The 230,686-nt window shown below is 46.5% G+C and carries 208 protein-coding genes, 4 tRNA genes, 1 pseudogene and 2 other annotated features (1 of these 215 running past the window's edge); of the genes and pseudogenes, 154 read left to right on the forward strand and 59 right to left on the reverse strand.

Going from position 1 to position 230,686, the window contains the following annotated elements:
- The 11 genes from FHS17_RS08130 to ftsZ form a co-directional block, all read left to right on the forward strand.
- Window positions 1–1,518, forward strand: partial view of a stage V sporulation protein D gene (locus FHS17_RS08130; RefSeq protein WP_167277717.1) — the 3' portion only. The gene continues 420 nt to the left of window position 1, outside the view; 1,518 of the gene's 1,938 nt are visible here — the last part of the coding sequence; its start codon lies off the left edge, out of view; the stop codon is at window positions 1,516–1,518.
- A gap of 126 nt (window positions 1,519–1,644) precedes the next feature.
- The gene (locus tag FHS17_RS08135) at window positions 1,645–3,132 is read left to right on the forward strand and encodes a UDP-N-acetylmuramoyl-L-alanyl-D-glutamate--2,6-diaminopimelate ligase (RefSeq protein WP_167277720.1); all 1,488 of its coding nucleotides are present in this window, start codon (window positions 1,645–1,647) and stop codon (window positions 3,130–3,132) included.
- Window positions 3,129–4,541: a UDP-N-acetylmuramoyl-tripeptide--D-alanyl-D-alanine ligase gene (locus tag FHS17_RS08140; RefSeq protein ID WP_167277722.1), complete on the forward strand. Its 1,413-nt coding sequence runs from the start codon at window positions 3,129–3,131 to the stop codon at window positions 4,539–4,541. The genes FHS17_RS08135 and FHS17_RS08140 overlap by 4 nt, the downstream gene beginning before the upstream one ends.
- A gap of 4 nt (window positions 4,542–4,545) precedes the next feature.
- On the forward strand, window positions 4,546–5,502 hold the full coding sequence (mraY, locus tag FHS17_RS08145) for a phospho-N-acetylmuramoyl-pentapeptide-transferase (RefSeq protein ID WP_167277725.1): 957 nt from the start codon (window positions 4,546–4,548) through the stop codon (window positions 5,500–5,502).
- Window positions 5,503–5,632: 130 nt separating this feature from the next.
- Window positions 5,633–7,054, forward strand: a complete 1,422-nt coding sequence (gene murD, locus FHS17_RS08150) for a UDP-N-acetylmuramoyl-L-alanine--D-glutamate ligase (protein ID WP_167277728.1) — start codon at window positions 5,633–5,635, stop codon at window positions 7,052–7,054.
- A 47-nt stretch (window positions 7,055–7,101) separates the two neighbouring features.
- Window positions 7,102–8,199, forward strand: a complete 1,098-nt coding sequence (spoVE, locus tag FHS17_RS08155) for a stage V sporulation protein E (protein WP_167277731.1) — start codon at window positions 7,102–7,104, stop codon at window positions 8,197–8,199.
- A gap of 256 nt (window positions 8,200–8,455) precedes the next feature.
- Window positions 8,456–9,361: a UDP-N-acetylmuramate dehydrogenase gene (gene murB, locus FHS17_RS08160; RefSeq protein WP_167277733.1), complete on the forward strand. Its 906-nt coding sequence runs from the start codon at window positions 8,456–8,458 to the stop codon at window positions 9,359–9,361.
- A gap of 15 nt (window positions 9,362–9,376) precedes the next feature.
- Window positions 9,377–10,645, forward strand: coding sequence for a UDP-N-acetylglucosamine 1-carboxyvinyltransferase (gene murA, locus FHS17_RS08165; protein WP_167277735.1), 1,269 nt, complete (start codon window positions 9,377–9,379; stop codon window positions 10,643–10,645).
- A gap of 90 nt (window positions 10,646–10,735) precedes the next feature.
- Window positions 10,736–11,503 carry a cell division protein FtsQ/DivIB gene (locus FHS17_RS08170; protein WP_167277738.1) on the forward strand — a complete coding sequence of 256 codons (768 nt, stop codon included), beginning with the start codon at window positions 10,736–10,738 and terminating at the stop codon, window positions 11,501–11,503.
- A gap of 214 nt (window positions 11,504–11,717) precedes the next feature.
- Window positions 11,718–12,965, forward strand: a complete 1,248-nt coding sequence (gene ftsA / locus FHS17_RS08175) for a cell division protein FtsA (RefSeq protein WP_167277741.1) — start codon at window positions 11,718–11,720, stop codon at window positions 12,963–12,965.
- Between the two features lie 17 nt (window positions 12,966–12,982).
- Window positions 12,983–14,116 carry a cell division protein FtsZ gene (gene ftsZ, locus FHS17_RS08180; protein WP_167277743.1) on the forward strand — a complete coding sequence of 378 codons (1,134 nt, stop codon included), beginning with the start codon at window positions 12,983–12,985 and terminating at the stop codon, window positions 14,114–14,116.
- Between the two features lie 783 nt (window positions 14,117–14,899).
- On the opposite strand, the gene FHS17_RS08185 is transcribed toward ftsZ, so the two are convergent.
- Window positions 14,900–15,553 (reverse strand): DNA-binding response regulator, encoded by a 654-nt coding sequence (locus FHS17_RS08185; RefSeq protein WP_243865242.1) that lies wholly within the window; start codon window positions 15,551–15,553, stop codon window positions 14,900–14,902.
- A 302-nt stretch (window positions 15,554–15,855) separates the two neighbouring features.
- Here FHS17_RS08185 and spoIIGA point away from each other — a divergent pair, with 302 nt between their 5' ends.
- From spoIIGA to FHS17_RS08245, 12 genes are all read left to right on the forward strand, one after another.
- Window positions 15,856–16,779, forward strand: coding sequence for a sigma-E processing peptidase SpoIIGA (spoIIGA, locus tag FHS17_RS08190; RefSeq protein WP_167277746.1), 924 nt, complete (start codon window positions 15,856–15,858; stop codon window positions 16,777–16,779).
- 50 nt (window positions 16,780–16,829) lie between these two features.
- A complete protein-coding gene (gene sigE, locus FHS17_RS08195) occupies window positions 16,830–17,552 on the forward strand; it encodes an RNA polymerase sporulation sigma factor SigE (RefSeq protein ID WP_167277749.1) in 723 nt (240 codons plus the stop codon).
- A 105-nt stretch (window positions 17,553–17,657) separates the two neighbouring features.
- Window positions 17,658–18,440 (forward strand): RNA polymerase sporulation sigma factor SigG, encoded by a 783-nt coding sequence (gene sigG, locus FHS17_RS08200; protein ID WP_167277752.1) that lies wholly within the window; start codon window positions 17,658–17,660, stop codon window positions 18,438–18,440.
- A 152-nt stretch (window positions 18,441–18,592) separates the two neighbouring features.
- Window positions 18,593–18,871, forward strand: coding sequence for a PRC-barrel domain-containing protein (locus tag FHS17_RS08205; RefSeq protein WP_167277754.1), 279 nt, complete (start codon window positions 18,593–18,595; stop codon window positions 18,869–18,871).
- Between the two features lie 33 nt (window positions 18,872–18,904).
- Window positions 18,905–19,759, forward strand: coding sequence for a peptidoglycan editing factor PgeF (pgeF, locus tag FHS17_RS08210; protein WP_167277756.1), 855 nt, complete (start codon window positions 18,905–18,907; stop codon window positions 19,757–19,759).
- 4 nt (window positions 19,760–19,763) lie between these two features.
- Entirely contained in the window at window positions 19,764–20,492 is a 729-nt protein-coding gene (locus FHS17_RS08215; protein ID WP_167277758.1) for a YggS family pyridoxal phosphate-dependent enzyme, read from the forward strand.
- A 3-nt stretch (window positions 20,493–20,495) separates the two neighbouring features.
- Complete coding sequence (locus FHS17_RS08220; protein WP_167277760.1) at window positions 20,496–20,957, forward strand: cell division protein SepF; 462 nt, start codon at window positions 20,496–20,498, stop codon at window positions 20,955–20,957.
- Window positions 20,958–20,985: 28 nt separating this feature from the next.
- Window positions 20,986–21,237, forward strand: coding sequence for a YggT family protein (locus FHS17_RS08225; protein ID WP_091183423.1), 252 nt, complete (start codon window positions 20,986–20,988; stop codon window positions 21,235–21,237).
- Between the two features lie 13 nt (window positions 21,238–21,250).
- Window positions 21,251–22,030: a YlmH family RNA-binding protein gene (locus FHS17_RS08230; protein WP_167277762.1), complete on the forward strand. Its 780-nt coding sequence runs from the start codon at window positions 21,251–21,253 to the stop codon at window positions 22,028–22,030.
- Between the two features lie 101 nt (window positions 22,031–22,131).
- Window positions 22,132–22,662, forward strand: a complete 531-nt coding sequence (locus FHS17_RS08235) for a DivIVA domain-containing protein (protein ID WP_167277764.1) — start codon at window positions 22,132–22,134, stop codon at window positions 22,660–22,662.
- Window positions 22,663–22,728: 66 nt separating this feature from the next.
- Window positions 22,729–23,005 (forward strand) — a binding site (T-box leader).
- A 321-nt stretch (window positions 23,006–23,326) separates the two neighbouring features.
- Window positions 23,327–26,416 (forward strand): isoleucine--tRNA ligase, encoded by a 3,090-nt coding sequence (ileS, locus tag FHS17_RS08240; protein WP_167277767.1) that lies wholly within the window; start codon window positions 23,327–23,329, stop codon window positions 26,414–26,416.
- A gap of 241 nt (window positions 26,417–26,657) precedes the next feature.
- Window positions 26,658–26,927, forward strand: coding sequence for a DUF5665 domain-containing protein (locus FHS17_RS08245; RefSeq protein ID WP_415639924.1), 270 nt, complete (start codon window positions 26,658–26,660; stop codon window positions 26,925–26,927).
- A 45-nt stretch (window positions 26,928–26,972) separates the two neighbouring features.
- Here FHS17_RS08245 and FHS17_RS08250 read toward each other — a convergent pair whose 3' ends face one another.
- Window positions 26,973–27,683: a TraR/DksA C4-type zinc finger protein gene (locus tag FHS17_RS08250; protein WP_167277770.1), complete on the reverse strand. Its 711-nt coding sequence runs from the start codon at window positions 27,681–27,683 to the stop codon at window positions 26,973–26,975.
- A 167-nt stretch (window positions 27,684–27,850) separates the two neighbouring features.
- Between FHS17_RS08250 and lspA the strand changes: the two genes are divergently transcribed.
- The 16 genes from lspA (at window position 27,851) to FHS17_RS08330 (ending at window position 48,998) form a co-directional block, all read left to right on the forward strand.
- Window positions 27,851–28,372 (forward strand): signal peptidase II, encoded by a 522-nt coding sequence (lspA, locus tag FHS17_RS08255; protein ID WP_167277772.1) that lies wholly within the window; start codon window positions 27,851–27,853, stop codon window positions 28,370–28,372.
- Window positions 28,353–29,297 (forward strand): RluA family pseudouridine synthase, encoded by a 945-nt coding sequence (locus FHS17_RS08260; protein WP_167277775.1) that lies wholly within the window; start codon window positions 28,353–28,355, stop codon window positions 29,295–29,297. Before lspA ends, FHS17_RS08260 begins: the two co-directional genes overlap by 20 nt.
- A gap of 131 nt (window positions 29,298–29,428) precedes the next feature.
- A complete protein-coding gene (locus tag FHS17_RS08265; RefSeq protein ID WP_167277778.1) occupies window positions 29,429–30,664 on the forward strand; it encodes an LL-diaminopimelate aminotransferase in 1,236 nt (411 codons plus the stop codon).
- A gap of 500 nt (window positions 30,665–31,164) precedes the next feature.
- A complete protein-coding gene (pyrR, locus tag FHS17_RS08270) occupies window positions 31,165–31,734 on the forward strand; it encodes a bifunctional pyr operon transcriptional regulator/uracil phosphoribosyltransferase PyrR (RefSeq protein WP_167277780.1) in 570 nt (189 codons plus the stop codon).
- Window positions 31,731–32,636, forward strand: a complete 906-nt coding sequence (locus FHS17_RS08275) for an aspartate carbamoyltransferase catalytic subunit (protein WP_167278195.1) — start codon at window positions 31,731–31,733, stop codon at window positions 32,634–32,636. Before pyrR ends, FHS17_RS08275 begins: the two co-directional genes overlap by 4 nt.
- Before the next feature lie 31 nt (window positions 32,637–32,667).
- Window positions 32,668–33,960: a dihydroorotase gene (locus FHS17_RS08280; protein WP_167277782.1), complete on the forward strand. Its 1,293-nt coding sequence runs from the start codon at window positions 32,668–32,670 to the stop codon at window positions 33,958–33,960.
- Between the two features lie 31 nt (window positions 33,961–33,991).
- Window positions 33,992–35,137 carry a carbamoyl phosphate synthase small subunit gene (locus tag FHS17_RS08285; RefSeq protein ID WP_167277785.1) on the forward strand — a complete coding sequence of 382 codons (1,146 nt, stop codon included), beginning with the start codon at window positions 33,992–33,994 and terminating at the stop codon, window positions 35,135–35,137.
- Window positions 35,124–38,342: a carbamoyl-phosphate synthase large subunit gene (gene carB, locus FHS17_RS08290; RefSeq protein WP_167277788.1), complete on the forward strand. Its 3,219-nt coding sequence runs from the start codon at window positions 35,124–35,126 to the stop codon at window positions 38,340–38,342. Before FHS17_RS08285 ends, carB begins: the two co-directional genes overlap by 14 nt.
- Window positions 38,343–38,466: 124 nt before the next feature.
- The gene (pyrF, locus tag FHS17_RS08295; protein WP_167277791.1) at window positions 38,467–39,192 is read left to right on the forward strand and encodes an orotidine-5'-phosphate decarboxylase; all 726 of its coding nucleotides are present in this window, start codon (window positions 38,467–38,469) and stop codon (window positions 39,190–39,192) included.
- A gap of 2 nt (window positions 39,193–39,194) precedes the next feature.
- The gene (gene pyrE / locus FHS17_RS08300) at window positions 39,195–39,842 is read left to right on the forward strand and encodes an orotate phosphoribosyltransferase (RefSeq protein ID WP_167277794.1); all 648 of its coding nucleotides are present in this window, start codon (window positions 39,195–39,197) and stop codon (window positions 39,840–39,842) included.
- Between the two features lie 154 nt (window positions 39,843–39,996).
- Window positions 39,997–41,721 carry a methyl-accepting chemotaxis protein gene (locus FHS17_RS08305; RefSeq protein WP_167277796.1) on the forward strand — a complete coding sequence of 575 codons (1,725 nt, stop codon included), beginning with the start codon at window positions 39,997–39,999 and terminating at the stop codon, window positions 41,719–41,721.
- 178 nt (window positions 41,722–41,899) lie between these two features.
- Window positions 41,900–42,631, forward strand: a complete 732-nt coding sequence (locus tag FHS17_RS08310; RefSeq protein WP_167277799.1) for an ABC transporter ATP-binding protein — start codon at window positions 41,900–41,902, stop codon at window positions 42,629–42,631.
- Window positions 42,597–43,664 carry an efflux RND transporter periplasmic adaptor subunit gene (locus FHS17_RS08315; protein ID WP_167277801.1) on the forward strand — a complete coding sequence of 356 codons (1,068 nt, stop codon included), beginning with the start codon at window positions 42,597–42,599 and terminating at the stop codon, window positions 43,662–43,664. Before FHS17_RS08310 ends, FHS17_RS08315 begins: the two co-directional genes overlap by 35 nt.
- A 3-nt stretch (window positions 43,665–43,667) precedes the next feature.
- Window positions 43,668–46,574, forward strand: coding sequence for an ABC transporter permease (locus FHS17_RS08320; protein ID WP_167277804.1), 2,907 nt, complete (start codon window positions 43,668–43,670; stop codon window positions 46,572–46,574).
- A 6-nt stretch (window positions 46,575–46,580) separates the two neighbouring features.
- Complete coding sequence (locus FHS17_RS08325) at window positions 46,581–47,462, forward strand: ABC transporter ATP-binding protein (RefSeq protein WP_167277807.1); 882 nt, start codon at window positions 46,581–46,583, stop codon at window positions 47,460–47,462.
- 6 nt (window positions 47,463–47,468) lie between these two features.
- Window positions 47,469–48,998, forward strand: a complete 1,530-nt coding sequence (locus tag FHS17_RS08330; RefSeq protein WP_167277809.1) for an ABC transporter substrate-binding protein — start codon at window positions 47,469–47,471, stop codon at window positions 48,996–48,998.
- A gap of 79 nt (window positions 48,999–49,077) precedes the next feature.
- Here FHS17_RS08330 and FHS17_RS08335 read toward each other — a convergent pair whose 3' ends face one another.
- Complete coding sequence (locus FHS17_RS08335) at window positions 49,078–49,596, reverse strand: 2'-5' RNA ligase family protein (protein WP_243865244.1); 519 nt, start codon at window positions 49,594–49,596, stop codon at window positions 49,078–49,080.
- 104 nt (window positions 49,597–49,700) lie between these two features.
- On the opposite strand from FHS17_RS08335, the gene FHS17_RS08340 reads away from it, so the two are divergent.
- The 6 genes from FHS17_RS08340 to FHS17_RS08365 all read left to right on the forward strand — a co-directional run bounded on the left by FHS17_RS08340 (window position 49,701) and on the right by FHS17_RS08365 (window position 51,863).
- The gene (locus FHS17_RS08340) at window positions 49,701–49,865 is read left to right on the forward strand and encodes a hypothetical protein (protein ID WP_167277812.1); all 165 of its coding nucleotides are present in this window, start codon (window positions 49,701–49,703) and stop codon (window positions 49,863–49,865) included.
- A 152-nt stretch (window positions 49,866–50,017) separates the two neighbouring features.
- Window positions 50,018–50,094 (forward strand) — tRNA-Met (locus FHS17_RS08345).
- Between the two features lie 36 nt (window positions 50,095–50,130).
- Window positions 50,131–50,207 (forward strand) — tRNA-Ile (locus FHS17_RS08350).
- A gap of 21 nt (window positions 50,208–50,228) precedes the next feature.
- Window positions 50,229–50,317: transfer RNA gene (locus tag FHS17_RS08355), tRNA-Leu, on the forward strand.
- 165 nt (window positions 50,318–50,482) lie between these two features.
- Complete coding sequence (gene rnhA, locus FHS17_RS08360; protein WP_167277815.1) at window positions 50,483–51,160, forward strand: ribonuclease H; 678 nt, start codon at window positions 50,483–50,485, stop codon at window positions 51,158–51,160.
- 13 nt (window positions 51,161–51,173) lie between these two features.
- Window positions 51,174–51,863 (forward strand): uracil-DNA glycosylase, encoded by a 690-nt coding sequence (locus FHS17_RS08365; RefSeq protein ID WP_167277818.1) that lies wholly within the window; start codon window positions 51,174–51,176, stop codon window positions 51,861–51,863.
- Window positions 51,864–52,071: 208 nt separating this feature from the next.
- Here the strand turns inward: FHS17_RS08365 and FHS17_RS08370 are convergent, their stop codons facing one another.
- The 12 genes from FHS17_RS08370 to FHS17_RS08425 all read right to left on the reverse strand — a co-directional run bounded on the left by FHS17_RS08370 (window position 52,072) and on the right by FHS17_RS08425 (window position 63,535).
- Complete coding sequence (locus tag FHS17_RS08370; RefSeq protein ID WP_167277820.1) at window positions 52,072–53,028, reverse strand: S-layer homology domain-containing protein; 957 nt, start codon at window positions 53,026–53,028, stop codon at window positions 52,072–52,074.
- A 115-nt stretch (window positions 53,029–53,143) separates the two neighbouring features.
- On the reverse strand, window positions 53,144–53,956 hold the full coding sequence (locus tag FHS17_RS08375; protein WP_167277823.1) for an NAD-dependent epimerase/dehydratase family protein: 813 nt from the start codon (window positions 53,954–53,956) through the stop codon (window positions 53,144–53,146).
- A complete protein-coding gene (locus FHS17_RS08380) occupies window positions 53,953–54,441 on the reverse strand; it encodes an acyltransferase (protein WP_167277826.1) in 489 nt (162 codons plus the stop codon). Before FHS17_RS08380 ends, FHS17_RS08375 begins: the two co-directional genes overlap by 4 nt.
- The gene (gene rfbC / locus FHS17_RS08385) at window positions 54,425–54,973 is read right to left on the reverse strand and encodes a dTDP-4-dehydrorhamnose 3,5-epimerase (protein ID WP_167277829.1); all 549 of its coding nucleotides are present in this window, start codon (window positions 54,971–54,973) and stop codon (window positions 54,425–54,427) included. The genes FHS17_RS08380 and rfbC overlap by 17 nt, the downstream gene beginning before the upstream one ends.
- 11 nt (window positions 54,974–54,984) lie before the next feature.
- Window positions 54,985–56,211, reverse strand: a complete 1,227-nt coding sequence (locus FHS17_RS08390; protein WP_167277832.1) for a class I SAM-dependent methyltransferase — start codon at window positions 56,209–56,211, stop codon at window positions 54,985–54,987.
- Complete coding sequence (gene rfbG, locus FHS17_RS08395) at window positions 56,204–57,265, reverse strand: CDP-glucose 4,6-dehydratase (protein WP_167277834.1); 1,062 nt, start codon at window positions 57,263–57,265, stop codon at window positions 56,204–56,206. The genes FHS17_RS08390 and rfbG overlap by 8 nt, the downstream gene beginning before the upstream one ends.
- Window positions 57,262–58,032, reverse strand: coding sequence for a glucose-1-phosphate cytidylyltransferase (gene rfbF / locus FHS17_RS08400; RefSeq protein ID WP_167277837.1), 771 nt, complete (start codon window positions 58,030–58,032; stop codon window positions 57,262–57,264). Before rfbF ends, rfbG begins: the two co-directional genes overlap by 4 nt.
- Before the next feature lie 38 nt (window positions 58,033–58,070).
- On the reverse strand, window positions 58,071–59,183 hold the full coding sequence (locus FHS17_RS08405) for a glycosyltransferase family 2 protein (protein WP_167278197.1): 1,113 nt from the start codon (window positions 59,181–59,183) through the stop codon (window positions 58,071–58,073).
- Between the two features lie 91 nt (window positions 59,184–59,274).
- The gene (locus FHS17_RS08410; protein ID WP_167277840.1) at window positions 59,275–60,183 is read right to left on the reverse strand and encodes a cation diffusion facilitator family transporter; all 909 of its coding nucleotides are present in this window, start codon (window positions 60,181–60,183) and stop codon (window positions 59,275–59,277) included.
- A 213-nt stretch (window positions 60,184–60,396) separates the two neighbouring features.
- Window positions 60,397–61,227, reverse strand: a complete 831-nt coding sequence (locus FHS17_RS08415) for a carbohydrate ABC transporter permease (protein WP_167277842.1) — start codon at window positions 61,225–61,227, stop codon at window positions 60,397–60,399.
- Window positions 61,227–62,102 (reverse strand): carbohydrate ABC transporter permease, encoded by an 876-nt coding sequence (locus FHS17_RS08420; protein ID WP_415639889.1) that lies wholly within the window; start codon window positions 62,100–62,102, stop codon window positions 61,227–61,229. The genes FHS17_RS08415 and FHS17_RS08420 overlap by 1 nt, the downstream gene beginning before the upstream one ends.
- Window positions 62,103–62,224: 122 nt before the next feature.
- Window positions 62,225–63,535: an ABC transporter substrate-binding protein gene (locus tag FHS17_RS08425; protein ID WP_167277844.1), complete on the reverse strand. Its 1,311-nt coding sequence runs from the start codon at window positions 63,533–63,535 to the stop codon at window positions 62,225–62,227.
- A 151-nt stretch (window positions 63,536–63,686) separates the two neighbouring features.
- On the opposite strand from FHS17_RS08425, the gene FHS17_RS08430 reads away from it, so the two are divergent.
- The 3 genes from FHS17_RS08430 (at window position 63,687) to FHS17_RS08440 (ending at window position 69,478) form a co-directional block, all read left to right on the forward strand.
- On the forward strand, window positions 63,687–65,456 hold the full coding sequence (locus FHS17_RS08430) for a sensor histidine kinase (protein WP_208420262.1): 1,770 nt from the start codon (window positions 63,687–63,689) through the stop codon (window positions 65,454–65,456).
- A gap of 219 nt (window positions 65,457–65,675) precedes the next feature.
- The gene (locus FHS17_RS08435) at window positions 65,676–67,187 is read left to right on the forward strand and encodes a response regulator transcription factor (protein WP_167277845.1); all 1,512 of its coding nucleotides are present in this window, start codon (window positions 65,676–65,678) and stop codon (window positions 67,185–67,187) included.
- 173 nt (window positions 67,188–67,360) lie between these two features.
- Window positions 67,361–69,478, forward strand: a complete 2,118-nt coding sequence (locus FHS17_RS08440) for a serine hydrolase domain-containing protein (protein ID WP_243865245.1) — start codon at window positions 67,361–67,363, stop codon at window positions 69,476–69,478.
- Between the two features lie 154 nt (window positions 69,479–69,632).
- Here FHS17_RS08440 and FHS17_RS08445 read toward each other — a convergent pair whose 3' ends face one another.
- Together FHS17_RS08445 and FHS17_RS08450 are read right to left on the reverse strand one after the other, a co-directional pair.
- A complete protein-coding gene (locus tag FHS17_RS08445; protein WP_167277846.1) occupies window positions 69,633–70,439 on the reverse strand; it encodes a hypothetical protein in 807 nt (268 codons plus the stop codon).
- 352 nt (window positions 70,440–70,791) lie between these two features.
- Window positions 70,792–70,864 (reverse strand) — tRNA-Val (locus tag FHS17_RS08450).
- Between the two features lie 167 nt (window positions 70,865–71,031).
- Here FHS17_RS08450 and FHS17_RS08455 point away from each other — a divergent pair.
- Window positions 71,032–71,370 (forward strand): cupin domain-containing protein, encoded by a 339-nt coding sequence (locus FHS17_RS08455; RefSeq protein ID WP_167277847.1) that lies wholly within the window; start codon window positions 71,032–71,034, stop codon window positions 71,368–71,370.
- Between the two features lie 46 nt (window positions 71,371–71,416).
- Here FHS17_RS08455 and FHS17_RS08460 read toward each other — a convergent pair whose 3' ends face one another.
- From FHS17_RS08460 to FHS17_RS30290, 4 genes are all read right to left on the reverse strand, one after another.
- Window positions 71,417–72,154 (reverse strand): anti-sigma factor, encoded by a 738-nt coding sequence (locus FHS17_RS08460; protein WP_167278201.1) that lies wholly within the window; start codon window positions 72,152–72,154, stop codon window positions 71,417–71,419.
- Entirely contained in the window at window positions 72,151–72,723 is a 573-nt protein-coding gene (locus FHS17_RS08465; protein ID WP_167277848.1) for an RNA polymerase sigma factor, read from the reverse strand. Before FHS17_RS08465 ends, FHS17_RS08460 begins: the two co-directional genes overlap by 4 nt.
- Window positions 72,724–72,811: 88 nt before the next feature.
- Window positions 72,812–73,501, reverse strand: a complete 690-nt coding sequence (locus tag FHS17_RS08470) for a cupredoxin domain-containing protein (RefSeq protein ID WP_167277849.1) — start codon at window positions 73,499–73,501, stop codon at window positions 72,812–72,814.
- A 10-nt stretch (window positions 73,502–73,511) separates the two neighbouring features.
- On the reverse strand, window positions 73,512–74,780 hold the full coding sequence (locus FHS17_RS30290; RefSeq protein WP_208420263.1) for a plastocyanin/azurin family copper-binding protein: 1,269 nt from the start codon (window positions 74,778–74,780) through the stop codon (window positions 73,512–73,514).
- Between the two features lie 223 nt (window positions 74,781–75,003).
- Between FHS17_RS30290 and FHS17_RS08480 the strand changes: the two genes are divergently transcribed.
- Complete coding sequence (locus tag FHS17_RS08480; RefSeq protein WP_167277852.1) at window positions 75,004–75,168, forward strand: hypothetical protein; 165 nt, start codon at window positions 75,004–75,006, stop codon at window positions 75,166–75,168.
- Between the two features lie 50 nt (window positions 75,169–75,218).
- Here the strand turns inward: FHS17_RS08480 and FHS17_RS08485 are convergent, their stop codons facing one another.
- Together FHS17_RS08485 and FHS17_RS08490 are read right to left on the reverse strand one after the other, a co-directional pair.
- Entirely contained in the window at window positions 75,219–75,449 is a 231-nt protein-coding gene (locus FHS17_RS08485) for a DUF3892 domain-containing protein (protein ID WP_167277854.1), read from the reverse strand.
- Between the two features lie 171 nt (window positions 75,450–75,620).
- Window positions 75,621–76,346, reverse strand: coding sequence for an MBL fold metallo-hydrolase (locus tag FHS17_RS08490; protein ID WP_167277856.1), 726 nt, complete (start codon window positions 76,344–76,346; stop codon window positions 75,621–75,623).
- Between the two features lie 129 nt (window positions 76,347–76,475).
- Between FHS17_RS08490 and FHS17_RS08495 the strand changes: the two genes are divergently transcribed.
- From FHS17_RS08495 to FHS17_RS08505, 3 genes are all read left to right on the forward strand, one after another.
- On the forward strand, window positions 76,476–76,691 hold the full coding sequence (locus FHS17_RS08495; protein ID WP_167277859.1) for a hypothetical protein: 216 nt from the start codon (window positions 76,476–76,478) through the stop codon (window positions 76,689–76,691).
- Window positions 76,692–76,849: 158 nt separating this feature from the next.
- Window positions 76,850–77,419 carry a stalk domain-containing protein gene (locus tag FHS17_RS08500; RefSeq protein ID WP_167277861.1) on the forward strand — a complete coding sequence of 190 codons (570 nt, stop codon included), beginning with the start codon at window positions 76,850–76,852 and terminating at the stop codon, window positions 77,417–77,419.
- Window positions 77,420–77,539: 120 nt separating this feature from the next.
- Window positions 77,540–77,860 carry a DUF1292 domain-containing protein gene (locus FHS17_RS08505; protein ID WP_167277864.1) on the forward strand — a complete coding sequence of 107 codons (321 nt, stop codon included), beginning with the start codon at window positions 77,540–77,542 and terminating at the stop codon, window positions 77,858–77,860.
- A 91-nt stretch (window positions 77,861–77,951) separates the two neighbouring features.
- On the opposite strand, the gene FHS17_RS08510 is transcribed toward FHS17_RS08505, so the two are convergent.
- Both FHS17_RS08510 and FHS17_RS08515 read right to left on the reverse strand, forming a co-directional pair.
- Window positions 77,952–78,350, reverse strand: coding sequence for a DUF1885 family protein (locus tag FHS17_RS08510; protein ID WP_167277866.1), 399 nt, complete (start codon window positions 78,348–78,350; stop codon window positions 77,952–77,954).
- A gap of 121 nt (window positions 78,351–78,471) precedes the next feature.
- The gene (locus tag FHS17_RS08515; protein ID WP_167277869.1) at window positions 78,472–79,941 is read right to left on the reverse strand and encodes an aminotransferase class I/II-fold pyridoxal phosphate-dependent enzyme; all 1,470 of its coding nucleotides are present in this window, start codon (window positions 79,939–79,941) and stop codon (window positions 78,472–78,474) included.
- A 198-nt stretch (window positions 79,942–80,139) separates the two neighbouring features.
- Here FHS17_RS08515 and FHS17_RS08520 point away from each other — a divergent pair, with 198 nt between their 5' ends.
- Window positions 80,140–81,324 (forward strand): MFS transporter, encoded by a 1,185-nt coding sequence (locus FHS17_RS08520; RefSeq protein WP_167277871.1) that lies wholly within the window; start codon window positions 80,140–80,142, stop codon window positions 81,322–81,324.
- 130 nt (window positions 81,325–81,454) lie between these two features.
- Window positions 81,455–82,063 (forward strand): YitT family protein, encoded by a 609-nt coding sequence (locus FHS17_RS08525; protein ID WP_167278203.1) that lies wholly within the window; start codon window positions 81,455–81,457, stop codon window positions 82,061–82,063.
- Window positions 82,064–82,113: 50 nt separating this feature from the next.
- On the opposite strand, the gene FHS17_RS08530 is transcribed toward FHS17_RS08525, so the two are convergent.
- From FHS17_RS08530 to FHS17_RS08540, 3 genes are all read right to left on the reverse strand, one after another.
- Window positions 82,114–82,773, reverse strand: coding sequence for a TetR/AcrR family transcriptional regulator (locus tag FHS17_RS08530; RefSeq protein WP_167278204.1), 660 nt, complete (start codon window positions 82,771–82,773; stop codon window positions 82,114–82,116).
- Between the two features lie 62 nt (window positions 82,774–82,835).
- Window positions 82,836–83,855 carry an ABC transporter permease gene (locus tag FHS17_RS08535; protein ID WP_167277874.1) on the reverse strand — a complete coding sequence of 340 codons (1,020 nt, stop codon included), beginning with the start codon at window positions 83,853–83,855 and terminating at the stop codon, window positions 82,836–82,838.
- Window positions 83,852–84,607, reverse strand: coding sequence for an ABC transporter ATP-binding protein (locus FHS17_RS08540; RefSeq protein ID WP_167277876.1), 756 nt, complete (start codon window positions 84,605–84,607; stop codon window positions 83,852–83,854). Before FHS17_RS08540 ends, FHS17_RS08535 begins: the two co-directional genes overlap by 4 nt.
- A 244-nt stretch (window positions 84,608–84,851) precedes the next feature.
- On the opposite strand from FHS17_RS08540, the gene FHS17_RS08545 reads away from it, so the two are divergent.
- Window positions 84,852–87,878 (forward strand): efflux RND transporter permease subunit, encoded by a 3,027-nt coding sequence (locus FHS17_RS08545; RefSeq protein WP_167277878.1) that lies wholly within the window; start codon window positions 84,852–84,854, stop codon window positions 87,876–87,878.
- A gap of 40 nt (window positions 87,879–87,918) precedes the next feature.
- Here FHS17_RS08545 and FHS17_RS08550 read toward each other — a convergent pair whose 3' ends face one another.
- The gene (locus tag FHS17_RS08550) at window positions 87,919–88,566 is read right to left on the reverse strand and encodes a DUF1054 domain-containing protein (RefSeq protein WP_167277880.1); all 648 of its coding nucleotides are present in this window, start codon (window positions 88,564–88,566) and stop codon (window positions 87,919–87,921) included.
- A 253-nt stretch (window positions 88,567–88,819) separates the two neighbouring features.
- Here FHS17_RS08550 and FHS17_RS08555 point away from each other — a divergent pair, with 253 nt between their 5' ends.
- Both FHS17_RS08555 and gndA read left to right on the forward strand, forming a co-directional pair.
- On the forward strand, window positions 88,820–89,416 hold the full coding sequence (locus FHS17_RS08555) for a hypothetical protein (protein ID WP_127493532.1): 597 nt from the start codon (window positions 88,820–88,822) through the stop codon (window positions 89,414–89,416).
- A gap of 242 nt (window positions 89,417–89,658) precedes the next feature.
- Window positions 89,659–91,071, forward strand: a complete 1,413-nt coding sequence (gene gndA / locus FHS17_RS08560; protein WP_167277883.1) for an NADP-dependent phosphogluconate dehydrogenase — start codon at window positions 89,659–89,661, stop codon at window positions 91,069–91,071.
- A gap of 10 nt (window positions 91,072–91,081) precedes the next feature.
- Here gndA and FHS17_RS08565 read toward each other — a convergent pair whose 3' ends face one another.
- Entirely contained in the window at window positions 91,082–91,378 is a 297-nt protein-coding gene (locus FHS17_RS08565; RefSeq protein WP_167277886.1) for a hypothetical protein, read from the reverse strand.
- Window positions 91,379–91,520: 142 nt separating this feature from the next.
- Between FHS17_RS08565 and FHS17_RS08570 the strand changes: the two genes are divergently transcribed.
- The 5 genes from FHS17_RS08570 to ptsP all read left to right on the forward strand — a co-directional run bounded on the left by FHS17_RS08570 (window position 91,521) and on the right by ptsP (window position 97,726).
- Window positions 91,521–92,036, forward strand: coding sequence for a shikimate kinase (locus FHS17_RS08570; protein ID WP_167277888.1), 516 nt, complete (start codon window positions 91,521–91,523; stop codon window positions 92,034–92,036).
- A gap of 47 nt (window positions 92,037–92,083) precedes the next feature.
- On the forward strand, window positions 92,084–93,376 hold the full coding sequence (aroA, locus tag FHS17_RS08575; protein ID WP_167277891.1) for a 3-phosphoshikimate 1-carboxyvinyltransferase: 1,293 nt from the start codon (window positions 92,084–92,086) through the stop codon (window positions 93,374–93,376).
- 30 nt (window positions 93,377–93,406) lie between these two features.
- Complete coding sequence (locus FHS17_RS08580; RefSeq protein WP_167277893.1) at window positions 93,407–93,841, forward strand: CoA-binding protein; 435 nt, start codon at window positions 93,407–93,409, stop codon at window positions 93,839–93,841.
- Window positions 93,842–94,094: 253 nt separating this feature from the next.
- Entirely contained in the window at window positions 94,095–95,981 is a 1,887-nt protein-coding gene (locus FHS17_RS08585; RefSeq protein ID WP_167277896.1) for a glucose PTS transporter subunit IIA, read from the forward strand.
- A complete protein-coding gene (gene ptsP / locus FHS17_RS08590) occupies window positions 95,978–97,726 on the forward strand; it encodes a phosphoenolpyruvate--protein phosphotransferase (protein WP_167277899.1) in 1,749 nt (582 codons plus the stop codon). Before FHS17_RS08585 ends, ptsP begins: the two co-directional genes overlap by 4 nt.
- A gap of 108 nt (window positions 97,727–97,834) precedes the next feature.
- Here the strand turns inward: ptsP and FHS17_RS08595 are convergent, their stop codons facing one another.
- Window positions 97,835–98,368 (reverse strand): type 1 glutamine amidotransferase domain-containing protein, encoded by a 534-nt coding sequence (locus FHS17_RS08595; RefSeq protein ID WP_167277902.1) that lies wholly within the window; start codon window positions 98,366–98,368, stop codon window positions 97,835–97,837.
- 55 nt (window positions 98,369–98,423) lie between these two features.
- Between FHS17_RS08595 and FHS17_RS08600 the strand changes: the two genes are divergently transcribed.
- The 4 genes from FHS17_RS08600 to FHS17_RS08615 all read left to right on the forward strand — a co-directional run bounded on the left by FHS17_RS08600 (window position 98,424) and on the right by FHS17_RS08615 (window position 101,233).
- Window positions 98,424–98,840, forward strand: a complete 417-nt coding sequence (locus tag FHS17_RS08600) for a VanZ family protein (protein WP_167277905.1) — start codon at window positions 98,424–98,426, stop codon at window positions 98,838–98,840.
- Between the two features lie 115 nt (window positions 98,841–98,955).
- On the forward strand, window positions 98,956–99,369 hold the full coding sequence (locus tag FHS17_RS08605; RefSeq protein ID WP_167277908.1) for a hypothetical protein: 414 nt from the start codon (window positions 98,956–98,958) through the stop codon (window positions 99,367–99,369).
- A 155-nt stretch (window positions 99,370–99,524) separates the two neighbouring features.
- Window positions 99,525–100,535 carry a catabolite control protein A gene (gene ccpA, locus FHS17_RS08610; protein ID WP_167277910.1) on the forward strand — a complete coding sequence of 337 codons (1,011 nt, stop codon included), beginning with the start codon at window positions 99,525–99,527 and terminating at the stop codon, window positions 100,533–100,535.
- Entirely contained in the window at window positions 100,535–101,233 is a 699-nt protein-coding gene (locus tag FHS17_RS08615) for a 5'-methylthioadenosine/adenosylhomocysteine nucleosidase (RefSeq protein WP_167277913.1), read from the forward strand. Before ccpA ends, FHS17_RS08615 begins: the two co-directional genes overlap by 1 nt.
- Before the next feature lie 47 nt (window positions 101,234–101,280).
- On the opposite strand, the gene FHS17_RS08620 is transcribed toward FHS17_RS08615, so the two are convergent.
- Both FHS17_RS08620 and FHS17_RS08625 read right to left on the reverse strand, forming a co-directional pair.
- Window positions 101,281–102,456, reverse strand: coding sequence for an arginase family protein (locus FHS17_RS08620; RefSeq protein WP_167277916.1), 1,176 nt, complete (start codon window positions 102,454–102,456; stop codon window positions 101,281–101,283).
- 15 nt (window positions 102,457–102,471) lie between these two features.
- Complete coding sequence (locus FHS17_RS08625; protein WP_167277919.1) at window positions 102,472–103,107, reverse strand: GNAT family N-acetyltransferase; 636 nt, start codon at window positions 103,105–103,107, stop codon at window positions 102,472–102,474.
- A gap of 245 nt (window positions 103,108–103,352) precedes the next feature.
- On the opposite strand from FHS17_RS08625, the gene acsA reads away from it, so the two are divergent.
- Entirely contained in the window at window positions 103,353–105,077 is a 1,725-nt protein-coding gene (gene acsA, locus FHS17_RS08630; protein ID WP_167277921.1) for an acetate--CoA ligase, read from the forward strand.
- 216 nt (window positions 105,078–105,293) lie between these two features.
- On the opposite strand, the gene FHS17_RS08635 is transcribed toward acsA, so the two are convergent.
- On the reverse strand, window positions 105,294–108,386 hold the full coding sequence (locus FHS17_RS08635; RefSeq protein WP_167277924.1) for a penicillin-binding protein 1A: 3,093 nt from the start codon (window positions 108,384–108,386) through the stop codon (window positions 105,294–105,296).
- A 104-nt stretch (window positions 108,387–108,490) separates the two neighbouring features.
- Window positions 108,491–108,763 (forward strand) — a binding site (T-box leader).
- Between the two features lie 62 nt (window positions 108,764–108,825).
- On the opposite strand from FHS17_RS08635, the gene tyrS reads away from it, so the two are divergent.
- From tyrS to FHS17_RS08650, 3 genes are all read left to right on the forward strand, one after another.
- Window positions 108,826–110,082, forward strand: coding sequence for a tyrosine--tRNA ligase (gene tyrS, locus FHS17_RS08640; RefSeq protein WP_167277927.1), 1,257 nt, complete (start codon window positions 108,826–108,828; stop codon window positions 110,080–110,082).
- Window positions 110,083–110,195: 113 nt separating this feature from the next.
- Window positions 110,196–110,732, forward strand: coding sequence for an NfeD family protein (locus FHS17_RS08645; protein WP_341805801.1), 537 nt, complete (start codon window positions 110,196–110,198; stop codon window positions 110,730–110,732).
- A gap of 30 nt (window positions 110,733–110,762) precedes the next feature.
- Entirely contained in the window at window positions 110,763–112,301 is a 1,539-nt protein-coding gene (locus tag FHS17_RS08650) for a flotillin family protein (protein ID WP_167277932.1), read from the forward strand.
- 56 nt (window positions 112,302–112,357) lie between these two features.
- On the opposite strand, the gene FHS17_RS08655 is transcribed toward FHS17_RS08650, so the two are convergent.
- Together FHS17_RS08655 and rpsD are read right to left on the reverse strand one after the other, a co-directional pair.
- Window positions 112,358–113,131 carry a class I SAM-dependent methyltransferase gene (locus FHS17_RS08655; protein ID WP_167277934.1) on the reverse strand — a complete coding sequence of 258 codons (774 nt, stop codon included), beginning with the start codon at window positions 113,129–113,131 and terminating at the stop codon, window positions 112,358–112,360.
- A gap of 153 nt (window positions 113,132–113,284) precedes the next feature.
- Complete coding sequence (rpsD, locus tag FHS17_RS08660) at window positions 113,285–113,884, reverse strand: 30S ribosomal protein S4 (protein WP_167277936.1); 600 nt, start codon at window positions 113,882–113,884, stop codon at window positions 113,285–113,287.
- Between the two features lie 360 nt (window positions 113,885–114,244).
- On the opposite strand from rpsD, the gene FHS17_RS30835 reads away from it, so the two are divergent.
- From FHS17_RS30835 to FHS17_RS08685, 5 genes are all read left to right on the forward strand, one after another.
- On the forward strand, window positions 114,245–116,182 hold the full coding sequence (locus tag FHS17_RS30835; protein WP_208420265.1) for a diguanylate cyclase: 1,938 nt from the start codon (window positions 114,245–114,247) through the stop codon (window positions 116,180–116,182).
- A 124-nt stretch (window positions 116,183–116,306) separates the two neighbouring features.
- Window positions 116,307–117,005 carry a hypothetical protein gene (locus FHS17_RS08670; RefSeq protein WP_167277941.1) on the forward strand — a complete coding sequence of 233 codons (699 nt, stop codon included), beginning with the start codon at window positions 116,307–116,309 and terminating at the stop codon, window positions 117,003–117,005.
- A gap of 73 nt (window positions 117,006–117,078) precedes the next feature.
- Window positions 117,079–118,194 (forward strand): aminopeptidase, encoded by a 1,116-nt coding sequence (locus FHS17_RS08675; protein WP_167277944.1) that lies wholly within the window; start codon window positions 117,079–117,081, stop codon window positions 118,192–118,194.
- A 101-nt stretch (window positions 118,195–118,295) separates the two neighbouring features.
- Window positions 118,296–118,538 (forward strand): HPr family phosphocarrier protein, encoded by a 243-nt coding sequence (locus tag FHS17_RS08680; RefSeq protein ID WP_015845356.1) that lies wholly within the window; start codon window positions 118,296–118,298, stop codon window positions 118,536–118,538.
- A gap of 143 nt (window positions 118,539–118,681) precedes the next feature.
- Window positions 118,682–118,969 (forward strand): Fpa/YlaN family protein, encoded by a 288-nt coding sequence (locus FHS17_RS08685; protein WP_127493480.1) that lies wholly within the window; start codon window positions 118,682–118,684, stop codon window positions 118,967–118,969.
- Window positions 118,970–119,008: 39 nt separating this feature from the next.
- Here FHS17_RS08685 and cax read toward each other — a convergent pair whose 3' ends face one another.
- The gene (gene cax, locus FHS17_RS08690; protein WP_167277947.1) at window positions 119,009–120,070 is read right to left on the reverse strand and encodes a calcium/proton exchanger; all 1,062 of its coding nucleotides are present in this window, start codon (window positions 120,068–120,070) and stop codon (window positions 119,009–119,011) included.
- Between the two features lie 179 nt (window positions 120,071–120,249).
- On the opposite strand from cax, the gene FHS17_RS08695 reads away from it, so the two are divergent.
- Window positions 120,250–120,630: an Asp23/Gls24 family envelope stress response protein gene (locus FHS17_RS08695; protein ID WP_167277950.1), complete on the forward strand. Its 381-nt coding sequence runs from the start codon at window positions 120,250–120,252 to the stop codon at window positions 120,628–120,630.
- Between the two features lie 62 nt (window positions 120,631–120,692).
- On the opposite strand, the gene ftsW is transcribed toward FHS17_RS08695, so the two are convergent.
- Entirely contained in the window at window positions 120,693–121,865 is a 1,173-nt protein-coding gene (gene ftsW, locus FHS17_RS08700) for a putative lipid II flippase FtsW (RefSeq protein ID WP_167277952.1), read from the reverse strand.
- Between the two features lies 1 nt (window position 121,866).
- Window positions 121,867–122,211 (reverse strand): YugN family protein, encoded by a 345-nt coding sequence (locus tag FHS17_RS08705; protein WP_167277955.1) that lies wholly within the window; start codon window positions 122,209–122,211, stop codon window positions 121,867–121,869.
- A gap of 394 nt (window positions 122,212–122,605) precedes the next feature.
- Between FHS17_RS08705 and FHS17_RS08710 the strand changes: the two genes are divergently transcribed.
- From FHS17_RS08710 to FHS17_RS08750, 9 genes are all read left to right on the forward strand, one after another.
- On the forward strand, window positions 122,606–123,787 hold the full coding sequence (locus FHS17_RS08710) for a M20 metallopeptidase family protein (RefSeq protein WP_167277957.1): 1,182 nt from the start codon (window positions 122,606–122,608) through the stop codon (window positions 123,785–123,787).
- 54 nt (window positions 123,788–123,841) lie between these two features.
- Window positions 123,842–124,264, forward strand: a complete 423-nt coding sequence (locus tag FHS17_RS08715; protein ID WP_167277959.1) for a CBS domain-containing protein — start codon at window positions 123,842–123,844, stop codon at window positions 124,262–124,264.
- A gap of 129 nt (window positions 124,265–124,393) precedes the next feature.
- Window positions 124,394–126,061 (forward strand): DNA repair helicase XPB, encoded by a 1,668-nt coding sequence (locus FHS17_RS08720; protein ID WP_167277962.1) that lies wholly within the window; start codon window positions 124,394–124,396, stop codon window positions 126,059–126,061.
- 15 nt (window positions 126,062–126,076) lie between these two features.
- Window positions 126,077–127,858 (forward strand): helicase-associated domain-containing protein, encoded by a 1,782-nt coding sequence (locus FHS17_RS08725; protein WP_167277964.1) that lies wholly within the window; start codon window positions 126,077–126,079, stop codon window positions 127,856–127,858.
- Window positions 127,859–127,931: 73 nt separating this feature from the next.
- Complete coding sequence (locus FHS17_RS08730; RefSeq protein WP_167277967.1) at window positions 127,932–128,408, forward strand: YlbF/YmcA family competence regulator; 477 nt, start codon at window positions 127,932–127,934, stop codon at window positions 128,406–128,408.
- 37 nt (window positions 128,409–128,445) lie between these two features.
- Entirely contained in the window at window positions 128,446–128,709 is a 264-nt protein-coding gene (locus tag FHS17_RS08735) for a YlbG family protein (protein ID WP_167278205.1), read from the forward strand.
- Between the two features lie 208 nt (window positions 128,710–128,917).
- Window positions 128,918–129,355 (forward strand): hypothetical protein, encoded by a 438-nt coding sequence (locus FHS17_RS08740; protein ID WP_167277969.1) that lies wholly within the window; start codon window positions 128,918–128,920, stop codon window positions 129,353–129,355.
- A 104-nt stretch (window positions 129,356–129,459) separates the two neighbouring features.
- Window positions 129,460–130,371, forward strand: a complete 912-nt coding sequence (locus FHS17_RS08745; RefSeq protein WP_167277972.1) for a selenium metabolism-associated LysR family transcriptional regulator — start codon at window positions 129,460–129,462, stop codon at window positions 130,369–130,371.
- The gene (locus FHS17_RS08750; protein WP_167277975.1) at window positions 130,362–131,219 is read left to right on the forward strand and encodes a PHP domain-containing protein; all 858 of its coding nucleotides are present in this window, start codon (window positions 130,362–130,364) and stop codon (window positions 131,217–131,219) included. The genes FHS17_RS08745 and FHS17_RS08750 overlap by 10 nt, the downstream gene beginning before the upstream one ends.
- Window positions 131,220–131,348: 129 nt before the next feature.
- Here FHS17_RS08750 and FHS17_RS08755 read toward each other — a convergent pair whose 3' ends face one another.
- A complete protein-coding gene (locus FHS17_RS08755; RefSeq protein ID WP_167277978.1) occupies window positions 131,349–133,091 on the reverse strand; it encodes an Rqc2 family fibronectin-binding protein in 1,743 nt (580 codons plus the stop codon).
- Between the two features lie 157 nt (window positions 133,092–133,248).
- Between FHS17_RS08755 and FHS17_RS08760 the strand changes: the two genes are divergently transcribed.
- From FHS17_RS08760 to FHS17_RS08810, 11 genes are all read left to right on the forward strand, one after another.
- The gene (locus tag FHS17_RS08760) at window positions 133,249–136,029 is read left to right on the forward strand and encodes a calcium-translocating P-type ATPase, SERCA-type (protein WP_167277981.1); all 2,781 of its coding nucleotides are present in this window, start codon (window positions 133,249–133,251) and stop codon (window positions 136,027–136,029) included.
- Between the two features lie 132 nt (window positions 136,030–136,161).
- Window positions 136,162–136,992, forward strand: coding sequence for a diaminopimelate epimerase (gene dapF, locus FHS17_RS08765; protein ID WP_167277982.1), 831 nt, complete (start codon window positions 136,162–136,164; stop codon window positions 136,990–136,992).
- Window positions 136,993–137,007: 15 nt separating this feature from the next.
- Complete coding sequence (locus FHS17_RS08770) at window positions 137,008–138,897, forward strand: bifunctional homocysteine S-methyltransferase/methylenetetrahydrofolate reductase (RefSeq protein ID WP_167277983.1); 1,890 nt, start codon at window positions 137,008–137,010, stop codon at window positions 138,895–138,897.
- Window positions 138,898–139,197: 300 nt separating this feature from the next.
- Complete coding sequence (remA, locus tag FHS17_RS08775; RefSeq protein WP_005548256.1) at window positions 139,198–139,458, forward strand: extracellular matrix/biofilm regulator RemA; 261 nt, start codon at window positions 139,198–139,200, stop codon at window positions 139,456–139,458.
- Between the two features lie 13 nt (window positions 139,459–139,471).
- Window positions 139,472–140,092, forward strand: a complete 621-nt coding sequence (gmk, locus tag FHS17_RS08780) for a guanylate kinase (protein ID WP_167277985.1) — start codon at window positions 139,472–139,474, stop codon at window positions 140,090–140,092.
- Between the two features lie 15 nt (window positions 140,093–140,107).
- Window positions 140,108–140,317: a DNA-directed RNA polymerase subunit omega gene (gene rpoZ, locus FHS17_RS08785; protein ID WP_167277987.1), complete on the forward strand. Its 210-nt coding sequence runs from the start codon at window positions 140,108–140,110 to the stop codon at window positions 140,315–140,317.
- Window positions 140,318–140,691: 374 nt separating this feature from the next.
- Window positions 140,692–141,450, forward strand: coding sequence for a DeoR/GlpR family DNA-binding transcription regulator (locus FHS17_RS08790; protein ID WP_167277989.1), 759 nt, complete (start codon window positions 140,692–140,694; stop codon window positions 141,448–141,450).
- Between the two features lie 28 nt (window positions 141,451–141,478).
- The gene (locus FHS17_RS08795) at window positions 141,479–142,207 is read left to right on the forward strand and encodes a heterodisulfide reductase-related iron-sulfur binding cluster (RefSeq protein WP_167277991.1); all 729 of its coding nucleotides are present in this window, start codon (window positions 141,479–141,481) and stop codon (window positions 142,205–142,207) included.
- Window positions 142,204–143,718, forward strand: coding sequence for a LutB/LldF family L-lactate oxidation iron-sulfur protein (locus tag FHS17_RS08800; protein WP_167277993.1), 1,515 nt, complete (start codon window positions 142,204–142,206; stop codon window positions 143,716–143,718). Before FHS17_RS08795 ends, FHS17_RS08800 begins: the two co-directional genes overlap by 4 nt.
- Window positions 143,711–144,451, forward strand: a complete 741-nt coding sequence (locus tag FHS17_RS08805) for a LutC/YkgG family protein (RefSeq protein WP_167277995.1) — start codon at window positions 143,711–143,713, stop codon at window positions 144,449–144,451. The genes FHS17_RS08800 and FHS17_RS08805 overlap by 8 nt, the downstream gene beginning before the upstream one ends.
- Before the next feature lie 208 nt (window positions 144,452–144,659).
- Window positions 144,660–145,223 (forward strand): HAD family hydrolase, encoded by a 564-nt coding sequence (locus FHS17_RS08810; RefSeq protein ID WP_208420266.1) that lies wholly within the window; start codon window positions 144,660–144,662, stop codon window positions 145,221–145,223.
- Window positions 145,224–145,278: 55 nt separating this feature from the next.
- Here the strand turns inward: FHS17_RS08810 and FHS17_RS08815 are convergent, their stop codons facing one another.
- Window positions 145,279–146,184, reverse strand: coding sequence for a J domain-containing protein (locus FHS17_RS08815; protein ID WP_167277997.1), 906 nt, complete (start codon window positions 146,182–146,184; stop codon window positions 145,279–145,281).
- A 216-nt stretch (window positions 146,185–146,400) separates the two neighbouring features.
- Here FHS17_RS08815 and coaBC point away from each other — a divergent pair, with 216 nt between their 5' ends.
- The 12 genes from coaBC (at window position 146,401) to spoVM (ending at window position 159,272) form a co-directional block, all read left to right on the forward strand.
- Window positions 146,401–147,633, forward strand: coding sequence for a bifunctional phosphopantothenoylcysteine decarboxylase/phosphopantothenate--cysteine ligase CoaBC (coaBC, locus tag FHS17_RS08820; RefSeq protein WP_167277999.1), 1,233 nt, complete (start codon window positions 146,401–146,403; stop codon window positions 147,631–147,633).
- Window positions 147,630–150,131 (forward strand): primosomal protein N', encoded by a 2,502-nt coding sequence (gene priA / locus FHS17_RS08825; protein WP_167278001.1) that lies wholly within the window; start codon window positions 147,630–147,632, stop codon window positions 150,129–150,131. The genes coaBC and priA overlap by 4 nt, the downstream gene beginning before the upstream one ends.
- A 34-nt stretch (window positions 150,132–150,165) precedes the next feature.
- Window positions 150,166–150,654, forward strand: a complete 489-nt coding sequence (gene def, locus FHS17_RS08830) for a peptide deformylase (RefSeq protein ID WP_167278003.1) — start codon at window positions 150,166–150,168, stop codon at window positions 150,652–150,654.
- Window positions 150,655–150,658: 4 nt separating this feature from the next.
- Window positions 150,659–151,609, forward strand: a complete 951-nt coding sequence (gene fmt / locus FHS17_RS08835) for a methionyl-tRNA formyltransferase (protein ID WP_167278006.1) — start codon at window positions 150,659–150,661, stop codon at window positions 151,607–151,609.
- On the forward strand, window positions 151,606–153,090 hold the full coding sequence (rsmB, locus tag FHS17_RS08840) for a 16S rRNA (cytosine(967)-C(5))-methyltransferase RsmB (RefSeq protein ID WP_167278008.1): 1,485 nt from the start codon (window positions 151,606–151,608) through the stop codon (window positions 153,088–153,090). The genes fmt and rsmB overlap by 4 nt, the downstream gene beginning before the upstream one ends.
- Before the next feature lie 97 nt (window positions 153,091–153,187).
- A complete protein-coding gene (gene rlmN / locus FHS17_RS08845) occupies window positions 153,188–154,234 on the forward strand; it encodes a dual-specificity RNA methyltransferase RlmN (RefSeq protein WP_167278010.1) in 1,047 nt (348 codons plus the stop codon).
- Window positions 154,235–154,240: 6 nt separating this feature from the next.
- On the forward strand, window positions 154,241–155,011 hold the full coding sequence (locus FHS17_RS08850; protein WP_167278012.1) for a Stp1/IreP family PP2C-type Ser/Thr phosphatase: 771 nt from the start codon (window positions 154,241–154,243) through the stop codon (window positions 155,009–155,011).
- Window positions 155,008–157,185 carry a Stk1 family PASTA domain-containing Ser/Thr kinase gene (gene pknB / locus FHS17_RS08855; RefSeq protein WP_167278014.1) on the forward strand — a complete coding sequence of 726 codons (2,178 nt, stop codon included), beginning with the start codon at window positions 155,008–155,010 and terminating at the stop codon, window positions 157,183–157,185. Before FHS17_RS08850 ends, pknB begins: the two co-directional genes overlap by 4 nt.
- Window positions 157,172–158,098 (forward strand): ribosome small subunit-dependent GTPase A, encoded by a 927-nt coding sequence (gene rsgA / locus FHS17_RS08860; protein ID WP_167278016.1) that lies wholly within the window; start codon window positions 157,172–157,174, stop codon window positions 158,096–158,098. The genes pknB and rsgA overlap by 14 nt, the downstream gene beginning before the upstream one ends.
- Window positions 158,099–158,103: 5 nt before the next feature.
- Entirely contained in the window at window positions 158,104–158,748 is a 645-nt protein-coding gene (gene rpe / locus FHS17_RS08865; protein WP_167278018.1) for a ribulose-phosphate 3-epimerase, read from the forward strand.
- Between the two features lie 51 nt (window positions 158,749–158,799).
- Window positions 158,800–159,045: a hypothetical protein gene (locus FHS17_RS08870; RefSeq protein WP_167278020.1), complete on the forward strand. Its 246-nt coding sequence runs from the start codon at window positions 158,800–158,802 to the stop codon at window positions 159,043–159,045.
- 146 nt (window positions 159,046–159,191) lie between these two features.
- Window positions 159,192–159,272, forward strand: a complete 81-nt coding sequence (spoVM, locus tag FHS17_RS08875) for a stage V sporulation protein SpoVM (RefSeq protein WP_010345573.1) — start codon at window positions 159,192–159,194, stop codon at window positions 159,270–159,272.
- A 437-nt stretch (window positions 159,273–159,709) separates the two neighbouring features.
- Here spoVM and rpmB read toward each other — a convergent pair whose 3' ends face one another.
- The gene (rpmB, locus tag FHS17_RS08880; RefSeq protein ID WP_042160148.1) at window positions 159,710–159,898 is read right to left on the reverse strand and encodes a 50S ribosomal protein L28; all 189 of its coding nucleotides are present in this window, start codon (window positions 159,896–159,898) and stop codon (window positions 159,710–159,712) included.
- A 298-nt stretch (window positions 159,899–160,196) separates the two neighbouring features.
- Between rpmB and FHS17_RS08885 the strand changes: the two genes are divergently transcribed.
- The 5 genes from FHS17_RS08885 (at window position 160,197) to FHS17_RS08905 (ending at window position 165,693) form a co-directional block, all read left to right on the forward strand.
- The gene (locus FHS17_RS08885) at window positions 160,197–160,556 is read left to right on the forward strand and encodes an Asp23/Gls24 family envelope stress response protein (RefSeq protein WP_167278207.1); all 360 of its coding nucleotides are present in this window, start codon (window positions 160,197–160,199) and stop codon (window positions 160,554–160,556) included.
- An 18-nt stretch (window positions 160,557–160,574) separates the two neighbouring features.
- On the forward strand, window positions 160,575–162,368 hold the full coding sequence (locus tag FHS17_RS08890) for a DAK2 domain-containing protein (RefSeq protein WP_167278022.1): 1,794 nt from the start codon (window positions 160,575–160,577) through the stop codon (window positions 162,366–162,368).
- 42 nt (window positions 162,369–162,410) lie between these two features.
- Window positions 162,411–163,265: a DegV family protein gene (locus FHS17_RS08895; protein WP_167278025.1), complete on the forward strand. Its 855-nt coding sequence runs from the start codon at window positions 162,411–162,413 to the stop codon at window positions 163,263–163,265.
- 11 nt (window positions 163,266–163,276) lie between these two features.
- On the forward strand, window positions 163,277–165,331 hold the full coding sequence (gene recG, locus FHS17_RS08900; RefSeq protein ID WP_167278026.1) for an ATP-dependent DNA helicase RecG: 2,055 nt from the start codon (window positions 163,277–163,279) through the stop codon (window positions 165,329–165,331).
- A 74-nt stretch (window positions 165,332–165,405) separates the two neighbouring features.
- Complete coding sequence (locus FHS17_RS08905) at window positions 165,406–165,693, forward strand: stage VI sporulation protein F (RefSeq protein ID WP_167278027.1); 288 nt, start codon at window positions 165,406–165,408, stop codon at window positions 165,691–165,693.
- Window positions 165,694–166,032: 339 nt separating this feature from the next.
- Here FHS17_RS08905 and FHS17_RS08910 read toward each other — a convergent pair whose 3' ends face one another.
- On the reverse strand, window positions 166,033–166,731 hold the full coding sequence (locus FHS17_RS08910; RefSeq protein ID WP_167278028.1) for an SOS response-associated peptidase: 699 nt from the start codon (window positions 166,729–166,731) through the stop codon (window positions 166,033–166,035).
- Between the two features lie 166 nt (window positions 166,732–166,897).
- Between FHS17_RS08910 and FHS17_RS08915 the strand changes: the two genes are divergently transcribed.
- A complete protein-coding gene (locus tag FHS17_RS08915; RefSeq protein ID WP_167278029.1) occupies window positions 166,898–168,322 on the forward strand; it encodes a DUF2515 domain-containing protein in 1,425 nt (474 codons plus the stop codon).
- Between the two features lie 29 nt (window positions 168,323–168,351).
- Here FHS17_RS08915 and FHS17_RS08920 read toward each other — a convergent pair whose 3' ends face one another.
- On the reverse strand, window positions 168,352–168,828 hold the full coding sequence (locus FHS17_RS08920) for a YhjD family protein (protein WP_167278030.1): 477 nt from the start codon (window positions 168,826–168,828) through the stop codon (window positions 168,352–168,354).
- On the reverse strand, window positions 168,825–170,078 hold the full coding sequence (locus FHS17_RS08925) for a DNA polymerase IV (protein WP_167278031.1): 1,254 nt from the start codon (window positions 170,076–170,078) through the stop codon (window positions 168,825–168,827). The genes FHS17_RS08920 and FHS17_RS08925 overlap by 4 nt, the downstream gene beginning before the upstream one ends.
- 175 nt (window positions 170,079–170,253) lie before the next feature.
- Here FHS17_RS08925 and FHS17_RS30480 point away from each other — a divergent pair.
- The 15 genes and pseudogenes from FHS17_RS30480 to FHS17_RS08995 form a co-directional block, all read left to right on the forward strand.
- Window positions 170,254–170,568: pseudogene (locus FHS17_RS30480) on the forward strand (aldo/keto reductase); the annotation flags it as partial.
- A gap of 406 nt (window positions 170,569–170,974) precedes the next feature.
- Window positions 170,975–172,012 carry a DUF3231 family protein gene (locus tag FHS17_RS08935; RefSeq protein WP_243865247.1) on the forward strand — a complete coding sequence of 346 codons (1,038 nt, stop codon included), beginning with the start codon at window positions 170,975–170,977 and terminating at the stop codon, window positions 172,010–172,012.
- A 3-nt stretch (window positions 172,013–172,015) separates the two neighbouring features.
- Window positions 172,016–172,450 (forward strand): hypothetical protein, encoded by a 435-nt coding sequence (locus FHS17_RS08940; protein WP_167278033.1) that lies wholly within the window; start codon window positions 172,016–172,018, stop codon window positions 172,448–172,450.
- A 163-nt stretch (window positions 172,451–172,613) separates the two neighbouring features.
- The gene (locus FHS17_RS30840) at window positions 172,614–172,745 is read left to right on the forward strand and encodes a hypothetical protein (protein ID WP_279590336.1); all 132 of its coding nucleotides are present in this window, start codon (window positions 172,614–172,616) and stop codon (window positions 172,743–172,745) included.
- Window positions 172,746–172,941: 196 nt separating this feature from the next.
- The gene (locus tag FHS17_RS08945) at window positions 172,942–174,453 is read left to right on the forward strand and encodes a spore germination protein (RefSeq protein ID WP_167278034.1); all 1,512 of its coding nucleotides are present in this window, start codon (window positions 172,942–172,944) and stop codon (window positions 174,451–174,453) included.
- A complete protein-coding gene (locus FHS17_RS08950) occupies window positions 174,450–175,652 on the forward strand; it encodes a Ger(x)C family spore germination protein (protein WP_167278035.1) in 1,203 nt (400 codons plus the stop codon). Before FHS17_RS08945 ends, FHS17_RS08950 begins: the two co-directional genes overlap by 4 nt.
- Window positions 175,653–175,905: 253 nt before the next feature.
- Window positions 175,906–177,018, forward strand: a complete 1,113-nt coding sequence (locus tag FHS17_RS08955) for a GerAB/ArcD/ProY family transporter (RefSeq protein ID WP_279590337.1) — start codon at window positions 175,906–175,908, stop codon at window positions 177,016–177,018.
- Window positions 177,019–177,708: 690 nt separating this feature from the next.
- A complete protein-coding gene (locus tag FHS17_RS08960) occupies window positions 177,709–178,083 on the forward strand; it encodes a winged helix-turn-helix transcriptional regulator (protein ID WP_341805805.1) in 375 nt (124 codons plus the stop codon).
- Window positions 178,084–178,190: 107 nt separating this feature from the next.
- The gene (locus FHS17_RS08965; protein WP_167278037.1) at window positions 178,191–178,739 is read left to right on the forward strand and encodes a cysteine hydrolase family protein; all 549 of its coding nucleotides are present in this window, start codon (window positions 178,191–178,193) and stop codon (window positions 178,737–178,739) included.
- A gap of 347 nt (window positions 178,740–179,086) precedes the next feature.
- Window positions 179,087–179,557, forward strand: a complete 471-nt coding sequence (locus tag FHS17_RS08970) for a DinB family protein (RefSeq protein ID WP_167278038.1) — start codon at window positions 179,087–179,089, stop codon at window positions 179,555–179,557.
- A 319-nt stretch (window positions 179,558–179,876) separates the two neighbouring features.
- Window positions 179,877–181,958: an immune inhibitor A domain-containing protein gene (locus FHS17_RS31055; protein ID WP_167278039.1), complete on the forward strand. Its 2,082-nt coding sequence runs from the start codon at window positions 179,877–179,879 to the stop codon at window positions 181,956–181,958.
- 463 nt (window positions 181,959–182,421) lie between these two features.
- Window positions 182,422–182,556 (forward strand): hypothetical protein, encoded by a 135-nt coding sequence (locus FHS17_RS30845; protein ID WP_279590338.1) that lies wholly within the window; start codon window positions 182,422–182,424, stop codon window positions 182,554–182,556.
- 642 nt (window positions 182,557–183,198) lie between these two features.
- Window positions 183,199–185,406: a hypothetical protein gene (locus tag FHS17_RS08985; protein ID WP_167278040.1), complete on the forward strand. Its 2,208-nt coding sequence runs from the start codon at window positions 183,199–183,201 to the stop codon at window positions 185,404–185,406.
- Complete coding sequence (locus FHS17_RS08990; RefSeq protein WP_167278041.1) at window positions 185,403–186,818, forward strand: family 43 glycosylhydrolase; 1,416 nt, start codon at window positions 185,403–185,405, stop codon at window positions 186,816–186,818. Before FHS17_RS08985 ends, FHS17_RS08990 begins: the two co-directional genes overlap by 4 nt.
- Before the next feature lie 296 nt (window positions 186,819–187,114).
- The gene (locus FHS17_RS08995) at window positions 187,115–187,345 is read left to right on the forward strand and encodes a hypothetical protein (protein WP_167278042.1); all 231 of its coding nucleotides are present in this window, start codon (window positions 187,115–187,117) and stop codon (window positions 187,343–187,345) included.
- A gap of 561 nt (window positions 187,346–187,906) precedes the next feature.
- Here the strand turns inward: FHS17_RS08995 and FHS17_RS09000 are convergent.
- Window positions 187,907–188,749, reverse strand: coding sequence for an AraC family transcriptional regulator (locus tag FHS17_RS09000; protein ID WP_167278043.1), 843 nt, complete (start codon window positions 188,747–188,749; stop codon window positions 187,907–187,909).
- 114 nt (window positions 188,750–188,863) lie between these two features.
- On the opposite strand from FHS17_RS09000, the gene FHS17_RS09005 reads away from it, so the two are divergent.
- Entirely contained in the window at window positions 188,864–190,849 is a 1,986-nt protein-coding gene (locus tag FHS17_RS09005) for a beta-galactosidase (protein ID WP_167278044.1), read from the forward strand.
- 70 nt (window positions 190,850–190,919) lie between these two features.
- On the opposite strand, the gene FHS17_RS09010 is transcribed toward FHS17_RS09005, so the two are convergent.
- Window positions 190,920–191,738, reverse strand: coding sequence for an AraC family transcriptional regulator (locus tag FHS17_RS09010; protein ID WP_167278045.1), 819 nt, complete (start codon window positions 191,736–191,738; stop codon window positions 190,920–190,922).
- Between the two features lie 192 nt (window positions 191,739–191,930).
- Here FHS17_RS09010 and FHS17_RS09015 point away from each other — a divergent pair, with 192 nt between their 5' ends.
- The 7 genes from FHS17_RS09015 to FHS17_RS09045 all read left to right on the forward strand — a co-directional run bounded on the left by FHS17_RS09015 (window position 191,931) and on the right by FHS17_RS09045 (window position 202,371).
- On the forward strand, window positions 191,931–194,108 hold the full coding sequence (locus FHS17_RS09015; RefSeq protein WP_167278046.1) for an alpha-galactosidase: 2,178 nt from the start codon (window positions 191,931–191,933) through the stop codon (window positions 194,106–194,108).
- Between the two features lie 108 nt (window positions 194,109–194,216).
- The gene (locus FHS17_RS09020) at window positions 194,217–195,998 is read left to right on the forward strand and encodes a cache domain-containing sensor histidine kinase (RefSeq protein WP_167278047.1); all 1,782 of its coding nucleotides are present in this window, start codon (window positions 194,217–194,219) and stop codon (window positions 195,996–195,998) included.
- On the forward strand, window positions 195,995–197,545 hold the full coding sequence (locus FHS17_RS09025; RefSeq protein ID WP_167278048.1) for a response regulator transcription factor: 1,551 nt from the start codon (window positions 195,995–195,997) through the stop codon (window positions 197,543–197,545). The genes FHS17_RS09020 and FHS17_RS09025 overlap by 4 nt, the downstream gene beginning before the upstream one ends.
- A gap of 85 nt (window positions 197,546–197,630) precedes the next feature.
- A complete protein-coding gene (locus FHS17_RS09030; RefSeq protein ID WP_167278049.1) occupies window positions 197,631–198,587 on the forward strand; it encodes an ABC transporter permease in 957 nt (318 codons plus the stop codon).
- Window positions 198,588–198,601: 14 nt separating this feature from the next.
- Entirely contained in the window at window positions 198,602–199,498 is an 897-nt protein-coding gene (locus tag FHS17_RS09035) for a carbohydrate ABC transporter permease (protein ID WP_167278050.1), read from the forward strand.
- A 79-nt stretch (window positions 199,499–199,577) separates the two neighbouring features.
- Complete coding sequence (locus FHS17_RS09040) at window positions 199,578–201,281, forward strand: ABC transporter substrate-binding protein (protein WP_167278051.1); 1,704 nt, start codon at window positions 199,578–199,580, stop codon at window positions 201,279–201,281.
- Window positions 201,282–201,393: 112 nt separating this feature from the next.
- The gene (locus FHS17_RS09045) at window positions 201,394–202,371 is read left to right on the forward strand and encodes a glycosyl hydrolase (protein WP_208420269.1); all 978 of its coding nucleotides are present in this window, start codon (window positions 201,394–201,396) and stop codon (window positions 202,369–202,371) included.
- 82 nt (window positions 202,372–202,453) lie between these two features.
- Here the strand turns inward: FHS17_RS09045 and FHS17_RS09050 are convergent, their stop codons facing one another.
- Window positions 202,454–205,276 (reverse strand): glycosyl hydrolase, encoded by a 2,823-nt coding sequence (locus FHS17_RS09050; protein WP_341805806.1) that lies wholly within the window; start codon window positions 205,274–205,276, stop codon window positions 202,454–202,456.
- Window positions 205,277–205,673: 397 nt separating this feature from the next.
- On the opposite strand from FHS17_RS09050, the gene FHS17_RS09055 reads away from it, so the two are divergent.
- Together FHS17_RS09055 and paiA are read left to right on the forward strand one after the other, a co-directional pair.
- Window positions 205,674–206,126 carry a MarR family winged helix-turn-helix transcriptional regulator gene (locus FHS17_RS09055; protein ID WP_167278052.1) on the forward strand — a complete coding sequence of 151 codons (453 nt, stop codon included), beginning with the start codon at window positions 205,674–205,676 and terminating at the stop codon, window positions 206,124–206,126.
- A 26-nt stretch (window positions 206,127–206,152) separates the two neighbouring features.
- A complete protein-coding gene (gene paiA / locus FHS17_RS09060) occupies window positions 206,153–206,677 on the forward strand; it encodes a spermidine/spermine N(1)-acetyltransferase (RefSeq protein ID WP_167278053.1) in 525 nt (174 codons plus the stop codon).
- 144 nt (window positions 206,678–206,821) lie between these two features.
- Here paiA and FHS17_RS09065 read toward each other — a convergent pair whose 3' ends face one another.
- Genes FHS17_RS09065 through FHS17_RS09085 form a run of 5 tightly spaced genes read right to left on the reverse strand, consistent with a single transcriptional unit; the run spans window position 206,822 to window position 209,140 of the window.
- Entirely contained in the window at window positions 206,822–207,118 is a 297-nt protein-coding gene (locus tag FHS17_RS09065) for a spore coat protein (protein ID WP_167278054.1), read from the reverse strand.
- 11 nt (window positions 207,119–207,129) lie between these two features.
- Complete coding sequence (locus FHS17_RS09070) at window positions 207,130–207,330, reverse strand: hypothetical protein (protein ID WP_167278055.1); 201 nt, start codon at window positions 207,328–207,330, stop codon at window positions 207,130–207,132.
- 31 nt (window positions 207,331–207,361) lie between these two features.
- Entirely contained in the window at window positions 207,362–208,498 is a 1,137-nt protein-coding gene (locus FHS17_RS09075; RefSeq protein WP_167278056.1) for a zinc-dependent alcohol dehydrogenase, read from the reverse strand.
- A complete protein-coding gene (locus tag FHS17_RS09080; RefSeq protein ID WP_167278057.1) occupies window positions 208,495–208,881 on the reverse strand; it encodes a spore coat protein in 387 nt (128 codons plus the stop codon). The genes FHS17_RS09075 and FHS17_RS09080 overlap by 4 nt, the downstream gene beginning before the upstream one ends.
- Before the next feature lie 16 nt (window positions 208,882–208,897).
- Window positions 208,898–209,140 (reverse strand): spore gernimation protein GerQ, encoded by a 243-nt coding sequence (locus FHS17_RS09085; RefSeq protein ID WP_167278212.1) that lies wholly within the window; start codon window positions 209,138–209,140, stop codon window positions 208,898–208,900.
- Window positions 209,141–209,315: 175 nt separating this feature from the next.
- Between FHS17_RS09085 and FHS17_RS09090 the strand changes: the two genes are divergently transcribed.
- From FHS17_RS09090 to FHS17_RS09100, 3 genes are all read left to right on the forward strand, one after another.
- Window positions 209,316–209,597: a hypothetical protein gene (locus tag FHS17_RS09090; protein WP_167278058.1), complete on the forward strand. Its 282-nt coding sequence runs from the start codon at window positions 209,316–209,318 to the stop codon at window positions 209,595–209,597.
- A gap of 264 nt (window positions 209,598–209,861) precedes the next feature.
- On the forward strand, window positions 209,862–210,947 hold the full coding sequence (locus FHS17_RS09095; protein ID WP_167278059.1) for an L-dopachrome tautomerase-related protein: 1,086 nt from the start codon (window positions 209,862–209,864) through the stop codon (window positions 210,945–210,947).
- Window positions 210,948–211,766: 819 nt separating this feature from the next.
- Window positions 211,767–212,627, forward strand: a complete 861-nt coding sequence (locus tag FHS17_RS09100; protein WP_208420270.1) for a polysaccharide deacetylase family protein — start codon at window positions 211,767–211,769, stop codon at window positions 212,625–212,627.
- 73 nt (window positions 212,628–212,700) lie between these two features.
- Here FHS17_RS09100 and FHS17_RS09105 read toward each other — a convergent pair whose 3' ends face one another.
- The 3 genes from FHS17_RS09105 to FHS17_RS09110 all read right to left on the reverse strand — a co-directional run bounded on the left by FHS17_RS09105 (window position 212,701) and on the right by FHS17_RS09110 (window position 216,162).
- Window positions 212,701–213,804 (reverse strand): Ger(x)C family spore germination protein, encoded by a 1,104-nt coding sequence (locus tag FHS17_RS09105; RefSeq protein ID WP_341805813.1) that lies wholly within the window; start codon window positions 213,802–213,804, stop codon window positions 212,701–212,703.
- A complete protein-coding gene (locus FHS17_RS30495; RefSeq protein ID WP_243865283.1) occupies window positions 213,774–214,442 on the reverse strand; it encodes a hypothetical protein in 669 nt (222 codons plus the stop codon). Before FHS17_RS30495 ends, FHS17_RS09105 begins: the two co-directional genes overlap by 31 nt.
- A 439-nt stretch (window positions 214,443–214,881) precedes the next feature.
- Window positions 214,882–216,162: a spore germination protein gene (locus tag FHS17_RS09110; protein ID WP_167278061.1), complete on the reverse strand. Its 1,281-nt coding sequence runs from the start codon at window positions 216,160–216,162 to the stop codon at window positions 214,882–214,884.
- A gap of 369 nt (window positions 216,163–216,531) precedes the next feature.
- On the opposite strand from FHS17_RS09110, the gene FHS17_RS09115 reads away from it, so the two are divergent.
- From FHS17_RS09115 to FHS17_RS09155, 9 genes are all read left to right on the forward strand, one after another.
- Complete coding sequence (locus tag FHS17_RS09115; protein ID WP_167278062.1) at window positions 216,532–217,194, forward strand: NAD(P)H-dependent oxidoreductase; 663 nt, start codon at window positions 216,532–216,534, stop codon at window positions 217,192–217,194.
- 116 nt (window positions 217,195–217,310) lie between these two features.
- Entirely contained in the window at window positions 217,311–218,033 is a 723-nt protein-coding gene (locus FHS17_RS09120; RefSeq protein WP_167278063.1) for an alpha/beta fold hydrolase, read from the forward strand.
- Window positions 218,034–218,308: 275 nt separating this feature from the next.
- Window positions 218,309–218,671: a DUF1304 family protein gene (locus tag FHS17_RS09125; protein WP_167278214.1), complete on the forward strand. Its 363-nt coding sequence runs from the start codon at window positions 218,309–218,311 to the stop codon at window positions 218,669–218,671.
- 60 nt (window positions 218,672–218,731) lie between these two features.
- On the forward strand, window positions 218,732–219,457 hold the full coding sequence (locus FHS17_RS09130; RefSeq protein WP_167278064.1) for an alpha/beta fold hydrolase: 726 nt from the start codon (window positions 218,732–218,734) through the stop codon (window positions 219,455–219,457).
- 273 nt (window positions 219,458–219,730) lie between these two features.
- On the forward strand, window positions 219,731–220,417 hold the full coding sequence (locus tag FHS17_RS09135; RefSeq protein ID WP_167278065.1) for a DsbA family oxidoreductase: 687 nt from the start codon (window positions 219,731–219,733) through the stop codon (window positions 220,415–220,417).
- Between the two features lie 70 nt (window positions 220,418–220,487).
- Window positions 220,488–220,787: a Dabb family protein gene (locus FHS17_RS09140; RefSeq protein ID WP_167278066.1), complete on the forward strand. Its 300-nt coding sequence runs from the start codon at window positions 220,488–220,490 to the stop codon at window positions 220,785–220,787.
- Between the two features lie 361 nt (window positions 220,788–221,148).
- Window positions 221,149–222,576 (forward strand): VanZ family protein, encoded by a 1,428-nt coding sequence (locus tag FHS17_RS09145; RefSeq protein ID WP_167278067.1) that lies wholly within the window; start codon window positions 221,149–221,151, stop codon window positions 222,574–222,576.
- Window positions 222,577–223,159: 583 nt separating this feature from the next.
- Window positions 223,160–223,606, forward strand: coding sequence for a cupin domain-containing protein (locus FHS17_RS09150; RefSeq protein WP_167278068.1), 447 nt, complete (start codon window positions 223,160–223,162; stop codon window positions 223,604–223,606).
- 403 nt (window positions 223,607–224,009) lie between these two features.
- Window positions 224,010–224,300, forward strand: coding sequence for an IS3 family transposase (locus FHS17_RS09155; RefSeq protein WP_167278069.1), 291 nt, complete (start codon window positions 224,010–224,012; stop codon window positions 224,298–224,300).
- A 322-nt stretch (window positions 224,301–224,622) separates the two neighbouring features.
- On the opposite strand, the gene FHS17_RS09160 is transcribed toward FHS17_RS09155, so the two are convergent.
- Entirely contained in the window at window positions 224,623–225,135 is a 513-nt protein-coding gene (locus tag FHS17_RS09160) for a nuclear transport factor 2 family protein (protein WP_167278070.1), read from the reverse strand.
- A 515-nt stretch (window positions 225,136–225,650) separates the two neighbouring features.
- Window positions 225,651–226,223, reverse strand: coding sequence for a nuclear transport factor 2 family protein (locus FHS17_RS09165; RefSeq protein ID WP_167278071.1), 573 nt, complete (start codon window positions 226,221–226,223; stop codon window positions 225,651–225,653).
- A gap of 715 nt (window positions 226,224–226,938) precedes the next feature.
- Here FHS17_RS09165 and FHS17_RS09170 point away from each other — a divergent pair.
- The gene (locus FHS17_RS09170; RefSeq protein ID WP_167278072.1) at window positions 226,939–228,366 is read left to right on the forward strand and encodes an MFS transporter; all 1,428 of its coding nucleotides are present in this window, start codon (window positions 226,939–226,941) and stop codon (window positions 228,364–228,366) included.
- 207 nt (window positions 228,367–228,573) lie between these two features.
- On the opposite strand, the gene FHS17_RS09175 is transcribed toward FHS17_RS09170, so the two are convergent.
- Window positions 228,574–228,936 (reverse strand): winged helix-turn-helix transcriptional regulator, encoded by a 363-nt coding sequence (locus FHS17_RS09175; protein ID WP_167278073.1) that lies wholly within the window; start codon window positions 228,934–228,936, stop codon window positions 228,574–228,576.
- A 350-nt stretch (window positions 228,937–229,286) separates the two neighbouring features.
- On the opposite strand from FHS17_RS09175, the gene FHS17_RS09180 reads away from it, so the two are divergent.
- The gene (locus FHS17_RS09180; RefSeq protein WP_167278074.1) at window positions 229,287–230,273 is read left to right on the forward strand and encodes an oxidoreductase; all 987 of its coding nucleotides are present in this window, start codon (window positions 229,287–229,289) and stop codon (window positions 230,271–230,273) included.
- The last annotated feature ends 413 nt before the right edge of the window (window positions 230,274–230,686 follow it).

Raw genomic sequence — 230,686 nt, forward strand, 5'->3', positions numbered from 1 at the left:
AGCGGCATTGTTATTGCCGAAGATAACAGCCGGTACTACCCTTATGGCAGCCTTGCTGCACATTTGCTTGGTTTTACGGGTATTGATGGAGGCCTTACAGGTGTAGAATCCAAATATAATGATAAGCTGACAGGAATTAACGGCAATGTATCGTATTTATCTGATGCAGCGGGCAAGACGATGCCTAACTCATCGGACACCTATAAGGCGCCTCAACAAGGTCTGACGATGGAATTAACTATTGATAAGCAGATTCAAGCCGTAATGGAACGTGAACTCGATCAGGCTATGACCGCACTTCAAGCCGATAATATAATCGCGATTGCGATGAATCCGAACAACGGTGAAATATTAGGCATGGCCAGCAGGCCAACCTATGAACCGGCCAATTATAGAGAGTTTCCGACCGAGGTATACAACCGTAACCTTCCGATTTGGATGACTTACGAGCCGGGTTCTACCTTTAAGATCATAACGCTTGCAGCAGCCATTGAAGAGAAAAAGGTTGATTTGAAGAATGAGTACTTCTTCGATCCGGGAGCCGTAGAGATTGGCGGAGCAAGGCTTCGCTGCTGGAAGAAAGGCGGCCATGGCAGCCAAACGTTCCTGGAGGTTGTTCAAAATTCCTGCAACCCGGGATTTGTAAACCTTGGCAATCGGCTTGGCAAAGAGAAGCTTTTCGATTATATTAAAAACTTCGGATTCGGTTCGAAGACAGGTATTGATATTCCAGGCGAAGCGAACGGGATCTTGTTCAAGCTGGATAAGGTAGGTCCTGTCGAGCTGGCTACAACTGCCTTTGGGCAAGGGGTATCGGTGACGCCAATTCAACAGATCGCTGCCGTTTCTGCCGCTGTAAATGGCGGTACCTTGTATAAACCGCATGTGACGAAAGCGTGGATTAATCCATTAACCGGGGAAACCGTGCAACAAGTGGAGCCGGAAGAGGTACGCAAGGTTATATCGGAAGATACGTCGAGGCAAGTGCGTGAAGCACTTGAAAGTGTCGTAGCTCAAGGGACGGGGAAAAATGCTTTCATTGACGGCTACCGAGTTGGAGGAAAAACAGGTACAGCACAAAAAGTAATTAACGGTCGTTACTCTCCTAATGAACATATCGTATCCTTTATCGGATTCGCACCAGCAGATAAACCAGAGATCGTCATCTATGTAGCGGTTGATAATCCGCAGGGCATTCAATTTGGTGGCGTTGTCGCAGCACCAATCGTTCATAATATTATGGAAGATGCGCTAACCATTTTGCAGGTGCCGCCGCGTGAAAAGCAGATTGACAGAACTTATAAGTATGGTGAAACTCCGATTGTGACGGTGCCTAATATGATCGGCCAGTCGGTATCAGACATCTATGAAGATATGAACATGAACTTTAATCTTTCTTCAGCAGGCTCAGGCAATACCGTCATTCGTCAGGCACCAGCCGCTGGTACAAGAGTGGATAAAGGTTCTACAATCCGAATATATTTGGGCGATGAGAATGATATATCCGATACCCATTGACCTACAATAGTCAAGGGGGATGATATAACTCATACTCCTTGACTTACAATAGTCAATGAGGATGATATAATGCATCCTCCTTGACTATAATGAGAGATAACGACCTACATATGGGAGGAAAACAACATGCGATTAAGCGATTTGGCCAAACGGCTTATTACAGCGAAGCTGCTAGGCTCCGGCGATATAGAGGTGACTGGTATTGAGACGGATTCCCGCAAGGTAGAACCCGGCCAGCTATTCATTTGTTTGCCGGGGCATACCGTTGACGGGCATGCGTACGCGCCTCAGGCAGCAGCCAAAGGCGCAGTCGCCTTCGTCGTCGAACGTGAGCTGGAGCTGGATGCTCCACAGCTCCTCGTAAAAGATTGCAGGCTGGCAATGGCTGTGCTTGCCGATCATTACTATGGACATCCTAGCGAAGCTTTGAATTTGATCGGAGTTACGGGAACTAACGGCAAGACAACAACGACTTATTTAATCGAGCAAATTTTGAATGACAATGGCCGGAGCTCTGGTGTGATTGGGACAGTTGAGATGCGTTATGCGGGCAAATCGTTCCCGATGTCCGGGACAACGCCTGAGGCGCTGCAGCTTCAGCAATACTTAGCTGCTATGCGTGAGGAAGGAACAGCATATTGTGCGATGGAAGTATCTTCGCATGCACTTGAGCAAGGCCGTGTGAAGGGCTGCCGTTTCCGTACGGCCATCTTTACAAACCTGACGCAGGATCACCTGGATTATCACGGCACGATGGAGAAATACGCTGCGGCGAAGGGCTTATTCTTCTCCCGTCTTGGCAATGAGTTCCCGTCACAACAGGGCGACTGTTCCTACGCGGTATTAAACGTCGATGATGAAGTGTCGGATCAGTTCGCCAAGCTGACGGCAGCGGAAGTTATTACTTACGGGATTGACCGGGAAGCTGATGTACGTGCGTCCAATATCCGAATTTCCGCACAAGGGACGACTTTCCATTTAACAACGTTCCGCGGGGAAACAGATATAGCGCTTCAGATGGTCGGCAAGTTTAATGTCTACAATGCATTGGCAGCCATTACAGCAGCTCTGATCGAAGATATTACGCTCGAACAGATAAAAGCCAGTCTCGAAGCCGTTCCAGGCGTGCCTGGCCGAGTTGAGTCGGTGCAGGCAGGTCAGGATTTTGCTGTTGTTGTTGACTATGCACATACACCGGATGGACTTGAGAATGTTCTGCGAGCTGTGAAGGAGCTTGCACCGCCTCGTATTATTTGTGTGTTTGGCTGCGGCGGAGACCGTGACCGAACGAAACGTCCAATCATGGGCTCCATTGCAGCACGTTATGCAGACTATGTGTTTGTCACATCAGATAATCCAAGAACAGAAGACCCTGATCTGATCCTGAAGGATATTGAGGCAGGACTAGAGGCCGATGGCGTATCGCCGGAACATTACGAACTGCTGGTCGATCGCCGCGCTGCGATTGAAAAAGCGGTTGAAATGGCAAGCTCCGGCGATGTAGTATTGATTGCGGGGAAAGGTCATGAAACGTATCAAATTATCGGAAGCGTAACGCATCCATTTGATGACCGATTAGTGGCGAAAGAAGCGATAAGGGGATTGTTACATTGATAAATCGTACATTGGAGCAGGTCGCCGTCATGTGCGGCGCTAGAGCCTATAAAGGTGAGCCGATCCGTATTGCTGGTGTAAGTACTGATACGCGTAGTATTAAGGATGGCCAGCTGTTCGTTCCGCTCGTTGGGGAGAACTTTGATGGCCACCATTATGTACTGCAGGCGCTGCAGCAAGGTGCTGCCGCTGCATTATGGGAGATGAAGCGGGAAGTGCCGTCGGAGCTGGCGGATGCACCACTGCTGTTCGTAAGAGATACGTTAAAGGCATTGCAGCAGCTTGCTACTTCCTACCGTGAAGAATTGTATGTTCGTGTCATTGGCATTACGGGAAGCAACGGCAAGACAACAACAAAGGATATGGTTGCTGCTGTACTTGGCACCTCCTATAAGGTTCATAAAACAGCAGGTAACCTAAATAATCATATCGGTCTGCCGCTTACGGTGCTGGAGCTTGATGAAGAAACGGATGCGGCTGTACTGGAAATGGGAATGAGCGGCTTTGGTGAGATTGAGCTGCTTACGAATATTGCACGTCCAGATGTAGCGGTCATTACGAATATTGGTGATGCGCATTTGCTGCAATTAGGTTCAAGGGAAGGAATTGCTAAGGCGAAGCTCGAAATTGCACAGGGTCTCCAATCGGGAGGCATTCTGCTGTATAACGGTGATGAGCCATTGCTAGAAGCTGAGCTTAAGACGATGAGCCTGCCGGAAGGCATGCAGCTCCAGACGTTTGGTTTAGGCGAGCAAAATGACTGGTCGGCAGCAGAGATTGGGATAGGCGCTGTTTCCTCTACCTTTACGGTTAAACGCAAAGGGCTGGAGAATGCATCAGCACCCTATACCATTCCTGTGCCTGGCCAGCATAATGTAAGCAATGCTCTTGCTGCCATCGCAATCGGACGCCGTTTCGGCATTTCGGAAGACAATATCCGCAATGGCTTAGTTGGGCTTGAGCTGACAGGGATGCGTATCCAGCCAGTGAAAGCAAGTAATGGAGCCATGATTCTAAATGATGCTTATAACGCTAATCCAACAGCTGTTCGGGCTGCTATCGATTTAGTTGCCCAGTTATCCGGTTTCCGCCGGAAGTGGATTGTGCTTGGTGATATGCTGGAGCTTGGTCCGGATGAAGAGTCACTTCATTTCGAGACAGGCGCTTACATTACACCGGACAAGGCTGATGCCGTTGTCACGTTTGGCAGCTTATCTCTGCATACGTCGGAAGGGGCTTTGTCCCAATTCCCGGCAGAAGCAAAGAATACGAGAATTGTACATTTTGACGATAAAGAAAAGCTTGGAGAATGGTTAAAAGAGCAAGTGGAGCCAGATGATATCATACTGGTCAAAGGCTCCCGCGGTATGCGAATGGAACAGATTGTCCAAACTTTGGAAGCGAGGTGAGATAATGGACACGATGGTCATCTTATTTTCTTTAGGCGCATCATTCTTAATAGCAGTTCTGCTTGGACCATTGTTCATTCCGCTTCTCCGGCGCATGAAGTTTGGACAGCAAATCCGGACTGACGGTCCACAAAGCCACTTGAAGAAGAGCGGCACCCCTACAATGGGCGGCATCATCATTATGCTTGCACTACTTATTTCTTTCTTGAAATTTTCCGATAAGACAGCTGATTTCTGGGTGCTGCTAACTGCATCTGTAGGGTTTGGTCTTGTTGGTTTCCTGGATGATTATATCAAAATCGTATTTAAACGTTCGCTTGGTCTGACAGCACGTCAGAAGTTGTTCGGTCAGCTGTTGTTCTCCATCATCGTATGCGCAGAGCTGTATAATATGAATCACAGCACGCTGATTACAATACCGGGAACATCATGGGACTTTGATCTTGGGTGGTTCTACTATCCTTTTGTTGTCATCATCTTATTTGGTTCCAGTAATGCAGTAAACTTCACAGACGGCCTGGACGGTCTTTTGTCGGGCACAAGTGCTATCGCTTTTGGCGCATTTACGATTCTAGCTCTGCAAGTATCTGAGCATGAATCGGCTATTTTCTCCGCAGCGATGGTAGGAGCGGTATTAGGATTCCTAATCTTTAATGCTCATCCGGCCAAGGTGTTTATGGGTGACACCGGATCACTTGGAATTGGCGGGGGCATTGCTGCAGTCGCCATCTTGACGAAGATGGAAATTTTGCTTGTTATTGTTGGCGGCGTGTTCGTTCTGGAGATGCTTTCTGTTATCTTGCAAGTAGGATCATTTAAATTGCGAGGCAAAAGGATCTTTAAAATGAGCCCAATTCACCATCATTTCGAATTAAGCGGCTGGTCCGAATGGCGTGTCGTTACAACGTTCTGGTCGGTTGGTCTTGTGTTAGCGGTAATTGGACTTCTTCTTGGTCTTTAAGGTTTCATTATTACTTTGGCCTCCCTACAGCCGGTCTCCTATGTGAGACTGGTAAAAGGGTAGCCAAAGTTACACATAACGAACGAGAATTAGCGGCTTACACCGCTTTTCATACAAAGGAGTTGTACTTATGAACCATCCGGCGACATATCGGGATCGCCGCGTCGTTGTATTAGGTCTTGCGAGAAGCGGCGTGAGCGTTGCAAAAGTGTTCCATGCTCTGGGAGCGGAAGTTATCGTAAATGATAAAAAAGAACGTGAACTATGCCCCGAAGCGGATGAATTGACTGCTTTGGGCATTTCTGTGCTATGCGGTTATCATCCGGACGATCTCGTCACTAGTGAGACAGCATTGCTGGTCAAGAATCCAGGTATCCCTTATACGGCAGGTCCTGTACAGCAAGCAGAAGCGCATGGCGTGGAGATTGTAACGGAAGTTGAGGTTGCTTATTGGTTGTCAGCAGCGCCAATTATCGGAATTACAGGCTCGAATGGCAAAACAACGACGACAACATGGATCGGCCAGCTGCTTGGAGAAGCGGGCTTGAAGCCAATCGTGGCAGGTAATATTGGGATACCATTGTGTGAAGCGGCAACTGAAGCAAAGGAAGACAACTGGATTGTTGCTGAGCTCAGCAGCTTCCAATTAAAAGGGACATCTTCGTTCCGTCCGCGTATTGCTTTGCTTCTTAATATTGCGGAGACGCATCTGGACTATCATGGCGGCATGGAGGACTATGTGGCTTCTAAAGTGAAGCTGTTTGCTAATCAAACTGCCGACGATATCGCAGTTCTGAACTGGGATGATGCCACCTGTAGAGCGCTAGTGGATCAGGTGACGGCAAAGGTGCTGCCTTTTTCCCTTTATACACGATTGGACAACGGTGTTTGCATAGAACCGCCGTTTGAGGCAGGGAGTGATGCAGAAGTAGCTCGAGTAATCGTATGGCGCAAAGAAGACGGATCTGAGAAGGTCATTCTGCCAGTTGCTGAACTTGGTATTCCAGGCCGCCACAACGCTGGTAATGCGCTTGCGGCTATTGCAGCCTGCATAGCTGCTGGAGTTGAACCTGACGTGATCGTGCCCGCACTGAAGCAGTTCAATGGTGTTGAGCATCGACTTGAGTATGCGGGTGAAGTGAAAGGCGTTAAATACTACAACGACTCCAAGGCGACTAATCCTACAGCTACGATAATGTCTGTTGGCTCCATAAGCGCGCCAATTATACTCCTTGCGGGTGGTCTTGACCGTGGTTCCGATTATATGGAGCTTCTTCCGGTATTTCGCGACCGTCTCAAAGGACTGGTGGTTCTTGGCGAGTCGAGAGGCAAGCTGGCGAAGGTGGCCGAGCTTGCAGGTTTAACGAATCTGCGATTGGTCGAACCTGAGGAGGACGCCGAGTCAACTTTGCGGAAGGCCGTACAAGAAGCTGCTAGCTTGGCAGAGCCTGGAGATGTTGTTTTATTGTCGCCGGCTTGTGCTAGCTGGGATATGTTTAAATCCTTTGAGCAGCGCGGACGCATTTTTAAAGAATCGGCGCATACCTTGTAAGTAGGGGGCTTGTCCCTACTTTACGCAAATCAAGAGGTGTGTTTGCTATGGTCAAAGCCAGGTCCGCCCCGGATGTATGGATGATCGTTTCTATTGCGCTTATCCTGACAATTGGATTAGTAATGGTATACAGCGCGAGCGCTGTGCTCGCTTTCCATGAATTTGGCGATAAATTCTATTATGTGAAGCGCCAATTTATATTTGCCGTTCTTGGCGTTGGTGCTTTACTATTTACGATGAACGCGAACTATCTGATATGGAAAAACTGGGCGAAAGTTGCACTACTGATCTGCTTCGTCCTGCTTATTATCGTACTTATTCCTGGAATTGGCGTTGTTCGCGGCGGAGCTCGAAGCTGGCTAGGCATCAGTTCGTTTGGTATTCAGCCTTCTGAATTTATGAAACTGGCTATGATTCTGTTTCTTTCTAAATGGCTGTCAGAGAAACAGCAGACAATTACGCTCTTTACGAAAGGTCTTCTGCCTCCGTTAGGGCTCGTTGGACTAGCCTTTGGACTTATCATGCTACAGCCGGATCTTGGATCCGGTGCGGTTATGGTCGGAGCCTCTCTTATCCTTATATTTGCTGCCGGTGCGAGAATCAGTCATTTGTCTTTACTCGCTTCCAGCGGGTTAGTGGGACTTATAGGACTGGTTATAGCCGAACCTTATAGGATGAAGCGTATTACAGGCTTCCTGGATCCATGGGCGGATCCGCTCGGTACAGGCTATCAGATCATTCAGTCCCTTTACGCGATTGGACCAGGCGGCCTTGTAGGGCTTGGATTAGGGATGAGCCGTCAGAAATTCAGCTATCTGCCTGAACCGCAGACGGACTTCATCTTCTCCATTGTCTCGGAGGAGCTTGGCTTTATCGGAGGGGCAGCACTTATTCTCTTATTTATGATATTAGTCTGGCGGGGGATTCGGACTGCGATTTCTGCTCCGGATACATTCGGCAGCCTGCTCGCAGTAGGGATTACCGGCATTATAGGTGTGCAGGTTCTGATTAATATCGGAGTGGTTATTGGCGCGATGCCGGTAACGGGCATAACATTGCCGCTCATCAGTTATGGAGGCTCCTCGCTCACCTTATTGCTTACAGCACTTGGCATTTTGCTCAATATATCCCGTTATTCGAGATAAAGGGATGAAATATTGGTGTAAATGGCCGGCATGACGCTGCCTTTCGAGGCGGCGTATGACGTCCATTTTTGTGTTTTGAGGGTAGAATAGGCGATTGTCACATTCGGAATGGAGAGGGCATAAGATACTCTATAAATCGTGACCGTCGCCCGGTTCGGGCCGTAAGTTACAAACGCCGCGAGCAGTTAAGTCAGCACTGAACTCGCAGCGGATCTGCCTAACTCTCTCAACAAGAAGCTAAAGGAGGCTTGACAACATGGAAAATTATATTGCGGAATTGGAACAAGCAGGTCTAGGCCAGATATTATTTAATGAGCCGCTTGCAAAACATACAACTTGGAAAATCGGCGGACCTGCAGATGTTCTGTTTATCCCACACGGCAAAGATCAGCTCGTGTCGGCCATCCGCCTTCTTCATAAGCATGGTGTACCGTGGACGAATTTAGGCCGCGGCTCCAATATGCTGGTGAGTGATAAAGGAATCCGCGGTGTTGTGATTAAGACCCGTGACGGACTGGATTATGTGCGTTTTGAAGGAACGCTCGTGCATGCTGGCGCATCATTCTCGTTTGTGAAATTATCGAGAATGTCGGGCAGGGAAGGTCTGACTGGACTGGAATTCGCGGGGGGAATTCCAGGGAATGTCGGCGGAGCTGTCTACATGAACGCAGGCGCACATGGATCGGATGTGTCACGTATTTTTAGATCAGCTGAGATTGTGCTGGAGACAGGTGAATTGGTTCGATTCGACCGAGAGGCAATGCAATTCTCTTACCGCCACTCTATCCTTCATGAAGTAAGAGGCGTTGTCATTGAAGCAACGTTTGAGCTTGCGGAAGGCGACCGTAGTGAAATTCTGGCAACACAGGCGTCCTATCAGGAACGGCGGTTACGTACGCAACCGTTGCAGCTTGCATGCGCAGGAAGCGTGTTCCGCAATCCGCCGAATGATTTTGCTGCTAGGCTCATTCAAGAGGCCGGTTTAAAGGGAGTTCGATTCGGGGGAGCGGAAGTTTCCGAGCTCCATGCCAATTTCATAGTAAACACTGGGCAAGCGACAGCTGAAGATGTTCTCACCCTCATGACTCACATTCAAGGTACAATAGCAGACCGTTACGGAGTTAAGCTAGTACCGGAAGTATTGGTGGTGGGTGAGCGGTAATTCGGAGGTGATACATTGGACAAATTGGTGATTGAAGGCGGGAAACCTCTCTCAGGATCCATTGTTATCCAAGGAGCGAAAAATGCCGCTTTGCCGATATTGGCAGCCTGTATGTTGGCGGAAGGCACTTCTACAATTAAACATGTGCCTAGACTGCTGGATATCGATGTGATGCTTAACATTTTGCGCGAATTAGGATGCCGCGCTGAGCACGTGGGAGATACGGTTGTTCTGAATACAGAAACCGCACATACTTCCCATGTACCGGAATCGTTAATGGGACAGATGCGCTCGTCTATCTTTTTGATGGGGCCATTATTAGCTAGATTTGGAGAGACGCAGGTTTATCAGCCTGGTGGCTGCGCAATCGGCGAGAGAAAGATCGATCTTCATTTGGAAGGACTTCAAGCACTTGGCGCTGAGATTGAGGAAATTGGCAACCGGATTATTTGCCGGGCAGAAAAACTGCATGGCGCTGATATCCATTTAGCTTTTCCAAGCGTTGGTGCTACGGAGAACATTATGATGGCAGCCGTGCTTGCCGAAGGGCGCACGACAATAAGTAATGCGGCGCGGGAGCCGGAAATTCAAGATTTACAAAGGTTTCTGAACGAGATGGGCGCTAAAATCATGGGTGCCGGAACGGATACGATCACAATTGAAGGGGTACAGTCGCTTACACCTTGCACATACACAGTAATTCCGGATCGCATCGTTACTGGTACTATCATGGTTGCTGCTGCTGCAACACGCGGGCAGGTTACCTTATTGAATACGAATCCCGCACATTTATCTTCGCTCATTCACGTGCTCCGCAGAGCAGGTGTTCAAATTGTAGTTGACGGTGATATAATCAAAGTGGGCTGTCCTGGGCGGCCAAGAGCAGTAGAAAGAGTCGTTACGGCTCCTTATCCTGCCTTCCCGACCGATCTTCAGTCGCAGGTGATGGTGCTGCTTGCGCTGGCAGATGGAGTGAGCATTTTGAAGGAAACGATCTTCGAGGGTCGCCTCAAGCATGTAGATGAATTGTCACGCATGGGTGCCGATATCAGGGTTGACATGAACTCGGCATTTATTAGAGGAGTGCCGCGTCTATACGGTGCAACGGTAGAAGCAACCGACCTTCGGGCGGGAGCAGCGCTTGTTATCGCCGGATTGGCAGCACAAGGCAAAACGATCGTCGAACAAATCCATCATATTGACCGCGGCTATGATTGCATTGAAACGATGTTAAGCAGAATCGGCGCGCGCATTTCGCGTTACTCTCCTGTTCCGAAGAGTTAATCGACGGATGACCGAATCGCAGCTGGATAGAAACGACCGGCCCTGCCAAGAAGGAGGACCGGATGTTTTTTTAGAAGGAAGGGACAAGTTATGAGCGAGCTCATGCCTGTATTGAAAGAGCCGGAGAAGAAGAGAAAGGGCAGCCGTAAACTGCTGGCCGTTCTTTTCCTACTGTTTGCGATTCTCTTATCTGTATTATTTTTCAACTCATCAATCAGCAAGATTACGACGATAACAATAGAGGGCGCACAATATACCTCGAAGACGGACATACAATCAGCAGCCGGCATAAATGCTGGTGACGCCTATTTCGGTGTTTCAGAGAGCAAAGTCGTGAATCAGATCAAGAAATTGAAGCCGATTCAGGAAGCAAGTGTTACGAAGTCTTTCCCTGGCGATGTAAAAATTACGGTCAAAGAATTCCCAATTGTGGCATTTGAATTGTCTACGAGCGGCGAAATGTCCGCCATTATGTCGAACGGAACCAATGTTTCGGCATTAAGCGACGAATTTCTTATGGACAAGCCGGTGCTCTCTGGTTGGAAGGTAGACGATCCCAATCGGGGGGAGCTGACGAAGCAGCTCGGCCAAATCTCGGCGAAGCAGCTTTCTGATTTATCAGAGATTATTCCGGACCCATCCAAGGCGTATCCAGACCGAATCAAGATTTACACTCGAACCAAATTTGAAGTGATCACTGCTGTTTCTTTGCTGGCAGATAAGATCGATGCATTGAATGCGGTTATCGAGACGCAGGAGCCTGGGAAAATTACGATGCTGCTCGCAGACACCTATGTTCCTTTTAATAGTAGTGACTCAGAAAATATGGAATCTGATCAAAAAGAGACTACTCAATAGATAGAAAGAATGGTAGAATTTTATACACAGATTTAATATATTTTCAAGCGAGAATCCAGCATTCATAACATAAGGCTTAATACGTAACATGAGGGAAATGAAAATTTTGTTGAAAAAAGAGGGAATATATCAAAGGTGTTGAATAAGTAGAAGGACGAATGTTTATAACCCTATTCTTGTCTTTATTATTCGTTGAAACGGGAGGTGCCGCGGGTTGAGCAGTAACGACATCATCGTCAGTTTGGACATCGGTACATCCAAAGTTCGTGCTATTATTGGGGAAGTGAGTAACGGAACCATTAATATTATTGGAGTTGGATCTGCCGACTCGGAGGGTATTCGCAAGGGAGCTATTGTAGATATTGACCAGACCGTGCAGTCGATTCGCAGCGCAGTGGAGCATGCGGAAAGAATGGTTGGCATTCAAATATCAGACGTCTATGTTGGGATTCAAGGGAATCACATTGCACTACAGACGAATCGTGGCGTTGTTGCAGTATCCAATGAGGATCGTGAAATAGGCGAGGAAGATATTGAAAGAGTTATTCAAGCGGCCAAAGTGGTCGCACTTCCTCCAGAACGTGAAATTATTAATCTTGTACCAAAGCAATTTTTAGTTGATGGCTTGGAAGGCATCTCTGACCCACGAGGGATGATTGGCGTACGGCTCGAAGTTGAGGCGACAATTGTAACGGGGACAAAGACGGCTATACATAATTTAATGCGCTGCGTAGAGAAAGCCGGTCTTCGGATATCAGGTGTTATTCTGATGTCACTTGCTTCAGGCGTTATGTCGCTTACAAAAGACGAGAAAACGATGGGAACCGTGCTTACCGATATCGGAGCTGGCTCTACGACGATAACCGTCTACGAGCAAGGCAGCCTTGCTGCTATTTCAACTCTGCCTATCGGCGGTGAATATGTAACTAATGATATTGCTTACGGTCTCCGGACACAGTCGGAACAAGCAGAGAAGATTAAATTAAAGTACGGTTGTGCTTTTGTTAATGATGCAGCTGATGATGTGAAGTTTAAAGTAACTCGCATGGGAAGCAATGTAGAGAAGGAATTCTCTCAGGTCGATCTGGCCAGCATTATTGAGCCGCGTATGCAGGAAATTTTCCAGCTTGTTCGTCAAGAAGTACGCAGACTTGGTTACGGTGATAAAGTGAATGGATACGTATTAACCGGAGGTTCAGTTACAATGCCGGGTACACTGGCTCTTGCACAAGTGGAGCTGGAATCATCCGTTCGTGTCGCTTCGCCGGATTATATCGGTGTGAGAGATCCTGCGTATAGCAGCGGAGTAGGAATGATCCAATACGTGTCGAAATATATGGGAGTACGTGGAGCATCAACAAGTACAGGGAAGAAAACGGCAAGCCGCAAGTCGGGTACCACCGCTTCATCCAAACCCGGTATGTTCGAACGGTTGAAAAATATGTTTAGCGAATTTATTTGATCGGGGGAAAATGTAAGATGTTGGAATTCGATTTGGATCTAGAGCAACTGGCTCAAATAAAAGTAATTGGTGTTGGTGGCGGCGGCAGCAACGCGGTTAACCGAATGATCGACAACGGCGTTAAAGGCGTCGATTTTATTACTGTAAATACGGATGCACAAGCTTTGCATCTGGCAAAGTCCGAGCATAAGCTGCAAATCGGCGATAAGCTGACTCGTGGACTTGGCGCTGGAGCGAATCCGGAGGTAGGCAAGAAAGCCGCTGAAGAGTCGAGAGAGCTTGTCATCAATCAATTGAAAGGCTCGGACATGGTATTCGTTACAGCCGGCATGGGCGGCGGTACGGGTACTGGCGCAGCACCAGTTATTGCTGAAATCGCTCGTGAGTGCGGCGCATTGACAGTTGGTGTAGTTACTCGTCCATTCACCTTCGAAGGCCGTAAACGCGCCTCGCAAGCGGAGCTTGGCATCGAAGCGTTGAAGGAAAAAGTAGATACACTGATCGTTATTCCGAATGACCGTTTGCTCGAGATTGTTGATAAGAAGACGCCAATGCTGGAAGCATTCCGTGAGGCGGACAACGTGCTACGTCAAGCTGTACAAGGTATTTCCGATTTGATCCAAGTTCCTGGTCTGATCAATCTTGACTTCGCGGACGTGAAGACGATTATGACGGAGCGTGGCTCGGCGCTGATGGGCATCGGTATCGCAACAGGCGAGAACCGTGCTGCTGAAGCAGCAAAGAAAGCGATCATGAGCCCGCTGCTTGAGACGTCCATTGACGGAGCACGTGGCGTAATCATGAACATTACAGGCGGCAGTAACCTGTCTCTGTATGAAGTCAACGAAGCAGCTGAGATCGTAATCTCCGCTTCTGATCCAGAAGTAAACATGATCTTTGGTGCAATCATTGATGAAGATTTGAAAGATGAGATCAAAGTAACGGTAATTGCAACGGGCTTCGAATATAAGCCATCCGCTGCAGCACGCCGTATGCCTCAGCCGCAAGCTGAGCCGGAAGCACGCCCGACTTCGACATCAACTTCGTCGGCATCATCGCAAGCTTCGGCAGTTAAGCCATTTGGCGCATCACCTTCGAGCGACCAGCTCGAAATCCCAGCGTTCCTACGCAATCGTCGTACTGACCGCTAATCTCTTAATCTTTCGCCTGACCGGCTCGCCGGTCAGGTTTTTTTGTTTACATAGCTCTGAAAGTCCGTCTGGTGATCAAAAGTGCCAAAACCAGGTTTACGTGGTCCTGAAGGCTGGAACCAGCCTTCAGGATGCTAACCTAGCCAACTATAGCCCGCAGTAAGTCCGAAAACCGCCCTACAGGAGGTCAAACGTGCCCAAACCAAGGCTAGTGTATCGTGTAAGGCTGAAACCAGCCATTCAGGATGCTAACCGGCCAACTAGCCAGCTGTAAGTCCGGAAACCGCCATACAGAAGGTCAAACGTGCCCAAACCAAGGTTAGTGTATCGTGTAAGGCTGAACCCAGCCTTACACGATACAAAACTAGCATATAGCCCGCTGTAAGTTCGGAAACCGCCCTACAGGAGGTCAAACGTGCCCAAACCAAGGTTAGTGTGTCGTGTAAGGCTGAAACCAGCCATTCAAGATGCTAACCTAGCCAACTAGCCAGCTGTAAGTCCGGAAACCGCCATACAGAAGGTCAAACGTGCCCAAACCAGGGTTAGTGTATCGTGTAAGGCTGAACTCAGCCTTACACGATACACAACTAGCCATCTAGCCCGCTGTAAGTCCGAAAACCGCCTTACAGGAGGTCAAATGTGCCAAAAGCAAGGCTAGCGTGCTCCTGAAAGGCTGAAAGCAGCCTTTCAGGGTAAGAAACTAACCATCTAGCCCGCTGTAAATCCGAAAACCGCCCTATAGATGGTCAAACGTGCCGAAAGCAAGTTTAGCTCTGCCAATCATTATTTATTTACAATAAAGCAACGAGCACGTTTAGTGCCTTCACCATGTTTGATTAGTCTATTGGATTTAATGAGATTATTAATCAGAGATTTTGTTCGATCTTTCCCAATTTGTAAGTGCTGACGAACATCTATCGGCCGTATCGGACGATCAAGCTGCAGCGCGTAACGAATAATCTCCTTCTCCAGAATATCATCCGCGCTCGAATCAGCATCCAGGGCACTCCCCAGTCTTGATCCAAAAAACTGCTGCAGTATTTGGATGCACATGCGAGGCTTATCCCTGACATCGTCGTAGGAGAAACGCAGAACATTCCATTCGTCGATCACTAGATGATTTTGCCTCACCAGATGATCAGAGAATTGCCATCTGCTTACCCCAGCAGCGTGAGTGTTAAATCCATCTATCTCGATAGCAAGCCGGAGAGGGGAGCGAATATAGGCAAAATCCAAATATCTTTTCCCATCACGAAAGTCCACTATCTCAAATTCAGGATGAAGGTAGTCGAATTGTGAGAAGGCGGGGAACCATACTTTTTGCAGAAAAAGTTGTCCTTCGTGACTATGTCCTTCCAGTAGTCTTCTTTTATTTTCTCCGACTCGCCTCTTAAGATGATCATGAAACCAGCTTTCATAAACCTCTTCATACGACAAATCTAGTCACGCTCCTCGCAATTAGATACAAAAAAGCCACGCCTCCAGGAACAAAATAGTTCCTAAAAACGTGGCGTGTGCCTCACGACCATGCGATTCATATGGATAAAGATACCATATTACAGGATAATCAACAACCCATCAGCCCTATAAACTCCCATTTTACCCTCGACAAAAAAAGCTATGTCATGCCGTCATGTTTAGACAGACTTTGAAATAGGATTTTTATATACTAGGTTCAATCGTTCTCTCCGGAGGGAGAGTAAACGATCTGTCGTTCGAACCCGCTGGAAGGTGAAGCTGTGGCTGTTTATGTCGATGTCATGTTTGTGCGGGAAATGCTTGTTGACGGCAGTATATTGCTCACGACTGCTTGGGTCCGCCATATCCGTGCACGTCCTTGGCGGGTGCTGACTGCAGCGAGCATTGGCGCTGGTTATGTCATTCTTATGCTTTTTCCACCACTATCAATTTTATTTACATTAGCCGTCAAAATACCGATTTCTCTCCTGATGCTATGGGTTGCGTTTGGATTTTCTTCCATACAAAACTTTTTCCGAAACATCGCCGCCTTTTACACGGTTAACTTTGTTGCCGCCGGAGCGATCATCGGGATTCATTACTTGCTTATGCAGGGCTCAGGCGAAGTATGGCGTACGATCACCTTTATAAATGGCGGTATGCAGGTTGAGCTGAAGATGGGATTTATTTATGTGCTCGCTGCATTTAGTATCGGCATTTACATATACCGCTCTGTTTATGTTCAGCGGCGCGAGAGGGAGCTGGTGAGAACACATTTGGCCGAGGTGAAAATTCAAATCGGCGACCGGCAGCATACCTGCACCGGACTGATCGACACAGGCAACCAACTGTATGATCCGTTAACCCGGACACCAGTTATGGTTGTGGAAGCGAACATATGGCAAGACGACTTACCAGAGTCATGGTTAAAGAGCATACGCGATTCGCAGGTAGATAGACTGGTTGCAGGACTTGGCGAAGAAAATTTCGTCTGGCAGGATCGGCTGCGACTTGTACCCTACAGAGGGATCAATCGTGGTTCACAGTTTATGTTGGCACTCAAGCCGGATTTTGTTCAGATTGAGCGGGAAGGGCAAGTGTACGTTTCACGGAAGGTGCTGGTCGGCATCGACGGCGGTAAACTTTCGTCAGACAGCGCTTACCAAGCGATAATCCATCCGTCACTCGTTCAGAACAGCCAATGATTGGATAAAGAAGATGAACGGATACATCAATTTGGGGAGGGATGGGCCAGATGCTCGTCAAGTGGAAATTAACCCTGCAGTTATATTATTATCGTGTTTTGTTTTTATTCGGATTAAAAAGCGAAGAAATCTATTATATTGGCGGCAGCGAAGCACTTCCTCCGCCCTTGACCCGTGAAGAAGAGGAATATTTACTCGATAAGCTTCCATCCGGCGATACGGCGATTCGTGCCATGCTGATCGAACGCAACCTGCGTCTGGTCGTTTACATTGCGCGAAAATTCGAGAATACAGGTATCCATATTGAAGATTTGGTATCCATCGGTGCAATTGGACTTATTAAAGCAGTTAACACCTTTGATCCGGAGAAAAAGATTAAGCTTGCGACGTATGCATCTCGTTGTATTGAGAATGAAATTCTTATGTATCTAAGGCGGAATAGCAAGACGCGGACGGAAGTATCCTTTGATGAACCACTCAACATTGATTGGGACGGTAATGAGCTGCTGTTGTCTGACGTGCTTGGTACAGAAAATGATACCATTTACAGGAATATTGAAGAGCAGGTAGACCGGAAGCTTCTCCATAAAGCACTCGATAAGCTGTCGGAGCGGGAGCGTATTATTATGGAACTGCGCTTTGGACTCGCCGATGGTGAAGAAAAAACACAGAAGGATGTTGCCGATCTTCTCGGCATTTCTCAATCTTATATTTCACGTCTGGAAAAACGTATCATTAAGCGGCTGCGTAAGGAATTTAACAAAATGGTGTAATGTTATACCCAATTATGGGGCAACAGATACCCCTGTTTTTGAAGAATAAAATAGGGGTCCAGGGAGATAATGTACATTAATGTTTCTCCTTGGGAGGTAATCACGTTGACCCGAAATAAAGTCGAGATCTGTGGAGTGGATACTTCGAAACTGCCTGTCCTTACAAACGCCGAGATGCGGGAGCTGTTCACCGCATTACAAACCAAGAGCGAATGGGCAGCCAGAGAGAAATTAGTTAACGGCAATTTAAGACTGGTTCTTAGTGTTATTCAGCGGTTTAATAACAGGGGAGAGTTTGTAGACGACTTATTCCAGGTCGGCTGCATTGGACTTATGAAGGCGATCGATAATTTCGACCTTAGCCAGAACGTCAAATTTTCCACCTATGCCGTGCCGATGATTATCGGTGAAATTCGCCGTTACTTACGTGACAATAATCCGATCCGTGTATCGCGGAGCTTAAGGGATATTGCCTACAAAGCGCTTCAGGTGCGTGACAGCCTGACGAATCAAAATTCGCGTGAACCAACGATTTTTGAAATTTCAGAAGCGCTGAATGTACCAAAGGAAGATGTTGTATTCGCGCTGGACGCGATTCAAGATCCGGTCTCCTTGTTCGAGCCGATCTATCATGACGGCGGTGACCCGATTTATGTAATGGATCAAATAAGTGATGACAAGAACAAAGACGTATCCTGGATCGAAGAAATTGCACTTCGTGAAGCGATGCATAAATTAAACGATCGTGAAAAAATGATCTTGTCGATGCGCTTCTTTGAAGGAAAGACGCAAATGGAAGTTGCTGACGAAATCGGCATTTCACAAGCACAGGTATCCAGGCTGGAGAAATCAGCTATCCAACAAATGCAAAAACATGTTAAGACTTGAACGGTGCCACTTGGCACCGTTTTTTCATGTTCCAGTGCTTGTTCAGGTGAACAAGCTAACTTGTTTTTTTGTCCGAACAGGACATTTTGGGCGTTTTGTACATATAGATAAGAGAGGATGTTCATCCCGTTCAAGTGAAAGGTGATGTGCAAATGAAGATATCGGATTTTCAAACGAAGGATGTTATTAATATTGTGGACGGCAAAAAGCTAGGGCAAGTCAGCGATCTGGAACTTGACCTGCGTCAAGGTCGTATCGATGCGATCGTTATTCCCCAGTACACAAGATTTCTAGGTGTGTTCGGAAACGGCGGGACAGAGGTCGTTATCCCGTGGCGTAATATTGTTAAAATCGGGGCAGACGTCGTGCTTGTCCGAATGGATGAATCAAATAAGAAACTTGAGGACGAAGATTTGCACGCCCGCTCATAACAGGGTAAACTGCTTACAGAGGTGAGTGCCCGTATGGAATCGTTTAAATCTATTCTTTCGGCGAAGGGACCTTCGCTTTTTTTATTGCCAACATGGATGGAGCAAAATGAATATTTGACTGCTGGTTTTACAAGCAGAAACGGCGGAGTAAGTGAAGAACCTTGGGCTTCTCTTAATGTAGGTCTGCATGTTGGTGATCAGGATGCAGACGTTGTACGTAACCGTCAGCTAATTGCCGAAGCTATAGATTGGCCATTTGAGGCTTGGACGTGCGGGGAACAGGTGCATGGCAGTGATGTATTCGCCGTTACGGAAGTGGAGCGGGGGATGGGCCGGCTGTCACGAGCTTCAGCCATTGCAGATACGGACGCGCTTATTACGAACGTGCCAGGTGTGCTGCTTGCATCATTTTACGCGGACTGTGTTCCTTTGTATTTCTATGACCCGGAGCATCAAGCGGTTGCGCTTGCCCATGCAGGGTGGAAGGGCACGGTTCAGCAAATTGCGATACGGACAATTGAAGCGATGGAGAAGCAATACGGGTCAAAGCCCGAACAGATTCGCTGTGCTATAGGTCCGTCGATTGATGACTGCTGTTATGAAGTCGACGGTTTTGTCATTGATAAGCTGCAGCCGCTCGTACAAGAACTCGCAAACTTAGTAAATTCTGTCCCTGAATCTATGCTTACATTGGTGGAAAACGGTAAAGCTATGGTAAACTTAAAACAAATTAACCGACATATTATGCTTAAAGCAGGAATTTTGCCGATTCATATCGAATTATCCGAGTGGTGCACAGGATGCAGCAGTGATCAGTTTTTCTCCCACCGGAAGGAAGGCGGCAAAACTGGCCGTATGGCCAGCTGGATCGGTATCCGGGAAAGGTGATCGAATGACGAATACGATTAAAACAGCATTATCTGAAAGAATAGAAGAGGTGGAGCGTCGGATCGCAGCAGCTTGCGAGAGAAGCGGCCGCAGCCGTGAGGATGTAAACATTATTGCGGTAACAAAGTATGTGTCGCTGGAAACAGCGGAGGCTGCCTATCAGTTAGGACTTCAGCATCTCGGCGAGAATCGTTGGCAGGACGCTAAGGACAAGTGGGAAGCCATTAGCGGCAAGGATTCAGGCAAAGGCAGTGGACAAGCCATATGGCATTTTATCGGGTCGCTGCAGACGAACAAAGTGAAGGACGTCATTGGGAAATTTACATACATACATTCGATCGATCGTTTGTCTTTGGCACAGGCGATTGATAAAAGGGCTTCCCAGCTAGGTATTACCGTTCCATGTTTCGTCCAGGTTAATGTGTCAGGTGAAGATTCCAAGCATGGTATTGAACCGGAGCAACTGCCGGTCCTTTTAACGGAGCTTAAGGAATTATCATCTCTGCGCATTATCGGACTTATGACGATGGCTCCGTATGAGACGGAAGCGGAGGAGACAAGACCTGTATTTCGTGCTTTGCGAGAGCTTCGGGATGAGATGAACAAGCGTGAACTACTCTCTGAACCGATGAAGGAATTGTCGATGGGGATGTCGGGAGATTTCGCGGTTGCGATAGAAGAAGGTGCAACCTGGATCCGTTTGGGAACGATATTAGTAGGAAAAGAGGGATAATCGATGAGTGTCATGAACCGGTTTATGAACTTTTTAGGCCTTCAAGAGGAAGAAGAAGTTGTAGAGCGTGAGAAGGTAACTCCACAATCAGAAGAACAAGAGGTTGAAACTTCTCCTTTCGAATCACGTAGAAACACCAAAGGCGGTAATAACAACAATATTGTGAGTATTCATTCGCAAAAGAGTGTCCGAGTCGTATTAAGCGAGCCGCGCTCATACGATGAAGCACAGGATATTGCCGACCATTTGCGTTCTCGCCGGGCGGTTATTGTCAATCTGCAGCGTGTGCGTACAGATTTGGCTGTGCGGATCGTTGATTTTTTAAGCGGTACCGTATATGCGCTTAACGGCCACATTTCGAAACTTGGGCCAAACATCTTCCTATGTACACCGGATTCCGTGGAAATTCAAGGCGCCATTACAGAAATGCTGGCAGAGGATATTGATTACAATAAGATGAGGTGACCTTGATTTGGACGTCTATGGTTTGATAATGAACATCCAGAATATTTACAGCTTTATGATTATTGGTTACGTATTGTTGTCCTGGCTGCCTAATGCTCGTGAGAGCTTTATTGGTGTATGGCTGGGCAAACTGGTGGAGCCGTATCTTGGTATTTTCCGCAGATTTATTCCACCGATTGGCGGCATGCTTGATATTTCACCGATTATAGCAATCTTTGCTTTGCGCTTTATTGCTTACGGTCTCTATGCTGTTGTCGATTTCATTCTGAACATGTTCTAAGGAAGGGCATTCTATGAAGCCAACATTATACGAGCATTTCCATCCGGATGAGAAACCTTTTGTAGACCGGGCCATGGAGTGGGTTGAACGGTCCGCGCAGCTTCATGAGCTGAAGCGGACCGATTTTTTAGATCCGAGACAAGCAGAGATTGTGCAGATGCTTGCAAATCGGAATCCAGACGTACAGCTTCGCCTTGCAGGCGGTTATCCGGAGGCTGAGCGATGCAGAGCCATTATTGGACCAGAATACCGTTATTTGGATGATGAGCCGATTGGTTTATCCGTCCTGGCCGTAGATGGCGGAGGTACTCATCTGGATCTTGATCACGGCGATTACCTGGGCGCATTGCTCGGTCTCGGCGTCAAACGTGATCGAATTGGAGATATTCATGTACATGAGGACTACTCACATATAATTGTTTTGGACGAAATTGCCGATTACTTAAATGTACACTTAAGACAAGTGCATCGTGCGAGCGTACTTACGGAAATAATTCCCATCACTGAGCTTAAGCCCGTTGTACCTGCCCTTCAAGAAATGTCCTTCACAGTCGCTTCCATGCGGCTTGATGGAATCGCTAGCGACGTCTACCGTATCAGCCGGACTAAGATTGTGGATCCCATCCGTGCAGGCAGATGTAGAGTTAACTGGAAGACATCCGAGAATCCGTCAGAACAGCTCAAACTGGGAGATGTTGTTTCCTTTAAGGGGCTTGGAAGGTTTAAGGTGTTGGAAATTGATGGCATGACGAAAAAGGGAAGAATTCGCGTCAAGGTTGGTAAATTTATTTGATTCGTTGCAGGATTTTGGAAAGAACTGTCGAAATCCATTCCAACAACGAATAATTCCGAGTACATCCGCGAATGCGGCAAATACGTTGAGGAGGTGCGCCAATGCCGTTGACGCCATTGGACATACATAACAAGGAATTTGGACGAAGATTACGCGGGTATGACGAGGATGAAGTGAATGAATTCCTCGATCAGGTGATCAAGGATTACGAATCGATTATTCGCGAGAACAAGGAACTGCAGAACCAGATTTTGGGTCTTCAGGAGAGATTGAATCACTTCTCGAATATCGAAGAAACGCTCAGTAAAACGATTATCGTCGCTCAAGAGGCTGCAGACGAAGTGCGTAGTAATGCTAAGAAAGAAGCGCAGCTTATTATAAAAGAGTCAGAGAAAAACGCAGATCGTATTATTAACGAGTCGCTTTCCAAATCACGCAAAGTATCGCTTGAGGTGGAAGAGCTCAAGAAGCAAGCCTCAATCTATCGTGCTCGTTTCCGTACGCTGGTAGAAGCTCAGCTTGAACTGCTTGGTCAAGAGGGCTGGGATTCGTTAAATGCCGAGAGTCAGCAGATTTCTCACTCATCGTCTACGGTAACTCATCTGACGGCTGAACATTTACAGCGCGGATAGGCATTTGACATTTGACATCGCAGTGGCGATAAGCTATAAATAATAGTAATTGCATGGTAGTTGATTCAAACTTCATTGACGAGAACGAGTACGATTCCAAGTTCGTCCACCAGAGAGCCGTTGATTGCTGAGAAGCGGCGTTCGAACCGATTCGGAAAATCATCTCCGAGAAGCAGCGCTGAACATGTGACCCTTGGTGGTTGCATCATTAAGAGCTGACGGTTTGTCCCCCGTTACAGGGACCGCGAATTGTTCATTCGCGCCAAGGTGCCGCAGTCGGTTGATTCATTCAACGTGGACTACGGAACAAGGGTGGTAACGCGAGCTAAGCCTCGTCCCTTTTACAGGGACGGGGCTTTTTTGTTTTTTAAGCTAATGCTTACGAAGTAAGAATCATCACGAACAGCCTGAATTTGGCTGTTAAAGTTCTAATTCTTTTAAGCTAATGCTTACGAAGTAAGAATCATCACGAACAGCCTGAATTTGGCTGTTAAAGTTCTAATTCTTTCAGCTAATGCTTACGAAGTAAGAATCATCACGAACAGCCTGAATTTGGCTGTTAAAGTTCTAATTCTTTAAAGCTAATGCTTACGAAGTAAGAATCATCACGAACAGCCTGAATTTGGCTGTTAAAGTTCTAATTCTTTTTAGGAGGTCATGAATAATGCAAAGAGTAGATGTCAAAGAAAAAGCAAGAGCTCGGGAATTGCGTATTCTGCAGCAATGGGCAGAGAACGATACGTTCAAGAAATCGATCGAGAACCGTACAGGTAAACCAAACTATGTCTTCTATGAAGGCCCGCCAACTGCTAATGGTGCACCGCATATCGGTCACGTGCTTGGCCGCGTAATTAAGGACTTTATCGGCCGTTACAAAACGATGTCGGGCTACCGTGTCGTTCGTAAAGCCGGCTGGGATACTCACGGTCTGCCGGTAGAGCTTGGCGTGGAGAAGCAGCTTGGTATTTCCGGCAAGCAAGAGATTGAGAAGTATGGTGTTGAGGAATTCATCAAGAAGTGTAAAGACAGCGTGTTCGTGTATGAGAAGCAATGGCGTGAACTGACAGAAGCAATTGCTTATTGGACAGATCTCGATAACCCATATATCACTTTGAAAAATGAGTACATCGAAAGCGTTTGGCATATCCTCTCGACGATTCACAGCAAAGGTCTGCTGTATCGCGGACATCGCGTAAGCCCTTATTGCCCTTGCTGCCAAACGACACTGAGTTCGCATGAGGTTGCACAAGGCTATGAAGATGTAAAAGATCTAAGCGCAACAGTTAAGTTCAAACTCAGCAACGGCGAATCGATTCTTGCTTGGACGACTACGCCTTGGACATTACCGGCGAACGTTGCTCTGGCAGTAAATCCGGAGCTTGATTATATTCGCGCATCCAAAGACGGCGAAGTATACATCGTCGCTCAAAACCTGGCAGAGAGCGTGCTTAAAGAGGGTTATGAGACACTCTCGACGGTGAAAGGTTCGGAGCTTGTTGGTCTTTCTTATGAGCCTCCATTCCGCTATGTACCAATTGAAAAAGGTCACATTGTTATCCCTGGTGACTTTGTCAGCGACACAAGTGGTACTGGTATCGTTCATATCGCACCAGCACATGGTGAAGATGACTATAAAGTAGCCCGTCAGAACGGCATCAGCATGCTGAGTGTAGTAAATAACGCTGGACGTTACGTAGATGAAGTAACGGATTTGGCTGGTAAATTCGTTAAAGACTGCGATGTTGACATTGTTAAAATGCTCAGCGAGCGTGGACTGCTCTATTCCAAAGAGCGTTATGAGCACAGCTATCCATTCTGCTGGCGCTGTAAATCTCCGCTTCTGTACTATGCGACAGAGAGCTGGTTCATCGAAACAACAAAAGTGAAAGAGCAGTTGATCGCTAACAACAGCACAGTAGACTGGTACCCAGGTCATATCCGTGAAGGACGCTTTGGCAAGTTCCTTGAAGACTTGGTGGATTGGAATATCAGCCGTAACCGTTATTGGGGAACGCCGCTTAATGTTTGGGTATGTGAAGCAACGGGTAAAGAATATGCACCTAGCAGCATTGCTGACCTGCGCGAACGCGCCGTAGACTTTGTGCCGGAAGATATCGAGCTTCATAAGCCGTATGTGGATGAGATCAAGCTGAAGTCGCCATTCCAGGAAGGCGCTGTGATGACTCGTACTTCTGAAGTTATTGATGTATGGTTCGACAGTGGTTCGATGCCATTTGCACAGCAGCATCATCCGTTCGAGAATGCGGAAGAGTTTGCCGAGCAATACCCGGCAGATATGATCTGTGAAGGTATCGACCAAACGCGCGGCTGGTTCTTCAGCTTGCTCGCTGTTTCGACGCTGTACAATGGCAAAGCGCCATACAAAGCAGTTATCTCGACTGGCCATATCCTTGATGAGAACGGTCAAAAGATGTCCAAGTCGAAGGGCAATGTTATCGATCCTTGGGAAATCATCAATGAATACGGTACGGATGCCTTCCGTTGGGCACTTCTTGCAGATAGTGCACCATGGAACAGCAAACGCTTCTCACGCGGCATTGTGGGCGAAGCGAAATCGAAAGTTATCGATACGATCGTAAACACACATGCGTTCTACGCGTTATACGCTTCAATTGACGGCTTTAACCCGGCTGATCATCCAGAGCGTCCATCCACAAGTAAGCTGGATCGCTGGATTGTATCCCGTCTGAACAGTCTGATCAAAAACGTAGTAAAAGGTCTCGAAGTTAATGACTTCTTGAACGCTGCGAAAGCAATCGAGATCTTCGTTGATGAGCTGAGCAACTGGTACATCCGTCGTTCGCGTGACCGTTTCTGGGGAAGTGGTCTTACGGAGGATAAAATCGCTGCTTACCAAACGCTGCGCCACGTGCTGCTGACGCTCTCCCGTGTTATCGCACCATACGCACCACTGCTTGCAGAAGATGTATACGGTAATCTTGGAGGAGAGTCCAGCGTTCACTTTGCCGATTATCCGACAGCGGACGAAGCGGCTATTGATGAGACACTGGAACGTGATATGGACAGTGCGAAGCAAATCGTTGAGCTTGCGCGCAACGTACGGAATGAGACGGGTATCAAGACTCGCCAGCCTTTGTCAGAGCTGATCGTATCGCTTGACCGTGACTTTGCTGTAGCAGAGTATGAGGATATTATCAAAGACGAGATCAACGTGAAGACCATTGTGGTTCAAAATAGCGACAGCGGTTTTGTTGACTTCTCTCTGAAGCTCAACCTGAAAGTGGCGGGCAAAAAATACGGTAAGCATGTTGGACCTATCCAAGCGTATTTGAAAGGATTGGCAGCGGAAGCTACTCGCGAGGCTGTTACTTCTGGAAGCCTTGTATTCACTTCGGCAGAAGGCGAAGCGATCACCGTAACAACGGAAGAGCTGCTTGTTGAGAAACAAGCTAAATCCGGTTTTGCTTCTGCTTCTGCTAGCGGTGTTACAGTTGCGCTCAACACAGATATTACGCCAGAGCTTGAGCAGGAAGGTTGGGTGCGTGAAGTTATTCGTGCGGTTCAGGACACTCGTAAGAAGCTTGATCTTCCAATCGAAAAACGGATTGATCTGGCACTTGATGTTGACGCAGAGCTTCAAGCAGCTCTTCAAGCATTCAGCAATGTACTGAATGACAATGTCTTGTTAAACAGTGTTTCGTATGAATCGGCAGAAGGTATGGAACGCGTGCAGCTTGGCGACAAAGAAATCGGCATTCTTGTCCGCGGATAGGCATATCAACACGACAGTTCGGGATATAGTATAAGGAGCATGGCCACAAAAAAAGGAGTGCCTTATCACAAGGCTCCTTTTTCCTTATAGCAAGCGGATGGTTCCTAACCGGTTCCGACCGTTAACGCTTTGCAAAGGGGGACGCCACTTGGTCCGTATTAAATTGAACGATGAGTCGGAAAATGAAAATAAGAAACCAGACGATGAAGAAACACTAGAAAGTAAATTAAGCAAATTAGATATGCGTCTGAGCAAAATCGCTACGAATATGGAGCGGACTCAAATTGCAGAATATGTAGATTTGCTGAATCATCCCATTCGGCTTTTGTGGCGTAATTTGCTGGCAGGTCTCGCGAAAGGTGTAGGCCTCGCGATTGGCTTTACTTTCTTTGCGGCGACAATCTTGTATGTGCTGCGAATTTTAGGTGCACTGAACTTGCCTATCATTGGCGATTACATTGCGGATATTGTTAGGATTGTACAAAGCCAGCTGGAAGGCAAGATGTATTAAAATAGCAGCAAAAAGGCGGCGGTGCCAAGCACCGCCGCCTTTTTATTATTGCTCCTCGAGCTCATGATCGCCTTCATTATGGTCCATATACTGTTTGTAGTGGCGATTGCGAATAACGGAGACATGATTACCGGTTATATCGGTTGCCACGAAGCTTTCGAATGATTCCACAAAGCCGTCGTTCTCATCTGCTTCGATACCGATATGGTCATAATCACCAACATTGGCGTTCTCAGACGTAGCCGGCGATTCTGCAGTACCCCATTGCTCAACAATTTGCCAGGCGTCTTCACCGTCAAAGCCGTTATAATCATCGTCATCCCGGCTTGATCGGCCAAATGGATGAGCTAGAAATTCTTCTTCTACCGGCGTGTGATGGGAAAGTTCTTGGCGTGGTGCGTGCTCGACGCAATACAGCGAATCAGGCAGGGCTTCAAGTCGTTCATAAGGAATTGGCTGGCCGCATGCACGGCATTGGCCGTAGCTTCCATTATCCAATGCCTCCAAGGCATCGGCAATACGGGCTAAATGAAGATCTTCTTGCTCAAGTAAAGCCAGATCCTTCGAGCGTTCAAACATTTCAGTCCCCAGATCGGCGGGATGGTTATCTATTGGCGATAGCTCACCTGTATTATCACGCAGGGAAGAAGCGAGACCATTATGCTCGTTTTGGGATAATCGTTCCTCGAGCTCCCTTTTCTCAGCTTCAAGACGGCTGCGGAGATGTGCAAGCTGGGCAGCTGTTGCATTCGGCATCGATTGCACCTTCCTTAAATGGATTAGGTATGTCGTTCAACATCTACGCTATAGTGTTCACAAACCGTCTTTTTTTATAAAGGACTTCGTTGGAAACAGTACTACTGGCTCAATAGACGAACGTTATGCTACAATACAATAGTTTGGTACAAACTAGGAGGGATACGATGCGTTTTTATTATTACTGGATCGCGATAGTGGCATTTGTGCTGGACCTTATCACGAAAAAAATGATTGCTGCTCAACTTGAAATCGGCGAGCAGATTAGCGTGATCGGCAATTTCTTTATAATTACCTCGTATCGGAACCGCGGCGCAGCATTTAGCATTTTGCAGGAACAGAGAGCATTTTTCATCATTATTACCATCATCATTGTCAGTGCTATCGGCTGGTATATTCACATTTCCAGAAATTCCGGTAAAGCTTGGCTTCTGACCGGTCTGGGATTAGTGCTTGGCGGAGCATTCGGCAATTTTCTTGATCGTGCCGTTTATGGTGAAGTCGTTGATTTCCTTATGTTTAATTTCGGCAGCTATACGTTCCCGATTTTTAACATAGCAGATTCCGCTATTTGTGTAGGCGTGGCTTGTATTATAATTGACACCTTGCTGAATTCGAAGGAAGATTCTAAACGAATTGGCAACAGAGAGGATAAGGACCAAAACGAGCATGAACAGCAACCAATTTAATGAAACTGAAGAACTGTTGGAATATGAGGCGACGCCTGAACAGGCTGGGGAACGTATCGATAAATTTATAACAGACAGTATGAATGATGATGCGATATCCCGTACACAGGTGCAGGAATGGATTAAGGCTGGAGCTGTACGGGTTAATGGAAATATAGTTAAGTCCAACTATAAATTGTCATCCGGCGATCAAGCAGTCGTTCGTATTCCTGAGCCGGAAGATGCGGCAATTGCAGCGGAGAATATTCCGCTTGATATTGTGTACGAAGACTCGGATGTCATCGTAATTAACAAACCAAGAGGAATGGTTGTTCATCCCGCACCTGGGCATTCATCTGGTACTGTCGTTAATGCGTTGATGTATCATTGCAAGGATTTGTCTGGCATCAATGGTGTTCTTCGTCCAGGTATCGTTCACCGAATTGATAAAGATACGTCCGGATTATTGATGGCTGCGAAAAATGACCTTGCTCACGTATCACTTGCTGAGCAATTGAAAGAGCATACGGTATCACGCAAATATATTGCACTTGTTCATGGCAATCTGCCTCATGATCAGGGGACAATAGATGCACCTATCGGACGTGATCAGAATGACCGGAAGCTGTTCACTGTAACGGAAAAGAACAGTAAGCATTCCGTTACTCATTTTGTTGTGCTGGAGCGTCTGGTGGATTATACAATTGTAGAGCTGCAGCTAGAAACAGGACGTACTCATCAAATTCGTGTTCATCTGAAATATATCGGTTATCCGCTCGCTGGTGATCCGGTTTATGGACGCAATAAGACAGTGGCCCTTAAAGGTCAAGCGTTGCATGCTGCATTATTAGGGTTTAAGCATCCCCGGACAGGGGAGTTTCTGGAATTCGAGGTACCTATTCCTGGTGATATGGAGCATGTCATTAATTCGCTGCGTTTGCGCTAATAAGTGGGGAACTCTATTTAGAGGCATGTGCGGAAAAGTACAAACATTTCAGCAAATTCTTCATTATTTCGACGTGAAAAGTAAGCTATCCTTAGCTTACTATCATATCGCAAAAGGAACGGTGACCATTCATGACAGCAATTAATCACAATTATACAGAGCTGCAAGGCAGCTACTTGTTCTCCGAAATCGCTAAACGCCGCACGAAATTTGTGCAAGAAAATCCAAATGCTGAAATTATCAGCCTTGGTATTGGCGACGTAACTCGCGGTCTGCCTGAAGCTGTAACAAAAGCGATGCATGCGGCAGTTGACGAACTGGCTGTGCCAGGTTCTTTCCGCGGCTATGGCCCTGAGCAAGGTTATGACTTCCTGATCAACGCGATCATCGAGAATGACTATAAAGCTCGCGGCATCAACATTCAAACGAATGAAGTATTCGTCAGCGATGGCTCGAAATGTGACGTTGGTAACATTCAAGAAATCTTCAGCACGAACAGCATCGTGGCGGTACAAGATCCTGTTTATCCGGTATATGTGGACACTAACGTTATGGCTGGCCGTTCCGGTAAATTCAACAAAGAGACTAACCGTTACGAGAACATCGTATATCTGGATTGCAATGCGGAGAACAACTTCACGCCTAGCCTTCCTGACCGCAAAGTAGATATCATCTACCTTTGCTACCCGAACAACCCAACAGGTATGACTCTTTCCAAAGAAGAGCTGAAAAAATGGGTTGATTACGCAAAAGAAAATAACTGCATTATTTTGTATGATTCGGCTTATGAAGCGTTCATCCAAGAAGATGACGTACCACACAGCATCTACGAAATCGAAGGCGCTGACGAAGTGGCTATCGAATTCCGCAGCTTCTCGAAGACTGCAGGCTTCACTGGCGTACGGTGTGCTTACACAGTTGTTCCTCGCAAGCTGAAAGGCCTTGATGCGAACGGCAATGAAGTGCTGATCAACGATCTGTGGAATCGCCGTCATACAACTAAATTCAACGGTGTATCTTATGTAACGCAACGTGGTGCAGCAGCGATCTACTCGCCGGAAGGCAAAGAGCAAATCGCAGCACTTGTTGACTACTACATGACAAACGCAGGCATTATCCGTGACGGACTTGCTTCGATCGGTCTTGAAGTATTCGGCGGCGTTAATGCTCCATACATCTGGCTCAAAACACCAAACGGCATGGACAGCTGGGCATTCTTCGATAAGCTTCTGTCAGAAGCAAACATCGTAGGTACACCAGGCGTTGGTTTCGGTCAAAGCGGTCAAGGTTACTTCCGCCTTACAGCCTTCGGTTCCCGTGAGAACACGGAAAAAGCCGTAGAACGTATCCGTAACCTGTCCCTCTAATATCTATTAATGAACGGCCGTGCAGAATTCAAATCTGTACGGCCTTTCTTTTTCTTTCCCCATCAGTTAAATAACAAACGGAGCATTTCGAATGATTCTTGAGGAGCGGAGCGACCGCCTTTGCTCGGGTATTTCCACCTGATACAACTAATTCAAGGAAATCCCCGAGCAACAGCGGCCAAAAGAACATTCGAATGCGCAGTTTGCTATTTAACTAACTCCCTCTTGACATCTTTTGTCGAACACGGTACAATTCTTTTGATATATGGCAGTACCTTTAAATCAGCCCAGAGAGGCTGGCAAGGTAGCGTGAATAACAGATCTGCCATACATAGAACAGGGGCCTTAGCCTGAACCGTATCCTGCTGGGATAGCGGCGGCTGAGCTGACCCTCTATGTATGGCTGGTCTCAGGCTCCTTGCGTTGTTAGCGAGGAGCCTTTTTTTGTCTCCTTGCTGATGTGCGCGATTGATTATCCATAACGAGGGAGGCGGCAAACGGTGGAGGAAGAGCATCTGGTCATTATGGACGAGACAGCGATCCGAAGAGCACTCACAAGAATCGCTCACGAGATCGTGGAGAAGAACAAAGGCATTGATGACTGCGTTCTGATCGGCATTCTTACTAGAGGGATTTACCTGGCAAGACGAATTGCGGAACGTATCCAAGATATCGAAGGCAAGCCGGTTGAAGTCCGTGAGCTCGACATTACATCTTACCGCGACGACCGAAAAGCTTCTGTGGATGCAAGTGTCGAAATGGCTGCTGTTATCGGTGATCTGAATGGGGAACTATTCTCCGCGCATGATAAGAAAGTTATCTTGTGTGATGATGTGCTGTTCACCGGCCGCACGATCCGGGCAGCGATGGATGCACTTATGGACCGCGGAAGACCGCAAAGCATCCAACTGGCTGTACTGGTAGACAGAGGCCATCGAGAGCTTCCGATTCGGCCCGATTATGTTGGTAAGAATGTACCGACCTCCAAGCAAGAGCAAATTGACGTCTCGTTAACGGAAATCGATCTGAAGGACCAAGTCATGATCATACACCAGAGGGGGCAGGCCTGATGACGACGATGACACAACTTAAACAACGTAGTTTGCTCGGATTAAAAGATCTTAGCAAAGAGGAAATTGAAGCAATTCTGGATCGCGCAGCTTACTGGGAGCAGCATCCAAGCAAAGTGCATACAACTATGCAAGGCAAATTCGCAGCGAACATGTTCTTCGAGAACAGCACAAGAACAAGATTCTCGTTCGAAGTAGCAGAGAAACGACTTGGAGCGGAAGTGCTGAACTTCTCGGCAGCTGTATCAAGTGTACAGAAGGGCGAATCGATCTATGATACGGTCCGCACACTTGAATCGATGGGAATCGATGTGGGAATCATCCGGTTGAAACCAATTGGTGTACTGGCTGAGCTCGCAACGAAAATTCAAGTACCGCTGATTAACGCTGGTGACGGTAATAACGAGCATCCTACACAGGCACTGCTTGATTTATATACAATGCGCAAACAATTCGGCAATCTGAACGGTCTGACGGTATCCATTATCGGAGACGTTCTGCACAGCCGTGTCGCACGCTCGAACCTGTGGGCGCTTCGCAAGTTTGGTGCGAAAGTTCAGTTCTGCTCGCCAGGCAACATGAAGGCTCCTGAGCTTGACGTTCCGTATGTAACGATGGAAGAGGCACTGAAAGCTGATGTGGTCATGATGCTCCGCGTACAGCTGGAGCGCCATGAGAGCGGCATGCTGAACTCGGCAGAAGCTTACCGCGAGCAGTTTGGCCTGACGGTCGAGCGCGCAAGCAAGCTCGCTGAACACGCGATTATCATGCACCCGGCTCCAATTAACCGCGGCGTTGAGATCGACGATGAACTTGTAGAGCATTCGCAATCACGCATTTTCCCGCAAATGGCAAATGGCGTACCGATTCGGATGGCAGTTGTAGAACGGGCACTGAGCTAACACGAATAAAATCCGGAAGGTGAACAAAACAATGTCAGTATGGATTATTAACGGTAACGTATGGGATAACGCTTCTGGAAGCTTGCAAAAGAAACATATCCGCCTTGAAGGCGAACAAATTGCAGAGATCGTAGACGGCTCTGTAACACCTGATACAGGATCTGCTGAAGTGATTGATGCGGCTGGGAAGCTGGTGTCGGCGGGCTTCATCGATATGCACGTCCATCTGCGTGACCCGGGCTTTGAATATAAAGAAGATATCGCGACAGGTACTAGATCGGCTGCTAAAGGCGGATTTACAACAATCGCTTGTATGCCGAACACCCGTCCTTCAGTAGATACGCCTGAAACGGTGAAATACATTTTGGATAAGAACGCTACGGAAGGTGTAGTAAAAGTTCTTCCTTACGCGGCGATTACAAAGAACCAGCTCGGCCGCGAATTGACAGACTTTGCTGCCTTGAAAGAAGCGGGAGCAATTGGCTTCACGGATGACGGTGTTGGTGTTCAAAGTGCGCAAATGATGAAGGACGCTATGGCACTGGCACAATCGATGAATATGCCAATTATTGCACACTGCGAAGACAACACACTGGTTGAAGGCTTGTATGTAAGCGAAGGCGCCTTCGCCCGTAAGCATGGGCTGAAAGGCATTCCGAACGAATCGGAAGCGATTCATGTCGGCCGCGATGTTCTGTTGTCTGAAGCAACAGGCGTTCACTACCATGTATGCCATGTCAGCACGGAGCAATCGGTTCGCTTGATCCGTCTTGCGAAGCAAATCGGTGTACGTGTAACAGCTGAGGTTTGTCCGCATCATCTGGTGCTGTCGGATGAAGATATTCCAGGCATGGACTCGAATTGGAAAATGAACCCCCCGCTTCGTACTCCACGTGATGTAGAAGCAGTTATCGAGGCTCTTGAAGACGGCACGATCGATATGATCGTAACGGACCATGCACCACACAGCGCGGAAGAGAAAGCTCGCGGCATGCAGCTCGCACCTTTTGGTATCGTAGGCTTCGAAACAGCTTTCCCGCTGCTCTACACGAAGTTCGTGCTGACAGGCAAATGGACGCTGGGCTTCCTGCTTGACCGCATGACAGGTGACCCTGCTCGCGTGTTTGGCCTTCCAACTGGTCGTCTGGAACAAGGGGCACCAGCTGATATAACAATCGTCGATTTGGATAACGAGCGTGCGGTAGATCCTTCTACCTTCGCATCTAAGAGCAACAATACCCCGTTTGGCGGGTGGAAGCTGCAAGGCTGGACGGTAGCAACGATCGTTGACGGCAAAGTCGTATATAACGAATCCGCTAACTAATAGACAAACGAAGACCTGAGGAGTGATACGGATGCAAGCAAGATTATTGTTGGAAGACGGAACATTGTTTACAGGACAATCTTTCGGCGCGGATACGCAAACGTTGGGAGAAGTTGTTTTTAATACAGGTATTACTGGTTACCAAGAAGTATTGTCCGATCCATCCTACTGTGGACAAATTGTAACAATGACTTACCCACTAATCGGCAACTACGGGATTTCCCGCGATGACTTCGAATCGATCAGCCCAAGCATTCACGGTTTTGTAGTACGCCGTTATGAGCCGGTACCAAGCAACTGGCGTGCACAATATTCCCTTGGTGATCTGCTGAAGGAATACAACATTCCAGGTATTACTGGCATCGATACTCGTATGCTGACTCGTATTCTTCGTCAGCATGGTACGATGAAAGGCCTTCTGACTACAGGTAACGAGCGCATTGAAGAGCTTCAAGAGCGCATTGGTGCTTCTAGCCTGATGATCGATCAAGTAGCACGCACATCTACAAAATCCGTATTCTCAAGCCCAGGCTTTGGCGAGCGTATCGTACTCGTTGACTTCGGAGCGAAGAGCGGCATTTTGCGCGAGCTGACGAAACGTGGCTGCGACGTAGTAGTTGTTCCACATAACACAACGGCTGAAGAGATCCGCCGATTGGCACCAGACGGCATTCAGCTGTCCAATGGCCCTGGGGATCCGAAAGATGTTCCTTACGCGGTAAAAATGATCTCTGAGCTTCTCGGCGAGTTCCCGATCTTCGGCATCTGCCTTGGTCACCAACTGTTCGCACTGGCTTGCGGCGCAGATACAACAAAACTGAAATTCGGTCACCGTGGCGGCAACCATCCAGTTAAGGAGCTCGCTACAAACCGCTGCTACATCACTTCGCAGAACCATGGTTACACCGTTCTTGAAGATTCGATCAACAGCACAGAGCTGTCGGTTACACATATCAACAACAATGATAAGACGATCGAAGGTCTGAAACATAACAAATACCCTGCATTCTCGGTACAATACCATCCGGAAGCAGCACCAGGTCCATTTGATTCCAGCTATCTGTTCGATGAATTCCTGGATATGATCCGCGAACACAAACAGAACAACCCGCAAAAACCACGTCAAGCTGTGCTGGCGGCAACATTGAAAGGAGAACTTCAATATGCCCAAAAATAATGAACTCAAAAAAATTCTCGTTATCGGCTCCGGCCCGATTGTCATCGGACAAGCGGCAGAGTTCGACTATGCTGGTACGCAAGCTTGCCAAGCGTTGAAAGAAGAAGGCTATGAAGTCGTTCTGATCAACAGCAACCCTGCAACAATCATGACGGATACAAACATGGCTGATAAAGTATACATCGAGCCAATTACACTTGATTTCGTATCGCAAATCATTCGCCAAGAGCGTCCAGATGGCCTCTTGCCAACACTTGGCGGCCAGACTGGTCTGAACATGGCCGTTGAACTGGCACGTGCAGGCGTTCTGGAAGCAGAGAACGTTAAGCTTCTTGGTACGCAGCTGACTGCTATCGAGAAAGCTGAAGACCGCGACTTGTTCCGCGACCTGATGCGTGAGCTGGAGCAGCCTGTACCAGAGAGCGTAATCGTAACAACGGTAGAAGAAGCAGTAACTTTTGCTAATGAAATCGGCTATCCAATTATCGTTCGTCCTGCCTATACACTTGGTGGTACTGGCGGCGGTATCTGTGGGAATGAAGAAGAGCTTCGTGAGACAGTTGCTTCAGGTATTCGTTACAGCCCGATCAGCCAATGCTTGATCGAGAAATCGATCGCAGGTTTGAAGGAAGTCGAATATGAAGTTATGCGTGATGCGAATGATAACTGTATCGTTGTCTGCAACATGGAAAACTTTGACCCGGTAGGCGTTCATACTGGCGACAGTATCGTAGTGGCTCCTTCTCAAACGTTGTCCGACCGCGAGTATCAAATGCTTCGCTCGGCATCGCTGAAGATCATTCGCGCCCTGAACATCGAAGGCGGATGTAACGTTCAGTTCGCACTTGATCCGTTTAGCTTCCAATACTATGTAATCGAAGTTAACCCACGTGTAAGCCGCTCGTCGGCGCTGGCATCGAAAGCGACTGGTTATCCAATCGCGAAGATGGCTGCGAAGATCGCAATCGGCTATACACTGGACGAACTTGTTAACCCGGTAACAGGTCAAACATACGCTATGTTTGAACCTACTCTTGACTATATCGTATCGAAAATCCCGCGCTGGCCGTTCGACAAGTTCGTTAACGCGAACCGTAAGCTCGGCACGCAAATGAAAGCTACAGGCGAAGTTATGGCTATCGGCCGTACTTTTGAAGAATCGATGCACAAAGCTGTTCGTTCGCTTGAGATCGGCGCACATCGTATTCACCTGAAGGAAGCTGTACTACTAGATGACGCTGTTCTGCAAACACGTCTGGCTAAGCCGGATGACGAGCGTATGTTCCTTGTAGCGGAAGCATTCCGCCGTGGTTACAAGCTGCAAGATATTCAAGATTTGACGAAGATCGACTGGTGGTTCCTGGACAAAATCCAAGGTATCGTTGAATTCGAAGATCAAATCCGCAGAGAAGTTGCCCTGTCACGTGAGACGCTATATGAAGCGAAGCGCAAAGGCTTCTCCGACCGTTCGATCGCTGAGATCCGTAAGGAAGGCTTCCCGAACGGCAGCCACACGAACGAGCATGACATTCGCGCGTTCCGTAAAGAGCTGGGCTTCAATCCGGTATACAAAATGGTAGATACTTGCGCCGCTGAGTTTGAAGCAACGACGCCTTACTACTACTCGACATATGAGACAGAGAATGAAGTAACTGAATCGAGCAAAGAGAAAGTACTCGTACTTGGTTCTGGTCCAATCCGTATCGGTCAAGGTATCGAGTTCGACTACTCGACTGTACATGCTGTATGGGCGATTCAAAACGCTGGTTACGAAGCGGTTATTATCAACAATAACCCTGAGACTGTATCGACGGACTTCAGCACATCTGATCGTCTGTACTTCGAGCCATTGTTCTTCGAAGATGTAATGAACGTTATTGAGCAAGAGAAACCAATTGGTGTAATCGTTCAGTTCGGCGGCCAAACAGCAATCAATCTTGCTGCGCCACTTACAAAAGCTGGCGTACGCATTCTGGGCTCAAGCCTTGAGAGCATCGATGCAGCGGAAGACCGTAAGAAATTCGAAGCTTTGCTTCGCAGCTTAGATATTGCTCAGCCAGATGGCAGCACGGTTACTTCGGTTGACCAAGCGGTAGAAACAGCACAAAAACTTGGCTATCCTGTACTTGTTCGTCCTTCCTACGTCCTTGGCGGCCGTGCGATGGAGATCGTATACTCGGATGAAGAGCTTCTGAGCTACATGGAAGTAGCTGTGAAAATCAACCCAGAGCATCCGGTTCTGATTGACCGTTACATGCTGGGTAAAGAAGCGGAAGTTGACGCGATCTGCGACGGCGAGACAGTTCTGATCCCTGGTATTATGGAACATATCGAGCGCGCAGGCGTTCACTCCGGTGACTCGATCGCGGTATATCCTCCGCAATCACTGTCCGACGATATCAAGAACCAGATCGTCGACATTACAATTAAAATCGCAAAAGCACTGAATGTTGTTGGTCTTGTAAATATCCAATTCGTTATCTTCAATGAAAAAGTATATGTAATCGAAGTTAACCCACGTTCGTCCCGTACGGTACCGTTCCTTAGCAAAGTAACGGATCTGCCGATGGCGAACCTCGCAACAAAAGCGATCCTTGGAACAAAGCTGGCTGACCTTGGTTATGTAGATGGCCTGTGGCGTGAAGACAGCTATGTATCGGTTAAAGTACCGGTATTCTCCTTCGCGAAGCTGCGCCGCGTTGACCCTACGCTGACTCCAGAGATGAAATCGACGGGTGAGGTTATGGGCCGCGACGAGAATTATGCGAAAGCTTTGTACAAAGGCTTGATCGGCGCAGGAATGAAAATTCCAATGTCCGGTGCCATCGTTGCAACAGTGGCTGACAAAGATAAAGAAGAAGCGACTGAACTGCTTCGCGGCTTCTACGATCTGGGCTACAAAATTATTGCAACAGGCGGAACGGCTGATACGCTTGAAGCTACAGGCATGCGTGTAAGACGTGTGAACAAGCTGAGCGAAGGCGCTCCAAACATTCTTGACTTGATCCGTGAAGGTGAAGCACAATTCGTTGTGAATACCTTGACGAAGGGTAAAACACCTGAGCGTGACGGATTCCGTATCCGCCGTGAAGCAGTAGAGAACGGTGTTGTATGTATGACATCGCTTGATACGGTTCGCGCTTTGCTGAAGATGCTCGAGTCGATCAACTTCTCTTCGCGCCCTATGCCGGTGCTTCAGAAGTAATTGAATAGATGAAAGTACGGCCAGCGCCGGTTACTTTCGGAGGATGAAGCTTTGCTGCTTCAGTCTCCGAAGCCGGCGGATGGCCGTTTATTTCGACCTTAGAAGAGAAAGGGGACTTGGAGCGATGAGTCTGACAAGAGAACAAGCGGCAGGAAAAGTAATGGTTGCTCTTGATTATGCGGATGCAGCTTCGGCTGAGCGGCTGCTGAGTGAACTAGAAGGCATTCCATGCTATATGAAGGTTGGCATGCAGCTCTTTTATGCAGCAGGACCTTCCTTCGTAGAAGGCTTGAAGAAACGTGGCTACCGTGTCTTCCTGGATGTGAAGATGCATGATATTCCGAACACCGTCAAAGGCGGCTCAAATAGTGTAACGAAGCTGGGTGTCGATATGTTCAACGTCCACGCAGCTGGTGGAGCAGCGATGATGGAAGCAGCGGTAGAAGGCGCTGAAGCAGCTCTAACGAATGGTCAAGTTAGACCAACCATTATTGCCGTAACGCAGCTGACAAGTACAAGCGTACAGGTTCTAAATGATGAGATTGGTATTTCAGGCACAGTTGAGGAAGCCGTTGTCCGTTATGCGAAGCTGGCAAAGCAAGCAGGTCTTAATGGTGTTGTTGCTTCACCGCTTGAAGTAGAAATCATTAAAGCTGCATGCGGCAAAGAATTCCAAACAGTAACACCGGGCATTCGTCCGACATGGGCGGCTGCGAATGATCAATCCCGCATTATGACTCCTCGTGAAGCCTTGCAGCAAGGCACCGACTATATGGTAATCGGCCGTCCGATTACAGCTGCGGCAAGCCCGCGTGAAGCATTGGAATCTATTATTGAGGAGCTGATTTAGCTATGAGTAAAGTAACATTAACTGATTTGCCTCGCGCAATCGCAACAAAATTGCTGGAGATCGAAGCGGTAGCGCTTCGTCCAAACGATCCGTTCACATGGACATCCGGTATGAAATCACCGATTTATTGCGATAACCGTTTGACTATGACCTATCCAGAGATCCGCGATATGATCGCAGAAGGGTTCGCAACGGTTATCCGAGAGAACTATCCGGATGCAGAAGTAATCGCGGGCACTTCAACTGCCGGTATCCCGCATGCAGCTTGGGTAGCGCAAAAGCTTAATCTGCCAATGGCTTACATTCGCGATAAAGCAAAAGGCCATGGCAAGCAAAACCAAATTGAAGGCCGCATTAACCCAGGACAAAAAGTTGTTGTTATCGAGGACTTGATCTCGACTGGCGGCAGCTCGCTGAAAGCTGGCCTTGCAGTACGTGAAGCAGGCGCGGAAGTATTGTCCGTTCTGGCGATCTTCACGTATCAATTCGAGAAAGCCTCTAACGCTTTCGCAGCGGAGAACATGCCGCTTGAAACGTTGTCGAACTATAGCGCGCTGATTGAAGCAGCTGTAGAGATTGGTAAAGTACAAAGCGATGATATCGCGACGCTGCAAGCTTGGCGTGCCAATCCGGAAGAGTTCGGCAAATAGAAATAATGCTATAGAAAGAGCAAGTCCCTTGTGGACTTGCTCTTTTTTAATTAAATTCGACACAGTTTTTAAAAAAATTGGTTATTCATTCTAATCGAATACCCCCTTTTTAACCGATATCATAATAGAGATGATGTTAAGGGGCGATTGGCAGATGAGATTCAACTTAAAATGGAAACTGGCGTTAATTGGGGTGTTACCTCTCTTTTTCTATGTGTTTACCAGTACCTATTTATTGACCGAACTTAAAAAAACGAATGAGACGATGTCACATGATGTATACGGTGTGTCTGCTCGCTCTGCTTCGCTTATTCTCAATGCGGATCGTGATTTGTATCAAGCCTTCTCGGCTTATCAATATTTGGCCTTAGGTAATTTAAATGAGGGCGGTAAGACGGAATGGAATAAAGTGCTTAATGAAAATTTGAAGGATGCAGCAGGCCGAGTGAATGAGGCTAAATCCATATTTGAAGCTAATAAACTGCTTGAGATCAAGGGAGAGGACGGCAGAACGATCGGGCAGCTTATCGAAGAGTTCAATACCGAATATGGTACATGGGCGGAAGTGGTAATCGGATCCATTCAGACAGGTAATGCCGTGGACAAAGATGCAGAGGTACGTGAGCAATTCGAGAAAGCTCGAGGTGGTTTGGACGATCTGAACAGCTTCCTCGAAAGCTCTGCTGATCAGCAAATAGCTGAAAGCAAGGAGCAGCTGAACTCAACGAAAAATAGCATTTACATTGGCATGAGTGTGGCTACTATTCTGCTGTCCTTACTTATCTATTTCTCGATTCGCAGCGTCATGCGGACAGTAAGAGCGGTCATGGTGAAAATGAAAATGGTAGCGGATGGTGATTTGACAGCTGAACGCAGCCTCAAACGCAGTAAGGACGAGCTAGGTGATATTTTACGCTCGGTTGATGATATGATCGACGTCTTGAAACGACTCATTACCTCTATCGTATCAAGCGCAAAGGACGTTGGGAGCTCCACGACACAGTTAAACATTGTGTCTCAAGAATCGGCTTCCGCCTCGCAGCATGTGGCGGCAAACATTCAAGAGGTGACGAGTGGTACCGAAGTTCAAGCACGCAGCGCAGAAGAAACAGCGAAGGCGATTGAAGAGATGGCCATCGGTATTCATCGACTCGCTGAGAATACATCTGCTTCGGCTGAGCAGTCAGTCTCAACGGCAGCTGAAGCTGGTCAAGGGCAAGAATCACTTGAACGGCTGATTGAACAAATGGGAGAGGTTAAGGATGTCATTGCTCAGCTCTCGGACACTATTGAGACATTGGAAACCCGCTCACAGCAAATTGGCGCAATAGCCGAGAATATTACTGCATTCGCTAATCAGACGAATATTCTATCTCTTAATGCTTCTATTGAAGCGGCAAGAGCTGGTGAGCATGGACGTGGATTTGCCGTCGTTGCTGGTGAGATCCGTAAGCTTGCTGCTAGTTCCCTGGAATCGGCGGATGGCATTCATCAGCTGGTGGCTGAGACTAGAGGAGAAATAACCGGTGCTTCAAGCTACATGGTGCGGACGCTGGAAGAAGTGCATCGCAGCAATAACCGGATAGAAGAGCTTCAGCAGAGCTTAGCAGTTATTGTGGCAGCAATTGATAATATGACTGAACAGCTGCAGGAAAATTCGGCCATTACGGAGCAAATGTCGGCCAGCTCCGAGCAGGTTAACGCCTCTATGGAGCAGTCGGCTTCTTCAGCCGCCGCTAACTTGGAGCGTACCGAGAGTGTTGCTGCGGCAACGGAAGAGCAGCTCGCGCTTATGGAGAGCATCGCTTCTGCTGCAAGCCAGTTGGATGGAGTCGCCCGTGAGCTAAATCAAGCTGTAAACACATTTAAAGTTAATTAAAAAGTATAAAATGCAAGAGGCTTAGTTCTATTTCCGGAATTGATTAATGGGAAAAGAGCTAAGCTTTATTTATTTTAGAATAAATTACAAATGTATTGGAACTTTTTATGATCGTGCTGCGTCTATCCTGTTAGATGAGAATTATGAAAGAGAGATAGGGGAGGTATCACATCCGTACATGGCGGCAACAGACAAGGAAGAACGAGTAGATGGAGGGCAGCAAGACGCACAATTACATAACACCAAGTTGCTGTCGGTAATTGACGTAGAGAGGACTTTCCAAGCCGGAGGAGCACCGCTGCGTGTTCTGAAGGGACTTCATATGGAGCTTAAGCATAACCAGCTTGTTATGCTTCGGGGCAGGTCGGGATCAGGGAAAACAACTCTACTTAACTGCCTAGGTGGCCTTGATACACCAAGCAAAGGTGAGATCTGGTTTAATGGAAGGGCCTTTCATAAGATGAGCGATAGCGAGCGTACGCTTATTCGACGTAAGGAAATGGGATTTATCTTCCAAGCGTTTGCATTAATGCCGCTTCTATCAGCTTGGGAGAACGTGGAGCTGTCTCTTCGGATGGCAGGAACGCCACGCTCCGAATGGAAGGAACGAGTTGCGTACTGCTTGGAATTAGTAGGCCTCGAGAAGCGGATGCATCACCGGCCATTTGAGTTGTCCGGCGGTGAGCAGCAGCGCGTTGCGATCGCGAAGGCGATTGCCCATAAACCAATTCTGCTTCTGGCGGATGAACCAACAGCCGAGCTGGATACGAACATGTCCGCTCAAATCATGGCGGTCTTTCAAAATATTATTCGCACCGAACAAGTGACTATCTGTATGACTACACACGATCCTACAATTTTGGAGGTTGCCGATCATGTCTATGAAATGGTGGACGGGAAATTTGTATAAGCGTTCTGCAATTGTAATGATTGCAGCATCGGTACTGCTTACAAGCGGGTGCTCGCTGCTGCCGGCAGAACCGGAAGAGGAGGTGCTGCCGTCTATTGCACCACCGCAAATTTCGAAGAAACCGGAATATGAGGTGACGACGGCAACGCTTGAGACAAAGGTGCAGGTTATCGGTAAGATGATCTCGCAGCAGGAAGAAACCTTGTATTTTACTCTCGACGGCATGCGTCTGAAGGAGCTTAATATTAAGGCTGGTGATCAAGTAGAAGCTGGTCAAACAATTGGTGTTCTTGATGTTGAACTGATGCAGAAAGATCTGCGTAATCAAAAGCTTGCTTTCCGCAGGGAAGAGACGGCTATGAAGGAAGCGCTCCAGATGAAGGATGAGATGGATCCTATTGAATTCGAGGAGAAATCGATCGCCTTCGAGGAGAAAAAACAGGCCCTCAGCGACTTGGAGGAGCAGATCAGCCGATCCGTCTTAACCTCTCCATTCAGCGGTACGGTTGTAACCCTGAATGTTCAGAAGGGGGATCTGATCAAGGCTTATGATCCGATTGCTGTTATTGCGGATACTAGTGCGCTTGTTCCTGCAGCAAAGCTGACAAAGGACGAACAAGCGAAGATAGCCGTTGGTATGCCGGTGGTCGTCGATATTAACAATGCAGGGCAGTTCAAGGGTACCGTGAAGGCGCTGCCGATCACCAATGCTGATCCAAATGGCGGCGGTGGCGGTGGAGGCGAGCAGCCTGCTAAAGAACGTCCGGAAGATTTTATGATTATTGACTTGAAGGAACTATCTAAAAAGATTAGCCGTGGAACGCCATTATCCATAAATATCATTACGAAAAGGAAGGAAAACGTCGTCGTTATTCCGCCATCCACGCTTCGTACGATCGGCTCAAGAACATATGTGCAGGTCGTTGACGCAGACGGGAAGCGGGAGGTGGACGTCGAAGTTGGCCAGCAAACCGCAACACAGGTGGAAATTATAAGCGGGCTGACGCCGGGCCAGAAAGTTGTAGGTAGATAACGTATGGGGATTCCGTTATTCCGATTTCTGTTCCGTAAAATGTGGAATACCCGCTGGCTTACTTTAAGCACACTTGCTGGACTTATTCTTGCAGTCGCATTTGCTACAAGTATCCCGATGTACGCCGACGGTGCCTTAAAGCGTGTTGTGGCACAATCACTGCAGGAGAAAAGTGATGGACTTCCAGCCGGATCCTTGCTGATGCGTTATCAGGCGCCTGGCGGCGAGAAGACCGATCCAACTGCACTGAAAGAGCTGGAGCGATTCATTAAAGAAGATGTTCCAGGCAAGATTGGCTTCCCATACCAGACGAATATTACAAGCTATTCGATCCGGGGAGCTGAAGTAGTTCCGGAAGATACGAGCAAGGTGGATGCCAGCCGTATTCGTCAAATGACGATTATGACGATGGCAGATCTGGAAGGGAAAACCGAGCTCACGCAAGGCCGTTGGTTCAAAAACACAGAAGGTGTCGATGACGTTCTGGAGGCGGTGATGCTTGAGGAAGGGATGTACCGCAATGATCTCCATGTTGGTGATGTGCTGGAATATCCGATCTACGGCGGACTTGATCTCACTCTACGCGTCAAGATTGTGGGTGTTGTAAAACCGATTAATCAAACGGATCCTTACTGGTACCAAGGTCTAGAAGGCCTAATGAATACCTTCCAGATCAGCGAAACGGAGTTTATGGGCTCACTGATTCAAAAAGCAGGTGTCCCAGTCAACAATGCAAGCTGGTATTATGCGTTTGATTTGTCGCAGGTGAAGACCAGTCAGCTTTCTCCGCTTAGCCGGACATTAGAGCGGCTCAATATCGATTTGTATCAGAGACTTAAAGGTGCAAAAGTTGAGATTTCCTTCGCGTCTACCTTAACGGAATTCAAGAAGCAAAGCTTACAGCTGCAAACCTTGCTCTTTACGCTGGCGGCTCCAATGATCGCCATGGTGTTCTACTTTATAGCCATGAATGCGAGACAGTCTCTGGATAAGCAGCGCAGCGATATTGCTGTTCTGCGAAGCAGAGGGGCGGGAACAAGGCAGATCATATGGATCTACCTGCTCGAGGGCTTACTGCTTGGAAGTGTGGCGATTGTGGCAGGGCCATTAATCGGTTGGTTTATGGCCAAGAGTATAGGCTCAGCGGATGGTTTCCTATCCTTCGTAAACCGAAAGTCAATTCCGGTCGGTTTCTCAACAGAAGCTATTATTGCTGGTGCGGCTGCTGTATTGCTTGCCGTGCTCTCGACAGTTATTCCAGCTGTTATATATGCACGTTCATCCATCGTCAGCTACAAGCGAGACCTTGCACGTTCTGACCGCGGTCCAATCTGGCAGCGCTGGTTCCTCGACATCGTCTTGCTCGCGATTGCCGGTTACGGCTGGTACATGTTTAACGAGCGGCAGATGCTTAGCTTCCAGACAGGGATGACGACAGATCAATTAAATGTACAGCCGTTTCTGTTCTTCGTACCAGCGCTGTCCATATTCGCTCTTGGTCTCTTCTGCCTGCGCTTGTTCCCATGGCTGTTGAAGCTGTTTAACTGGCTTGGACGCAAGTTTTTGCCGGTACCTTTATATTTGACGCTGACTCAGTTATCACGTTCATCCAAAGGCTATTATCCGCTTATGATTCTGCTTATTCTAACGCTTGGCCTAGGCGTATATAATGCATCAGCTGCACGGACGATTGACCTTAACTCAACAGAACGGACGTTATACAAATACGGTTCGGATGTGACTGTTCAGACGGTATGGGAAGGCACCGTTGAGGTCTCTCAGCCAAGTGGCGGAGGTAGTGGCAATGGCGGCGGAAATGGTGGAGGAAGCGGCGGTGGTGGCACTGGCGGTGGATCTGGTGGAGGAGGAGGTGCTGGCGGCGGAGGCGGCCAGCAGCCCGTCCCAACCAAGATTTTATATAATGAACCACCGTTTGAAGTTTTCCGTAAGCTGGAGGGCGTAGAAGCTGCGGCACGTGTCCTGCAGACGAAAGGCAATGTTGTTGTATCAGGGAAATCAATCGGCCAAGGCACCGTAATGGGGATCGACAATGTTGATTTTGCTAAGGTTGGATGGTTCCGAAGTGATTTGTTCCCGATTCATCCATACAATTATTTGAATTATTTAGGCATGTATGAGCAAGCAGCACTTATCCCATCAAATGTGGCAGCAAAATACCAGCTTAAGACTGGTGATCTGATCTCTGTTGGCTTCTCGGAAGGTATGCTGGATTTTGTCGTGGTAGGCATCCTGCCTTATTGGCCGACCCAATACCCGGATCAGTCGCCGTTTGTTATCACGAATCTTGATTACCTGTATGACCAGCTTCCAATCATGCCTTACGAAGTATGGCTGAAGATGAAGCCGGATGCAAAAGTCGCTCCGATTGTTGAAGAGCTGCAGAAGGCAGGGATCGAGATTGCTAACGTGAAAGACGTTCGATCGGAGCTTATTACCCAATCGAAGCTTCCAACAAGAGGCGGCGTATTCGGAATTCTAAGTCTTGGCTTCCTAGTCTCGGTCATCGTTACTTTAACCGGTTATGTCTTGTATTGGTTCTTTAACCTATCGGGACGTGTCGTACAATTTGGTGTACTGCGGGCGATGGGACTGTCCCGAAGGCAGTTGACCGGCATGTTATTGCTGGAGCAGCTGTTTACGGCGGGGCTGTCAATTGGTCTAGGTATTCTGATAGGCAAAATTACGAGCCTTATCTTCCTGCCATTCCTGCAAACTGCGGAAAATGTAGCAGATACCGTACCGCCATTCCGGGTTGTCTTCGACTCGAAAGATACGAATCAGTTATATGCAGTAGTTGGATTTATGATGGTCACAGGAGCAGTGCTGCTCTTCCTACATATCCGCAGGCTGCGTGTGCATCAAGCGGTCAAAATGGGAGAGGAGCGGTAACAACATATGATCACATGCGAAGGACTCGTTAAAATTTACAAGAGTGATGACTTGGAAGTTGTCGCTTTGCAAGGGCTTAACTTGAAGGTGGAAGACGGCGAGCTGATGGCCATTATCGGCAACAGTGGCAGCGGGAAATCAACCTTACTGAATATATTGGGCGGACTTGACCGCCCTTCTGCAGGCTCCGTTCAGGTCGGACCGTGGGATTTGCTTAAAATCTCAGAGGATGATCTGGTTAAATACAAGCGTGAGACGGTAGGCTTCATCTGGCAAAACAACGCACGTAACTTGCTGCCTTATTTATCAGCATTAGAGAACGTTGAAATGCCAATGATGCTCTCTGGTAAAGTAGACCGCACTTATGCGAAACAACTTCTCGAATGGGTTGGTCTCAAGGAGCGGATGTATAACAAGCTGCATCAGCTCTCAGGCGGCGAGCAGCAGCGTGTTGCTATTGCTATCTCGCTATGTAATCGCCCGAAGCTTCTGCTCGCCGATGAGCCTACGGGGTCTGTAGACACCGCAACCTCCGATCTTATCATGGGCATATTCCGTAAGCTTAATAAGGAGCTGGGAGTTACGATCGTTATCGTTACTCATGATCTTACCCTTGCAGGCAAGGTAGACCGTGTTGTTGCTATACGTGATGGTCTAACAAGTACGGAATTTCTGAAAAGAAATCCGAATATGATTCCCGGTGGAGGTGAGGAGCCAGAAGAGAAAGGACTTCAAGCTGTTCATGAGGCATATGTCGTTGTTGATCGTGTAGGTCGATTACAGGTGCCCAAGGAGTACTTGAATGCATTAAACATTAAAGACAAGGCATCGATGGAATTTGACGGTGAGCGGATTATCATTTCGCCGCCGAAATCACTGGGGGGTTAGAAACGAATGAACAGAAAATGGGCGTCTAAAACAACATTTTTATCATTGGCACTAATTATGATTATTTCGCTTCTTGCGGCATGCAGCAAAGGTTCAGAGAGCACGGCAGAGAAACATGTGCTTCGTCTTGGGGTCCTGTACGGAGGAGCTGATAACGAATCTTATGTCCGCCAGCAGTATACTGATACGTACGAAATGATGCATAAAAATATTGATTTCGAAATCGTAAGTGCGATTGACTATAATGAGCAGCGCTACGATACACCGGGACCGGATGGCGTAACTCCACAGCCGGATCCTTTTGTAAAAATGAAGGAAATGCTTACCGGTGATAATCCAGTTGACGTTGTTATTCTGGATTACAGCATGCTGCGCCGTCTGATTCAAGATAATCTGCTGCAGCAGCTTGATCCGCTCATCCAGAAGAGCAAATTCGATCTGACTGATTATGTGCCAACTGTGCTGGATGGCATCAAGTCAGCTGACGACAGCAATAACATTTACGCATTGACGCCTACTTTCAGTTCTTCGGCTCTCTACTATAACAAAAAATTATTCGCAGATGCAGGTGTCGAACTGCCTGTGGATGGCATGACTTGGGAAGATGTTATTAACAAAGCGAAGCTAGTATCCTCTGGTGAAGGTACAGACCGCAAATTTGGTTTGTCCATTAACCGCTGGGCTGGCGATGGCTTCAGCGATATCCAAACGTACAGCGCTCCATTGCAGCTGAAAATGTGGGATGACAAAGGCGAGAAAATGCTTGTGAATAACGAGCAGTGGGAATCGGTATGGAACACGGTAGCGGATCTGTATAAACAAAAGATCTCTCCAAGCCAGGAAGATATGAGCGCTTGGCAGCAAAAGGTTACAACCGATAATCCAGGCTCCTACAATCCAATTGGCGGCGATATGTTCATGAATGGCAAAGTAGCTATGACCATCGGGGAATATGGCTATGTGAATGAACTGAGCAACACGATGAACAATGCTTCCAAAATTAAAAACTTCAACCCATTTGAATGGGATGTTGTAACGATGCCTACACAAACATCTAAACCGGGCATTGGCGGAAATATTTACTTCAGCCAGCTGATGGGGATTAATGCAAAAGCTCAAAATGCTGATGATGCATGGGATTTCATTCAATTCACGAACAGTGCAGAATGGGCGGAAATGAAATCGCGCAGCACGTATGAGCTGGTTGCACGCAAAGAGTATTTGAAACCGAAAAACGGCATGAGCTACAATATCGATGCTTTCACAACATTGAAGCCGATTCCTCCACAATCGACGGATACAGAAAAGCTGATGCGTGAGAAGCCAGGTATCTGGGAAGCGCAATCCCCTGGTTATGAACTGTTCCAGAAGGTGGCCAAAGGGGAAATGTCAGCGAAGGAAGCGCTCCAGGAATGGGAAACGAAGGGTAACGCTGTTCTGGAGAAAATCAAGAACAACCCGACTGGCAATATAGACGGTGGCGGCAAACCAATGCCATTGGATGATGTAGCGGTAGACGTTAAACCGGTCGGTTAATTCTAAATTACAGTTGATAAAATAAGAAAAGAAGCCCAGCAGAAATCCTGCAGGGCTTCTTGCTTGTTAAGGTGCTTATCTATCCTTTCAGTGCGAACGTCTTATCTACATGCCACACACCACTTGCCGTCTTGCGAAGCAGATGCAGCGAATCAATCGTTGAGGTCAGATTAACCTCTGACATCCTCAGATTGCCATAGAGGTCATGGAGCTCGTCTGGCGGCATATTTTGCCCGATCGTCACATGTGGGGTGTAGACGAAGTTTGGCGCCGGTACGTCGAGCGGACCTTGGCATACAGCTTGATGGAGCTTAATCATCGGCGCGGGATCCTCAAGTGCCAGATACAGCACATGGCTGGCTGGATAAAAGGAAGAGACGCGGTTATATCGAATTTGAAACGGCTTCGTCTGGGATGCGACAGCTTCCAGATGCTCTGTTATCGCCGGCAGCTGAGACTCAGAAAGTTCTTCTTTGTCCCGGATAGTCATATGCGGCGGTATGATCGAATAATGGGGATCATGTCGAATACGCCAGCTGTTGGCGAAATCCTGCACGGCTTGTGATGGAAATACAGCAATACCATAAAGCATACTCATCAACTCCTTCATTTTTTCGATAATCTGATTATACCCAATTTGGCTGATTTCTCCGAATTTGGGCAATAAAATTGGGCAATATAAGTGTCGAGGAGGGATTCGTTATGAAATGGATATATTGGGTACGGTTATACGAAACCAAATTTCAAGCAGGATGTCTTGTAAGACGGATGGAGAATGACTGGTGGGTATACGGCTATGAATGCCCTCAGGAAATCGAAGTATTCAAGTCTAAAAAAGGCCGTTTTGGTGTACGTTTTCTTGTATAAGGATATGTTGGAGAGGGAACAACAATAAGCCTAAAAATGAATCGTACATATTTTTTCCTCGAAAGAGAAATAAATGCTTGACGTAGTATATAGGTGTATAGTATATTAATTGATGTCGCCATTTCAATTTGATGACTTAAACAAATGGATATCGCGGGGTGGAGCAGCTCGGTAGCTCGTCGGGCTCATAACCCGAAGGCCGCAGGTTCAAATCCTGCCCCCGCAACCAACCACTCGTCTGAAACGTGATCGTGGCGTTTTACGAGGGCCCTTAGCTCAGTTGGTTAGAGCGGTCGGCTCATAACCGATTGGTCGTGGGTTCGAGTCCCTCAGGGCCCACCATTTGAAGCATCAAAACAAAATGCCGGGGTGGCGGAACTGGCAGACGCACAGGACTTAAAATCCTGCGGTGGGTGACCACCGTACGGGTTCGATTCCCGTCCTCGGCACCATTTTATTGAACTACATAGCTTTATAAGATAAACCCCTTTTGCTTGGTCTTGTGCCAGGTGGAAGGGGTTTTTACATTGCGCATTCCGCTTATAAAGTAGGAGTGGATGCTTGTCCTCGTATCCTTTACAATAGGAAGACAATGTTGATGAAAAGGTGGTTCCTAGATGGCGGGTAGTAAACATTATGTCGTATGGGTAGGCAAGCAGCCAGGCGTTTACAAGAGCTGGCCGGAGTGTCAGTCGCAGGTGAACGGTTATCCAGAGGCGAAATATAAATCTTTCGAATCCAAGGAAAGGGCTGAAGCGGCTTATAAAGAGGGCTGGAAAAGTCACTGGGGGCAAGGCAAAGGTGCGTCTACGTCGTCTGCTGCAGCTGTTAAAAGCAAGGGAGCATCATTTGCCACTAAGTCGGCATCCGCTTCAGCAGAAGAGCAGGAGATCGATTACAACAGTATCTCGGTTGATGTGGGAACTAGAGGGAATCCTGGTCCGGTGGAATACAAAGGTGTAGATACACAAACCGGCGATATCCTGTTCTATGTAGGACCAATTCCGAACGGAACGAACAATCTTGGTGAATTTATCGCAGTAGTTCATGCGTTGGATTATTTGAAGAAACAAGGCAGCAGCCAGACGATTTACAGTGACTCGAGAACGGCGCTTAGCTGGCTGCGCAATAAAAAGATCGCATCAACACTAGTTAGAGATGCTTCTACGAAGCAGATCTGGGATCTTGCGGACTGGGCGATTGATTGGCTGCGCAATAATACGTACTCCAATAAAGTTGTGAAATGGAATACGGAAGAATGGGGAGAAATTCGCGCAGACTTCGGGAGAAAGTAAAGGGAGAAGACAGATGGAATTTCAACTGAACAATGATTGGGCAGAGCTTCTTCAGCCTGAGATGGATGAGCCGTATTTTAAACAAATGGCGGAGCAGCTTGATGGGCTGTATCAAACGAAGACGGTATATCCGAAATTCGAACATATATTTAATGCCTTGCAGTATACGCCGTATGAACAAACACGTGTCGTTCTGATTGGACAGGATCCTTATCATGGACCAGGGCAAGCTCATGGGCTTAGCTTCTCGGTACAGAAGGGAATCGCCATTCCGCCTTCGCTGCGAAATATTTATAAAGAGCTGAAAGAAGATATTGGCTGTCCGATCCCGCAGCATGGCTCTCTGCAGACTTGGGCAAGGCAAGGTGTGCTGCTGCTGAATACTGTATTAACGGTCGAAGAGGGGCAGCCAAACTCTCATCAGAAGATCGGCTGGGAAAGGTTCACGAACCGGGTTATTCAGTTGTTGAATGAACGGGACAAGCCAGTAGTGTTCCTCCTATGGGGCAAGCATGCCCAAGATAAAGCAGCATTTATTGATGCAGATAAGCATCCGATTATCGCTTCTGCACATCCTAGTCCACTTGCGGCACGGAGAGGTTTTTTTGGCAGCCGTCCATTCTCGAGGGTCAATGAGCAGCTTCGTCTAATAGGCAGCAAGGAGATTGACTGGGCTTTGCCTGAACAGGCTGAGGAAGAATGATTAAAAACGAGGGAATATGTAAATAGCGGTGCAGGGTTTATTCCCTGCACCGCTATTTCGTGCGGACCAATCTTAAGGTAGTGGTTATTAATGAACAGGTTAAGGCAATGGCGATCGGATTGAATGCGCAGGTAGTTGTTAGCCTAAACACAAAGGGGCTTTCCCACACGGTCATTATAATCACCGATGGGAAAGCCCCTATTCGAATTTAGCTAGCCACAGCAGAGCTGCTTACAGCGATGTCAGATGAAGATACGCCATCTTCAGCAGAAGCCAGTACAGGTTTGTAAGCCGCATCTACATAAGTAGTAGCGCTGACTTCAGTAATGACCTGCGGATACATTTTGTCCGGATCTGGCTGAACCGTTTCAACCTGGATGACCGCTTGGCCGTCAACGAAGTTGATCGATGTTACTTTTAGACCATAACCCGGATGTGGTGCTTGGCCGGAAATCGTTACTTGGTTAATGTCTTTATTAACAGAAGTAACGGTTAATTTAAGGTCTTGAATTTCCTGATAGGCAGGAATCGTAGTTGTATCTTTCACGAATTGGATACCGTCATAGAGCCAAGCTGCTGCATCACTACGAGTGATCGCTTTTTTCGGATAGAAATTGTTGTTCTTATCGAGGGAAGCGATTTTTGAAATGAGCAGTTTTTGAATGCTGTCCATGTAATCCTTATTAACATCTTTCTCATCATTAAGAGTCATGAACATCTCAATGAAGGCATAGTCTCCTTGCTTCATAATCGCTTTGAACAAATGATGGGCGAATTGCTCGCGTGTCATTACGTCATCAGCTTTTACATTCTTAGGTACATCAATGCCGTTATATTGAGCAATGATGAACGCCTTGGAATACCATGCATTGTCTTTCAAGTTTGTGTAATAATCGGATACTTTAGGCTCTTTGATGAAACGAATGTTGTCGATGTTCAAGTTGAAGCCATTGACGAGCAGCGTAATGCCTGCCGCGTATGTCAGCTTGCCGTTCGAATTGAATTTATCACCTTTTTCGCCTTTTATAACACCTTGTTTTTGCAGGGCTTCAATCTTTGATTTATTCGGATCTTTACCGGTATCACTGAAGGCAAATACGGATTGTCCCAAAGTAAAGACAAGCAGCATGGACACTGCCAGTAAAAGAACTGTTTTCATTTTCATGTTCGAATCTCCTTTTGTGTAGTATTTGCTATAGCACCTATAATAACGAAGCCAATAATCGTATTGTTGCACCAAAAGAAGAAGATTCATGCGATATAGCAAAAAAATCCGCATCTCAAGGATACGGATTTTTCGTAATGAGCTGTTGGATTACCGGCAAACAGGGAGAAGGATGGTATCCGAATTCACTGCACAGCCTTACGATCTCGATTGGTTCGAAGTAAACCCGGACAGCAGAAGGGGGAATTTTATATTCAAAATGCCGGACTACCTTCCAAGCGTCAAATAGCTGCTGATTCGTCAGGTTTATACCACTTGCTACGTTGTATATAAATTGTTTGCCGCTTAACGCAATATGAATGAGAGCGTCAACGACGTCTTGAATGAGCACATAATCCTTCTCGGAGTCTAGCGTTGACTGCAGGGTGACAGAGCCTTGTGCCATAATATCTTTCATAACGGAATAGATAAAGTTACTGGAGCGGAAATCATCTCCCACAACATTGGATAGGCGTGCAACACGTACATTGTCACGATTCGAGCATAAACAGACTGATTCACCTAGCAGCTTGGATAAGGCGTATATATCCTCGCGGTGATTGGAATTCACAGTCAGGTTAGCTTCCTCGTTTGTTGATGCTGCATGCTGATACAATCGTGTCGTAGATAAATAGAGGAGAGAATCAAAGTCCGCATGTTGAAGCAGCCGGCTAATATAACCGGTATGCGCTTCGACGACATCGTAAGGGCGGGAGCGGAAGTCAGCTGTAATCCCCGCACAATAGAAGAGATGACCCAAAGGCTGTGTGTAAACAGACGAATCTCCTTTTTCCGGACAATAGACCTCAAAACCTAGCGACAGCAGCTTGGCAGTCAAATGTGATCCAACAAATCCGGCTGCACCTATGACGGTTGCTTTCATCGTCATTTGCGGTTTCCTTTAAGCTGAAGCGGGTTACCCGCATAGATGCCGTAGGCTTCTAAGGTACCGCGGACAAGTGATCCAGCTCCAATAACCGCTCCGCGCTTAATATAGGCTCCGTCTAAAATCACACAATTAGCTCCAATCCATACATCGTCCTCAATAATGATGCCGCCTTTGCTTGGCAGGAAGCCTTGCTCCCGAATGAGCCGGTCACGTTCCTGATACGCATGATTAACAGGAGCGAATGTGCAGTTGGCGGCAACACGTACATCATTGCCTATAGTAATTCCGTTCCCGGAATAGAGGACAGATCCTGAATTAATATGGACATGCTCACCAAGCTGGATATCGCCGCTGCCACCTGCAAACTTCACTTTGACAAAAGCATCAATCATGGAATGGTCCCCAATGACAAGCTTGCTGCCGCGGACCGAGGTTTCGAGATCACAAAGCGGCGATAGCTGAGCCTGCTCAGAGATGTAGTGCATAATCATCGCTCCAAGGCACTAGATGAGCATCCCGTTCACTTATAACAGGGTCCTTGTATTTCCACTGAATGTTAAAGGCAGGATCATCATAGCGGGCGCCGTTTTGTACTGTTGGATCATATATACCAGACATGTGGTAATAGAGCGTAGAATTCGGCTGTAATGTCTGGAAGCCATGCGCATAACCGGGAGGAATATAGAGCATATAATGGTTGTCTCCGCTAAGCTGAAAGGACTCCCATTGCTTATAGGTTTTCGAGCCTTTTCGTATATCAACGACCACATCGTACACACTGCCTTGAATGCATTGAATCATCTTCGATTCGGCGAACGGAAGGTTCTGGAAATGCATACCTCGTATTGTTCCAGTATGAACATTATTCGATATACTCCATTGCTGGAAATTATCCTCCAGACCACGTTCCTTGAACAAATTCCGGCAGAATGCTCGGGCAAAAAAACCTCGATTATCCGTTAATTGCTCCGGCTCAATCAAATAAACACCTTCAAGCGACGTTTCATGAAACAGCATAAAGTTCCCCCTCAATAGATTTCGAGCTTCGGAATACAAACGACCAGCTTAGCATCCCATTCACGCGTATACAGTAGTTCCTGTTCGATCTCGTCTTTCAGATTCCATGGCAAAAGGATAATATAGTCCGGCTTTGTCTCCTGAATCTTGGCAGGGGAGAAGATCGGGATACGGCTGCCGGGCAAAAATAACCCTTGCTTATAGGGGTTCTTATCTACGGTGTAGGTAATGTAGTCTGTACCAACGCCCAAATAGTTGAGCAAGGTGTTCCCTTTAGCTGGAGCGCCGTATGCGGCTATCTGCTTGTTCTCACGAGAAGCTTGGAATAGGAAGTTATAGACTGCTTCCTTAACGGTTTTAACTTGCTGCGGGAAGCTGGAATAAGTACTTATATCTTGAAGACCATAAGCAATCTCTTCATGGAGAATCCGCTCTACATGCGGAGAGACAGCTAGAGTTGCATGTTCAGCATGCTTGGCAAAAATCCGAAGAGAGCCGCCATGTGTTGGCCACTCTTCTAAGTCATAGACGGTTAGACCATATCGACTAAATAGATGTGTGACGCTCAGCAGCGACAGGTAGGAGAAATGTTCATGATAGATCGTATCGAATTGATTTTCTTTCATTAATCGGAGCAAATGCGGGAATTCCAAAGTGATCGTTCCGTCAGGAGATAAAAGCTCCTTTAATCCCGCAATAAAGTCCTGCAACTCAGGAACATGAGCGAGCACGTTGTTGCCGATAATGAGATCGGCGGTTCCACGTTCCATAACAAGCTGTTTGGCAAAATCCAAAGAGAAAAATTCCGATATGGTTGGAACACCATTTGCTTCCGCTTGCTTCGCAACATTCTTCGCGGGCTCAATACCTAGAATCGGAATGGAGTGAGGGTTGAAATACTGCAATAAATAACCGTCGTTACTGGCAATTTCTACGACAAAGGAAGAGTGGTCAAGTGACAATCGCGGGACTATGGTATCGACATACTGTTTGGCATGGGCAAGCCAGCTGGAAGAATACGAGCTGAAGTAAGCATACTCTTCAAAAATATCCTGAGGTGATTCAAACTGTTCGAGCTGCACGAGCAAACATTGCTCACATACAAAAACACGCAGTGGATAATAGGCAGTACCTAAATTCAGTTGTTCCGGCCGAAGATAACTATTGGATAAAGGAGAGGTGCGAAGATCAACAAACAGATGCTGCAGCGGATGATGGCAGGAGCGGCAGTTAGGCAAGAGGTTTCACCTCCAATTGCTCATATCTTCTAATTTGCTCGAATGTGTAGGCACGCATATCCTTTCCTTGATAGAAAGCGTGGTACCAATCTCTAGTCCATGTCAATGTATCGTCGAAGGTCAGCTTCGATTTCCAGCCAAGGAGCCGTTGAGCCTTCGCTGAATTAAGCAGCAGCGTATCCGTTTCATGGGGCTGCTCACTGTCGTCATATTCAAAGGCAGGAAGGTTACCCCAATGCTGTGTTAGAAGAGCGGCTAATCGGCCGATTGATATCCCTTGATCAATCGTTTGACCAAAATTCCATGCCCCGCTGTAAGATGCATCCAGCCATAATTTTTCTGCAAGCTGAATGTAACCGTATATCGGCTCCAGTACATGCTGCCAAGGGCGGATGGCGTGGGGGTTCCGCAGAATGGGCAGCCGACCGGCCGTCAAACTTCGAATAATGTCCGGCACGATGCGGTCTGTTGACCAATCGCCTCCTCCGATGACATTGCCTGCACGGGCTGTTGCAGCTCTTTTACCAAGCGGCATCAGGAAGGCATCCCGGTAGCTATTCGTAATGATCTCCGAGCAGGCTTTGCTCGCACTGTAAGCATCAAAGCCGCCTAGACGATCCTCTTCCACGTATCCTACGGAGGACTCCTTATTCTCGTATACCTTATCGGTTGTAATGTTGATAATGACCTTTGCAGCTGGCACTCTTCGAATACAATCCAGCAGGACAGCTGTGCCGAAAGTATTGGTATGGAATGTACTCAACGGATCACGATAGCTGTCACGTACTAATGCTTGTGCAGCAAGATGAAACACAATGTCTGGTTCTTGCTCCGTCAAAGCTTCTTGAAGGGCAATGGCGTTCGTAATATCGCCCTCAACTGACGTTATGGGAAGTGCTAAACAATCGGACATATTAGGCGTAGTAGAAGCGGGGAGGGAGTAACCTACGACATCAGCCCCTTGATGCAGCAGCACCGCGCAAAGCCAGCTTCCTTTAAAGCCGGTATGACCCGTAACCAGTACCTTTTTCCCCGTCCAAAAAGAAACCATCATTTCCACACCTTCCAAGGTGCATTACCTTTATTCCAAAGCTCATTAAGCGAGTTCTTATCACGAAGGGTATCCATCGAATGCCAGAAGCCGTGATGCTGATAGACGGATAACTCTCCAAATGAAGCTAGAGATTCCAAAGGGCCATGCTCCCAAACTGTATCATCGCTGCGGATCAAATCAATTGTTTTTGGCTCCAGGACAAAGAATCCGCCGTTAATCCAATTGTTATCGTTATGAGGTTTTTCTCGGAAGGAAACCGCTTTGTAGTCATTAATTTCCAAGATGCCATATCTCATGCCAGGATTAACCGCGGTAACAGTAGCTAGACTGCCATTCCTGCGATGCAGCTCAATAAGCTCACCAATATGGATATCTCCTACACCATCTCCATAGGTGAAACAGAAGGTGTCATCCCCGATATATGGGGCGAGCCGTTTTAATCTGCCTCCAGTCATGACCTGATCACCGGTGTCAACTACGGTTATTTTCCAAGGCTCAGCTTTGGAGTTCATAAAGGTAACCTGATTGTCGGACAGATCAAAGTGAACATCTGATTGATGCAGATAATAGTTAAAAAAGTACTCTTTAATAACGTAAGATTTGTATCCGGCAGCGATGATGAAGTCATGGATGCCGTAATGCGAATAAATCTTCATAATGTGCCAGATGATTGGCTTGCCTCCGATCTCGACCATCGGTTTCGGCTTGGAAATCGTTTCCTCCGATAAGCGGCTTCCTAGTCCGCCTGCTAAGATTACGGCTTTCACTTGCTTACCTCCCCATGGTACGAATCGAACTGCTTCACCTAAGTGATGAAATGTCCTGATGGCGACAAGTAAGCATGGATCAATTCCTCTTGGTTGTAAGATTGAATGAAGTCCGGATAACCATACTCGAATAAAATATAATCGAACCGTTCGCCTCGTAGCTGCTGATGAATATCAGCCATCGTCTGATAATACAAGGTCCTGTCGGAGATGGTTCGCAGGTCGGTCATATATTTCTCTTGGTTCGTTAAGCTTGTTAATTGTACGTTGCTCGCACCGTTTTGCTTGAAGTAGGTCTTAAAAGCAAGGGGAGTGGCTCCAACGCAGCAGTTAATTGCAAGAAAGGAAACAGTTGGCTTAGGAGTCCAGCGGCTCTTAAGGGATTCTACAAGCTGCATGTTAGGCAGTCCCTCCGCCCAGGAATCGATGCCGTATTTACTGTGAAAAATTTGCCTGCTGATCTGAAGAGAGTTATTTTGCCGCTGATCAATGCCCGTTGTTACTGAGCCGTGATGAAAAATAAACGTATCACCTGCATAGATGAGCTTATAGCCAGCCCGGCGGTATCGGTAGCTTATATCATCGTCTCCAAACTCACCGAAGGAGAAGCGGGAATCATAGCCCCCAATTTCACGCAGTCTTTCTGTTAGCGAAAAAAGAATAACCGGCATAAGCCGGATTCGTTCTTCCCATTTCGTAGAGTTTGAGACATTATAGGCCCTCGCTTGCTGCTGCATTTCCTCAAGACTGTTGAAGGGAAGATTGATCTGCTGATAGTTGCTGACATAATTGGCCCCGGGCGAGACAAAGCCAATCTGGGGATCTGATTCGATGCAAGTCACCAGATTGTCGAGCCAATTGGCTGTCAGAATCATGTCATTACTAATTAAGGCAATATATTTGCCCCGCGCCTCATTCATTCCGACGTTAAATCCATTAACAGGTCCAACATTTTGAGGAATATGGATGGGTCTTGCTTGAGGGATAGAATCAAAATAAGTTCTGGTGTCGTCGGAAGAGCCGTTGTTGACGAGGATCAGCTCATTACCGTCTAACGGTGTATGTAAGAGTAAGCTGTCGATACAACGTTTTGTAATTTCAACATGGTTATAAGCAAGGACGACGAAGCTGACAATTGGGTGCTCAGACAGGGGGAATCACCTCTTTTTATAGAGAATACTGATAGCTAAATTCTATTTTTTGGAATCAAAAAAAAGACCTTTGCAGGTCTTTAAAGGGCGGTTATTCCAGCTCATCTTCATACCAAGGATTCAGATGAATAAGCACTTCCTCCACATCGGTATGATTTGTAAGAATCGTTTGTTTAATTTTCCGGGATATATCATGACCTTCTTGAATGGTAAATTGCGCGGGGATACCGACACGAACGTCAATGATCACATATTGGCCAAATTCTCGGGCACGAATCCGGTCAATACGCTTCACCTCAGGGATCGAGAAGACAAGCCGCTCATAATCATTGAGCTTTTCTGGGGAGACGGCTTTTTCCATCAATACATCAACCGCTTCTCTGCCCATGTCATAAGCCAGCTTCATAACAAAAAAGGCAACTACAATGCCAGCGGCAGCATCGCCATAACTCAGGAAGGGGATATCGTTGCGATCACCGATGATCGCAGCACCAATGCCCACAACCGCTGCAATTGAAGCATATACGTCAGCCAAATGGTCATAAGCTGTTGCTTCAAGGCTTTTGCTGTTTGTTTCCTTGCCAACTTTTATGCAGTAGAGGTATAACCACAGCTTCCAGAAGAGCGAGATGACAGCTGCAATAAAGGCCACCATACTGGCTTCACCCGCGGTATGAAAGAAGGATTCAACCGAGTGAAACGCGATAAATAAAGCAGCAAGCACCATAATGATCGCGACCAATGCGGATCCGATCAGCTCGCTTTTGCCATGACCGTACGGATGGTCTTCATCTGCAGGCTTCTGCGCAACTTTAGCTGAGCCGAGTGCTGCCATAGTAGCTATGACATCGCCTGCATTATGTACCCCGTCGGCAATCAGCACCTGGCTTTTGAAAGCCAGACCAACAATTAGCTTAATACCCGTCAGAATCAAGTTACTGAGTAAGCTGATCCAAATTGCAAATATGTTAGAAGAAACTTTAATTTTTGAACCACTCACCCTATAATACCTCCATCAATTAACAGGTTAAAAAGACAACGATCCTTATCATAAAGGATGAAGGGGGTGTGGGTCTAGAGAAACAGTGTTGCAACAGGTCAAGAATTTTAGGCTGAGCAAAATATGTAGGATGAAGAAACAAAAAAAGCCTTGATTGCTCAAGGCTTAATCTGTTATAAGGAATAATTGATCTTTATGAATGATTGCTTCAAGCTAACCTTTTACCGCACCGGCCGTAAGACCACTGACGATGTATTTTTGTCCCGCCAAATAAAGAATAAGAACAGGAATCGACGTCATGACGAGGTCGGCAAAAATCAGGTTCCAATCACGGCTGTATTTGCCGTAGAAGTTGTAGATCGAAAGCGGCATGGTCCATGTCGAGCTGTCTGTAAGGAAATAGAGAGGGATCGTGATGTCGTTCCATACCGACATGAAAACCATGATTGCTACTGTTGCATTTACCGGTATGATAAGCGGTGTAATGATTCGGAAGAACACACCCATCAGGCTAGCGCCTTCCAGGAAAGCAACCTCATCAAGCACTCTTGGTACCGATTTAATAAAACCGCTGTATAAAAAGATACTAAATGCCGTATTTAAAGCTGCATAAATGAAAATGACACTCGTGATGCTGCCGTAGAAGCCCATCCATTGCACAACTTTGATCGTTGTGATCGTGGACATTGGAGCAATCAGTCCCATAAAGAAAAACAGGTACAGGTAGCTTGCAAGCTTGCTGTCGCGTCGCGCCAGTATAAAGGCGGCTGCGGAAGAAGTGATAATATTCAATATGGCGGATACCCCAGTAATGACGATACCGTTCAGAAAGGCGCGAGCAAGACCGCCTTCCTTAAATACGGTCACATAGTTAGAGAACATCCATTTGTCCGGTAACCGAATTTGAAATTTAGAAACCTCAGCACTAGTCATAAACGAACCAAAAATCATAAGCAAAAGCGGAATTATGATGGCTAAGCAAGCGATTAGCAGTAAGATTTCTACAAGGTAGTTGCGCAGTGATAATTTTCGAGAGAAACTCATTATTCGGTAACCTCCTTACGACGCATGAAGACCAGCAATGGGATTGCAATCAAGCTGACAATGAGGAACAGAAGGGTATTGATTGCCGTGCCAAGGCCCCAGTTGCCTTCGCCAAACGCTCGAAGAATAATCGTACCAATAACCTGTGAGGAGTTGCCTGGACCACCGCTGGTCAAGACGAATACTTCAGAGAAAACTTTCAATCCGCCGATCAGCGTAAGCATCAAGTTAATATTGATGGCAGGCAGCAGAAGCGGAACGGTAATGTTCGTAAAACTTCTCCAAGCACCTGCACCGTCAATCGTTGCAGCTTCATAGTATTCCTTCGAGATGGATTGCAGGCCAGCCAGATAGATAGCCATTTGGAAGCCAGCGTGCTGCCAGATGGATACCAGAGCAACCGTCCAAATAACAATATGAGGATCGGTCAGCCAAGCCTGGCTTAGGAAGTGAAGGCCGATGGCATCAAAAAACTTGTTCACCATACCTTCTGTACGCAGCATAGGGGTAAAGACGATAGAGATTACCAATACGCTTAGAATGGATGGAGAGTAAAATATAGCACGAAGGAAATTGCGGGATTTAAGCCGCATATTTAAAGCGATGGCAAGCACAAGGCCAATCACATTTTTTCCGACAACAGTTGCTATTGCAAAAATAAACGTGTTTTTCAAGGCAAGAATTAAGGTGTCATCCGTGAAGATTTTGTTGAAGTTATCGAGGCCGATAAACTTGATGCCGATACGATCTAAACGCCAGTCTGTAAAGGAGTAATACAGGCCGATAATTGCCGGTAGTACGAAGAAGACCGTATAGATAAGCAGTGCAGGCCATAAGAGGTAATAGCCGTACATACTTTTGGAGCGTGTCATCATTTCTCATCCCACCAAATTTGTTGATTTTATGTTCTAGTTCTTCTGCTCGGTTTTTTAGAAGGAGCGGCCGCTGTCTGAACAGCAGCCGCATGTAAGTCTTTAACTTGCTTTATTGTTGTTGCTTAGAAGCCAGCTTCGCCTTTGTCCTTCATCAGCTCAGCAAACTTCTCATTCCAGGCTTGAAGTACTTTTTGGGACGATATGCTGCCTGTGAACTGGTCTTGAAGGCTTCTGTACAGCTCACTGCGGTCAACCAGCATGAAAGCGTCCATCGTCATAGCAACTTTTTTAGGTGTAATATAGTTGTCCAAAATTTCTTGCTTGTAAGCAGGAAGCTCTGGCGTTGTTACGTCGCTGAAATTGGATACATAGCTTTGGTTATTCACAATTTCTTGCGCAACTTCTTTAGTTGCAATGAAGTCAAGGAATTTTTTAGCTTCTTCGATATGCTTCGCTTTTTTCGGAATAAACAACTGGCCGCCAAGCGGACTTGCGCCAAGGTAAGCGTCGCCGCTGTTGTCCGTAGGGTAAGCGAACAGGCCAAGGTTCATGTTAGCATCCTGTTGCTGAACCGATTCGATCAGCCAGTCACCCATGAACATCATCGCTACTTCCTTGTTCAGGAATTTACCTGCAGCCATGTCATAGCTGTCACTCAATACGTCAGTATTGGTGTAGCCTTTTTTATACAGATCATATTGCTGGTCAAGGATCGTTTGGAACGCTGGAATATCCGTCCATTTTTTCTTGTTTGCATTCAGATCGTCAAAGAGTGTAGGCTCGTTTTTAGCCGCGTATTCACCAAATGCTGCGCCTGGCATAACGTTAGCCGCCCAGTTGTCTTTAAATGGCATAAAGATTGGCGTGTAGCCTGCTGCTTTAATTTTCTCGCAAGCCGCAAGGAACTCGTCATAGGTTTTTGGAACTTCAAGGCCAAGCTCTTTGAAGATATCTTTGTTATAGACAACCCCTTGCATACCCGTATCTTGGCTTACATGGAAGCTGTAAATATGGCCGTATGCGGACAGGACGTCTTTGTTCTGAAGACGGCTGACCCAAGGCTGGTCATCCAGAGTTTCAAAGTTACGCTCGAGATTAAGGTCAGTTGTTGCGCTAGCCAGGTTGTATTGCAGAACGTCCGGCGTTTCGTTAACAGCCAGCTTTGTTTGGAGCACGGTTGATGTTTGTTCTGCTGGAAGCAGCTGTAAATTGACTTTGATGTTCGTTTGTTTCTCGAATTCATCGAGCAGGTCTTGCTGTACAAATGCAGAGTCTTGCGAGCTTTTGGATAGAGCAAGCTCAATCGTTACTTTTTTGCCGCTTCCGGTGCTTCCGCTTTCTGAATTCGAGTTATTGCTTCCACATGCTGCTAGCGATAGAGCTAGTACTGCGCTTACTGCGCCTAATGATAGCTTACGTGTTGTTTGGTTCATGTTTTTCTCCCCTCATGGTGCCCTTTGTTGTATCTTTGATTGAATCCGTTTACAATCCAATTGTAGGTTTTTTTCACCTGGAGGTACATGTTTGACCTTTACCATTGCTGTGTAAAATTCTGAACTAATATCGAATCGGAGGCTATCATTCTTGAAAGGCGTCAGCAAGAAAATCAGATTTGTTCCCAGGCAGACCAGCCTTCAAACGAAAGTAGTTCTTATGTTTCTAATCTTGCTTTTGTTTGTAGTATGCTGTTTTTTGGCCTATGTCAATTGGCAGGTAATCAGGCCGCTCAAGGAAAACAATGAAAAAGAAAAGCAGCTTACGGCCGCTAAAATCAGCGGACAGCTGGACCAATATATTAAAAACCAGAATCAGCTGTCTCAGCGCGTTTTGTCTAACGAGCAAGTTACAGCAGCCTTATCTGGAGGTTATCATTCAGGGGATTCAGCAGAAGGTCTGACTCAGAGCCGAATTTTGAAAAGGATGATGTTTGAGGCTATCGGACCCAGCGTAGATATACGAGATATGATCATCTACGATCTCGAAGGGCGGGCGCTTTCATCCTACATCGGTTATCCGACCAACCCGGTGAAGATCGAACCAGAGCTGAAGAGTGAAATGGATAATAACGACTATATTTTATACCAGCAGCCTAATGGCATAACGGCATTTGATAGAGCAATCATCAATCAGAATGGCCAGATTTTTGGCTATCTATCCATTCAATTGGATCAATCCGAGCTGCAGCTTCCAACGGAAGATGTTGCGGTTGGTGACGTTTATATCATGGACCAGGAGCATCAATTCATTGCCCGCTCACAAAATGCAGATAAGCCAAGTGATCTGGAGCTTCTTGAGGCAGATCCAGTGACCAGCGGCATGTATTTGGACGACCGTTCCAATTATGTCGCCTATAATCAATCGGCCAGCACCGGCTGGACAACCTATGTTGTAACTCCAAAGCACGCCGTGCTTGGACCGGTCAATTCTGTCCAATATTTATCAATTGCGTTTATATCCATACTGATGCTGTTTTCATTCGTGTATATTTATTTCAGTACCCGGAATCTGCTGCTGCCGATTCGAAAGCTGCGAGGCCAAATCTCACGCATTAACTATAGCAATCTGGATGTCAAAGTGGACAACCGGTCTCATAACAACGAGTTGATCGCTTTAAGTGATTCCTTCCAGGAGCTGTTAGGCCGTCTTCAGCAATCGATCGAAAACGAAAAGCTGGCGCTGCAGGAAGAAATGAAGGCGAGAAACTCGGCTCTTCAATCGCAAATCGCGCCGCATTTTATTCACAATGTGCTATATTTGATTAGCATTGCCGCCCAGGAGGGCAAAAACAATGCGGTATCAGATATGTGCAAGCATCTGTCCGATTCCTTGCGTTATATTGTTACGTCTCCCTATCAGCACGTCTCATTGACGGAAGAACTGGAGCATATCCGTAACTATTTATCGCTTGTCCAACAAAATTATGAAAACGACCTGGAATGGGAAATTATCGCAGATGATGCAGCTGCAAACCTTATTCAGCTTCCAAGGCTGGTCATCCAGCCGTTCGTTGAAAATTGCATCGAGCATGCATTTACGAATACCGATCCGCCGTGGCGCATCAAAATTCTGGTGAAGCTGTATAACGGGATTTGGGCGATCGAAATCAGTGATAATGGTGAAGGTATTGAAGCTGGTAAGATTAATGAAATCATGAATAATATTTCGAATTCCGAAGCGAGGGAGCATGAGCTCCATATGCCGACAAGCTTTGGAAATATGGGAATTGTGAATACGGTGAATCGGTTGAAGCTGATGTATAAGAACCGGCTATTTTTCAACCTGTACAATAACTCGGGGGAGGACAAGGGCTCAACCGTACAAATTATCGCCTCTCTCACAAAAGATTTTTACTAGGATTATGCTTACGAAGCAACAATTGTCACAATTCGCCCAAGAAGGGCTCATAAGGGCAACAATTCTAGGATTATGCTTACGAAGTAAGAATTGTCACAATTCGCCCAAGAAGGGCTCATAAGGGCAACAATTCTAGGATTATGCTTACGAAGTAAGAATTGTCACAATTCGCCCAAGAAGGGCTCATAAGGCAACAATTCTTTTTAGGAGGAGAAGTCTATGTTTACCGCCTTGATTGCAGAAGACAGCAAGCCGATACTACGTAATATCAAGGCGCTTCTCGAATCATCGGAACTGCCGATCCAAATCGTCGCAACCGCCTATAATGGGGAAGAGGCACTGGATTATATGAAAAAGCAGCCCGTCGACATCCTGATTACCGATATCCGGATGCCTAAGCTGGACGGGCTAGGACTTATCGAGCAGGCGAAGAAGCTGCATTCGTCGCTGAAAGTTATACTCATTAGCAGCTACAGCGATTTTGAATATACGCGCAAAGCGATTAATTTACAGGTGTTTGATTATTTGCTGAAGCCTGTAGAGCGGAACCAATTGATTGAGGTTATGGAACGGATCGTTGATTCGCTCGCAGAAAAGCTGGAATATAGCATTGATCTCTTGAAGTCGATTGTGCCTGCTGCTTCTCTATCAGGCTTGCGTCTTGGACCACAATTTCATGAACAATCTGTTTCGCTGTTTCTGATTGGAAGGCAGCCGTTTAGCCCGAATTTGGGCAATTGGAAGTCGGAAACGCTGCAAACGGTGCTCCAAGCCGTTTGCGAGCCGCAAAGCTGCTGGCTGTTTCCTGCTAAGGATTCGGACCGTTATATTGTTTTTGTCCAGTCCGCTTTGAAGGAGCGGTTCGCTACAACGATTGCTTGGATGGAATCCATTGAACGTCAGCTGCTAAGTGTTGGTATTGAAATCGCCATGGCGGGCCGATTCCAGCCCGTTGATATGAACCAGCTGCAGCTTCAATATGACAGATTGAAATATTTACTCGATCAAGAAACGCTGCTTGATAAAAGAGTGCTGCTGGATACGGATTATCGCATTCCTGAACAAGTTGGGAAGGAAGAGATTATTAGAAGCTTTACCGATATGATCGAACAGCGCCAGTCACAGCCATTCCTGATGAAGCTCCGTGAGTATCTGCAAATCTCTTATAACGAGCATACCCGTTATTACGATTTGGCGAAGCTTGTAGCCGCGATCGGAGATGCTTTTGTCCATGCTTTGCCGAGCAACGGACCGGAGGAAAGGCTGGCAGCGGCAGTAGCTGTCAAAGAAATGCTTGAGCAAGACAGCTACCAGAGATTCTGTGAGCAATGTCTGGACTGGTGTGCCCTCAACTTTGAACAGCTGCAATTGCGTAACCGGAAAAGCGGAGAAGAGTTGTTTGAGCAGATGGATGCTTACGTGCAGCTCCATAAATTTTCGCAGCTTTCCATCAATGATCTGGCTGCCAAATTCCATGTCAGTGCGTCATATGTGAGCCGGATCATAAAACGTTATACGAACACAACATTTGTTCAATATTACATGGAGCTGAAGATCGAGGAAGCCTGCAAACAGCTGCGCGTTAAGCCAGATTTGAAAATCAAGGAGCTTGCAGATGCGCTTTCCTTCTGTGACCAGCATTATTTCTCCCGTGTGTTCAAGGATCATACAGGATTAAGCCCAAGCGAGTATAAGGAGCAGCATGCCGGCTTAGAGAGCTTGTTGGAATAGAATCCAAACGAAAGAAGTGGTGCAAGGATGGATTATCCTTGCACCGCTTCTTTTTTCTATAAAAAACGAAGAGGATTCAAATAAGAGATTTAGATTTGCTTTTCAATTATACGAAACTTTTCCCAAATTATGGAGTAGAATAATAGATTCATAAATTGGGAGGGATATGGAAATTGAAATTGTTATCGTACAAACCAAAGTTCTCCGTATGGTCGAAAACACTAATAGCATCGCTCGCCGCATTTACTGTACTTTCCTCGTCAGCTATGGCGGCAGCGCCGCATACGACGGCAGCTACACAGCCGGTCGCGTTAAACGCGGATACGGCAAATACATTTCTGGACAACTTTTTTAAATCAGATGCGGCTAAGCCTTATTACGTCGGGGCATCTGTTGTCATTGTCAAGGCCGGGGAAGTGGTGGCACAAAAGGGATATGGCGTATCGGACAAAACAAGCGGGAAAGCCGTCGATCCAGCTTCCACCGTCTTTCGTATCGCTTCCGTTTCCAAAACCTTTACGGCTGCAGCCATCATGCAGCTCGTTGAGCAGAGCAAGATCAAACTGAATGAGAGCTTTTTGACGTATCTTCCGGGGTACACGATCGAAAATCCGTTCGACAAGCCAGTAACCGTATCAGATCTGCTTACCCATAAGTCTGGGCTTAAAAATCGCGAAATTCAGGCGGAAGACATGTTGCCAGATAATCTGGGCAAAACCTTCAGCATGGCTGATTATGCCCGCGAGCATATGCCGCCAGTCGTCCGCGAGCCGGGTACGGCTTACATGTACGACAACTTTGGTTATTTGCTGCTTGGACTGATAGTGGAGAAAGTGAGCGGAGTTCCATTTGAAACATATATGGACGAGAAGTTATTCGGGCCGCTCGGCATGGATAACAGCGGGTTTCTGCTAGAAGGCGCGCTGAAGGATAACCTGGCGACCGGTTATACTGCTTCAGGAGAACCGGTACCGCTGTACGGCCTCAAGCCAACCGTCCTGCCGGAAGGCGGCATGCTGACGACGGCAGAGGATGTAGGCAAGTTTATGATCGCGTTCCTGAACGGCGGGGCAGCGGGATCAAGCCGCATTTTGTCCAAGGATACGGTGACGTCGATGGAGCAATATCGTTCCTATATTCATCCGCTGCTGCCAGACACGACGTATGGCTTTGAAGCGCCATTTCAGATTCCGGGAGCGGGCGCAAGCTCCAAAATTGTGACCAAAGCAGGCGACATGACCGACTTCAGCTCTTATATGTTCCTTATTCCTGAGCAAAATACCGGCGTATTCCTGACCTACAACAAGCAAGGTCCGCTGCGCAACTTGTTTTACCCGCAATTTATCCAGACCTTCTTCCCGCAGTATGCGGCTCCTGCCGACCTGAAGGATTACAAGCCTCAAAGCACCGAAGAGCTTAGCCGTTTCGCAGGTTATTACGCCGATATCCGGTCCAAGGTGCTGGTGTCGGGAATTAATGACGATGAAAGCGCTCTGACGATCAGCGATTCGTATCTAGGTCCACGTACGCTGAAACAAGTAGACGATAACTTGTTTATCGATGATTTGACGCAGCAGTTCACCGCCTTTATGCTGGATGGCGATGGCAAGGTTCTGTATATGAAGGAGCCGTATTTAAATCCGCTTGGTTATGCCCAAAAAGGCGTAGAGGCGTCAGGATATGCTGATGTGGACAAGAATCATCCGTACGCCAAATATATTTTCATGCTGCAATCGCTTGGTTATTTACCAAATGATACGAATCAGGTGAATTTCCATTCTGAAGAAGGGGTTACTCGCGGACAATTCGTGCAGGACGTGCTTTCAATGTCCGGTGTACAAGATCAGCAGTTTGACACGTATGCCTTTAACGATATTAAGGATCATCCCGCAGCGCCGTACATACAGGTTGCTGCTATGATGGGCATGGTAAAAGGAGACGGCAAGGGTAGCTTTAAGCCGGATCAGGTGATTAGCCGCGAAGAGGCGGCTGCGATGATTCAACGCGTATTTGTCCTGCAATATCCAACAGTTTCGTTCAATGATGTGAAATTGTCCGGCAAGACCGATCCTTGGGCTGTTCCTGCGGTCCAAATGATGGTGGCACTTGGCATCTATGGTCCAGAGGTCACGAAAGCTGCCGACGGCACGGTCGATTTCCATTCGAAGGAGGTATTAAATAAAGGTGAGGAAGCAGCCATTCTTTATTCGCTTATGCTTCAGCCAACCGATCTGATTGTAGCCAGCATGCAGCAAAACGGCGTGAAAACGCTTGTTAAGGACGCTGCTTAACGGTAAGTGAAGCAACTTAAAAAGCAGCCTCCCGCCGGGAGTTCCGCCCGTATCAAACAGATCGGTGCGGCTCCCTCGGAGAGGCTGCTTTTATTTGTGTTTAATTTACTGACTATGAAATAGTTTTCGAATTCAAGATCCTCCCCCAGTTTAGTTAGAGGATGTTAGGTCCTATTACCTCACCACTGAAATGGACCTCATTGATAACAGGATTGGTGAAATCAGTAATTGGGATTGGTGCACCATCCGTAATGACATTAAAGCCTGAGGCTGGGCCAGCTGCTGCAGTTAGATAATAACTTGTATTAGGACCAGTTACTCCTGTATCTGTACATGCAAAAGTTGTTGTAAAGGTTCCTTGCACCAGAGTAGTTCCTGTTCCCGAGAAGTTAATCTGGGTAACACTTCCGGAGTCTACTACTGAGGCAACACGCACACCCAATAATGGAGCATCTCGGAAAAAATTAAAATTCATAACTTGGCTTGCCAATGCTAATTGAGGGGCAACTTCGCTTATGAAGCTAAAGCTCCATACGATGGTTGCTCTTAATACCACTCGACTATTTATATTAACATTACTTAAAGTTATTGACTGACTACTGACTTGAACTTCCGGACCAATCGTAGCAGGTGTCACTGGAGTTACGATTGTTGTAATGGCTGAGCCACCGGTAAGTAGCGGATCCGGAATCTGAAAAAAATCGTAAAAAGTTAGCAGTCCAACTCCTGATGGACCAGGTATACCTTGCGGACCAGTTGGTCCGGGTGCTCCCTCCAGTCCCGCTAGTCCAGCAGGACCCTGCGGACCAGGAGGGCCAGTTGGACCCTGCGGACCAGGAGGACCTGCAGCCCCTTGTATACTTAGCCTTTTGCGTTTCCCTTTAATTAAGGAGTTATGTTTACATCTCTTTGGGCTATTTCTTTTCAAACTTTTTTTAAGTCTAGGAATGGGACATACCATTGGATACACCTCCTCTTTGGATGTCTTATTTTATGTATTTGCTGGGATGGCGTGATAGACAGTTGACTAGATTTGTACCTATGAATATTGAAGAACATGGGAGGAAGAGGCAGTATGATACTTAAAATTCGAGCATGGGTTACGATTGGAATGGATCATCCGCGCATACAGTTCAGACGTGGGATTAGTCACAGCGTTTATCAGGGAAAAAGGGGTACGAAAGCCTTTAGTATAGTAAAGGGCACCAAATTGGCACCAAATCGGTATTTTTGAAGCAAAAGACACCAACTATAACCATTATCAAGACATGAAAAAGCCCGAGAAAACAACGTTTCTCGGGCTTTTTCTTTAATGATCTGTAGTGGGCTCGAACCACTGACCCCTACCCTGTCAAGATAGTGCTCTCCCAGCTGAGCTAACAGATCGTGTGAGTGATAGATATTAATATATCAGCATCCAAAATGATTGTCAACAGAATTGGAGCACAAATTTCACATACTCCATGCCGCTATTTTATTGACTTTTATTTCACTTCTACATAATATTATGCCAATATAGGCGACTGAAATTTGGACATCAAGGAGAAATAGACATGAAGATGAGCAGACAAAACGCAGAGCACTACATATGGGGGGACCAATGTGACGGGTGGCATTTGCTTAAAGCGCAGAATCTAAGCATCATCCATGAACGTATGCCCGCACATACCGCTGAAGCAAGACATTATCATGAGGAATCACAACAATTTTTCTTTTTGCTTGAGGGGACGGCAACAATTGAGATTGCCGGTGAGGAGCATGAGCTGCATCAACATGAGGGAATCCATGTTGCTCCACATATTCCGCACCAAATGTTCAATAAGTCGGACAGCGATATCCAGTTTCTCGTTATTTCGGAACCAACGACAAGGGGAGACAGATTCCCTGCATAAGACAACCGCCATCGTACCTTGCTGTACGGATGGCGGTTTTTTGTATTCAGGAGATTGAGCTGTAAACTCTCGTTCCCCGAGGCTGGTCACCGTGTTCATCAGGTTCGAGAGTGATACCAATCGAATCAAAAGCAAGAGTTTCGCTTGCAACTGGCATAACTAAAACGCCAATGCCTTGCTCGTCAACTCGGAAAGTACCTGCACTATCTTTCTGGCCGGAATGGTTCAGCCATACTTGATAGACCGAATCACCCTTCGAAGCGGGCGCACCAAATACATATACTACAAATTGTTTATTGCTTCCGTTATCGACGATACAAGCGACAGCGTAGGAGGAGGCCACGTCTTCAGACATAGGCTTTAAGGAAATGAGCTCATTAATCTGGGATGCTGAGACGGATAAAGCCTTTTCAATTGGAATGATCGCTGTGCTGCTGCGGTTGTTATAGAGATTTATATTCCATGCCGTACCCGCGATAAAGACGGCTAGTATTGCGGCTGCTGCTGCACCCCATGTCAGCTTCCGGAAGGAGCGCTTGGATGCAGGCGGCGTAACGGTAGCGATAGCGGCATCCATGATCTGCTGCTTCAAATCGCCAGGTGGATCGATCAATTCCATATCGGAAGGGAGGGAGTCCCATACTAAGCGCAGCTCTTCCAATTCGGTCTGACAAGTCGGACATCCTGAAAGATGCCGTTCAAAAGCTTTTTTCTCTTTATCGGAACAAACGCCGGATATATAGTCCAGAACATATTGGCATATCGTCGCATTTTGCTGCTTCATGATTGCTCTCCTTCGGCTACAAGATGCCTGCGTAATATTTTTAACGTCTGATGCAAGCGATTCTTAACCGTTCCTATCGGCTGATTATAAATGGTCGCAAGCTCGCTTATGGTGTAACCCTGCCAGTAAAAATGCTCAAGCAAATGAATTTGCTGCTCTGACAAGTTGCCGTAAGCACTTCTGATTTGGTCCTTCACGGAGCTGTTTAGCAGCGCTGCTTCCGGTGTGGCCGTTACATGATCTGGAATCCGATCGAGCTGCTCTTGTTCGACCTGAACGAGAGGAGCATTGTCTCTACGCCTTTTGCGCAGCCAGTCGGTTGTAATATTACGAGTGATCGTCAGCAGCCAGCTGGAGTACCTTCCCTGTTCGGGATTATAGACAGATTTGGTCGTCCATAATCGCATAAAAACAGCCTGTACGATTTCTCTGGCGACACTCTCATCCTTTAACGTTTTCCAGGCAAAGGAATAAACGAGAGATGAGTATCGGTCATATAAAATCGAAAGCGCCTCGCTCTGCTTGCTCTGCACGAGCAGCATCAATTGATGATCCGTAAGCTCCCGCATACGATAATGACCTCCACGATTGAAAGATAATATAACTCTATTCTACTAAAAACAGGGATAACCCCATATGGTTATCCCTCATTTCATTCTATTTATCCGAGACGACAATCGTTGCCTGCATCCCTGGATGCGGCATGCAGTGGTAGGCAAACTCACCAGCGTCATCAAATGTTATGGTTTTGTCTTCATTTTCTGCGAGCAGACCGGTGTCAAAGGAGCTGTCGTCTGCGGTTGCGCTATGTTTAATTTCATCCTTGTTTATAAAAGTAACGCGGTCTCCTGCCTTGATCTCCAGCTTGGCGGGGGAGAAGGCAAAATTCGAAATCTCAACGACATATTCCTTGCTTCCGTCCGCAGCAGGGGATGCCTTATCATCAGGTGAGCTCTTTGGATGATCCTCGATGGCAGCACTTGGTGATGCTTTAGAATCATCGTCATCTGAGCGTCCGCCATGATGATCATCATGGGATGGAGAGGATGATGGCGCTGGAGAAGGTTTTGGTGATGGTGTGGCTGAAGCTTGCGGCTTTGTTGTTGGTTTGGTTTCCTGAGTTGCAGATGGCGTCTCACTTGGCTTCACTGACTCATGCTGCATATGCTCATCACTTACCGCGGAGTCCGAAGGAGACTGACTTGGTGTAACAGTTGCCGATTCCTGCGATGGTGATGGTGATGATGATGCTTTTTCCACTGAATTGCCGCATGCTGCCAGAAGAAGCACGAATATTAGTCCGGACAACAAGGTTAGTAAACCTTTATGCTGCTGTTTCCATTTCATCGTCCATCCCTCATTTCACAATAATAGTTCCCGTCATAAACGACTTGTGCAGCTCGCAAAAGTAACTATATGTTCCTGTCTTATCTAGCGTAATCGTGTAGGATTCTCCGGTTTTCAGCATAGGTACTTTAAAGCTGCCGTCAAAGGCTACAGCGTTATGTTCCATCTCATCATAATTGGTGAAGGTGATCTTGGAGCCAGCTTCAACAGTTAAGGGCTCTGTCCCGAACGAGAACTGCTTGATATCAATTTGATACGTTTTCACTTCTGCTGCCATTCCTTTAAAGGTAGAAGGATCAATGACGAACCATACTTTATTTGCGTTCTGACCAAGAACATCACCTGGCTGCTTATCCTGGATAAAGGTATAGAGCGGGTAACCTTTGTAAGCCCATTGCTTGGTTCCATCAGCACGTGTGATGGTTGAGAAATCTGCTTTGTTCAGGAAGGCCGGAATCTGAAGTTCATCGGATTGGAAGATAGGCCAATTGACGAGGCATTGTCCCTGGCAAGCGTTGATGTTATCAGCGTCCTTCGCGAAATAGTACAAAGTCTTACCATTGTTATCGGTTAGATAAGTACCTAACTCTTTATGGCTTGTTAGTTGAATTCTCTTGCCTTGGGGGAGCACTGCCGATTGCGGGAGGACACCTTTCTGCTGGAGTGCAACAAAAAGCGAATCGCCTTGTAGAGTAGGAACAACCAAGGCTTCAATGAGTGCTGTAGCCAAATGAGCATTGGTCAAGAGGTTGACCGCTGCAATAGAAGCCATCCCTTTGGAAGCAGCGAAGGTCAAGGTATCGGAATAAGCAAACTCGGACCCGGAATGGAAGCCGATATTTTCGAGCAGTACTTTGTACAGCTGTTGGGAGCTGATTGGATCATTAGGATGGAAAGTGCCATCTGGATTGCCAGACCAGCCTAATTCAGAATGCTGTTTCAAAAAGGCGAGGATAGGTTCATTTGATTTGCCGGCTTTGTCTGCATCTTTAAAGTTAGATGCTGGGGTAAACGCCATCGCTTCCTTCAGATTTCCGTTCAGGCGTAAAGAAATAATGGCAGCTTGCATGCGGGTGGTTTGCTTCGAGAGGTAGGGTTCATTTACTCCGTTGCCATCACCGAGCAGCAATCCCAGCTTGGCGGCCGTCTCCGCATCTGTTGTGACAGAAGCAGAAGCGGGTGATTGGTCGGCCGCAGATACACCTATTACCGAAGATAATAAGCCGGTTAAAAGCACAGCCAAAAACATAAACATCATTAATCGTTTAGTTGTCATCATTTATCCTCCTCAAAGAATAATCGTCTCTTATAGGAGGTAACGAAGGAAATGAAAATGCGGTTTGATGGGAGTGGAAAATATGGCAGGAATAATTTTGTCCGCTCGGTAGTATGAGGATCATATCGGAAAGATGATACGGAGTTTTTACAAAATCAGCATAATTTCTGAAAACCACACATACGTGTATAGTAAGCACTTGCAACACAATAGGAGGCGGTCTCGTTTGGCAACGGAATATGCCTATATGGCCGTATGGCTGCTAGGCTTGTTTGGCATCGTGGGTACGGTGAGCGCTTATGTTGCTCGGTTTGTGGTGAAGGATTCCTTGTCTTATGATCAAACACATGTGTGGCGAAGAAAACTGCCTCCTGAAACGAAAAAAAAATGAGGAAATCAAAAATCGGCTGTCCGCATATGCGGCAGCCGATTTTCTGGTTTTTAGAACGTAGGTAAATTGTCGAGATTATTGTCTGTACGGCCATCCGCGTTTGAACGGAGATGCTCATCATGATCACGGCCTCTAAAGACGTTTAGTCCGGCAATTTCATTATTTTTAACCATTGATTGTGCGGTTTTGTAATCCACAACACGGCCGGATGTTAACTGCAGCTCCACAATATCGCCGTCTCCGTTTTTACGTACGGCTACAACTTCTTCTGATTGATCCATTTTTTATCATCCTCCCATTGGCTAGTATGGTTCAATGAGGTGGAAGAAATGCATGAATCGGAAGAATAAGTGTTGGACCAGTTGGATCACTCTTGCATACACTAACACGAAAGCGGATGTTTGCAGCGCCAGTAGCGCGGTGGATATCTGCTTTTGACTTTTTAATAAAGCTTATACGGTATAAACCTCATGCTGCTGGACGAAGCGCATTTTGCCCGTATGACCAATAAACTCCTCCATATTATCGTGATAATGCATAAGCCACACCTTTTCCTGAATGTCCTCCGGCAGCGTCAGCAATTCATCCAAGCTTGCATGTACAACCCCGGGAGAAGTGAGCTGGCAGTCATGGAAAATGGTCTCCACGCCATCATTGCTAAGTCTGCTGAGCAAAGCACCATCAAATTTCATATCTGCCGAGTAAAAGAAGTTCTCGTTAAAGAGGAAGGAGTAGCTGAGTTTGCCTGCAATATGATCGGTAAGGATAAGCTTTACTTTAATTCCGGGATGAATCTCATACTCTTCACCTTCTTTAATAGGCCGGACATCGAAGAAATCGGTTATGGCCGTAAGGGGTTCCTGAGTAAGTCCTCCCCGAAGCGTCTGTTCCCACAATGGCTCCACAAGGGTATCCGCGATATAAAGGACTGGCTTCTTGCCATAGCGGAACATCATCTGGAACGCATATTCTTCAAGTCCCCCAACATGGTCGGCATGCATATGGCTGATAAGTACAGCGTCTAAATCATCAAACGAATAGCCAGCATCATGCAGTGATCGTGGTAAAGTAATGCCGCAATCGACGAGCAGCTTAAAGCCGTCTACCTCAACCAGCGCATTATTGTTCGCGTATTTTTTCGCAAAAGCACCACCTGTGCCTAACATTTGAATTTGCATTCTGGAGCCCTCCCGGTACATTTTCTTCCACTTTATCAAATGAGTATCTTGATGACAAACAACAGATGCACTTTTGCCTGCGCCTACATATAATGCAGTAGCATAACGGCGGGAGGACTGAAGGAAGCGATGAGTGCAGCAGCAGCGGCCAAAGGCAAAGGTAAAGTCGTCAAGAAGAAAAAGACAAGTGAGAAAAAGCAGTATCATTACAAGCTTGTATTGTCTGATACATGTGGAGTATGCAAAACGCCTTGTGAGCGGGGAATGAACTATTGGAGGCGGATGCAGGAGCCCGGAGCGGTAGGGAAAGGTGTTCCTTGTGTCTTGACTCGCACGTACAAATAAGGACGAATATTTCCTGGGCAAGCGCATGATTCTACAGCTTTTGACAGCTCTAGGATAGTCTTGTTAGCTGTTAAAAACTTTTAGGCTTGTGCGCAACTTTGGACGAAATTCCGAGTATAACTTTTCATCCAGACAAAACGGATGGAGGGTTATCAGCAATGTTGGTCAGATTTAAAAAAGTAGCCATTCTGCTCGCTATTTTGTCGGTATGTGGTGGTACATTCATATTTGCCGATTCGGCAGTGCAGAAGGTACGAGTAATTGTAAATGGCAGTGAGCTTGATGACGGTGGAATTGTTGTAGACGGAAAGACGTATTTACCGCTGCGCCAAATGGCAAACAGTCTGCACGCACTAGTCGACTGGGATAATCAGAGCAAGAAAGCGACGATTATTAAGCCTAATGTTCATATGATTCTATTCCAGGATAAAGTGATCTTTGGCAATGTGGACAAAGGGAATAAATATACGTTTAACGTTTTCTCTCAGATCGATAACTTGACAACGGACATTTCAGCCGTGAAAGTATCGATTACGGATCCTTACGGCACAGAGAAGGTTATTCAAACTCAGAACGTAAATATTACGAAGGATAACTTCTGGTATCGGACCGAAGACATCAAATATAACTTTGAGTTTGCAGGGAAATACGCCGTTCGGTTTTATTTGAAGACATCACCATCAGATGACTGGACAGTCGTGTCGGAGAAGCTGATTTCTTCCCAATAGCTGTTAATATATGGCGCCTATTGCTGTAAGTACAGCAGCAAGGCGTCTTTTGTTTGACCGCCGTTCCTTCACATGGTACGATACGTTAGTATGTATAATTAACTGAAATGGGGTAATTCCATGAGCGAGCATCAACATGAGCACGGCGAAGATTGCGGTTGCGGACAAGATCATGAACATGATGAGCATGTGTTCATCGTGACAGACGACGAAGGCCAAGAGCGTGAAATGGTCATGGTCTATACATTTGAATCGGAGAATAACGTATATGCAGTATTGCTGGATCGTAACGACCCAGAAGCAGACGGTGTTATCTTCCGTATCGAAGAAGAGAACGAAGAAGCATTCCTCGTTGGAATCGAAGACGATGCAGAGTGGGAACGCGTAACAGCGATCTACGAAGAAATCGCAAAAACAGAGAACGAGAACAAAGAGGCTTAATAGCCGCTACTAGAACACCCGTCTTACCCGAGTAACTGCTCCTGCAGCTGCCGGTAAGACGGGTGTTTTTTATACCTCGATAGAGGCTGACTTATTTCCTTGGATTATAATAAATCGTTCGGCCGTTAAACATCGTTAACTCGGCTTGAAGCTGTTTAGCTAAATATTTGCACAGCTCATTGGCCTTCGCCTTGTCGCCATGGGTTGAACCGTCCGGCAGCACGACTTGAACCGATGAAGGATCATCCGTCCCATTACCAAAGATGATGTATTTGTACCCTGGATTCGTACCTTGCAAGTAGAACCATCGGTCATCCTGCTTGGACTCGATCGTATACGGAAAGGCAGAAGCTGCGTAATCCCAATCGAGCTGGGTTCCTGTTAAGGCGGTTTGATCACGGTAATGAAGGAGCTTTTCCTTCAGTTCTTCTAGTGATAGTTCACTTACGGCAGACCCTTGAACAAGCTTAATCACTGCGCTTTGACTCATTCGTCCCACCCCCATCTCATCATAGCATGTTGATCAGAATGTTTACAATAAGTGGAATAGGCAGGTATATAAAAAGCCGGCTGCATGCCCCTTAAGAGGGAATGCAGCCGACTGTATTTCGTTAGAATATCGCATTTTCCTCGACAATTACTTTAACAAACTGAATGCTGCGGTCTTCCGGCCCTTTAACAGGGAGGCCAACCTCAACATGATCCACGATATAGTCGATGTTTTTCTGCGAGATGACTTCACCCGGCAGCAGAATTGGAATACCCGGCGGGTACACATAGATAAATTCTGCGATAATCCGGCCAGCAGATTCCTTGAAAGGAACAACTTCGGTCTCGCCATAGAAGGCATCGCGAGGTGTTAAGGAGAGCTGTGGAATTTCCGGAATTTTAACTACCAGCTCGCGGGCTTCAGCCCCTTCATGGAAGGCTTCGGATAGACCACGAAGCGAGATAAGTAGTTTTTCAATGGAATCGGACGTATCTCCTGGCGTAACTAGGCAAAGAATGTTATACATGTCACTCATCTCGATCTCTACATTGTAGTGATCACGGAGCCAGTTCTCTACTTCGTAACCCGTAACACCTAAATGACGAACGTGAATCGTTACCTTGGTTGGGTCATAGTCATAGGTTGCTTCATCGCCAAGAATATCTTCTCCGAAGCATTCCAGACCCGGAATCTTATTGATTTGCTCACGTGCATATTGGGCAAGTCCAATTGCGCGTTCTGCAATTTCATGTCCGTTAATCGCCAGGTTGCGGCGGGAAGTATCCAGCGATGCAAGCAGAATATACGAGGTTGACGTAGTAGTCAACATACTAAGAATCGTTTGGATTCGGAACGGATTAATGCGGCCTTTGCGTACGTTAAGAACCGAGCTTTGCGTCATCGATCCACCTAGCTTATGTACGCTTGTTGCTGCCATATCGGCGCCAGCCTGCATAGCTGACATCGGCAGTTTTTCATGGAAATGGATAAGTACGCCATGAGCTTCATCAACTAGAACAGGAATATCGTAGCTGTGTACAAGATCTACAATCTCCTTCAGGTTTGCGCAGATGCCAAAGTATGTTGGGTTAATGACAAGAACAGCTTTTGCATCCGGATGACGGTCGAGTGCACGTTTAACCGAACGAGTTGTAATGCCATGATCGATCCCTAGATTCGAATCGCGTGCAGGCGAGATGAATACAGGACGTGCGCCTGCGAAAATAATCGCAGCCATGACTGATTTGTGCACATTGCGCGGTACGATAATTTTATCGCCTGGCGAGCAGACCGTAAGAATCATCGTAATAATCGCGCCGCTTGTGCCTTGAACGGAGAAGTAGGTGTAGTCGGCGCCAAAGGCATCGGCTGCAAGTTTTTGCGCTTCTTCAATAACGCCGGTTGGCTGATGCAAGTCATCAAGCGGAGCAATATTTATAAGATCGATCGACAAGGCGTTGTCGCCGATAAATTCGCGAAACTCAGTATCGCTGCCGAGACCCTTCTTATGCCCCGGAATATGAAATTGTACCGGATCGTTCTCCGCATGGCGGCGGAGTGCGCTGAAGAGCGGGGTTTTGTTATGATCCATCGCTTTAGTCCCTGCCTTTCGAATATCTTCTAATGTCTTTTGTACAAACAAAGTTGAGTATAGCAAAAACAAGTCGGAATGCAAGTAACAATTTTATCAGGAGCTATGCATTCTGGAGCTGGAACCGGAATGTTCTCCATTTGTTCATAACAATGCGCTGACTTGATATGTTACGATTATGAATGGGGTGAAAACATAATGCGAGATAAACGACTACTCATAGTAATGGCAATTCTAATGACCACCTTCATCGGGTTTGGGATTATTATTCCTGTTATGCCTGAAATGATTAAAGCAGTTAACCCGGGTAATGCGGAAAAACATACGGGCTACATGCTCGCCTTGTATTCTGCGGTATCCTTCATACTCTCTCCTTATTGGGGAGGCTTATCCGATAAGATTGGCAGAAGGCCGATTATAATTACAGGGGTTACAGGTTTTGCGATCAGTTTCCTTCTGTTTGGCTTATCGTCAGACAATCTTACGATGATGTACTTATCACGAATATTAGGCGGACTGTTCTCAGGCGCTGTAACATCCGTCATTGTTGCTTACGTAGCCGACATTACACCGCCAGACCAGCGTACAAAAGGAATGGGACTTGTCGGCATGTCGATCGGGTTTGGCTTTACGATTGGGCCGGGCGTTGGCGGACTGCTCAGCCAAGTTACGCTGGAGACACCATTTTATGCTGCATCTGTGATGGCATTAATCACATTAATTCTTGCTTTCGTGAAGCTGAAGGAATCGCTGCCGCCAGAGAAGAGAAGAGCAGCAAGCGAGAAGCAGCCTTCCCGTTGGTCTGCTTTTACCGGGCCGCTTAAATACTTGTATGTATTGGCCTTCTTCGTTACCTTCACGCTGGCTGGTATGGAAGCAACGCTGCAGTTCTTTGGTATTCAGCGCTTTGACGTCACACCACTGCAGGTAGGTATTCTGTTCTTCGTCTGCGGCTTTGTTGGTGCTCTTGTGCAAGGTGGTGTTGTTCGCCGCCGGATCAAGAAAGGACAGGAGCCGCAATATATTGCAGCTGGACTTATCATTTCGGCAGTCGGATTCTTCCTGCTGCTGGCCGCTCATTCCTTATGGTGGGCTACGCTGTCGCTTGCGGTATTTGGCATCGGCAACTCCTTGATTCGTCCTTGTGTTACATCCTTGATTACACAGAAGACGCAGGTTGGACAAGGCGTTGCATCGGGTCTTAGCTCCTCAATGGACAGCTTGGGTCGGATTCTTGGGCCGCTTATTGGTTCGTTCTTGTTTACGATGGATTTGCGTCTGCCCTATGTATCGGGCGGGATCTTATGCCTCGCAGCTCTGCTGCTGCTTCTGCAATTCCGGAAAATGGACAGTACAAGCACGGTAACTGCTGTTCAGGAATAGCTTTTAATTTAAAGCCGGTTTCTCATCATTTGATGAGGAGCCGGCTTTTTTTGATTTTTCCAGAGAATGGCTTGTCTGGAAGCCGCATATAAATGAGGTAGGGTAAAAAGAGGTGAATGGAAGTATGGGAATGTTGTCTTGGCGCAAATGGGCAGCAATTATTTTGGGAAGTCTGCTTATTTCGGCCGGAATCAATTTTTTTCTAATGCCATTAATGATATTGGATGGGGGCCTCATTGGAATTGCCCTTATCGTAAATTATCTATTTCATGTTCAAGTTGGGTTAACGATGCTAATTTGCAGCATTCCAATCTTCGCTCTGGCGTGGTTTCAAAGCCGAAGTATGATCTACCAGAGTATTAACGGCTTGCTGTTGTCCAGTTATGTCATCGACCTGCTAAGCCCGTATCGATTTTATTTTCTCTATTATATTGAATGGACCCCATTTACTCGCGCTGTGATTGGCGGGTTTTGCATTGGGACAGGCATCGGCATTATGCTTCGCAACGGCAGCACAACAGGCGGGACGGATTTGCTTGCGCATTACCTTTCCCGTTACATTCCTCTTAATGTAGGCGTGATTATTTTTCTGACGGATTTTCTGATTATCGGTACAGGAGCTTTTTTGCTGCCTGAAAATACGTTCTTACTATCCTTAATTACAGTGGCGGCGGGGGGAGTAGCAACCAGCTTATGTACCTGGAACCTGCCGCATAACCATCACTTTAGACAGGAATAAAGCCGGAGGCACACGCCTTCGGCTTTGTCTTGTTTTCTGGTTTCCGGTACTTAAGGAGCCAAGCCCTTCATAATAAAGGCTATCGTCGCTTCCCGTTCCTGTTCGTCATTCCAACTGCTTAAGTCACGTTTTCCGTATAAAGTACGTATAGCGGCGTAGCCAATTAAGGAAGAGACAGTCAAGCGAATGATGGTATATGGTGACCAGTCCACTAATGTACCGTCCTCCTGGAACCGACGGATGTTAGGGGTGATTTTCTCAAATACCTTAGCAAGAACAAGTTTCTCGAATTGCTCCTGCAATTCAGGGTGAAACGGAATTTCCTGAATAAAGATCTTAAGCACGTGCATGTGCTTCTCCAGGAATGCTAGCCTATTCTCGAGAATCGCACGAAGCATCTGGTCATAGCTGTCGTATTTGCTATCCAGTACTTTATAAAATTCCCGCATAACAAAAGGTGCGACAAGCTTTGCCATTACAGGTGCTACGATGGATACAAGCAGATCTTTTTTTGTTTTGTAATGACGGAATATCGTTCCTTCCGCTACTCCAGCGCGTTGTGCAATCTCATTGGTGGAAGACGCGGCATAACCTTTCTCTGCGAAAATCTCGGAAGCTGCTCTAACGATCCTAAGCTGCTTCTCTGTCATCGTCTTCTCATCCCCGAGCTTGCCCAGCTCTTCCAGCCATTCTTCAATCGGCTCGCTCATGCTGACACTCCCTTTATTCATTCCTGTCCATTCCTTCTATTATAGCAGAACTTAAAACCAGCCTACATGCGGCGATGCTTCTTCAGCGCAACGACGTTCAGGAGCGCGAAGATTATAGATAAGCCTGCCAGTACATAAATATCGAGCTGGATATCGCCAATGCCTTCTCCTCTGATCATGATGCCGCGCATCGCATCTGCTCCATAATAGAGCGGCATGATGTAACTGAGTTTTTGCAGAACCGGATTCATCGCATCCAGATTAAATAATCCGGAGAAGAAGGCCTGAGGTACGATAATGATCGGAATGAATTGAATGATTTGGAATTCGCTGCTTGCAAACGAAGAGAGCAAAGTGCCTAGGGTCAATGCCGTCAGCGATAGTAATAGATTAATGAGCAGCATATTCACGATATTTCCGGACATTGACATGCCCAGCACCTGTACGGAATACCAGGCAATTAAGGAAGCTTGGATCAAGGTGAAGATACCAAAGCCGGCTAGGTATCCAAGGACGATCTCAGATCGCCGAATGGGAGTAGCCAGCAGCCTTTCCAACGTGCCGCTCGTACGTTCTCGCAGGAAGGAAACACCTGCAAGCAGGAACACGAAGAAGAAGGAGAAGAAGCCGATCAATACAGGACCAAAGGAGTCAAAGGAGGCCATATCTGGTCCACCGTACAAATAATGAACGGTTGGAGCGAGGTCTTGTGCGCCGCTTTGCAGAGCTTTCTGTAGAACTAGCTGAGTACTGCGGCTGACCGAAGGATCGCTTCCTTCTAGTGTAATATCAGGCTTGCCGTCTACGATCTGAATAATAGCGTCCAGATCGCCATCATGAAGAGCTTTATCTGCTGCATCAAAGGAGTCAAAGAGTGTAATGCTTGCTTGCTGCTCCTCCAGCTTCTCGGAAAGAGCGGCAGTAGGACCGACCAGGCCGATTTCCGGAGAGACGGTATTACCGTCAAAGACAAGCTTTGTCAGACTCAAAATGAGCAGTGGAGCAAGGAATAATAAGGCAAGCGTCCGCTTGTCGCGTAGAAACTGGCGTGTAATTCGAACAACTAGAGCACGTATTCTCATGAATGCTCACTCCTTTCGCTGCCAAGCGAGATAAAGGCTTCTTCAATCGTATGGACGCCAGCCTGCACCATGATCGCTACAGGAGTGTCAACGGCGATCAGCTTTCCGTCCCGAATGAGGCCAAGCCGATCACATTTCTCCGCTTCGTCCATGACGTGGGTTGTCACGATAATCGTAACTCCTTTTTCCGTCAGAGTCCTCAGCTCGTTCCAGATCGTTTTCCGAAGCACGGGATCAATACCTACGGTTGGTTCATCCAGAACGAGCAGCTGCGGCTCATGCAGCAGGGCAATGGCCAGTGACAGTCTGCGTTTCATCCCACCGGAATAAGCGCTCGTCTGTTTATCCAGATGGTCGGTCAGATTGACCAGTGATGCGGCAGATTGCATGCGGTCAGCAAGAACTTTTCCCTTAAGTCCATAGAGAGAGCCGTAGAATGCCATGTTTTCCTTGCCGGTTAACTCCTGATATAAGGCGTCGGATTGCGCCATATAACCAAAGGTTTGCAGCATTTTCAGCTGTGGCATAGGTTCACCGAATAATTGAATGTTGCCGGCATCTGCCCGGTCAATGCCGGTTATAAGTTTAATAAGGGTTGTTTTACCCGATCCAGATGGTCCGAGCAGTCCGAATAACTCCCCCCGTGGTACCGTGAGCGAAATATCGTCAAGAACCGTCCGATCGCCAAATCGTCTTACAATGTGTTGAGCGATAATAGCAGAATCTGCAGATGTTTCGGTAGCCTTTGTCATGGTTCACACCCCTTGTTATTCATAATGAGTGAATACTCACTTTTTAGTATAGATATGCTATTCGAAGTTGTAAAGTGAGTACTTACTCACAAAAGATACTGGACTTAAGTCGTAGAGGCCCTCCGACCAGGGGCGAGAGTAAAGTACCGTCTCCAGACGTTTTTACATTATTTTCAATGCAGGTATGCTTAGAACTGTCAAATACACAAAAGAGAATTCCGAATAGGGAGAAGGAGTAGTTGTAATGAATAAGTTAACCGAATGGTCGTTCCGCAACAGGGCGGCCGTCATCCTGATCGTCGTGATGGCTTTGGTGATGGGAGTTGTCAGCTATTTGAAGCTGCCAATGGAGTTCCTGCCGGAAGCTGATAATCCGCAGGTCATGGTGACGGTAATTGGACCTGGCATGGACGCCAAGTCGATGGAACAGCTAGTAACCAACCCGCTGGAAGAAGCAGTAGGGTTCACGAAGGGCAAGACCGATATGTTCTCGACTTCGGGTAATGGTTATGCACAAGTAAATTTGAATTTTGATTCGAATACAAACATGAAGGAAGCGAAGGCGGAAGTAGAGAGGACTGTTGATCAGATCCAGCTGCCACAAGGCGTTATGAAGCCTTTCGTTATCCAATACAATACATCGATGATTCCGATCTCCTGGATTACCCTCACATTCGAGGATGGACTGAGTGAGCAAGAGAAAGACGCGAAGCTTAAGGAGATTACAACTGAACTGCAAAAAGCGGAAGGTGCAGGTGAAATTAGCGTCAGCGGTAAATCTACACCGGCTGTGCATGTGACTCCGCTTACGGATAAGCTCGAAGAGAAGGGTATTCCTGTTCAAACCCTTCTTAGTGTCCTGCAAGGAAGAGGAGTGTCCTCATCCATTGGTGAACGTGCCATTGACGGCGCATCCGGCAACATCAATGTCTATGATCAAGTAACGAGTATAGATACTTTGCGCAAATTGCCTATCGCGCCAGGGGTTAAGCTTGAAGATGTAGCTGCTGTTGAGCAAGCGAAGGAACAAGAAAGCATCGGCCGAATGAACGGTAAAGATGCCATTATGTTTACAATTTCAAAGACAGCTAATGCGAATGCCGTTACGGCAGGTAAAAATATCGAGAAGACGGTAGAGCGGTTAAGTAAGGATGTAGCTGGTGCTGAGATCTCGGTACTGATGAGTACGTCTGATACGGTCGTACATTCGGTTGACAGCATGCTGCGTGAAGTTCTGCTCGGCGCGTTGTTCGCTACCATTATCATTCTGATCTTCATGCGTAATTGGAGAGCGACGCTGGTTACGATTGTATCGATCCCGTTATCGTTAGGTATTACGTTGTATTTGCTGGACCTGTCAGGGGTTACGCTTAATATCATTACACTTGGCGGTGTTGCAGTAGCAGTCGGCCGACTGGTCGATGACAGTATAGTCGTAATCGAGAATGTCTACCGAAGACTGCAGAAAGAGCCATTCTCCAAAACCGTTATTATTGATGCGACTAAAGAAGTAGCAACGGCGATTACATCATCCACTCTTGTTACTGTGGCCGTATTCCTGCCGATGGGTCTGCTGCGCGGCTCGCTGCAAGCTTTCCTCCTGCCATTCGCACTGACTGTGGCATACTCGCTGCTTGCTTCGCTGCTTGTTGCTTTGACAGTTGTGCCGCTGCTTAGCGCGTTCTTGCTTCGCGGTACCAAAGAAAAACCGCATAAAGGCTCGAGCAAATTTGCTTCGTTCATTCGTTGGAATTTGCAGCATAAATGGATTACGTTAGTTGTTGCTCTTCTATTGTTTGTAGGATCAATCAGTGCTTATGTGATGATGCCTAAAGGTGCGCTTGATTCCTCCAGTGCTGAGAATGTCAATGTATCCTTGCAATACCCAAGTGATACTCCGTCTGATCAAGTAGAGCAGGGCGGTACAAAGCTGGAAACCTTCCTGAAGGATAACAAAAGTGTTGAATGGGTTATCATGCAGCTAGGCAACAGCGCGGATAACGCCAAGTACGGTGCTGTTTCTTCTCCAACACTCGTTACTTACACGATTGATTTGAAAGACGGCGTTGATGCCGAGAAATTTATGGATGAAGTGAAAACGCAAAAAAGTAATTTCGGTGATGCAGAGCTTATCATTAATGCAGCTGACCTTATGATGGGCGGCGGTTCATCACAAATCTTTATCGATGTTACAGGCGATGATCCAGAGAAGCTTACACAAGCTGCGGATCAGCTGATCGCTAATATTAAACCAATCAAGGACGTTCTGAAAGTACAAAGCAATCAGGAAGAGAAGAAACCGGTCTATACCTTCCAGGTTAATCCGGAGCAGGCGAAAGGCCAAGAAGTTGCTATGCAGCTGCAAAGTATGCTGAATCCTGTGCCGCTTGGCAGTATTCAAGTAGAAGGCCGCGAAACGTCCGTCGTTATGCAGCCAGTCATTAATCCGGACACGGAAGAGGAGCTTAACAAGTTAACAATTGCTACAGCTTCCGGTATTGTTCCGATTACGAATGTAGCTAAGCTTGTGAAATCAGAAGAACCAAGCTTGTACTATCACAAAGAAGGTAAAATGTATGTTCGGGTTACAGCCGATGCTGAACCTAGCCAGCTGTCTGTTGTAGGCAAGGAAATTCAGAAAGCGGCAGATAAGCTGGAGCTTCCAGAAGGTGTAACGCTTAAGGTTGGCGGTGCATCTGCAGATCAATCAAGTGACTTTGCAGACATCGGCATGACAGCGCTAATCTCTATCGGTCTTGTTTACTTGATCATGGTGCTTACCTTCAAGACGCTTCGTGCACCACTTGCGATCCTCTTCTCGCTGCCCCTGGCTGCGATTGGAGCTGTAATTGGACTCCTGATCTCCGGGGTAACACCAGACTTTACTGCAATGTTTGGCGCTCTCATGCTAATCGGTATTGTTGTCACGAATGCAATTGTGTTAATTGACCGAGTGAAGCAAAATGAAGAGACGATGACGATCCGCGATGCCTTAGTCGAAGCAGCCACAACACGGATGCGCCCAATCGTAATGACGGCTGTCGCAACCATTTGCGCAATGCTTCCACTCGTCTTTGGTTCAAGCGAATCGGGCAGTATCGTATCACAAAGCCTTGCAATTGTTGTTATCGGTGGTCTCGCGGCTGCAACGCTGCTTACCCTGATCGTTGTACCATGTATGTATGAGTTGATGTTCTTCCGTACTTCGCGCAAGCAGCGCCGTGCGGGCGCTCAATCTGCGCAAGGTGTAACAGCTGTGCAAGTGCAATAAAAAGAAAAAATCCGATTCCCACATGGGAAGCGGATTTTGCTTATTGGGATGCCAAGCGATACAACGGCATTAACGTTTCATAGGTTTGCTGGGCAAACTTATACAAGGCATCTCCATCCTGCAGGAGCGGGTCACCGGTCGGAATGTGGCGGCCGATAAGTAATTCGGCTTTCTGCACATCACGCAGGCGGGTAAGCGCGTTAGTCCAGTCCTGATCGGACATTTCGCTGACAGACTTGGATTCTTTCTTCATATGGTCAAGGGAAAGGACATAATCGGATGGGACAGCCGCAATGACCTCGTCCAGATGTTCTAAGTAAATGGATGCAATGTGGGATTTATTAGGCGCCTCATAAATAAGGGCGAACCATAAGAATAGGTGATCGTCGAACAAGCCAAGCTGGAAATGTGGGTGTGCTTTGTAGCCGCGTTTGTTGTTGCAGATTGCAAACCAAGTATCCTTTGGCGGGTTTACCGTACGGCGCGCATGTTTGGCAATATGCAGGAACATCTCGTCACTTGCCTGCACGGCAATATCGCCGGCAAGCTTTTCGCCGAGATAGCGGAATTTCGGCCGGATCCGTTCCTCAATAGCCGACATTCGCTGCTCCAGGCCATCGATCAGGAAAGTATCAAAGTCTTTTTGTTCAAAGCCTGTAAAGGCTGCTGGCGTCGTTGTAGTCGTCATCTATGTTCTCTCTCCTCACAATTGAAACAAATAATAATGGTTCATTATAGCACATCCAAGGCAGTGGTACAGCTTCGATAGGGGGCATGTCCCCTCTTGCGGGCGGCTTGACCGCCCTTTTTTTAAATTAGACGGCCTTTAAGCGAAAATTAGTCAATAATCCAAGTTGCCAGAACATAAGATGGAGTATAAGATAGAGGTAAGAACAAATTGTCAGACTATTTCGTCAAATGCTAAAAAGGGAGGGATTGCCGTGAATAAGAGCTACGAAGTCGAATATTGTAATTTGGAGCTGCGATTTGATCGCCGGCAAATCCAAAACCTCATCCGTGATCTCATTCAGGAAGGGTACTCCTTGTATTGGAGCGAAACGGAGGGGCAGTTCCTCATTTCAATTCGAACTGGTCGTAAGCTCGTGAAGTTAAGGTTTCAGCGGATGAAGAACCGTTACAAGATCGTCGGGGATTACACCATTAAGGACGAGAAACTGTCGGAGTTGCTTGAAAAGCTTATTAATGACACACGTGGACATGCGATTGTCAAGCGGATCAAAGATCGTCAGATCGTCATTGAGAACATTATGTTTGGTGAAATAATACGACTTGTGGAGGTGTCCGGTATGGAACATCGGATTATTTATCAAAAGAAGCCATTCGTAACTATAGAGGAAATGATCAAAGCTTTTCAATCCAAACGGGCGGAGGAACGCGCAGCGGTATTACGTTATGAATTGGATTATGAGCTGACGGTACTCTTTGACGCTCTGCAAGAGAACAATGAAGAGGCCGTTGCTGAATCGAAGGAAAAACTTGTGCTGCTCCGTTCGGAGATGCTGCAGCTTGAATTATAAGGCTAATAATGAATGATTTGATAAATCGGCTGAATGGTTCTTAATGAATCATTTGGCCGGTTTTTTTCATTTTCTGGTTAGCATTTCTTCGTAATATAAGGTAAACTTTCTAATGCGGTCAGGAAATCTAATGGGTGTTTGGCGACAAATTCCGCACAAATGGTTTTCATCTCTTTGCAAAAAGAGTAATATAAAACTATTGAAGACCACCATACTATAAAAAAAAGGATGGAAGAAACCAAATGGCAAAACAGCAAATCGGCGTTATCGGCCTCGCAGTTATGGGCAAAAACCTCGCGCTTAACATTGAGAGTAGAGGCTTCACAGTTTCGGTATATAACCGTTCCCGTGAAAAAACAGATGAATTGATCAAAGAATCCGAAGGCAAGAACCTTGTTCCTGCTTACACAGTTGAAGAGTTCGTGCAATCGCTCGAATCTCCTCGCAAAATTCTGATCATGGTACAAGCTGGCGCTGGTACTGATGCTACAATTGACGCTCTTGTTCCTCACCTGGACAAAGGCGACATCATCATCGACGGCGGCAACGCTTATTTCCCTGACACGGTTCGCCGCAGCAAAGCTCTTGAAGAGCAAGGCATCCGCTTCATCGGTACTGGTGTATCCGGCGGTGAAGAAGGCGCACTGAAAGGTCCTTCCATTATGCCAGGCGGCCAAGAATCCGCGTACAAACTGGTTGAACCAATCCTTACTGCTATCTCGGCAAAAGTCGGCGACGACGCTTGCTGCACATATATCGGTCCAGACGGTGCCGGCCACTATGTAAAAATGGTGCATAACGGTATCGAGTACGGCGACATGCAGCTCATCTGCGAAGCATATGACCTGCTGAAAAACACGCTTGATCTGAGCGCTGAAGAGCTTCACAGCATCTTCACCGAGTGGAACAAAGGCGAACTGGACAGCTACCTGATCGAGATCACAGCTGACATCTTCTCCAAATATGACCCTGAGACAGGTAAACCTATGGTTGACGTTATCCTTGACTCTGCTGGTCAAAAAGGCACAGGCAAATGGACAAGCCAAAGCTCCCTGGACCTTGGCGTGCCATTGTCGATCATTACGGAATCCGTATTTACTCGCTTCCTGTCCGCTATGAAGGAAGAGCGCGTAGCTGCAAGCAAAGTATTGAACGGTCCTGAGAAAAAAGCATTCCAAGGCGACAAAGCGGCATTCATCGAATCCGTACGCAAAGCGCTGTTCGCAAGTAAAATCTGCTCGTACGCACAAGGCTTCGCTCAAATGCGTGCAGCATCTGAAGAATATGATTGGAACCTTCGTTACGGCGACATCGCGATGATCTTCCGCGGCGGCTGCATAATCCGTGCACGCTTCCTGCAAAACATCAAAGATGCTTACGATCGTGATGCTAACCTGCGCAACCTGCTCCTCGATCCTTACTTCCAAGGTATCGTTGAGTCGTACCAAGGCGCATGGCGTGAAGTGGTTGGCGCAGCTGTTACTAACGGCGTACCAGTACCTGCTTTCTCAAGCGCACTGTCGTACTTCGACAGCTACCGTACAGAGCGTCTGCCAGCTAACCTGCTGCAAGCGCAACGTGACTACTTCGGTGCTCATACGTTCAAACGTTTGGACAAAGAAGGTTCGTTCCACCACAACTGGATGAACTCCTAATCCGAATTGATTATTTTAGCCCGTAAGACGCTTCAATGAGACATTGGCGCAAACGTGTTGCCTCCTGTTCGGAGTAATGCTTGCGGCGAATGAGCAGCATTGACGCTTCGGCGAAATAATGAAAGTTTTTCAATAAGCGTGGCTGCGAAAGGTCCCTGAGAGCAGGGTCCTCGTCAGCCACCTTTTTTTTAATATATTCAAGCATCCATACGACATCTTCACGGCATAACGGGTGATCGGGGCTTAAAATACGATCCATTCGGACATTGCTTGGGTGGGAAGCGGGCAAATTCGAATCACTGGTCATGCCATCTTCACTCCTATTCATGATATATGCATCATTATCATCCATACGGCATATGCAACTTTTTTATACCCTATTCCGGATAAAAAATGATATGATGTTGTGGTAAATAATATCGGAACAGACTAATAGGGGAGTTCTTGCAGTGGATCTACGCACAAGAAAAATTGTATTAGTAGGCTTTATGGGAACGGGCAAATCAACCGTCAGCCGACTGCTTGCAGAGCAGCTCGGATGTTCGCGTTACGATTCGGATGAGGTCATCGAGCAAACCGAAGGGACAATCTCGAAGCTGTTCGAAACCTATGGTGAGGCAGGCTTCCGCGATATCGAAAGCAAAGTGCTGGATTCGCTGTTAGAGGTCGATGCACGCTCTATTATCGCAACTGGCGGCGGAGCAGTTCTGCGGGAACATAACCGGGAAGCTATGCTGAAGCATGGATTCGTGGTTGCGCTTACGGCAGATGCGGAGCATATCATTAATAGAGTGAAGTCTGACACTACTCGTCCATTACTACAGGGTGATGTAGCTGCCAACGTTCACCGCATTATGGAGCAGCGCAAGCATGCTTATGATTTTGCTCACCTCCAATTGGATACAACATCATTAACGCCGCAGGAAGCAGCAGAGGTCATTCTTCAAGCTCTGCAAGAGGAATAGCAGGAGCAACGTTCAACTACTTTAAATAAAAGGAGAACTGCAGCACAATGGATGTTATCGTTACACCTACTCCAATACTTAAAGGGGAAATTCAAGCACTTTCCTCTAAAAATTATACGACTCGCTACTTACTGGTCGCTGCGCTTGCGGAAGGTACAAGCACGATTTATTATCCAGCTCACAGTGAAGACAGCGACGCAATGCGCCGTTGTATCCGTGATCTGGGTGCAATCGTAGAAGAAGATGAAGAGAAAATCGTCATTACTGGCTTTGGCAAAAATCCAAAGGCAGTTGAGCAGCTGGATGTAGGCAATGCTGGTGCCGTCCTTAGGTTCCTTATGGCGATTGCTACGCTTTGCCCGGATGTAACCTTCATTAACCGTTACCCAGATTCACTTGGCAAACGTCCACATAACGATCTGATCGACGCACTTGGCCAAATAGGTGTGAAGGTTGAACATAACGAGGGTAAGCTGCCGATCCGTATTCAAGGCGGAGCACCAAAAGGCGGAAAAATTCAAGTATCCGGCAATGTCAGCTCGCAGTTCCTGAGCGCCTTGTTGTTCTTGACGCCGCTGCTTGAAGAAGACAGCGAGATCGAAGTGCTGCATGATCTGAAATCCAAGGTTGTTGTTGGACAAACACTGGAAGTGCTGGAGCAGGCAGGTATCGTGATTCATGCAAGCGAGGATCTGATGAACTACCGTATTCCAGGCGGACAAAAGTATGAAGCGAAGAAATATGTCGTGCAAGGGGACTACCCAGGTTCGGCAGCTATTCTTGCAGCAGCAGCGGTTACGAATTCGGACGTTATTGTTCATCGTCTGGAGGAGAATAGTAAACAAGGCGAGCGCGCTGTTGTTGACGTCCTCCGTATGATGGAAGTTCCAATGACTCATGAGAACGGAATTGTTCATGTAAAGGGCAATGGCAAGCTGAAGGCTGTTGAATTCGACGGCGATAAAGCTACGGATGCGGTTCTTGCTATGGTTGCTGCGGCAGTCTTTGCTGAAGGGACTTCGCGTTTCTATGATGTAGAGAACCTGCGCTACAAAGAGTGCGACCGTATTACGGATTATTTGAACGAGCTGCGTAAAGCTGGAGCGAATGTAGAAGAACGCCAAGCAGAAATTATCGTTCATGGCCGTCCGGAAGGTGTAGAAGGCGGCGTTGAAATTAATGCCCATTATGATCATCGTGTGATTATGGCACTTACTGTCGTGGGTCTTCGTGCGAAGAATCCGATCCGGATCCGCGATGCGCATCATGTTGCTAAGTCATATCCGATTTATTTCGATCACCTGAAAGCGTTAGGTGCGAACGTAGAGTGGGTAGAATAAGAGTAAACAGATGAAAGCGAGGCGTTGATAATGGCATTTCAAAATCCGACCCGCGATGAAATAAAAGAAATTCTGCAGGCGAGCACGAATATCGCTGTTGTTGGTTTATCCGATAAGCCTGACCGTGTGTCTTATATGGTATCTGAAGCGATGCAGAAGAAGGGTTATCGGATTATTCCGGTTAATCCCGCTGCCGAAACGATTCTGGGTGAGAAATGCTACGCAACGCTTAAGGATATTCCAGAACCCGTCGATATCGTCAACGTATTCCGTCGACCAGAGCATACTCCACCTATTGCGGAGGAAGCTGTTGCGATTGGAGCGAAGACGCTTTGGCTGCAGCTTGGGATCGCTAATGATGATGCAGCTAAGATTGCATTTGATGGCGGGCTTCAGGTCATCATGGATCGCTGTATTAAGGTTGAGGATTCCATCTTACTGCCGCATGGGAAGGCTTCAATCTAGACGCACCTCAACGTTATACTTTTTACATTGGCGGGCCATCAGGCCCGTCTTTTACTTTGACAAAAAAGCGTAGACACCGTACCATCGATATAGAGATTTGGATAAGACAATAGTGCATGCTTACGAAGTAAGAATTGCTTTGCAATTCTTTTTAGGTAGAAGCTTACGAAGTTAAGAATTATCGCAAGAACGCAATTGGATGGATGCTTACGAAGTAAGAATTGCTTCGCAATTCTTTTTAGGAGGTGAAAAGGTGAATTTTCTAGGAAGGTTTCAGCAGCTTGGACGTGCAGTTATGCTGCCGATGATCGTACTTCCAGCTGCGGCAATCTTTTTATTTCTTAGTCAGCTGCCATGGGATCTTCTTGGATTACCCGATGCTGCAGACTATTTGAAAGCGGCAGGAAATGCGATCTTTATGTTTCTGCCTTATATTTTTGCTGTTGGCGTATCGTTGGGACTTACGAGTAATGCCATTGCAGCAGGTATGGCTGCCTTAGCGGGCATGGTCATATATGTTGGTGTTACGGGTGCAGCGGAAGCACAGATTGAACCAACGGTGTTTGTAGGCTCAATTATCGGCATCATCTCCGGGTTCAGCTATGAGCGGTTTAAGAATTTACGTCTGCCTGAATACATACAGTTTTTCGGAGGGCCGAGGTTTGTTCCTCTGTTCGTCAGCTTCGTTACCGTAGTACTCTCGATGGCGATGATTGGGGTAGCACCGTTAATCCAGCGCATGCTGGAATGCTTAGGTGATGTGGTCGCTTCCGGCGGTGGTTTTGGCGTTTTCTTGTTCGGTTTTTTATATCGGATACTTGTTGTTTTTGGTCTGCATCATTTGCTCAGCCACGTGTTCTGGTTCCAGGTCGGCGGATATGAGACGGCAAACGGTGCAATGGTTTATGGTGATCTGCCGAGATTTTTCGCAGGTGATCCAACCGCAGGTGCCTTTATGGCCGGGATGTATCCAATCGTCATGTTTGCCTTACCGGCCATTGCCTTGGCGATCATTCATGAAGCAAGGGAAGATTTGAAGCCGAAAATCCGGAAAACGTTTATGTATGCTGCACTGGCTTCATTTTTGACAGGTGTCACGGAACCGGTTGAATTTGCTTTTCTATTCGTTGCGCCTTACCTGTTTGTCGTGCATGCTTTGTTATCCGGCATCATTATGTGGGTCACGTATGAGCTTGGCATCCGGCATGGCTTCTCGTTCTCAGGTGGCGTCATTGACTATATTATTAATGAGCATTTGGCAACAAAAGGCTGGCTGCTTATTCCAATCGGTATTGTTGTTGGGATTATTTATTACGTACTGTTCCGGTGGGCGATTAACCGGTTCCGTATTCCGACGCCGGGACGTGAGGAGGGCTCGCAACTTGATGAATGGGCAGGTGACATTCCATATCGTGCTCCTCTTATCCTTCAGGCGATTGGCGGGAAAGACAACATTGTGCAAATGGAGTCCTGCATTACAAGGCTTCGCCTCAAAGTAGCCAATGAAAAGCTGCTTGATAATAACTCGCTCCGCAATTTAGGGGCAGCAGGTGTGCTGCGGCTAGGCGGCGGCAACGTCCAAGTGGTATTCGGTACGTATTCGGAGCTGATACGAGCTGAGATGCTGAAGGCTATTGAACGGGATCAAGAACAGGTGCTCTTTAGTTCCCCGGTACAAGGCCGAATGATTCCGCTGGAAGATGTACCTGATCCCATATTTGCGGGCAAGCTGGTCGGACAAGGCGTGGCCTTTATTCCAGATAAAGGCGAGCTGGTATCACCGGTTAAAGGTACCGTCATTATTGTGTATCCAACGATGCATGCTGTAGGCATACGAACGTTGGAGGGGCTTGAAGTATTGCTCCATATCGGAATAGACACGTCCAAGCTGACCGGGAAATCGTATTTCAAAGCAGTTGTACAGGAAGGCCAGGAGGTTAATCCAGGAGATATGCTCGTTCGATTCGACCTGCAAAGAGTTCGAAAGGAGAGCAAATCGCTTGCAACGCCAATGGTCATCACGAATTCGGATCTCGTCCATTCTTGGCGTTTTGCGCCATTCAAAGCGGTGAAGAAAGGACAGTCTTCTGTCTTGTCAGTTGTACTTAAAGAGAGAAATGGTGGAGGGGAACGACCATGATACAAGGAATAGGAGCTTCGGCAGGCATTGCGATCGGGAAGTCGTTTGTACTTCCGAATTGGGAGTGGGAATTTCCTGAGCAGCGTGTCGATGTAGCTGATTTTGCCCGGGAATTTGAACGAGTCTATGAAGGAATTCGCACATCCAAGCATGAGATTGAGCAAATCAAGGATGAGCTTAGGGATGTTGTTGGCTCGGATGAAACTCAGATTTTTGATGCACATCTGGCCATATTGGATGATCCAGTCTTCATGAATGAGATTCAAGGGATTATCCAGCGCCAGTATAAAGCGGCAGAAGTTGCGGTAAAAGAGGCTATCGACCATTTCGTCACGATGTTTGATCTGCTTGATGACGAATATATGAAGGAACGTGCCCTTGATATTAAGGATGTCGGTAACCGTCTGCTCAAGCATTTGCTTGGTGCACCGGAAATTACACTGCCTTCCGATACTCAGCCTTTTATTCTAATTGCAAGAGAGCTCTCTCCTTCCCAGTTGGCCCATATTAACCCGAATAATGTGCTTGGTATTGTAACGCTTGCTGGTAGTTCGACTTCTCACTCTGCCATAATGGCCCGTGCGCTTGGTGTACCACTTGTTGTTGGGGTGGAGGCGAAGCTCGAGGAGCCGATTCAAACTGGTCAATCTCTCATTATTGATGGTACGGAAGGACTTCTCTTTATTGAGCCCGAAGATGCGTTAATCGATCATTATTCGGAGCTTCAAGGACGCCTGGCTGAAGCAAGACAGCAGCTGAACAGCATTGCCGGACATCAATCCGTAACTCCGGACGGGAAGGTGCTGGGACTTGCCGCGAATATCAGTTCCTTGAAGGAGCTTGAGGTAGCACTCTCCACCGGGGCTCATGGTGTTGGACTGTTCCGTACTGAATTTCTGTATATGGATCGGAACCGTTTTCCGAAGGAAGAAGAGCAATATGAGGTTTATAAAAGTGTTGCAGAAAAGCTGGCGGGAGAACCCTTAATTATTCGAACACTTGATATCGGCGGCGATAAGCAGCTTGATTATTTTAATATCCCTGAAGAGGATAATCCGTTTCTTGGTTATAGAGCCATCCGGATTTCACTCGATCGTAAAGATCTGTTCAAGACACAGCTTAGAGCAATCCTTCGGGCAAGTCACTATGGGCAAGTTAAGATCATGTATCCGCTGATTTCGTCCGTGGAGGAAGTAAGAGCTGCTAACAATGTGCTTGCTGAAGCGAAGCAGGAGCTGGAGCAGGAAGGGATTCCTTATAATGCGAATATCCAGGTAGGCATTATGATCGAAGTGCCTGCAGCTGTTATACTGGCTGATTTATTGGCGCAGGAGGTTGATTTCTTTAGCATTGGTACTAACGACCTTGTTCAGTTTACGCTGGCAGTGGACCGAATGAATGAAGAGATCAGCTATTTGTATGAGCCTTTCCATCCAGCGGTGCTGCGTATGCTGAAGCTGACGGTCGAAGCGGCGAAAAGAAATCGTATTAAGGTTGGCGTATGCGGTGAGCTTGCGGGCGACCTGCGCGCACTTCCGATCTGGCTTAGCCTAGATGTAGATGAGCTGAGTATGTCCTCTCATTCCATTCTGCAAGTGAAAGAGCGGCTGCTCTGCACAAGGCAGGAAGACAGCCACTCCTTGCTCGAGCAGCTTATGGAATGTCGTACGAGCGCAGATATTCATAACAAACTGAAGCAGTTTATGGATTCAGTTGATGGCAAAGGAGCAGCGTCCGCGATTTAGCGGACGGCTTCTTTTGTATTCAAATATAAGAAAGTATAAGATTTCCCTATACTACGCTTATATTTCACACGCGAAACGTATGCTGCTCCTTCTAAGACAGAGCAACGTTTACGCTTGAGCCTGCTGTTCTAATGCATCCACGAATGCTTTCGCATAAGGAGGCAGATCAGGTGGACGGCGGGCTGATATGATGTTGCCATCAACAACAACAGCTTCATCGAACCATTCAGCTCCGGCATTTTCCATATCATCGCGAATACCTGGTGTAGAGGTAACTTTACGACCTTGCAGGATTTTAGCCGAAATAAGCACCCAGCCTGCGTGACAGATTTGTCCGATAGGCTTGCCAGCAGCATCAAGCTCCTGAACGAGCTCCAGTACTTTCGGATAGCGGCGAAGCTTGTCTGGCGCCCAGCCGCCAGGCACAAGCAGACCGGCAATGTCGGTGCTGTTCACTTCGTCAAAGGACAGGTCAGCGACAGCAGGAACACCATATTTTCCGATATGCTTTTTCCCTTTTTCAGGACCGGCATACAAGACAGTTGCTCCGGCTTCGCGGACCCGATAAACCGGGTACCAGAGTTCAAGATCTTCGAACTCGTCATCAAGAAGACAAATAACGGTTTTATTATGTAATGACATATTTGATTTCCTCCTGTATTTATTATTTCTTTACCATTGTAACGAAGGAGAACTCATGAATCAAACGAACAAACACCGACTAATACGTTTTATCCCGGCTGTCCTATGGATGGCGGTCATATTCGGATTTTCCTCCCGGACGGGTGATGAGATGAACACGATGCTGCCGTTTTTCCAGCGCTTCTTCCCATCTATGTCGAGCTTTGACTGGGGACATTTTCTCGCTTATTTTTTATTAGCAGTTACTTTTGACTATGCAATTGGAGCAAAGGGAGACCGTATTCTCTATAAATGCTTAATAGTGATTGGCTGCGGGCTCTACGGCGTAACGGACGAGTTCCATCAATCGTTTGTAGGCGGCAGAATGACTGACGTGCTAGATATCCGTAATGATATGATTGGAGCAGCTGTATGGGTTATATTGGCTGCCTATCCGCGGATCAAAAGACGTTGGCGGAAAGTTGCTCCATAGTAAAAATTACATAGTGCAGATAAGCAGGATTTTTTGTAGAAAAGGTCGAATCCTTTACGCAGCGAAAAAAGAAATTGAAATGGAAATGCAGCCGCGCGTAAAGGAGTGGGCCAAAGTGCAGAAAAGGTGTCATTGCGGTGACATCATGAAGATGAAACTGCGTACAGTGATCTATTCGGGCAAAGTCGAAATTGACAACGTCCCAGTATTTTCTTGTTCGGTATGCAGCCGCAGCGAAGTACTACCCGATGTGAAGCCGGATCTGACCGGCCTCATCGCAAAGCTAGGCCAAGAACCACCGAAACAAACCTTTTTATTTAACGAATGTAATGAATGGGCGGATTTGCTTGTTGAAGCAAGCGAGCACCGTAAGCATACGGATCCGTACCATATCGAACAGCTGACGCAAGAGCGGATTAATAATTTACTTGATGTACATTTAATCGCGCAATCGCTTCATGATGAGGAATGGATTGCTGATATTAACAAAAGACTATCTCAACTTAGCAGGCGGTCCTTGCATACATAAGCCATACGGGAATATCGCTCTCCAGTTTGCTGCAGCATGAAGGGGTTTATTTAAGGCTGTGCATGCGCTAACATTGCGAAAAGTAATATTTTGTCGTATGATTACGTTAATATGCAGCGAGCGTAAATAAAATTTGAGATAATGGAGAGAAGTCCGTGACGGTTACCATTTATGATGTAGCAAGAGAAGCAGGAGTATCGATGGCTACGGTTTCTCGGGTTGTTAATAATAATCCGAATGTTAAGCCGGCAACGCGCAAAAAGGTATACGAGGCTATTGAACGACTCGGTTATCGTCCGAATGCAGTTGCACGAGGCCTCGCAAGCAAGAAAACAACTACGGTAGGAGTCGTTATTCCGGATATTTCGAATGCGAATTTCGCCGAAGTTGCCCGCGGTATCGAGGATATTGCGAATATGTATCATTATAATATCATTTTGTGTAACGCGGATAAGAAAAAAGACAAAGAAATCCGTGTTATTAACACTCTTCTGGAGAAGCAAGTAGACGGCCTCTTGTTCATGGGCGGTGCTGTTACAGAAGAGCATATGCAGGCGTTCAAAACTGCGAATGTACCGATCGTACTTTGTGCGACGACTGATGAGAACGGACAAATTCCGTCTGTTGATATTAATCATGAAGAAGCGGCCTATGATGCGGTCCGCAAGCTGGTAGAGCAAGGTCATACACGTATTGCTATGATCAGTGGAACTCTGCAGGATCCGGCAAATGGTTATTCCCGTTACCAAGGCTACAAGCGTGCCCTTGAGGATTCGGGTATTCCTTATGACGAGTCGCTTGTTCGGACAGGCAATTACCGTTATGAGTCCGGCGCTGAAGCAATGAAATATTTCATCGATCTCTCGGTACGCCCAACGGCTGTATTTGCCGCTACGGATGAAATGGCCATTGGCGCTATTCATTGCATTCAAGATTCCGGACTGAGAGTACCGGATGATGTCTCCGTTATTAGCGTAGATAATACACGTATGGCTTCGATGGTTCGTCCTCAGTTGACGGCAGTTGCTCAGCCGATGTATGACATCGGTGCCGTATCGATGCGTCTGCTCACGAAGCTGATGAAGAAAGAAGTAGTTGAGAACGCAAAAGTCATTTTGCCGCATGAAATTGTCATTAGACAATCTGTTGGAGGTTTGCAAGCATAATGGGTTTTAACAAGATTGGCATTATCGGAGCAATGGTTGAAGAGATTGAACTGTTGCATCAGAACGTAAACGTAACAAACAGTGTTACGAAAGCCGGCATCACCTATTATGAAGGGCTGCTGCACGGCAAGACAGTTGTATTTTGCAAGTCTGGAGTAGGAAAGGTCAATGCTGCTGTATGCACGCAGATCCTGATTGATATGGACGTAGATTCCGTATTGTTCACTGGTGTTGCGGGTGCGCTTGACCCACGTCTTAATATTGGTGATATTGTTGTATCATCCAGCTGCGTGCAGCATGACATGGATGTTACTCCGCTTGGATTTGCCAAAGGCGTTATTCCGTTTCAGGAGCGTTCAGAGTTTGTGGCAGATGAGAAGCTTATCTCGCTTGCATCGGAAGCAAGTGAGCGTTTGTTCGAAGGACGAAGCCTGATCGGCAAAGTATTATCCGGTGATCAGTTTATCGCAAGTCGTGATACGGTTCGTGAGCTGTATGAAACGATGCAAGGCGCGTGTGCGGAGATGGAAGGGGCATCGGTCGCTCATGTGTGTGATATGAATGAGGTTCCATTTGTTGTTATCCGTTCGATGTCGGATAAAGCGGATGGTTCAGCGCATGTCAACTATGCAGAGTTTACGGTAACTGCAGCGAACAACTCGTATGCGATTATCGATGATATGATTCAGCATATATAGAGAAAAGGAAACGTCCGTACCTGATGGTACGGACGTTTTTGTTATATTTATAAATCCTGCACTGCAATAGCTGTTGTTTGGCGATTTTTCACTTCGATCTCCGCCCTGCGTGGGATGGTCAATACTTGGCTCATATCATCCAGCCAGCAGTCTGGCAGCGGGGTAGGACTTGCTCCCGACCATTTGTCCAGCCAGGCTTCCGGTAAAGGCACGTCTTCGCCATTATTCAATTTCTGAACGATAGGGTGCTCGGACATTGTAAGCCAGACGAGCGACCAAGCACGAGGGACAACACGCCACCAATCATATCCTCCGCCTCCTAGAGCCACCCAGCGGCCTTCTGAATGCTTGTGGGCAAGCTCATGGATAATAACAGGCATCTCTTGATAGATGCGCATGCTGCAGTGTATATGCGACAAGGGATCATAGGCATGCGCATCGCAGCCATGTTGGCTGACTATGATATCAGGTTTGAATACCTCTGCAATCTTAGTAATAGAGCTTCGGAACGATTCCAGCCATGAATCATCTTCCGTATAGGGCTCCATTGGTACGTTATAGCATGCTCCGAAGCCAGTATCCGCGCCTCGCTCGTGTACAAAGCCGGTCCCAGGAAACAGAAATTTGCCGGTTTCATGAATGGAGTAGGTACATACTTCAGGCTCATTATAGAAGCTCCACTGAACGCCGTCTCCATGATGAACATCGGTATCAATATAAAGCACTCGTGCTCCGTAATGCTGACGTATGTATTGTATAGCAACAGCTGCGTCGTTATAGACACAGAACCCCGATCCGCGGTCTGGGAAGGCGTGATGAAGCCCGCCAGCCATATGATAGGCATGGTTTGCCGCGCCACTCATGACGAGCTCTGCAGCATGTACGGAGCCGGCTGCGATAGTTGCTGCAGCATCATGCATCCCCGGGAAAAAAGGAGTATCCTCCGTGTCAAGCCCGTATCGTCCAGCTGCTGCAGTATCTTCTTCAGAGGGCTTGTCCAAGCTTAAGCGCTGAACAGCGCTTATGTAATCATCCCGATGAACGAGAGAGAGCAGCGCTTGATCAGCGGTGATTGACGGGGATGCTATCTGGTCGTCATGCAGGGCTCCTGCAGCTCTCAGTAAATCGATGGTTAAGGTCATCCGAATCGGACTAAAAGGATGCTGCTCTCCGAATTGATAACGGGTACTGTCAGAATGATGAACGAATATAGCGTTAGTCACTTCCTAACCTCCCAATTAATACATGAATCGCTGACGGAATCGGATACGGTCGAATTGCTCCTCAGACTCTTGAGGGACTTCTTTGCCGATGCGCACCATCAGGCAATTAGCCGGATGTGAGCAGATCTCCGGATCATCGGTTGCATACCAAACCATGCCAACGGATTTCATCAATTTTTCCATAATGCCTCGGTATTCCCATACGTTGAGCTTGGTTCCTTCCAAGTCCCAGTGCCAATAATATTCGGTTGTGAAAACGATCATGTTCTCGAGCTGTTCATCTGCGAAGGCAAGTTGAATCATTTTTTTGCCAAGTCCGTAAGACCGATATTGATCGGCCACTTCAATCGCACCAAGTTCAATCAGATCAGCCATTCCAGCTTCATACCAGCGTTCTAATTCATCAGGATAATGAAAGGTGACATAACCAACGATCATTTCGTCGACTCTAGCAATGATCATACGTCCTTCTTCCAGACCGGCAATTTCAACTAGAGCTTCATGCTGGTCTTTGGGCCTTCGAAAAGCGTCAAGATCAGCATGCATCGTTAATAATTGCAAGGAATCTGGAGGGACAGGACCTTCAATGAGACAAATCCGACCGTCTTGCAATTCTAATTGCTGCTCATGATATATTTTGCGATGCTCCAATTACGGGTTCTCCTTTCCGAGGCCGTGAGCTCCCAAACCTTTTATAATTATGGTTATAGCAGACATCAAGGGAAATGAAAAGCGTAGTCGAACGGAAAGTCACTATGTTATAATTGTTGTGGCGGTTGAGTAACCGAAAGAATCGGTATAATAGGTCCGGCTTGTTTGCCTGCAAGATCCGGCTAGCGATTGTAAGCGTATTCTTTGTGGTTAATGTTTAACAGATTTGATGGGAGAGTGATAGAATGATCAACTTACATCAAGAACGAATTCCAGCGGTGGCAACAAATCCTAACCTTCCAAATTATGAACAAGCAACAGTAGATTTTGATTGGGAAGAGATTGAACGCCATTTCAGCTGGCATGAGACAGGAAAAGTAAACATGGCGTACGAGGCCATTGACCGTCATGTGGAGTCCGGTAAAGGTGCTAATATTGCCCTTTATTATAGTGACAACGCACGTGATGAATCTTACACGTTTGAGCAAATGAGCAAGCAGTCGAATCGTTTTGCGAATGTATTACGGAAATTTGGCATTGGCAAGGGCGAGCGGGTATTTATCTTCATGCCTCGTACGCCGGAATTATATTTCAGTGTACTTGGTGCGTTGAAGGTTGGCGCTGTAGTTGGCCCGTTGTTTGAGGCATTCATGGAGACGGCCGTGAAGGACCGTCTGCAAGATAGTGAAGCAACGGCTATTATTACAACACCAGCACTGCTCGGACGTATTAAACGTGATGAGCTGCCTAATTTGAAGCATATTATTGTTTTTGGCGACAATGTGGCTGCTGATGACACGGTTGTAGATTTTAGTGCAGAGATGGCACAAGCGTCTGATGAGGCGGAGATTGAATGGCTCGGACGTGAGGATGGGCTGATCCTGCATTATACATCCGGTTCGACCGGCAAACCGAAAGGCGTTTTCCACGTCCAAAATGCAATGGTTCAGCATTATTACACAGGGAAAATCGTTCTTGATTTGAAAGAAGGCGATATCTACTGGTGTACGGCTGATCCGGGCTGGGTAACCGGCACTTCCTATGGCGTATTCGCACCTTGGCTGAATGGAGCAACCAATGTTATTCGAGGCGGACGCTTCAGTCCAAGCGATTGGTACGGCACGATTCAGAAATACGGCGTTACCGTTTGGTACAGCGCACCTACTGCATTCCGTATGCTGATGGGTGCTGGAGATGACCTTGTAAACAACTTTGATCTGTCGAGCCTGCGACATGTGCTTAGCGTAGGTGAGCCGCTTAATCCAGAAGTTGTTCGTTGGGGAATGAAGGTATATAACCAGCGTATCCATGATACATGGTGGATGACAGAGACAGGCGGGCAGTTGATCTGCAACTATCCGTCAATGGATATTAAGCCAGGATCGATGGGCAAACCTCTGCCAGGTGTCAAAGCGGCAATTATTGATGATCAAGGCAATGAGCTGCCGCCGTATCGGATGGGCAATCTGGCGATTCAAACGCCTTGGCCAGCGATGATGCGGAAGATCTGGAACAACCCATCAAAATATGAAGAGTATTTCCGCATCCAGGGCTGGTACATCTCTGGCGACTCTGCTTATATGGATGAAGACGGCTACTTCTGGTTCCAAGGGCGTATTGATGATGTTATTAATACAGCTGGGGAGCGTGTAGGTCCTTTTGAGGTTGAGAGTAAGCTTGTGGAGCATCCAGCGGTCGCTGAAGCAGGTGTAATTGGTAAGCCGGATCCAATGCGCGGTGAGATTATTAAAGCGTTTATCGCGCTTCGTGAGGGCTACACAGCGTCGGATGAACTGAAGGCGGAGATTGCACAGTTCGTGAAGATCGGACTGTCTGCCCATGCTGCACCACGTGAGATCGAGTTCAAAGATAAACTTCCGAAGACACGCAGCGGCAAAATCATGCGCCGCGTTCTGAAAGCTTGGGAACTAAACCTCCCAACAGGCGATTTATCTACAATCGAGGACTAATTTTCAATATTACAGAAAAGGCGCCACCGGGATAACCCAGTGGCGCCTTTCTTCTGTTTTACTACTCCAAACGGAGTAGTTTGAATGATTCTGGAGACTCGCCTTTGTACCCGGATTCCCCAGATGTAACTTGTTCAAGGAATCCGGGTACAACAGCGATCGGAAGAACATTCAAATACGTAGTAGCTTTTCGAATGTGTTATTCATTCTACTCCGTTATTTCCCCACCTTCACATGTTGAGAAGGCGGAGACTTACCGGTGTCATTTTCCGAGATGACATAAAATGATCCGGTTGTAAGTGGTGAGGCATATTCAAAGCTTGGATTTTGTGTTGCTCCAACCTCGACGTATTTGCCATCGTTATTTGCACTGTAGAACACATGATACTTAGTTACGTACTCTGCATCCGAGTTCGAGTTCCAGGTTAACAGAACACTTAAAGCGGTTTGTGTCGCAACTAAGCCGCTTGGAGCAGAAGGAGGGGCTAAATCAGGATGCTCCGTTCCTCCATCCGTACCACCTGATCCATCACCAGGCATACCTGGAATAACAGGAGTAGTTGATGATGAACCATTGCCGAACTGTACTACTTGACTAGCTGCGGATTCCTTGCCAGCAACGTCTACCGCTGTAACATAGAAGCCGTAGCTTTGGTTGCCAGATACATTGATTTTCACTTTCAGCTCATCGCCAACTAGGATGGAAGCCCCAAGCTTCTGAGCAGATGCTTGATTAATGGATTGGTAGATCCTGTAGCCGACAATATCCTTTTCCGTTCCACCAGTAAAGGTCAACATGACAACGCCGGAGCCAATTGACTGAAGCTTCACGTTGCTTGGCGCGTTTGGCGCATTGCCATCATCTACACGTGGATCCTTTTTGGATGGCGCATTTGTATCTGCATCAGCAGGTAAATAGGATTCAATCGGCTTTCTGCTGCTAGCCGGAATCTTCTCTTGTGCAGCTCTGATCTCATCCATCAATTCATCGAGCGGTTTCTTACGTTTAATAACAATTTGCTCTCTAACCATATCCGCCGGTGTTGCCGGATTTGGAACATAATTGACGCCGTTGAACGGAATGTACGCCATTTTCACTAAGGCATCATCTGTTTCTTTAGGCAAGTATTTTTTGTTGAACCAATCCGTTACAAGCTTACCCGATTCCTTTGTCAACTGACTAGGAAGCTTACCGCTTGCACTCGAGACAGTAGCTTTTACAAGACCGGAAGGTCTTTCGAATTCTTTTGAAGGGAAGAGATCCGGTTTTGCTTTCGTAATTTCATTCATCATGAGGGACCAAATCGAACGCGCCCGTTTCTTGCCATCAGTAGACAAGGAGTGAATTTGTTCCTCATAACCTGCCCATACGCCAAGTGTAATGTCAGGTGTAAAGCCCATAAACCATACATCGCCATAACTTTGAGTTGAACCGGTTTTACCTGCTACAGGAATTTTACCGTATTGCTTGAAGTCCGATGTTAGAGAATGCGCTGTACCTTGACCACTCGAGATAACCGTCTTCAGCATATCTGTCACGAGGAACGCCGTTTGAGGCGAGAATACCTGTTTTGGTGTTTCTTTATGCTCGAAGACAGGTTTGCCGTTCGCATCAGTAATACGTTGAATCATATAAGCATCGTTGAAGACGCCTTTGTTTGGAATAGCGCCGTATGCATTGGTCAGTTCTTCAACGGATACGCCGATGCTGAGGCCACCGATTACACCGGTTTGTGCATTATCATCCTGTGGTTGAAGCGTTGTAATACCCAGCTCGCGGGAAAACTTCCATGCGCCTTTGATCGTGACATCATCAAGGAAGATTTTGATTGCCGGCAAGTTAAGTGAGCGATTAAGCGCTTCGCGTGCCGTTACAAGACCCAAATATCGATTAGTCGAGTTTTTCGGAATATGGAAGCCCTTTTGACCATCCTTCAAGACAACCGGGGCATCATCCACGATACTAGCAGGCTGGATCAAGCCTTTATCAATTGCAGGTAAATAAGCAGCGATGGTCTTCATCGTTGAACCAGGCTGACGTGTCATCTGGGTAGCAAAGTTCATTTGCTCCTCGTAGAAGTCACGGCCCTCGAGCATACTGAGAATCGCACCAGTCTTATGGTCGATCATGACAGCTGCTGTCTGTTCAAGACCCTTCTCCTTGCTGAATGGCGAAAAGTTTTTATCGTCTGCAGCTATGGTATGCATGATTTTATAAATATCTTTGTCGATCGTCGTATAGACATGATAACCGCCATTGAGCAGATGCTGACGGGCTTCCTCAATCAGAGGAGCATTTTCTTTCTTCTTCAGATCGGCAGCTGTCAGGTTCGGATTATCTTGAAGAAGCATAATTTCAGCAGCTTGGCGCTCTGCTTCAAGCATCAGATAAGGATAGGTCGTATAGGCCTTCTCTGATGGTGGTGCAAGTGAAGAACGAATATCGAAAGCTTTCGCCTCATCATACTGTTCTTTGGTAATACGGCCGAACTTTAACATTTGCGATAAAACCGTGCCCTGGCGTTCGATGGCAAGCAGGAAGCCTTCTTCATCGAATTGGCCTTTGCTTGTAAAGGCGGTGTAAGCGGAAGGCCTCTGCGGCAGACCGGCAAGGTAAGCGGACTGTGCAATGTTTAATTTGTTAAGGTCAGTGATATTGAACAAACCTCTGGCAGCTGACTTAATGCCGTATAGGTTATAGCCGCTGGAGCCATTGCCAAATGGTACTTTATTCAAGTAAGCGGCGAGTATTTCACCTTTGGTCAAATATCTTTCCATCCGCAGAGCGAGGAACATTTCCTTCACCTTACGGCTGTCTGTCTTGTCCAAGCTGAGGAACACTCGGCGAGCGAGCTGCTGGGTCAAAGTACTGCCGCCGGTCTGCGTATCTTCATTTAAGAGCTTCTGTTTAACAGCTCGTCCCAGGCCATTAATATCAACACCACGATGATTCATGAAGTTGTTGTCTTCAATCGCGAGAACGGCATCAATGACCTGCGGTGGCAAGTCGTCGTATTCGATCGGTGTACGGTCTTCTTCCGTCCGAAGTTGTCCGACCAGCGTCTCATCGTTGAAATACACATATCCAGTAATGGAGTTCTCGTTCACTTTTTCTTCAATTAATGTTCGAGGTCGAACTTCCTCACCTTTTACAAGCGAGGCGACATAACCGGTTAAGGCTCCGCCAGTTAATAACCCAATAAATATACCGAAATAAATGAGCCATTTGACAGTCATCAATGTTACGATTCCGAATGTACGCCATCCGCTCCCGCGGGGCGGCGGTGATTTGCGATCTTCTTCTTGCATATGTATGAACTCCCCCTCTAAATGACCAAAACCTATTATAACACAAATAAATAATTTGAAGCACTAACATCATTGACTTAGCATTACCCCTGTGGTATAAAAACTATAATGCGTTGATGGGTTTTTAGTAAACTGCGAATCGTGTCGATCAGAGAGCCGGTGGATGGTGCGAACCGGTGCACGCCGCATGTTGAATTACCGCCCGGAGTAAGCGGAGGAACGGCCGATTTTAATCGGAAGCCAGTAGTCTGCTTCGGAGTTGCAACTCCGTTATCAAGCAATGAAGTGAGAGCCCGTGTAATGATTGCCATGTGGAACATAATGGCGGCGAGCTCTAACGAGGGTGGTACCGCGAGCTAATCCTTCTCGTCCCTTGGGGCTGGAAGGATTTTTTGTGTTTATTTTTAACTATAGACGCTTAGAGAGTGAGGAAAGTTGTATGGTGAAATGGGATCAGTTATCGGAAAATCAAAAAGCAGAAGTGGAACGCCAGCTTGGTGTTATCCGTCGTGGAGTTGTGGAGATCGTACCTGAGGAAGAGCTTGTTGAAAAGCTTTCGAATTCCGTAGCAACGGGCACACCGCTTAAAATTAAGCTTGGTCTTGACCCATCTGCACCGGATATCCATGTTGGGCATACGGTAGTGCTTCATAAACTTCGCCAGTTCCAAACGCTTGGTCATCAAGTGCAGCTAATTATTGGTGATTTCACGGGCCGAATTGGTGATCCAACAGGCAAATCCGAGACGCGCAAGCAGCTTACGGAAGAAGATGTGAAGCGTAATGCGGAAACATATCAGAAGCAAATTTACAAAATTCTTGATCCGGAGAAAACAAAGCTGTACTACAACTCCGAATGGCTTGCTCCTATGACCTTCGCAGATGTTGTAACTTTGTCCGCTAAACTGACAGTTGCCCGTATGCTTGAGCGTGATGATTTCACGAAGCGTTATTCGTCTGGTCAACCGATCAGTATTCATGAGTTCTTCTACCCGCTGATGCAAGGTTATGATTCTGTTGCTTTGGAGACAGATGTAGAGCTTGGCGGAACGGATCAAAAGTTCAATCTGCTCATGGGGCGTACTTTGCAGAAGGAATACGGCAAATCGCAGCAAGTTGCGATAATGACTCCGATCATCGAAGGTCTTGATGGTGTTAACAAGATGAGTAAGAGCCTTGGCAATTACATCGGTATTGATGAAGAGCCAGGTGAAATTTACGGCAAATCGATGTCGATCCCGGACGAGTTGATGGTGAAATACTACGAGCTGGCGACAGATATGAGCAACGAAGAACTGGCTGCCCTTAAGGCTGGCCTTGCTGACGGAACTGTTCATCCTCGTGATGCGAAGATGCGCCTTGCAGCAACCTTTGTCCGTATGTACCATGGCGAAGAAGCGGCTGAAGCTGCACAGCAAAACTTCATTACTGTATTCCAGCAGCGCGCTCTTCCTACCGACATTGAAGAAGCGGTTATTCCTGCATCTGAGCTCGATAACGGCCAAATCAAGCTGGTGAAGCTGCTTACGTTTACCGGATTGCAAACGTCCGTGAGCGAAGCAAAGCGGAGTGTTCAGCAAGGTGCTGTACGTATTAATGAAGAAAAGCTCTCCGACGTTGATGCCGTAATTACGCTTCAAGACGGAGACGTTGTACAAGTTGGTAAACGGAAATTTATTAAAGTAAAGCTGGGATAATTAACAAAAATAATGATTAAAAGAAGCTTGCGAAAGCAAGCCTCTTTTTTTTCGCAACAAAAGAGGCGGTATATGCGTATGAATTAACAGCATATGGATGCTGTGAGAGGAGGATGGAATTGGAGGCGATATTCTGGGGATGTTTCGTCGGTGGAGCGTTATATGCCATTATTAGCGCCCTGCTGGGAGATTTGATTGGTCATGCGCTTGGCGGCATCCTTGATTTTTTATCGCTGGATGGACATCCGTGGATGAATCCAACAACACTTGTTGGTGGGATTACAGCGTTTGGAGGCGCGGGATTACTGCTTATGCATTACACGGCCATAGGAGCGATTATTGTTCTGTTGCTTGCTATAATCAGTGGAGTGTTGATTGGCGGCGGTGGCTATTTCCTGTACGTGAAGCCAATGAGTGAAAGCGAGAATTCCATTGCGCTGTCTGAGAAAGATTTGACCGGCAAGATCGCAGAAGTACTTACGGCCATTCCTGCAATAGGCTACGGAGAAGTACTAGTCAAGGTGGGAGCGGGCAATACGAACCAAATTGCTGCGAGCTTCGACAAAGAGGCGATTCCGGGTGGAACAAGGGTTGTTATTGTGGAAGTGAAGGACAGTACGCTGTATGTATCAAAGTTAGATCCATACTAAGAAGCTTCATAAGCTGAGAGGGGTTTATTCATGCCAGAATATTTAATTATTCCTATTATTGTTGTCGCTGTATTAGTTATACTCGGTATTGCCTTTTGGGCACGTTATCGGACGGTTAGTCCGGATGAAGCTATGATTGTGACCGGTTCTTTTCTAGGAAGTCGTAATGTTAGCTCGGATGAAACGGGGCGCAAAATCAAAATTGTACGCGGCGGCGGCGCATTTATATTGCCGATTTTCCAGAAGGCTGAATTTTTATCATTGCTTTCTCATAAGCTCGATGTCTCTACTCCCGAGGTCTATACGGAGCAAGGTGTACCCGTTATGGCGGATGGCGTTGCAATTATAAAAATCGGCGGGATCGTTGAGGATGTAGCGACGGCAGCTGAGCAATTTATGGGTAAGCCAACAGAAGCGCTGAAGAGTGAAGCGCAAGAGGTGCTCGAGGGCCACCTGCGTGCCATTCTTGGCTCGATGACTGTAGAAGAAGTGTACCGGAATCGCGATAAATTCGCTCAAGAGGTGCAGGGTGTAGCAGCTAAGGATTTGAAGAAAATGGGGCTGCAAATTGTCTCCTTCACAATAAAAGATTTGCGTGATAAGCATGGATATCTGGATGCTCTTGGTAAGCCTCGTATCGCCGCTGTTAAGCGTGATGCGGATATTGCTGAAGCGGAAGCTGTAAGAGACTCCAGAATTAAGAAGGCGCTTGCTGAAGAGGAAGGACAAAAGGCCGAGCTGCTCCGTGATACGAATATCGCCGAGGCAGGGAAAGAGAAAGAGCTGAAGATTGCTTCCTTCAAGCGCGATCAGGATATGGCTAAGGCAGAAGCGGATCAGGCGTATTTCATTCAGGAAGCACGTGCTAAGCAGAGCGTAGTTGAAGAGCAAATGAAGGTTGAGCTTGTTCGTAAGGAGCGCGAGATTGATCTGGAAGCAAAGGAGATCTTGCGTCGTGAGAAGCAGTATGATGCAGAAGTGAAGAAAAAGGCGGAAGCAGATCGTTATGCGGTTGAGCAGGCGGCTGAAGCGGATAAAACGAAACGTCTGCGTGAAGCGGATGCACTGCAGTATAGCATTGAAGCGGAAGCGAAGGCGAATGCTGAGCAGAAGCGTCTCGACGGTATGGCTGTAGCTGATGCTGAGCGTGCAAAAGGTACAGCTGAAGCAGAAGTAATCAGACTGCGGGGTCTTGCTGAAGCTGAGGCAAAAGAGAAGCTTGCTCAAGCGTTTGAAAGCTTTGGCGAAGCAGCGATCCTCGATATTATTGTGAAAATGCTGCCTGAGCTTGCAGGTAAAGTTGCTGAGCCAATTAAAGGTATTGATAAGCTTACGGTTGTTGATACCGGTCATGGTGAAGGAGCAGCTCGCTTAAGCAATTATGTTACCAGCTTAATGGCGACAGCTCCGGAAATGCTTAAGAATGTTTCGGGCATTGACGTGAATGCTTTGATGAAAGGTTTAACTTCGCGGGTGTCCGGTGGTGCACTAACCACACCGGCTGCCGCTGCTTCTGAGACACCTGTACAGATCCCACAGCCAGCTGAGCCTACCGAGAAGAAGGAATAATCAAACACAAAAAAAATCCCGAAGCAGACACAAGATCCGCTTCGGGATTTTTTATTTCAAGACTTAACAGCGGCAATTCGTATCCGTCTGTAATCAGCTTGATATACACCGTTTACAACCTGCAGATTATGTTTTGCAGATTCGTATACCTCTTGCTTAGCAGCCTGTTTGTCTGCATCATTCAACCCTTTGAAGAATGCATCCCCAAACCCTTCGAGCCAATGCATCACACCTTTATCGCCTTCGGGCAGCGGAGTCGGCCGGTCGAAATGCTCGGCGATCCGAACTTGGAAGCCATGCTGTTCGAGCAAGCTCGTATATTCCCCTATAGAAGGGAAGAACCAGGGGGTTCGCTCAGCAGGATTGATGCCGTAGCGAGGCATTACTTCATAGAAAGCTTGGACGAAAGTATCAACATTGCCTTTGCCGCCAAATTCAGCGACAAATCGTCCACCACTTTTTAAAGCATGGTGGACCGACTCAATAACACCGGATGCATTCTTCATCCAATGAAGGGCAGCATTTGAGAAAACAGCATCAAAACGAGCGTCCAGGGTAAATTGCTCACCATCACCAACGATAAAATGAATATCCGGATATTTAGTTCTTGCGGAAGAGATCATGGTCCCCGACTGATCCATCCCAGTTACCTGTGCACCAGCCTTCGCAATTTCAACAGCCAGATCCCCAGTGCCACAGCCCAAGTCAAGAATATGCTCATCTTGCTTAGGATCCAGCCATTCCATAATTCCTTTTCCAAGCTGGGATACAAATCCAAGCTGCGAATCATAAGTACCGGGGTTCCAGGCCTGTGTGCCTTGAGCGTTCATGTAACATCGCCTCCAATTGGTTATATCTATAGTTTTACCTCCGATATCCATATAAGTAAAATATATAATAACTATTCTCTTTATAGTTTTAACCTATAATACGAGCAAGTAAAAACCCGAGGGCATAAGCTCTCGGGTTTTTGAGTCAAGCGATTAACGGCTGTAGAACTCGACGATTTGTTTCTCGTCGATATCTTGGGACAGCTCAGCACGTTCTGGCAGGCGAACGAATTTACCTTCCATAGCTTGATCGTTGAATTCCAGGTAGTTAGGCAGGTGATGACGGCCTTCCATAGCTTCTTTGATCGATTTTTGACCACGGCTACGCTCACGCAGACCAATAACGTCGCCAGTCGATACAGTGTAAGAAGCGATGTCGACTTTTTTGCCATTAACTGTTACATGACCATGCGATACCAACTGACGTGAGCCAGCACGGGAGTTAGCAAAGCCAAGACGGTAAACAAGGTTGTCCAGACGGCTTTCAAGAAGGATCATGAAGTTTTCGCCGGAAATACCTTTGATTTTAGCCGCTTTGTCGAACAAGTTGCGGAATTGCTTCTCGTTCAAACCGTACATGTGACGAAGTTTTTGTTTTTCTTGCAATTGAACGCCATAACCGCTCAGCTTTTTGCGTTGGTTAGGACCGTGTTGGCCTGGAGGGAATGGACGTTTCAATTCTTTGCCTGTACCGCTAAGGGAAATACCAAGACGGCGGCTGAGTTTAAATTTAGGACCTGTATAACGTGACATGAGTTGTGTAACTCCTTCAAAATTGGATTTTTGAGGATGGGGTTGTGTTTCGCCGAATACGCTCTATGCTTGAATTCTCGAAGCCTGATATACAGTTCAGCCGCTGGTCTATCAGCGAACGTACTCTCGAGGGTGACACAAAACCGTAAGCCCATGCATTCATTAATTGATAATATATGAAAATGAGGTCCTTTGTCAAGGCGCCAGCAACTGCCATAGATTGCTTCAAGAACGGTTCAAAAGACCTAAATGTTGGAATTTTGAGTAGTGCAAAATTCTCAAAAATAAAGTATGATTATATTCATTATAATAGTTTGCTAGACTCGCTCCTTTAATGCACGGAAGGGCTGGGTGTTGCCGATGGCGGAACGATATAATTATCGTCAGGCGAATGATGTAGCTGCCGCGGCAGCTCATCGGATGGAAGAAGATACGCGAACAATATGGTTTGAGAACGAAGATATTCAAGCTGCAGACAGTCCATACTTGCTGCCTTTGCTTCAAGACAGCTTCGCAAGCTGGCGCAAGGATACGGAAGAGCAGCTTATGTTTGAGGATGGACAGTTCGTTTTGTTTGATTGGGAAATGAATTTGATAAGCTCAACTGTGAAATTAGACTCGCAAGCCGATGTGATCTCCACTGCGCGGCAGGCGGCAGCCTCTATTATAGCATCAGGTACGACAGAAGAGGAGCATACACTGGGGGCTGTGGCCGTTCCAGTATACACTCGTTCAGATCATCGTCCTTTTTGTGTACTTGTTTATATAACGGAAACAAAACACAGCAGCGATAAACATGTTGCGCAGCTTAGTGCTATACATTTTCGGACATGCTTTTACCGACGATTTGAGCAGCTATATATCAAGGATCTGCTCATGCATCAGCAACGTACTGATAAAGAGGCAAGCAGGCGTGATGCGTTATTTCTGGCAGCTAAGCGGCTCTATGATCAGTTTGACGTCACATCGGTATTATCTGAGATGTTAAGCAGCCTTGAGCAGCTTTATCCGAACTCGGCAGCACATCTATTCCTGTCACAGGATCATGTGAATGGAGATCCCCGTGTTAGGCCGCTTGTATTTAAGAATGCAGCGCATGACCTGGTAGCCAAATCTTTTCTCGAGGGCAAGCTGGTGACGGAGCAAGACCGTGATGGAACGAAGAGACTCGCCGTGCCGATGACAGGCAAACAAGCAGCCTATGGTGTATTATGCTTGACCGTTAATGCGGAAGGCTGGGATGATGCGGATTTACCGGCGTTCCTGCTTCTTGCTGATACGGCAGGGTCTGCATTTGAGAATGCAAAGCTGTATGAGCAATCGAATTTGCTTATTAATGAACTAAGACTGATTAACGAGCTGACGAAACGGTTGAATCAATCGCTCAAGCTGAAAGAGATATTCAAGTTCGCGACCACGGAACTTCTCGGCGTATTTGATGCAGATTATTGCTGTATTCTGCAGCTTAATAAAGAAAAGAATCAGTTTGTAGTCATGTCCAGTAACATTCCAGCCATGTCCAATGAGCATTTCTCACCGGAATACGGCTTTAGTGGCATCGTACATCGTACGAAAGAGCCGCTCATTATTTCGGATTATTGGCATACGAGGGTTGTAAATTCGAAGTTGATGGATAATACAGGGGCGAGATCACTGATCGCTACGCCGATTCTGGTGGAATCTGAAGTTGAAGGCGTAATAATGGTTGCTCATAAGAGTGCGAACTTTTTCTCCTACGATAATTATAAGCTGCTTCAGGTGATGTCTACCCATATCAGCCTTGCGATTACGAATGCATCACTGCATGCCGAAGTAAGAAGAATGGTTATTACCGATAATCTGACTGGGCTGCATGCTCGGCATTATCTGAATGAGCAAATTCAGAGCCGTCAGAGAAAAGATCCGCTTGGAGCGCTCATTCTTGTGGATATTGATCATTTCAAGCAAATCAACGATACATTTGGCCATCAAGTAGGTGATCAGATCTTGGTGCAGGTCAGCAATATAATTCGAGGCTCCATTCGTCAGGGAGATATTGCGGCAAGATGGGGCGGAGAGGAACTAGCGGTATATTTACCGGGGATTCGTTCCGACCAAGCCTACCGGATTGCAGAGCGGATCAGGACACATGTTGAAGCGGAGACCAAGCCGGTCGTAACGGTATCTTGCGGGGTGTCGGAATGGACATTCGAGAATGAGAAGATAAGTGTAGAATCGTTGTTCTACAGGGCTGACATGGCGTTGTATGAGGCGAAAAATAACGGAAGAAATCGGATTTACGTTGGACAAGCCAACTAAATCCTGACCGCGTATTTGTAAGGACACCCTTTGAGGTGTCCTTTTCTTTTTATGAGCTCGAATAAGGCACTGACTGTTAAGGGGACGATAAGACTATATGGATGCATTTACGGAGGTGTAGTAGATGACAATAATTAAACATACCTTGACTGGGGTGACCCTTGCAGCGTTGCTGCTTGCTCTGGCTGGATGCTCGAATGCTAGCCGTCCTCCGGAGGAATGGCTGAACTTATCGATTGCTGGTCTTGAGGGAACGGACCAATATGCATTCTCAGGGCAAACAACGGTTTCAACAGCCGAAGGATGGTCTTATGCTCCACGTACTTTTGAAGGTCATATTGAAGAGCATACGAAGCTGCATGCCAAGAATGAAGATGGTGAAGAGCTTCAGTGGAGTCCAATCGAGCTGCTCGAGAAAGTGAAAAATGCTGATAAACAAGTCAGTATTGATAATGCGGTATCGACTGCGGATACAGTAGCGCTTCATGTTGAGTTGAACGACCAGGAGGCAAACAAGCTGTGGAAGGAACAGCTTCAGCAGGAGATGAACAAACTTGCGTCTAATGCCCCATTAGAGGATGGAGCTTATAAGAAGGCATGGATGAAGGAACTTAATGAATCACGCAAGACAATGGACAAAATGCTTAAAACCTTGCAAGTAAAGTCACAATATGATGTTCTAATCGACCGAAATAGCCTTATTCCACTCAAGCTTACTGAACACTCAACCTTTCAATATTCCTTATCAGGGAAAGATAAACAAGAGAAGCGGGATACAAGTGTGACATTCGATTCCTTTGATGGGACGGGAACTGTTCAATAGGCGGTCAACGTGCTAATATGTTCGAAGGCTGTTTTTTCATAACAGTGCTTGAAAAGATGGAGGTTTGAGAAATATGCGTGATGCAAGATTACAGAAGCTGGCAGCTAACCTTGTCGGCTACTCAATTGATGTACAGCCAGGCGAGAACGTACTGATCGACTTGATCGGTTTGGAGCTGGAGCTTGGGAAGTGTCTGATTGAAGAAGTGACCAAACGTGGCGGCAGACCGTTTGTAGAGCTGAGCGACCGCTCTGTTCTGCGTACGATGCTGACACATGCAACCAAAGAGCAAATTGAGCTTTGGTCTAAGCTGGATTTGGAACGTATGGAGCAAATGCAAGGCTATATCGGTGTGCGTTCGGGTTCGAATGTGAATGAGCTGTCCGATGTTCCGAAAGAAAAAATGCGCTTATACGAGCAATTATACACACATCCCGTACATATGGAGGAGAGAGTGAAACGGACGAAGTGGGTTGTTCTTCGATATCCTACTCCTTCGATGGCGCAGCTGGCTAATATGAGCACAGAAGCGTTTGAGGATTTCTACTTTAACGTTTGTAATTTGGATTATGCGAAAATGGACCGTGCACAAGATCCTCTGCAGTCGCTAATGTCCAGAACTGACCGTGTACGGATCGTATCGCCAGGTACTGACCTTACATTCTCTATTAACGGAATTGGTGCGAAAAAATGCTCCGGTCAGCGTAATATCCCTGATGGAGAAGTATTCTCTGCGCCTGTACGTGATTCCGTAAATGGTGTAATTACGTATAATGCACCAAGCGTATACTCGGGAACTACGTTCCAGAACATTTCGTTTACCTTCGAGAACGGTAAAATTGTCAAAGCGACAAGTAATGATACCGCGAAGCTGAATGAGATATTGGACAGCGATGAAGGCGCGCGTTATATCGGTGAGTTTGCGATTGGTTTTAATCCATACATTCTGCATCCAATGAACGATATATTGTTTGATGAGAAAATTGCAGGCAGCCTGCATTTCACACCAGGTCAAGCGTATGAAGAGACGGATAATGGTAATCGATCTTCCATTCATTGGGATTTAGTGTTGATTCAACGTCCGGAATACGGTGGCGGAGAAATTTATTTCGATGATGTTTTGATTCGAAAAGACGGCGTTTTTGTACTGCCAGAGCTGGAAGCGCTAAATTCCGAAAATTTGAAATAAATGAAATTGAAGCGTTTTTAAACTTTTCTCTTGATGGATGACATATTTCGGGTTATCATGAGGTCAAGGAAAGCTTTACTAATTAACTGGAGGGATTCCCCATGTCCAACAATGCAGCTATCGTAGAAATTTCCCAAGCGGCTAGCCAATTCCGCTCCTCAATCGTTCTGCAAGCCGATAACAAATATATCGACGTGAAGAGCATTCTTGGACTGTTTACGACGCTGGTAGGCGGTCACGCTTATGAGCTTCATGTTCATGGTCCAGACGCGGAAGAAGCAAAAGCAAAAATGGCTGAGATTTTCGCAAAACATAATTTGAACGTATCTGTAATTAGCGAATAGGACCGTTTAGGTCAACCACAAAAATGCGTTTCTTCTTTTAATTAAGAAGAGACGCTTTTTTGTTTTGTCCTTGTGTATTAGCTCTTTTTCGTCTAATATAAAAGATATAGACGACGGCGGGTACACGCACAGGGGGGAAAACGATGTCTTCACCGGAAGTCACGGTTCAATTGCATGAGAAAGCGCTTCGTCTCCTAACGGAAGATGCGAGTAAAATAGAAAAACTTATCGAAGTTCAGATGGAGAACTTGACGACCCGTCAGTGTCCGCTGTACGAAGAGGTTTTGGACACGCAAATGTATGGATTCTCGCGGGAGATTGACTTTGCTGTGCGCGCGGGGTTGATTGCTGAGCAAAGCGGGAAAGAGATGTTAAGCCGATTGGAGCGTAACCTCGCTCAATTGTATGAAGCATTAAATAATAAAGAGTAGACTCCTTAAGGAGCCTACTCTTTTTCTTTGTAGCAGTAATTATACGAGATAGAAGGCAACACCTAGAATGACGTACACCATAAGTAAGAGGAAACCCTCGTACCAGTTCGTCGTACCATCCCTCGATACCGACTTCGCAATAAATACTGATACGCCAATGGCGGTTAATTCAATAGGGGAGAAGATGATGTCCATCGTCTGTCCGCCCATTACTGTGCTAAGCAAGATTAACACCGGGGCAACGAATAGGGCAATCTGCAAGCTGCTGCCGATCGCGATCTCAACTGCTGCACCGATTTTATTTTTCATCGCCAGCATAACCGCTGCACTATGTTCAGCTGCATTACCGATAATCGCGATCACGAATGCACCAACAAACAGCTCGGATAAGCCGAATTTCTCAGAGAAGCTGTCAAGCGTATGGACAAGCCATTCGCTGACGAAAGCAACCATAACGGTTGCGATAAGCAGGAATACAATGGACATGCCCTTCGACCAGGCAGGTTCTTCGCCATGATCGGCATTCATTTCTTTGTCCGCAAGTACATCCTTGTGGGTAATCATAGAGAATACAAGCCACAGGATATAAGAAACGATAAGGATACATGCTACGGTAATGCTGAGGAAATGATCTTTGTTCAGGGAGAAATGCTCAGCCCCAACAAAGACAGCTGGTACAAACAAACCGATTACTGCCATAATCATAAGTGTAGCATTGTGCTCGGCCAACTGATTATTGAAGAACTGCTGTTTGAACTTGATGCCACCTGCAAGAAGGCTAAGCCCGAGAACAAGAAGCAGGTTACCAATAATCGAGCCAGTAATACTTGCTTTTACCGTATCGAACAAGCCCTCTTTAACGAGGAAAATCGCGATAATCAGTTCCGCCGCGTTACCAAATGTGGCGTTAAGAAATCCGCCAAGCCGTTGTCCCGCGTAGTGTGCAACACTCTCGGTCGCCTTGCCAAGAAAGCCAGCCACGAATACAACTGCGATGGCAGAAATGATAAATTGAAGCGTCATGTCCCAATGGGCAAAATGCCCGATAGCGCTTAAGGCGAACATTACGATTAATCCGCCGTAAAACAATTTCTGTCTCACCAATTCCACCTCTTCAACTATGTCTAAAAATCATTATTAATCATAACGAAAAAAGACAACCATGTAAACTTTTCCATAAATATTGTACACTTGTCTATCGAAGATGAACTTCCTTTCTTGCTTCACGCTGAGCCATCCATTACAATAATGATATATGGCAAATTGAGGAGTGGAATGAAATGAACGAGGACCTTCAAACAGGCATTATCCGTATTTCAGACGATGTAGTGGCAACGATTGCGGGACTCGCAGCGCTTGAGACTCCAGGCATTGCCGGAATGTCAGGCGGGATCTCCGAAGGGCTCGCGAAGCGGCTTAGCGGTAAAAACGTTCAAAAAGGTGTATCGGTAGAAGTAGGTCAGCTTGAGGCGGCGATCGATCTTCGCATTATCATTCATTATGGCATTCCGATTCAAGAGGTGTGCAGACAGCTGCAGCTGAATGTACGTGAGTCCGTTGAGAATATGACTGGTCTTAACGTCGTAGAAGTTAATGTGAAAGTGGAAGGCGTTGCTTTCAAAGAGGAAGAAATTGAAGAACCGCAACATCGGTTGAAATAGTCTAAGAGCACCCACATACATAAAAAAGGCTGAATTCGTTCATTTGAACGGTTCAGCCTTTTTTATATATGAGTGCGTTTTGAACGTACGGGCTTGTCCTGCTTATTCGCTTCTCGGGAAATGCTGAGAAGCACCCCCATGCACATAAGACTAACTAAGAGGGAAGAGCCTCCATAGCTGACAAATGGCAGCGTTACACCAGTAAGCGGTATAGCGCCTGTAACCCCGCCGACATTAATGAAGGCTTGCATGCCGAATAATCCGACAATACCTACTCCAACAATGGTTCCATATTGATCTGGACAGCGAAGAGCAACAATGAGTGCCCGCCAGAGGAAAATCAGGAAGAACAGGAGAAACAAGCTTGCGCCGATAAATCCAAGTTCCTCAGCTATGACGGAAAAGATAAAGTCATTATAAGGATAATCCAAGTAGTGCAGTTTTTGAACACTCTCTCCAAAGCCTGCCCCCATAAACCCGCCATGTCCAAGCGCCTGCAGGGAGGATACAAGCTGGAAGCTTGTATTTTGTTGATCTGCAAGCGGATCAAGAAAGGCTGTAAATCGGGCAATTCGGTAGCTATTAGGATTAGTTGCCATGCTAATGCTAACCATGATGAGTACAATAATCCCAAGTATACTGCCAACAAGGCCTACTTGCTTCAGATTAGCGCCACCAGCAATGATCATAATTGCTGCACATGAGGCTAGTACCAGACAAGAGCCTAGATCCGGTTGTAACATAATGAGGCCACAGATCAATCCTACGATGAGAAGAACCGGCAGCAGCCCTTTCTTGAAGTCCCGAAACTTCTCGCTTTTCTTGGAGATGAGTGCTCCTAAGTAAAGGATTATTGCGAGCTTGGCCGGTTCCGTAGGTTGAAAGCTAAATGGGCCAAGATTAAACCAGCTATGTGCGCCATTAATGTTCGAAGCTGTGAATGGTACGATCATCAACATAAATAGTACGGGGATAAATAAGATTAGAAATCCCCGCTTGAAGACGGTATAAGGCAGATTCATGAGGAAGAGCATCGTGAAGATCCCGAGAATCGCCCACATTAGCTGCCGCTTCGTAAAGTATAAAGCGTCATTATTGAATTCTGATGATACAAGTGCAATGTTCGAGCTTGCGCTGAACACCATAACAAGTCCAAAGCCTACTAGCAGAAGCGTTAAAATAAGAAGCAGAAAGTCCGGTCTTCCACGACTGCCATTCTGCGGAGTCTTCTTCATACTAGGCAAGAAGCTGTTTCAGTTGACTAAGGCGTTGAGTCGCAATCGCCATTAATGGCTGTGGAACTGGCGATTCGTATTCAAGGCCGTGAGGGAAAGTTGCTTTACCAATGTATACGTGTTCGATAGCAAGTACAGCATTAGGATTTTCGAGTTTGCCTTCAACCGCACGAGTATTGATACGAAGGAAGTACTCAGATTGCGTTGCTGGATCCTCTAATTTGAGATCGTATGTAGCGCGATAGTACTCCCACTGCCAACGAACAAAGCCAAGCTGCTCGGCAGAATCGTCCAGATGAGCCAAATCACTTTGAAGGCCATCAAGGCCCGAGTTTTCAATAATCATCGTTATTTCCTCCTATAAGTTGCTTCTAATATTTGCTTGTTTACTTCTACATTCTTTTCCCATGATAGTATGTTTCCCCAGTCAGCGCAAGCCTTACTCTCGATGAGCAATCGCTATACCTATGCCGTATCGCTTCGTTCTGTTAGAATAGATTGAAAAGGATGCTTCGGTTGTTTCGGTCGAGCCTTCCTTGCGGTTTGTTTCTTTATTAGATAACTTAATATCAGTGAAAACAAACGCGCAAAAGTCAGACTCAACTCGAAACAACCTTCGCTAAAATTCTGTTCCACAAAACTTTTGGTTAATGCTTACGAAGTAGTTTTGTTCCACAAAACTTAAGCTAATGCTTATGAAGTGAGTTTGTTACACAAAACTTTGAGGAGGCAAGCTTACAATGAAGACAAGCGGCTATATAAAAGAGCAGCTGCAGCGTCTTTATCCGGATATGGTCCGGTGGCGCAGACATCTCCATCAAAATCCGGAGCTGTCTTTCCAAGAGGTACATACTTCTCGTTGGATTGCAGAACAATTGAGAGCATTTGGCTGTGAGGTTCGTGAAGGTGTAGGCGGGCATGGTCTGCTTGTGACAATCAAAGGAGATTTGGCGGGTCCAGTTGTGGCATTACGTGCAGACATCGATGCACTTCCCATCCAGGATGAGAAAGACTGCGAATACAGCTCGAAAGTGCCTGGCGTGATGCACGCATGCGGGCATGATGGGCATACAGCGGCTTTGCTTGCTGTAGCTAGTTATTATCAACAGCATAAGGAAGAGCTTGCCGGCGAACGCCGTTTATTATTCCAGCCAGCTGAAGAACAGACACCTGGCGGTGCTGTCCGGATGATTGAAGATGGTGCACTTGAGGGTGTAGACGCGATCTATGGCGTACATTTGTGGGCTCCAATTCCATTTGGAGCTACCTCAACAAAGCCAGGACCATTCATGGCGGCAGCTGATGAATTTACATTAGAGATTATTGGCCTTGGCGGACATGGCGGTATGCCGCATAAGACAGTAGATACGATTGTTATTGGATCTTCCTTGGTACAAGCTGTGCAATCTATTGTAGGCCGGAATGTTGATCCGCTCAAACCAGCAGTAATAACTATCGGTTCATTCCAAGCGGGGACGACCAATAATGTTATTGCAGAGCGCTGTGTGATGAAAGGTACTGTGCGTACCTTTGATGAAGAAACACGCCAACTTACGCATGCGAGGCTCGAACAAATTATTAATCATACATGCAGCATGCATGGGGCGAAATATGATTATCACATGCGAATCGGATATCCGCCGGTTGTGAATGATGAGAAGGAAGCGAGCCGGTTCTTCCGGGTGTCGGGAGAACTGTTCGGAGAAGCGAATACCATTCAATCGGAAGCGATGATGGTCGCTGAAGACTTTTCGTATTATCTGGAGCAGGTACCGGGATGCTTTATGTTCGTAGGTGCAGGTAATGAAGAGATTGGAGCAACGTTTGCCCACCATCATCCGCGTTTTGATATCGATGAACGTGCAATGGTCCATTCTGCTCAATTGCTTATTCAGATGGCGGAAGATTTTGTCGCAGGATGAGGATCCTTTAGGCTGGTTATCCTAATCGAAGATTCGATTGGGGAGGCTTACTGTATGAGCAATATGATTAAAGATGTTATGTCCTCGCCGTGTATAACGGCAACTTTATTGGATAATGTTTATGAACTTGCCGTATTAATGAAGCAAAATGATATTGGATTTATTCCTATTGTAGATGGTACAAAGCTGATCGGTGCTGTAACCGACCGGGATCTAGTTGTAAGGGGATACGCGGAGAAGCATTCTGGTTCAACGGACGTCGAGACTGTAATGACAACGGAGCTTCTCACGGTCACGCCAGATACTTCTATAGAAGAAGCGGCTGACTTGATGGCTGAGCATCAAATACGTCGACTCCCTGTAGTTAATAATGGTCATTTGGTTGGTGTGGTAGCGATTGGAGATTTGGCGGTTCGGGATTCGTTCATACAGGAAGCTGGCGCAGCACTTAATAAGATATCAGAGCATGTACATTAAATGATTGGACGGGATTCTTCCGGGGGCAGCAGCCAACGGGAGAGTCCCGTTTTCCGTATAAAATGATGGATAATTTTGCATACTGTGAGGGGAGTGGTCACTGCTTTTATCATTGGGGGGAAGATTGTAATGTTGGAAAAGCAAGATCTACCGTTAATCGTCCAGTCCGATATGACGGTTCTGCTTGATTACGAGCATCCTCGATCGGAGGAAGCGCGTAAGAAGTTATGCTTGTTCGCCGAGCTGATCAAACGGCCTGGAAACTGGCATACATATAAAATTTCTTCTTTATCCTTATGGAATGCTGCTTCAACAGGCATGGATGCACAAATAATTATTGAATCGCTAAGAAGCTATGCCAGATACGGTCTTCCTGGTGTTATGGAGTCTAATATACGTAAGCTTATGGATCGGTATGGCAAGCTGCGGCTCCAGATATACGAAGACAAGCTTTTGCTTGCTGGTGAGGAAGTCCTTCTGAATGAGCTTGCTGCTCATAAGGCGATATTGGAATGTTTAGGGGAACGATCTAGCGGAGGGGCTTGGGCAGTTAATCCCGAATATCGAGGTCAGCTAAAACAAGAGCTTATCCGTCTAGGTTACCCGGTTCTGGATCTTGCAGGCTACCACACAGGGGAGGCTTTGTCAGTTGCATTGCGGCCAGCCACCTTGCAAGGGAAGCCTTTCTCATTACGGGATTATCAGCGGCAGGCGGTTGAGCTCTTTTATAAAGAAGGTACGATCCAAGGCGGCAGCGGTGTTATTGTACTTCCATGCGGAGCAGGCAAAACGATTGTTGGCATTGCTGCACTCGCGAGGCTGAACAGTGCAACTTTGATCTTGACGTCTAATGCAACCAGCGTGCAGCAGTGGAAAGAAGAATTGCTTGATAAAACGACGCTCCAGCCATCGGAAGTAGGCGAATATACAGGAGCTTCGAAGCAGGTTCGACCGGTTACCATTGCAACCTATCAGATTCTGACCCACCGCAAATCGAAGAAGGATTCCTTTAGTCATATGAAGTTATTCTCGGAGCGGGATTGGGGTCTCATTATATACGACGAAGTACATCTTTTGCCTGCTCCTGTGTTCCGGATGACAGCTGAAATCCAGGCAACTCGAAGATTGGGGCTGACAGCTACCTTGGTTCGCGAGGACGGCTGTGAAGAGGATGTATTCTCATTAATTGGACCTAAGCAATTTGAGCTGCAATGGAAAACAGTCGAAGCGGAGGGCCATATTGCTACCGTCAAATGCACAGAAATTCGCGTACCACTGGATCAAGGGATGTCGGAGCTTTATCATTCCGCAGAGAAACGTTCAAGGCTTCGGCTTGCAGCAGAGAATCCCGGTAAGGTCGCCGTCGTGAGGCAGCTTCTGGAACGGCATAATGGCACTCCAACCCTCATTATCGGTCAATATTTGAGCCAGCTGCATTCCATCGCGGATACCCTGAAGGTGCCGGTCATTACAGGTGAGCTGCCACAGGAGGAACGTCAAACCTTGTATGAGCAATTTAAGTCGGGAGAGGTTCCAGTTCTTGCTGTTTCGAAGGTAGCGAATTTTGCAGTAGACCTGCCAGATGCAGCTGTTGCCATTCAAATCTCAGGAAGCTATGGCTCAAGGCAAGAAGAGGCACAGCGTATTGGAAGGATATTACGTCCGAAAGATGGTTTAAATGAGGCCTGGTTTTATACCGTTGTGTCTGATGACACGAGTGAAACCGATTATGCCGCGAGACGACAGCTGTTTCTGCTGGAGCAAGGCTATCAATACGAGCTCGAGAAATCACCTTAAGGGAGGAATCACTTCGTGTTTGTGAAAGAATGGTCGGAGAAGCTGACAAACCATGCTAAGCAGCAATTCATGAATTCTTCCTTTTGGATAGACGCTGCTTCACACGGGCTTAGCTGGGAAGAGGCTGTTATCGATATGCCGACCGTTAAGGCGGCAGTTAACCGGATGGATAAAGCAAGTACCGCTGTCTTGCGCGCGTTCTATAGTTGCTTTGGAGCCGGTCCTGTTCACGAGGAACGGCTTTTTTCTTCAGGAGCACTCCGAACGGATTTGTCAGGTGCGGAATTTCGTTACGGGCTTATCCAATTACAAAATGCTGGAATCCTCTTTGCACTGCGCAAAGGCTGGGGAGAGCGTTTATATGCATTGCCAAGCGATTGCTTTATGATATGGCATCATATATTGTTCCCGATTGATGCAGAGCCCTCAGCCATTAATAGCGGCTATGGGCACTGGGAACAGAAGCAGGAGGAGTCGCCTAATGTATTGCTTGGCAGACAACTGCTTGCGGCCTGGGCGGAGTTGGGCAGATCTGGACTAGGGCTGACGACAAAGGGTACTCTCCCCAAAAAAACAGCTGCCAAAGTAGCTCAGGCAATTGGATTGGCTGATTCGGATCTACTACAAGCTGGATGGCAGGCTGAGCCTGAGGATCCATACGCGCCGGTGCTATCTTTTGTGCTGAAGCTTAGCTTCCAACTAGGAGTACTGACTTGTGCTGACGGCAGGCTGAAGTGGGAGGAGGACGCTCTTGCTGCATGGATGAATCAATCCGAAGCCTCACGTGAGGCTCATCTGCTCCGGTGGTGTTTGGATGAACTGCTGACAAAGGCCCGTAATGCGGCTGCTCTTCTTATTCGTTTAGCTCCTGGAGTATGGTATTCCGAGCTGGAATTAGAAAGGCAGCTTAATCGTATAGGAATGGAAACAGACGAATGGGGAGCTCAATCGAATTGGGCAAGCTGGTTGAACCTTCTGCGTGCACTAGGCTGGATAGAGCTGGCTCATACAGATAGTGAGAAGTTGCTGCGCTGGACGATCCGACCTCAAGATTTGCTCGAGAAACAGCAAGGAAAAACTTCATTTGAACCCATTCTCCTGGAGCCTAATGGTGATATTATCGTGCTTCCAGGCTGTCACTACAGCATTCGCTGGGAGCTGGAGCTCATTGCTGAGCGAAAAAGCGAAGATCATATTTCGATCTGGAAGTTGACTCGCCAATCAATAGGAAGGGCATTAGAATATGGCCGGACGATTTCGACGATTATGACTTTTTTACATATGGCATCTGGGGATGCTCCACTATCCCCTTTATTAGAATCCAGCCTTGCAGACTGGGGGAAGCAGGGAGCAGGCCAGGAGGCTCTGCTAGTGGAAAGATTTCATTCGTATCCACCAATGCCGCTAACTGCTCAATCAGCGAGTGAGATTGTCTTAAAGTCGCCTCTCCAAACGCTGGAGCACTATGAGCTTATGAACCACGAGGACTTTACCATTGAGAGATTCCTGCCCGAACTGGATCGAGTGCCGTTAAGCTGGATTCAGCAGTTAAGGTCCTACCATCATTCGACGCGTCTTGAAATATTGGAGAAAGCTTTGAGCTGGCAGACGCCAGTTCAACTAAGCATAGATGAGTCTGTTGTGGCCTTTGTTCCTGCCAAGCTGGAAAGGCTGGAGGGGGGCTGGACGGTCACCGGCATCTTGCGGGAGGATCATTCGTATCGGGAAGTTTGCTTAACCCCGGAAATGTGGCAGGGGATGAAGTTGGTTGTTCCGGGAGCGAGTGGATTTGTGTAAAATTGTATCTATTCGTTGAATGATTATGATATGATAGAATGGAAGTAAGCGTTTAAGAAAATGAGGTGAACAAATGCCAACGACCACGGTTCTGTCTGAAAATGGTGCAAGCGGCGTTTCTTCGCTGGACATGGCGTCGCTGCTGCTATGTGCGTACGAGCTAGGTGATCAGATTAATCAATCAGCGGAAGTTGCTGATTATCTATATTGGAAAGAAGCTGTACACCAGGACGATCAGGTGAAGCAATTGTCCAGACAATTCGAGAAAGCGAAGGAGCTGTTCTCGGAATGCCAGCGATTCGGAAGATTTCATCCGGATTACCATTCAGCTAAGGACAAAGTAAAGCAAATCGAGCGGGAGCTGGACCAGATCGAAGCGGTTAAACGTTTCAAGCTGGCCGAGCAAATGGTTGATACAATGCTATATGATGTATCACGCACGATTGCGGAATCGGTATCCGATACGATCAAGGTACCGGGCAATGAAGGGAAAACGGGCGGCTGCGGAAGCGGCGGATCATGTAGCTGTGGAAGCGGCGGCTGCGGCTAGCCCTTTGCTTGATTCGACTCGACGGAGGGAATAGATGTTGTTACCGGAACGTACAGGTTATATTATATGGGTCAGTGATCTGAAAGCGGCAAGGACGCTGGAAAAGTACGGAACCGTTCATTATATGTCACGTAAAATGCATTATGTAGTCATTTACATGAACGCGGAACGTGCGGAGGAAGCAGTGAAGAGCATTAGCCGTCTTCCATTTGTCCGTAAGGTAGAGCGGTCCTACCGAAATGAACTGAAAACCGAGTACACGAAAGATAATGAAGATAAAACAAGATTTTATAGCATGTAATAAAAATATTATTACTCGGAAGATCGCTGGTACACGATGTGACCATGTATACGGCGATCTTCTTTCTTTTATTAAGTTTTACAAATAATTACATTTTTGGTCTTAGTTTATTTTTTTGTTGAAATCTCGGACGAACATGGTAAAATACTGATATACATAAGAAATTGGTAAAAAAGACCTGGTTCCTAAGACGGGGGTGTGATGGACGATGAAGGACAAAATGACTAGAAGATGGAGCACTTATGAAACTTTTTATGTCGAATTAGGCGATAAGAAAGTAGCAGACATCGTCATTACTAACCATGCCAGGAGCCGGTGGATGGATCGGGTGGAGAGCGAGAAGACAGGATATGAGGATATCGCCGAGTTTTTATGGGAATGTTTGAAGCAAGATCGAATTGAGCCCTATTATCGTAACGAAGAAGATGTCTATTTAATAGATGATGATCTCGTATTTGTAGCGGAGTTTGCAACATCTGAAACCGATCTGGATCTGCTAGGCAATCAACTTCATAAGATGATCGTTGTTACCTTCCTAGGGCGTATGTCAGAGACGATAGAATTGCGTGACCTGAAGTCGTATTATTCCTGGCTTCGTCATTCGAGACGTATGACCTTGGTGAAAAACAGTCGTAAGAGAAAATAATCGAAGCATTGCAGTTGGCGCAGCATCCTTAACTTAAGGATGCTGCGCTTTTTTGCTTTCGATTGTAGTATAATAACCGCTAAGAAGAGAGGAAGGTCGGAAAGATGGCGCTTAATTTTCATCAACTTCATATTTTTTATACGGTAGCTGAACGGGGGAGCTTCTCTGCAGCCGCCCAATCGCTGCATATGACACAACCAGCAGTTACGATGCAAGTACAGTCGCTTGAGGACTATTTTGGAACCAAGCTGCTGCAGCGATCGACCAAACGAATTGACTTGACCGAAGCAGGCCGGGCGTTAATGCCTTATGCGAGAAGAAGCATTGAGCTGATTCGTGACACGGACCAAGCGATGTCTACCTTTACTGCACACTTAAAGGGAAGGCTGCTGCTTGGAGCCAGCCTGACCATTGGAGAATACATATTGCCGCGTCTGCTTGGACCTTTTGGGCAGACGTTTCCAGATATAGCAATTAGCATGAAGGTTATGAATACGGCACAGATTATGGAAGAGATTATGAATCATCAGCTTACATTTGGCTTGATAGAAGCACCTGTTAACCATCCTGATATGCAGATGGAAGCGGTCATGAGCGATGAATTGAAGCTGATCGTGCCTAAAGACCATCCACTTTCGAAACGTTCTACGGTTCTGCTGGATGAAGTAGCGGATTATCCGTTTGTGCTGCGGGAGCAAGGCTCCGGCACACGTCTAGTTATGGAGGAGCAGCTGAAGCGCAAGAATATCGATCCCGCTGATTTAAAAATCGTCATGGAGCTGGGCAGTACAGGGGCGGTTAAGTCAGCGGTAGAAGCAGGTCTTGGAGTGTCTTTCGTCTCTGAATCATCGATAAAACATGAAGTAGCACTAGGTCTCCTGCATGTAGTGCCAATCGCAGACACCAGATTTAAACGACAGTTTTATTCAATTTATCAGAAATCAACCCTGCTGCCGATTTCGGCAGTGACGTTTTTAACTTTCTTAAGAGAGAAGGATTTGCAGCAATGGTTGTAGGAAGAGCAGATTTACATGCCCACACAACGGCTTCCGATGGAACGATGTCTCCTGCAGCAGTTGTTGCCCGTGCTAAGGCGGCTGGTCTTGCTGCTGTAGCTATAACAGATCATGACACGATGGCAGGGGTAGAGGAAGCGATTGCCGAAGGGCAGAAGATAGGGATTATCGTTGTTCCCGGTATTGAGCTGAGTACAGTTGCTGATGGTCGCGATATTCATATTCTTGCTTATTACGCGAATGGGCAGGATGAAGTGTGGCAGGAGCGTTTGGCAGGACTTCGGACGACACGCGGCAGACGTAATGAGATGATCGTCAATCGGCTTGTGGAGCTTGGCGTATCTATCTCCATGCAGGAAGTGGAACAGATTGCCGCAGAACAAGCAGGAGCTAGTAGCGGCAAAGGAAAAACAATTGGAAGGCCGCATATTGCCGAGCTGCTCATTCGGAAAGGTGTCGTTGCAACTATGTCAGAAGCCTTTGACCGATATTTGGCTGAAGGCGGCGCTGCTTATGTTAATCCTCCTCGGTTACATCCCTTTGAAGCGATAGAATGGATCCGCGAAGCGGGAGGCACAAGTAGTATCGCCCATCCCGGCTTATATAACCGTGATGATCTCGTCGAGCAGTTAATTAGCAAAGGGATTCAAGGCATAGAGGTCTATCACTCCGATCATGGTCCCGAAGAAGAAGAGCGGTATAGACAGATTGCTGAGCGGCATGGACTGATCATGACAGGTGGGTCCGATTTTCACGGTGAGCGTCAAGGGGAAGTATTTCATGGTGAACTCGGCAGCAGGACCGTGGATGCTGCTGTGCTTGAACAGTTAAAGCCGGATTCAGAATAGATGTTTATAACCCCGAGCAATGGCGATCGGAAGAACATTCCAATGCGCTGCCTGCCGTTTTAACCCAAATGAAATAGGGTCTGTCACATCGTCATAATGAATGACTTTGGAGACAGACCCTTTATTCGTTTAGTTCACACTACGTGATGGTAATGCTTTGATCCGCTGCTCATCAGGGGTGATGAACAAGGTCTTCTGATGGTCATAGATGACGAAGCCGGGCTTTGCGCCGCTTGGCTTACGGACATGGCGGATAAAGGTATAATCGACCGGGATCATACTGGACTCCCGAGCCTGGCTGTAATAGCCCGATAACATAGCAGCCTCCTCAAGGGTTACATCACCAAAGTCACCGCCACGGATAACTACGTGGGAACCTGGAATATCTTTGGTATGCAGCCATACATCAGATGGGGAAGCGAGCCGGTTCGTTAAGTATTCGTTTTGCGTATTGTTCTTGCCTACATAGATGCTGACACCTTCTGATGAGGTGTAGCAGAGCAGGGTCGGTTTTGCTGCTTTTTTCTTCTTTGGACCACGTTTGACCTTATTTCGTAGATACCCTTGCTCCACAAGCTCTTCTCTAATTTCCACGATATCAGCTAGCGACGCATTGTCGAGCTGCTGCAGCAGCGTCTCCATGTATGTGATCTCGTCTTGAGCGATGGCCATTTGTTCCTCAACAACCGCAATACTGTTCTTTTGCTTCGTATACTTGCGGAAATAGCGCTGGGCATTGTCGGATGGAGTTAGCTGCACATCAAGATCAATTTTGACGATAGCCTGCTCCTCATCATAGAAATTGATCAGTTCGACCGACTTATCTCCACGGTTAATCTGGTGCATATAAGCTGTTAACAGTTCACCGAGCACACGGTATTTATCCGCATCTTGAGCCTCATCAACTGTTTCTTGGAGTTTCTCTATCTTCTTCTCGTTCTTCGCCTTTTCATTCTGTACGAAACGGATCAAATCGAGCGCACGCTGCTTTACCGTGTCACGCTCTGCTTTATCCCCATAAAAGGCTTCCAGGCATTCGCTAATTGTTGCGTATGACTCAGACGAGCCTTGGATATGTGTAAGCTGCGTTATAGAGAAGAATGCTTTGCCATTGGCATCAACGGCAATTGTTGGGTTATAGACATGGTCCCGCACTTCGTTCATGAGTGTCTGGAAGCTGCTCCAGAGCGAACTGCTTCCAGTCTCAGCACGATATACGATTTCTTTCGCTAACAGGGGGCTAAGCCCGCTGAACGATTGTACAAGCTGCCGCTGAGGAGGTAATACCTCGGCATCTTCAGGAGTATCTGCCTGTGTCATTGCGGCCTTGAACTGGTCTTCATTCATCATATCGAGCGGATCAACTTTTCCTTGGTCAGGAGGGGCCGTATAGCGGCTTCCTGGCATAACGATCCGGAACGAACTGATGGCAGGCGTCACATGATGAATGCCGTCGTGAATCGTGCCTGTTGACGGATCCAGCAGAATGATATTACTGTGGCGTCCCATAATTTCGATAACAATCGTCTTAAATGAAATATCGCCCAGCTCGTCTCGGTGCCTTACATCCATATGAATGATTCTCTCGCGTCCCACTTGACGAACCGCTTCGATCGTGGCTCCTTCGCAATATTTGCGCATAAGCATGCAGAACATTGGCGCTTCCATTGGATTAACGTGGGTTGCGTTTGTCCAGTGTATACGCGGATAAGTCGGATTAGCGGATAAGAGCAGCTTACCCTGAGCACCTGCACCACGAATGCTGAATACGAGCTCATTGTTCGTAGGCTGGTGGATTTTATGAATGCGAGCGCCAATACAACGCTGTAACTCTTCTACTAGAGCGTGTATAACAATGCCGTCTAAGGCCATGAGGTTGTATCTCCTTTAATATATGTCTTTCTCTATCATGCCATAGTTAAAGCAAAAACTTAAGTCCTTAAGTGGGATATTTTGCAGTTTGTCCGAATACATTTAGGCTTGAGAGGCTGTCCGAGAGCGCTCGGCATATACGGGAGGGAGTCGTACAATGGAACAAATGAAATGGCACCAAATGGAGGCGGGCGATCTGGCGAATACGCTGGGCAGCTCACTTGCGCAAGGGCTGAATGCATCGGAAGCGGCGGAAAGACTGTCGAATAACGGCCGGAATGAGCTGGCGGAGGGCGAACGGATTTCGCCGGTTATGCTTTTTCTGAATCAATTTAAAGATTTCATGGTGCTTGTGCTAATGGGCGCTACTCTAATATCGGGCCTCCTCGGAGAATACCTGGATGCTGTCACGATCGTGGCGATCATTGCACTAAATGCGATTCTCGGATTCATTCAGGAGTTCCGTGCTGAGAAATCCCTTAGTGCCCTCAAGGAACTGTCTGCCCCAACGGCGAAGGTACTCCGTGCAGGAGAACAGCTTGTTATTGCAGCCAAAGATCTTGTAAAAGGTGATATTGTCCTGCTTGAGAGTGGAGACCGTATTCCGGCCGATATCCGGCTTCTTGAGGCAAACAGCTGTTACGCAGAGGAATCCGCCCTGACTGGGGAATCTGTACCGGTAGGCAAACATGCCGCTGCTATCCATGAGGCTGAGCTGCCGCTTGGTGATCAGCGTAACTTGGGCTTTATGGGTACGATGCTTACTCGTGGCACCGCTAAAGGTGTTGTTGTCCGGACAGGCATGGAAACGGAAATGGGTAAAATCGCAGGACTCATCCAGCAGACGGAATCGATGGAAACTCCGCTTCAGCACAGACTGGAGCAGCTTGGTAAAATACTAATCGCCGTAGCGATCGGACTTACCATCATGGTCGTTATTGCCGGTATTTTGCATGGACAGCCTGCCTATGGCATGTTCCTTGCAGGGGTTAGCCTTGCTGTTGCGGCCATTCCGGAAGGTCTTCCAGCTATTGTTACCATTGCACTCGCACTTGGTGTACAACGGATGATCAAACGGAAAGCAATTGTCCGAAAGCTGCCTTCTGTGGAGACATTAGGCTGCGCATCAGTCATTTGCTCGGATAAAACAGGAACGCTGACGCAAAATAAAATGACCGTAACCAATTTATGGCTTGGAGGCCGTCACCTTAAGGTAACTGGTGAGGGCTATGATCCATCAGGGGCAGTATTCGAGGAAGGCGCTGCGGTTGATGTGAAGCATGATATTTCGCTGAAGCGGCTTCTGCAGATCTCGGCTCTTTGCAACAATGCTACGGTTACACAAGTCGAGCAGCAGGATTCGAAGAAACGGAAGAGCAAGGAAATACAAGAGGAATGGGTGCTCAAAGGCGATCCGACAGAAGGTGCGCTTACTGTATTGTCGGCCAAGCTGGGAATGTCCGCTAAATCGCTGGAAGGCTTATATAAGAGGGAAAAAGAGTTTCCTTTTGATTCGGAACGGAAACGGATGAGCGTTGTTGTATCGCATCAAGGCGGCCGCGTCATTTATACGAAAGGCGCATCGGATGTGCTGATGGATCACTGCAGCTATGTACTGTGGGATGGTAAAGTGGTACCTTTCACTGCAACTTTGAAGAAGAAATGTGCTGAAGCTGCGGAGGAAATGGCACAGTCTGCTCTGAGGGTGCTTGGCCTCGCTTACCGTGATCTTCGCGGCGGCGAAGCTATGGAGACAGAAGCCGATGTGGAATGCCAGCTCGTATTCGTTGGCCTGACTGGTATGATTGACCCACCGCGCCGCGAAGTGCGCGAAGCGATTGCTACCTGCCGACGTGCAGGCATCAAGACAGTTATGATTACGGGCGACCATCAGCTTACTGCCGAAGCGATTGCGAACCAGCTTGGCATTATGCCTCGCGGTGGTGTAGCGATGAGTGGAAGGCAGCTCGAGAATATGACAGATGAGCAGTTGGACCGTCACGTTGATAATATTTATGTATATGCCCGCGTATCGCCAGAACATAAGCTGCGGATTGTCAAATCACTGCAGCGAAAAGGACATGTCGTTGCGATGACAGGGGATGGCGTTAATGATGCACCTGCCATCAAAGCAGCAGATATCGGGATTGCGATGGGTATAACGGGGACGGATGTATCGAAGGAAGCTTCTGCACTTATCCTCAGCGATGACAATTTTGCTACGATTGTATCGGCGATTGAGGAAGGCCGTAGCATTTATGAGAATATTCGCAAGTTCATCCGTTACCTGCTTGCTTCCAACGTTGGCGAAATATTGACGATGTTCTTAGCTATGATGGCCGGACTTCCGCTGCCGCTGGTTCCGATTCAGATCCTTTGGGTGAACCTTGTAACAGACGGATTGCCTGCCATGGCTCTAGGTGTTGACCAGGCGGAGAAGGATCTCATGCAGCAGAAGCCGCGTTCTGCCAAAGAGAGCGTCTTTGCAAGAAGGTTAGGCTGGAAAATCATAAGCCGCGGTGTATTAATCGGCGTTTGTACGCTTGCCGCATTCTGGATCACCCTGAAGATGGCTCCAGGAACAGCTGCAGAGCAGCTTACCAAAGCGCAGACTGTTGCTTTTGCCACCTTGGTTCTTGCTCAATTGATTCACGTCTTTGACTGCCGCAGCTCGCGATCGATTTTCCATCGTAATATGCTTCAGAATCGTTATTTAGTGCTCGCCGTTCTGTCGTCCTTGATTCTTATGATCGGCGTTCTGTACATTCCAATGCTTCAGCCAATCTTCAAGACTGTACCGCTTCACTTCCGTGACTGGTGCCTTGTGTTTGTAGCTGCAGGTATCCCAACATTCCTGATGGGCATTGGCAGCGTTCTTGGCACCAGCAAGCCAAAAAGCAAGCAAGCCAACATGTCGTTCAAATATAAAAATGTATAAATATAACTGACGGGAAAAAGTGCAAATCATGATCGGAATTATGAATAGCGTTTCGTCAGGCTTTGCTGTATGCTAAGAAAAAAATGATAGCTTGATTCTTACTAATTAGCTGCAGTAAAGGGGAACCTTATAATGAAATTTACAAAAATGAATGGTTTAGGCAATGATTTTATCGTAGTAGCAGGTGAGCAACAGCTGCCTGATAATGTAGCAGAGCTGGCAGTCAATTTGTGCAACCGTTTCTTCGGAATCGGAGCAGATGGACTTGTCTATATCCTGCCTTCGGACATTGCGGATTTCCGCATGCGTATTATCAACTCCGACGGTTCGGAAGCTGAGCAATGTGGCAATGCCATTCGCTGTGTAGCGAAATATGTATTCGATAACGGCCTGACGAATAAAGAAGAGATTAAGATCGAAACACTTGGTGCTGGTGCACAAACCGTTCAACTGTCAGTATCGGACGGTAAAGTCCAATCCGTACGTGTTGATATGGGTGAACCGATTCTGAACGGACTGCAAGTACCAACAACCGTTGATGCAGAGCGTGTGATTGAGCATCCAATCGAAGTTGACGGACGTGAATTCCGCTTCACAGCCGTATCGATGGGTAACCCGCATTGTGTTATCTATGTGGATGATGCTGCGAACTTTGATCTTGCAACTTGGGGACCTAAGCTGGAGACACATCCTATGTTCCCACGCAAAATCAATGTCGAGTTCGTGACCGTTACATCGCGTGAACATACAGAAATGCGTGTATGGGAGCGCGGTGCAGGCCCTACACTTGCTTGTGGTACTGGCGCATGTGCAACAGTTGTTTCATCCGTATTGAACGGATTCACGGAGCGTACTGCGGTTGTATCGCTTAAAGGCGGCGACCTGACGATTGAATGGAACGAAGCAGATAATCATGTTTATATGACAGGACCTGCAGCCGAAGTGTTCCGCGGTGAATGGTAATAGGGAGAAATGAATATGAAGCCCGATTTGAGAACGAAGCTTAAGCAGCGTATCTTAACCGGGGACGGCGCGATGGGAACCTATCTGTATCAGATGGGGTTCCCTGTCGGCGTTTCTTACGAAGAATTAAATATGACCCGTCCGGATGTTATTGAGAGTGTCCACCGCCGGTATTATGAAGCAGGAGCTCGCGTTATTGAGACTAATACGTTCTCTGCCAATTTGGTCAAGCTGTCAAAATACGGCTTGGAGTCCGAAATGGAAGCGATTAACCGGGCAGGGGCTCGTATTGCCAAAGCGGCCGCGGCTTCTGATGCTTATGTGGTGGGAGCCGTAGGCTCAATCCGGACAGGCAAGCTGAAGGACCTTAATGATTCCGAAGTAAGTGATGCATTTGAGCGTCAGCTTCATGCATTGCTTTCGGAAGGTGTGGACGGCATCTTATTCGAAACATTCTATGAATTGGATGAGATGCGTCTTGCACTAGGACTTATCCGTAAAGTTTCTCAAGTGCCCGTAATCTGTCAATTTGCGGTCGAAGACGTCGGCCGTACGCAGGACGGAACGGGACTTTTGGATGCTTTCACGCTGCTCAAGAATGAAGGGGCAGACGTGGTTGGCTTCAACTGCCGCAGCGGCCCTAACGGGATTATGCGGGCGGTTGACGCTATTGGTGGTCCGGTAGGCCTGCCTCTGTCCATCTTCCCGAATGCAGGTATTCCGGATTATGTAGACGGGAAATATACCTATTCGGCTGGACCGGATTATTTTGCTGAGATGGCATTACGTTTCGCAGACCGCGGAGCACGGATTATTGGCGGATGCTGTGGAACAACGCCAGAGCATATTGCTGCCATGGCGAAGGCGCTCAAAGACTACAAGCCTCAAATCAATGCAGCTGCTGTTGCAGTTGTTCCTGAACCGGAAGTTATTGACTTATCGGAGCAGACAGAGGTTGTGAAAGACGCTTCGGAGGAACGTCCGGAGGCTCCAATTTTGTTGGAACCTAATCTTGTCGATATCGTAAAGGTAAGACATACGGTCATCGTAGAGCTGGATCCTCCGCGGGATCTGGATATTACAAAGTTTATGGCTGGAGCGGCTGCGCTGAAGGCTTGTGGAGCGGATGCCATCACGATGGCAGATAACTCACTTGCGGTTACACGTATGAGTAACTTGGCGCTGGCAGCACTTGTGAAGGAAAAAGTCGGACTGCGGCCGCTTGTACATATTGCCTGCCGCGACCGGAACCTGATCGGCACGCAGTCACACATGATGGGCCTTGATGCACTTGGCATCGACCATGTGCTTGCTGTCACAGGCGATCCGGCAAGATTCGGCGATCTGCCCGATTCAAGTTCGGTGTACGATCTGACCTCGTTCGAAATGATTAAGATGATCAAGCAATTGAATGAGGGGATCGCATTCTCGGGCAAGCCGCTGAAGCAAAAAGCAAAATTCGTTGTAGGTGCAGCTTTTAATCCAAATGTGAAGCATTTGGACAAAGCCGTCCAACGGCTGGAGCGTAAAATCGCGTCCGGAGCAGACTACATTATGACACAGCCGGTTTACGATTCGGTGTTAATTGAAAAGATGGCAGAAGCGACCAAGCATCTGTCTGTACCGGTATTCATCGGCATTATGCCGCTTGCGAGCGGGCGTAATGCGGAATACTTACATAACGAGGTTCCAGGGATCCAATTGTCTGACTTGGTTCGTAAACGGATGACAGGTCTGGAAGGCGCTGCGGGAAGAGCGGAGGGCGTACAGATCTCGAAGGAGCTGCTTGATACAGCACTTCAGCATTTCAACGGGATATACTTCATGACACCGTTTATGTTCTACGATATGGCCGTTCAATTGACGGACTATGTATGGGCGAAAACAGGGGTAAAAAGACACTAAATCGTCTGATTTCTCTTTTTCTCTTGTTCGTTTCTATAAAATCCTTTAAAATATATAACAACGGATCGAGCATAACCTGTTTGGTCTGCTATATGATGCTCTGGACAGGCAGTGCAGCGTATAGCAGCAGCGGGTGAAGGCGCGGCGCGGAACGTATGCTCCGGACTTTTTTCGTCAACAATAGTGCAATGGTTCTGTCGTTATTTGGTAGATGAAGTAATTCGTCGGCCATTTACATTTATAGAAATAGATTTGATTCATATGGGAGTTGCACGAGGAAGACCGGAGGGGGAACCTGACTTGGCTATTAAACTTATTAATATTGGCTTTGGCAATATCGTTTCGGCCAATCGCATTATTTCAATTGTTAGTCCGGAATCGGCTCCGATTAAACGGATTATTCAAGAAGCACGAGACAGACATATGCTGATTGACGCGACATACGGAAGACGCACGCGTGCTGTTATTATTACAGACAGCGACCACGTCATTTTATCGGCGGTGCAGCCGGAGACGGTAGCACATCGTTTGTCGACTAAGGATGACGATAACGACGAATAGTACGGGGAGTATTATGGATAAGGGATTGTTGATTGTATTGTCTGGACCTTCCGGCGTAGGAAAAGGAACCGTTTGTTCCGTTCTGCGACAAAAGGTGCCTGAGCTTGTTTATTCCGTTTCGGCAACGACACGGAAACCTAGACAAGGTGAGATTGATGGCATTAATTATTTCTTCAAGTCAAGAGAACAGTTTCTGGATATGATTGCTAATGATGCCCTGCTGGAGCATGCCGAGTACGTTGGCAATTGCTATGGTACCCCGCGTGATTTCGTTGAGAGTACGCTGGCAAGTGGCAGAGACGTCATTCTGGAAATTGAAGTTCAGGGTGCTTTGAAGGTGAAAGAGAAGTTCCCTGAAGGCGTGTTTGTCTTCTTGCTGCCGCCGTCACTTGACGAGCTTAAGTCGCGTATTACAGGCAGAGGAACAGAAACGCAAGACACGATTAATAACCGAATGACGGTTGCGGTTGAAGAAATGAACTTAATCCGTCATTATGATTATGCGGTAGTTAACGATGAGATTGATGCCGCATGTCATCGTATTCAAAGTATTATTGTAGCTGAGCATTGCCGCAGAGACCGGTATTATTCTCATTTGGGAGAAATGCCATCTTTGCAACCCGAGAAAGCCTGAGCGAGGTGAAGAACAATGTTGTATCCATCGATTGATGAAATGGTTAAAAAGGTAGACAGCAAGTATTCGCTCGTTGTAGCGGCTTCGAGACGTGCACGTATGCTGCGTAATGGTGAGAAATCCGAACTACGCAACCCGAAATCCCGTAAATTTGTTGGCGTTGCCCTGGAAGAGATCTATCACGATATCGTGATTGTTGAACAAACAGAAGGCAAAGACGACTAATAAGAGGTATTGAAGGATAGGATGGGGCCAATGGCTCCATCCTATTTTTTTTGATCAAGCTGTTTTCTCCAAACATATCCGCTTATGTCCGTTTTTGTTTGAAATAGTTGTTTTCAAAAACAAACAAACATGTTAACATATAAACAAACAAAAACAAATCTTAAACGGGGGAAAACAAAATGAAGCAGTTGTTATGGGATACTTGTTAATTTGGCCTAACTTATTCTCGTAATAGACTTACATTCCTTCGTTGTATAATAAATAGCTTGGCCTCAAGTGTAAACGGCTGCGCCGTCCTTAGGAGGAGCTGTCGTTTCATGGGTGAAATATCGGTAGGTAATGGAAAAATGAGATGAAAGAGAAAGAGGTAGGCTATGCTGGTTGCGGAACGGTATGAAGCGATAGTTCGATTGGTTAATGAGCGGGGCAGTATTCGGGTATCGGAGCTGAGTGAGCTCTGTCAGGTGACGGAGGAGACCATTCGCCGGGATCTTGACCGTTTAGAGCAAGCTGGACGTCTGCGCCGTTCTCATGGCGGAGCAGTAAGCATAAAAGATACACAACCGGAGACTCCGGTTGCAGAACGGGAAATTATGCATGCGGATGAGAAAAGACGTATTGCTGAGGAAGCGGTCAAGCTGATTAAGCCTAATGACCGGATTTTGCTGGATGCCAGCTCAACAGCTTGGTATATGGCATCGATTCTGCCAGATATACCGCTCACCGTATTGACCAATTCGATAAAAGTTGCCATTGCGCTAAGCAGTAAAGAGAAGATCGAAGTGATCTCGACCGGCGGCATTCTTGCTTCGCGATCTTTATCTTATGTTGGACCGCTTGCTGAACGGTCACTTGAATCCTATCATGTGAACAAGCTGTTTTTATCCTGCAAGGGTGTGCATTTGGAGCGCGGCATTAGTGAATCTAATGAGCTTCAAGCACGCATTAAACACAAGATGCTCGGCATTGCGGAACAAGTTATTCTGCTGGCGGATTCCAGCAAGTTTGGCGTTCAAGCTTTTACACATGTAGGTGACTTGGCAGAGGTTAATGCCATCATCACAGATCGCCGTCTTCCACAGGATGCGATTACCCAATTATCTGAGCGTTCCATAACGGTTACGTTAGTTTAACGAATTGATACGTTTGTGAGGTGGCGAGGTGAAGGTTTCATTATTTATCACCTGTCTTAGCGATACATTATATCCCCGCGTAGGGGAAGCCATGGTTAAATTGCTGGCTCGATACGGAATACAGCTGCATTTTCCAACTGTTCAAACTTGCTGCGGTCAACCGGCCTTTAATAGCGGTTATTGGAAGGAAGCACGGGAGACCGCCAAGACGATTCTCGACGCTTTTGAAGATAGTGACTTTGTTATTTCTCCTTCTGGGTCTTGTACAGGCATGATTCATCATTATCCGAAGCTGTTCGAAGCGGACTCGCATATGCATGCACGAGCGGTCAAGCTGCAGAGCAAATCATATGAATTTACACAGTTTCTCGTTCAGGTGCTTGGTGTTAAAGATCTAGGCGCCGTATTTCCACATAAAGTCACCTATCATCCTTCCTGTCACGGCAGCAGGCTGCTTGGTGTGAAAGAAGAGCCTTTGGAGCTTATGCGTAATGTTGTGGGGCTTGAACTCGTTCCACTCCCATTCGCGGAGGATTGCTGCGGCTTTGGTGGGACCTTTGCTGTTAAGATGGCGGATATTTCAGGTGCGATGGTAACGGAGAAGGTTGATCATGTACTGGAGACGGAAGCTGAAGTATTAGTTGGGCTCGATCTGGCCTGTCTGATGAACATTGCAGGTAACCTCAGGTACCGTAATCAGCCTGTGAAGGTGATGCATTTGGCGGAGCTGTTGTATGAAGGGGTGAATCAGGCATGAGTACGGCTGGAGCAGCATCCACAGTGAAAGAACGCGCCGATCTGGCGCTGAACGATGAGTTCTTACGCAAAGCCGTTAAGTTTACAACGGAGCGGCTTCGTAATGGTAAGAAACAAGCATCTGATGAACATGGCAATTGGGATGACTGGCGGGAGCGCGGCCGGCAAATCCGGCTGCACACGATTGCGCATCTCGATTATTATTTGAATCTATTTGCGGATCAGGCACGGGCGAATGGCGTGCATGTACATTTTGCCGAGACATCGGCAGAAGCAGTGAAGCTGTCGCTTGAGATTGCGCAGCGTAAGCAAGCGAAGTCGGTTGTGAAGTCGAAATCAATGGTAACCGAAGAGCTGCATCTCAATCATGAGCTTGAGTCCATTGGTGTTGAGGCGATTGAGACTGATCTTGGTGAATATATTATCCAGCTTGCCGGGGAAACGCCGTCTCATATTATTATTCCAGCGATTCATAAGAATCGGTATCAGGTAGCTGATCTGTTGTCTAAAGAGGCGGGCGAGACACTCGCACCAGACACTTCCATTCTTGCTGGCTTTGTTCGGAAGAAGCTTCGCGAGAAGTTTCTTGAAGCTGATATCGGTATGACGGGCTGTAATTTCGCTATTGCTGAGACGGGCTCTATGGTTCTGTTTGAGAACGAAGGCAACGCACGGATGGTGACGACGGTTCCGAAGACGCAGATTACACTGATGGGGATGGAGCGAATTATTCCGTCCTGGTCTGATCTGGAAGTGATGGCTACGCTGCTGCCACGTTCTGCGACAGGGCAAAAGCTGACAGTCTATATGTCTGGTATTACCGGGCCGCGGCGTGACGTTGATGCGGACGGTCCTGATGAGATGCATATCATTATTGTTGATAATGGACGTTCTTTGCAGCTTGGGGACCCTGAGTTCCAGGAATTATTGAATTGTATTCGATGCGGTGCTTGTCTGAATGCATGTCCGGTTTATCGTCATATTGGCGGGCATGCTTATGGTGGTACTTATAGTGGTCCCATTGGTGCGGTGCTGACACCTGCGCTTAACAAAAATGTGGGCGAATGGGATGATATTGCGAATGCATCCAGTCTATGTGGAGCTTGTTATGAAGCCTGTCCGGTTAAAATACCGCTGCATGAAATGCTGATCTATTTGCGCCGGAGAAAGCTGGAGCAAGGCCATGGCAATGCGGCGGAGTCGCTTGGCATGAAAGGCTTTGCTGCCGTTATGGGCAGTGCAAGGCGTTATTCAACCCTGGTGAAGCTTGGTAAGCTGGGGCAAAAGCTTGTCGTTAGGGATGGCGGGATTCGTCTCAAGCTTGGACCGCTGAAAGGCTGGAATACGTACCGTGTTACACCAAGCCTGCCGAAGAAATCCTTCCGTGACCAATGGGGGACGCTTGAGCAGGAACTGCGCCATGGGCTGCAGGAGTTAGATCCTGCTGTAAAAAGCCGGATGGAAGCGATTATGCGGGATAGAGACAGCGGGGGAGGCAACGGACATGGCTAATCAGGCAGAATCACATGATGAATGGCTGAAGCAGCTGGCGGAGGATTCCAAGCGAAAGCAGGAATCATTCATGAACGGGATTGCCCAGAAGCTGAAACGTCCACGAGTGATGGAAGCGCCGAAGCATCCTTTCCGGGGAGCCCCGGACTTCTGGCAAAGCTTCGAGTGGCCGCTGGAAGAACGAATGGACCGGTTCGAGGAGAACTTTAAGAGCGCTGGCGGACATGTGGCCAGACTATCGGATATGGATGCAGCAAAGCAGTTTATTGCGGAGAAAGCTGTATCATTAAGCGCACGGTATGTTATTCGGCAAAACCAGCCGGAGCTTAATGAATTGGGGCTTGAGGAAGCGCTGCAGGGCACTGGAGCTTCGGTTCGTGTATGGAACAGTGATGCGGATGAGAACTGGAAAGCACGTGCAGCGGAAGCAGATTTCGGGGTTGTGGTGGCCGATTATGCGGCAGCCTATACGGGATCTGTGACAGTATTATCCTCGAAAGATAAAGGCCGTTCGGTCAGTCTTTTGCCAACCGTTATGTTTGTGCTCATTCCGCTGGAGAGGCTGAAGACAAGGCTTGGCGAAATTTTGATTCATTTCGATGAAGCGGGCCGCGAGCAGCTGCCAGCGGGTATCCACTTTATTTCTGGCCCAAGCCGCTCAGCTGATATCGAGAATGATCTTACGATTGGTGTTCATGGCCCCGGTGTGGTCTATGCTTTGCTGATTGGATAGTTGGATAGTTGGATAGTTGGATAGTTACGCGAGTGAAGCTCGCATGTTTGGATTGGCGTTTGCAGCGCCGGACTGAACATGCGGGCTTTTTTATTTGCAGTTGGGTGTTAGGAAGAGAATTAGCAGGAGTATGACAGGAAGTCTCGAATTCTTTTAGAAAATAATTCCATCTACAAGGAGAGCTGCATGTGTCAAAAAACCAGATTTAGTGCTTGATGTGGCAGGGGTTATCGCTGCTAATTTTTCTCCGCAGTTTTGGCAGGAGCTTACGTCACGGTATGAAATTCCATACGATAGTCTTGTACATTTTAAACATGAAATCCGTGTAAAATTGTGGACAGGTGTTATTTCTGAAGATGAGTTTTGGAATGAGCTTACTTCAAGCTTTCCTACAATCGACAAAGACGATGCACGGCAGTTACTGCTATCAGAAATTACTCCCTTGCCAGCAGCTAATGAGATCCCGCGCTGGAGCAAGTATGCAAACATTCATCTGCTCAGCAATCATAGAGTGGAGTGGATAGAGCATATTGTAACGCCTCTAAAGCCTTATCTGCGAAGTGTGACGATTTCCAGTGCTGTCGGCTGCTGCAAGCCGGACGCTGCGATCTATACCCTGGTGGAACAGCATTGTGAGCAGCAAGGATTCATTCTGTTTGTGGATGACCAGACCAAAAACTTCTACGATCCTGTCTTGCGCGGGTGGACAACCCTGCTTGCGGATGAACAAGGCGACTGGGTCAAGCAGGTTAATAGGTATCTTAGGGCATAACGACAACGTAAAAAAGCAGCAGACTCAGTTGAGTCTGCTGCTTTTTCGATTCCCATTATTTTGTTTCAAGGAATTTTTCGATAAACTGAACGGCTTTATCCGTGTTCTTCGAACCTTCGCGTACACTTGCAATAAAGTTATCCTTGCCTTGAATTGGAATGTTACTGAGAATCGAGCTGCCGGAAATCTTGACGCCGTAAGTGTGCTCATCAGGAACATCTTCCGTCTTCTGTTTGTAGCTGTCTTCCGGCTTAAGCAGATTAGAGAAGTCTGCTATGGAGTCCAGATTCATAAAGGCACCTTGCGGTCCAACCCAGTTAAAGGCAGCGGTATCTGTAATATAGATATCAGGGCGTTCCGTTGCTAGAACAACCATCGCTTTTTGCTGGGAGGCAATGTCCATTTGATCCTTGGCATCAAGCGGAACATACGTAAAGTTAACTTTAAAGCGCTTAAATTCCGGGAATTGCGCAAGAAGTGCGGTCTCGATATCGGCCTCTGTCGTTTGTTTGCCCGTGCTGTCGCTCATATAGTACTCGCCGAGATACATAATAGACAGATCTACCGGAGGAAGCTTGGCAAGGCGCTCCTGCTCAGCCCTATGGTCCATATAGCTGTTAATGCCTACGATAACAAGAATAAGAGCGATGATGCCGCCAAGTACATGGAACTTGTAATAACGCCAGAAGTGGTCTACTTTTTCAGCAGAGCCGGCCATCTTTTTGTACTTGCCATATTCCTGCTGGTTGAATTCTTCGCTTGCTTTACGGTTCTCCTCATTCAAGATATACCGGTAAGCACGTGTTACTTCCTCGAAATCAGCTTGGTCCGTACCGCTCGGATTTTCTCTTTGTCTAGAGCGAGATTGACGCATTAAGGTGGTGTACCGCTTATCGACCTCTTCTTTCGAAGCATTGTCAGGGAGACCCATCTTTTCGTAGGCTCGTTTCAATTCGTCCATGGAGTTACTCTCACCTCAGTTAGTAGTAGAAAAACTCAAAAAAATAAAAGCTACTCTCTAGTATACGGATTTGTTTAGAAGATTTCCATTCCTCCATCTGGGAGTCAATCGGGCTACAAATTATGATGACCTATGGTATGATAGGAAAAAGTGCGAATGGGCTTGAACGAAACCGTCAATACATAGATTAAGAGCAATGTAATCGGGGGAAATTTTATGTTAAGAGGCAAAACAATTTTACTAGGTATTACCGGTGGAATCGCAGCTTATAAAGGAGCGGCGCTTTGCAGCAAGCTTGTGCAGGCAGGGGCTGAGGTCCACGTCATTATGACGGAATCGGCAACCAAATTTATTACACCGCTGACGCTGCAGACGTTATCCCGTCATCCGGTGCATATCGATACGTTTGATGAGAATGACCCTTCAGTCGTTTCTCACATTGATCTGGCGGATCGCGCCGACCTGATCGTTGTTGCACCTGCAACGGCTAATATGATAGGGAAAATGGCTAACGGACTAGCGGATGATATGCTCAGTACAACGCTTCTCGCTGCAACCAGCCCGATCCTAGTTGCACCGGCGATGAATGTGCATATGTACGAGCACCCTGCGGTTGTTCGTAATTTGGAGCTGCTTGCTTTGCGTGGTGTGATGTTTGTTGAGCCGGGTACTGGTCAGCTCGCCTGCGGCTATGTGGCCAAAGGACGTCTTGCGGAGCCGGAGGATATTGTGATCGCCGTTCATTCCTTGCTGAGAGCGAAGGAGAACGGGCAGCTTGCCGGCAAGCGTGTGCTTGTGACGGCAGGTGGTACGGTGGAACGGCTTGATCCGGTCCGGTACTTAACGAATGATTCGTCTGGGAAAATGGGCTTTGCGATCGCAGAAGCGGCCAATGTCATGGGAGCAGAGGTTACGGTGATTGCGGGCAGAACGTCCGTAGATGCTCCGGCAGGCGTTACGGTTGTCCGGGTGGAATCGGCGCAGCAGATGCTTGATGCTGTGCTTGAACGCTTCGATCAATCTGATATTGTCGTCAAATCGGCAGCGGTTGCGGACTATCGGCCAGTGACAACACATGGTCAGAAAATTAAGAAATCCGGCGAAACACTAACCCTAGAGCTGGAGAAAACAACAGACATCCTGCAAACCCTAGGCGGGCGGAAGAAGCATCAGTTTCTTATCGGATTTGCTGCGGAAACCGAGCAGTTGGAGAAATATGCGATGGATAAGCTGACTCGCAAAAACTGCGATCTGATTGTAGGCAATGATGTCAGTCAGGACGGAGCAGGCTTTAACGGCGATACGAATATCGTGCAGCTGTTCGGTCCAAGCGGCTTGATCGAAGCAATGCCGATGTTATCCAAGCGTGAGACGGCGCAGCGGATTCTGGTGATTGCAGCGCAGCGGATAGCGGAGGGAACGGCCAATAACGGAGGTCGGGGCGAATGATTGCCAAAGTCATTGTCGACGTGCCGAGCCGCCAGACGGATCGGCCGTTTGATTATGAAGTACCCAAAGACTTGGAAAGCTGGGTTGAGGTTGGCAGCCGGGTAGGCGTACCTTTTGGTGGAAGAGTGCTGCAGGGATTTGTCATCGAGCTCGCAGAAACGGCGGATATTGATCCTAAGCGGCTGAAGTCGATATCAGAGCTGCTAGATCCGATGCCTCCTTTGCTGCCTGATCTAATTGAGCTTGCCAAATGGATGAGTGATAAATATTGCTGCTCCTGGACGACTGCACTTCAGGCAATGATACCAGCGGCTCTGAAGGGGAAAGCTGAACGCTACATCAGCTTGAACGATGATCCTGAATTCTCGGCAGAGGAGTATGGACTGACGGCACTGCTGCCGGAGGATATGATGGATTGGATTGGTAAGCAGAAGCAGGTGAAGCTCGAGACATTGCAGCAGCGTTTTCCGGACTATGCACCAGCCATCAAGGAAGCGCTCCGTGAAGGTCTGCTCTTAGAGCAGACATCTATACGAGATAGACTTGCCATTCGCAAGGTGCTGACGGTGTTCCCGCCAGAAGACGAAGCTGCGGCACGTGAAGCCCTGCAGTCTTTCCCGGCACGGGCAGGTAAACAGCGTGAGCTGCTTGCCTTCATGCTGGAGCGGGGAGAGGCGATGCCACTTCAGGCTATGCTCGCAGAAGCCGGTGGTTCGCCTGCCAGCGTGCGTGCGCTCGTAGATAAAGGACTGCTCGGTATGCATGAAGTCGAGCAGGAGCGTGATCCTTACGCAGGCCGAAACTTCCAGCGGACTGAACCGCTGCCGCTGATGCCAGGCCAGCAGACCGTGTATGAACGGATTGCCGCCACGGTGAGCCGCGGCGAATCACAGGCTTTGCTCCTGCACGGGGTAACGGGCAGCGGCAAAACTGAGGTCTATATGCAGTCGATTCAGCATTGCTTAGAATTAGGCAAGCAAGCGATCGTGCTTGTCCCGGAAATTTCGCTGACGCCGCAGATGGTCGAGCGCTTCAAGGGCCGCTTCGGCGACGCTGTAGCCGTGCTGCACAGCCGGCTGTCGAATGGCGAGCGTTATGATGAATGGCGCAAGATCCGCAGCCGCCGCGTGGAGGTTGCGATTGGCGCACGCTCGGCCATATTCGCGCCATTCGAGCGAATCGGGCTCATCATTATCGATGAGGAGCATGAATCCTCCTACAAGCAGGAAGAGAGCCCGAAATACCATGCGCGTGATGTGGCTGTACGGCGCGCAAGGCAGCATGGCGCAGCCGTGGTGCTAGGTTCTGCGACTCCGTCACTGGAGTCGTTCGCAGCAGCCAGCCGTCAGCCGGCGCCAGGGAAGGAATCGGCTCTTCTGCCGATGCCCGAGCGGGTCGGCAGCCGTCCGATGCCGCCCGTTCAAGTGATCGACATGCGCTCCGAGCTTCAAGACGGCAACCGTTCAATGTTCAGCAGACGGCTTCATGCCGCACTCATTGAGCGGCTGGAGCGCGGGGAACAGTCGGTGCTGCTCCTCAACCGGCGCGGCTACTCGACGTTTGTAATGTGCCGTTCCTGCGGGTATACGGCAGCTTGTCCGCATTGTGATATTTCGCTGACGTATCATCAGAAATCGCGGGCGCTGCGCTGTCATTACTGCGGTCATGCAGAGCTTGCGCCGAAGGAATGTCCTTCCTGCAGCAGCGAGCATATCCGGTACTTCGGTACAGGTACGCAGCGGGTAGAGGAAGAGCTGGCAAAGCTGTTCCCCGGCATCCGCGTCATACGGATGGATGTGGACACGACAACCGAGAAGCATTCCCATGAGAAGCTGCTTAAGCAATTTGGTGAACGGAAAGCTGATGTACTGCTAGGTACGCAGATGGTTGCTAAAGGTTTGGATTTCCCGTTTGTTACACTTGTAGGCGTCATTGCTGCGGATACGTCGCTTAATTTGCCGGATTTCCGTTCGGCGGAGCGGACATTCCAGCTTCTCACACAGGTAGCAGGGCGCGCAGGGCGTCATCATTTGCCGGGAGAGGTTGTCATCCAGACTTACTCCCCTGAGCATTATGCAATCGTAACCGCTCAGCAGCATGACTATGCTGCATTCGTGCGGGAGGAGCTGAAACATCGCGGTGTTATGGGCTATCCGCCGTTTTGCAGGCTGGTACTTGTGACGATGTCGCATGAGCAGCTGCCACTTCTGTCATCGGTCAGTGAGCAGTTTGCCGAGCGTCTCCGCGGACTGGCTGCTGATGAGGGAGTTCTTGGTCCGCTTGAAGGCGGTTTGCCGAGGGCTATGGATATTCTTGGTCCTGTCGCTTCACCAATTTCTAGAATGAAAGATCGCTACCGTTTTCAATGTGTGATAAAATATCGTGGAAACATCGACGTACCGGCGCTGCTTAGGCAAGCGATGGCCCCATTTATAGAGGGCTCGCCGCTCAAACTGGTGCAGTTTAGTATCGACGTCGATCCGCAAGTCATTTTATAAAATAGATAACGATCGTAAAGGAAGGTATTAGGTCATGGCCATTCGTATTATTGTGAAAGAACCAGATCCGGTGCTCCGGGAAGTTGCTAAGGAAGTAACGAAATTTAACTCCAATCTGCAGAAATTGCTGAAAGATATGGCGGAAACGATGTATGACGCAGACGGCGTAGGACTTGCGGCTCCGCAGATCGGCATCTCCAAGCGTGTAATCGTAGTTGATATTGGCGATGAAGAAACAGGTCTAATCTCTATGGTTAACCCTGTCATTGTAGAAAAAGAAGGCGAGCAGGTTGGTCCTGAAGGCTGCCTCAGCATCCCGAACCTAAATGGCGATGTGAATCGTTTTGAGCGTATCGTTGTGAATGGTCAGGACGCAGAAGGCAACCCGTTTACAGTTGAAGCAAGCGGCTTCCTTGCGGTTGCTTTCCAGCATGAGATTGATCATCTGAACGGCATTCTGTTCACTGACATTGCTCAAAATGTATATGACATCTCGGCAAGACAAAGAAAAGGCGGCGAGTAAAGGAATGCGTATTGTATTTATGGGAACGCCGGAATTCGCCGTTCCTTCCCTGCGTCTCCTTATCGAGCAGGGCTACAACGTAGTCGCTGCTGTGTCGCAGCCTGACCGCCCGAAAGGCCGTAAACGCGTGCTGACGCCGCCTCCTCTGAAGGAAGCGGCTCTTGCGTTTGGTCTGCCTGTGCTGCAGCCTGAACGGATGCGCAGCCCGGAAGCTGTTGCTGCCATTGCTGAGCTTCAGCCGGATTTGATTGTCACAGCAGCTTACGGTCAAATTTTGCCGAAAGCCTTGCTCGAGATTCCTCGTCTTGGCTGCATTAACGTGCATGGCTCGCTGCTTCCACGTTACAGAGGCGGAGCGCCGATTCAGCGATCGATTATTAACGGAGAGTCTGTGACTGGCGTTACGATTATGTACATGGCAGAAGGGTTGGACACTGGCGACATGATCAGCAGGGTAGAAGTGCCGATTACGGATGAGGATACTTCGGGTACCTTGTTCGAGAAGCTGAGTGCAGCGGGTGCTGAATTGCTTGGCCGTACAATGCCTTCTATTATCGCAGGCGAAGTACAAGCTGAGCAGCAGCGTGATGAGCTGGCGACCTATGCACCAAACTTGACTCGTGACGATGAGCGGATCGACTGGAATAAATCAGCTATCAGCATCTACAACCAGATTCGCGGCTTGTCTCCGATGGCAGGTGCCTTTACGTACCTGAACGGCGAAGTGTTTAAGGTATGGTTATCAGCGAAGCCTAACGGATCGAATGGCTCTGGATCCACTGCTCCGGGTACGGTAGTTGCCGTAAGCGCTTCGGGCATTGAAGTACAGACCGGTGACGGGATTTTGACATTGCTTGAAATACAGCCCTCGGGCAAACGAGTAATGACGGTAGCAGATTGGCTTCCAGGCGCTCGCCTATCAGCCGGTGCTGTATTTGGCGGAGGCGAAGCATGAGCGAGAAAGAGACGATGAAGCAGAAGCAGAACAATACCTCAGGAAAACCGAAACGGAAGCCGGGCGGACATGGAAAAGGTCAGTCGGCTCCGAAGGAACAGCGCACTGTCCGCGTCCGTACCCCGCGCGAGCTTGCCCTTGATACACTGGTGAAGGTTGCGGAGACTGGAGCTTACAGTAATTTGCAGCTTAACCGTGCTTTGCAGGATGCTCAGCTCCAGCGCGCTGATGCTGGACTTGTGACGGAGCTTGTCTATGGCACGATTCAGCGCCAACTAACGTTAGATCATTGGCTAAGTAAGTTTGCGGCTAAGGGACTGCGTAAGCTGGAGCCTTGGGTGCATCAGCTTTTGCGTATGAGCGCCTATCAATTGTTGTACCTCGACCGAATTCCGGCCCATGCTGCGGTGAACGAGGCGGTAACCATTGCAAAGCGTAGAGGACATCAGGGAATATCAGGAATGGTGAACGGCATTCTTCGCAGCATTGACCGGAACCGTGCGGAGCTCACGATCGACACAATCTCAGATAAGAATCCGGCCGTGCAAATCTCGGTAAGACATTCTTATCCAGAATGGCTGGTTGCACGCTGGATCAAAGCATACGGCGTGGAAACAACCGAAGCGATCTGTGCTTCAGGCAATGAAGCTCCACATGCCAGTGTGAGAATCAATCCTCTTCGTGAAACGAGAGAAGAAGCCTTACAACTGCTGACTGAGCAAGGCAGTGAAGCGGAAGTATCGAAGCTTGCTCCGGCAGGTATTGTGGTGCGCCGCGGCGGTAATCTGGCTGATACGGAAGGATTCCGCAAAGGTCTATGGACGATGCAGGACGAGAGCTCGATGCTCGTTGCCGAAGTGGTTGCTCCTAAAGCTGGCATGCAGGTGCTTGATTGCTGCGCAGCTCCTGGCGGGAAAACAACACATATGGCCGAGCTGATGGGCGGCAAAGGCAAAGTGTATGCCAATGACCTCCATCCGCATAAGCGTCAGCTTATCGTAGACCAAGCCATACGGCTTGGCCTTCAGAATATTGAAGCGATTACGGAAGATGCCGGCAATCTTGGAGTACGGTTCGCTCCGGCTTCATTGGATGCCGTGCTGCTGGATGCCCCTTGCTCAGGCTTTGGCGTTATCCGCCGCAAACCGGAAATCAAATGGACGAAGACGGCTGGCGATGTTGCTGAGATCGCTGGAATACAGCGTAAGCTGCTTAAAGCGGCTGCAGAACTTGTTAAGCCGGGCGGCACACTTGTGTACAGCACATGTACGATTGAAAGCACAGAGAATGAAGACCAGGTAGCTGCCTTTTTGCAGGAGCATCCCGAGTTTCAGCTAGACGCCGAGTGGCCGGAGGAAGTGCTTCAACCGCTTCGCGAGAAAGGCATCATTGACAGCTCGTTTAAGGGACAAGCACAGCTTCTGCCGCATCATTTTGGCAGTGATGGCTTCTTCATTGCACGTCTTAGCAAACGTCAGTAGTCCATTTGTGGCTCGACATGGGCGTTTGTGGTAAAATAAATCATCAGCGCCGGCTAAGCCGACGCGCTAGTTCAGAGTCAGGTGTGATAATAAGAAGATGAAACCAATAATTTATGACTATAACCTCGATCAGCTTCAAGAGTGGATGCAAGAGAATGGTGAGCCGGCGTTCCGCGGCGGCCAGCTGTTTGATTGGCTTTATGTGAAGCGTGTGAAGAGCTTTGAAGACATGTCCAACTTGCCGAAGTCACTCCGCGATAAGCTGGAGGAGAACTTCCAGTTCGTGACGCTTACAGAAATTACGAAGTTTGAATCGAAAGATGGAACAGTTAAGTTCCTGTTTGGCCTGCATGACAATCATGCGATTGAAACAGTTATTATGCGTCACGAATACGGTAATAGCATTTGTGTAACGACACAGGTAGGCTGCCGGATCGGTTGTACGTTCTGCGCTTCGACGCTGGGCGGCTTGAAACGGAACCTGACAGCAGGTGAGATTGTTGCGCAGGTCGTTACTGCTCAACAAATGCTTGATGCAACAAATGAGCGTGTATCGAGTATTGTTATCATGGGCTCCGGTGAACCATTTGAGAATTATGACGCAACAATGACATTCCTGCGTATTATGATTCATGAGAAGGGGCTTAATATCGGCCAGCGCCATATTACGGTCTCGACAAGTGGTATCGTACCAAGCATGTATAAATTTACAGAAGAGAACACGCAGATCAACCTTGCGATCTCGATCCATGCACCAAACGACAAGCTTCGTTCGAAGCTGATGCCGGTTAACCGCCGCTTCCCGTTTGAGGATGTTATGGCAGCATGCCGTAATCATATTGCGAAGACTGGCCGGCGTATTACGTTTGAATATGCCTTAATTGGCGGTGTCAATGACCAGGCTGAACATGCGCAAGAGCTGGCTGATGTGCTTCAAGGCATGTTGTGCCATGTCAACTTGATTCCAGTTAACCATGTGCCTGAGCGGAATTATGTTCGTACGCCGCGTAACGACATTTTCGAATTCCAGCGCATTTTGGAGAAAAACAAAGTCAATTGCACGATTCGCAGGGAGCAAGGTCATGATATTGCAGCCGCATGCGGCCAATTAAGGGCGAAACATATGGAGTCCACGACGAGGTGATCACGGTTGATTACGGCAAACCGAAGCGATGTTGGACGAATTCGTCAAATTAACGAAGATCGTTCGTGGGTAGGACAGCTGGATAACGGCATAACGCTTGCCATTGTGGCCGACGGAATGGGCGGTCATCAAGCAGGCGATGTAGCGAGCCAGCTGGCGGTTAATACGTTCAGAGACATGCTTGAGAAGAGCGCGTCGAAGGCGGATTTGTCGATGCAAGAGGGGAAAATGCTAATTCGTCAGGCACTCGTCATGGCTAATGACGTCGTGTACGATATGGCATCACGCAACGAGCAGTACTACAATATGGGAACGACAATCGTCGCCGCCTTGTACAAAGAGCGGCAGCTGATTATCGGTCATATCGGAGACAGCCGCGCCTATCTCATTACCGCAGATGGAATTGCGCAACTGACAGAGGATCATACTCTTGTGAATGAGCTGGTGAAGTCTGGCCAGATCAGCTCCGAGGAGGCGGCGCATCACCCGCGCCGCAATGTAATTACACGCGCGGTTGGAACGGACGCGCATGTTGAGGTAGATATCTATACCGCAGCCTTGACGGATAACGATATACTGCTGCTTTGCAGCGACGGACTGACGAACATGGTCAGTGACGAGCTGATGCTGCAGACGGTTTGCGAGGATGGACTGGAATTGGATGGTAAAGCGGATCGCCTCATTCAATTAGCGCTGCAAGCAGGAGGAGACGACAACATCACTGTCGTGCTTCTTCAGGAAGCAGACGCTGCTTATCGAGGAGGTGACAACGGATGATTGGACATCAACTAGGTGGACGTTATGAGATAATAACGAGAATTGGCGGAGGCGGTATGGCGCTTGTCTATAAGGCGCATGATATTTTGCTGAACCGTAATGTCGCAGTGAAGGTACTGAGGCAGCAATTCGTTCATGACGAAGAGTTTATTCGGAGATTCCGCAGGGAAGCGCAATCGGCGGCTTCGCTGTCTCATCCGAATGTCGTCAGTGTTTACGATGTAGGGCAGGAAGAAGATACGCATTACATCGTTATGGAATATATCGAAGGTCATAATCTTAATGAAATTATAATCGAGCGTGCGCCGTTGCAGGCAGATGAAGCGGTGCGTATTGCTATGCAGATTTGTGATGCTCTTGAGCATGCACATCAAAATCATATTATTCATCGCGATATTAAGCCACATAACATCTTAATTGGCAAGAATGGCAGAGTGAAGGTGACGGACTTCGGGATCGCCCGTGCCGTCACATCCTCTACCATTACACAGACAGGCTCGGTAGTCGGGTCGGTCCATTATTTCTCGCCGGAGCATGCCAAGGGAGTTAGTACAGGGGAGAAATCCGACTTGTATTCTCTTGGGATTGTATTGTACCAAATGTTAACCAGCAAGCTTCCCTTTTTCGGCGAAAGTCCAATCAGCGTTGCTCTGAAGCATTTGCAGGAGGAGTTCGAGGAGCCTAGAAAGGTGAATCCACATATCCCGCAAAGTGTGGAAAATGTTATTTTACGTGCTATGCGCAAAAATCCGAGCGAACGTTACCAATCGGCTCGTGAGATGCTTACGGACTTGGACACTTGTCTGAAGCCAAATCGGATTAATGAGCCCAAAGTAACATTTGGCAGCGGCAGCGACCTTGACGAGACTCGGGTTATGCCAGCTATTCGGGGAGAATTGCTGCCATCGGAGCCACAGCAATCGGCACAGTCGTATATATCTCCCGTTTCATCGGCAGCGCCGTTGGAGCGCAGGGCGGCGGCCGCGTCGAGTGAACCGGAAGTCGAATGGAAAGATGAGAAGCCGAATGGAAAGCCTAAAGGCTGGAAGCGCACTACAACCATTGTAGGGGTCACGCTGGTGGCGTTAGCTTTGATTATATGGGGATTCTTTGCCCTGCTGGACAAACTTGATGTGCCGGATGTGGACGTGCCTTATGTGGTTGGCAAGTCAGAAGATGAGGCCCGTGCTATGCTTGAGGCCAAAGGGCTGAGGGTGAAGGAGCCAATCATCCATGAGTTTATGGGCGATGTACCGCAAGGTGTAGTATTCGATCAGGACAAGCAAAACATGCAAGTGAAGGAAGGCTCTTGGATTCAATTGTCGGTCAGCGACGGCGCTGTGCTGGAGAAGATGACCGATTACAAGGGCAAGCAGATTCAAGAAGCCAAGGATGATTTGATTGCACTTGGCGTGACAGAAGAGCAGATTGCAGTTGAACCGGTATTTAGTGACGAGGATTCAGGTGTGGTCATTAACCAGACACCGGAGTTTGGTTCAGAATTTGATCCGAAGACAGCAACGTTTACGTTCATGGTAAGCAAAGGACGTGAAACAATTCCGATGCCGAATCTGATCGGCCACACCGTTGCAGAAGCGAAGGACATGGTTAAAGCGAATGGACTGACGCTTGAAGATGACGATATTTTAGAAGAACCAAGCTATTCAATAAGCAAAGGACTTGTTATTGATCAAGACCAGTTCAAACCTAACGATCCTGTGCCAAAAGGGTCGAAGATCTCGATTCGCGTAAGCTCAGGACCTCCTAAGGATGCCAAAAGCCATACGTTTAATGTAACGATATCACCTGCCGAAGCGGGCAAGACAAGCGAGATTCGGATTGTATACACGGATGCGCGTGGTAAGGATATTGAATGGGGCAAACGCCAAATTCAAGATACACAGTCCTTCCCTGTTGAAGTGATGCTGGCACCTAATACAGATGCGAGTGTAACGGTATACCGGGACGGTCAATTTGTAGATAATCGTTCCATCACTTATGAGGACCTGGTACAAGGCTCAGATTCCTCTTCGCTTACTATACCGGGAACCGGCGATACGGATACGGATACAGGTACAGGTACAACAGAAGAAACAGGTAACCCGGACCAGCCTGCAGATGCTGATCCGGAAGAAAGCAATGACAACGGAGGCGCCCAAGATGAGCAGCAATAGTAAAGCCAAGGGGAGAATCGTCAAGGCGCTAAGCGGCTATTATTATGTATTGCCGAATGATGCGGAATCGTCCGGGCAAACGGTGCAATGCCGTGCCCGCGGCGTATTTAAGAAGAGAGGTTTGACGCCGCTTGTTGGCGATGACGTGGTGTACAGCTTAACGGAGAACGGCGAGGGCACGGTGGAAGAGTTGCTGCCCCGCTCTTCCGAGTTAATACGGCCGCCGGTCGCGAATGTCGATTTGGCTATTCTTGTCTTTTCCGTGACGGAACCTACCTTGAATTTACAGCTGCTGGACAAATTCCTTGTTCATATCGAGCATGCTGGTATTGAGCCAGTGTTATGCTTAAGTAAGCAGGACTTGGAACAAGATGGCGGGGAAATGGAAGAAGCAGCTGTTGCTATTGAGGCTGTTAATCGTATCTACACCGCTATTGGCTATGAAGTATTCGGCACTAGCTCACGCCAATGCGTTGGCGTAGAAGAGCTGCACAGCCGCCTTAAAGGGCATGTAGCGGTATTCGCTGGCCAATCGGGCGTAGGGAAATCATCGTTGCTGAATGCACTCGTTCCGGGCCTTGAGCTCGAGACGAATGCCATCAGCAATAGGCTTGGCCGTGGTAAGCATACGACTCGCCATGTGGAGCTGGTGGAGATCGGCGGAGGCTATGTTGCGGATACTCCTGGTTTCAGCCAGTTGGACTTCACGGAGCTTGGCATTGAGGATCTTGGTTACTGCTTCCGTGAAATGCGGGAGCTTGCACCGGATTGCAAATTCCGTGAGTGCTCGCATGTGCATGAGCCTGGATGTGCGGTGCTGAAGGCAGTGGCGGATGGTACAATCGCTGCAAGCCGCCATCAGAACTACTTGACGTTTATGACCGAAATGAAAGAGAGAAAGCGGAGGTACTAGTACTTATGGCAATTATCGCACCATCGATCCTGTCGGCAGATTTCGCGCGGCTTGGAGACGAGATTAAAGCAGCAGAGCAAGCGGGAGCGGATTGGATTCATGTTGACGTTATGGACGGTCATTTTGTACCGAACCTGACCTTTGGACCTCCGGTTATCGCAGCAGTACGTTCGGCGACGAAGCTTCCATTTGATGTACATCTGATGATTGAGCGTCCGGAGTTGTCGATTCCAAGTTATGCGGCTGCCGGAGCGGACCGTATTACGGTTCATGCAGAGGCTACCGTGCATCTGCACCGCACGATTCAACAGATTAAAGACCTTGGCCTGCCGGCTGGCGTTGCGCTTAATCCGGGCACGCCTCTGTCTGTGCTGGAGCATGTTCTTGGTGATGTTGATCTGGTTCTGATTATGACCGTTAACCCTGGATTTGGCGGACAAGCATTCATTGAAGAATCGCTTAATAAGCTGCGTCAGCTGCGCAAGATGCTGAGCGATCGTGGCCTCGACCATGTTCATGTACAAGTAGACGGGGGCATTAACAGCACAACAGCGAAGCAGGTTGTAGAAGCTGGTGCGAATGTGCTCGTAGCGGGTAATGCAGTATTCGGGGAAAGGGATCGCGCGGCTGCGATTGCTGCGCTTCGGTAATTGATGATGGAGGAAGATTACGAGTTAGAGCAGAGCATCTGGAAGAAAATAATGTGGATCGCTTTTTACGCGATTACAGCAGGCCTTCTGCTCGGTCTTTTTACGGCGATCTCCTCGCCTATCAAGTACGTTTGTTCTCTGGTGGCCTTGTATGTCGCCATTAAATGCTTCAAGCGTTTCTCCACCTGGGGGCCGCGTATATCCTTTATCGTATCTGCAATAATCGTTTATTTCGCTACGGCTCTCGTAATCGCGATCGTTATTTATTTGCGTGATAACCCGATGCCTGCTGGCTAATAGAATACGAGCTGGAGCTTTGGAATAGGACAGCTTTAGAACGCATAGGATGGTTACATGAACGAAGGTTCGTGTAGCCATTTTTTTGTGTGTAACAATTGGTTCACACTTCCAATTTCGATGAGCGTGTCTGAGGAGGGATGGGCATGAAGTTTTACACGATCAAACTGCCGAAATTTCTGGGCGGATTCGTAAAAGCAATATTGAATACCTTCCAAAAAAACTAGGTCCGATGCACGTCTTAACGAATGATCGTGGGTAAGGTGAAACGGTTATGCCAGTCTCAAGTGGCAAAACGCGTTTCAATCCGGAAAATTCTAGGCCGTACTATAAGAAAACTCTTATAGAGTCCTAGAATTCAAGGTGAAACGGTTTTGCCGTACTAGGCGAGGTTCATTCAAGGTGAGGCGACATTGCCGTCCGTTGGCAGGGCGAGGCGCGTTTCATTCTGACGAATTCTAGGCCATTTTATGAGATAAAACTTATAAATAACCTTAGAATTCAAGAAAAAAAAGCACCTGAGCTCAGCTCAGGTGCTTTTTGTCTAAATATAAGAAAGTATAATCAATTATACGACGCTTATATTTCATAGCGAAACGTTCGCTGCGCCGCCAAGGTGACGGCGTCAGCTGTTTGCGCTCTACCGCCTGGTTGGAATCCGGAATTATACGCGAGTAATTTTGCCGGATTTCAGTGCACGTGTGCTGACATAAACGCGTTTCGGTTTGCCGTCTACCAAGATGCGAACCTTTTGCACGTTTACACCCCAAGAACGACGGTTTTTGTTGTTTGCGTGGGATACATGGTTGCCTGTACCAGGCGATTTACCAGTAATAAAACATTTGCGGGACATGAGTACACCTCCTTAAGGTTGTGCGTTGCGAAGAGCCAAGCTACCTCGCAAGCCTGCGCTTAGAGTTTGCTTTGAACTATTAGCTGCATTGTTAGCACAAGCTGTAATTAATTACTTGGTCAAGCCTGCACAAAAACATACTTGATTATCGTATCACAATTGTTCTGTATCAGCAACTTAAAAGTATGAGAAATGACCGATTTTGTCATCCTTTTTACCTTTCACCCTTCTATAATGAAGCTATTTATAGTACAATAATCCTTAGTCCATATTATTTACGGTAAAGGAGTGTATTCCCATACCACTGCAAATTAAGAACGAGCTTGGACAGATAATTGTGAATGATGACTGTATTGCAGTGATTGCAGGCTCTGCAGCCATGGATTGTTATGGGCTGGTCGGAATGGCTTCCCGTAAACAGTTGAAGGATGGCATCGCCGAGCTGCTCGGCAGAGAAAACATGTCGAAGGGCGTCCAGGTACGCCGGGAGAATGAAGAGCTTCATATTGAACTGCATATTATCGTAAGCTACGGCACGAAAATATCCGAAGTAGCGCATAATATCCAGAACAAGGTTAAATATGTCCTTAATGATGTAATCGGTCTTCAAGTGGACCAGGTCCATATATTCGTTCAAGACGTAAGGGTATCTACGTAGCAGGAAGGGGAATTGTCGTTGAGTAAGCGCTCCATTAACGGATCTGATTTTACCGCCATGGCACTGCTCGGTGCGGAATATTTAGAAAGAAATGTAGACCGGGTTAATTCACTGAATGTGTTTCCGGTGCCAGACGGAGATACGGGTACTAACATGAATCTAACGATTGTCTCGGGGGTTCGTGAGTTGCGGAACAAGCCGTCCGACCACTTGGGTAAGGCAGCCGAAGCATTGTCCAAAGGGCTTCTTATGGGAGCAAGGGGCAATTCGGGAGTTATCTTGTCCCAATTATTCCGGGGCTTCGCCAAATCACTTGGCAGCTTGGAAGAGGCCGGTACGCAGCAGATTGCTGCCGCATTCCAGAACGGCGTTGACATGGCTTATAAAGCGGTCGTGAAGCCGGTAGAGGGAACCATCCTTACAGTGGCAAAAGAAGCGGCTAAGCATGCGGTTCAGTATGCCCGCAGGACGAGTGACGTTGTCGAGCTCATGACAGAGATTCATGCGAAGGCAAATGAAGCGCTGCAGCGCACACCGGATCTGTTGCCGGTACTGAAACAAGTCGGCGTTGTTGACTCCGGCGGACAAGGTCTCGTGTTTATCTACGAGGGCTTTGTTCATCATTTGACTCAAAGTGGTACGATTCAAGAGAAGGTATTTGCATTCCCGTCTGAAGCAGCAGCACCAGAAGAAGTAGCTGCACAACGGATTGCCGTGCCACGTCCAGCGGCTCCGGTATCCGCACAATCGAGATTAGCAACCGAAGATATCGAGTTCCTTTACGATATGGAATTCTTTATTAATCGCAAAATTGGCGGAAAAGCTGTGCCGTTTTTCAATGAATACGCTTTCAAGAAAGCTTTGGAAAAAGACGGCGATTCAATCCTCGTTATTGCAGATGATGACATCATTAAGGTGCATGTCCACTCGCGCAAGCCTGGCGATGTATTGAATCTGGCCATGGCCTACGGCGAGCTGACTGATTTCCACATTCTGAATATGCGGGAACAGCATCGTGACTTGCTGGAACAGGAAGCAGCAGCTGCACCTTTCGCACCAGTTGCAGAATACGCGCTTGCGGGTGATATTTCGTCGACGGAACTGCTTGCAGGCCCTTCTGCCCATGTTGTTGCACCAGAGAAGCTGCATGAGCTTGCACCATTTGGAATTGTAGCGGTCGCACTGGGAGAAGGTATTGCGAATATATTCCTCAGCAATGAGGTAGATATCGTCTTGTCCGGCGGGCAGACGATGAATCCAAGCACCGAAGATTTCGTTAACGCAATTGAGTCACTGCCAGCGGAGCATATTTACTTGTTACCGAACAACAGCAATATTATTCTCGCGGCTGAACAAGCAGCAGAACTGAGCGGACGTCAGGTAACGGTTATTCCGACGAAGACGATTCCACAAGGGCTCGCGGCGATTCTTGCCTTTAAGGAAGAGGAATCAGCAGAGCGTAACGCAGCTTGGATGAAGAGTGCTGCGGAGCAGGTTATATCGGGTCAAGTTACTCAAGCCGTGCGGAATACATCCATTGATGGTGTTGATATCCAAGAAGGCGACTACATGGGGATTAAAGAGAAGACGATTGTCTCCTCGAAGCCAAGTCTGCTTGAGGCTTGTCAGTTATTGATGGCAGCTATGGTAGAGGATGGCGGCGAGCTGCTTACGGTATTGACCGGTGAGGATGCAAAGGAAGCCGACATCGAAATGTTGTGTGAATGGATCGAGGAGGCTTATCCGGATGTTGAACTGGAGGTTCATGTCGGCGGCCAGCCATTATATCCTTATTTGTTTGCTTTAGAATAGCTTTATTTAAGGAAGTTATACAATTTGGGAGGGGACGTACGTATGGGGAGCATACGCATCGTGACCGACAGTGCATCAGATATTCCATTGCAGCTGAGAGAAGAGCTCGGTATTGAAATGGTTCCGCTGAAGATTCTGTTTGGAGAAGAAACTTACTATGATGCTGTTACGATGAATACGGAGCAATTTTTCGACAAAGTAGCGGCATCGTCTCAGCTGCCTACCTCATCCCAGCCATCACCGATGGAGTTTCAAGAGGCATATGAGCGCATTTTGCAAGAGGATCCGAACGCATCGATTATTTCGATTCAATTATCAAGTGCGGTCAGTGGGACCTATCAGTCGGCTGTAATTGGAAGCTCGATGGTTGAAGGGGAGCCGGATATTACCGTTCTTGATTCCAAGACGGCTTCATACGCATACGGCATGCGCGTTGTTGCGGCAGCCAGAATGGCAAAGGAAGGCGCTTCGAAGGAAGCTATTCTTGCTGAGATTGATCGGATGCAGAGGTCAACAGAGCTTTATTTTCTTGTAGATACGCTGGAATATTTGCAAAGAGGAGGACGAATCGGCAAAGCCTCCGCCTTAATTGGATCTATTCTTAATATTAAGCCGATTTTGTCACTCGATAAAGACGGCATGGTGTATGCCGTAGATAAGGTACGTGGTTCGAAAAAAGCGATGCTGCGTATTATTGATATGCTGGAGCAGGCTTGTGGCAGCGAACCTGTTATTCTGACGATCGCATGTACGACAGGTAAGGAAGCTGCCATGGAGTTCGGCGAGATGATTAAAAGCCGTTTCAACGTGCAAGAGGTTGAATATACAACAGTTGGTGCAGTAATCGGGACTCATGTTGGTCCTGGTACGCTAGCTGTGTTTATGCGCAGAGTGTGAGGTAGAGAACAATGACGCTGGAACAGTATTCTGTCCGGCAAATTAAAGGCGTGAGCGCTCCTAAGGAAGAAGAGCTTCACGCCTTTGGCGTACAGACAGTCGCCGATTTGCTGGATTATTTTCCATTTCGATATGAGGATTATCGTATTCGTGAAATTGCTGAAATCAAGGATGGCGAGAAAGTAACGGTACAAGGTGTCATTCGTGGCAACGCTGTGCTGCAACGTTATGGGAAAGGGAAATCCCGCCTGACTTGTAAGGTTGAGGTTGAGCATATGCTCGTGACGGCAGTTTGGTTCAATCGTCACTTTCTGCAAAATCAGCTGACACCGGGCCGGGAGATCGTCTTGACGGGCAAATGGGAGCAGCAGCGTCTGCACATGACGGTGTCGGAATCTGAATTTGCGGACAAGTCGACCGGGATGGTGAAGTCGGGAACTTTGCAGCCTGTCTATTCGGTAGGCGGAGGAATCACACAAGCTTGGATGCGCAAGACGATTAAGCAGGCTCTTATGCAGTATGGCGCGATGATTGAAGAAGTGCTGCCGCATGAGCTTGTGGAGCGCCATGGTCTTATGCCAAGGCGTGATGCCGTGCAGCGTATTCATGACCCTGGAGAAGTGAAGGAAGGGCTGGAGGCGCGCCGGCGCATGGTATATGAGGAACTATTCCTATTCCAGCTGAAGCTGCAGGCTTACCGTGCCTTGACCCGTAAACGTGGTGACGGTATCGTTCATCAGGTGAATGGGGAGACCATTCGGAACTTTGCAGCTACGCTGCCTTTTGAGCTGACGGATGGCCAGAAGAAAGTCGTTAATGAAATCATGTCCGATATGAGGCAGCCAGCTGCGATGAATCGGCTTCTTCAAGGTGACGTAGGCTCGGGCAAAACGGTAGTTGCTGCTATCGCATTGTATTGCACGATTAAAGCTGGCCACCAAGGGGCGCTGATGGTGCCGACTGAAATATTGGCTGATCAGCATCTGCGTTCGCTGCAGAAGTTATTCGCGGGCACGGGTATTGAAGTTGGACTGCTGACAGGCAGCTTGACGGAGAGGAAGCGCCGTGATGTGCTTGCAGGGCTGCAGATGGGCATGATTGATATTATTGTCGGTACCCATGCGCTTATTCAGGACGATGTCTTTTTCCGCAGCTTAGGACTGGTAGTTACAGATGAGCAGCATCGATTTGGGGTTAATCAGCGGAGTGTATTGCGTCGCAAAGGGATGAATCCGGATGTATTAACGATGACAGCCACTCCCATACCGAGAACGCTCGCCATTACCGCTTTTGGGGATATGGATGTGTCCACGATTCGTGAGCGTCCGCATGGACGGAAGCCAATCAAGACGTATTGGGTGAAGCATAGTATGATGGACCGCGTCCTTGGATTTATCCGCCGTGAAGTCGACGAGGGGCGTCAGGCGTATGTCATTTGCCCGCTGATCGAGGAATCGGACAAGCTGGACGTGCAGAATGCGATTGATCTGTATGTGCAGATGCAGCAGGCTTTTCCCGATTTGAAGGTGGGTCTCCTGCACGGTAGACTGTCGGCTTCGGAAAAGGATGAGGTCATGGGCGCGTTTGGTGCTAACGAGACGCATCTGCTGGTAGCAACGACGGTTGTTGAAGTAGGCGTGGACGTTCCAAATGCGACACTGATGATCATTATGGACGCCGAACGGTTTGGGCTGTCGCAGCTTCATCAGCTTCGCGGTCGTGTTGGACGTGGTGCGCATCAATCTTTCTGTGTTCTCGTTGCGGATCCGAAGTCGGAGAACGGCCGTGAACGGATGAAAGTCATGACCGAGACCGATGACGGCTTCGAGGTGTCGAGGCGGGATCTCGAGCTGCGTGGACCGGGGGATTTCTTCGGGACAAAGCAAAGCGGCCTTCCTGAGTTTAAGATTGCCGATATGGCAGCGGACTTTGAAGTGCTGGAGCTGGCTCGCGATGATGCAGCAGAATTAACGGGGCGTGATGATTTCTGGACGAATCCGTCGTATGAACGGGCACGTGTCCTGCTGCTAAAGGATCAAATTTTTCAAGGGGAACAGCTCGACTAAGCAACATCTTACTTCCAACGGCATATAGTTAAACGATCGAATCATCGGAATGCCGGATGGAGGTGTCGAGGCCAGTGAGTTACCAAAAGTACGGCATTCGACCGCAACTGGTCGAACGCGTCAAAATCAAACTGAAAAATCCGGTCGTAAAGGACCGGATGCGGCTGCTGCTGGGCAACGTGACAAAGTATGATTTGCAGGACCGGGTAAAGGTAAGGAAGCTCGTGAAAAATGCGACGGCTATTTTACAAGAACCTCTGACGGATATCCAGGAAGAACAGATTATTGATTTTGTGCTTGGGCAGAAAATAGACCCAAACAACACCTTCCATTTGCTGAAGCTATGGGGGATGTTTCGCTGACCGCTTGCGGTCGGCTTTTTTTTTATTTGTTTACAAGTAGGGATTTTAACAAATGGTTTTGGCTTGCACAGGGATTTCCCTGCATGATGCGCTGCATTGGATTTCCTCCAATGAGAGTAGGATGCAATGGAGATATCCTGACGCTACGTTGGATATTCTACAGTAGAATCGCGGAATTAAGCTTCTTGTTGCCAAAAGCAGCAGAATATAATGTATAAAATCCAATGTATTTCACGTTACGGTCGCCAACTCCGCATTATACTGTATGAATTCCAACCTCTGTTGAAATGGGAGGGGCTTCGTGATGACGCATTGGAAACTATCTATTTAGAGGTTTTCTCACCACAGATGAAGCTGGCCTCCGGGAGTTATGGGTTCAATGCAGTCGGCTGTGTCGTTCTTTACGCTTCCGACAGCGGAAGATACCGGATAAGCGTCTAGTTCATCTGCTGCGTATGGTACGAAGAGACGGCTTAGCGCCCGCGGGTCTTGTACCGAACGGTCGAGCCAGAGTGGCTCGTCCTCTTGGCGTAAGATTACTGGCATCCGGTCATGGATCGGAGCCATCAGCTCATTAGGTGAGGTCGTCAAAATGGTGCAGCTGCTGATTGTCGTTGTACCATCCGGAGCAAGCCAGGTCTCGTAAAGTCCGGCCATGCTGAAGAGGGAGTGGTCTTTGTGGACAATACGCATCGGCTGCTTGCCGCCGTCTGTCTTTTTCCATTCATAGAAGCCGTCGGCTGGAATGAGGCAGCGCTTGCGGCGAAGCGGCGTCTTAAAAGCTGGCTTCTCGGCAGCCGTCTCTGAGCGGGCGTTCAGCATTTTGTTACCGATCTTCGGGTCTTCCGCCCAAGGCGGAATAAGTCCCCATTGCAGCTCACCAAGGCGGTTGCGCTGCCCGTCATTAATAATGGCAAGCACCTGCTGGCCGGGTGCTACGTTATATTTGGGCCGATGATAAGGTACCTTCGTATCGCCAATCATATAACGAATCATCAGCTCCTCGAGCGATACCGTGATCGTATATCTTCCGCACATGGCAAGTCCTCCTAAAATGAATTGCCTCACAGATGGCTGTTTAATAGCCAATTTGTGGTGATTCATATTTCGTAAGCATAAGAAGTTCTTTATCCTTTTATTATGCATGAACAGGCAGTCTATCGGCAAATACTTGTGTTACCAAGATACTGAAGGAGGGCGGTCGATGCTAAGCGGGAAGAGGGGGCGCGGCCGCCGCGACTTTGGCCAAAGTAGAGGGAAAAGGAGCGGCCTCAGTAAAATCAAACAGCTGTTCTCGCTGCCTGCCGCGGCATGGGACTATGCGGTCGGCAAGTGGCATGGTATGGAGGCTTCGCATGAGATGCTCGCCGAAGCTGAACCGCTGCATATAGCGGAGGATGCTGCTTCGGAGCTAATGGCTGCCTGGCTGAAGCTGGAGAAGCAGCCTGCTGATGCGGATGTGGGGGTAATTAGCAGCGGAAACGGCGAGGGTAGTGATAGTGAGGCTCCGGCGAAAGCTGCGGCTATCACTTCTACGCAGGGGTGGAGCGGGGAGGAGAGTCTGCTGATCGAGCGGATTCTAGCGGAGACAGCTCGCCTTAACCGTAATAATGTGACGCGTACAGAAGCCTACCGCATGATGTATAAGCGTCATCCTGAGCTTCATTGGGCGATGCTGGCCCATCTTGTCTCCCGTAACGGCGGCTGGAATATGACCGATCTGGAGGGAGAGTGGCTGCCTCATTTATTGCCCGGAGGAAAACGCAAGGATGTATTTTTACTGCTGGAGCATGCCAATACGTTTATTTTCGGTGATGCTTATCCACAGTTATTGCTATATGAAGAAAGTATTCATGCAGAGCGGCCGCTCTTTCATTTGCTCCCCGCCTTTGGGGTAACACGGTTTATGCGACCTGTGTGGGAGCAGTTCTGGCGGCGGCGTGATCCTGTGCCGCTTACCGTTGCGCTTATTGTGAATGAGCAGCATTTTATTGAGCAGCGGGTCGTGCAGGATGATTACTTCCGGAGGAATGTAGTCGATACGTTCTTCTTTGGGATGCAGTCGCTGCTGCAGCTTAATGCGGTCATGTTTCCGTACCATTCGAGCAATGAGCTGCGATTGGCGGGACTTATTTTGGAGCATTTCGACGACTTGTCAGAGCGGATTGAGTTCGGTAAAGCTTTGTACGCAATCTTGTTTGGCGTACCGCGTGTACGCGAAGGAGCGCTGGCTTTTGTAGATAAGGGGCGCCATACGGGCTCGAGGGTAGACTATGCGCCGCAGATTTTTGCCCGGGTGCGCCGCGATCCACCGTCCGCCTTGTATAAAGAGCGTCTGCTTGGCGGCAAATTGCTGCCGGGAGCAGCTCCTTTATATAGCCCTGAGCTTGGTGACGCCTGGGCTGACCAGACACTAGAGGCGCCGGCACGAGGTGATTGGTTCCACTCTGCCGCAGACATTGCGCCGTACTTTCGCAGGCTGAAGCTGCCGCGCAGCTTCGAGCTGACGAATGAGTACGGCCTGCTGCTTAACAAGATCGAGCTTGCCGTTCTCGCTGCCGAGCAGCTCAGACTAGATGAGCAGGGAGTGGATGTAACGGGGCCGAGTAACAAAAAAACACCGCGCTGAAACGGTCAGCTGGCGGTGCTTGCAGAAAGTCACTTAAACATGTGTGAGATGTATTTGGCGATGCGGACGCTAATCTCGGCGCGGGCGGCATCACGGATCATGGAGAAGCGATCCTCGTATCCGCGGCAGACGAACTTATAATGGATCGCTCCATGCTCACTGTCGCTTTCTTCGAGAAATACACGGATATTTCGCTCTTTAAGCGCCTTGCGGACGGCGGTTAAGTCATTGTGAATATGACCCATTAAGACGCGGGAGGCTTTCATATACAGCTGCTTCATGGAGTAGGGAGACAATTCAATGTCCTTGCAGTTCTTATCCACGATGGTCAGCATCATGGGGAGCAGCACATAGTCACGAATAAGCTCAAGCTCCTCTTTGCTTGGAACGGGGACAGGTCCGGAAGCTTTTGGCGTCTCGCGCCGCTGCAAATATTGCTCTCGATGTTCGGGCAGCATCATCCGGCTGGATTCCCAGCGGCCATTGCCTTCCAGTTTCTTGCTCATTTGTAGTGTCCTCCAATTTTGACGCTGCGCTCACGGGCCTGGGCTGCCTCTAGCAGCGAGGAAGCCCGCAGAATCGAGGTCGTTCCGAATTTATGACGGATCGCATCCGTGACGCGATCCAGCTTTCTTTCTTTTTCCCTGTTGCCGAACAGAGAAAGTTGGTATTGATCGTCAGGTACCAGCTTAGATAACGTAACGCCTAGCTTGCGGACGGGGAGACGATCCCAATGCGCATAAAATAACGTCCTCGCCGCAGCAAATACTTCCTTCGTAATATTGGTCGGATCCGGCACCGTCATCTGACGGAAAAAGCCGGTTGGCCGGTCGAAATCCGCCCCTTGCGCGCCTGCTGCAACAACGCTGCCCATATAGCCCTTCGCGCGGCTGCGCCGGCACACTTCTTCGCTTAATTCCAGCAGGACAACGTCGATTTCCTGCGGCTTGCTGTAATCACGGGGCAGCGTCATCTGATGACCAACTGCTTGCTGCGCGTCATGCGTGCTTGGTTTTACCGGGCTTGGGTCAATGCCGTTCGCGGTCTGCCAGAACAATTCGGCTTGAATATCGCTGTTACGGCCCATCCGCGCCCGCAGCTTGCGCTTGAAATCCGGAAGCGGGAGCCTGCCGAGATCTCCAATTGTAGAAATCCCCATCCTCTCGAAATGTGCGGTCATCCGCGAGCCAACGCCAAACATTTTGTTCACAGGAAGCGGCCATAAGAGTGATTCAACAGCTGTTTTCGGGAGCGTGAATACGCCGGCTTCATTCTTTTTCGCCCAAATGTCGGTGGCCATCTTGGCCAGAATCTTGTTGGAGCTAATGCCAACTCGGGCCCATACGCCGGTGTAGAGCATAATCTTCGTCTGGATTTGCGTTGCGATCTCATCGGGCGTCCCGAAGTAAGATAAAGAACCGGTGACGTCCAGGAACTGCTCGTCGATGGAGAAGGGCTCCACCAGATCGGTAAACGAGCGGAAGATGTCGGTAATCATAAGCGAGACTTCGATGTAAGCCTGCATGCGTGGTCTAATAATGACAAGATGCGGACATTTGCCAAGCGCCTCGCCAAGTGTCTCGGCGGTCGTGACGCCGTACTGCTTCGCAAGCGGACAAGCGGCCAAAATAATGCCCGAACGCCGCGAAGGATCGCCGGCAACGACGACCGGATCGTTCTTATATTCGGGATGTGCGGCCTTCTCGACGGACGCGTAGAACGACTGGCAGTCAATCAGCATAATGACACGTTCCATAATCCCCACTCCAATACAAATACGAAAGTATGTTCGTATCTTATTATATACCGAATGTATGTTCGCTATGCAAGGGATATTTGGAGGTAATTTCAAACAGTTGGGTATGAGAGAGAGAGATGTCATATTCCTTAATTCTTTAGAATCATTCCAAATTCGTTGGAAAAATATAAAAAAATCTTGGAGGCCATTGGCGCAAGGGAAAAATAACATATTCCAGAATGAAGTTTTAGTTTCCATCTCTGAAAAGCATCAGAAAGCTGTGGGACAAGTCGTCTTACGATGGTTGACGCAAAGAGGAGTCGTGGTAATACCGAAATCTGTTCGTAAGGAAAGAATCCTGGAAAACATCAATATCTTCGATTTTGAATTAGGTCAGGAGGACATGAATAGGATTGCTGCTTTGGATACCAAAGTCAGCTTGTATCCTGGATCGGATCGCAATCCGGAAACCGTAAAATGGCTCTCTAATTATAAGGCTAACCTTTAGTGCTGGCACATGACTCTAACAGAGATCCGGATTCGGTAAGCTTATGAGCAGAAATTCTTGGAGGTAGTGGATTTCTAATAGTTATCTTAATTATTGTTTATTCAAACCCGATCAGGCTGATCGGGTTATTTTTTTGTTCGTGAATACATCCATTCTAATAGGTTCAAAACAACAAAGCGGCAGCTGATCTTAAGAAGATCAGCTGCCGTTTATATTGAAGTAAGGGCATTACATAACCATCATTGATTATCCATCGTCGTTCCCCTTGTCCCCCCGTTAGGAAGCTATTACATCGGTATCAATGTTAGCATTATCTGAGTATTTATTGTGGCTCAAAATCAAATAATAACGTGGTACTGTAAAAAAAGGATGATTGTTACAGTTGAAAACAAATAAGAGGTGGCCAATGCAAAAACTAGAAGACGGAAACAAGAGCCAAATAGATGGAAATATGTCTAATAAATTAACGTCAGCTGAAATCGGGAAATTATGGGCGACCTATATGGGGAACAGCATGGCCCGGTGCGTGCTGCGCTATTTTTTGCAAAATGTGGACGATGCAGATATTCGAAATGTTCTGAATGAAGCGCTTCAAATAGCCGACCGGTTCACCAGAACGGTAGCGGATATTTTCACCCGGGAGGGTCATCCGGTACCTATCGGCTACACGGAAGATGACGTAAATTTAGAAGCTCCCCGGTTGTTTGCCGATGAATTTTATTTGCATTACTTGAAGTATACCTGTAAAGCGGGAATTAGTATTTACGGAATCGCAGTGCCTTTAATGAGCCGGCAGGACGTCCGCGAATTCTTTACTGATTGCCTCACACTAACAGTCAAATTAGTTAATGACGTTAATGATTTACTGGATATGAAAGGACTTTTGGTCAAACCGCCGTATATACCCGTTCCGGACAGAATCGATTTTGTCAAAAAACAACGGTATTTAGATGGTTTCTTCGGGGATGTTCGTCCGCTTCAATCGCTGGAAATAACCCATATTTACGATAACATTCAAAATAACGCTACCAGTTGCGCAGTATTGGTAGGCTTTTGCCAAGCGGCCAAGCTCGAGCAAGTTAGGAATTACTTCAAGAGAGGGAAAGAAATCGCACTGAAGGAATACGATATTTTGACCCGGCTAATGCACAAAGAGGATTTGTCGTCATATCCGCTCTTGAATCACCTCGTTACCGATTCAACCATATCGCCATTTTCGGATAAAATAATGCTTACCCATAAAATGGACATGTTTGCCATGCGGGTCAGGACATATGGCAATGCGTTGGCCTTTAGCGCAAGACATGACGTGGCGGCTACATTCGCAAGATTCATCGTCGAAGTAGGAAATTACGTAGAGGATGGAGCCAATACAATGATTGATTTGGGTTGGATGGAACAGCCCCCGCAAGCGGCGGATCGCAATACGCTAACAAAGGGGTAGGAGATGGCCAGAGCGTCCCGAACCGAGGCTTTATTGTGGAGTATCGCTTTGCCAGGATTCGGTCAGCTCCTTAACGGTAAATATGTAAAGGGCATCCTGCTGATCACCTTGGAATTTCTTATTAACTTGAAGTCCCATTTGAATTGGGTTATTATAACGAGCTTTCACGGCGATCTTCCAACGATCGAACAAACCAATATGGAGTGGCTTATGTTCTACCCTTGTGTCTACATGTTCGGAATTTGGGACGCCTATAAAGATGGCGGGGATGATCTAAAACCTAATGCTTCATTCCCTTTCGCTTTCGGAGCCTTCATTGGGACGATTGGTGTTGTTTTTTCAAAGGATTTTTTGGGAGCTGTTTGGCTTGGGCTATTAGGAATCGGAGCCGGTGTTTTAGTCGGAATAGGTCTTCAATCTTTCCTGCGAAACCGTTAGATGACATTTAAACATTTACGAGTAACTCTATGGAAAACTAAAAAACCTGACAATATGACAATTAATTGTTCAACGGGGAACGTTAGTTCAACAAAACAGCAGCAGTCTAGGACTTTATTTTCACGTCCATGTCTGCTGCTGTTCCATTTCTAGGGGTCAGTCCATGCTGGATGACATTAGCCATTACGCCGAGACGTACGATTTAGTATCGATACGCCGATTGATGGGCGAATGGGATGAAATCCGCTTGATGATTCAAACCAGCAATGATTCGCTTAAAGAGCGTTTCGAGTAGGAACTTAAGCTGCACTCGTGAAGAAAGCATTACGGAGGAGGCGATCTGTATAACCCGAGAAGAAGCATTCCGCTTTCTTTGCATTTTATATAATCCTCAATCCAGACGGTTTGATATGATCCGCAATTATCGTTTAAATGACTTCCTGCAAGGCAATAATGGTCTACATCATAGATCATTAGAGGGGTGCGTTTGAATGGACAACCCTAATTTGCAAGCAAGTCTAAAAGTAAACATAGAGAGTATCAAGTCCTGCACGAACGGGAGCGATGACCTCATTGTTCGTGAGTTTCGCATTGGGTCAGGCAGGGCCGAGAGGGACATCGCAATCCTGTATTTTGATGGATTAACCGATGAGCGATCGATTAATCAATTTATTATGGAACCCCTTATGCAATATGGGCATCTGCAAGGAGATCGTAGCGACTCCAAAGAAAATCATTTGCTGGATCGATTGAAGAACTCCGTATTGACGGTCGGTCAAATTCGTGAAGTTGACCGTTTTGAATGGGCGTCGGATTCGTTAATGAACGGAAGCATCGTTGTTATGCTGGATGGATATCTGACTGGTCTAAGCATCTCCATGGCAGGCTGGGAGCAAAGGGCTGTCAGCGAACCAACCAACCAGACGGTTATTCGGGGACCGAAAGAGGCTTTTACTGAAAATATCACTGTCAATACGGCATTGATTCGTCGGATCATCAAAGATCCTCGTCTGACGCTCAAAAACAGGAAAATTGGAAAAGTGACCAAAACAAATGTTTCTATCATGTATATTGCGGGAATTGCGGACGAGGAAGCTTTGAAAGAAGTAAACAAGCGGCTGGAGGCCATCGATACCGATTCTATTCTGGAAAGCGGCTATATTGAAGAGTTCATTCAAGAGGAATCCTATACTATTTTTCCTACCGTGCAGAATACGGAAAGGCCCGACTCTGTAGCTGCTTCGCTGCTTGAAGGCCGGATCGCTATTTTGATTGACGGAACTCCGCATGTACTCTTGGTGCCCGCTTTATTCGTGCAGTTTTTCCAAGCCGCCGAAGATTACTATCAACGCGCCGATATTAGCACTTTGATTAGGGTTCTGCGTTACTTCGGACTCTTCATCGCCACGCTTGTCCCGTCGCTGTATATAGCGATTACGACCTATCAGCAGGAAATGCTGCCCACCCAGTTGCTGATCAGCTTGGCTGCTCAGCGAGAAGGTGTGCCATTTCCCGCTTTTATCGAAGCGTTGATCATGGAAGCAACCTATGAAATTTTGCGGGAGGCTGGAGTACGCATGCCAAGGGCCGTTGGTCAAGCCGTCTCGATAGTGGGAACTTTGGTGATCGGACAAGCTGCCGTTGAAGCAGGAATTATCTCCGCAAGCATGATTATTGTCGTATCTATAACAGCCATATCAAGCTATGTGATCCCGGAGTTCGACATGTCGATTGCCGTAAGAATCCTCCGATTTATCTTTATGGGACTCGCCGCTGCATTTGGTATGTTCGGAGTCTTCGTAGGAATGAGCCTCCTGCTGCTTCACTTGAGCAACTTGCGCTCTTTTGGCGTACCTTACATGGCTCCGGTCGGCCCGATTAACATAGGCGATCAAAAGGATGTCATTCTGCGCGTTCCCCATAATAGCATGAACACTAGGCCCAGTATGTTCAGCAAACTAAATCCGATTCGTCAACGTCGCGCTAGGAATAAGGGCAAATGATGATCCGAAAGTTGGTTTCACTGTTACTGGCAATCTCCCTCGTCTTGCCGCTTGCGGGCTGCTGGGACAGGCGGGAGTTAAACGAGCTTGCTATATCCGTCGCTATGGGGATCGACAAATCTGGCAGCCAGTATCAAGTAACGGTTCAGGTCGTTCAACCGGGGGAAGTCGCTATGCAAAAAGGGGGAAGCGAGGGCATGACCCCTGTTACGTTATATAAAGCGGAGGGAACCACGATTTTCGAAGCTATCCGCAAAATGACGACTGTCAGCTCCAGAAAAATTTATGCGGCCCATCTTCGCATTATCGTGATTGGAGAAGAGCTGGCCCGGGAAGGCATTGGCGATGCCTTGGACATTTTGTCCAGAGATTACGAACTCCGCTCGGATTCTTTTCTGCTCATTGCCAAAGGGACAACTGCAGCTCATACCCTGGGAATATTAACCCCTTTAGAAAAAATTCCGGCTAATAAAATATATGAATCCATCCAAACCTCCGAAAAAGTGTGGGCACCCGTGATATCGGTTACGTTGGATAAATTTATCAACGATATTGAAAGCAAGGGCAAGAATCCGGTCATAAGCGGCATCAAGGTAAGCGGAAGCAATGAGAAGGGAGGCTCATTAGGAAATATGAAGACCACTCAGCCAGCTGTAAGCATACAAAATAATGGCTTGGCGGTATTCCGGAAGGATCGATTGATCGGATGGTTAAATCAGGAAGATAGCAAGGGATACAACTACATTCTTAATAATATCGTCAGCACCGTAGGCCATGTTGACTGCCCTCATGGCGGCCAAGTCGCACTTGAAGTCATACATTCGGAAGCCCAAATAAAAAGCTCTTTCCAGAACGGACGACCTCGTCTTGCCGTTGAGCTGCGAACTGAACAAAATGTAGGGGAGGTCAAATGCCAAATCGATTTGACCGATATGCAGGTTATTAGGGAATTGGAACAACAAGCGGAGCAAGTTTTGCAGGGAATCCTGGAGCATTTGCTGGAAGTGTCACAAAAAAAGTACAAATCAGATTTCATAGGGTTTGGCAACGCCCTTCATCGCAGTAATCCCGGTGAATGGAGATCATTAAAGACGGATTGGGATGAAATTTTTGAGGATGCTGAAACGGATGTCACGGTCAAGGTGAAGATTAAAAGGACCGGTACAGTGACGAATTCGTTTATGGAAGAGAGGGAATAGACGAATATGTGGATGGTAGCCGGGCTTCTTGCAGCAGCAGGTGTTTGCGCCGCCTATGAAATTCCTTCGTTAAAGGCATACAAGAAGGATCTCTGGGTTTTCTCTCTCTTGTTATTGCTCGGAACCGCATTAAGTATAGTCGCGGCCTTACAGGGGCATATTCCAAATCCGTTAGATTGGATAGCGGCTATATTTAAACCGGCAGGCTATTGGATGCAGAATTATTTTAAATAAGTTCGGGGAGTGAAGGGGATTGCCGAAAATCGAGAAGATATCCAATCGACAATTGATGGTGCTCGTCTTTTTGTATACGATCGGCAGCACCATCTTGATTATCCCTTCTGGCTTGGCCGCGATAGCCAAGCAGGATGCCTGGATCGGAGCGTTAGTTGGCGTCGTTATGGGAGGGGTAACGGTAGGGTTATATATTTTACTATGGCGGTTGTTCCCTGGCAGAACCTTTGTCGGTATATGTGAGGCCGTTCTTGGGAAATGGATCGGGGCTTTGCTGTCGATCATGTTTATGTTTTATTCATTTATCGGTTCAGTAACCGTTTTGTTTTATGCAGGTAACTTCTTCAAGATCAATTTTCTGCCGCATACGCCGTTTCCGCTTATCAACATCCTTTTTGCAGCCGTAGTCGTCATTGGCGTGCGGATGGGATTGGAGACAATCTCTAGGACTTCGGAACTCATGCTTCCATGGGTTCTTATTCTCTTGGCCGTATTGGTATTCACTCTCGCACCGGAAATTAACACGGAGAATATGCTGCCTGTTTTCGAGTTTGGATGGAAATCATTATTTTGGGCGGGCTTTTCGTTCGCGGGAACGGCATACATGCCTATCGTGTTTTTATTCGCTGTTTTTCCTAGTGTCCTCAATGTGGAGAAGGCCCAAATCGGCATGTATTTTGCCGCCATCATGGGAGGGATTTGCGTTGTTTTGATCACCCTGTTGTGCATCATGATTCTAGGTCCGAATATTACATCGAGAAGCATGTTTCCCAGTTATGCCTTAGTTAAGAAAATCAGTATCGGCAATTTTTTTCAACGGGTCGAAGTCATTATGGCCGGATTGTGGTTTGTTACAACCTTTCTTAAAACCACCTTTTATTTTTACGGCTGGGTATCGAGTTTATCGGAAATATTGAAATTGAACAATTATCGTTCTCTCACTTTGCCTTGTGGAATCATAATGATCGTTTTCTCTCTTGTTGTTTATCCTGATGTAGTATATATGCAATATTGGGATTCTACTATATTTCCGCCATATATTCTTACTATGGGCATCTTCATCCCGCTATTATTATGGATAGCTGGACTGACTAAGAAAAAGCTAAACTTAGATTCTAAAAAAAATGAGTGAGGCGTCAGCGGAACCGCCCTCCTGCAGCTTGTATAATAATCACTTCAAATATTGCAGACGAAAAATTTCTGACATTTGCTTTCTATGGGCTGTAGTCTGCTAAGGGGATTTGCCGAAAACTTAATAAAAAAAATCACACACATAGTGTTAGATAATATTCAAGAATTAAAAACTAGCAGAAATATTGTGAGATGATATTTGAACTCTTGAGATATCTAAATGTTAATTATATGCGACATTATTTCGATGAGCATATCAGCAGAAATTCTTGGAAGTAGTGAATTTTTAAAAGTTATTTAATAATAGTTTATTATTGAAACCCGATCAGTCCTTTTTGGGTTATTTTTAAGGTTATTATTTATAAGTAGGCAATGGATGTATAAAGAGAAAAATCCCTCTAAATTTAGTAAGAGAAAAATTCTATGCCCCTATTATAGTCTTGAGAATCACACGCTCTGTTAATCTAACTGGGAACTCTACCATGAAAGAACGTAATGACTTTGTTGCTCTATGATGCAGATGTGGATGCATGGATGGCTAACGGGCAGCGGAGGATAGTTCCAATGATTGGCAATGTGGTATGATCTTCTATGATCAAGTGACATTTGATTGCTGAGGGTAACACGGAGTTTTAAGATCAATGAGTAAGGAAGAGCCTACTCAACTGGCCAATATGACCATCACATAGAGGTGAGCTATATCATAATTCGAGAGATATGTACCTGCCCATTAGAGATCGTTCACGACATTATAAAAGGCAAATGGAAAACCATGATCATATATCAATTAAAAAATGGCAATACCTCTTTAGCTCAACTTGAGCGAGATATTGACGGGATCACCCAGAAGATGTTGTTACAGCACCTTAGAGAACTTCAATCTTGTGCGATCGTGGATAAAATCAAAACGGAAGGTTATCCGTTGCATGTAGAATACTTTCTTACTGACCGCGGGAGAAAGCTCCTGGAAGCAGTACTGATTATGCAAGAGATAGGTATTGAATTCATGCTGGAATGGGGACAAACCGACCTCCTTGATCGTAAAGGCATAAACTATAAAAAGTAGCTTCGTACACCCATACCCACAAATTAGTGGGTAATTTACGCTTCATTTATCTGAGACTAAAATACTTTTTAGAACCAGCATAAATACAGGTAAAGGAGCCGTAAAACATGACTACAGCATTATTAATGGTAGACATTCAAAAGGATTATTTCAAAGGAGGTAGAAATGAATTATTCAATAGCGATCAGGCGGTCATGCATGCGCGTGAAGCATTGACACTGTTCCGAAATAAAAATTTACCCATTGTACATATTCAGTGTATTCTTCTTGATGAGAATGCAACATTTTTTCTTCCAGATACCGAAGGAATCAAAATTCATGAAAAAGTGCAACCCCGATCTGACGAAAAAGTTATAGTGAAACATACTCCGGATAGCTTTTTTCAAACTGAATTACATCAATATCTTGAATCGATTAAAGTAACGCGGTTAGTCATTTGCGGCATGATGAGCCACATCTGTATTGATTCGACTGTAAGAACGGCACATCGATTGGGTTTTGAAGTCATTCTGCTGAGTGAAGCTTGCGCCACCAAAGATTTAATATGGAACGACACATTAATTCCCGCAAAAACCGTTCATGATACCTTTATGGCATCCTTACAAGATACCTTTGCTAAAACAATGAACATCAACAGTCTTTATAAAACGGTTTAACTTGTTCTTTTCACAAACTTGAGCCAACGGCGAAGAGGTTTAGAGAAAGGATTACGCGGTCAATAAGTGAATATCCTTGGAACAGGTTCATAACTTTGAACTTCATTCTAAGTACATGAAAGTACTTATACAAATACAAATTTATTTATGATGACTTTGGTCATGGACATTGCTGTCATAACTTCTTTACAACGTTACCCATAAACCTTGACACTATGAAAAAGCTGTTGAATATTTTAATGTGAGCTCTCTAAGTTTTTATGAATTTAAGGTTGAGGATTTATCATCAATTGCAAACTTGGACAAAGTCGAATGTAACGATAAATTGAAGTCGAAAGGAAGCAACTATGAACGCTATAGAAGCTATAGTTCAGAATTTAAATGAGATTCGACGCAGAAGCATGATTATTTGGGGAAGTATTCCGCATGAGTTTTTGGACTGGAGACCGGATTCGGAAGCAATGAGCATAAAAGAGATGATCCGCCATGTCCTGGATAGTGAACATTATTACCATCTTGCCTTGTTGAATGAGGGAAGTCTAACCGCGTATGAATCCCCTTATGAGGCTCGTACTTTTACAACGCTCCAAGAGGAACTCAACTTTTCAGAAACCTATCGGAATGAATTTATGGATACAGTAAAATCCTATACACAAGAGGATTTAACAAGAATCCAAATTGATAGAAAAGACGTAGGTTACATTCGATCATTAGGCGACATGCTTTTGAGAATTGCTTATCATGAAGCAGTCCATTCAGGTCAACTTTTAGATTATTTAAGATTAGCCGGATTAAAGCGGCCAAAGGTATGGGATTGAAGTTTAAGAAAGATAGATTGAGCTAACTGGGAACTATAGTTCAATCAATAAAGCTGCAGTAGATCTGAGGATCAGCTGCAGCTTTTGTTGAGCTAATCCAGCTAATAGCTTGTCATTTTTATTAAGCTAGAGTTCCTTAATAGTTGGGCGGAATGACCGACCAGATTTGACAGTGGATGGGGCGAAGGTTGCATGGCTTAAGTCCTCCTGATATGTGAATATCCGGTAGTTGGAGCACTTTCTAATATTTCCCACCTTGTTATGATAGTTAACATAGCCCTTCACCGGGCAAGCCATATAGGTCAGAGGAGGAGTGTATGTGGTAAAACGCAATCTTTTCAGTCTGATTTCGTCGTTCATTCTGGTTGGTGGACTTCTAATGCCAGCTGCGGCAACGGCAGCGCCGGTCAAGCAGACAAGCTATAATGCGAATCCCAGTGTACGGGATGTTGGTACGAAGCTGAGGGCCGATGCGCTTGAGAGTGTTAAAGCCGAAGGCAGGCTTGACTTGTCCGGCAGTAAAGCGGCGGCGGATGCCGGCTCTTCTTCGGGCGAAGCCGGATTGACGGAAGCAAATGTCGGTACCATTAAGCCATGGCTGACGAACAACGACGTTACTGGCCAGTATTATTTGACGAACTTTACTCTCCGCGCCGTCGGTGAGAACGGAGAAGTATGGGTGGCGAACAATCTTAAGTTCCCAGACGGGGATCCTCGGAACGTCTCTGTTCAAATTACCGACGCGCAGGTTCAGTATTTGCTGAACGAATTCGAAACCCGCATCTATCCCAAAGAAATCGAGTATTTCGCACCGCCTGCCGAACGCAAAGGCAATGACGGCTATAACGGCCTGTATAAGGACGACAGCGGACGCGTCGTTATCTTGATTGACAACATCAAGGACCAAAGCTACTACGACCCGAACTATCCGAGCTACATCGCGGGTTACTTCTCCCCGACGATCAGCGATTTTACTGACCGCAATGTCATGACGATTGACAGTTTGGATTGGTTGAACCGGACCGGACCAAATGCCGCTAAGCCATATCTCTATGAGGGCGTATTCGCCCATGAGTTTCAGCATTTGCTGCACCGGGATACCGATCCGGCTGAAGAAAGCTTCATTAATGAAGGCTTGTCCGACTTTGCCCAATACATGGTTGGATACGGCCACTCCACCGACCATGTGAACGAATTTTTGTCGAATCTCCGCAACTCTCTTACCTTATGGGGTGATCAGTCTGATCTCCAAATTCTTGCCGATTACGGTAACGCCTACCTGTTCCAGCTGTATCTCTACGACCATTATGGAGAATCATTTATCCAGACTTTGTTCCACGATCCGTACACCGGCATGAGGGGCGTGGAAGATGCGCTCGCCGAAGCCGGTATCAGCAAAACGTTTGCTAAAGTTTACGCCGACTACATGACGGCAGTTGTGCTCGACAACGGGTATCAAGGCGACTCCTCCACGTACAAGTTCAACTCGATCGACCTGACTCCCGACTTTGCCTCCTCGGTCTTGCCAGACAATACTTCTCCTGCATGGGGAACAGACTTCAAAGTGATCACGCCGGATTCGAAGATCGATCATCTGTACTTCCAGGGGCTCGACTTCCTGCGCACTAACTGGAAGCCAGTGGAAGATCCCGAACGCGGAACGGTTCTTTGGGGCAATCGAGGCGACTTGGCTGACAATTTTCTGATCAAGGAACTGGATCTGACCGGTCAATCTGCGCCTGAACTCAGCTTCGATACCAGCTACAACATCGAAGAGCAGTGGGACTTCGGCGCCGTACAGGTATCTGAGGACGGAGGGAAGACCTGGAAGTCGCTATCCAATGGGGATACCCGCAGCGATCCGGTCGAAGAAGGCTATCCGAAGATCGCAGCGAATCTGCCGGGCTTCACGGGCAACTCTGACGGTTGGAAGACGGAGACGTTTGATCTAACCGCTTATGCCGGGAAGAAGGTTCTGCTCGGATTCCGCTACTTGACGGATTGGGGCTACAACGAAGCCGGCTGGTACTTGTCCAATCTGCGGCTGAACGGAATTGTGATCGATCCGATGACTGGCACCTCCGGCTTTAAGAGCTTGGAGCAGACTACCGGCCAGTACGTGAATTATCAGGTTGAATTCATTGGCTTCATGAAGAACTACGACAAGCAAAAGGAAAAAGAGCATGATAACCAGGTCAAAGTCATCCGTCTGCCGGATCTTATTCATGTATCAGAATCCGATCGTATAGAGCTTGCCGATATGCTCCACAACTCGAAGTACGACCGAATTATCATGATGACGACGTATGCTTCTCCCGAAGGCACCAGCAACAGCGTGCCTTACGATTATGATGTGGTTCTTAAGAATACCGGGAAGAAAAGCAAGGCTGCGAGCAGCTAGCGATAAGCAGAAGTAACAAAGCAACGATGTATGTCAGCGTAAAATAAAGAAGACGCCTGAACGTCTTCTTTATTTTCATGGGATGGGATGGGATTGGAAGAGACATCATCGCAGGATTCAACTTCAAATTGACGCTCAGAGAGAGATCTCGAGACGTTAAGCCAGTAATGACTGGTAGGTTCCATACCCACGATTGCGCGCTAAGGCTATGAGTTACTTGCAATGAGTGGATCCAACGAAGAAGATTTTGAAAGCCATCTTCATTGTTTGAGAAAGAAAGCTTCTAAATGGGCTATTCTCCGGAAGACAAAAAGCTGCAGGGGTTCGTTCATAATGAATAAGGGGATGGCTGCAGCCATCCCCTTATTCATTATTTCGGTTTATTCCCTGCGTTCGGATCTGCGACAAAATCACTCTTATAATCCGTATATTTCAGCTCCGTAACCATGCCGGTGTGGTCAGCATGCTTAAACAGATTGAAAAAGACATCGAGGCTCTTCTTTCTGAGATTCCTATGGCGCAGCAGCTTCGCACTATAAAAAGGCTGGGCAAGATCTTCACCACGGCCATTTTAGCTGGTACAGGGGATCTAAGGTAGTATGCGCATGGACGTCTCTTTCTGACGGAACGGATCCGAAGCCCTTTTATTTAAAGTCTTCCGCTACTCCGTGCTTTTTGCCTGCGAATACTTAGGCTGGTGAGGGTCATTTGGTTTTATGTTGTAGGTGAGAGAAGAGAACCTTGAGGGAAATAGACGACTCTAATTTGGCATAAACAGCGAAAAACGATGCTGTTTTTCTTGCAAATTATCGAGTTCTAAAGATGAAAATGATTATTGATCAATAAACAGTTAGAATATGTCATTGTATCAAATAGCCAGAAGCCTTACATTTGAGATAACAACTGAAACCGCTATCACTACAAAAAGGTGCCAACACTAAGCAGTTGTCAAAATTTTCTTTGTTTTCCCTCTACCCAAAATTGAGCGGGGGTTTGCGTAATGACCAGCAGCCAGTAGTTATGACCTTCAGGAATATTAAAAATAAAATTACTGTTATGTGCCGCATCATACTCGACATAATAAATGTTTGTTATGCCTCTCACCTTTACTATTTAGTTTTATTTTAGTATATAGGGTTTGAGATCAATTCTGAGGAGATTTTTTCATGAGCATTCTGAAGCATTCTTTCAAAGAGAATAGCTGAACCCGGAAGGACCGACCTGAAAGGGGAGACATTCAATGAAGCTGAATTGCGACGACTATACTCTGAGCTTTAAGGAAGGCGGCATGGAGGTACGCAATAACGACAGACTTCTCTATTCAAACAAGCGACCGATGTTCGTGACAGTGAAGACTGCCTTCGCCGTCAGCGAATTTTACGACCATGCATACTCCGACATCAGCGCTTCCGAAGACAAAATCATTGCAGAAGGCACATTAACCGTGCCTTCGGGTTCGGCCTTTTCCTTTACGGACGTATTTGAAGTCTCAGGCGCAGGATTCAAGATTAGCCGGAACGTCAAGGTGTTGAAGGCGGGAGACGACCTTGGGTTCTCCACCAAATTCTCTTTGACGATGGCGGAATCCGATGACGTTCATGACTACAATTGTTTTGCGCCCGGCGTCTGGTACAAGCAGAACGAATTCGCCCCCGTCTCCGCCATGGGCAAAGATTTGGATAACGAATATTTCTGGCGGATGGAGACCGGTTACGCCCTGCCGTTGTTCGCGATGCAAAACATCTCTTCGGGGGAGACGGCGGCGCTATCGCGCTGGGAAGCCGACGCAACTCTGCCGTCTATGGACATTGTGAGATCGGAAAATATCGCGGACCCGAAATGCACCGTCGGAGCCATCGGCATGAGCAAGCCGGAAAGCAAGACGCTGAATTACATGTATTACGGCTTTGCTGTTCGCAAGGAGCACGATACTAAGATCGAAGGCCTGTCCATCGATTACGTGTATCCGGGCTCCGACGGACAGATGCCCGGTCAACGTTCGTACGGGGGACTCGACTACAACCGGAGATCGAAGACGTTCCAACGCGTGAATCATCCCGTGGAAGTCGGCTTCGAACAACATTACGCCGTCGCCATCCATCTTGGGAAATACAAGGACTTTCAGCCGATGATGAGAGACGTATGGCGGACGACGTATGCCAGGCTGCGCGACAAGCTATTTGTGGTGGATAACGAACGCCATTTCCACAACGGTATGAACATTCTTAACCGATTCACGAGGAAGTACGGCGATTCGTACGGACTGCCGTTTGCCTGCCAACTGCCCGGCATGGATATCTCCAGCGTCTCCTTCCAGTTCGGCTTCGTCGGGCAGCAGCCAGGCATCGGCTATCAGCTTCTTCGTTACGGCGACAAGATGAACGTGCCTGAAGCGTTTGAGAAAGGCGTGAAAGTGATCGATTTCTGGGTGAGGACGGCCATGACTGAATCCGGACTGCCGCAGATGTGTTACAATCCCAATATCAACGGATTCGAGCCGTATCCCCACTATATTCGGATGCTGGCCGACGGGATCGAGGCGATCTTGGACGCCTATGTATATATGCGAAGGAAGGGCGACGAGTTGTCAGACTGGCTGGGATTTTGCAGAAGGACGGCCGATTGGCTGGTAAGTGTTCAGAACGAAGACGGCAGCTTCTATCGTGCGTACAACGCCGACAGCTCCATCCGCATGGATTCGAAGTCCAATACACCCAGCGTGATTCGGTTCCTGGTCCAATTCTATCTCGTGACCGGCGATGAAAGATATAAGACAACTGCCACCAAAGCAGGCGAGTGGTCTTACGATAACAATTACCGGAACCTGGAGTACCGGGGCGGCACCTGCGACAATCTGGACATCCAGGACAAAGAGGCGGGCATCTATGCCCTATTCGGATTCCTGGCCTTGTACGATTTGACCGGCAAGCAGAAATGGCTCGAAGGCGCGATCGGAGCGGCCAACTACACCGAGACATGGACATACGCCTGGACGTTCCCCGTGCGCACCCTCTGGCCGAAACATCCATTCAACAAGTTCCGGATCAGCGGTCAGAGCATCATCACGATCGGCGGCGGCGCAGATGTCTACATGGCGGCTTGCTCGTACACCTATTACCGGCTGTATGTCATTACTGGCGATGAGCATTACCTCGACTTCGCCGAATTCATTCATAAGAATACTCGGCAGTCTACCGATGCGGACGGCAGCATAGGCTACGTCATGCCCGGCCTCGGGCACGAGAGTGGCAACTTTACGAGCCAAACGCTGCAAAGTCATTACCACTGGCTACCCTGGTGCACCTATGTGGAAGTCGATCCTTCTTCGAGGCTGTACGACACCTTCGGCGTCTACGAGATCGCAGATGCGCAGAAGCTCCATCCGGAGGAGAGGGCCAAGAGAAACCGTATCTATGATTCATTCGGAAGGGGAGTGCAAGGGATATGAGAAAACAAGGATTTAACCCATATCTTCCGTCGTGGGAATACATACCAGACGGGGAACCTTATTTATTTAACGGCAGAGTTTACGTGTATGGATCGCACGACCGGTTTAACGGACATGCATATTGCCTCAACGATTATGTGTGCTGGTCGGCACCGGTGAAGGATATGGGCGATTGGCGCTATGAAGGCGTGATTTACAAGAAAACAGACGATCCGCTCAATCCGGACGCCAGCATGTGTCTCTATGCGCCGGACGTCACGGTTGGACCCGATGGACGATATTACCTTTATTATGTTCTCGATAAGGTCTCCATAGTTTCGGTAGCGGTCTGCGACAAGCCGGCCGGTAAGTTTGAGTTCTATGGCTACGTCAGGTACGCCGACGGCACTCGTCTGGGGGAGAGAGAAGGTGACGAACCTCAATTTGACCCGGGCGTGCTCACGGAAGGCGAACGGACGTATTTGTACACCGGATTCTGCGCGGTCGGCGATAAATCAAGGCATGGCGCCATGGTGACAGTGCTCGATTCGGATATGCTCACGGTAATAGAAGAACCGGTAATTGTCGCGCCAAGCGAACCTTATTGCAAGGGGAGCGGATTTGAAGGACATGCCTTCTTTGAGGCGCCCTCCATTAGGAAGAGAGGCAACACGTATTATTTAATCTATTCATCCGTCGTCATGCACGAGTTGTGCTATGCGACCAGTCAATCTCCGACCCGTGATTTTGTCTATCAAGGCGTCATTATAAGCAATAACGATCTTCATATCGATTCTTACAAGCCGGCGGATAAACCGATGTTCTATGGCGGCAATAACCACGGCAGTATTATAGAAGTGGATGAAAAGTGGTACATCTTCTATCACCGGCATACGAACGGTACGAATTTCAGCCGACAGGGATGCATCGAGCCGATCGAATTCAGAGAGGACGGCACGATTATTCAGGCGGAGATGACTTCTTCTGGACCAAATGGAGAACTGCTTGAAGGAAAAGGTGAATATCCCGCATACATAGTCTGTAATCTGTTCTGTCGAGACGAGGCGTTGTATACGGGAGCTCCCGGAGAATGGCTGGACAGCCGGTTTCCGAAGATAACCCAAGACGGTAAAGACGAGGATGAGGAGTTAGGATATATCGCCAACATGAGGGACTCCTCTACGGCGGGCTTCAAGTATTTCCGCTGCGAGAGAATCCGCAAAATCAAAATCAAAGTGCGCGGCTATTGCCGCGGCGACTTCGAAATCAAAACATCTTGGGACGGCCCCGTTCTAGCAAGAATTCCGGTCGAATTTACGAATGTTTGGAAGGAGTATTCAACGAATATCGTCATTCCGGATGGCATTCAAGCGTTGTACTTCACGTATAAGGGCATGGGTGGCGCTAGCTTGGCTTCATTCACCTTGGAATAATACCCGGACGGCAACAACCAAAAGGACACTTTCGGTCTCGCCATCACGAAAGACTTGTGGCGGAGTGCAATGGGACTAGAGGGGGTTATGGCGATCCGCTCCGCATCCGAATGTAGGAAGCCTTTTCATTACATTCAATCGTGCTCCACTAAAACACGCCTTTATACAACGACTGTCAAAAGATGATCCCTGTATTCACTGAACTGTAACCCGAAAGGTAGACACTTAAAAAAGTGCCTGTCTTTCGGGTTTTGTGTTTTAATGAAAAATACTACAGTGAATGAGGTAACTACATCATGTCAAAACGTCTTTTCACGTCAACGCTAATGAGGTTGCTCGAGTCAAATCTCAATGTTGTTCATGAAACTGAAAAAGCAATAACTTACAAACCTGAGTTCAAAGTACAAGCTGTTAAGTCATACAACGAGGGTTATCAACCCATGCAGATATTTCTCGAAGCTGGATTTGACGTCGCCATTATCGGAGTAACGCCTAAGAAAGGCTTGAAACGTTGGAGAGCAAAGTAAGACAAGTTTGGGGAGGAGGGATTACTTATGGACGAAGAGGCAAAGGCAGTACGGGAAGACCTTCGTCTAAGGAGCTAAGCACAGAAGAAAAACTAAAACGTGCTGAGGCAAAAAGTAAGCTCTTAGAAGCAGAGAATGAATTTCTAAAAAAGCTCGAAGCTCTAGAAAGGCAGGCGAAGCGCAAACGTTAGCTCCTTCAGAAGCTTTCGAGCTCATCGAGACTACTATTCGTAAGTATCAGCTAAAGGGTTTAATCGCCTATTTATGCGCGTCTTAGCCGCAGTGGATATTATGCTTGGTTTAAAGCGGAACCAGTAAGGCAGAAACGTAAGAATGCCGATGATGCTGACTATCAACTAATCCAACACACTTTTCGTAGGGCCTATCCCTTGTTGTGATTGCTGCAATCCACCGGAATATATCGAGGATATTGGAGTTACTCATACCGAAATCCTATAAAAATCGCGTTATCCCATTTGGATAACGCGATTTTTATGTCCAATGATTTTGCTTCCAAATTGATTAGGTACACGCCTCGAATGCACTTGGACAGTACAAATGTTACGACTTCTGATAGCTGCGGCGGAAGGCGCCGGGTGTGAGCCGTTCCAGCTTTTTGAAGATTGCCCCATAATAACTGGCAGATTCGAAGCCGACTTGATGAGCAATATCCTGCATCTCGTGCTGCACATTGTCCAGCAGTAGTTCCTTGCTCTTGTTGATCCTTACTTGATTGACATAGCTGATGGGACGAATGCCTGTCGTCTTCTTGAACAAATGACAAAAGTATTCCGGAGTTACGCGCATCAGTCCGGCGAGCGTCTGCAAAGTAATCTCTTCGGCATAGTGCTGGTCAATATAGTCCAGGACCGGCTTTAACCGCTCATACTGCTGTCCGATGGTATCGCTGCCCTCGACAGAGACGCGCTGAATAATCTCCGTCAATAAGGTATAGAGGATCGCGGAGCAGGCGTAATTGTTTAACGTTTGCTCCTGCGGCGTAAGGGCAGCTTGCAGCAGCTCCCGCATTCGGGATAGAAGGTATTCAGGCGATGAGAGCGCGAATACGCATGTGTCTACAATGCCGACTGTTTCGAACAAGCTCACTGACCCGCTGCCATCGAAGATGATCCAGTCGACTTCCCAGCTTTTCGATAAAGCATAGTATTCGTGCTTCTGGCCGGGGAACAGCAGCATGCCCATGCCTTGTTTGACGATATGCTCCGTTTCACTTAGCTTGAGCTTGCCCTCGCCACTGCGGCATTGAATCCACTGATAATCCTGAATACCTGAGTCTCGACGTATATGCTCCTGTTCATGATGCAAACCAATGCCAAGCAAATAAAAAGGGAGCAGCTTGTCTCGGGCGGAAAGTACAGGGAAAGCACGATTGGGATGAGGCATGGGCAACTCTCCTGTTATCTTAATATTATTATATCGTATTAATTATTTAAGATATTCACTCCAATTAATATAGCATATAATCGCAATATATTGATGGGTAAAGGAGAATACAGGATGACAATTAAGATCGGAATTGATTATTATCCAGAGCAATGGACTCCCGAGCTATGGGAGAAGGATGCAGCGCTTATGCAAGAGACGGGTGTTGCTGTTGTACGAATGGCAGAGTTTGCCTGGAGCCGAATGGAACCGACCGAGGGTGATTATCGGTTTGAATGGTTGGATGCAGCTATAGAAGTATTCGCTGCGCGCGGCATGGAGATCGTGTTATGCACACCTACCAATACCCCGCCGAACTGGATGACAACCCGTTATCCGGATGTGCTGCCAATGGATGAACAACGTCAAATAATCCGGCCTGGTGTGCGAGGACATCGTTGCAACAACAGCTATTCCTTGAGAATGCTGGGCTCCAAATTTATGGAAGCGATGTCTCAGCGTTATGCGAAGCATCCCGCCGTCATCGGCTGGCAAATCGATAACGAGATGCACTACCAGGAATGCCATTGCGATACATGCAATCGTGCATTTGTCGCTTGGCTGCAGAAGCGTTATTCCAGTCTGGAAGAGTTGAACCGCGAGTGGGGCACGGTCGTCTGGAGCGGGGAGTACAGCAGCTGGGCCGAGTTAACGACGCCGCTTGGTACCAGCAAACCGATGAATCCTTCCTATCTTTTGGAGTACAAGCGGTTCTGCTCGGACAGCGTAGGCTATCTACTGGGATGGCAGCTTGAAATTCTACGCAGCAACTGTCCAGGCCAATTCGTGACGCATAACATGTGGCAATACCCGAATAGCTTGGACTATTATGATCTACACAAAGAGCTGGATTTTGTCTCTGTCGATTATTATCCGAATGAGCTGTATCGCGATTATGGTGATCGGTTTCCAAGGAACGGAGCGCTGTCGCTGGACTTGGTTCGCGGCATCAAGCGCCGCAATTTCTGGGTAATGGAGCAGCTTAGTGGAGCACAGGGCGCTTGGATGCCGATTCAGCGCACCCCTTATCCGGGACTGATCCGAGCTCGTTCCTGGCAGACAATCGCCCGCGGCGCCGATATGGTCGTTCATTTCCGCTGGCGGAGTGCTGTCGTCGGAGCCGAACAGTTCTGGCATGGGCTTATCGACCATAGTAATGTTCCAGGACGCAGGTTTAGGGAGTTCGCGGAGCTTACTCGCGAGGTGAATCAGCTAGGAGAACTGCTAGCCGGCTCGACAATCGTTACCCAGGTTGCGATTCTGCATTCGCATGATCAGCACACGGCGCTTACCCTTCAGGCGCAAGCGGAGGGGGGAATGCACTATATGGACAACTTGTCCTTAATGCATAATGCATTTCTGAAAATGGGCGTCGGTACGGACGTTATCAACTGGACGGAGGAGCTCGATGGCTACAAGTTGGTTATTGTCCCTTCCCTCTTTTTGTTAAGTGAAGAAGTAGCGAAGCGGCTGGAGCGATTCGCAGCCAGGGGCGGCACGGTCATCCTCACCAATCGGACAGGCGTGAAGAACATGAGGAATGTATGTGAGATGCTGCCTCTGCCGGGGCTGCTCGCGGAAGCGGCCGGTGTTGTCGTTAGTGAATATGATGCAATCGGCAACAGCGAGCATCGGATTCGGAACGCGGAGGGAAAGACATTCGCTGCCAAGCAATGGTGCGATCTGCTTGAACTGCGAGGAGCAGAACCGATTGCCTGGTATGACAACGACTTTTATGAAGGTGTGCCGGCGGTTACTGTCAATAAGCTTGGTGAAGGTGAAGTGTATTATGTCGGCACTTGGCCGGAGCCATCGTATTTCTATCAGCTGTTCGAAGGCATATTGAAGGAAAAGAATTTGGCATCCAAGCTCCAGCTGCCGGAAGGTGTCGAGCTGTCGATTCGAACGAAGGGTGAGGAAAGCTTCCTGTTCCTGATCAATTTGACGAATGAGAAGCGTGAGGTAACGCTTGACGTTCCCTATCGCAGTCTGTTGACGAGCGAGAGATTGGAGCAGAAGATGACGCTGCCAGCTCTGGGAGTAGATGTTCTAACTTTATAAGATCAGCGGCTTGCATCTTTGCGAAGGGCTGTCTCACAAGGTTGAAACCTTGAGGGCAGCCCTTTATCCTTTATCGATTTTCTGACCGGTAATGTTTAGGGGAAGTTCCTTTTATCTTTTTAAACATTTTGGAGAAGAGCAAAGGGTCATTGTAGCCGACGGAACGTGAAATATCCCCTATCGATAGCTCAACATTTTCCATCATCTCGCATGCTTTATGAATCCTCATACGAATTAAGTATTCCTGAATGCTAGTATTCATTTGCTGTTTGAATAACGAACAAAGATAGCTTCGATTTAGTCCGACTATGCGAGCAATGTCCTCAATGGTCATTTTCTGAGCAAAGTTGGTTTCGACGAGTTCCTTGACCTTATCAACGTAAATTTCCGCGCGACTTTCCTTTTGCTCTGTTGGCATTACTGGACCATATTCAGCAAGTAGCGATAACAACAAATAAAGCAATCCTGTCAGTCTGATTTCTCTCGCTTTATGATTTCCTTTGGACTCGGCCATTAACTTCAAATAGGTATAGATTTTATCGTCTTCATTATAGTTGAGGATTGGGCATTCCCTTGTTAATCCTGCTTGCTTAAGAAGCAATTCCGCTATTGTCCCTTCAAAACCAAACCAGCAATATGACCAAGGGTTCATGGAGTCGGCTTGATAATAAGTAACGACATCAGGATAGATTAGGAAGCCTTGACCCTTCTGAAGCCGGTATCTGTTTCCGTCGACTTCGAAGAACCCTTCTCCCTCCAAAATATAATGGAGCAGAAAGTGACTTCTGATTGCTGGCCCAAAAAAATGACTCGGTATACATTCCTCGATGCCAAATTGAGTTAAATGCAATTCAGTGTGCTGCTTGCTTCGTGGCAAATACTCAATCATGGAATAACCCCTTAATATAAATTATCAAGCATTATACCATACTTAGTGAGCACCATGCTATATACGAATTATTAAGTATTGGTATATTATTTCTGTATAGTTGACGAGTATCTATTAATCTATACCAAGCTTAAAACCATATTTATTTTCAGCACATTAACTTGAATGGATAGGGCAATAGGAGGAGTTTTAATGGGCATCATTGTTCAAGAAAATACGGGGCTATTTCACCTGCAGTCGGCTGGCATGAGTTATCTTATTCAAATTGTGGACGGCTATCCTGTTCATGTACATTGGGGAGACAAACTGAAGCACCGGGAATCCATGGCGGATTTATTCATTCACACTCCCGAGAAGGCCGGATTGGATCGCTTGCTTCAAGAATACCCTCAATACGGGAGCGGGGACTTTCGCAACCCGGCATATCAAGTAGAGCTTGAGGATGGAACTCGAATTACAGAGTTAAAGTACGCAGGCTACAAGCTCATTAAGGGAAAGCCTTTATTAGCTGGACTTCCGGCCGTTTATGTAGAGAGTGAACCCGAAGCAGAGACATTGGAGCTGGAGCTGAGGGATGCTTATTCAGGTTTAAAAGTTGTCCTTATTTATACGATATTCGCAGATCGGAATGTCATCGTCCGATCTGCACGCTTGAGCAATGAAGGGAGTAAGAAGCTTCGGCTTCTCCGTGCTCTAAGTGCAAGCGTGGATTTCGGTGGCAAAGGAGACTTGGAGATCGTCTATCTTTCCGGAGCCTGGGCTCGGGAAGGCAATATGACCCGTAGAGCGCTACATCAGGGCGAGACCCGAATTGATAGTAAGAGAGGCATGAGCAGCCATCAATTAAACCCCTTTTCCGCGTTAGTCACTCCGGAAACGACAGAACATAATGGTGAAGCTTACGGCTTCAGCCTGGTATACAGCGGCGGATTTGAAGCAGTAGCGGAAGTGGATTCATTCGGCTCTACGCGAATGAGCATGGGAATAAACTCCTTTGATTTTTCATGGCTGCTAAATCCATATGAGAGCTTCCAAACGCCGGAAGTCGTTATGGTTTACTCCAAGCAAGGATTGGGAGAGATGTCGCGTACTTATCATCGTTTATACCGGACAAGGCTATGCCGAGGGAAATACCGGGATGAAGAACGGCCGGTTCTAGTCAATAACTGGGAGGCGACTTATTTTAATTTTAATGCCGATAAGTTGGTAGCAATAGCAGATGAGGGAGCAAAGCTAGGCATAGAGCTGTTCGTATTGGATGACGGCTGGTTTGGCAAGCGGGATTCCGATAATTCATCTCTTGGAGACTGGTATGAGGATCGCCGTAAGCTGCCGGAAGGACTTGCGGATGTGGCAAAACGCATTAATAAGCTGGGTCTTCAATTTGGGCTTTGGTTCGAGCCGGAAATGATCTCACCGGACAGCGAGCTTTACCAAAAACATCCGGACTGGTGTCTTCATGTTCCTGGGCGCAGGCGCAGCGAAGCAAGATGGCAGCTTGTGCTGGATTATACTCGAAAGGAAGTTCGAGATTACATTTACGACTCCCTTTCAGCGATCTTCTCCAGCGTGCCGGTCTCTTATGTGAAGTGGGACATGAACCGCGCTCTAACTGAAATAGGTTCCGCTTCACTGCCCTCTGAACGTCAATCGGAGACGGCCCATCGCTATGTTTTAGGATTGTACGAGCTGTTGGAACGCATCACCACGGCATATCCAGATATTCTGTTTGAGAGCTGCTCAAGCGGAGGAGGCCGCTTCGATCCCGGAATGCTCTACTACATGCCTCAAACTTGGACTAGTGATAATACCGACGCGGTGGAACGGTTAAAGATACAATACGGTACCAGCCTTGTTTACCCTGTAAGCGCAATTGGAGCGCATGTATCAGCCGTTCCGAACCATCAAGTCGGACGGATAACGCCACTTGATTTTCGAGGGAACGTCGCTATGTCCGGAAACTTCGGATATGAGCTTGATCTAACTAAATTCAGCGATGAAGAAAAAGAGATGGTAAAAAACCAAGTCATATCCTACAAGCAGATTCGTGGATTAGTTCAGAAGGGCGACTTGTATCGCTTGAAGAGTCCGTTTGAAGGGAACGAATCGGCTTGGATGTTTGTATCCGAAGACAAAGAGGAAGCCGTCGTATACTATTTCCAAGTGATGGCCGTGCCGAACGCACCGCGAAAAACCTTGCGGCTAGATGGGCTTAACCCGGAACTTGAGTACGAAGTTTGGTCAGGTGACCGTGGAGAAAAGTCTAGCTATGGGGGAGACAGGCTCATGCAGTTGGGACTTCATCTTGCTTATCAGCAGAAAGACTATGAAAGCGGATGGTTCAGACTTAAAGCAGTGAAGGCAGAGTAAAGCTGGGCTCCATGAAGAAACTATGAAATTGACTGATGCCCCTTTTTTATGAAAAGGGGCATTTTGCGCGCAACGGATAAATGAAAGCGCTTAGGAGGGTACAACAACATGTTTTTTATCCGAGTAATGAATGACATGAAAATGAAGAAGAAGCTGGCAATTACGTTCATTTCGGTAGCCGTTCTTCCCTTATTGCTATGCGGCATATTTCTGACAGGGAAGCTTAAGGAAATCGTCATTAAAGACACCTCCATGCAAGTTTCCGCCAATGTTGAGCGCGTCCAGAAGCGTACGGAAGAGCTGATTAGAGTACCGCTGGACATCTCATATCGGTTAACCAATGATAACCGGATGAAAAAGGTGGCCAGTCAACAGTATGACAGCTACGTCGAAGTCATTAAGACATATCAGGAATATACGGATATTCGCGACTATCTTCAGCTGTACAAAGAAATATCCGGCATCCGTGTTTATGTCACGAATCCAGGAGCGCTTAACAATTGGGAATTTATCCAGCCGGATGAGACGACAGCCAATCAATTTTGGTACCAGGAGGCTATTGCAGAGAAAGGACTTGCCGGATGGAACTTAATCACCGATGAACGAAAAGGTGCCGAGTATCTAAGTCTGATTCGCGCATTTTCACTGGACACTCTGGAGCCAAAAGGGGTTCTGGTCATTAATGTAGACAAGCAGCAGTTAAGTTCAATTCTTGATCAGGAGTCATTCCCAACCCTGATCGTGGACAACCGTAATCGGATTATCGCATCCAATAAGGCTGACTTGTTCGGGAAAAATCTTTCTGAAATCCATGCCGACGAGACTATACTTTCCAGTCAGGAAGGAAGTTACAACACGTTGGTTAACGGTAAAGCGTCCAAAGTGGTAATCGCAAATCTGAATCCAGAAAACAGTTGGAATGGACTTCGCATCATTTCTATTTTTTCTATCTCAGAAATCACCCGGGATGCCAATCAAGTGATCCGCTTAGGTGTAATCGTGATTACGGCCAGCCTGATCTTTGCAGTCTTACTTATTTATGCTTCCGCTTCGCTATTATCCAGTAGGCTTTTACGCTTGAGCAAGCATATTTCCAAAGCGGGATCGGGTTCATTGGAGACGTTTATCCATATTGACGGAAAAGATGAAGTTGGGCTGCTGTCCAAGCAATTTAATGCGCTTGTCCGAAACGTCAAGCATTTGATTCAAGAGGTCAAAGAAACAGTCGATCAGAAAAACCTTATTGAGCAAAGACAAAACGAGATCAGGTTCAAGATGCTTGCGAGCCAGATTAATCCGCATTTTCTGTTCAATTCTCTGGAGTCGATCCGGATGGAGGCCCATATTCGCAAGCAGGATGATATTGCCGAGGCCGTATGGATGCTGAGCAAGCTGCTGCGCAGCAGTCTTGAGGCTGATAACCGCAAGATCTCGCTGCAAGAAGAACTTGAGCGGGTACGTTGTTATCTTGATATTCAGAAGTTCCGGTATGAGGACCGTTTGAATTACCGCTTGACCATTGATCCGGAACTGGAGGATATGCCGGTACCGCCGTTGATTATTCAGCCTTTGATAGAAAATGCTATTGTTCACGGGTTGGATTACGATGCAGAAGGAGCTGTCATTGACTTGGAAGTGAAGAGAATTCCAGGGGGAGTACAAGTTAAAGTAATTGACAACGGAGCGGGCTTCACGCCTGATCGGCTGGTTAAAGTACGGGAGGAGCTGACTGCATCCGTGCATGATCAGGAGGGACAACGAATCGGACTGCGTAATGTAAACGATCGGCTCGTCCTGCTGTATGGGCCATCCAGTGCCTTAAGTATTGAGAGCGAACCAGGGAACGGCGCTTGTATCACGTTTTTTATTCCCGGAGGTGAACTTAAATGATAAAGGTCGTTATCGTAGACGATGAACCGAAGCTCAGGAATGGCCTTCAAACATTGATCCCATGGGAAAGCCTCGGCTTTACGGTTACGGCTGCCGCAACTAATGGGAAAGAGGCATTGAGCGTTATCGAGGAGGTAACTCCCGATGTCGTCATTGTCGATATCCGAATGCCCATTATGGATGGGCTGCAAATGATTCAGCACCTGACAGCCGCCGGCCGTCGTTTACATTTTATTATTCTCAGCGGATATGCCGATTTCGAGTATGCCAAACAAGCTATCAAATACGGAGTTGCCGGCTATATGGTTAAACCGGTGGACATCCGCGAAATGTCGGCAAGTTTACAACGGGTACGCGAGCAGATTGAAAAGGAGCGCCATCAGGCGGAGCTAAGTCAGACAGGCGGGGTAAACAGAGAAGCACACCTGCATAGCCTGCTGGTCCCTCAGGCAAAAATTGAAGACCCTGATAAATGGAGAAGCAAGGCTAAGGATGCGGATCTGTTGTGGAGCGGGTATGAAGTCGTCATTATCTCCCTGCGTATTTCCGATGCGGAGCGTTTCAATGCGTTAAATCAGCTTTCAGCTGGACTTAAACCAATCATTGAGGGGCGAAATAAGGGGATTGTAACCGTCTTTCCTCCCTACACGGTCCTTCTCCTCAATGAGCCACTCCGCGGAAAACAACGGCGCGAGGAATTGTATAACGAGCTCAGAAGCGCTTCGGGCGGTCTTCGGTTCATCGCTGCAACAGGAGGAGTGGTGTCCGTTCCCGAAGAAATATGCAGCTCTTATCTAAATGCTCAGAAAGCGGTGAAGCAAGCCTTTTTTAGTGAGAAGGACCAGCTTCTTGGACCGAATTCTCCTGCTCTTCTCTCTTCGACGGAATCATTGTGGATGATCGAAGATAACCCAGAACGATTGGAGGAGTTCATTTTCAAACTTTATTACAGTTTGGATATAGGCAACAAGGCTATGATCCTTCCACTGTTGAAAGAAGCCGCAGGTTATTTTCTGAGCCGGGGGCAAGAGGAGAAAACGGTCAAGGAATCATTCTTTTTTCTGTCTAATGCAGTAGTCCATAAGCTGACTGCCGGATCCCGTATGGTATGGAAAGAAACGGGGGCAGTATCCCGTTTTTTAAACGGGATTTTCCAGCAGGAGTATCTGGAGGATCTTGTGGAGGAAATGAACCGTTTCCTGCTTGCGTTTGCGGAAGACTCGGAATCTGGGGGTAAGGAGCAGGAATTTAAGATAATGATCGACTTTATTAATAGGCATTACTCAGATAATCTGAGGCTTGAAACATTAGCCGGACTGCTCAATTACAGTGCCGCTTATTTGGGACAGTTGTTCAAGAACAAGACGGGGGAATATTTTAATACCTATCTGGACAAGGTTCGAATTCAAAAGGCTAAAGAGTTTCTAAGCCAGGGCATGAAGGTCTACGAAGTGGCTGAACGCGTTGGTTATGCGAACGTCAACTACTTTCACGGCAAATTCAAAAAATATGAAGGCCGATCACCATCGGATTATAAGAATCTATAATTTGTGGATGATTTTCTCCGAAATCCGTTGTATGTGCCTTCTCCTCCCACTGATTTAATATGGAATATAGGAGAGGGGAGAAGCGATGAAAACACAAACGCTTACTGTAGAAAACGCATACAAAAAGTCGCCGAAAATTGCTTGGAAGGTATTTAAAAATCAGCAGTATCTATACTACATGTCTATTCCATTCGTTCTCTGGGTCTTTGTCTTTCAGTATCTGCCTCTATGGGGATGGACAATGGCCTTCCAGAAATATCGGCCCGGAGTCGGTTTCTTTGAACAAAAATGGGTAGGGCTGGAACATTTCCGTGCTTTGTTCGGGGACGAGCATTTCTACCAAGTGCTGAGGAACACGCTGGCTATGAGCTTGATGGGCATGATTGCTGGATTTATTGTACCGGTCGTTTTTGCCCTGCTGCTCAATGAGGTCCGTGTTCAGTTTATGAAGCGATTCGTTCAAACCGTCTCTTATCTGCCGCATTTTGTTTCATGGGTAGTGGCTGCAGGTATTGTCACGAAAATGCTTTCAACAGACGGTGGTATCGTGAACGATCTGCTTATGGGCTTGCACATTATTGAAGAGCCGATTCAGTTTATGGCAAAAGGGAATTTATTCTGGGGAATTGTAACTAGTGCGGATATTTGGAAGGAAACGGGATGGAGCGCCATTATTTATCTTGCTGCCATCGCTGGGATTGGTCCTGAGTTGTATGAGGCTGCACGAGTGGACGGCGCAAGCCGTATTCAGCAAATGTGGCATATTACATTGCCGGGTATCCGGCCGACAATAATCGTCCTTCTAATAATGTCCATCGGTCACCTGCTCGGCACTGGATTCGAGAAACAATTTCTGCTCGGGAATCATCTGGTCATCGATTACTCTGAGGTGCTTGATTTGTATGCGCTTAATTATGGCCTGGGGATGGGACGCTATTCCTTCGGAACAGCGATTAATATCTTCAATTCCGTGATCAGCTTGATCCTGTTGTTTGTTGCTAACGGAATATTTAAGCGCTTTACAAACGAGAGCATTATGTAAGGAGGAAGGATGACATGGGGCTTAAGGCAAAATCTGCACAGGATTTACTTTTAGAAGTGTTTGTTTATGTTTTTATGGCTGGGGTAACTGTTCTAACGATCTACCCCTTCTTAAATGTGCTGGCTATTTCTTTTAACGATTCGGTGGATACCATCAGAGGGGGAATCACGATTTGGCCGCGGGAAATCACGCTGCGAAATTATGAATTGATATTCACCTTTGGAGGTTTGATCACAGGATTCAAGATCTCCGTTTTGCGGACTATTATTGGAACCATAGCAGGCTTAATCAGCGGTTCAATGCTGGCTTTTACGCTATCGCGAAGTGAGTTTAAGGCAAGGAGATACATTTCCGCCTTCCTTGCTATTACGATGTATGTTTCCGGGGGATTGATTCCGGGATTCATCCTGATTAAGGATCTGCATTTAATTAATACGTTTGCTGTCTACATTTTACCAGGCCTTGTAAGTGCGTTTAATGTCTTTGTAATAAGGTCTTTCATTGACGGGCTGCCATTTGCGCTCCAAGAATCAGCTAAGTTAGACGGCGCCAACGACTTTACAATCTATTGGCGGGTTATACTTCCTCTCTGCAAACCGGCGTTAGCAACCGTAGCGCTCTTCCTGGCAGTAGGACAATGGAATTCTTGGTTCGATACTTATCTGTTTAATGGTTCCAACGAATCCTTAACAACCCTTCAATACGAGTTAATGAAAATCTTGCAAAGCACGACTACCAGTGCAACGAATTCCCAGGATGCTGCCAATATGGCCCAGCGCTTGTCACAGGTTTCACCAGAATCCGTGAAAATGGCCATTACGATCATTGTTACGGTGCCCATTCTTGTTGTATATCCTTTTCTGCAAAGATATTTTGTTAAAGGTATGACATTAGGTGCCGTAAAGAGTTAATTTTTCTCCGGTGTGTCCAGGCATTGCCTGTATTCATACAAACATATCTATTTTTATTATTAAGGGGAGGTTACGTTTCATGGAGGTAAAAAAGAAAAGGACAATCGTTTCTTCCATTCTAGCGCTATCTTTAATGGCAACGCTTGTTGGGTGCAGTGGAAATGATAGTTCTTCCACGACTGAAGGAACAAAAGCAGAAGGAAACTCAACGTCTGGGATGGAACCCATCACGCTTACTTATTTTTCGGAAGACCCTAGCACGAACTGGAATAACATGCAGGATGAAGTAGGTAAGATTATTACAGAAAAAACTGGTGTAACATTGGATGCTGAGTTTGCCGTTGGTGATCCGGTACAAAAAATTTCCCTGATTGCAGCAACGGGAGATTATCCTGATTTGATCGCTGCAAAGGCGGATGTTGGTAAACTTGTCGAGGCTGGAGCTGTTCTCGATCTGACGGACTTGATTGACAAGTACGCACCAAACATCAAAAAGATGCTGGGAGATAAACTTGTTCGGACAAAGTTCAGCCTGGACGATCAAGCCATCTATGCTATACCGACTTGGTCTTCGGTCGATGAGAAGAAAATTAAAGCCGATGGAGGATTTGAACTCCAACATCGCGTCGTCAAGGAAGCGGGTTACCCTGAAATTCGTACGGTAAAAGATTTTGAGAAAGCCATTCAGGATTATTTAACCAAGCATCCGACAGATGAAAATGGCAACAAAAATATCGGGTTTTCCCTGAATGCTGATGATTGGCATATGTACCAGGTAACCAACTCGGGCTTCCAGACGACCGGAGGACCAGATGACGGTGAATACTTCATCGATCAGAAGACTTACCAAGCGACTTATCATTTCCGCCGTCCGGAAGAAAAAGAATACTTCCGTTGGCTGAATCACATGAACGACGTTGGCCTGCTCGATCCGGAAAGCTTCGTGCAGAAGACGGATCAGTTTAAGGCGAAAGTAGCTTCCGGCCGAATTCTTGGTCTAGCCGATCCGGAATGGGATTATGGCGACGGACAAAACGCTCTTAAGACTGCGGGCAAATTCGATCAAACCTATGGTCATTATCCGGTTACGTTGAGTAAGGAGTACAAGGATACCAGTTTCTGGCCTGCTGGCTTTGACGGAGGGTATGGGATTTCAATCTCTAGCAAGACTAAGGATCCAGTACGGGCTATTAAGTTTCTCGATTATCTAGCTTCAGAAGAGGGACAAATCCTGAATAACTGGGGAATTGAAGGAGAGCATTATTCCTTAGAAAACGGGAAACGGACAATTGCGCCGGAAATACAAGAACAGATGAACAAAGATGGCGCAGCGTTCCAAAAGAAATCGGGTGTTGGACTTTACTGGAATTTGATGGTACATTACGGCGATGACATCAAGGATTCAACTGGAAATTATTTTACTCGCAATTACCCAGAGATGCTCACTGCGAATTATAGCGAACCAGAAAAAGAAGCTCTGAAAGCCTATAATATTGACCATTGGAAAGACCTGTTCCCTAAAGAAGAAGAATTCCAACCGAGAGCATACGGAGCGGCATACACGATGTCCCTTCCAAATGACGACCCAGCTATTATCCTGGGGACTAAGATGAAGGATATTACGTGGAAGCGTATTCCTGAAGCGGTCATGTCCAAGCCAGAAGATTTTGACAAGATTTGGGATGCCTATATGGCGGAGCTCGAGAAGGCAGGCGTTAAAGAAATGGAAGACTCTTATACGAAGCATATCCAAAACCGGATCAAGCTGTGGTCTTCCAAGTAATTTAATTTGTTTGAAAAGTTAAGGGCCGTTCTCCATCCCAGCGGAGGGGGAACGGCTCTTCTTTTTTATGCACTGCTTGATACCGAATCTATACCTAATGAGGAAGTGACCTATGGATAATCCGAATATCGCTGCTATGGCACCTTGCAATCCGAATGCTATCAACGAAGTCAAAGCAGTACTACAGTACTTAAGCGGAATTGCTGGCAAAGCTATTATTACCGGTCAACATACGCAAACCAATGTGCAAAAGGAACTCCTGTACATCGAAAAGGTTACGGGGAAGCTTCCTGCACTTTGTGGCTTTGAGCTGTTAAGTTATTCGCCGAATATTAATTATGAGAACAGCAGTGCAGAGTGCCTGCTTGAGATTGATGAGAACCGAAACACGCTTGACCGGGCTTGGGAATGGGCAGACCGAAAAGGCTTGATCACCTTCACCTGGCATTGGTTCTCTCCTTTTGGAAGCTGGGATAAGGGGTTCTATTCGAATAATACAACATTTGACGCCTCCAAGGCTGTAATAGAAGGAACGGAGGAGTATAAGGCGTTGATTTCCGATATGGATCATATGGCCGATATCTTGAAACCATTTTGCGAGAAGAGGATTCCGATTCTGTGGAGACCCTTCCATGAAGCCGAGGGGGAATGGTTCTGGTGGGGTCACAAAGGGCCGGAGTTTGCTAAGCAGTTATACCGCATTATGTATGACCGATATACACGCGTTCATGCTCTGAATAATCTGATCTGGGTCTGGAACTCACCTTTGGCGGAAGGATATGTAGGTGATGATGTGACTGATGTGATATCAAGAGACCTGTACCCTCCCAAGCATACGCATACGGATTTGCAGCCCGAATATGAAGAGCTCGTGCGCATAACCTCAGAACCGAAGTTAGTTGCATTAGGAGAGATTGGGGTGCTGCCGGGCATAAATCAACTCTCATTAACTAGAATCCCGTGGGTTTGGTACATGACCTGGTCAAATGATTTCGGATCGACTGCAGAGTGGACTTCCGAGGAGGAACTACTCCAGGCGTATCATCATGAATATGCGATTACACTCGAGAAATTACCCGTATTGTATTAATCCAGCTTAAGTACTAAACAGGCCGTCTCCGATTTACCGGAGACGGCCGATTTTCTTATAATTTCATATTATGCAAGCTACATTATTTCTTTGCGTTGTGTGGTACAGTCACGTCTACGGTTGCTTTTGTCCGGTTGCCGGCATAATCGGACGCTTCATAGGTCATCGTGTAGACTCTTCCCGATCCCTTGCCCGAACGCTCGGCCCTGAGCTGGATAGAAGTATCAGCTGTCCCTATATTCGCGTTCTGGATATCGCCTGGCTTATCTCCATCTCCTAAGCCATTATCCGGTTCATTGCTTGTTACAGAGATTAGCTTTATTCCGGCCACTCCGGATCCGGTATCCGCAGCGTTTAATTTCAACTCGATAGGGACCAATGCGTGATTGGGTATTGCGAGCATGGTAGTACTGGCTGAAACGGTCAAAGATGGAGCGGTCTTGTCTATGTTAGAGACCGTTGCTGTTGCCGTGCCGGGGTTGCCATCCTCATCCACAAAGGTGAAGATAAACTCGCCATTCTTATGAAATGTATATCGATTGGATCCTCCGTTGTTCTCAATAGTGACGGGTTTGTTTGTGGCGAGCGTGGCTATTACATCCTTACTCGTTGGAACGGTTTGACTGTACGAGATAGTTGCTTTTAGCGGGATAGGCCCAATATAGTTCAATTCTGCATAATCCACGTCGATCCAACCCCAGCTTTTGCCAACGGTTAATGAGTGGCTGCCAGCTTTAAGCTCGTATTCACCAACTACACCATCCGTCCATGATTGGCTGTTACTAAAAATATAGTCCGCCAGCTTTGCTCCATTCAGTATCACGGGGTTAGTCTTATCGCCTTGTGCTTTGTATCGTAAAGACAATTGATACGTTCCACTGACAGGCACGTTCAAAGGTACAACCAAGTTGTCGCCTTCGTTATCGAATCCCGTTACATAACCGTCACCTGAATACCCGCCATTTTCCGTAGACACATTTAGTCCTGTTAAGGTGCCTTTCTCTGCTTCGAATTTAAAGGAAGTATATAAGTTATGCGGGAGTTCATCTCGTGTGATAACGTATTCGCTGTTAAACACTTTTTGAATATGGTCAAGAGAGTTATACTGTCCATTGCGAATGAAATCACCTGTCCACGTACTGAAGTAGAGCCAATGTGCTGAATAAGCTTGAAGCTGCTCTGGATCGGGTATAGGACCGTTTTCGGGCAAAGCGACCAGCTTCTTATCTTGCACGAGATTCACTAAGCTGTCGTATTTGGCGATGTTTGGTCCGTAATTGCCTGCCTGGTTATAGATGTCTACGCTAGCGATATCTACAACATCGTCCCCTGGATACCACTCCGGATTCTCGGAGTTCCACAACCAGATCAGGTTGTTCAGGTGATGATAATTGGTAAGACGGTCGTACATGAGCCGATACAACTGTTTTGTTGGTTCAGGTCCTTTTGCACCCCACCAGAACCATCCTCCTTCAGCCTCGTGCAGCGGCCTCCATAGTACGGGTATGTGCTCATCTTGAAGTCGTTTCAACTGTACGGCAATCGCATCTATGTCTCTCAAAATAAGCTGATAGTCTTCTGACTCAGGATGTTCAAGCGCATATTGAACGTTAAATGATGTAGCGTCCGTATAAAATCCACTCCACCATTCTTTCCCCGGAATATCGTACAGCCCTTTAGGGGCATTCCAGTGCCATACGAATGAGACAATGCCACCTTCTTTGGCCCATTGAATCGCCTTGTCTACCTCCGTAGAAGCGGTGCCATGTTCAACACGGGAAGGGGAGTAATCCATCATGTCCGTAGAGACGATGGCCGGATATTTACCGGTCTGGTCTTTAATCCACTGCGCATCCTCCAGGGTTTGTTGACCGGAAAGAATATTTTTCCCGTAATGATTGACCAGGTAATTCATAAGCGCCTTGGTCTCCACGGTCGCATTAGGGTTGACCAGCTTGTCCTCGACATTATGCTGCTCCCGGGCACCTGTTGACGAGACCTTGATATAATCGATATTATACCAGCCCCAGCCGGGATTAAACTGAATCGTATTGTTTCCGGCATTGAGCAGGGCTTTACCACCTGATACCTCGGTATAAGCTGCAGATGCCGGAAGGGATATTTCGTTTGTCTGGCCGTTGATCCCTAACTGGGTTTTTTTGTCCCCATTGGGAGAACTGTAACCGATTGCAAGATCGTAAAGTCCGCTAGTGGCTGCGTTATAGGTTAACGTTAACGATCCCGAGCTTTTAAAGGATGCATAACCTGTACCGGAATAACCCGTGCCAGCCGTGTCGATGCTTACGTCACCGGTCATAAGTCCGTCTTCGGCTTCCATTTTGTCGCTCGCAACGGGCGGGAGAGCAGATTCAATCTTCACGTATTCGATTCCGTAATAACCCCAGCCTCGGTTAAAGGTAATTTCATTTGCACCAGCGTTCAGCATAATTTTGCTTACCATCTTCTCGTTTGTCACTTTTCCTGCAGGCGGGGTATCCAGAGTAATACTGCCGACACCACTCCCATTAACTTCGATGCCGGTCTCCTTGGAGCCATAGCTCTCCGGAATGTAATATCCAAGTGTTAGCTTATAGAGACCTGCTTCCGCCGTATTTATTTTAAATGCGGCTGTTCCAACAGGCTGGCTTGAGCTCGGGTCTTCGTTAAAAAAGAAAGAGATATAGCCATCCCCATCATAAATCGTATCCTTGTCTTGAGGATCTGTAAGTTTTTGTACTCCATAGCCATTAAGAACGGCATCCTTGTAGCTGACGACCAACGAAGTAACGCCAGGCAAATCGGTAGAAGAAGCCGAGACCGGATTTAACTCCATCGATAATAATAAACTTAGGAATAGGACCAAACTGAGAAAGCTGGATAACCATCTTTTACACGAAACTGTCACATAATTCACCCCTTGAAATAGATGCTGCCGTCAAGTATTTGAGCGGCGCAGTATGCGAGTAAACGCTTTCAAACCTGTCTAAAATAATCGAATACAGTGATGAATTTAATGCCTACATGAATGCGCTTTCTTAAATTGCAATAATAAATCTCATGTCCCTCCCTTCTCTTAATGTTCATCATAAATCAGTGGAGAGACGAGGCAAATACAACGAATTTCGGAGAAAATCATTCGCAAATTATAGATTCCAGGATCCATTGATGATGTCGTGTATCGGCTATAAAATGGGGCTATAACCGTAATAAAGCTTTAATTTAATTTTGTTGCAAATGCAACAAAATTAAATTAATATTGGATAATGAAGATAGCTAGTAAGAGTTATGATGGAGTTGAATATATGAAGGAAATCCTGCGTGAAATTGGAATGATTGCCAGGGCGTTAGATTCTATAAGCAATATAGAGTTTAAAGAATTTGACCTTACAAAAGGACAATACTTATACCTTGTCCGTATATGTGAAAACCCTGGAATCATTCAAGAAAAGCTGGCCGAAATGATTAAGGTAGACCGTACAACCGCAGCTCGCGCTATTCAAAAGATTGAGCTTAATGGCTTTATTGAAAAGAAAGATGATGAATATAACAAAAAAATAAAAAAACTCTTCCCAACAAAGAAAGGGGAGACGGTGTTTTCTTTTATTAAAAGAGAAAATGACCACTCTAATGGTGTTGCATTAGCGGGGTTTTCCGAGAGCGAAGAAGAAACCATTTTTCATCTTCTTCAAAGAGTAAGAAAAAATATTGAAATTGACTGGGAATTTGTTAAGAAGGGGAACAAGAGGGATTATTGATTTTATATAAGGAGCTCGATATAAAAATGACTGTAATAATAAAAGAATGTACTCGTGAAGATCTGCGGCAACTCCAACAAATAAGTGTTGAAACATTCAACGATACCTTTAAAGATCAGAATTCACCCGAGAATATGAAAGCCTATTTGGAAAAAGCCTTTAACACTAAACAGCTGGAGAAGGAGTTATCAAATATCTCTTCTGAATTCTATTTCATTCTTTTCAATGAAGAACTTGCTGGCTATTTGAAGGTGAATAGGAACGATGCTCAATGTGAAAAGATGGGTGATGAGTCACTCGAAATAGAGAGGATTTATATAAGCAGCAAATATCAGAGGAAAGGGCTTGGCAAAAATCTCTTTAATAAAGCAATGGAAATAGCCATTAGACAAAACAAAAAGAAGATCTGGCTAGGCGTTTGGGAAAAGAATGTAGATGCTATTAATTTTTATAAGAAAATGGGGTTTGTTCAAACGGGAGCTCACTCCTTTTATATGGGAGATGAAGAACAAATAGATTTTATTATGACCAAGACGTTCATAGAGCCTTAGTAAAGGTATTTGGATGAATTATCCTTGGATTTCAGTCCGGTAACGTTGGTTGAGAACAACAAAATGGCAGCTGATCCGAATGATCAGCTGCCATTTTTGTTGAGCCTTAGTGGTTTTGCGGTTTTGTCGGGACTAAATATGGTGTCAGGACGGAATGTTCATAGCGGTCTGAATGTTTTTCAGATCGAGCTGAATTTGCTCTGAAATATGGTAGGGATGGTATAGGCCCCGCTGCATCATGTAGGTTGTTATCTTTTCATGGGAATCTATGGCCTCGTCGAGCTGTTTCATCAACATTTGCTTGATTTCGGGTGTGGTACATTCGGTCACGGCCATGGCGTAGTTTCTGACACTACTCTTGGCGTTCATAAAAAAATCCATTGCGATCACGTCGTCGATCATCGTATGAAGCCCTGTCATGTGTTCTAATATTATGTTCATGTTTTTATCTCCTATTGGGTTACTTTAGACAGCACTCCACCGAGCTCCTGAAGCTGCTGCTGTGATAATTGCACATCTTGCTGCAAAATTTGTATGAGTTCCGGGTCGGTTACCAGAGCTTGCATGGTTTTGGCTTTAGTTACGCAAACCGTCTTAAACGCAGCTATTTCATGAACCTCCAGCATCTCATGCAAAGCGAAATTGGAATTCATTCGGATTGTCCTCCCGTGTATCTATCCATATTCAAGGCTTTAAGATGACTTTAATGCAATCGTCCGTTTTCGTATCAAACACTTCATAGCCACGCTTGGCTTCGCTGAGCGGAATGACGTGTGTCACAATGTCTCCAGGGTCCACTTTACCCGACGTAACCAACTCGTACATATACGGCATGTAGTGAATGACGGGAGCTTGTCCGGAACGGATATTCACATTGCGCTGCATGATGTCGCCAAGCGGGAATCCGTTATAGCGTCCACCGTATACTCCAGTGACTTGGATGGTGCCGCCTTTGCGGACAGCCTGAGAGGCAATGATAAACGCGCTCATGGTGCCTCCTTGCAGTTTCAAACCGCTGGCTAGAAATTCGAGATCGCTCATCTTGCCGTCCATTCCTACCGCATCAATTACAACATCGGCGCCACCTTTTGTCATTTCCTTGAGATTGTTGCCGATATTCTTATTATGTTCGAAGTTTACGATTTCTACATTGTTGGTTCGCTTTGCATGCTGTAAGCGGTAATCGACATAGTCGACGGCGATGACCCGCTTTGCTCCCTTCAACCAGCAGAATTTCTGAGCCAGAAGTCCGACTGGACCACAGCCGAGTACGATGACCGTATCTCCATTCTTGACACCTGCGTTATCTACGCTCCAGAAAGCCGTGGTCATCGCATCCGCAATTAAACTTAGCTTTTCGTCCGGCTGTTCGCAGTTTTCGGGAATCTTGAAGTGGGTGAAATTTGCGAACGGGACTCGTAAATACTCGGCTTGTCCGCCAGGATATCCGCCGGTTGTTCCGGAATAGCCGAAATATGCGCCCATGTCCCCGTGTTCGTTTGAATTGTCACACTGGCTTTCCAGCTGATTTTTGCAAAAAAAGCATTCTCCGCATGCGATGTTAAACGGGATGATCACACGGTCGCCTTTCTTTACCTTTGTCACACCAGGGCCTACCTCTTCTACGATCCCCATCGGTTCATGCCCGATGACATAGTTCTCCTGAAGGTTAGGGATCATTCCATGAATAAGATGTAGGTCGGAACCGCAAATAGCGGTACTGGTGATCTTTATGATCATATCATCCGGCTTCTCAATCTTCGGATCCGGTACCTCTTTGACAACTACATTTTTAATCCCTTGATACGTTACTGCCTTCATGCGTAATGTCCTCCGATATGTTCATCTGGGGTCCGATCAAACATCCCTTTACGCGACGTATCATCCGGAAACAAATTCATCTTCCCGATCATCACCGTATTTTTCGCAGAAAGCTGATCAAGTTGATACTGTTCATTCAGCTCGTAAGGATGGAACCATTTTTTGCGAATCATGAGCTCTGTGATTTCTTGGTGCAATGCGATCCCTTGCTTAAGATGCTTGCGCAGCAGCGTTCTTACATCCGGAGAAGCCGTTTCCGTCAAGGCGATGGACAAATTTCGCACACCTTCCTTGGCACGAATAAGGAAGTCCATTGCAAAAGTCATATCTGCCATTTCCGGCATATTTAACGAGTTAATTGGGTCTAAATAATCGGTATTCATTTGCTTTGCGTTCCCTTCAATGTGTTATAGGTGTAGGGCTATTAGGAACAGGCGCTTGGAAAGGAGCTCTTGCGTAAATGGCTTGCAGCTCGGTGATCTGTTGTGTGGATTGAATGACATCTTTCTGCATTAGCGCTTTTAGCTCTTGATCAAATACTAAGCCTTGCATAAGTTTTGACTTAGCGAGGCAGAGTGTTTTAAAGTTTAACGCTTCATGCAGTTCCAACGATTCGTGCGGTGCTAGCGTTGGCGTATTCATTGAAAAATCATCAACTCCTTTTTTCATAACGTTAGATTTTCCGACATATCGAATCTTATACTAAAATGGTTTGCCGGTAATGTTATATGCAGTTGCAGGAATATAAACAAAATCTCAACCGCATACTTATTTCTGTTTAAAGTAATGTTTATTGCTCAAGAGAGGAGGACTCGCTTTGCCCAATGAAGACAAAATTGATTTAGCCACTGAAAATGCAAGAAAGCCGGCAGAAGGTGCACTAAACTCGAATGGCAATGCGCTGGAGCAGCATGCATCTAACGCGGTTTCAGAGGCGAAAACCGCTTTAAATCAGGCGATAAGCTCGATAAGTGAATATAGTGCAGCTCCAAATTCACAAACTTTGGAGACGGCCCGTCAGCAATTGACCCAAGCAGAGGAATTTTTAGATCAAGCACAAACTTCAGCAAACGCATTAAGTCTCCCGGACCAACAATAGAACGTGTCGAGCGGGGACGTTCGTAGGAACAAGTAACGGAGATTCACTCAGAAAGCTTCGGTTAGTGCCGAAGCTTTTTTTGTTTTTGAGAGGTTTTGGACATTTCAATACGTAGTCTCTTTTGAACACCTGCTTCATTTTAGGTTTCCATATATTGATTTTGAAGCTAAGCTTCGGTAGAGAAAGTTAAGCGCCAGGCATTAGAAAAAGTTTTAAACATATATAGGTAATATCTAGTTTGTTGGGGAGGATATCAAAAAACTTATGCTACCTATGGAAAAATACTTCGGTAATTTAGAACTCGTTTACACTTTTTATGGGGCTATGCCTACAGGCGTTAGTGTATCAGAAACCGGACGTATCTTCATTTGCTTTCCGAAGTGGGGAGATGACGTTAGATTTACGGTAGCGGAAATTGTCGAGGGTCGGTTGCAGCCTTACCCAAATTTAGAAACGAATTTGATAAACCCTTTGAATGTTACTATGTCCTTCATTAGTGTCCAAAGTGTAATTGCTGACGGAAGAGGAACCCTGTGGGTATTGGATACGGCAGCACCAAATTTTTCTGAGCCTATTAAAGGAGGGGCAAAATTAGTAGCTGTAGATTTAAAAACAAATACAATAAGAAAAGTATATACGTTTGCAGAAGATGTGGTCTTGCCAACAACGTATCTGAATGACGTCCGATTTGATTTTCGTGTTGGTAAATCAGGTTACGCCTATATAACGGATTCTTCTTCAAAAGGTCCAGGCGCTATTATAGTCGTCGATTTAGATAATGGAAATGCGTTTAGACGGTTAAATGGAGCAAATTCAACTTCACCCGATCCGTTTTTTTTACCGAAAGTGGAAGGTGAAATTTTGATGAATCGAAACACAGATGGTTCGACGTCTCCCTTTCGATTGGCCTCTGATGGTCTAGCGATTTCCCCAGATGGTAAAATTATATTTTTTTGTCCACTAACCAGTCGTCATCTATATTCAATCTCAGCAGAAGCACTAAGAGACAAAACGATACCGGATTTCGAATTAAGTTCTCATGTAAAGTATTGGGGCGAAAAAGGTGCGTCCGATGGATTGATAACCGATGCAAAAGGAAACGTTTACGCTGGAGATTATGAAAACGATAGTATTCGAAAGATATTGCCGAATGGAATAATGGAAACCATCGCACATGATCCGAGAATTTTATGGCCGGATACTTTTTCTATTGGTCCGGATCAATACTTATATGTTATTGTGAACCAACTACATCGGCAGGCAAGATTTCACTATGGAAAAGATCTGCGTCAAAAACCTTATAGTTTACTTCGTCTTAAAATCGATGAATTACCTGCTCCTACCTTTTGATATTCACTTTACAAAAGTTGGTTGCCGCTCTGCAGACTGTTTAACTCCCTCGGTACAATGCAGTTTCTCAGAATGCCAGCTTATTCGAAATCTCCCCAATTTTAGAAGAAGGATGTACCTTCACAAATTCAGCAAACGAGTGTATGAGGGAAGACATTCCCATATTACTTCGGGAAATTATGAATTAATATTGATAAATTGTGTGGCGTTAGATAGCGGTCAACTGCTGAAATATTAAATTTAATTGATAGTGATAGCACACCGAAAATGAAAACTATTAATATGAGTGTTAAGTTTTTTGAGTGATAAAATATCAGAAGGATTATCCGCAGAAATTATAAGGTGTAGAGAGTTTTAAAAGTAATTTAACTTTGAAATTCACTTGTCAAAATCCCGATCAGTAGTCCTGATCGGGATTTTTTATTTTGTTTATACTGTTTAATTATGACGTAACAAAGGAGGCGGAGGCGCGCAAAGCAAGCACACCAGTTTTTTCGGGTGGGGCTTTATTTTTATAAAGCATGTTTAAAAAAAATGCCTTCTTATGTAAAAAAGTAATTGCTGTTATAGTTGACCCCAAAGTAATTTAAAGATAGATTTCCGAATTTGAAAGAGTGGATAATAGATCTCGTGTGGAATATCCATGGGTTATTTTTTATACTGAATCTCGCTGGATCCTGGATCAAGGTTGGCTTCTTCGCCAGTTATGTGCCATTTAATTGGATAATCTTCGGTAATCTGTCAAAGCCGAGAAAACATTCTGTACATCAGGCTTATCCAGAAAGACAACTAGATGTAATTCAACTAAAGGAGGAATAAATGGTGAGAGTGAAAGGGATTGCTGCACTACTCATTATCGCATTAACGATCACTTGGCAAGTGTCGCAGAATCAACTTAAAGCAGCTGCTGATAAGACTGCGCATTATAAGAATAAAGTTATCGTCCTTATGTATCATCATATTGATGTAAAGGAAAGCGGGGCAACGATTTCCCCTAGCAGGTTCGAAACACATATGAAACTTCTAAAGGAGAAGGGCTACAGGGTTATTAGTATCGAACAGTTCGCGAAATTCATGCAGAATAAAGGGAAGGTACCTGATAATGCGGTTGTGATTACCTTTGATGATGGGTACCAAAGTTTTAATCAATATGCAGTCCCAATTATGAATAAATATAAATTTGTTGCTGCCGATTTCATCATCGGAACGAGCAGCGATAATCAAAATGTTCATACAAAGCACTTATCCTGGGATACCATGCGTAAGCTTAAAAAGGAAGGCTTCAGCTTTTATAGTCATACTTACAACCAACATGACTATGCTCCGCTAGACAGAAATGAACATAAAGCAGGACCTAAGCTGAGTAACCCCATCTATCTGCCTGATAAGGGCAGGGTTGAGACGAAGAAGGAATACATGGCTCGAGTTGAAGCCGATGCTGTGCAGATTGAAAAACGTTTGAGGGAAGAACTGAACAACACCTATCAGATGCTCGCTTTCCCATTTGGGGTTTTTAACTCGACAGCGAAACAGCTTGAAGTGGATGCAGGTGTCACTTTGTTTTTCACAACACATCCGGGTATCAACAGTCAGGGCTCTGATGAGGTCTTCCGTCTGAACGCCGGAACACCGACACTCTCGGCTAATAAATTCCTGGACATGATGATAAAAATGGAATGACTCTGTTCGAATTGAACGCTAATCGTAAAATGCCGACAAACTATTTCAAAATAGTTTGTCGGCATTTTGTAGATCAATTTTCCTTGAACTTATACTTAACCTGAATCTTGAAATCCAATTCAGGATAGAAGGCAGACCAGGACTCGGTGTCATTCGAATGGTCAAAATGTCTGGAACGATATCGGAGGCCAAAGCCGATTGGATCGAGATTTTCTTCTCTAAGCTTGATTAAAAGCTCATAAACCTTCTTTTGAATTTGTTGTTCAGCTATCTTGGCTAGAGAATTCTTAATGTCTTCCGTAATGACTTCCGCATCATCCAGTCGTTCTATTAATCCACCTTTAAGCTTGATCGAAAAGATAACAATAGGTTTACCCTGACTTAAAGTAATTTTGTAATTGGCCTTACCTTTTTCTGTTGTGACGGAATATACACCATTGCTGGTTTTTAAAGATAAAGTATCATTGTATAGCCCGGAAGTAAGCATTTTAAGTATCTTTGACTCTTCCGAACTGAGTTCTACCTCAAGCTGTTTCTTATCGAACAAAGCAATTTGGTTAATTTGAAGATCTTTACCCTGAAATGCCATGACGGGAATAGTTAGATCAAGACCCGGGGTCATTATCCTTCTACTCGCATCATAGAGGGTAACGGCATAGACATAAGGGGAATGCTTAAGGCTTTGCTGAAAAGTATAGAAAAAATAGCTACCGGCAACAGCTTCTTCTTTCGGTTTAAACTTCAATAGTTGGTAAGCATTAGGCTTGCCAATTCCCAAATAGGCGATTTTCTGAATATCGGGCCTTCTCATGAAATAATCGATAGCCATGGCAATGTCCTTCTTCGCAACCCCCTCGCCAAATAACAGTATTTTGACATGTCCGTACTCCAGCTTCTTATCGCTCATAGCTCTAAGCTGGTCAAGCCCATCAGAGATTGAGTTACAGTTCACTTTAAGTAAAATAAAATCACTACCGATTACCTTGACGTCACCTTTAGACATCGAGATTTTGATAACAACCGCATATTTCTTATTTTTCACTTCGGATGCGTCTACGCCAATTGAGGTCACGAAAGCACGCCTATCGATATCTTCGAAGGCGCATCCGGATAGAAGTATGAGAATGAGGACGGCATTTGTTGCAGTTAAACGACTGCTTTTCTTTTTCGCGCACACCTTACAATGGTAAATACCAAAACGATGTCGAATAACAGTTTGATGTTTAGTAACCAGCTGAGACTGTTCCGAACCGTGGAATCGTTCATATATAGCCATAACACAAAGGACATAACAAGTAAGAACGATACCCAGAACCATTTTAATTTTCCTCCATTGAACAGGTTCGCTTGCTTAAGGAATTGCAAGGAAGTGTGCCAGCAGATAATCACAAACATTAAAGAAACCCCAAGCTGCATGATCAAAAAAATAACAAGAAATCGTTCTATAAAAAAATGCGGAAGCCTTATACTATTTGTTGTTGTAAACCATATATCATTATCGTTGCCAATTCCGGCCAATCCAAAATAACCGATTGGTATGAAATAATAAGCGAGAAGAAGAAGGAGGCCAACAGTAAAAACAATGGTCAGCAGCTTCATTGGTTTGCTGCTTTCAAGATGCTCATTAAAAACTAATCGATTCATATAACCACTGAAAAGGAAGGCACCGGCAGCAATCATCTGATAACTCGGCCAATGAAGGAGATAACTTGAAGCCTCCACTAAGAAATCAACTTGAATGTTGGCATCCAGCAAGAAGAGAAGAATCATGATGACAATTACCGGGATTTGAAATAATACAATGATCTCTAGCATGAACAAAGTACTCTTTGGATCCAGGAGGGAAACGAAAACGGTAAAAAACAAGAAAACTCCAAATAAGAGCCCGAATGAAATATCCGGACAGATAAACCTATGTATGATCTGCGTGTAAGAGATAAGAAAGATCAGTCCTGCCCCATAAGACAGAACTAAGCAGCAAAAGAACAGGGATTTCTGAAAAAAATGCGTCAATGTACCATTCATAATCTGGGCAATTGATTGTCCTGGAAACGGTTTCATGTGTTTCTCTAACAGCATTATCAACAGACATGTAGCAATCAACGAGATTAGTGAGCTGCTCAAGCTACTTGTGTAACGCCTTGAGTAAATGAGCTTTGGAGTAAACTCAATAATACAGACGACGAAATTCAAATAGAGGAGATAGTAGTAATAACGGACTCGGAGCATTGACAACACCTGCAATCATTAGTAATCAAAGAAGTTTCATATATGGCCTTCCCAAGCTCCTCAGATTGCAAAGGTAGGCGATAAGAGCCAGTAAGCCTATTACGACCCCAATCGTCCCGAGTAAGCTAGCCATAATGATTAATGGGTAACGAATGACCCGGATGGCCTGATGCATGGAGTTAACGGGAATAACAAAGTTGGAGATGGCAACAGCTGAAATGACGATAATCATCACCTCCGCTACAAGGCCTGCTTCGGTCGCAGCTTGTCCTAGGATAAGCCCGCCTACCGTTGTGGCCGTTGAGCTGACTGTCTTGGGCAGACGAATACTCGCTTCAATCAAAAACTCAGTCATAATGAGCATGAACATGATCTCTACATACGAGGGAAAGGGAACAGACATCCGGCTTCCTGCAACCAGCAGTGCAAATTGAATCTTTAACAAATCAGGCGAATAAGAAATAATCGCAATATACAAGGCTGGCAAAACAAGCGTAATTAAAAGAGCAACATAGCGTATAAATACCAAGAACTGTCCGATTAATGGCATCTGCACAGGATCATCCATGGATTCAAAAAAATCAAAAAACGTTGCTGGTCCTATCAGAGCCCAAGATGAACCTTCAATTAAAACAACGATTTTACCTTCAGACAAGTTCTTGACAACGCGGTCCGGACGTTCGGTTGTCATAAACAGCGGAAAAATATTAAATGTGCTTCGAATGATATTTTTTTGCAGTTGACCAGCCGATTGGATGAGATCAACCTGAATGTTAGAGAGTTTCTCTTTAAGCTCGTGCAGTGCAGGTTTATCAGCAATTTGAGCATCATAAATAAGCATTAACTTGATTTTTGACTTACTGCCTGCGGAGTGGCTCTCCGTACGCAACGATTCTCTTTTGTAACGACTGCGTATCAAATTAATGGACACATTTATGTTTTCGCTCAAGCCGTCTTTAGGGCCTTGCAGAACATTTTCCTCGGTCGATTCCATAATCGCACGAGACTTAAAGTCCTTCATACCGACGGAGATCAACAGCCCGTTAATGTAGATCATAACGTTTCCGTCGAGGATCTGCTCTGCGGCTTCAGATTCTTGTGTCACTTTTAACCCATTTGGAAAAGACAGTAGGTACTTCAGATAGTCATCAGACAATTCAGTATGATAAAAGGGAGAAATAAGCTTATCAAAAATATCGTCTTCTTTACAAACTGTTGATAAATAATAAAGAAGAATAGAAAAATTTCGGTTGTTGAACTCACGTTTCAGGAAGTCCTCATTTTTATTCAAGCCTTCAAACCACACGGGGAGATCACCTCTGTGGTATATATTTTCCTTTTTATTAATGTTTCATTCTCTTTTGTTTTAATTTGCAAACCTGAGTACACACATAGCAAATACGGCATCTTATTATTGATCAGATGCCGTATTTTTTCTTATTAGAGGAGCATAATACTTTCCTGCTGCATGATCTTTCTGATCCCAGTTTTGTAATAAAAAAAGATGGGCACTTTAGTTTTCTAAAGCATATTAAAAAAAATAGCCTTCTTATATAAATTCCGAATACCTGATATAGTTTTCCCCGAGGCAAGTTAAGCCTAACTGACACTATATCTCACCGTATCTTATACAAGTAATGATAATGACAAAATACAACAAGAGGAGACTACTATCATGAGTACAGAAATTAGAAAAAAGGAATTAATGTCCACTTTCAATTTCAGGCATGCCACTAAAGAGTTTGATCCAACAAAGAAAATCCCCGAAGAGGATTTCAAATTTATACTCGAGGCAGGCCGACTTTCTCCAAGTTCCGGAGGTAATGAACCTTGGAAGTTCTTAATTATTCAAAGCGCAGATTTTAGAAAAGAACTTGCGCCGCTTGTTACAGGTGCGGTACGCTCTCTTCCAACATCTAGCCATTTTGTTATTATCTTGGCTAGAAAAGGACTTACTTTTGATTCCTCATATGTTATAGATCAACAAACGAGAGTAAAAGGAATGCCCGTAGAAGTTTATAAAAGCATGCAGCAAGCTTATGCTCAATTCTATGATGATCTCCATCTGGATACGGAACGAGCTCTATTGGATTGGTCTTCGAAGTCAACCTATTTGGCAATGGCCAATATGATGACGGCAGCAGCTCATATCGGCGTGGATTCATGTCCTATTGAAGGCTTCGATTTGGATGCCGTTAATGATCTTCTGGACAAAAAGGGATTGCTTGGTGACGGTGAATTCAGTCTGAGCGTAATGACAGCATTTGGTTATCGACTAAAAGATCCTGTCCGTGCTAAAACTAGACGACCGATGGATGAGCTTGTTCAATACGTATAATGGAAATTTCCTATTCCAATACATTTCAAGGTATTCCGGTAAATGAAAACTAGGTTATTATCGATATTGGTTAACGGAGTGAAATTATTTGCTTTTAAATCATAGGAGTGATAGAAATGAGTACTTTTGTATTTGTACATGGATCCTGGCACGGGGCATGGTGCTGGGAAAGAATAACACCGATGCTTGAAAATTTGGGTCATAAGGTTATTGCTTTTGATTTACCCGGACACGGGGACGATCATACGCCAGTTGCTGAGATTAATTTAAAGAGCTATACGGACAGCCTAAGTGCAATATTGGAAAAGGAAACTGAAAAGGTTATTTTGGTAGGTCACAGTATGGCTGGAGTTGTCATCAGTCAAGTAGCTGAATTCCTTCCAGAGAAGATCGGGAAGCTTGTTTATTTATGCGCATTTCTTCCGCAAAATGGTCAATCTTTGTTTCAGGCTTTTGGAAATATAGATTTAGGAGATGATGCTCCGACTGCTGTTTTTATTAATGAAGAACATTCTTACATTGGTTTGAGAGAAGAAGATATACAAAGCCACTTTTTTGCTGATTGTTCGGAGGAGGACTATATGGCAGCAAAACAAAAGCTTTGTATTGAGCCTTTGATTCCATCGGTTACACCAGTCCAGCTGTCCGAGGAAAGATTCGGTTCTATCCCTCGTGTATATATTGAAGGGCTTAAAGATCGGGCAATTCCAATTCAATTACAAAGGTCTATGTATTCTCTTATGCCATGTGAACAAGTCATTACCATAGATTCTGATCATTCGTCATTCTATTCACATCCTGAAGAATTAACTTCGCATTTAATTCAGTTAGCGGATTAAACCGGTTTGTGGTGCGGCGCCGTTTTGTGAGCTGCATGGATGGCTAATCGGAAACCCTAGCTTATTAAAAAGGTGTATAACCTTCTATTAGAAGCAAACTAGTAACAATGCTCTAATGGGAGGTTATTCTTATGCTTATAACGATTAAAGACAAGTTGCCTGGGACACCGAATTCTTCTTTCTTTTAGAGGAAGATGTTATGACTTGCGCGAATGAAAGGGTAGGCGAAAATTAGAACCGGAGAACATAATATCATTTCGATAAACACAGGAGGAATCTATATGCTGGCCGCTATTCTCGTAGGATTAATCGCGTTGGAACATTTGTATATTTTGATCCTGGAAATGTTTTTGTGGACGACTCCTCGCGCGATAAAAGCCTTTGGTATGAAGTCGATAGAGGAGGCGGCGGCTACCAAGGCGCTTGCCGCGAATCAAGGACTGTACAATGGATTTCTTGCGGCAGGACTGATCTGGGGATTGCTTTATTCCGATAAGCAAACGGGAGAGTCAATCCAACAGTTTTTCCTGATTTGCGTACTCGTCGCAGCCCTTTACGGAGGCGCGACAGCGAAGCGATCGATCTGGCTAGTGCAGGGCTTACCTGCCTTGATCGCGCTTATATTCGTGATGGTGTAGCTCGGAATTATTGAAAAGTATGATGAAGGAATTATTTTTTGCAAATAGGAGGTTATGTTATTGAGTACTTTTATTCTTGTTCATGGATCATGGCACGGAGCCTGGTGCTGGACTAAACTAGTTCCACTTTTGGAGAAAGAAGGACACAAAGTAGTGACTTTTGATTTACCTGGTCATGGCCTTGATAAATCACCGGTTCAAGAAATTAAGTTAAAAAACTACACAGACAGTTTAACCAGTATTCTAGATAGCCAAACGGAGCAAGTTATTTTGATCGGACACAGTATGGCCGGACTTGTCATCACGCAAACCGCCGAGTATCGTCCGGAGAAGATTAAATCGCTCGTCTATTTATGCGCATACTTGCCAAAAAACGAGCAAACATTGCTTCAAATTTCACAAAGCGAGAAAAAGGATAAACCATCCGATACGCCTTCTGCCGTCATTTTTAGTAATGATCACGTCTTTATGGATCTCGATAAAGATTTAGTCCAAGCGAATTTCTATGGTGATTGTTCGGAAAGTGACGTGAATTATGCGAAAGCAAGGGTTTGCCTTGAACCACTTGCACCTTTTTTCGAGCCTGTACACCTTACTGACCAGCATGCGGAATCCATACCTCGATTTTATATTGAAACTTTGAAGGATAAAGCGATCTCGATTGGTTTACAACGGCAGATGCTTGCAGACAAGCCGTGTAAAGAGGTCATAAGCATGAATTCAGATCACTCGCCGTTCTTTTCTCATCCTGAAGCCTTGGCAGCTCATTTAAATCGTTTAGCTTAATATGTATAATCAAGATTAAAACCTTTAATTTAAGTTATCAATCCCGATCAGAACTTTCTGATCGGGATTTTTTGTTGGATTTTTTTTGCTGTAGTAGTGGTCTATATATTCAAGGTAACTTTACTTTTATAAAGCATATATAAAAAAAATGCCTTCTTATGAAAAGTGTGAAGAACTGATATAGTTACCTAGGCAATCGAAATATTAAGACATTCCCTTTCACGTTATATATGGCTTAGCCGAATTAAAGCACAGCATACAGGAGGAGTAAATATGAAAGTGGAAATTTGGTCTGATATAATGTGTCCTTTCTGTTATATCGGAAAGCGGCGTTTCGAAGCGGCATTGCAGGAGTTCGCACACCGTGATCAAGTCGAAGTCGTTCATCGCAGTTTTGAACTGGACCCTGCTTCTCCTTTGCATACCGATCAGAACTATTTGGAATATGCAGCCGCAAAGTACGGCATTTCGAAAGAAACTGTGGCTAAGCAAAGCCGATCCGTCACTGAAAGGGCAAAACAAGAAGACTTGATTTTTAATTACGATACCGTGAAAAATGCCAATACACATGACGCACACCGTCTGCTTCATTTCGCAAGAGAATTGGGCAAAGAACAAGAATTGCTCGAATTGTTATATAAGGCTTATTTCACGGAATCTCTTCCCATCGGACAACACGAAACGCTTGTGTCGCTGGCCGAACAAGCAGGGCTGGATCGCCAACAAGCATCAGCTATACTTACTAGCACACAATATGTGGATGCCGTTCGAGATGACCAGCTTGTTGCCACCAAATTAGGTATTCGAGGTGTTCCGTTCTTCCTGGTTAATGGCAGGCATACCATTTCCGGTGCCCAACCAGCCAGCGCGATTACTCAAGTGCTTGAGTCTGCTTGGAAAGAAGCTAATGCTTCCCAAGATGAATCAGATTCGGACATTTGCAGAGGCGGGCTTTGTTAATGTCCATTTGTGCATGGGCTGAGCATGGAATAGTAATGGGAGCTAAAATGAGTGAGGAAGGACGAGACAAATGGGACAAACAAGCATTCATCATATGGTTATTTTTAGTCTGAAGCATGCAATGGGTTCGGAGGAGGCTGAAGCCTTCATGCGCGATGTGGAGAGCCAACTGACTATGATCCCGGTCGTAAAGCAGTTCCATGCTTTTCGGCTGAAACCGAATAACCCTTTGGATTACGGTATTTCTATGGTTTTCGACAGCGAAGAGGATTATCAAACGTATGTGACGCATCCACTGCATGATGATTTTGAGGATAATCGTTGGAAAATAGAAGCGACACAGGGTATGGTTATCGATTACGAGATATAAAGTAACTACACTACCTAAAAAAATAAAAATGCAAAATATTAGAAGCGGAGATGAGTTCAATGATCCCTTTTCTTGCTAGAATAAACGAACTGAGCAGAAAACAAGCGAAATTAGGATTAACTGATAATGAGAAAGTTATTGCCGGGAAACGCATTAGTAAGATGATTGGGTAAGTACAAATCCTTCATGAGATATTTAAAACGATCATTCGATCTAAGAATTGACGGAAGACGTTCCTGGATAATACAAACTTCCCCTTCCGGGGTTTCTTTTTCATTGGAGCAGTGGAGGGAACCCGCTCACATCTATACCATCAAAGTAAGTGACTATTTTCAAAAAGGACGGGGAGAGTGATGGATATATGGATTTAATTACTGTTTCTTCAGTACTGCTCAAATGGGCGTTTGTAGCGCTGATCGGATGCGTTGGCGTCATTATGCTGCTGGGCGGCAGCTATTTTATATATAAAAAGGTCTTTCGCGGAAAAAGAAACATGTCTAAAAAACACTGGCTTATGCTCGGTCTCCTTGTTGCCTGGTTTTTAGTTGTACTAGGATTAACTACAATCAGCAGGGGTGCAAATTATACGGGTGATGTCAACTTCCATTTATTCAGCGGTTATGTGAATGCATGGAATAAATGGTCCGTTAGTGAGCTGCAGTTGGTCCTATTTAACATGCTAATGTTCGTTCCATTGGGCTTTCTATTGCCGCTGCTCTTGCGCAGAGCAGAAACATTTTGGCTAACCTTCCTTGTTACATTGTTAACGACGGGCGGTATAGAAATCATTCAGCTCGTAACAGGGAAAGGGATTTTTGAGCTGGATGATATTTTTCATAACTTGATCGGAGGTCTGGCTGGGTACTTCTTGGTCATGGCGATCCTGGTGTGTATCCGGCAAAAACGCTTTGCGATTCAATCTGTTCTACGGGGTATAATGATTCCTGCATTGTTCGGAGCGTTAATTGGCAGTGCAATGATTATGTACCAAGCGAAGGAGTTTGGGAATATGCCGATTCTTCCTGCGATGAAGCAGGATATGGATGCAGTGACGGTCGAAAATAAACTACTCTTGCATAGGGACACAGATACGGCATCGGTATACCGAAATATATATGCAAACAATATGCAACGAGGCAGAGATATTGCTGAGCAGCTATCTCGGAAATTTGCAGTTAATTTTTCCGATACCATTCGCCGAGAAGGCGATGACAATCGCATTTTTATGGGGAAAGCATCGGACAGTCAACAGGCCGACTTGTATTATCAATATAAGGATGGGGGCTGGCACTTCAGCACTGAGAACGAGGGGGGGAGTCTCTCGGAACACCAGGCAGCCACATTGAGGGCAGAGATGGAGCAATGGTATTCACAAAACAGTCTGGCGCCTGACAATGCTGTATTCAGCATACAGGACAACAACTTTTTACGATGGGATGCAAAAGAACCTGAGGATCTGGCCCATAAGGAAAATGATTTTGTTTCCGGAATAATCATGGTGCAATTTGCTAAGGATGGTACCCTGAGTGATCTTTTCAATCAAACAATTTGGAACAAATTTGATCGTAAGCTGGAACTTATCTCCTCCAAACAGGCGTTTGAACAAGTTCAGGCGGGTAATTTCTATATGTATGCGCCATTTCACAAGGGTGATAAGCTTGTCGTGAATGAGTATGCTCTGACCTACGTTTACGATACCAAAGGATATTACCAGCCCGTGTACGAATTCAAAGGTTATATCAACAATAACGACCATAAATGGTCTTGTCAGATACCGGCTAGAAGATAATTTCTTCTAGAAATAAGGAAATGACAGTAGTCAGAAGCAAATCAGAGGCCGGAAATACTCTGCAAGGATTCCGACGATGCTCAATCAATGAACTTATAACTCAACAGCATGGATCCGCTGGATACGCAGCATCAAATTGAAAAGCGGGACAACAATGTTTTTGTGCATAACGATTTTTGAGGGAAGACAAAGGAATAAGCATTTCTAGCGTCTTTATGAACCGGTTCGATTACGGTTTCAACTTTCCATGGATTAGTACGCTTTGCGTGATTTCTACGGTGTTGTTCATCGTCAGTACCGCTATGCTATACGGCCAGCTCCAAAGTCAAGAAGGCCAGTATTATAGAAGCTCTGAAACAGGAGAGCTGGTGAGACTCGCTGAAGCCTAAGGACTGAAGAGTACGCATTTTTCATCTCGGGTCAAAGAGCGAAACTTTAATTTTATAAAGCATATTTAAAAAAAGTGCCTTCTTATGGAGGATATTAATATCTGTTATAGTGACCTCATGGCAGTCGATAGATGAGGAATCGAAGCCGTAGTAGTTAATTAATTAATCCAAGTGATTAAAGGAGAAATGACAACATGAGTACACCAATCGTAAATTTCGCAAAGGATCTCGTATGGTTCGACACAATGCCTGGCGAGCAAATGACCGTGCGCCTTCATAGCAATCAGGTTGGAGGATCTATAACGGTAATTGAAGCACGTGTACCGTCTCGATCAGGCCCACCGAAACATATTCATAACGAACGTGAAGAAACGTTTGAAGTTCTAGAAGGGACTTTCCGTTTCCAAGTTGGCGATGAGGAATTTGATGCGACTCCTGGAACAAGCGTCTTGGTTCCTCGCGGTATAGCACACACGTGGGCTAACGTAGGTCCGGAAATGGGGCGGATGCTGTTCATCTTCACACCTGGGGGAATTGACGATTTTTTCCGTGAAATTGGCCGTCATACTCTCGAGGAAATTGTTCAAGTCGCGGCAGATAATGACACAGTGATTATCGGACCACCAATGTTTTTAAAGTAAGCCTGATCCGAAAAAGGCGGACATATCCGATGAATTCGCAAAAGTAGTCAGTGATTTCATGCTGTAGATTGATTTCTCTGCATTCATAGAGGGTTTGCTAAAATTATGATATGCTCCCATTCGAGTAGACAGGATATAAACCGTCTTCTTGGAAGGGAGTATTTAATTTGGTAAGAATACATGAATTTTGGGGAAGCTATAATTAAACGAAAGCACTCGGAAACCCTTAGTGTAAGTACACTGATGACCAGAGGCACAGATATGGAAAATGATCTCATCGACAAATACCAAATAGCAAGCCGAACTCAACTTCGAACTTGGGGCAACAAGTATAATAGTCATAGCAGCTTCAAACTTACAACCAGGTGTACCAATAGGTCAAGAAGTACGAACGGCGGGCAGGATGCGCTTCAGGACGGTCGTGGGCGGAACAAAGCTCCTGAGGGAACTAACAGAGACTGAGCGCCACAAGCTGGAGCTCAAGAAGCTGGAGTGCGAAAATGAACGGTTGACGCAAGAAATACTCGAGCTCCACGCACAAGTGCGAGGGATTTACGGCTACCGAAGACACACCATGAAGCTTAGAAGAGACACGGACAAGCCTATTAACCACAAACGGATCCTGCGGCTCATGCGGCTCGCGGGAATTCAGTCTGTAATCCGCAGGAAAGAAGAAGTCATACAAGAAGCTTAAGAGGAAACTGGATAAATTAAAAATGACCCAGAGCATGTCACGAGTAGGACGGTTATTGACAATGGACCAATGGAAGCCTTCTAGGGAACCTTGAAATGCGAGATGTATTACTTGAATACATACGGCACGTTTGAAGAACTCAACATATCCACTTCTACAACCATGAGCGTTTACAGGCAAAATGAAACGGCCTCAGTCCCGTTGAATTCAGGACTAAGGCCGCCTAGATATTTTTTGTTTATTTGTAGTGTCTAGTTGACGGGTGCAGTTCACTTCTAAGACTGGTTGCCTTTAATTCTTATGCAGGTTGAACCAAACTTAATTATTTTCCAGTAACAGGGTCCGTATTAGGGTTCCAGTTTTTCAGAGGATCCATGCGGAAACGGAACAGTTCTGTGCTGCTGATTTTCCATACGCCATCCACACGACGATAGGTTTCACGATATTGTCCATATCCATTATGTCCTGGATATGCATTTTCTGCATCAGGGAAAGTCAACAAATCCTCCATGGACCAAATCCCCTTTGCGTTATTCTTGTCGATTATCTCGATTTCTGGCATATGCCCATGGTGAACCGTAGGTGCACGGCCCACAAGGTCTCCGATCATTTTTCCATAAGCTATACCGCCCATTTCAGAAAAGTCTTGACCTTGGGCAATGATTTTAGCATCCGATGTAAATAACTCCCCAAATTCAGTCCATTTTTTTTCATCAACAAACCGGAAATAACGAGCTCTTAACTGTTTGATTTGTTCGATATCTTCTAGGCGTTGATACTTCTCTTCAAGTTTTGTGATTTTATCTAATAGCTGTTGATCTGTATATACTGACATATGATCACGTCCTTAATCGTTTAATTTATAAATGTTGGTATTTACTTTATTTATATCTTGAAGGTATTAATGCTAAGAACAACCTGTCCCTGTTTATTGTTCTCTGAGCAGCTGTGAATAATGCTCAGAATGATTACATGAATTCCGTGTTAGATTGCCCGAAAAGAATGGGTAAAATTCAACTACAAAAAAGGGAATGATATTCTATACCACATATTGGAACAACCTCTCATTTAGGATGGTAATTGATATTCAATTGCCTCGAGATCAACTATAACAGGTATCAATTAATGCTGTAAGAAGGCAGTTTTTTTAAACATGCTTTACAAAAATAAAGTAATAAGCACGTCCCATGAATGGTGTGTGGAAGAGCAAATTAGTCTAAGTTTAATGCCGTTATCCTTCAATTTTATAGGAGATAATTCAATATAAATGTATCAATAGGAAACAAAACCCCTTCGGACGACTCAATTTGAGTGTTTGAAGGGGTTTTGTTTAGTAAGAGGATATTGAGTTTATTTTGTAGGTTTGCCTGTTACAGGATCTGTATTCGGATTCCAGTTCTTAAGAGGATCCACACGGAATCGTTTAAGTTCCGTACTGCTGATTTTCCAGAGACCATTTTCTTTTCTATAGGTTTCTGTGTATTGGCCGTACCCATGATGCCCTGGATATGCCCCTTTCTTATCAGGGAAGGTTAATAAATCCTCCATGGCCCAAATACCTTTAGCATGATTTTTATCGATTATTTGTATTTCGGGCATATACCCGTGATGAACTGTTGGCGCCTTACCCACAAGATCTCCAATCATTTTACCGTAAGCCGCGCCGCCGCCCTTTGAATAATCCACGCCGTCAGAAATAATCTTCACATCAGCTGTAAATAATCCCCCGAATTCTGACCATTTTTTTTCATCAACAAAACGGAAATAACGAGCTTTCAATTGTTTAATTTGTTCTATATCTTGCAATCGTTGATATTTGATTTCAAGCTCGGCTAATTTAGCTAATTGTGCCTGGACATTGACATTGGCCGTTTGTTGCTGCGCCTGTATAACTTGTGCTGATTGAGAGCTTTGCTTTTCCATGTCTTTTTGATCCGAGCATCCAGTAAGTACAGTAGTTAGGATGATCGTACCCATTATTAGGATGACTGATAAAGAAGATTTGTTTATTTTCAACATTTGATTCACGACCTTTTGTTTGTATTGTTTAATGCTTCTACATTAACCATTGGATTAGAGCGGTTTTGTTTGCCTGATGCATTCATGAGACGTATTTTCCTCAAACCAATTATAATTTATACCTTGCACCATTTAGGTAATTACTAAAATGTAATCAACTGCTTCTCACTTCATTATAAAGCTCACTAAGGATTGAAACTTTGTACCAACATTGTTGAAAAACCTCTTCTCATCTAAGACTTTATTAAGAATTCATTTTTCCTCGAGGTCTACTATAGCAGGTCTTATTTTCTTTCATAAGAAGGCTAATTTTATAAACATACTTTATTAGAATAAAGTCGTTCGAACACTGGCAAGAGCTGAAAGCTAGGAGTAAAATACTTTACTTTTTTAAAGTATATATAATTAATTAGCCTTCTTACTTATATTTATTAATCCTGTTATAGTTGTCGCCAAGGCAATAAAAACCTGGATCTTAGGCTAATGAGAAGAGGTTGTTTACATGTAGGGGAATTATGATATGAGTTTTTTGTTGACGGACTACGGTCCGTTTATTCTATCTTCTAATCGGACTGATGAACTTATTAATTAAAATACAGATAAAATAGGAGTGAATAAAGTGAGTGATCGTATTTCAAAAGCAAATATGCTTTTACTTATAATTGTATGTTTTGCGCAATTCATCGAAGTAATGAACAGTTCTACGGTCGTAGTGGCGCTACCTTCCATTCAAACAGCTCTTCATATGCAAGCAAATGACTTACAATGGATCGTCACTTCGTATGTGCTTACCTTCGCATGTTTTCTGATGATTGGGGGACGTGCTAGTGATTTACTTGGAAGAAAACGTGTTTTACTGGTAGGTTTAACAGTATTTGCACTAGCTTCTTTAGCAGGTGCTCTGTCAATGAATCCAGTTTGGTTAATCGCAAGTAGAGCCATACAAGGAATAGGGGCGGCGCTGTCTATTCCAGCAGCAATGTCGCTCATTAGTAATAATTTTCCGGCAGGAGCACAACGTAACAAAGCGTTTGGGATATTTGGTGCATTAGGTTCCGGGGGAGCTGCAGCAGGATCAATCGTAGGCGGTTTGCTAACGGACTCTGCAGGTTGGAGATCGTTGTTTTATCTAAATGTTCCATTAGCGTTACTGCTTATCGTTGGATTGATATTTGTCAAAGTAAGCCCTTCAGCCAAAGTCGAAAAGCAATCCATTGATTTAATCGGATTAATATCTGTATTAGCGGGGATTTTTATCCTGGTCTATAGCATTTCAATGCCGGATGTCAACGGAAGCTGGCCTATAACGAAAATCACTATGTTGATTGTTGGGATATTGGTATTACTATTGTTTGTAGTGATCGAGAAATATGCCAAAAATCCGCTTATGCCGCTTCGTCTCTTTAAATTCAGGTCGCTCCTTACATCAAATTTCATTGGTTTTCTGATGTTTTCTTACGTTAGTGGTTTCAATTACTTTTCGACTTTGTACTTTCATGAACTTGGATATTCTTCTTTAAAGGTTGGTTTGGCTTTCTTGCCGCTCGGCTTGACTGCTATCGTAGTAACACAAATCACACCGTTCTTCATGAGTAAATTCGGTGCAAAAAAAGTTCTGGTTATCACACAGATTGTCAATGCGCTTGGGATGTTCTGGTTAAGTGATATGGATATGAATAAAGGTTACGCGTCATTTGTTCTTCCGGCCTTTATTATTCTTGGTTTGTCTGTGGGCGCATCCTACACAGCGGTAATAGTCGGATCAGTTCAGGATGTTAAGCCCGAGGAACATGGAATTGCCGGAGGGATTGTAAATACCTTCTTGCAATTAGGAGGAAGCCTAGGTTTATCCATTCTAGCTACAGTTGCAACTACGGTAACCGCATCAGCAGAGCATCATGAAATGGCAAACAATGCAGTGTTACTAGGCTTTCGAACGGCATTAATCGTAAGTGGCGCATTTGCTATTATTGCTGTGATTCTTGCATTAATGAGCGGGGGGAAAAGTAAAGACACGGTTTCTGTTTCACAAGAAATGCATATCTAAACCGGTACAGATCAAAGGAACCGGTTCGTGCAAAAAACAAGGCGTTCTATGCAGCAATTGGATCAATTCGTATAAGACCTTATTAATGTGAGGGTTTCCTAGAGATCAACAAAATTTGGCCTTAGGAGACCTTCTTTTTTAAGTCGTTGAATCATTATTTTGAAATAGTTTGCCGATCGTGAATTGGAAAAACAAAAAAACCGTCAACTAATTTAGCTTGACGGATTTGTTACTATTAACTGGCGCTTCCCATTCGTTTTTCCATCTGCGTATTTCATTAAACACGTCTGTAAAAGCCTTTCCTTTTTCTGTAATGGAATACTCCACTGTGACGGGTACGGTAGAAAACACTTCTCTTTTTATCATTTGATGTACTTCTAAATTGCGTAAGGTGTCCGTTAGCCCTTTTGTATTGATGTTCCCTAAACTTCTTCGCAAATGATTAAACCGCTGAGGTTCTTTTAATAATTCAGTTATCACAAGAAATGTCCATTTTCCTGAAAGAAATTGTAACACCTCAGAAATTGATGTAATACAATCAATATCAAACTTTGAGCACTCCACTTTCATCAACTCACAATCAAATGTAATGTTAGAATAATAATTAAAGCATCTAATTTAAGTATAGTTTAAAAAATGTGGATGTCACTGGAAGTTAAATGCCAAATGTAACAAGGGTGATTAAATTCATGACTAATTGTCCTAGTATTATTCGTTCATGTCTGTTTACTTATTCAAATATCAAATATATAAAAAGTGGTAAATAATCGAATTATTGATTTCTCATTTGAATCAGACACTTTAGATTTATAAAGCAACTTTAAAAAAAGAGCCTTCTTATGAAATAAATCAAGTCCTGTTATAGTTGTCTCGAGGCACGATATAGCCCTATCAATTTTTAACATCATGGAGGTACACATATGACAATTCAAAAGCACTCCACAATTCAAACACCTATATCATCCGGGTTTGGTCCAAGAACGACAGCAAAGATGGTTATTGGGGAACAGGATCTGACTGGTAAGATTGCTATCGTGACAGGTGGTTATTCTGGACTCGGTCTTGAAGCGGTCAAAGCCCTTGCTTCTGCAGGGGCAAAGGTTATTGTACCCGCTCGCACTCTGGAAAAAGCACAGACAGCACTTGAGGGAGTACCTGGTGTAGAACTGGAGCAGTTGGATCTTATGGATCCTGCTTCGATCGATGAGTTTGCAAAACGTTTTCTTGCTTCCGACAGGCATTTACACATTCTTCTTAATGCCGCAGGAATAATGGCTGCTCCGCTTGTTCGCGATTCGAGGGGGTTTGAATCCCAGCTTGCAACCAATCATCTGGGACATTTTCAGCTAGTGTTAAGGTTATGGCCCGCGCTTAAGAAGGCAAAAGGCGCAAGAATTGTCTCTGTCTCATCGCGTGCCCTGCAACTCAGCGCTTTTGATTTTGAAGATCCAAATTTTAATTCACGCGATTATGACAAATGGCTTGCGTACGCTAGATCCAAAACAGCAAATGCTTTATTTGCCGTAGCAATGGACAAGCGTGGAGAGCCTCATGGAGTGCGAGCATTTTCCGTTCATCCAGGTACGATCGTGACAGATTTATCTCGTCATTTAACCGATGATGAATTGCGTGCAATGGGAGCTTTAAACGAACAAGGTGAACGTGCTTTTACCGAGTATAATAATGAAATCAAAACGATTAATGAAGGGGCAGCCACTTTAGTCTGGTGTGCAGTCCATCCTCAGCTCAACGGAAAGGGTGGGGTCTATTGTGAAAATGGAGATATTGCAGTTATAACGGACAAGCCACACACTCCCGGTGTATTTGAGTGGGCTGTCGATCCCAAGGAAGCTGATCGCTTATGGATGTTAAGTGAGCAGTTGATAGGTTCAAAATTTGAAAATTAAGGCCATAGAATCAAATTCATATTTCAAGGTATAAGAAACAGCCTGCTGAATGCTCAGCAGGCTGTTTCTATATAATCTTTTGTGCGAATGATTTGCTTAACTAAATCACTATTCATAAAGCTGCATTATTTTGGAATATTGATCTTATGCGGTGCTAGAAGCATGGCTTTACTTTTATAAAGCATATATAAAAAAAAAGCCTTCTTTAGGATATAGACAATAGCTGTTATAGTTGGCCCGTGACCTTTTATAAACAGTTATTGTTGTTACTGTGATTAGGCTAAGTATATAAATTTTAAAATATTTTTGAGCATTGATCTTATTTATTAGAGTTGTTACAAGAAAGTTACATTTTGTATGTATTTTAGAAATATGATTTTTGCATGATTAGTTTAGTGCTATTAACTGAACGA

Origin of the sequence: Paenibacillus lupini, assembly GCF_011761355.1 — a bacterium.
Classification (GTDB): domain Bacteria; phylum Bacillota; class Bacilli; order Paenibacillales; family Paenibacillaceae; genus Pristimantibacillus; species Pristimantibacillus lupini.

What these genes read in the sequence shown, in the direction of transcription:
- FHS17_RS08135 (WP_167277720.1), top strand. Translation starts at nt 1,645, where the DNA reads ATGCGATTAAGCGATTTGGCCAAACGGCTTATTACAGCGAAGCTGCTA.
- mraY (WP_167277725.1), top strand. Translation starts at nt 4,546, where the DNA reads ATGGACACGATGGTCATCTTATTTTCTTTAGGCGCATCATTCTTAATA.
- murD (WP_167277728.1), top strand. Translation starts at nt 5,633, where the DNA reads ATGAACCATCCGGCGACATATCGGGATCGCCGCGTCGTTGTATTAGGT.
- spoVE (WP_167277731.1), top strand. Translation starts at nt 7,102, where the DNA reads ATGGTCAAAGCCAGGTCCGCCCCGGATGTATGGATGATCGTTTCTATT.
- murB (WP_167277733.1), top strand. Translation starts at nt 8,456, where the DNA reads ATGGAAAATTATATTGCGGAATTGGAACAAGCAGGTCTAGGCCAGATA.
- FHS17_RS08170 (WP_167277738.1), top strand. Translation starts at nt 10,736, where the DNA reads ATGAGCGAGCTCATGCCTGTATTGAAAGAGCCGGAGAAGAAGAGAAAG.
- ftsZ (WP_167277743.1), top strand. Translation starts at nt 12,983, where the DNA reads ATGTTGGAATTCGATTTGGATCTAGAGCAACTGGCTCAAATAAAAGTA.
- sigE (WP_167277749.1), top strand. Translation starts at nt 16,830, where the DNA reads ATGCTCGTCAAGTGGAAATTAACCCTGCAGTTATATTATTATCGTGTT.
- FHS17_RS08205 (WP_167277754.1), top strand. Translation starts at nt 18,593, where the DNA reads ATGAAGATATCGGATTTTCAAACGAAGGATGTTATTAATATTGTGGAC.
- pgeF (WP_167277756.1), top strand. Translation starts at nt 18,905, where the DNA reads ATGGAATCGTTTAAATCTATTCTTTCGGCGAAGGGACCTTCGCTTTTT.
- FHS17_RS08215 (WP_167277758.1), top strand. Translation starts at nt 19,764, where the DNA reads ATGACGAATACGATTAAAACAGCATTATCTGAAAGAATAGAAGAGGTG.
- FHS17_RS08220 (WP_167277760.1), top strand. Translation starts at nt 20,496, where the DNA reads ATGAGTGTCATGAACCGGTTTATGAACTTTTTAGGCCTTCAAGAGGAA.
- FHS17_RS08225 (WP_091183423.1), top strand. Translation starts at nt 20,986, where the DNA reads ATGAACATCCAGAATATTTACAGCTTTATGATTATTGGTTACGTATTG.
- FHS17_RS08230 (WP_167277762.1), top strand. Translation starts at nt 21,251, where the DNA reads ATGAAGCCAACATTATACGAGCATTTCCATCCGGATGAGAAACCTTTT.
- FHS17_RS08235 (WP_167277764.1), top strand. Translation starts at nt 22,132, where the DNA reads ATGCCGTTGACGCCATTGGACATACATAACAAGGAATTTGGACGAAGA.
- ileS (WP_167277767.1), top strand. Translation starts at nt 23,327, where the DNA reads ATGCAAAGAGTAGATGTCAAAGAAAAAGCAAGAGCTCGGGAATTGCGT.
- FHS17_RS08245 (WP_415639924.1), top strand. Translation starts at nt 26,658, where the DNA reads ATGCGTCTGAGCAAAATCGCTACGAATATGGAGCGGACTCAAATTGCA.
- FHS17_RS08250 (WP_167277770.1), bottom strand. Translation starts at nt 27,683, where the DNA reads ATGCCGAATGCAACAGCTGCCCAGCTTGCACATCTCCGCAGCCGTCTT.
- lspA (WP_167277772.1), top strand. Translation starts at nt 27,851, where the DNA reads ATGCGTTTTTATTATTACTGGATCGCGATAGTGGCATTTGTGCTGGAC.
- FHS17_RS08260 (WP_167277775.1), top strand. Translation starts at nt 28,353, where the DNA reads ATGAACAGCAACCAATTTAATGAAACTGAAGAACTGTTGGAATATGAG.
- FHS17_RS08265 (WP_167277778.1), top strand. Translation starts at nt 29,429, where the DNA reads ATGACAGCAATTAATCACAATTATACAGAGCTGCAAGGCAGCTACTTG.
- FHS17_RS08280 (WP_167277782.1), top strand. Translation starts at nt 32,668, where the DNA reads ATGTCAGTATGGATTATTAACGGTAACGTATGGGATAACGCTTCTGGA.
- FHS17_RS08285 (WP_167277785.1), top strand. Translation starts at nt 33,992, where the DNA reads ATGCAAGCAAGATTATTGTTGGAAGACGGAACATTGTTTACAGGACAA.
- carB (WP_167277788.1), top strand. Translation starts at nt 35,124, where the DNA reads ATGCCCAAAAATAATGAACTCAAAAAAATTCTCGTTATCGGCTCCGGC.
- pyrF (WP_167277791.1), top strand. Translation starts at nt 38,467, where the DNA reads ATGAGTCTGACAAGAGAACAAGCGGCAGGAAAAGTAATGGTTGCTCTT.
- pyrE (WP_167277794.1), top strand. Translation starts at nt 39,195, where the DNA reads ATGAGTAAAGTAACATTAACTGATTTGCCTCGCGCAATCGCAACAAAA.
- FHS17_RS08305 (WP_167277796.1), top strand. Translation starts at nt 39,997, where the DNA reads ATGAGATTCAACTTAAAATGGAAACTGGCGTTAATTGGGGTGTTACCT.
- FHS17_RS08310 (WP_167277799.1), top strand. Translation starts at nt 41,900, where the DNA reads ATGGCGGCAACAGACAAGGAAGAACGAGTAGATGGAGGGCAGCAAGAC.
- FHS17_RS08315 (WP_167277801.1), top strand. Translation starts at nt 42,597, where the DNA reads ATGTCTATGAAATGGTGGACGGGAAATTTGTATAAGCGTTCTGCAATT.
- FHS17_RS08320 (WP_167277804.1), top strand. Translation starts at nt 43,668, where the DNA reads ATGGGGATTCCGTTATTCCGATTTCTGTTCCGTAAAATGTGGAATACC.
- FHS17_RS08325 (WP_167277807.1), top strand. Translation starts at nt 46,581, where the DNA reads ATGATCACATGCGAAGGACTCGTTAAAATTTACAAGAGTGATGACTTG.
- FHS17_RS08330 (WP_167277809.1), top strand. Translation starts at nt 47,469, where the DNA reads ATGAACAGAAAATGGGCGTCTAAAACAACATTTTTATCATTGGCACTA.
- FHS17_RS08335 (WP_243865244.1), bottom strand. Translation starts at nt 49,596, where the DNA reads ATGAGTATGCTTTATGGTATTGCTGTATTTCCATCACAAGCCGTGCAG.
- FHS17_RS08340 (WP_167277812.1), top strand. Translation starts at nt 49,701, where the DNA reads ATGAAATGGATATATTGGGTACGGTTATACGAAACCAAATTTCAAGCA.
- rnhA (WP_167277815.1), top strand. Translation starts at nt 50,483, where the DNA reads ATGGCGGGTAGTAAACATTATGTCGTATGGGTAGGCAAGCAGCCAGGC.
- FHS17_RS08365 (WP_167277818.1), top strand. Translation starts at nt 51,174, where the DNA reads ATGGAATTTCAACTGAACAATGATTGGGCAGAGCTTCTTCAGCCTGAG.
- FHS17_RS08370 (WP_167277820.1), bottom strand. Translation starts at nt 53,028, where the DNA reads ATGAAAATGAAAACAGTTCTTTTACTGGCAGTGTCCATGCTGCTTGTC.
- FHS17_RS08375 (WP_167277823.1), bottom strand. Translation starts at nt 53,956, where the DNA reads ATGACGATGAAAGCAACCGTCATAGGTGCAGCCGGATTTGTTGGATCA.
- FHS17_RS08380 (WP_167277826.1), bottom strand. Translation starts at nt 54,441, where the DNA reads ATGCACTACATCTCTGAGCAGGCTCAGCTATCGCCGCTTTGTGATCTC.
- rfbC (WP_167277829.1), bottom strand. Translation starts at nt 54,973, where the DNA reads ATGCTGTTTCATGAAACGTCGCTTGAAGGTGTTTATTTGATTGAGCCG.
- rfbG (WP_167277834.1), bottom strand. Translation starts at nt 57,265, where the DNA reads ATGATGGTTTCTTTTTGGACGGGGAAAAAGGTACTGGTTACGGGTCAT.
- FHS17_RS08415 (WP_167277842.1), bottom strand. Translation starts at nt 61,227, where the DNA reads ATGAGTTTCTCTCGAAAATTATCACTGCGCAACTACCTTGTAGAAATC.
- FHS17_RS08420 (WP_415639889.1), bottom strand. Translation starts at nt 62,102, where the DNA reads ATGATGACACGCTCCAAAAGTATGTACGGCTATTACCTCTTATGGCCT.
- FHS17_RS08425 (WP_167277844.1), bottom strand. Translation starts at nt 63,535, where the DNA reads ATGAACCAAACAACACGTAAGCTATCATTAGGCGCAGTAAGCGCAGTA.
- FHS17_RS08435 (WP_167277845.1), top strand. Translation starts at nt 65,676, where the DNA reads ATGTTTACCGCCTTGATTGCAGAAGACAGCAAGCCGATACTACGTAAT.
- FHS17_RS08445 (WP_167277846.1), bottom strand. Translation starts at nt 70,439, where the DNA reads ATGGTATGTCCCATTCCTAGACTTAAAAAAAGTTTGAAAAGAAATAGC.
- FHS17_RS08455 (WP_167277847.1), top strand. Translation starts at nt 71,032, where the DNA reads ATGAAGATGAGCAGACAAAACGCAGAGCACTACATATGGGGGGACCAA.
- FHS17_RS08460 (WP_167278201.1), bottom strand. Translation starts at nt 72,154, where the DNA reads ATGAAGCAGCAAAATGCGACGATATGCCAATATGTTCTGGACTATATA.
- FHS17_RS08465 (WP_167277848.1), bottom strand. Translation starts at nt 72,723, where the DNA reads ATGCGGGAGCTTACGGATCATCAATTGATGCTGCTCGTGCAGAGCAAG.
- FHS17_RS08470 (WP_167277849.1), bottom strand. Translation starts at nt 73,501, where the DNA reads ATGAAATGGAAACAGCAGCATAAAGGTTTACTAACCTTGTTGTCCGGA.
- FHS17_RS30290 (WP_208420263.1), bottom strand. Translation starts at nt 74,780, where the DNA reads ATGATGACAACTAAACGATTAATGATGTTTATGTTTTTGGCTGTGCTT.
- FHS17_RS08485 (WP_167277854.1), bottom strand. Translation starts at nt 75,449, where the DNA reads ATGGATCAATCAGAAGAAGTTGTAGCCGTACGTAAAAACGGAGACGGC.
- FHS17_RS08490 (WP_167277856.1), bottom strand. Translation starts at nt 76,346, where the DNA reads ATGCAAATTCAAATGTTAGGCACAGGTGGTGCTTTTGCGAAAAAATAC.
- FHS17_RS08495 (WP_167277859.1), top strand. Translation starts at nt 76,476, where the DNA reads ATGAGTGCAGCAGCAGCGGCCAAAGGCAAAGGTAAAGTCGTCAAGAAG.
- FHS17_RS08500 (WP_167277861.1), top strand. Translation starts at nt 76,850, where the DNA reads ATGTTGGTCAGATTTAAAAAAGTAGCCATTCTGCTCGCTATTTTGTCG.
- FHS17_RS08505 (WP_167277864.1), top strand. Translation starts at nt 77,540, where the DNA reads ATGAGCGAGCATCAACATGAGCACGGCGAAGATTGCGGTTGCGGACAA.
- FHS17_RS08510 (WP_167277866.1), bottom strand. Translation starts at nt 78,350, where the DNA reads ATGAGTCAAAGCGCAGTGATTAAGCTTGTTCAAGGGTCTGCCGTAAGT.
- FHS17_RS08515 (WP_167277869.1), bottom strand. Translation starts at nt 79,941, where the DNA reads ATGGATCATAACAAAACCCCGCTCTTCAGCGCACTCCGCCGCCATGCG.
- FHS17_RS08520 (WP_167277871.1), top strand. Translation starts at nt 80,140, where the DNA reads ATGCGAGATAAACGACTACTCATAGTAATGGCAATTCTAATGACCACC.
- FHS17_RS08525 (WP_167278203.1), top strand. Translation starts at nt 81,455, where the DNA reads ATGTTGTCTTGGCGCAAATGGGCAGCAATTATTTTGGGAAGTCTGCTT.
- FHS17_RS08530 (WP_167278204.1), bottom strand. Translation starts at nt 82,773, where the DNA reads ATGAGCGAGCCGATTGAAGAATGGCTGGAAGAGCTGGGCAAGCTCGGG.
- FHS17_RS08535 (WP_167277874.1), bottom strand. Translation starts at nt 83,855, where the DNA reads ATGAGAATACGTGCTCTAGTTGTTCGAATTACACGCCAGTTTCTACGC.
- FHS17_RS08540 (WP_167277876.1), bottom strand. Translation starts at nt 84,607, where the DNA reads ATGACAAAGGCTACCGAAACATCTGCAGATTCTGCTATTATCGCTCAA.
- FHS17_RS08545 (WP_167277878.1), top strand. Translation starts at nt 84,852, where the DNA reads ATGAATAAGTTAACCGAATGGTCGTTCCGCAACAGGGCGGCCGTCATC.
- FHS17_RS08550 (WP_167277880.1), bottom strand. Translation starts at nt 88,566, where the DNA reads ATGACGACTACAACGACGCCAGCAGCCTTTACAGGCTTTGAACAAAAA.
- gndA (WP_167277883.1), top strand. Translation starts at nt 89,659, where the DNA reads ATGGCAAAACAGCAAATCGGCGTTATCGGCCTCGCAGTTATGGGCAAA.
- FHS17_RS08565 (WP_167277886.1), bottom strand. Translation starts at nt 91,378, where the DNA reads ATGACCAGTGATTCGAATTTGCCCGCTTCCCACCCAAGCAATGTCCGA.
- aroA (WP_167277891.1), top strand. Translation starts at nt 92,084, where the DNA reads ATGGATGTTATCGTTACACCTACTCCAATACTTAAAGGGGAAATTCAA.
- FHS17_RS08580 (WP_167277893.1), top strand. Translation starts at nt 93,407, where the DNA reads ATGGCATTTCAAAATCCGACCCGCGATGAAATAAAAGAAATTCTGCAG.
- ptsP (WP_167277899.1), top strand. Translation starts at nt 95,978, where the DNA reads ATGATACAAGGAATAGGAGCTTCGGCAGGCATTGCGATCGGGAAGTCG.
- FHS17_RS08595 (WP_167277902.1), bottom strand. Translation starts at nt 98,368, where the DNA reads ATGTCATTACATAATAAAACCGTTATTTGTCTTCTTGATGACGAGTTC.
- FHS17_RS08600 (WP_167277905.1), top strand. Translation starts at nt 98,424, where the DNA reads ATGAATCAAACGAACAAACACCGACTAATACGTTTTATCCCGGCTGTC.
- FHS17_RS08615 (WP_167277913.1), top strand. Translation starts at nt 100,535, where the DNA reads ATGGGTTTTAACAAGATTGGCATTATCGGAGCAATGGTTGAAGAGATT.
- acsA (WP_167277921.1), top strand. Translation starts at nt 103,353, where the DNA reads ATGATCAACTTACATCAAGAACGAATTCCAGCGGTGGCAACAAATCCT.
- FHS17_RS08635 (WP_167277924.1), bottom strand. Translation starts at nt 108,386, where the DNA reads ATGCAAGAAGAAGATCGCAAATCACCGCCGCCCCGCGGGAGCGGATGG.
- tyrS (WP_167277927.1), top strand. Translation starts at nt 108,826, where the DNA reads ATGGTGAAATGGGATCAGTTATCGGAAAATCAAAAAGCAGAAGTGGAA.
- FHS17_RS08645 (WP_341805801.1), top strand. Translation starts at nt 110,196, where the DNA reads ATGGAATTGGAGGCGATATTCTGGGGATGTTTCGTCGGTGGAGCGTTA.
- FHS17_RS08650 (WP_167277932.1), top strand. Translation starts at nt 110,763, where the DNA reads ATGCCAGAATATTTAATTATTCCTATTATTGTTGTCGCTGTATTAGTT.
- FHS17_RS08655 (WP_167277934.1), bottom strand. Translation starts at nt 113,131, where the DNA reads ATGAACGCTCAAGGCACACAGGCCTGGAACCCCGGTACTTATGATTCG.
- rpsD (WP_167277936.1), bottom strand. Translation starts at nt 113,884, where the DNA reads ATGTCACGTTATACAGGTCCTAAATTTAAACTCAGCCGCCGTCTTGGT.
- FHS17_RS30835 (WP_208420265.1), top strand. Translation starts at nt 114,245, where the DNA reads ATGGCGGAACGATATAATTATCGTCAGGCGAATGATGTAGCTGCCGCG.
- FHS17_RS08670 (WP_167277941.1), top strand. Translation starts at nt 116,307, where the DNA reads ATGACAATAATTAAACATACCTTGACTGGGGTGACCCTTGCAGCGTTG.
- FHS17_RS08675 (WP_167277944.1), top strand. Translation starts at nt 117,079, where the DNA reads ATGCGTGATGCAAGATTACAGAAGCTGGCAGCTAACCTTGTCGGCTAC.
- FHS17_RS08680 (WP_015845356.1), top strand. Translation starts at nt 118,296, where the DNA reads ATGTCCAACAATGCAGCTATCGTAGAAATTTCCCAAGCGGCTAGCCAA.
- FHS17_RS08685 (WP_127493480.1), top strand. Translation starts at nt 118,682, where the DNA reads ATGTCTTCACCGGAAGTCACGGTTCAATTGCATGAGAAAGCGCTTCGT.
- FHS17_RS08695 (WP_167277950.1), top strand. Translation starts at nt 120,250, where the DNA reads ATGAACGAGGACCTTCAAACAGGCATTATCCGTATTTCAGACGATGTA.
- ftsW (WP_167277952.1), bottom strand. Translation starts at nt 121,865, where the DNA reads ATGAAGAAGACTCCGCAGAATGGCAGTCGTGGAAGACCGGACTTTCTG.
- FHS17_RS08705 (WP_167277955.1), bottom strand. Translation starts at nt 122,211, where the DNA reads ATGATTATTGAAAACTCGGGCCTTGATGGCCTTCAAAGTGATTTGGCT.
- FHS17_RS08710 (WP_167277957.1), top strand. Translation starts at nt 122,606, where the DNA reads ATGAAGACAAGCGGCTATATAAAAGAGCAGCTGCAGCGTCTTTATCCG.
- FHS17_RS08715 (WP_167277959.1), top strand. Translation starts at nt 123,842, where the DNA reads ATGAGCAATATGATTAAAGATGTTATGTCCTCGCCGTGTATAACGGCA.
- FHS17_RS08720 (WP_167277962.1), top strand. Translation starts at nt 124,394, where the DNA reads ATGTTGGAAAAGCAAGATCTACCGTTAATCGTCCAGTCCGATATGACG.
- FHS17_RS08730 (WP_167277967.1), top strand. Translation starts at nt 127,932, where the DNA reads ATGCCAACGACCACGGTTCTGTCTGAAAATGGTGCAAGCGGCGTTTCT.
- FHS17_RS08740 (WP_167277969.1), top strand. Translation starts at nt 128,918, where the DNA reads ATGAAGGACAAAATGACTAGAAGATGGAGCACTTATGAAACTTTTTAT.
- FHS17_RS08745 (WP_167277972.1), top strand. Translation starts at nt 129,460, where the DNA reads ATGGCGCTTAATTTTCATCAACTTCATATTTTTTATACGGTAGCTGAA.
- FHS17_RS08750 (WP_167277975.1), top strand. Translation starts at nt 130,362, where the DNA reads ATGGTTGTAGGAAGAGCAGATTTACATGCCCACACAACGGCTTCCGAT.
- FHS17_RS08755 (WP_167277978.1), bottom strand. Translation starts at nt 133,091, where the DNA reads ATGGCCTTAGACGGCATTGTTATACACGCTCTAGTAGAAGAGTTACAG.
- FHS17_RS08760 (WP_167277981.1), top strand. Translation starts at nt 133,249, where the DNA reads ATGGAACAAATGAAATGGCACCAAATGGAGGCGGGCGATCTGGCGAAT.
- dapF (WP_167277982.1), top strand. Translation starts at nt 136,162, where the DNA reads ATGAAATTTACAAAAATGAATGGTTTAGGCAATGATTTTATCGTAGTA.
- FHS17_RS08770 (WP_167277983.1), top strand. Translation starts at nt 137,008, where the DNA reads ATGAAGCCCGATTTGAGAACGAAGCTTAAGCAGCGTATCTTAACCGGG.
- gmk (WP_167277985.1), top strand. Translation starts at nt 139,472, where the DNA reads ATGGATAAGGGATTGTTGATTGTATTGTCTGGACCTTCCGGCGTAGGA.
- rpoZ (WP_167277987.1), top strand. Translation starts at nt 140,108, where the DNA reads ATGTTGTATCCATCGATTGATGAAATGGTTAAAAAGGTAGACAGCAAG.
- FHS17_RS08790 (WP_167277989.1), top strand. Translation starts at nt 140,692, where the DNA reads ATGCTGGTTGCGGAACGGTATGAAGCGATAGTTCGATTGGTTAATGAG.
- FHS17_RS08800 (WP_167277993.1), top strand. Translation starts at nt 142,204, where the DNA reads ATGAGTACGGCTGGAGCAGCATCCACAGTGAAAGAACGCGCCGATCTG.
- FHS17_RS08805 (WP_167277995.1), top strand. Translation starts at nt 143,711, where the DNA reads ATGGCTAATCAGGCAGAATCACATGATGAATGGCTGAAGCAGCTGGCG.
- FHS17_RS08815 (WP_167277997.1), bottom strand. Translation starts at nt 146,184, where the DNA reads ATGGACGAATTGAAACGAGCCTACGAAAAGATGGGTCTCCCTGACAAT.
- coaBC (WP_167277999.1), top strand. Translation starts at nt 146,401, where the DNA reads ATGTTAAGAGGCAAAACAATTTTACTAGGTATTACCGGTGGAATCGCA.
- priA (WP_167278001.1), top strand. Translation starts at nt 147,630, where the DNA reads ATGATTGCCAAAGTCATTGTCGACGTGCCGAGCCGCCAGACGGATCGG.
- def (WP_167278003.1), top strand. Translation starts at nt 150,166, where the DNA reads ATGGCCATTCGTATTATTGTGAAAGAACCAGATCCGGTGCTCCGGGAA.
- fmt (WP_167278006.1), top strand. Translation starts at nt 150,659, where the DNA reads ATGCGTATTGTATTTATGGGAACGCCGGAATTCGCCGTTCCTTCCCTG.
- rsmB (WP_167278008.1), top strand. Translation starts at nt 151,606, where the DNA reads ATGAGCGAGAAAGAGACGATGAAGCAGAAGCAGAACAATACCTCAGGA.
- rlmN (WP_167278010.1), top strand. Translation starts at nt 153,188, where the DNA reads ATGAAACCAATAATTTATGACTATAACCTCGATCAGCTTCAAGAGTGG.
- pknB (WP_167278014.1), top strand. Translation starts at nt 155,008, where the DNA reads ATGATTGGACATCAACTAGGTGGACGTTATGAGATAATAACGAGAATT.
- rsgA (WP_167278016.1), top strand. Translation starts at nt 157,172, where the DNA reads ATGAGCAGCAATAGTAAAGCCAAGGGGAGAATCGTCAAGGCGCTAAGC.
- rpe (WP_167278018.1), top strand. Translation starts at nt 158,104, where the DNA reads ATGGCAATTATCGCACCATCGATCCTGTCGGCAGATTTCGCGCGGCTT.
- FHS17_RS08870 (WP_167278020.1), top strand. Translation starts at nt 158,800, where the DNA reads ATGTGGATCGCTTTTTACGCGATTACAGCAGGCCTTCTGCTCGGTCTT.
- spoVM (WP_010345573.1), top strand. Translation starts at nt 159,192, where the DNA reads ATGAAGTTTTACACGATCAAACTGCCGAAATTTCTGGGCGGATTCGTA.
- rpmB (WP_042160148.1), bottom strand. Translation starts at nt 159,898, where the DNA reads ATGTCCCGCAAATGTTTTATTACTGGTAAATCGCCTGGTACAGGCAAC.
- FHS17_RS08895 (WP_167278025.1), top strand. Translation starts at nt 162,411, where the DNA reads ATGGGGAGCATACGCATCGTGACCGACAGTGCATCAGATATTCCATTG.
- recG (WP_167278026.1), top strand. Translation starts at nt 163,277, where the DNA reads ATGACGCTGGAACAGTATTCTGTCCGGCAAATTAAAGGCGTGAGCGCT.
- FHS17_RS08910 (WP_167278028.1), bottom strand. Translation starts at nt 166,731, where the DNA reads ATGTGCGGAAGATATACGATCACGGTATCGCTCGAGGAGCTGATGATT.
- FHS17_RS08915 (WP_167278029.1), top strand. Translation starts at nt 166,898, where the DNA reads ATGCTAAGCGGGAAGAGGGGGCGCGGCCGCCGCGACTTTGGCCAAAGT.
- FHS17_RS08920 (WP_167278030.1), bottom strand. Translation starts at nt 168,828, where the DNA reads ATGAGCAAGAAACTGGAAGGCAATGGCCGCTGGGAATCCAGCCGGATG.
- FHS17_RS08925 (WP_167278031.1), bottom strand. Translation starts at nt 170,078, where the DNA reads ATGGAACGTGTCATTATGCTGATTGACTGCCAGTCGTTCTACGCGTCC.
- FHS17_RS08935 (WP_243865247.1), top strand. Translation starts at nt 170,975, where the DNA reads ATGCAAAAACTAGAAGACGGAAACAAGAGCCAAATAGATGGAAATATG.
- FHS17_RS08940 (WP_167278033.1), top strand. Translation starts at nt 172,016, where the DNA reads ATGGCCAGAGCGTCCCGAACCGAGGCTTTATTGTGGAGTATCGCTTTG.
- FHS17_RS30840 (WP_279590336.1), top strand. Translation starts at nt 172,614, where the DNA reads ATGCTGGATGACATTAGCCATTACGCCGAGACGTACGATTTAGTATCG.
- FHS17_RS08945 (WP_167278034.1), top strand. Translation starts at nt 172,942, where the DNA reads ATGGACAACCCTAATTTGCAAGCAAGTCTAAAAGTAAACATAGAGAGT.
- FHS17_RS08950 (WP_167278035.1), top strand. Translation starts at nt 174,450, where the DNA reads ATGATGATCCGAAAGTTGGTTTCACTGTTACTGGCAATCTCCCTCGTC.
- FHS17_RS08965 (WP_167278037.1), top strand. Translation starts at nt 178,191, where the DNA reads ATGACTACAGCATTATTAATGGTAGACATTCAAAAGGATTATTTCAAA.
- FHS17_RS08970 (WP_167278038.1), top strand. Translation starts at nt 179,087, where the DNA reads ATGAACGCTATAGAAGCTATAGTTCAGAATTTAAATGAGATTCGACGC.
- FHS17_RS30845 (WP_279590338.1), top strand. Translation starts at nt 182,422, where the DNA reads ATGCTTAAACAGATTGAAAAAGACATCGAGGCTCTTCTTTCTGAGATT.
- FHS17_RS08985 (WP_167278040.1), top strand. Translation starts at nt 183,199, where the DNA reads ATGAAGCTGAATTGCGACGACTATACTCTGAGCTTTAAGGAAGGCGGC.
- FHS17_RS08990 (WP_167278041.1), top strand. Translation starts at nt 185,403, where the DNA reads ATGAGAAAACAAGGATTTAACCCATATCTTCCGTCGTGGGAATACATA.
- FHS17_RS08995 (WP_167278042.1), top strand. Translation starts at nt 187,115, where the DNA reads ATGTCAAAACGTCTTTTCACGTCAACGCTAATGAGGTTGCTCGAGTCA.
- FHS17_RS09000 (WP_167278043.1), bottom strand. Translation starts at nt 188,749, where the DNA reads ATGCCTCATCCCAATCGTGCTTTCCCTGTACTTTCCGCCCGAGACAAG.
- FHS17_RS09005 (WP_167278044.1), top strand. Translation starts at nt 188,864, where the DNA reads ATGACAATTAAGATCGGAATTGATTATTATCCAGAGCAATGGACTCCC.
- FHS17_RS09010 (WP_167278045.1), bottom strand. Translation starts at nt 191,738, where the DNA reads ATGATTGAGTATTTGCCACGAAGCAAGCAGCACACTGAATTGCATTTA.
- FHS17_RS09015 (WP_167278046.1), top strand. Translation starts at nt 191,931, where the DNA reads ATGGGCATCATTGTTCAAGAAAATACGGGGCTATTTCACCTGCAGTCG.
- FHS17_RS09020 (WP_167278047.1), top strand. Translation starts at nt 194,217, where the DNA reads ATGTTTTTTATCCGAGTAATGAATGACATGAAAATGAAGAAGAAGCTG.
- FHS17_RS09025 (WP_167278048.1), top strand. Translation starts at nt 195,995, where the DNA reads ATGATAAAGGTCGTTATCGTAGACGATGAACCGAAGCTCAGGAATGGC.
- FHS17_RS09030 (WP_167278049.1), top strand. Translation starts at nt 197,631, where the DNA reads ATGAAAACACAAACGCTTACTGTAGAAAACGCATACAAAAAGTCGCCG.
- FHS17_RS09035 (WP_167278050.1), top strand. Translation starts at nt 198,602, where the DNA reads ATGGGGCTTAAGGCAAAATCTGCACAGGATTTACTTTTAGAAGTGTTT.
- FHS17_RS09040 (WP_167278051.1), top strand. Translation starts at nt 199,578, where the DNA reads ATGGAGGTAAAAAAGAAAAGGACAATCGTTTCTTCCATTCTAGCGCTA.
- FHS17_RS09045 (WP_208420269.1), top strand. Translation starts at nt 201,394, where the DNA reads ATGGATAATCCGAATATCGCTGCTATGGCACCTTGCAATCCGAATGCT.
- FHS17_RS09055 (WP_167278052.1), top strand. Translation starts at nt 205,674, where the DNA reads ATGAAGGAAATCCTGCGTGAAATTGGAATGATTGCCAGGGCGTTAGAT.
- paiA (WP_167278053.1), top strand. Translation starts at nt 206,153, where the DNA reads ATGACTGTAATAATAAAAGAATGTACTCGTGAAGATCTGCGGCAACTC.
- FHS17_RS09065 (WP_167278054.1), bottom strand. Translation starts at nt 207,118, where the DNA reads ATGAACATAATATTAGAACACATGACAGGGCTTCATACGATGATCGAC.
- FHS17_RS09070 (WP_167278055.1), bottom strand. Translation starts at nt 207,330, where the DNA reads ATGAATTCCAATTTCGCTTTGCATGAGATGCTGGAGGTTCATGAAATA.
- FHS17_RS09075 (WP_167278056.1), bottom strand. Translation starts at nt 208,498, where the DNA reads ATGAAGGCAGTAACGTATCAAGGGATTAAAAATGTAGTTGTCAAAGAG.
- FHS17_RS09080 (WP_167278057.1), bottom strand. Translation starts at nt 208,881, where the DNA reads ATGAATACCGATTATTTAGACCCAATTAACTCGTTAAATATGCCGGAA.
- FHS17_RS09085 (WP_167278212.1), bottom strand. Translation starts at nt 209,140, where the DNA reads ATGAATACGCCAACGCTAGCACCGCACGAATCGTTGGAACTGCATGAA.
- FHS17_RS09095 (WP_167278059.1), top strand. Translation starts at nt 209,862, where the DNA reads ATGCTACCTATGGAAAAATACTTCGGTAATTTAGAACTCGTTTACACT.
- FHS17_RS09100 (WP_208420270.1), top strand. Translation starts at nt 211,767, where the DNA reads ATGGTGAGAGTGAAAGGGATTGCTGCACTACTCATTATCGCATTAACG.
- FHS17_RS30495 (WP_243865283.1), bottom strand. Translation starts at nt 214,442, where the DNA reads ATGCTAGAGATCATTGTATTATTTCAAATCCCGGTAATTGTCATCATG.
- FHS17_RS09115 (WP_167278062.1), top strand. Translation starts at nt 216,532, where the DNA reads ATGAGTACAGAAATTAGAAAAAAGGAATTAATGTCCACTTTCAATTTC.
- FHS17_RS09120 (WP_167278063.1), top strand. Translation starts at nt 217,311, where the DNA reads ATGAGTACTTTTGTATTTGTACATGGATCCTGGCACGGGGCATGGTGC.
- FHS17_RS09135 (WP_167278065.1), top strand. Translation starts at nt 219,731, where the DNA reads ATGAAAGTGGAAATTTGGTCTGATATAATGTGTCCTTTCTGTTATATC.
- FHS17_RS09140 (WP_167278066.1), top strand. Translation starts at nt 220,488, where the DNA reads ATGGGACAAACAAGCATTCATCATATGGTTATTTTTAGTCTGAAGCAT.
- FHS17_RS09145 (WP_167278067.1), top strand. Translation starts at nt 221,149, where the DNA reads ATGGATTTAATTACTGTTTCTTCAGTACTGCTCAAATGGGCGTTTGTA.
- FHS17_RS09150 (WP_167278068.1), top strand. Translation starts at nt 223,160, where the DNA reads ATGAGTACACCAATCGTAAATTTCGCAAAGGATCTCGTATGGTTCGAC.
- FHS17_RS09155 (WP_167278069.1), top strand. Translation starts at nt 224,010, where the DNA reads ATGCGCTTCAGGACGGTCGTGGGCGGAACAAAGCTCCTGAGGGAACTA.
- FHS17_RS09160 (WP_167278070.1), bottom strand. Translation starts at nt 225,135, where the DNA reads ATGTCAGTATATACAGATCAACAGCTATTAGATAAAATCACAAAACTT.
- FHS17_RS09165 (WP_167278071.1), bottom strand. Translation starts at nt 226,223, where the DNA reads ATGGAAAAGCAAAGCTCTCAATCAGCACAAGTTATACAGGCGCAGCAA.
- FHS17_RS09175 (WP_167278073.1), bottom strand. Translation starts at nt 228,936, where the DNA reads ATGAAAGTGGAGTGCTCAAAGTTTGATATTGATTGTATTACATCAATT.
- FHS17_RS09180 (WP_167278074.1), top strand. Translation starts at nt 229,287, where the DNA reads ATGACAATTCAAAAGCACTCCACAATTCAAACACCTATATCATCCGGG.